Here is a 230,686-nt window from a genome sequence, read left to right on the forward strand (position 1 = left end):
TGTCCGTGTTCTCGATTTTGGGCGGTTCAAGCTGCTCAGTTTTGACCTCATCTTTCTTACAGGAAAACGGAATAGCAAGGATCACAAGAAACGTAAGCAAGACAATGAGTTGCCTGAATATAGAGGAAGGAGTCATGGATTTGGATTATTTTAATTGCTGCCGCCCATCGTGCATAGCTGATACACTTTTCCCTCTTTTGTAATAAGTGATGGTTTCAAGAGGGCATTCGCTTCTGTATATGCCTTTTTCCAGCGTACTGCACCGGTGCGGCTATCCAGCGACTTCAATGGAGAATTGTCATCGTACCCAAGCAAGAGAATGTTCGTCCCGGCCACCAACACATTAAAGTCAATTGATTTTACCCCAATATTTACCGGCATTTTGCGCTCCCAACGCAAATTTCCGGTCTCAGATTCAAGTGTCACGAGCTTCACCTGATAGTCCTTGGTATCCGTTAGGTAACAAAGTGTTCCTGAGTCGTAACTGATATTCTCCTGCCATAACACTGATTCGGGCACCTGTTCCCAAGCCAATTTGCCGGTCGCAGCATCCAAAGCGAGTAACTTGGCTTTGGTCGGGCCGGAGGCGGATGAAAACCCGGTTACGATCAGTTTCCCGTCTGCAAAGATCACCTTGCTGCGCCGGTCAGTCATGTTAAGAAAGTATCCCGCTCCATTATAATCCCAGAGTTCGGAGCCGGTGCTGGTGTTATAGGCCACTACACCCGTGCCGGTGATATAATAAAGGACGCCATCGACAACCGTTGCAGTGTTACGGCCACATTGTTTGGGATATTCGCGGATCAATGTTCCTGTTTCGGCATTCACCGCAGTAATGCCTTTATTAACCACGCCAAAATACACTGCACCTCCCGCCACGACTGGTTGCCCGGAAAAGCGTGACGGTGCACTATACTCCCAGGCTTTGGCTCCGGTTTGCCTGTTAATGCCAATGATCGATTTGTTAGTACAGACATAAACAAACTTCTCGGCAGTAGCAACATAGCCTTCGGTTAATGTTCCGGTGTCGTAAGTCCATTTGAGCTTGTGATCCACTATGCCATAGGCCATCACGCTGTGCGAGGCAAGGCTTGTTTCTCCGATCAAATAATAGTGGGTCTTGGTGAGGGCAATCCCATTTTGATCACTAATTCCGAACCTTCCGCCTAGACCTTCGGGCATTTCAGCTACTACTTCGCCGGTTAGCGGGTTAAATACTGACCTTTCATCTGCGAAAAGGAGCGGTTCTTTCAGCTCATCAGCTGAGCCATTATTAACATCCACGGTCAGGATATCCCCATAAGAAATACTTTGTAAGGTCTCAGCGAATGCCCGGTATTTCAGTTTTGGACCTACTGCCGGCGCTTTTACGCTAAATGTTTGATCCTCAGTATTCAATGGTGAGTTGACAACCTCGATTTTATCCAGCGGATCGGCAGCCGTGTTGGAAACACACAGGCCATAGCGTATAATGGCCAGGTTGCCCAAGGTTGTAAACCGGCCTTTTAACTCGATCTGTCCATCAGCCACGTTACCTACACCATCCGTTAGCACTTTTGGCGCTTGCGTTGAGGCTGGCCATTGTTCAGGAACCATGATATAGGCCTCCCTAACAACGTCGGGCACGATATCATAAGCCAGCCAAATGTAGCCGCTGTTTCCCCAGTTTTTTCCCCACGAATTTTGAACCTTGAATGCTTTGCGGCTATCATCATAGCCAATGATCACCATGGCATGATAGGACGCCTGAATGTTGGAGCCGTCTTTCCAGATAAACTGGCCATCTGTATCTGTTGAACTTTTATATTTCTTAAATGCATCGTTCAGACGCCCGCAAATGATGATCGGCGTGTCATAATATACGAATTTGCGAATGCTGTTCACATTAAGGGCAACGCGTCCCCAATCTTTGATTTTGTATTGCGAGGCCTTTTGCGCCTGAGGCTGGGATGGTTGGTCACTGCAGGATGCTGGATTGTAAGGCATATCATTCCAGGTGCACACACCCGCGGTCCGCAGAAGATCCAATGATGCAGAAATAGAAGAACCATCCAAACAGTCATTCACTTTAACTTGATTGTATACGAATGCAGGACTAAAAACCGCGTCATTATTGACTTTTCCGTCGGCAAGGGTAAGTTTGACCCCGTTTGCTAACCCATTATAGTAGCTTCTGGTGGCGTAGGCTACGGACCAGGATGTACATGATCCCTGTTTCCCCTGGCTCTGGACAGGCGGCATGTGATCCGAGAGATCATATTGCTGCGGTAATTTGGAATCTTTAAGCGTTCTCCCATTCGGTACCTGTGGCTCCTGGATCAGTTTCAGCTTCAGGTACGCGGCAGGGTCTAACGGAACTGCACCAAATCCGACTGTTTGACCTGGAACGACTTCTTCCTCTACCGGCATGACTGGGTCCGGTGTTTCAGTTTGTTTTTTACATCCAAGAATGGAAAGGGTGAATAGTAGGGATACGAATAATGGAAATTGGATAAGCTTTCGATCAAGAAAAAACATGTTTCGGTTTGGAGTTTAGCAGGGGCTGGAGGATTTTTATCTTCAATTGCATCGTAGCCATAAAAATGCGTTTGTAAAACTAATTTTAGTATGGCTGCTGCATGAAATGGGTATTATTTCTCTTGAAAGCAACTGCTTTTCTTATGTGGGCTTGTTTGATCTTCACTCACGTTCGCACGGATCGGATTGGTCGCAAAGGCAGGCAAAAGATAGATTTGCCCATGCAGCAGGATAATGGCAGATGTTCCGGACGAAAATCATAGATTTGAAATTCGGACTGCTTTCTTGAACTGGATGAGAACCACTGTTTCCTTTGTCGCTGCATTCATTTTCCTCATCAATGAGCTGAATGGGCAATCGCTTTTTCCTGAACTCAAATTAGACCCGGCGGGTATCAGGAAGGCGCAAAATATGGAATCGAAAGCCCTGGCAGCAAACGACTCATTTTTGCTGGGGAAAGCACTTTTTCTGTATGGCGACACCTATCGAAAAGTGGGGAATTTTTCCAGGGCAAACGAATACTTTTTAAAAGCGATCCGGGCGTTAAAAACAGGTAATGAGTCATACGAACTAGCGATGTCTTACCTGTATTTGAACGAAGGGGTTCTCATTAGCCTAAAATCCCGAGAAGATTATCAGAATGCCTGCACTGCTCTCGACATATTCAGCCGACTAAAACACAACAGCGGAATTGCATTGGCTTACAACTATATCACGAGTTTCTACAAGCGGATATGGATCTGGAACGATGAAGAGTTAAAACTCACGCCGAAGATTCCCGCAAGGAGTGACACAATTTTTCGGTGCATTGATGCCATTACTTTCCACGGAGCGCTGGCAAAGGACACCAGCATGATGGCGGAAGCTCATTTGCAGCGGGCAGATTATTACAGACATTTTAATGACAAACGCGCTATCACCGAGTTTGATAAGGCCTATAAGTTATTCGCATCCAAAGGAGATGATAACGCGGTTGTCCATACGCTATGTCATAAGAGCGCAGCATTCTTGAAATTCCAGGATCTCCCGAATGCTATTGCTTGTATTGAACTTGCAGAAAGACTGATATCTCTTAAAGAAAGCGGCGATTATTGGACGAGTACCCATTTCATTGAGGTACAAACTGAAATATTTGAAGCTGCAAAATTGTGGAAACGGGCCTATCAGGCGTCCAGGAATCTAAGTAATTTGTATGCGCTCAGGAGAACAGGTGATCGCGATAATCTTATCCAATCATTCTACATCAAGGAAGAAGCAGAAAAAAAGGAAATTGAGCTTGTTACCCAAAAAGCAGAACTAGGTAAAGCGAAGGTGCAACGGAATCTGACAATTGCGATCGGGGCGCTGCTGTTACTTGCTGTGATAACGACGCTCATTTTTTATTTTTTGTACAAAAAGAATAGACAGATCAGTGCTAAAAATCAGGACCTGGTAAGAGAACAAAATCACCGGGTTAAAAACAATCTCCAGGTCATTGCCAGCCTGCTGAGTCTTCAGGCAGATCAACTGGACGATGGCACGGCCCGTAGGATGATTGACGAAAGTCTTTTGAGGATAGAATCAATGGCCATTTTGCACCGCCGGTTGTACGACGGCGAAAGATTGGCAGAAGTCGATCTCGCGGATTTCATTCCAGAGATTATACAAAGTGTTTTTGAGACATTAGGAGTCAAGAATGTGAATCCCGAGTATAAGATGTCCTCCATTTTTCTTGGCGCTGACAAAGCCACGCCTGTTGGGCTAATCATCAATGAACTCGCCACCAATGCCTGCAAATATGCTTTTCCGCATTCGGATCATCCGGAATTTTCTATCAGCTGTATGGAAATTGGGCAGGACATTGAACTGACTGTAAGTGATAACGGGCCGGGAATGAGCGGCGTAAATATGTCGGTACCTTTGAAATCACTGCTTAAAACAAACGAATCAACCTTCGGAATGCCACTGATTCAGTCACAGATCATCCAGCTCAACGGAAAGGGGCGGTTTATCGTCGAAAGTGAAGGCTTAGGCGGAACCAGCTTTCGATTAGCATTTAAAAGGTAGCAGTTGGCCCAAATGTCCATGCTCACTATTTGGGCTGCTTCGTTTTTAAAACTGTAAACTTGTTTAACAGCTCCTTCCGAATGATGTCCGGCAGAGGGATTTTTGTCAGCCCGTCGCGTAGCACTAGCTCACCTTCCTTAATGCGTTTGATATGCTGTAAGCTGACCACATACGACCTTGAAAGCTTGAAAAAATTCGGTGTACGAAAATATTGACCGGTTCGACCGAGGCCCGAACTGATCAGCAATACCGTCCCATTCGCCAGGATCACTTCTGTATAAGCCCCTGCCGCTTTTAAGTAGGCAACTTCTTCCAGATCAACAAGTTCCAATCCGCCATTGGTCGGGAGCATCAGATACCGTTGTCCATCCAGATTTTTTTCAGACGCTTTGAAATTATGATACGCCAGCTCGATATTAAATATGACGTCGCCGATCTTGTAAGGTTTCAGCAAATAAGCCGCAGGCCGTGTCACCTGCGCCTTGCGAAACTGTTCTTCTTCTGAACTTCCCGTGAGGTAAATGATGGGAATGGGCCGCAAATCGTATAAATACTGCGCAATATCGACGCCCGATGAATCAGAATCTTCCAGTACAATATCGACCAGAGCAATGTCCGGGAGGATTTGGGAAACCGATTGCTGCGCTTCGGCCAGATTCCTGGCAATGCCCGTGACTACATATCCATTTTTTTCGAGCGAATTTCTCAAATTCAGAGCTGTAAGAACTATGTCTTCGATAATCAGTATGCGCAAAGCGGACATCGGCGATTTGAATTGATTTTTAAAAAATGGGGGAAACCGTTGATTTAAGCGTAAAATAGTTCGAAAAGCTAAAATAGTTAAATCCCCCATTCTTCCGGTTTTTAAAGATTCGAATGATGTCCTGAATTAATTAGGGCATCATAATGAACCACGTATGGCGACCATGATGCCTTCCAATTTCTGTCTCCGATCAATAAACCTTACTCTTCACAATCACCACCCACGGCTGAAATAGTTTTTCATAGGCTTTTTTCTTGGTACCCGTCTGAGCATCCAGCACATGCAAGCCGTATTGCCCCGAGCCCACGTACACAATTCCGTCTGCCACGATCGGCGCGCTCACACTGTAAACGGAGCTGGATCCATTGTTATGATTGAAAGCGAACTCCCACTTTTTTGCGCCCGTATCGGATGCCAGGGTCAGCACTTTTCCTTTACTGTCGTCAGTAGTAGCATAAAGGGCATTTTCGCCAAAATAGATCGCATAATTTTCTGTGAAAGTCTGGCTCCATTTTTTAGACCCGGTTTTATCGTCAAAAGCGAAGATCGTTTTTTTGTCGTCCACAGCGAATACAAGCCCATTACCAACCACAATATTTTTAAAAACACCTGGCACATTCCATTTCAAGTTGCCATTTGCTTCATCAAAAGCTGAAACCCCGGATAAGTTTGCCAGGTATAAGTTGCCGTCGGAAAAAGCAGTCGAACCTTCAAAAATTCCTTTTTTCTCCCAGGCAAGCTTGCCGTCTTTGTCCACCGCAACAAGCCTGTTGTCTGTCCCGGAATTGTCTTTGGCCGTAATAAAAAATCGGTTAGTGCTGGCCGCATTGCCTGTAATTTTTAAACCATTGCTGAACTCCCACTTTTTGCTCCCCGTAGCGGCATCTACTGCAACCAGCGTATTATAGCCGTAATTGGTGCCATAACCAAAGGCGACCAGGCCATTGGACATGACGGGCTGCCTTGCCTGCTTATTTTCGCCGGTACCATAGTCCCATTTCTTGGCCCCGGTTTTGCTATCCATGGCAATAATCCCGCTGTAACCATTGCCACGATTGTAATTATTGACGCTAATGATACTTTCGGGCGTAACAGAGCCTACCGAAAAGCCAGGTATGCTTTCGGCAAAATCGAAGACCTTGTTACCCGAGTTGTCAATAGCCTGGACGATGTTAGTGCTGAGCCCCAGTGTGGAAGCATATATGACCTGGTCACCACTCACTGTAACTGTTTCTTTTGTTACCACCACTTTATAACTCTGCGTGCTGGCATCCTCGGCGGTGACGGTATAACTCACTTCTTTGGAAAAATCCTGCACCACATTGGTTGCGGGAGAAATCGTGGCTTTGGGGGATATAGTAATCGTCGGTACTAGTTTGGTAATATCCGTGGCGGCGGGTACCGTAGCCGAAATGGTTTTGGTAGCAGGATCAATGGTGGCGGTAACAGCGGGAGCAAGCCCGGCAAATGAAAAAGCGGTGATTTCTTTCGCGCTACTTTTTGCTCCGGGGGTGACTGGTGGGGGAGTAGGCTCATCTTTGGAACAGGACGCGACGATCAGCGTCAGCATGATGGCAATGCAGGAAATTTTGAATTTAGTTTGCATATTTAATTTGAGGAAAATGGATGAATATTGAAATTCTCAAAGGCTGATTTGAATGTGACAGCCTTTCTGAATCCTGCACTAAGTTGTGGGCTAATTGCAACTTTAAGCCAGTGGGACGGCGTAAGCAGCAGACATTCCGGGGTGAATCGGTGTGTTTGTCATGTGAGTGAGTAAACGGTAAAAGAACTGATCACACTGGCCACTAAAACTGGCTTTTAGTTATTTACCCATCAATTCAGGTCGTTCACAGGAAAACTTCCGCTGCTCGCAGCAACAGTATTGGGAAACAGAGATTTAAGTCGTAGGTTCCGTCAGCAACGGGCCCAACTTAATCTTCCCTTATCACATGAAAACACGGATTACAACCTGGATATTTTTACTTACGCTACTCGGTAACATAACTGTCTTCGGGCAGGACATCCCCCCTCTAATTATTTCATCGCCTCTGTGCAGAAACTGCCCTGTCAACCGACCATTTCAAACGGTCGGAAAACAACTGTTCGATCCCTGTGAAGCGCCTGTTGTTTTGAAAGGTGTCAACAAAATGGTGTACTTCGATAGTCAGGATCCGGATGGGTCGAAAACTTTTCGGGAAATCAGGTCCATTGGGGCCAATTGTGTGCGGATTGTGTGGCAGATGCGGGGTGATAATAATGGACCTCCATCGAGCGTGGCGCTTCTGGATAAGATCATCACCAATGCCAAAGCCAACAACCTGATCCCGATCGTGGGACTTTGGGATTATACTGGCTACTCCGACGGCGGTTTTTCCAAACTGGACGAATACACGGCGTTCTGGACAAGACGGGACGTTGTCAGGCTGGTTCAGAAACATCGGAGCGCCATGATCCTGAACATTGCCAATGAAGCCGGCATGCACGAAGCAGAGTACAATGTGGACAGTTTGAATATGTATGCGGCCGTTTACAAAGCAAAAATCCGCCAGATCAGGGCTGCACACATTGATGTGCCGATCATGATCGACGGCATGGACCAAGGAAAAAGCCTGCATTGTTTTGCCGTGAAAGGCCGGGAAATCGCCAATGATGACCCTGCCCACAATGTGATCTTTTCTTTTCACCCTTACTGGCCCAAATCTGCAACCGGCGGCACATCATATATTGCCGACAAGTTTGCTGAGGTAGATACTATCACAATTCCAATCGTCATGGGAGAAGTTTCCAAATACGGTGCCTCGGACGGTAGTGGTGCCAGTGTCTGCTCACCGGCGGGCATAGCCGACTATGAACAATTTATTAAAAGGGCCGACGCCGCAGGAATGGGATGGCTCATCTGGGAATGGGGCCCTGGTAACAAGGATGGCATAATCCCCTGCCCGCAAATGGATATGACATCCGATGGGAGGGCCGCCACCATTGGTGCCAATCCCGGGGGAGCCAACAGCTGGGTATCGGATGTGGCCCTCACCGCGTCTTACAGCGTCAGAAATACAGCGAAGAGAACGGGTTTTATTATGAATGGATTTAAAGCCTGCCCTTGAAAATTCTTCGCAAGCAACTGCTTTTATTGCTCCTATGTATTTGCGGGGTCAGCCGCGCGCAACTCCCCAACATTTCATTTGAGCATATCACCGACCGTGACGGGCTTCCCAGCCGGACGGTGGAGTATGCTGTTGAGGACAAGGCCGGCTTTATGTGGTTTGGCACACGAAAATGTCTTACCCGCTACGATGGTTACACATTCCTGAAAGTGGGTAATAAATGGGTGCATGGGTTGGTAGTGGACAGGGCGGGCAGTATCTATTATTCGTCGGCCAAAGAGAAGCTGGTGCGGGTAGATGCTGTGACCAGAAAGGAAAAAACAATGATAGGAGCTGCGGAGGGCGGGGCACATCACACCTTTACCGATTCCTACGGTAACATCTGGTTTTCCGATCGTGAAAATATCAACCGGTACGATCCCGGCAGCGGCAGGGTTTCGGTGTATCCGATGAAGAAAACAACTTATGTCTTCAATAAAGGCAGTTTTGCGGAAGATAGTCAGCGGAATGTCTGGGTTTTGGGCCTGGAAGTAGGGTTATTTAAATTTGACCGGAAGGCTGATAAGCTAATTTGTAAGCTGGGTTTGGATTGTCCTGCGCCAGACAATGCAACCCAGTTCGAATTCCACAAAGGATTTATTGATCAAAATGACAAACTATGGGCCCCGCTGGCCGGCAATGGACTGCTGCGGTATGATACCAGGACGGGCTTATTCAAAATATATAGATTGCCCAATTTCGTCCTTTTAACGGTTTGTGCGGGAGTTGATGAAAAAGGTCGGTCGATTATCTGGGTAGGCTCGGAGACCGGGCTGGGGATTTTCAGGCCGGATGACGAGCAATTTGACTTCTTCACGAACCTCACACCCGAGCGCTATGAGGTGTACGACATTGTCGTTAGCCGTAAAACGGGAATTCTTTGGGTGTGTACATCGGAAGGCCTTCTCAAATATGATCCGCATAACCAGTTTATCAAAACGAATTTAATCAATGCCCCGCAGCTGACGGTCAATGCGATACTGCAAGATAAGTCAGATGCTACGGGTCAGACATTCTGGTTTGCGGTGGCTTACGAGGGGCTTTACAAATGGAGTCGGGCAACCAATAAAACTACTTTTCACCCATATCCACAGTACAGCAAGCAGTCGGAAGCGACCTGGCTGGTGCAGGATAAGGACAATATGATCTGGGCGGGCTGCAATCAGTGGCAGTCGTGGCAGGACGGTAAGGCCGATGCCTCCGATAACCGTTTCGAGGGCGTGTTTCGGTTTGACCCAGTTGAGGAAAAGTTTTTGCCCACTCCATTTACGTTGCATCACAGTTTCTTTTCAGTCCCTTTTTACTCAATGGGCTTGATGGATAAAAAAGGCAGATTCTGGCTGGGAAATCATTACGAAAGCATTCACGTGCTGGATACTAAAACCAATCGGGAGATCAGACTCTGGCCCAAGGAAATGGATTCTACGCTGTTCGCGAAGGGAAACTGGGTGATGCATCTGTTTGAGGACAGCCGGTCGCGGATCTGGTTGGCCACGCACCAGGGGATTTTCTACTTCGATGAAAGCGCACATACATTTCGTCATATCAAAACCGATTTTGGAATATTGAAAATAGCAGAAGGCCCTGACGGAAATATGTGGGCGGTAGGCTGGCCGGGACTGATCAAATTTACCAGGGATGGGAAAATATTGAAAACATGGTCTGAAAAGGATGGGTTGTACGATATTGAATGCAGAAGCGTGGCGGTAGACGCAAGAAACCGGGTTTGGGTCGGCACTTTTGACGGGCTGCACGTTTTCGATGAGCAAACCAATACCTTCCGCCGATTCACGGTCAACGACGGTTTGTTATCCAATAAAACAATGATGAGTTTCTGCCTCACGCAGGATAATGCACTTTTGGTAGGCAATACCGGCGGATGGAACACAGTGGATATGACGGCGCTCGATCAGTCAGGAACGATCCGCAACCTGCAATTGACCAATGTTAAAGTCAACAACCATCAGAAAGATGCGGACTGGTCCAAACCGGTTGAACTTGATCCGGACGAAAATGCGATCAGCTTCGATTTTTCGGCCATGAATTACCGCAAAGCGAACGACAATCATTACGCATATTATCTGGAAGGACTGGAAAAAGGCTGGATCGATGCCAACCAGGCGCACCAGGCTTTTTATACTAATCTGGACCCCCAAAAGTATATTTTCCACGTTAAATTGATCGCTCCGGGCGGCGGACCGGAGCTGGCGGTACCCTTTACCGTTAAGCCTGCCTTTTATGAAACATGGTGGTTCAGGGCGCTGATTGCCGTATTAACGGTTGCCCTGATCGTGTTTTTTTATAGAAATCAGTTGTCCTATCAAACCATCAAGGCGAAGCTGGAAGTGGAGGAAGCAACATTGAAGCAGCAGGAAGCCAGATACAATGAAGAGGTAGCAGCTTACCAACTCAAACTTTCAGAAACAGAAATGGCGTCGCTGCGTTCGCAGATGAACCCACACTTTATTTTTAATTGCCTCAATTCCATACAGTTTTTTACCGCCCAGAACGATTCCGAAAAAGCAACTGATTATCTTACCAAATTTTCAAGGCTGATCAGGCTCGTTCTTGAAAATTCCAGATCGGAGCAGGTTACCCTGGATAACGAGCTCGAAACGCTGCGACTTTACATTGAAATGGAAGCGATGCGGTTCCCCCAAAAGCTGCATTATCAGATCCAGATTGATGATGAGGTGGATACCGAATCCATCCGCATGCCGCCGCTGCTTTTGCAGCCATTTGTTGAAAATGCGATCTGGCACGGGCTGATGCACAAGGAAATGGGAGGAACTGTGCTGGTGATTATTGACCAGCCCGGGCCTCATATACTGAATGTTGAGATCATTGACGACGGTGTAGGCCGACACAAAGCAGCTGAATACGGGAGCAAATCGGCGATCAAGCAAAAATCGCACGGCATGAAAATTACCGCCGACCGGATCGAGATGATCAACCAGTTGTACCAGATCAAAACGCATGTGCGCGTGAGCGACCTGGTGGATCATAAAGGGATGGCGATCGGAACCAAAGTGGTACTGAACATACCGATCTGATTTATTGAAAATAAATAATTGATTAATAGTATGTTACGAGCCATTATTATTGACGACGAACCCAATGCAGTGGGATTGCTGGTGCTACGGCTGTCGCAACATTGCCCTCAGGTGGAGGTGGTCGCATCCTGCACCGGCAGCCAAAAAGGTATTCAGGCCATCCTGGACCATCGACCGGACCTTGTTTTTTTAGATATAGAAATGCCTCAGCTCAATGGTTTTCAGGTACTTGAGGCGGTTTCCGGCCTTTCGTTCTCACTTGTTTTTGTGACTGCTTACGATAAATTTGCACTGAAAGCTTTCCGGTACAGCGCCGTGGATTACCTGCTGAAACCGATCGATACGCAGGAGCTGGTACAGGCGGTGGGCCGGGTGGAACAGCAGCGGAAACTGGTGCCCGAGCAATTGGAACATCTCCGGCAGCAGTTCAGCAACCCTGGCAAAACCTTCCCCGACCGCATTGCTCTGCCCTATCAGAATGGTGTGGCCTTTGTGGATTTGAAGGATATCCTGTACTGCGAATCGGACGATAATTATACTAAATTCCATCTTGCAGACAACCAGTACCACCTGGTGACAAAGCCGCTGCGTGACATCCAGGAGTTGTTGGAAGAGCGTGATTTTCAACGTGTGCACAGGCAATATCTGATCAATCTGAACCATATCAAAAAATTTGTGAAGGGCGAAGGCAGTTATTTAGTGATGTCCAACAGCCAAACCATCCCGGTATCCCGTGCTCAGAAAGACAGGCTTATGGAACGGTTTGGCTGGCTTTAAAATTTAACTTGGATATCTGCTAATCTCTGTCTGGTATAATACCGCGCGATTTTACCGGACCAGCTTCCTGACTTCTATCTGATCCTTGTTTTCAAATCGAATCAATGAAATTCCGATAAGCAGCTTTTCAGCATTGACCTTCACTTTATTAAGTCCCTTTTTCAATATTTGTGATTCGGATTTCAATTCCCTGCCAGAGAGATCGTAGCTTTTGATCGTCCAGTTTCCTGCCTCAGCCGCCACAATGTCAATGAAGGTTCCGGCTGATACGGCTGGGTTTGGGTAAAACTGGCCAACGACTGATCTGAGCTCTCCATTTTGAATGTTAATGATCTTCGAATATTGATAAGTACCATCGTCGTCAACCATTTTTAACCGGTAATATGGAGCAGATTGCCCGGCATCAGTAAAACCATAAGATCTGAGTGCAGTATTGCCCGAAGACTGGCCATTGATTGTACCAATCGTTTCAAATGATTTCGCATTCAGGCTTTTCTGAACTTCAAACCTGTCAAAATACTTTTCATCCGCAGTAACCCAATTCAAAATTGCTTCCCCTGATTCAGCCCTTTTTCCATTAAAGGATATCAAAGTCACAGGTAATGGTGTAAAAACTGTGTTGACGAAAAATCCGCTAAATCCCGTTACAGGGAAAGTAACCTCCCAATGTCCGTTTACAAAAACAATGTTTGCATCAGAAGGATTAATCTCAACAGGTGAACTCGCGTAAACCAAACCGCCCAGATCGGTAGAGCTACCGGGGAATTTGGCGATCCGTAAATTGGCCTTACCTGCGGCGTCGGTCGCATTCGCCGGTAACTTGGCGGTCACCGCACTACTGTAAGCGTCAAACTCGGCCTGCGTGAAATACAGCGTAACCACATCTGTTCCATTCTCAGCATTGGTTCCTCCCGGCGTAATTTGATAATGTCTTCGCACATAAGGACCAGTGACATTGGCTTCTTCTACCCAAACCCTGCTGGTTGTAAGGCCACTGATTGTTCCGACCGTTATTTTGGCTACCAGCTTACAGTCCGCATCCTGGAAATAGTTATCACCCGCCACAATAGTAAGGCTGGCCGATGTAGTCAGCGGAGCAATGGCCGTGCTTGGAGAAACGATCACATTCTGATCAGCAGTGACGCTGTTACCACTCCCGTCCGAGAAGGTCCAGGTTATAACTGTAGTCCCAAGCTGTGTGATTGGAAAAATCGTCGTGGTCACGCCATTGACCGTTCCGGCGCAGCCATCCGTGGTGGTGGGAGTAGGTGGCGTAACAGAACATGATCCGGTGATATCCGCCAGGACAGGCTGAACGGGTGCATCGTCATCGGTAATCGTTATCACCTGTGTAGCAGTTCCGATATTCCCGGAAGCATCAGTGGCCGTCCATGTGACTGTGGTAGCACCAATTGGAAATACGGATGGGGCATTATTGGTAATGATAGGGCTTGCCGTGCAGTTGTCGGCTGCAGTCGCATTGCCTAGTACTACTTCCGTTGCCGTACAGCTCGTGTTGGCCGACAGAGTGACGGCGGTAGGCGCAGTGATCGTCGGGTTCACATTGTCCGTTACGGTGACTATCTGGGTCGCTGTTTCTGTATTTCCGGCTGCATCAGTAGCTGTCCAGGTCACTGTGGTAGCGCCAAGCGGAAAAGTCGTGGGAGCATTATTGGTGATCGTGGGACTTGCTGTGCAATTGTCAGCAGCAGTCGCTGTTCCCAAAACAACACCCGTGGCAGTGCACGCTGTATTGATCGACGTATTGACAGCAGCCGGTGCAGTAATGGTTGGTTTTACATTGTCGGTAACCGTCACGGTTTGTGTGGCCGTTTTGGTATTTCCCGATCCGTCCGTCACCGTCCAGGTGAATGTGGTAGTGCCAAGTGGAAATATGGATGGAGCGTCATTGACTACGGATGTTACTGAACAATTGTCGGTAGTGACCGGCGTCCCGAGCGCCACGCCAGTTGCTGTACAATTGGTATTGGTAAATGCGTTTACATTGGCCGGGGCAGTGATCGTAGGGTTCTCATTGTCGGTGATCGTTACGGTTAAAGAAGCAGTTTTGATATTTCCTGCCGCATCAGCAATCGAATAGGTAATGGTTGTAACGCCCAGGCTATACCTGTAAGATGGAATCTGACCAACACCAGTTCCGGTTCCATCTCCGGTCATGCTCCAAGACAATTGGCCAATACCCGGACATTTATCACTAAAAACAGCATTTGGTATTGCTACCAATCCCGTACAACCCCATCCTTCTGAACTCGGCGTTGTGGTGGTACTGATATTGGGAGAAACAGTCAGGCTCGGTGCCTGCGTGTCACTCACTGTAATTGTAAACGTTTGGACTGCAACGGGATCACATCCGTTTGATGCTGTAAGTTCAACGGTAGTCACACCTTTGTTAAATACGCTCCCTGTTCCGGATCCTGCCCCATTTCCGGTTGTAGCACCCGAAAAAACATAAGTAATGGTTGGCGTCGGATACCCGGTTGTACCGATGCTGTAGGTTTTAAGCGCAGTACATAATCCTGCGTCGGTGGTGGCTGTAAGATCAGTTAGCGCGGGAGAAAATGCAGGTGGGATGCCGATTGTCTGAACGCCGGCGATGTTCGTTTGATTATTGGTAATGCTGGCAGTTACGCCGCTGTTAGCTATAAATATCGGATTTGAACCGCCATTGATCTGAAATGTATTTCCAGGCGTTGCTGCCGCATTGATATTGGCACGAACGATCAGGTAGGTAGTTGTATTAGCATCAAGTTCCAGATAACCCGTATCAAAATTCAATGTTTCCCCACTCCCGGTTGAAGTAGCATCCGTGGCAAGTAAAGTGGCGCCTGCAATGCCGGGAACGCTGTTTTTATATAAAGAAAAACTGGTGATGTCAGTGGTGTTGTAAGTACCCGAAGTGGTTGCGGTAAGGTTGGTCACCGTGGCGCCAGTACCTCCCAATGCCAGTTTTAAAGTATAAAAAGGATGATCGCTCGTTCCTCTGGCAATAATTTTTGCCGGAGAATTCTCCGTAGTGTATGTAAAGGACGGCGTGCCGATGGTTTGTTTCCCGGCTATGTCGGTTTGACTGTTTGTGGCTATTGGCGTGGTATTTCCGTAGTTAGCAGCTATTGAATTCGCAGATCCGTTTATTTTGATTGTATGTCCGTCGACCGCTGTCGCACTTACATTGAGCGTAATAAAAAAGTACCTGGTTTCACCTGCCGGAACATTGTAACCTAGCGAAGTGAAAGAAATTGTCTCCCCATTTCCGGCAGGAGCAATGCCATTGTTCCCGATGACAGTGGCGCCTGTCATGGAATTTGAAGTGTTTGCAAATACTCTATAGTCTATTACATCAGCGCCTGTGTAGGTACCGGTTGTTGTGGCGTTGATGGCTTGTAGGGTAACCGGGAAAGCACCATTGGTTAGTTTTAGAGCGTAAAAAATAACATTACTAGTTCCCGGAAGAACATTTGATGGCGCCAGGAATTCGGTGCTGTAAGCAACTGTTGGGGCCTTGAAGGTTTGGGCACCGGCAGCATCGGTCTGGCTATTAGTGATCAACGGAGAAGTACTCGCGTAGCTGATGGCAATTGGATTTGCAGATCCATCAATTTTGATTGTATGATTGTTGGTAGCTATCGCACTTACATAAACCGTCATAAAAAAGTATCTGGTTTCGTTCGCTGGAACATTGTAACCTAGCGAAGTGAAAGAAATTGTCTCCCCATTTCCGCTTGGGGCAATACCATTGTTGCCGATAAAAGTTGCACCGCTGAGGGAGTTTGTGGTGTTCGCATATACCCGATATTCTAATACATCAGTTGCTGTGTAGGTACCGATTGTAGTGGCGTTGATGGTTTGTAGCGTAACTGGAAAAGCACCATTGCTGAGTTTGAGAGCATAAAATGGAACATTTATAGTTCCCTGAAGAATATCTGATGCTGCCAGCGGTTCCGTGCTGTAAGTAACAGGTGGTGCTTTGACAGTCTGGGCACCAGCGGCATCGGTCTGACTGTTGGTGACCAGCGGAGAAGCACTCCCGTAGCTAATGGCAATGGGGTTTGCAGCACCATTTATTTTGAAAGTATGTCCGTCTGCGGCTGTCGCACTTACACTGACCGTCATAAAAAAGTATCTGGTTTCACCTGCCGGCACATTATAACCTAGTGAAGTGAAAGAAATCGTCTCCCCATTTCCGGCAGGAGCAATGCCATTGTTGCCGATGAAAGTCGCACCCGTCATGGAGTTTGTGGTGTTTGCATATACTCTATATTCAGCTGCATCATCTGCTGTGTAGGTACCGGCTGTGGTGGCGTTGATGGTTTGGACGGTAACAGCAGTGGTTGCATCTAATTTTAATATGTAAAAGGGGAAGTTATTCGTTCCCTGGGTCACATTCCCTGCCGCTAGTGGCTCCGTAGTATAAGTCACGTCGTTCGCCAGCGCATTCAGCTGCGCCGTAAGAGCTATAAGTAGCAACAACCCCAAAGGCCTCAGCTTATTAGTAATAGCATGTAAACTTTTTTTCATGAGATGTACAGTTTTAAACAGTTAGAAAAGAGTTGATTGAGATATTTTGTAGTATGTGTATGCGTGTTTTTCAGGAATCATGATCAAGTGGATCATATTGAGCAGACCGAGTCAGTCCATGGATCGAACTTAAATTCTTTTGTTTTCTGTAACTAAAATATACTGGTGAGAAGCAGGTTATTCCCTGTGAATGGTTGGTTTTATAAGGTGGGAATCGTGAATGTTTGAGTGCCCTTTACCCCTGATAGTACACGGTTCACCCAAAAATCTCAGCACATGGCAACACGCCGGTTGGTGAAAACCGAATTTAATGGTAGGTTCGGCTAAGTACACAGGCTTCATGTGTTGAGCTCAGCTTTCTTAAAGAGAAGTTAATGAAACAGTTGCTGGTCCTATTGTTACTTGCCTGCCACGCAGGTTACGCACAGCTTCCCAATATTTCGTTCCAGTACATTTCCGATCGCGACGGTCTGCCAAGTCGCTCTGTGGAGTGTGCTGCGGAGGATACCAGCGGCTTTATGTGGTTTGGTACCCGTAAATGTCTTACCCGCTATGACGGCTATACATTTGAAAAAATAGGAGACAGGTGGGTGCACGGCCTGGCCATGGATGAGAAGACGGGTACGGTCTATTACTCTTCTTCCTCCCAAAAGCTGATCGCAGTAGAGCCTCATTCGCGTAAAGAAAAAGATATTGTTGGTGCTGCTGTGAGGGGTGCTTTCAGCACATTCCGGGATTCGTTTGGGAATATTTGGTTTTCAGATCAAAACAATATCAACCGTTATGACCCGATCGCCCGCAAAGTGCATACCTATCCCATGCGGAAGACGACCTACCTATACCATAAGGGCTATTTCACAGAGGACCATCAGCGGAACGTGTGGGTGCTGGGTATGGAAGTAGGCGTATTCCAGTTTGATCGTAAAGCCAATCAACTCAATTGTAAAATCGGGTTGGACTGTCCGGTGAAAAATGAAAACTTCGAATTTGAATTTCATAAAGGCTTCGTTGATAAGCAAGATCAGCTGTGGGTACCGGTCGCTGGCCTCGGTTTGATGCGATATGACATTAGAACAGGGCAGAAAAAATTATATGCGTGTCCTAAATTTCCGCTACTTGCCATTCGTGAAGGTAAGGATGAGCTTGGCAAGAGGATTTTTTGGGTGGGTTCACATTATGGGCTAGGGATATTCAGGCCGGATACGGGGCAGTTTTTCTTTTTTGAAAATCTGATTCCGCAAAAGTACATTGTATACGATATCGTCCAAAGCAGTCGGAACGGCATAGTTTGGGTTTGCACCTCAGAAGGTATTTTAAAATACGACCCTAGTAATCAGTTCATCAGGACCAATCGGGTCGGAAAAGTCCCGCAGCCTGTCAATGCCATGTTGAAAGACCGTTCGGACCCGACGGGGCAGACTTACTGGATGGCTGTGGCCTTCCAGGGACTTTACAAATGGAATCAGCTAACCAATCAGACGACATTTTTCGAGTATCCGCAGTATAGTGATCAGTTGGAGTCGGTATGGCTCGCGCAAGACAAAAATGACCGGTTATGGGTAGGAGGTAATCAATGGCAAACCTGGCAGGACAGCAAAAGTGATTTGTCGGATAACAATTTCGAGGGCATTTTTCAATTTGATCCTGTTAAAGGGAAATATCTTGCGACTCCTTTTAATGTGCATCACTCCTTTTTTCTAACCCCTTTTTATTCATTGGGCCTGATCGACCACCAGGGTCGTTTTTGGATTGTCAAGCATGATGAAGGTATGCACGTATTCGATCCTGGCACTAACAAGGAACTGGATTTGTGGTCAAAGGAAGCACAGGTGCCTCTTTTTGCACATAGCAATTGGGTGACGGACATCTTCGAAGACAGCCGTTCCCGTATCTGGCTAACCACTTTTCAGGGCATTTTCCGGTATGATGAATCCACAAGGAAATTCCTCAAAACCAATACTGAGTATGGCATGCGCAGCATCACCGAAGGTCCCGACGGCAATCTGTGGGCAGTGGGATGGCCAGGCCTCACCAAGCTCAATAAAGATGGAAAGATAATTGGGACCTGGTCGACGAGAGATGGACTTTATGATAATGAATGCGTTCGGGTATTGGTGGATGCGCGCAACCAGGTTTGGATTGGCACATTTGACGGGCTTCATCTATTCGATCAGAAATCAAATACATTCAAAAGATTTACGGTCAATGATGGCTTGTTATCGAATAATACCAAAGTAAGCCTTTACCCTGCCGGCACCGACAAGCTGCTGGTCGGTAACATGGGCGGCTGGAACACGGTCGACATGGCATTGCTTGCCCGATCTCGCGTGCCCAGCGAGGTGCATTTGGTGAATGCCCGTATCAATAACCAGCAAAGTGAAGTGGATTGGACTAAGCCTGTGGTGCTCGCAGACAATGAAAACGCCATCAGTTTTAGTTTTTCCATGCTGAATTTCCGAAAATCCAATGATAATCATTACGCCTATTACCTGGAAGGTTTCGAAACAGACTGGCGTGACTCGGGACAGGATCACCAGGCATTTTATACCAACCTGGCACCAGGAGATTATACATTTCATGCCAAATCTGTTACAAATCCTGGTCGTGAGCTAAGGATACCTTTCACGATCAAACCAGCCTGGTACGAAACATGGTGGTTCAGAACAGCAATGGGGTTGGTTGTACTAAGCTTACTGGGCTATATCTACCGAAGCCAGTTGTCGTATCGAACTATCAAGGCGAAATTGGAACTGGAGGAGCTTACCCAGCTGCAAAAGACAACGAAGTACAACGAAGAGATGGCGGCGTATCAGCTCAAACTTTCGGAAACGGAAATGGCCTCATTAAGGTCTCAGATGAATCCGCATTTTATTTTCAACTGCCTCAATTCCATTCAGTTTTTTGCCGCCCAAAATGACTCAGAAAAGGCTTCCAATTATCTCAGCAAGTTTTCCAGGCTGATCAGGCTGGTGCTTGAAAACTCAAAGTCGGAGCATGTAACGCTTGAAAATGAGTTGGAAACGCTGCGTCTTTACATAGAAATGGAAGCGATGCGTTTTCCGGGTAAACTCGTTTATCAGATTGAGATAGACCAGAACATTGACCCTGAAATGATCCAAATACCGCCTTTGCTTTTACAGCCCTTCGTAGAAAATGCCATCTGGCACGGGCTCATGCACAAGGATGCTGGAGGCGCTGTCAGGATCGTGCTAAAACAGATAGAACCGGACATGTTGCATGTGGAGATAACAGACAATGGTGTGGGCAGACAAAAGGCGGCCGATTATAAAAGTAAATCTGCAACAAAAAATAAATCTTTGGGGATGAAAATTACCGCAGACCGTATCGAACTTATTAACCAATTGTATAAGATTCACACCAACGTCGGGGTTATCGACCTGGTAGATCAGCATGGAGCCGCGGCAGGCACAAAAGTGGTCTTGAATATTCCTATATGAAAAAGTGGAACTATAACCATCATGCCTTAATCCGATTTTGCTTTTCGCGCATTCTTGATGATCAGGTTAACAATTGTTTTCATTGCAGGTTCGGGTAGGTCATGGCCCATTCCTTTGATAAGTTCGAAATGTGCTCTGGGAATGTAGGAAGCCACATCCTTGCCCGCTTCCGGTACTACCAGCGGGTCTTCACTGCCATGGATCACGACAACAGGAACTTTAATCGTTTTCAGCTGCTGCTGCCTGCCCGAATAAAAGCCGACCAGGGAAGCTGCTCCCTGGCGCACGAGCCCATCGGGATAATAGGAGCGATATACGTCGTTTTTTACATATTTCAGTAATTTTTTTTGATCAGGAACGAAAACGGATCCAGCCAGGATTGTCATAGACTTCACTTCTCTATTAATGTAGGCCGCTGTATCCTTTGGGTCTCCGGGCGGCGGGATTTTACTGATCGCATCGGGTTTGGCAACCAACGGAAATTTTTTATCACCGCCGCCTGCCATGATGCTCGCCAGTGATAATGTGTGTTCGGGGTGATTGTAGGCGACCCGCTGTGCGATCATGCCACCCATTGATGCGCCGACAATGTGGGCCTTTTTTATGCCCAGAGCGTCCAGCAAACCAACCGCATCGTCTGCCATGTCATCGAGCGTGTAGGGCAAGGGGGGGGTGGTGTTCTCCTGAATTGCCTTGGCGATAGCCGCCCAGTCGGGCGCACCTGCTTTTTCGAACTTGGTGGAAAGGCCGATGTCGCGGTGATCAAACCGGATCACCCGGTAGCCATTTTTTACGAGGTGGTTGCAGAATGAGGCCGGCCACATGGAAAGCTGGGCGTTGGTTCCCGAAATGAGCAAAACAGTCTCTTTATTGGCTGATCCCAAACTTTCATAGGCAATCTGAATGCCATTTGCCTGCACTTTTCCCGATTGAGCGGAAACGATAACAGGCAAACCAACCAAAAAAAGGATATAAATGAATGAACGGATAGGTAACTGGGTTTTCATATTTGTTTAATTTTATTGAAAATCGAATTTGAGTATAGGTGTGTAGTGCTCTGAAAGTCAGGTTAAATGTCGGATTTATACAATTTCCTGATCCTAGAAAACTTTAAGTTTGCCGAAAATTTTTTATTTCGTGGCCACCTTAACCTCAATTGAAAACCACATACAGGAAAAAATGATCTTCATATGAACTATCAGGTTTATCCCGTACCGGATCCACTAAAAAAGTATGTCCGCTATTTTTGGTCGATTGATTTTAATGATCCGGTCTACAATCCCAAAATCATTAAAATACTGGCAGATCGGTATCCCAGACTGATTTTTCAAAATCTGGATGGCCGGAAACCGATCATCACTGCGGATGGAGAAAACCTCCCCGAGCTGTTTTTGAGCGGCATCATGACATCCGACACGGCCTACACGGTAACAAGCCAGTACTCGCATTTTGGAGTGAGTTTTTATTCGCATGCCCTGAAAGCTATGTTCAGGATTGATGCAAATGAGCTCACCGATGTGAATCCTGATCTGATCCACTTTTGCCCCAAAGACCTCAAACAAAAACTGGCAGATGCACCTGATCATCAGGCCAAACGCAACATCCTTGCTGCTTTTCTTATCACCAGGCTACCGGATTCCAGGAAAAAAGTGTTTTCAATCAACGACTTCATCATTGCTGATGACATTCCTGAAAACTGGAATACCAGCTATTTGCAAACGCGGTTCGGTATGTCGGAACGACAACTCGAAAGGCAATTCAAAAGTAAAATTGGCGTGTCGCCCAAAACTTTTTTAAGGATTACCCGTTTTGAAAAAGCATTGGATATTATAAAAAGCCCAACCTTTTCCTCCCTTACGGAAGTTGCCTACCAGCTAAATTATTCCGATCAATCACATTTCATAAGAGAATTCAAATCATTTTCCGGATACACGCCGCAGCAGTTTCTCGACAAGCAAAAATTCGGAGAGGAAAGTGCTTCGTTTTTGCTGGATGCTATCGTATAGCTAGAAGCTGTATCCAATATGTACGGTCGGGAAAATGCCATAACGAGCCTGCCTGAATACCTGCTCATCGATGATGACATGCTTTGCATTGGCTGAATAAGTCAGGGCAACCCAGGGAGCAATGTACAGGCCCCTGTAATCGCGTTCCTTCGCACCCAACATAAACCGGTACCCGCCACGCACACCGAAAAATAAGCCTTGCGTTGTTTTTTCACGACCAGTGTTTTTCAGTGTCAGCCTGTCTTTTGTATAATCTGTCTGAAGACCAACAAAAAAACCCTTTCTTTTTTTGAAAATGTAATCCGCTTTAAGCCCATAGCCATATGATCTGTTTTTAAACTTGTCATTGTTGATAAAAAAGGCAGGTTGGTCAATGTTAAAGGCGCCTGCATCCAACCTCACCTTGCCAAGCTGATAACCAAAGTGGCCGGAATAGCCCTTGAAAATGTAAGCGATCGGATCAACCTCTATTTCAAAATGATTGGTATTGTTTTGAGAATGAACGTATTCAGTTGCTGTTATCAGCAATAATATGGAAACAAGTAGCCTTGAAGTTTTCATAACAAAATGAAAGGATGTTTTCTTCTGAGATTGCAAAACTACCAACCGAAAAAAATCCTGAATTGTATAAAACCGACAATTATGGCCGATCCCTTAAAGACAGCCTGAAATAAATGTTTGTAAATGTTGCATGAGCATATAAAGAAATTTAATGGCAAGCTCAGGGTTAGCTAGAGTAGGTTGTCTTCGGTTAAATCTCAAAAACTCATGCTATATCTGATCGGAGCTGCCAGATCGAAGTTCCTGTCAAAAATGGAAGTATCACTAGAAACAAGGTCGCCAGCGTAAGTAGAATTGCATTTTTCATTGGGTAGTCAATTTGAGGTTCGATATCCCAAAGATGCTGGATCAGCCAATAAATCTTATCTGGTTTTTAGCCATATCTATCTGATTTTTAGCCAAATTGATGATTATGCTTAGCGCCAGAGCAAAGAGTATAACGCACGAAAAGGGCAAGAAACGATATCATTTCTTGCCCTTTTCTCAATGCGTCAGTTCTTAATAAACCCTGTAATAATTCTCGTGGTATACGTCAAGTACTAATGGAGATATGCTTTTCACTACCACTATACGGAACTTGTTCAAGCTTGTTTTGTATGCGATAACGGTCCCTACCGGCATATAGTTTGGCCATGTAGGAGTGTAGCCTGGGGCGGCTCCTGGCGCCCAGGCTATCTGCCCTTTTACGAATGGAAGCGCCTTCAGGGTACCCGGCGTCACTGATTTAAAGTCCACAATTCCAAGAATGGCGCGGGTAACTTTCCAGCATCTTAACGCCTGATAGCAACCACCATCCGAACCCCAGCTGATATCGCCAGCCGTTTCATTCACGATATCAAACGGAGCTGAGAGATTGAGACCTTTGTTCATAGGCAGCTGTACGCTCGTCATTAACTTCCATTCGAAGTTCTCTGGAATGGGCTGTTTGTTAATGATAGGATTTTCAACTTTCGATGTGATGGTCGATACGCCGGCTTGGGCAACCGCATTTTCAGTTCCGGATCCACCATTCGGTGTGGGATCATTAGAATTGTTGCAGCTAAAAAGAAAAAGTGTTGATAAAGTAAATACGGCATTTGCAAAAAGATTTTTCATGAGACTAATAATTAATTAAAAATGTGATGTTTGATTACTGCCCTCGTCGTTTTGTGAAGGCAATGCAAACTTAGTGGGAAGGGGTGTGTCGAACCTATTTCGGACGGTATGCAAAAGGTTTACAGCTACTGAAATGAGGTATACAAAATGTACACATGCCCATTTCGGCCTCGTAGGGGCATTATTTGAATGGAGAAGGCGCAAGGTTTTCCTGTTCTGGATCGGGAGGTGGCTTTTTTTGTTTGATGGTTTTGCTCTAAATTTATGCATAATAAAAGGCTGGCATTCAAACCCTCAAATGGACACACAGATCAAGATCCTCAGTCGAAGAAGATGAAATGCTGATTAGCGCGAAATTATATCGTCCAGGATGAAAAATCGTTTTTGATTTTGTCGGCCATTGCGTTCAAAACGAACAAAAGGATAACCATTTAAAGGCATTAACTTAATTCTTGGTAAAAATGAAGTATCTCATAACGCTAACTATTTTAGTTTCGATTGCTCTTCCCTCAATGGGTCAGTTATTGGTTGGGAATGTCGATATCAGTAAATCTGACAGCGTTAAAATCATTGAAGTGTTAATCACCGAAAGAATGTCCAACAAGTACGTCGATGTGTTTGTTGACTTCGGGCAGAAGAGTAATTTTAGGTCTGGCTACCTGGAAAATAACTCAGATGATCAAAGATTTAATGATGCTACTACCAAAAAACCGATCCGGTTTAAGTCGACAACAGCTGTGCTGAACTACCTGGAGATCAATAATTGGGAACATTACAATTCAGTAGTCATTGCGGATAGAGGTGAAAGGCAGTTTTACTACTATTTTAGAAAAAAGTAGCTGATTCCGTATTACTGTCACTTCAAAGGCATTTTAAACAAACAATTCACGTATGAGAAAATTCTGCATTTCCTTCGCCTTCCTATTGTTTGCCTTCGTTGCCCCGGCGCAGCATGTAAAGCCTTGTAAACCCTGCGCTGAATTAAAAAACCTTCAACTTCCGGATGTTACGATTTTGGTTGCTGAGGCCAATGTCGGGGATACGATTAAAGAGCCCAATGAACCGTGGCGTGGAACTGTCGTGATACAGAAGCCTTTTTGTCGCATTCTGGGCAGGATCAGTAAGGAAATCAATTTTGAGCTCTTGTTGCCGGAGGAAAGTAACACACGTTTTCTGATGTCAGGCGGAGGTGGTTTTGTTGGAAGCATTCAGAATGATTTTCAGAGGAAGGTAGACGAGGGATTTGCCACAGCAGGCACGGACACAGGTCATGAAGGAGGTGGCGATGCCAAATGGGCGTACAACAACATGGAGCGACAGCTCAATTTCGGGCGGCTTGCCATACATCGTACGGCCGTGGTATCGAAAGCCATTATGCAAAATTTTTATTGTGCAGCACCTTCCAAATCGTATTTTGTCGGTTGCTCGCGTGGAGGCGGCCAGGCAATGATGGAGGCCCAATATTACCCGGAGGATTTTGACGGTATCGTGGCCGGGGCACCTGCATTTGCATGGCCGGCCATAGCTGCGAAATTTTTGCAACACAGTCAGCACAATTATCCGAACCCAAAAAATCTGAGCCCAGTCATTACAACAGATAATCTCAAACTTTTGCAGAAAGAAGTTCTCAAACAATGCGACCAACTCGACGGTTCGGTGGATGGGATTTTGAACAACCCAAGTAAATGCAAGTTCGATTTTTCTAAATTACCGGTATGCGCTAACGAAAAGCCGGAAAGCGTGTGTCTCACAGAAACCCAACTCGCTGCAATCAAGTCGATTTACAGTCCTTTAATAGTAAATGGTAAACAGATTTACCCAGGTTTCCCATTTGGAGGGGAAGCCGAAGGTGGTTCCTGGGACCCCTGGATTACCGCGCCTATTTCCGCCCGGCAAAAAGAGCCCAGCTTGCATCACATGTTTTCTACAAACATTTTCAAGTATCTCATCTTCAACGATTCCACTTTTAATTATTCGAAGTACGACTTCAAGGATTTTGCCGCGGAAACTGCCTATGCTTCCTCCTATCTGGATGCCAGCAGTGCCGATTACAGCGCGTTCAAAAAACGGAATGGTAAGATTATCTTTTTCCATGGATGGAATGACGCTGCCCTCTCGGCAAACGCAACTATTGAGCATTATAACGGGATATTAAAAACCGACAAAGATGCCCAATCCTTTGCGAGACTTTTTCTCCTTCCAGGAGTGCTGCACTGCGGGGGTGGACCGGGTTGCGACGATGTAGACTGGGTTAGCCTGATCATCGATTGGGTAGAAAAATCAAAAGCGCCCGATCAGGTAGTTGCGTCAAAAAAGGTTGGGGAGAAGGTTGCTACGAAGGATATTTTTGCTTATCCGAAAGAGTAGGGACGGTATCCGCACTATGGGCTGGCTTCCATCAATTCATTTCTGGCTTTGCTAATTGCACCAATCTAGGCAGGTAGGACATGCACGGTTTTGACTTATGCTTGTTTATCCGGGTAAAAATGGTGGTATTAACACCACCTGCTCTAATTCTTTTTCAACATGAATCGCAAAATCTTGATCGTCACCGGAGATGGTGGTGAAAGTTACGAAACCCTCTATGCCGTTCACCGCTTTCAGGAAGAAGGCGACATTGCCGTGATCGCCGCCCCCAGCAAGCGCCGACTTAACCTGGTGATGCACGATTTTGAAATCGGCTGGGATACATATGTTGAACGTCCCGGCTATTGTCTGGCCTCAGACCTGACGATAGAGGAGGTGGTAGTAGATGACTATGACGCTATTCTACTGTTGGGCGGGCGGGCTCCCGAATACCTGCGCAACCACAATACGCTTTTGGAAGTAGTCCGCGAGTTTGACCGGCAAGGTAAATGGGTACTTGCGATCTGCCACGGTATACAGATTCTGGTTACAGCCGGATTAGCCAAGAACCGAAATTTAACCGCTTACGAACATGTGCGTTCCGAAATTGAGATGGGTGGTGGAATATATTCTACCCAGCAGGCTGTCCGCGATGGAAATATGATAACCGGGCAGACCTGGCAGTCACACCCCGAATTCTATCGCGAAGTATTTGCCTGTTTAAAAGAAGTAGAGCTCATAGGAAACTAAATGAGTTTGATTGACGCATTCTTTAAGGTAATCAGCCCTTGCTTCCGGGTTTTCTATTCTCATAATCAGTCGGTTGTGGCTCCATGGCAATGTGCTACACACTGCGTAGCACGTTGCCTCGTCCGGACAATTAAGATAGAATTGTTCTTACTTCACTATCCTCCTTCCTATATGCCAGTAAGCTTCAAAAGTTTGTGACGGAGGATAAATTGACGGTTTAACCGCAAGGAACTTTTAACGGCTGAAAATCTTTCTAATTCTAAGCTTACTTATGAAAGACGAATTATGAAGAAAATAGGATTTTTATCGTTCGGGCATTGGTCTAACCACCCAGCATATAATGCCCGGACAGCGAGCGACACGTTGCTTCAGTCTATTGATCTGGCTGTTGCCGCCGAAGAAATTGGTTTGGACGGCGCATATTTTCGCGTACATCATTTTGCATCGCAGCTGGCATCCCCATTTCCTTTGCTTTCGGCCATTGGTGCCAAAACCAGCAAAATTGAGATCGGGACGGGCGTGATCGACATGCGTTATGAAAACCCGCTCTATATGGTGGAAGATGCAGGTGCCGCGGACCTGATTTCGGAGGGACGATTACAATTGGGTGTCAGCAGAGGATCGCCGGAGCAGGTGATCGACGGATGGCGCTATTTTGGATACGAACCGGCTGCCGGAGAAACTGACGCAGAAATGGGACGCCGCAAAGCACTCGAATTCCTTGAAAGGCTGAAAGGTAAAGGATTTGCGCAGCCTAGTCCAAACCCAATGTTTCCAAACCCGCCGGGATTGCTTCGTTTGGAGCCCTACTCGGAAGGATTGCGGGAACGAATCTGGTGGGGAGCAGCTTCCAATGCTACGGCTGTATGGGCGGCGGAAAACGGAATGTATCTGCAAAGTTCTACCCTGAAATACGACGAAGGTGGAAAGCCTTTTCACGTGCAGCAGGCCGAGCAGATCAGGCTTTATAAAGAGGCATGGAAGAAAGCGGGTCACAAGCGGGAACCCAGGGTTTCAGTGAGCCGATCCATTTTCGCTTTGATGAACGATCAGGATCGCATGTACTTTGGACAGGACGGCAGAGACCGTGATAAAATTGGCATGATCGAACAGGGCAAAAATGCGATTTTTGGCAGAGGCTATGCCGCGGAACCAGATCAGCTCATCAAGGAACTGGCGCAGGATGAAGCTATTCAGGAAGCAGATACATTGCTTTTGACGATTCCTAATACGTTAGGGGTTGATTATAATGTGCACGTGTTGGATGCTATTTTGAAGCATGTGGCGCCTGGGTTGGGTTGGAAGTGAGGTTTTAGAGAATGTTGCAGAATATATAACATTCACAGCCTGCTCCTTATCAAAATAAGCACAGCCGCAGAGCGGCTCTCTATTTATAGAAAGGCAAATAACAAATCTATTGCAAAGGCCCCAGCGGGGCCTCCTGTGAATTGGCAATCACTTAGGAGGCCCCGTCGGGGCCAATTAATTGTGATTCATTGATTTCTATAAACAGGTAGCTCGTCCGAGCTTTGCTTTGTCTTGCTGATAGAAAATCATACGCCGTTCAGATCCTAAAATACCAGTCGCAGCGCATACAAAATATAAACCAGCAGCCAGATGAAAATAGCAGCCCGCATAGCCCAAACCTTCGATTTCCAGGACTGATGGCGAAGTGCAAAGTATGCTCCGATTGCCAGACTAATCGAAATTGGAAAGGATAGGAGATGGAGGCTAAATGAGTTATCGGGTATGACGAAGTATTTTCGAATGATCAGCTTGGCGATTGAATCAAAGCTGCAATAAATCAGCATGTAAAGCCAAAAGCCCCATTTTCGTTCCTTCTCCTGAGTCTGTTCCATCTTTAAGAATATAATGGTGACTAAAATACAGACATAAAGTTTCACAGCCAAAGAAAGTCTCTTCCATCTCCGCTGATGCTTTGTTATGCGAAATGGCAAAAAAACACCTCCCTACTTCACCACCGTCGCCTCCAACTCCACACAAAGCGTCTCAAAAAGTGTCTTCACCTCCACAACCGTCGAAACCTGCTTAATTTCATTTTTAGCGATCCAGTCAGTAAATGTATCGAAGACCGAGAAAAAATCCGGGTGGTTGGTCGTGTATATATTCAGGCGGGCGATATTTTTGAGTTCGTATCCGGCCTGGCTTACGACCTGTTCGAGATTATGAATGGCCAGGAGCAGCTGGGTGCGCATGTCCGCGTCGCTCGATGTTCCGTCAGGATGCACGGCAGCCTGGCCTGCGCAGTATAATGTACTTTCGATGTGCTTCACTTCCACGCCCTGATTGTAGGAGCGTTCGTCCTGCCATTTCCAAGGATTGATTGTTCTTTTTTCCATTTTTTAGATTTGTTTGATTTCCAATGCAAACCTAGCAATCGAATCGGAAACCGTCCCGTGACCTGTGTCACGACTTTGGTGTGCGGTAAGTCACATTACAAGTCCAGTCGGCTGAGCGTTTCGCGGGAAACACCCAGATAGGCAGCGAGTTGCGTCTTGGGCACCCGTTGCAGCAGCGAAGGATGCTGGGCGACGAATTGCTTGTAGCGTTCCTGGGCGCTGGATGTCATCAGGGAAAGAATGCGGCGCTGGCCTGCCAGGAAACCAGCCGTTACTTTTTCCAGAAAGAAATGCTCGATTTTGGGCAGACCAGCCCGCAATGCATTAAAATCATCTAACGACAAACATAGCGCTTCGGTATCTTCGAGGCATTCCATGGAAAGTGTGGCTTTTGTGCGGGTGTAGTAAGCCTCGAAGTCGTTGTCCCACCAGTCTTCCATGGCGAAGGCCAGGATGGATTGCTTTTCGGTCTCTTCGTTGGTATACACCAGCTTGGTCAGACCCGACAGCAGGAAATAATTGTAGGGCACCGGCTCTCCGCGCTGCACCATAAACTGATGTTTTTTGAATTTCATGTAAACGAAATGCTTCTCAACGAATGCAAATTCCTCGTCCGTTAATGGCACCAGCTTTTCAATATGTTGCCGCAATTTTGATTGCATCATGTAGTTGTGCATTTTGGAGGCATAAATATTGGGGATTTCGGTCTTTATTCAAATCGGAGGGCTGTATTTATAGCTTTTGGGGCGCGACTGGCTTGGGTATTTTGCTTTCACTATTTTGATGCATTGAAATTGACAAACAAATGGAAATCGAAATAATTCCTTACATAGACGATCACAGGGATGCATTAAGGCAAGTCTACCTGCGTGCCCGTTTGCAGGCGTTTCCGTGGCTGGCTCCGGCTACTTTTAAGTTCGAAGATTTTGACAAGGCTACGGAAGGTGAACTGATACTCATCGCATTGTGTGAAAATCGGCCTGCCGGTTTTGTTTCCTGGTGGGCGCCCGAGAATTTTGTCCATAACCTTTTCATCGACCCCGACTATATTAAAAAAGGATTGGGGCGCACGTTGCTTTGGGAATGTTTGAACAGAACAGGCAAGCCTGCCCGGCTTAAATGTCTGATCGATAATAAAAATGCAATGGAATTTTATCAGCACCTAGGCTGGAAATTGCATAGCAAAGGGCAAAGTGATGATGGTGAATTTGCATTGCTGGTTTTTGAATGACCCGCGGTAGATTTACGCAAATTCAAAAATCAAACCTCTTAACTAATTATTACAAAAATGAAATTTGAAGTTGAAAAATATCAGTTGAGTGACGACGGAGTCATTCCCAATAGTGACCTGCCCGTGCTGGTATACCGGCAGGTTTGCATGCAAGAGGATAAGTCTGACTGGTTTGAAGCGACCTTCATCGCGAACGGCTGGACGAATAATTGGAGAGACATCATCCTTTCATACGATCATTTTCATAGCACGACGCACGAAGTATTGGGAGTGGGAAAGGGAGAAGTGCGGTTGCAGGTGGGTGGCAAAGCAGGAATCCTTTTGACGGTTGCTGCAGGTGATGTGATCGTGTTGCCAGCTGGTGTAGGTCATTGCTCCTTACCGGGGCAGAGTGGCTATGAAATTGTAGGCGGCTATCCCGATGGCAGATCCTGGGACCTGCTGACCGGAACCGAAGAGGAACGCAGGACTGCGCTGCCACGGATTAAGGCCGTCCCTGTGCCTGTTACAGATCCAATCGATGGTGTTCAGGGAACATTGACGAAATACTGGACGGCTGACTAGCGCTTTTTACCAAATGACAAATAATCCTGTTTCCGATTGCAGCACCTTTGACCTGTCAAACATCAAAAATCAAAAAATGAAAAAGACAGTCTTAATAACAGGAGCGTCGGCTGGAATTGGAAAAGCAACGGCAATTTATTTGGCACAAAATGGCTATAATGTCTATGGTGCAGCGCGAAGAATAGAAAAAATGCAGGATTTGGAAGGGCATGGAATAAAACCGATTTCTTTGGATGTTACCAATGAAGAAAGTCTTATTGCATGTGTGGAGCAAATTTTAAAGGAAGCTGGCAGCATTGATATTCTGGTTAACAATGCGGGCTCCGGCTACTACGGTGCGCTGGAAGATATGCCGATATCTGACGCAAAATATCAGATGGAGGTGAATGTTTTCGGAGTGGCACGTCTGATACAATTGGTGTTGCCGTCGATGCGGAAAAATAGATTTGGCAAAATAGTCAATATTTCCTCGGTAGGCGGTAAGGTCACGTTGCCATTGGGCGGGTGGTATCATGCAAGCAAATTTGCAATTGAAGGTCTGAGCGATGCACTTCGTAAAGAAGTGAAATCTTTCGGAATTGACGTCATTGTGATTGAACCGGGAGGAACAAAATCGGAGATGGTTGGACTTGGGACTGAGTATATGATGCAAGTCTCGGGAAATACGCCGTACCATTCTTTGGCGAAAGGCATTAGTAAAATGTACGCGAAAATAGAAAAGGACGCTGCCGAACCGAACGTTATAGCAAAATTGATTAAAGAAGGGATTGAAGCTGAAAATCCAAAGACCAGATATGTCGGTGCTTCGGGAGCAAAAATGATGCTGTTTTTTAGAAAAGTTTTGTCAGATAAACTTTTCGACAAAATGGTAATGAGTCAAATGAAATAGCCAGTATTAAATAATTGATTATGGAGGCACTTATTAATTATTTATTGCAATTCGGCAATCTGAACGCAACGCAAATTGATCTGATCAAAAGCAAAGTTGTTTTTAAAGAGATCAAAAAAGATGAATATTTTCAAGAGGCCGGAAGAATACCCCGCGAGATTATTTTTCTATTAAATGGAATCATGAGAATTTGTTATTACAACAACAAAGGCGAAGAGATCACGAAGTATTTTATGGAAGAAAATCATTTTCTGGCGGATATACTCAGTTACAATCAAGAAATCCCTTCGACGGAATATATCCAGGCTGTGACTGATTGCTCATATTTTGTTTTGTCCAAGAATGCAATGAAAGAGTTGTCCCTGACCATCATTGAATGGGACAACATCATTGCCAAGATAACCGCCAAAGGTTTCGCTGACAAAGTGAATAAGATCAGCCCAATGATGTCGGAGGATGCGAAAGAGCGCTACCTCTCATTTCTTGAAAAATTCCCGAACCTCGCTAACCGTATCCCACTGTCCTATCTGGCTTCTTACCTGGGCATTACGCAATCCTCATTGAGCAGGATAAGAAGAAATATTCGTTGACGGCAAACTCAAATGCTTTCGCCATAATTCACCGCCGTAGGTGCCATCCCAAACTTCTTCTTAAAAGAATGTGAAAAGTGTGACAGGCTTTCAAACCCCAGATCAAGATAAATGGCCGAGGGTTTTTCGCGTTTGGTTTCGATGCGGCGCTTTGCTTCCGTCAGCCGTTTGTCTTGCAGCCATTGACGGGGCGGAACACCGAATGTTTTCAGGAAATCGCGTTTGAAGGATGCCAGGCTGCGACCGGTCAGCTGCGCGAATTTTTCAATAGGAACATTGAAATGAAAATTATGCAGCATGAACTTTTCCAGGTCGATCTTGTAAGGTTGTGAAAAGTCGAATAAAAAGTTGATAAGTCCGGGTAGGGCAAGTAGTAGTAATTTAATTCCTTCCTTCACTTTCAGGATGCCCATTTCGTCGGTCATAGCTACTCCCGAGCTGCGGGCGTACGGGACAATGGATTGAAAATAGCCCCGCAGGAATTCGTTGGATGGGATCAGAAGATTGGGCGGACCGATGTATTTCTGTTCCGCTTCAAGCTTTTCTTCCAACACAATCCTTCGCAACAGGTCTTCCTGCAGGGATATCACGACTGTTTCATAATTGCCTCCGGGCCCCGGAGTTTTAGTAAGTGTACCCAGCTGGTTTCTGCCGATCAGCAGCATTTCTCCCCCGGTCATCGAAATATTTTGGGCGGAAGTTTCCAAAGTAAACTGCCCTGAAACCTGCAATATCAAGGTATGATGATTCCAGAAGCATACTTTCTCTCGCCGCTCCGTAGAGAGGTAAGAATAAAAGATCACGCCGGGGAGAATTTCTGCTGGACTGTTCATTTAGCGTTGTAAGTAAGTGCCGCCAAGTATAGCACCAGTTGCGAAAGTAGTGTTTAAACTGTTCATTTCTTCGGGCGTAAATACAATATTCATGGCCGCGATATTTTCTGGCAAACGCGACCTGCGACTCATGCTTACTAATGGCATGATGTGATCACCCTGCTCATTCACCCAGGCGATGGCAAGTTGTGTGGGCGTGAAGCCTTTGTCACTGGCCAATTGCTTCAAAACTTCGACTTTTTCCAGGTTATGAATTAGATTTTCACCTTGAAAACGAGAGAAATGGTTTTGGTAATCATTTGCTGCAAGCGGCGCTTTCATTGCTCCGGTCAATAAGCCTTCGGCGGTATTGGCGAATGCCACTACGCCAATGCCTAATTCCTTTGCAGCCGGCAACAGATCGCTTTCTATTTGACGGTCGGCCAGCGAATAACCGATTTCCAGGGCGCTGATGGGGTGAATGTCATTTGCTTTACGAAGTTGGTCAGCCGTAATTTCTGATACACCAATGTAGCGCACTTTTCCTTCCTGAACCAGGTCAGCGACGGTTCCGATGATGTCTTCTACCGGCACGCTGTCGTTCATTCGGCTGGGTTGATAGAGATCAATGGTTTCGATACCCAAACGGGTCAGTGAGTAATTTATAAAATTCTTGATAGCAATGGGGCGCAAGTCCATCCCCAGCCATTGACCGTTGTGAAAAATAGCGCCGAATTTTACACTGATGAAAGCATCGTCGCGCCTTCCTTTAATAGCTTTGCCAATTAGCATTTCATTATGACCGGCACCGTAAAAGTCTCCGGTGTTCAAAAAGTTGATACCGCTATCCAAAGCTTCATGGATCGTCGCAATAGCTTCTGCTTCGTCAGGTGTGGCACCGCCCCAGATCGAAGACATACGCATACAGCCTAAACCAAGTTTGGACACAAACGGGCCGTTTTGGCCCAACTGAATTGTTTTGATGTTTTTCATGATACAAAGATCACCTATCAAAACACACCGCTAGTTGCTTGTATGGCTCAAATGTTTTGTCTCTACGGCTCACTATAATTTTGCACTCCTCTGATGTTTTTAAGTCAAAGGACATCCAATTTCCCAGGTATGCCCGTAAGGATCTTGTAGCTTACCAATTTTCCATGATTCCTCAACAGTAACAGGGCAAATTTGAATGGCGCCTGAATGCAAAGCTTTATCGAAAATTGTATCCGGATCAGGAGTAGTCAAAACGATCCTGACGGGAGAGCCGCCGATCGTTTGCGGACTGAAATTGTTGAATTCCGGTTCTTCATCACCAATCCAGAACGACGCATTACCGACGCTGATTTTGGCCATTGTTCTGCCCTCATTCGTATACTTTTCCGGCACAGTTGCACCGAATGCATTCATGTAAAAATCTATTGCACTTAAAGCATCTTTTACAACCAGGAATGGAATAATTGTGATTTCTGTTTCAACGCTCATAGTCTGGCATACAAATTAGTTGTGAATGGTTTAATGATACCCCGCCCTAAAATGCCATGGCGTTTGCCAGTCCAGTTAACCAGTGGTAAATTAAGCAATATGAATGTAAAGTGGTGCCCCTAAGGCCTCTGGCGTTTCCAGGATTGGCCAGAACCGTTGCTCGTCCAGCTATCCGTTGGCGGTACCAAACTACATCAAACCTTGCCGGTCCTCGCAAATGGCGCTGATCAACTTATTGGAAAGCCCTTCCCGGGTAGGTAATTTCTCAAAGCGAACGGGATAAATAATCGAGCGAGCGCATTCCAAATGGAATGGCTTCGGAGACAGTTACAATGTAATAGTGAAAACAGCGCCATCATCGTTCAAAACGGAGATTTTGCCACCATGAGCCGTAACATAATGTTTGACGATGGCCAGGCCCAGGCCTGTTCCATTGCTTTTGTTTTTAGTTACAAATGGTTCAAAAAGCGTTTTGAGTAAGCTGGACGGTATACCGGGGCCATTGTCCTTGACCTGGATACTAACCGAGTCTATTAGCTTGGCGGCAATAATCTGAATGTGCGGCTGGCTCACTTTATTGTCAAGGAGTGCATCAACTGCATTGTTAACCAGGTTAATGATCACTCGTTTTAGTTTGCTCTGGTCTCCCTGAACGGTTAGTTCGTCATCAGCCTCGATCTGAATTTGAACTTTGTCAAGTCCGTCTTTTGAAGCTAGTTGTTGCGCAGCGCTCTCCAAGAGTGGTTTCACGAATACAGTTTCTTTTTCGATGGGCGTTTCTCGGATAAAATCCAGAAAGTCTTCAAATGTTTCAGAGGCCTGCCCGGCCGATCTGTCGATCATATCCAGCCACTCGCTGGTATAGCCCTCTTCGCGAATGATACCCGTCAGGAGTTGTATGCTTCCGATGGGTGGGCGCAAGTCGTGGATCAGCATGCCCATCGCCCTGCCCACAGCAGAAAGCTTTTCCTTACGAACGAGTTCTTCATTCATTTCAGCATTGCGAATAGCCTGAGCAGCATTTTGCACAAATAATTTCAACAGGTACATCTTTTCAGTTTTTAGCCTGCCATTTTTCTTGAGCACTGCAAACACTGAATACCCGTTTAAGCGCGCCAGTACCAGCTCGTCCAGTTGGATTACTTCCTCTGGGGAAATTTCTATCTCCTTAATGCGGTTGACCAGCTCTTGAAGATTAATTTTTTCTTCCATTGCGCCGATGGACAAAACCTTTTCGTAAGAAAAATCGTCCTGAAGCCTGCCCAGCAGGGCCATATCTGTACCGATCGTAGTAGCCAGCTGGTCGAGGATGTTCTTTAGCAACGAATTAAGCTGTCGCTCATTTAATCCGATGGAAGTAACGGATTCAATCAAAGTTTCCAGATTACGCAAGCGGCTATAGTCAGTGACGGCTTTGGTAGCGAGCTGAATGATTTCTTCGGAAGCATAGGGTTTGCAATGATAGCCCACATTCTGACCTGCCTGCTCTATAATCTCCTCAATGGAACGGTCAGTGAAAGCAGTAACAAAGATAATCTCAGCTTTACTGTCAAATTTTCTGATCTGTATGGCGGTTTCAAGCCCATCCCAACCGGGCATGCGCATATCCAGAAAAATAACGGCATACGGACTGTTGTTTGCAACAGATGCTTTCACTTTTTCCAGCCCCTCCATTCCATTTGATGCTTTTTCTACCTTAAAAATGGGAATATTGCTGGTAAGCGGAGCCAGAATAGAGACCGGCGCATCAAAAAGTATACTAGCGGCATCATTGATCTGCTGACTTTCAGCAGAATGATGGCGGGGCACGAGTATTTCTTCCATATTATCCCTTACCATTTCCTCGTCATCAATAATTAATACTGAAGTATTCACGTCGTTCATGTGGATGTAATATTAGTGGTTATTTCTTAATTGAAATGGTCGTTTGACTGCCCATACCTATGCCATTGCTTTCGATGGAAATACTCCCCGAATGACTTTCAATAATGGTTTTGCAATTATAAAGGCCAAGGCCGGTACCGGTACTTTTGGTAGTATATCCGCGATCAAAGAGGTGTTTTGCTGTTTGCTCGTCAAAACCTTTTCCGGAATCGGTAATCGTTAACAGGGCATTGTCTCCGATATCACTTAAATGGATACTGATTGTTTTCTCAGTCGCATCTATTTCAATCGCTTCAATACTGTTTTTAAGAATGTTGAGTAAAACCTGCATGAGCTTTGTGCGGTCTCCTTTAATTTCAACACGCTCTGGTGGTATGCTCAACGACATGTTGATCCCTTTCTTCTCGACGTTCGCAAACACCATCGAACGGCAATCATTGATGATATCTTTTAAATTAACGGGTTTTCTTTCCTGGGATTCATGCCCGCTGATGTACTGGCGCTGAATATTTAAAATGTCCTGAATATGGGTAATGAGTTGAAGCTGCTTGTCAATGGACTGACGAAGTTCATGATGGTTATCACCGATGGATTTGCTGATACCCTCGATCATATCAATGAGGGCAGTTGCTTTGGGGGCACCTATGGCAGCACTAACAGGCTCGTGCTGCTGCTTCAAAAAGATAGCTACTTTTTGCAGGTTGGCATGGTTGTCCTGTTCGATCAAACGGTTGATACGGGTTAAATAGGAGCCAAACCCGACTACTGCATTGCCTATATCGTGAATAACCTCCGATGCGATCTCGTACTTACCCTGGGCAACGGCCTGGTCTTGCTGGGCCAGTATCAGGGCTTGTTCTTCCTGTATTTTTTCGGTCATGTCTTCCACGCTCACAATCAGGCAGTCCTTGAATATTTTGGTGACTGTAAGCTGGAAATGCTTTTGGCCGTCGATGGAACCGGGATTGATGTAGGTGTATTTCTGATTAAGCATGACCAATCCCGATGGCTCTGAAAAATGGCGGATCTGCGTTACTATTTCCGGGTCGAGCGCTGATAAACAGGGGTATAGACTTGCGCCGGGTAGCAGCGTTTCGTTGGCTATCGGGTTAAGTAATTTGCCACCCATCAGGTTAATATTAGCAATCTCACCACTTTCATCCATTTCGACCAGGCCCAGTGGCGCGTGCCGCATAATTGACTTCATTTTCTCTTCTGAAGGACTAATCTCCTGCCCCATACTTTGCATAATCAATGGTGTAGAATTATTTCTTGACTAAATTGATAAAGATAGAAGAAATCAGACATAATTCACCTGCACGGGAAAGCCTAAGATGGATACGGGAGGATTATGCTCTTAAAGTCGACTCTCTGATGATCAATTCTCCTGGCAGGACGACTTCATTTCCTTTGAAATTGCTTTTAGTAATGTGCTTGATGAGCATTTGACAGCACTTTATCCCAATTTCATAGGCAGGTTCTGCCACGGTGGACAGGGTAGGGGTAATAATTTCGCAGATCGGGTCATTCGTGAAGCCTATCACTCCTACTTCTTGACCCACTTTTATATTTTTCCTTTTCAAGGCTACAATGGCACCAATCGCTTTTCGGTCATTTACCGCGAATATCGCATCCGGAACAGCGTCTTTGCCATGAAACAATGTTTCGATATCTGTTTCACCCTCTTTTTGTGAAAAACCCGAATAGACAATCCAGTCATCTTTCGCAGAAAGACCATGGTCGAGCAATGCATTCAGATAGCCTTGCAATCGGTTTTCTGTAAGAAATCCACCTTTGGGGCCGGTAATATGCGCAATGTTTTGATATCCCCGGTCAATCAGATGTTTTACGGCCATATAGGCACCGTTGTAATCATCCTGCATGACTTTCGACACTTTTATTTCATCTGGTACGCGGTCAAAAAATACGACAGGCAGACCGTCCTCAATGAGTTCCTGAAAATGCATACAGGAATCCGAGGGAGAGCAGATACAGGCAAGAAGTCCATCCATGCTGCTGACCGACAGGTCTTTAACTATCTTTTTTTCTAATTCCTCCGAATCATTGGTAATGTACAAAATGAGATGATAATCGTTCTGCTGCGCGATCTCCTGAATGCCCGTGATGACCGTTGAAAAGTAATAGTTGGTAATGGCAGGGATGATCACCCCAATCTTATGGGTACTCCTTTTCACCAGCCCTGTTGCATTGAAATTGGGCTTATAATTCATTTTGGCGGCCATTTCGATGACCAATTGCTTCGTCTGCGAGCTTACGTCATAGGCATTCCTCAGCGCACGGGATACCGTGGCAACTGATATTCCGAGTGCGTGGGCTATGTCCTTGATAGTGGTAAATCGACGCATTTACTTTTTTTCGACAAGATACGAGGAAGATTAGACGATCGCATTCCCGCTGATCATTACCTGTCGATGTACAAAATTATTTGCATTGTTCCAGAACCGGTCGATCACCGTGCCGTCGGAGGCGGTTTGTCGCGCACTTCCGGTTTGGTACTCGGTAAATAAAAACTTCCGGATTAATATTTTGGCTTCATTTTGTTGATGACGAAGAGATTACCTGATCTTCATTGCGTTATTTTTGCGGTCCCTTATCAGGTTCAGCAAATGGTCTTTCTCAAAAAACACCAGCAGTGCGCAACTTATAAAAACGATCAGCGCATAAATAAACAGCTGTCCGCCATCGCCCTGGACTTCAATGCCGAGTACTGTGAGATGGGAGACTATGGCGCCTGCTATCACACCCAATGCGATGAATGCGCCGATGCCGGTCGTGGCGGGGATCAAAATAAGTATTGCTGCAACCAGCTCAGCCACCCCGGATCCTATCCGCCCCCAAGGCTCGATACCCAATTTCGAAAAGATATAAACCGACTCTTCCGCAGCCGTAAACTTGAAAAACAAAGTCTGCAGTAAAATAGCCGCCGGTATTATACGGAGCACCCAGAATGCGATATTGTTAGTTTTTTTTGACATGAGTTTGGTGTTTTAGAGATCCTTACTTAGCTTAACCCAGTTCGCGTCAGCTTTCTTTTTCAGCTCCGGCTCGTCCTTATTCCAGCTTTTAAGGGTGTTGTTGAAATATTTGTTATAAAACAGGTAAAGCTTGCCGTTCAGGACTTTGAATGTCTCGGGGTCCACCTCTACTTTTTCCCCGCTTGCACCCATGGCGTAGGCGCACCAGCCGCCGTATTGGGGCTTGTATTTGGTGGGGTCGGCCTTAAACAAGTCTCGGTTTTGTGCGGAGGAAAAATGGTAGGTCACGCCACCGTCCGAAGCAGTCAGCTCCTTTTTGCCTTCCACAGCTTTGTTGGCTGTGAAGTAGGCAACAGGATCGTAGCCTTCGATCGCGAGACCGGATTTGGGAATGTTTCCTTGTTTTTTGGTAGCATCCTGCGCCATGATCGGCGATGAGATGACCACCAGAAGTAGAATGATAATTAGCTTTTGCATGGATAAGATTTGTTTTAAGCTGTTTCCTTGTGTTTGACAGTGGAGTACGCGACCCCGAAATTTTCGGCTAACCTGATCTGCTGGAAATCAACCTTAACTGCGATGGCGATGATCGCCATATGGTGCACGGCATGTTCCACATTATAAAGCAGTTCCCTGTAAAAAGTGGTCGTAATGTTGACATTGTAACGTTCCTCGGACGAATAGGATGCTTCCAGTTTGAGTACCAGATCTTCCTTCATTATGCGCATGAGGGCAATGAGCTCCTTCATCTTCGAAATGGCTTCATGAGGATCATTTTCCAGTAAAAGATTACGTTCGCGTTTGTCGTAATTGAGCTTGCCCGTGTTACCTGCCCGCACGGCCAGGTCGTAAAATTCGAGGATATGCCGTAAATGGCGTCCGACCGAATTGGCTGATAGCAGATCAAGCGATTTGGTGTATTCTTCCCGCGAAAATTGTTCTGTCATTTCAATCAGCTGACCTAAAATCCCGATGGAAACATCCTGTAATTTCATAGCTTTAAGTATGTTTTGACTTCCGTTCTTTCAGGATTATAACTCAAAGGATATGCCAAGAGAGAAGCAGGTTCAAAATGGCCCTAATGCTGTCAATTCGCATTATTTGAAAGCTAAAATGCATGGTGCCAGAGAAAAAGATTTTCGATATTTCGTAATCTTTCCGCTGTTTCGTGAGAAATCAGGGAGTATCCGGAAGGGTTGGTTGCGACGAGCGGGTAGTGTTGCGAAATTTGAAAATATCTTGATAACATTTCTAACGGCCGCAATTGCCTCAGCCCGGTTAAGCGCTCATCTTTGGCAGGACCGCTAAGTAAACAACGATATGAACTGGAAAAGGGAAAGGAACAGAAAGAGGCAGCCGATCGTGCGGTCCATGTGGTGCTGATGCGCCGCCACAATCCTGGTGAGAAAGCGGCTGGCATAGGCGAAGGGAAGTAAGCCTGCAATGGTACCGACCGAAATTCCGATCACGTAAATGACAATCAGCGAATGTTGCGAAAGCCCGATAATGCCTTTCCCTTGTAAAAGCGTGGTATAAAGGATCCAGAAAGGGAAAGCGACTACGTTGAGAATGCTCAGTAGGGTTCCGAGATAGAACGACGAAACCGTTTTTTGTTTGCTGGCTGTCAGGCTGTTCTGCTTCCGAATGTAGTAAATGCCCATTCCAAGCAAGGTAATGGTAGCGACCACTTCTGTGATGGGTCGCAGGGCTGGGAATTCGATGATGGATTTGGTCAGCTGTACGGAAAGGTAACTGTAAACCAGCTCCACGAGCGCACAGGCCAATGCAAACCTGAGCGCGGAGCTCATTCCTTTTTTCAGGGATACATCCATGATCGTAATGTTGAGAACGCCCAATGGAAGCGTTCCTAAGAAGCTGACGATCAGTCCGGTCGCGAAATTAAGGGGTAGGGAGGTCATGTTATCGGATTCGTGTTTTGTCTGCTTTGATCCGTTTCCAGATTGCACGGGCTTCCGAAAAACGCATGTAGGTAACACCGGTTTTGTGGTTGTAGACGCTGATTTGGTAAAGCATATTCCAATGTTGTAACAGCACTTTCCAGCCTTCCCAAATCGTAAAACCCGGATCATAAATGTGCGCTGGCTCGGCACCGGCGCCGTTCAGTTCCATGATTTTAATGTTTTTGCCTTGATATAAATCAGCCAGATTGGTACACCGCAGATCGTACCGTCCATAATAAAACCCGTCGATTTCCATGCTTATTTTGTCAAAAACCGAAGTCAGTTCCGGTGTGATCAGATGATTGGCGTTAAGGAACTTGGTGCCCAGGCAATGATTGCCAATCGTAACAAGCGTCATTTTCTTGCCGGTTGGCAAGACCTTGTGCAGTGATTGCTCATATTTAGTTTTCAGCAGATCCCATTGTAATACAGCCCTGTCGCTGGCCAGGATCAGTTCGCCCAGGTTATCCCGCCCATTCCCGGTCACGCTCAAAAATTCTTTTTGCACAATGGAAGATATCGTCCCGTACGGCTGATTGGGTATCCGGTAATAGAACACGCCAAATTCCAGCGGAAATGGCACATATTCCTGGATCAGGTAATCTACCGGACTTTTTTGATGGTAGGCCTGCAATGCGGCCAACGTTTCTATTTTTTCGACGCCCCATCCGCGTTCCCCTGCATTGGGTTTTGCAATAACCGGAAACTCCAGATTGGCATTGGTGAACAGTGCCGTGGCAATGTCGGCATCCCAGTTCCGTTTAACCAACACCGTTACCGGCTTGTAAGCATCATTGATCAGATTCAGGATATCAATCTTGGATTCACCAAGCAATCCGCCCGACTCAATCGAGGGGTTGGAAGCCGAGAAGAAAAAGAATGACCTTGCTTTGAACGATAGCCACAGCCAATACACAAATACAGGAATGTAAACTACCGAGAAAGGCCAGTATTCCCAGCTTTTCAGACGGATTAGTCCCGCGCTCTTTGGTGATTTAAAAATAAAAAGTGGCTCTGGGGCAAGGCTTTTCCTGATTGCAATTTCCTCTTCAATTTTGTCAGTTGGATACATGGTGCAGGGATGTTTCGGGTGCTGGTTCGGAGTGGATGAGGTCTTCGTAGGTCATTTCCATGTGAGTGCCTGAGCGCACCACGCTCGTGAGGCTCACGGTCGCGTACAGGTTATCACGCTGCATACGGACTGCATTCCCCGGATCGCCATCGCCAGCGGTGAGGTGAAATTGGCGGATGCTGTTCAGCGAAAGATCGGGGGTTGAAATGATCCATTCGCTGAACCATTTTTCCCGTTTTGCCATGATGTCGGGCTGGTAAAGCGTCGCCGATGACCAGATGTGTTTTCGGGAAGCATCCTTTTTTTCCATGAAGAGCTGGGTGCCGTCCCAGCGCAGCACAAACAATTCACCAATTTCAACGAGGAGCAAGGTGAATGGTTCGAGACCGCTGAAATCATACTGATCAGCGAAACCCCGGATCGTCGCATAATCGAATGCATGCAGGACGACCAGCCCACGGCTGTGTTTATACGGAGGTTTGGGCTGATGGCTCTTAAATGCACCGTTGAGCAGACAAACCGTGCGGGTGCTGGAACTGGCGATCCAGGTTCCCTGACCTTGCGGGTCTTTTGGAAATGTTACTTCCTGATCGTGGCTAAACACCCATTCTGAAAGTCGCGCTGCTGGCCGGGTGATTTTTTCGTCGCGGCTGGAAGTGAGAATAAAACCGTTTTGTCCTGGAAGATAGCTGACCGTACACATATTGATACCTTTTTTTGAAAAGGTATCAAAAAGCTATTCCAAGTTAGATTATCTATTCAACTATCTGTAAATCAGTAATATAAAAATATTTTAAAATGTGAATAGGGAAAAGATATTCCGATATTTCGTGAAATTTCTTTTAAAATGGGAATTGTTCGGGGCGTTTGATGCCGAGTTTACGCATGCGGGAATCGAGGGTCGTCGGTACCATGTCCAGGATCTGGGCTGCACCATTGTTACCGCTTACCTTCCAGTTGGTTTTGTTCAAAACAAAAATAATGTGTTCTCGCTCACATTCTTCCATGGTCATCAGGCTGCCCTTGGGAGCTATGGCCGGTTTTCTGGGCGACCAGTCATCGAGCGTCAATGTCCTTCCGGGCGACATAATGATCGATCTTTCTACCACATTTTCCAGCTCGCGGATGTTGCCTGGCCAATGGTAGGCCATGAGCGCATCGATCACTTTTTGAGGTACCTGATCAATGACTTTACCCTGGTCTGCGCCGTGTTTGATACAAAAATGCTTAACCAGAAGCGTGATATCCTCTTTCCGTTCCCGCAATGGAATGCTTGACACTGGGAATACATTGAGCCGGTAGTACAGATCTTCCCGGAAACGCCCCTCCGCAATTTCTTTTTCCAGGTCACGATTGGTAGCGGCAATGATGCGGACATTCACTTTCAATGTTTTGGTGCTGCCCACGCGCTCAAATTCTCCTTCCTGCAATACACGCAGCAACTTGGGCTGCAATTCAAGCGGCATTTCACCAATCTCGTCCAGAAACAATGTACCGCCGTCAGCCAGCTCGAAGCGGCCATTTTTTTGTGCAGTAGCACCGGTAAATGCCCCTTTTTCGTGGCCGAATAATTCGCTTTCGATCAGGCTGGCTGGTAATGCAGCACAATTGAGCTTAATAATTGGTCGATTTTTTCGGTTGCTGAGGTTATGCACTGCACGCGCGAGTAATTCTTTTCCGGTACCCGATTCACCGTTGATGAGTACGGTGCTGTTGGTAGGGGCTACCTGCCGGATTTTGTTCAGTACTTTTTCAAATATTTTACTCTGGCTGATGATATCATCCGGATTTTTGGACTGTTTTATTTCCTCTTTCAGGTATATATTTTCAGCCTGTAACTGATCTTTGAGGCTTTCCACTTCCACCAATGCCTTATTCAGGTCGGCAGTACGCTGTGTTACCAGTTGTTCGAGTTTTTGTCTGAGCGTCGCGAGCGCGAGGTGCGTACCAAGGCGGGACAGTACTTCGTGGATTTCAAAAGGTTTGGTAATGTAGTCGACTGCGCCCATGTTAAAGCCATTCACCTTGTTGACGGTTTCGGTCAGGGCTGTCATAAAAATGACCGGTATACCCTGGGTTTTGGGTGAGCTTTTCAACAAGCGGCAGGTCTCGAAACCACTCATGCCGGGCATCATGACATCGAGCAGGATCAGGTCGGGCAGGGCATAAGCAGCTTGTTCGAGTGCGCTTTTTCCATCTGTTGCCACCAGCACTTTGTAACCCGATTTGGTCAGCACGTCAAACAGGATACTAATGTTATTGGGTGTGTCGTCGACGATCAGTACCGTGTTAGTTACCGCTTCGATTGAACCGTTTTTCATGGTCGTTGTAAAAATGCCTGCAATTGTTTGTCCTGGGAAAGAAGCCCTAAATTAGGAGATTTTTAAGAATAGTCCTGAAATATCGAGGGCACGATCTTATCCGGCCTTGTCGATTTTTCGGTAAAGCTCTTTAACAAACGGGCCATAGTCGACAAAAAGTTCAGGCTTGATCAGGTACTCACTGGCTCCCAGTGACAAGCACTTTTCCCTGACTGCGATGACCGGTGAAGTGGATGTAATAATAACCTTGATTTGCTCATATTCCTGATCAGACGTGATCATCGAAACGATATCATAGCCATTTTTTCCTGGCATGTTCAGGTCCGAGAGGATAATGTCAGGCAACTCAGCGGGGCTTTGGTCCAGCCATTCAAATAGCGTGTCGCCATTTACAAACTCACCCAGGATATCGAATGCCCCGAAAGCCTTAAATTCTTCTTTCATAAAAAAGCGCTCGTCGTCGTCGTTTTCAACAATTACCAGTTTATACTTTTTCATTGGATGTGAAAGTTTTTGCACCAGTTTCCCAGAGCGTAAAATAAAATGTGCTGCCACTTTCCGGTTTTGATTCAACCCAGATCCTGCCCTGATGCCTTTCAACGACTTTTTTGCAGATAGCCAGCCCCATTCCGGCTCCCGGATAATTGCGAGCTGAGTGGAGCCTTCTGAATGGATCAAAGATTTTAAGGGTACTGTCGGCATCCATACCAATGCCATTGTCAGCAATTGCTACGCGGGAATGTCCGTTCTCGCAGGTATGCGTGATCCTGATGACGGGCTGCTTGCCATTGGTGAACTTGATCGCGTTGCTGATCAGGTTTTGGAATAGCTGTGTCAGCTGGACTTTATCGCCCGTAATCGTATCCCCATTGCTTTTGTCGAACAGCACCTTCGCCCCTGAAGCATCCAACGAACCTTTTAAATTCTGCATGGTATGTTCCAAAATCTCGTCAAGAGTCCAATGTTCGGTACTGATTTGGCCCTTACTCACCTGAGAATAGCTGAGGACGTTATCAATCAGCTCCCTCATGCGGTTTGCGGCGAGTGTACATTTGCCTACATAAACATCGATATCCTCAAAGGAGCCTTTGCTAATCCGGTCGCTTATTAAATGTAGAAAGCTTTTAACTGTCCTGAGTGGTTCCTGCAGATCATGTGCTACAATGGATGTAAATTGTTCCAGGTCATAATTTGTCTGCGACAGCTGGGCGTTGATAGTCTCCATTTCCTGCGCAATTTTTCGATATTTTTCTGAATTTTCCCGGTCGGTTTGCTCCGCTATTTTTCGCTCGGTCAAATCCCTGGTAACTTTGGAAAAGCCTACCAGGACCCTATCCGCATTGTAAACGGCTGTAATAATCACATTGGCCCAAAACTTGCTGCCGTCTTTTCTGATCCGCCAGCCCTCTTCTTCATATTTTCCATTCTTCCGTACTTCCTTCAATTCAAAGGCTGGTTTGCCATTAAATATTTCTTCCTCGGGATAAAATATCGAGAAATACTTGCCTATGACTTCGGACGGATCATAACCTTTGATTCTCTTGGCGCCTTCATTCCAGCTCACGATCCTTCCTTTTTCATCCATCATAAAGATGGCATAGTCCGTGACCTGCTCTACCAGCAGCCGATATCTTTCTTCGCTTTGCCGGAGCGCCGACTGTTCATTTTTCTGCTCGGTAAGGTCCTTGGTCACCTTCGAGAAGCCGATCAGCTTATTTTCGTCATTATGGACCGCCGTAAGTACAATGCTGGCCCAAAAAACAGAACCGTTTTTTTTGACCCGCCAGCCTTCTTCTTCGTATTTACCTTTTTCCCTGGCAGTCTCTAATTCAATACTGGGTTTATTATTAAGAAGATCGTGCGAGTTGTAAAATATGGAGAAGTGCTTTCCCACAATCTCACTGGTGGTATATCCTGTAAGTTGCACTCCACCTTCGTTCCAGGTGATAATGTTTCCCTCCGTGTCGAGCATGTAGATCGAGTAATCCAAAACTCCTTCCACTAACAGGCGGAACCGCTCTTCATTTTCCTGAAGAGCCATTTCCTCGTCCTTTTGTTTGGATATGTTGCGGATCACGCAGCCGAAACCCGTTTGCTGACCGGGATCATGCCCTAACGGCACAATAGCGGTTTCTGCCCAATATTTTTGACCGTCGTATCTTCGGTTCCAACCTTGCACTAGCGATTTTCCCTGTGAAGTTGCGACGCCTAAGTCGTAGGTACTTTTAATGTGGTCGTCCGGATGAATGGTCAGGAAGTGGATGGGTTTCCCCAGCAGATCTTGTATCTCAAAACCCGTTACGGCAACAACTGCTGCATTGCCATAGACGATGCTCCCAAAATTGTCCAACTGTAATATGGCATCTGGCAAGCCGTCAAGCAGCAAATTAGACGGTATATTCATCGAATATTTGAATTGTATTTGGTATCGGTTAGGACCCGGACTTACTTAAAATAATAGAACGCAATGTACCTAATTTATAACGGTTATCCGGCGCGCATCAGTTGTTGGATCTGATCAATGAGCAGTGGCAATGAACCCGTTTTTTCTACAAATAGGTCCACACCGATCCTTTTCAGCCGCGGCTTCCATTCATTTGGGATCGAAGTTGAATAAATGATGATACATGGATCATCGAATGCTTGGAGATTTTGCAGCTGCTGTAAACACTCGCTCCCACTGGTTCTCGGTAAGTTGATGTCCACAAAAACATAGCCTGGCGGGGTTACCGACTGCTGACTGAAATGAGCGACTGCTGACTCACAATCTTGAAAAAAAATGCATTTTAATGGTTGATCGATGTCATCAAGGGCCATTCTAAAAATTTCCTGATCGTCCATATCGTCGTCAATCAACACCAATAGTCCTTTATTTCCCATAAATGTCATTGAAAAAGCCGAAAAGAAATTGCCAACAAGGATGTATAGCAAGAGCCATGCCAGAAGAAAGCATCTGTAAAAAAGTTTGTTCTTTACTTTTTCATTGCAGCCGGAATCGGCTAAGGGGTCAATGGCGTATTGACGTGCAAGTTGAGGTTAGCTTGCTGCTAGCAAATCGCTAATTTAAAAGGCATGAGAGCCGGTGATGATTAAATTGGACCGGTATTTAATCATAAGTAGGAACCACGGGTTCAACACCCGCCGCCTTCGCTGCGGACAGGAAATCAGCGACATTGTTCACCAGCACAAAATCAATTCCTTCGGCGTATAATGCGCTGAGTTCGTCGGGCGACTTGGCGTAGAAATAATTGATTTTGATACGATTATCCTTCAATGATTTCATCAATGTTGCTCTGTTCTCGCCCGATTCATTCCGCAATAACTGGATGAAATTGGCGTCGTTGTCGATCGTTGCCTGCACATATTTGGGCGTATTTTTTCGGTAGCTATTATCTCCGTTGCAGATCAAAATACCCGGAACAGTCTTTCTGGCGGCTTTGGCGGCTTTTTCAGAACAGGTCAGAAATGCCTGGTGCAACCGGCCCGATTTCGCCAGCATGGCGGCGGCTTTTGTACCCACGGCCTCGTCGCCTTTCAAATGACAGTTGAGCCACACATTATGGGGCATCATGGCGAGCGTTTCCTCAAATGTGGGTACTCGCGTTCCTTTGAACTTCTCCGCCTTTTTTAAGCCCGCGTCCAATGCACGGATCTGGGAGAATGTAAGTTCGGAAACCTGGCCATTTCCATTGGTAGTGCGGTCGACGGCATCGTCGTGCATGATCACCATCGCGCTGTCTTTGGTAAGCTGAATGTCGAACTCGATCATCTGCGCGCCAAGCCGAACGGCTTCCGCAAATGCAGGCAATGTGTTTTCGGGATGCGTATCCATGCAGCCACGGTGTGCACACAAGCCGCGTTCCGGCATCTTGGTCTTCGACTTTTGCGCCTGGGCGACATGGGCTACCAGGGCAGCCCAAAGTGAAAGGACTGCCCAGATAACAATTTTATTTTTGCACATGATTTTGAAAATCAACCAGATATAAATTTAGACTATTTGTTCCACCAAACCTTGACATCGGCATCATCGCCATTCATCGAAGCCACAGCGCCGGCCAGCGCTTCCGGGTTCAGCGATTGCAGGTAGGTAGGATAGGGAACACGGGAAGGGAACGTATTCTCTGCCGGAATGCCAGCGCCGCGCGGTAGCACCGGGTAACCCGTTCTCCGCTTTTCAAACCACGACTGGTAGTCCACGAAAAAGTATGCATAATATTTTTGCAGCATGATCTGCTCCAACTGTTTTTCGGCCGTAGCAGTTGCATTGAACGCAATGTCGCCCTGCCTGGTAAAACCCGACGGCATGGTCACGCCCCATTGCGTCATGGAAGCAGCAATACCCGATTCGTAGTGTTTTTCGGCAGAGGAACCTGTGGTGTATCCCTTTACTGCCAGCTCAGCTTTGATGAATTCTACTTCCGCCCATGTCATCATCACGCCCAGCTGAGGCAATGTCTTCAATGCATCCGAATAGCTCGAATTGCTTCCTACTGCATATTCCAATGTGGTGGGGTAGCCGCTTTCGATGCCGCGAAATACGCTTTCAGTACCCGATTTTACCTGCGTCGCCCAGGCTGCACGGCGTGGATCGCTCAGCTCGTTCATAGGGTCCATAAAAAATTTGGTATAGTAATTACCGTCGCGCCAGTCAACCTGCCTTGCATTGTAAAAGGGATTGAAAAAAGGAAATGTACCCGGATACCTGAAAATCGCTTCGTCGGCATTGGCGGTGAAAACGGGGTTGGCCGTCGGGTTAGCGAGAATGGCTGTGATTTGTTCTTTCACATTCACTTCACCTTCCCTTTTTGAAATCCGTAACAACAATCGCAACCGCAGCGAGTTGCAGAACTTCTTCCATTTCAGTATCCCCGGATTTTTCCCACCCGACAATGCATTCGAATTGTAAAGCATATCGCCGCCGTAAGTCAGCGCCTTGGTTTCATCAAGCAGGGAATTCGCCGTTTCCAGGTTTTTGAGGAGCTGAATGTAAATGTCCTTTTGTTTGTCAAATGTGGGTTTGAAGTTTCCTTCAATGGCTTTGGTCGCCTGAGAGTAAGGCACATCGCCGTAAAGATCCGTCAGAATGGAGTAGCTCCACGTTTTGTAGATCAGCGAAATCGCCTTGTAATTATTCTCATTGAGCTTGTCGGCAATGATGTAAATGTCCTCTATATCATTGAGATACGAATAAAAATTATTCCAAACGCCGCTACCCGGATTCACAATGTAGCGGTGAAGTCCGCCACCGCCCGCACTTGCGCGTGGCGCATCCACTTGCATAAGCTCGTGCGTGAAATTGCGGCTGGCATTCACGGTACTGTTTACGATCTGGTATTGCAATTGTCCCAGCATAACGCCCGGCGTGATTTCCTTCGGGCGGTTGGGGTCGGTATTGAGCTCTTCGAAATTGTTGGTGCAGGAGACCAATATGGTCAGCAGCAGCAGAAATGGTATATATGCTTTCTTAAACATGATTTCTTTGGATTAAAATTTCAAGGTAAGGTTCATGCCCATGGTCCGGGTGGAAGGAAATTGCGCCAGTTCGACACCCGGAGTAAGGGTACCGTTGTTCAGGTTTCCGCCTTCGGGATCAAACCCTGGAAATTTGGTAAAATTGAAAAGGTCCCTGCCGAACAGGGCCAGGCTGGTTTGGCGCACACCGATTTTGGAAAGCAATGCTTGCGGCAGGTTAAATTCCACGCGTACTTCCCTTATTTTCAGGAAAGAAGCGTCAAAAATGTTGGTTTCAGCATTCGTGATCTGGTAATAGTTGTCATAATAAGAGCTGGCAGGGACCTTCACGGTATTCGGTGTGAAGCTTCCATCCGGCTGTTTTACGACGCCCTGTCCAATGATCCCGTCCTCACGGCCAGGCAAAGTAACCTTTGTTTTACCCAAAGTATTGTTCTTGTGGCTGGTCTGCGAAAACATGCTGCCTCCTTTCTGCCCGTCCAGGAGCAGGCTTACGCGAACGTTTTTGATCGTAAACTCATTGGATATGCTCGCTTTCCAGTCCGCAAATGCATTGCCCCATTTCTTGGCAGTCGGATCCAATGTGGCCGGAAGTCCAACCGAGGAATAAATGATCTGACCGTCCGGGGCGCGTTGGAAACCGCGTCCGTACATATCGCCCATCAGTCCGCCCACACGCGCCTCAATGCTCACATTGGTATTATGTGCATAAATCACCTGATTGGTAATCCCGGACGCAAGTTCTCTCACGAAACTCCGGTTTCTCGACCAGAGCAATGTCGTATTCCAGCTAAAATTCTTTGTAGTAACCGGCTTCCCCGTAAGCTTGATCTCCACGCCACGACTGTTGATCAGCCCTGCATTGATCAATGCATTGGAATAACCCGAAACAGGGTCCAGCGGAATGGCCAGGATCTGGTTTCGGCTGTTGTTGTTATAATAGGCAACGTCGAGGCCAACCCGGTTTTTCAGCAAACGAACATCCAAACCGAACTCATAACTCGCCGTGATCTCAGGTTTCAGGTCTGCATTGAACAGGGTGGGAGAATTGGTAAAGCTATTTCCGTAAATCCGGTCGTAGTAGCGGGCTGTCTGGTAGGGGCGGGTATCATTACCGACCTGCGCCCACGAGGCACGGAACTTGGCAAAGGAAACAGCCTGTGGAAGTGTAAAAAGCTCGTTTAATAAAAAACTGGAACTCACCGACGGGTAAAAGAAAGAGTTGTTGCCATAAGGTAGCGTACTCGACCAGTCGTTCCGCCCGGTTACGTCCAAGAATATTTTTTCGTCCCACGAAAACTGGGTGGCAGCGTAGATACTGTTGATCGCTTTTTTGGTTTTCAATGGATCTGCTACTGCCTGATCAAGACTGTTGGAAATCTGGTAAATGCCAGGCTGTGCAAGCTGGTCGGCATACATACCTGCGAAATCGTACGATTGCCGCATGGCATTGGCACCCACAGAAGCGGTAACATCGATCAAATCACCGATTTTGTCCTTATAATTGAGCAAAAAGTCAGTATTGGACTCGTAAGTGAATACATTCTGCTCCCGGTACATGCCGCGTGGGTAGCGGGTCATGCTGAACGGGCGCTGCTGCGAGCGGAACTCGAAAGCCATATCCAGCCCCGAACGTACCAGCAGGTCGAACTTTTTGGAGATTTCATAATTGGCCGACACATTGCCGATAAACCCGTGCTTGTTCATTTTGTTGAGCATTTCGTACATGCCCAGGTAAGGGTTGTCGGGCGTCGGGTTGAATGGGCTTCTTTGTTTCACATTTTCCAGTCCCGGCTCCCAGTAGGGTTTAAACCACTCGGGCTTAATGTTCGGGGTCGTTCCCAGGATCAGAAAGTACATCAGCGACTGGTTGTTATAGCCCGCCATCGGCAGGTTGTCGCTTTTCTTATTGGTATAATTGGCCTTACCGTTTATTTTTAATCTTTTCGAAACACGCTGATTGATGGATAATGCCGCATTGATCCTTTCAAAACCGGTATTTGGAATGATCCATTTGTTTTTCAAATGCGTGAGGGACAACCGCGCCGAGCCATTTTCGCCGCCACCTTCAATTGAAATGCTATTCGAGAATGTAGTACCGGTCTGGAAAAAGCCGGAAATGTAGTCTTTGTTGGCGACCCAGGGCGTGCGTGCGGTCGGACGGCCGTTGTCGGCGTCGGGGTTATACTGGAAATAGGATTGGCCATTGAATTTTGGACCCCAGGCCCTTCCTGCCGCAACCGTGGTGGCTGTGTTTGGGCCATCTTCGCTGTCGAGATAGGAGAAATACGCGCCGCTTCTTCCTTCGCCATACTCAAATTGATAGTCGGGATAGCGGTTGATCTGCTCAACACTGAAATTGGAATTGACGGTTACGCCAATGCCCTTATCCTGGCGAATGCCTGACTTGGTCGTGATAATGATCGCTCCACCAGCTGCCCGGCTGCCGTACAATGCAGTAGCGCCCGGACCTTTCAGCACGGTTACTTTGTCGATATCGTCTGGATTAATGTCTGACAAGCTCGAACCATAATCCACCGGGCTGTCGGCCGAAAGGTGGGAATTAAAGCCAGTTCCGGTGATACGGCTGCTCACAGGCACGCCGTCCACCACGATCAGTGCCTGGTTATTGTCCAGGTTCAATGACGATTCGCCGCGCAATGTAATGCGGGAGGAACCCATCGGCCCTGCGCCTGCGCCCTGAATGTTAAGTCCCGCCACTTTCCCGGAAAGGGTATTGACCCAGTTGTTGGATTTGGCGTCTTTCACAGCATTTTCATTGATCGTCTGCGCAGCAAAACCCAGGGATTTTTCTTCCCTTTTGATCCCTAATGCCGTTACTACCACTTCATTGAGGATCTTGGTATCTTCCTTCAATGTCATGTCGATCACACTTTTATTGCCAATTGGCTGCTCCTCGGAAAGGAAACCGATGGCAGAAAAAATAAGGATGGCATTTTTGGAGGGAGCAGCCAGCGTGTACCCGCCGTTGGCATCGGTAGTAGTACCAATGCTGCTTCCTTTGATGAGAATGTTGACGCCCGGAAGCGCATCCCCGGCCGGTGCGGTAACCTTCCCGCTGATCGTGACGGACTGGGCGGACGCTTGCAGAGACAAGCAGCATCCAACCAATAAAGCAAAGAATGCCTGCAGTAAATTTACTTTCATAGATAGTTAGCGGTTAAGTGAGCCCGCCGGAATAGGAGTGACCGGCGTAGTTTTATTCAAACTGCAAAGCTACCTGTGGTCTGTTAGGGGTATTTTAAGCCAGGGTTATACAATCGTTAACTTTTGAGGAATATCGGTATCTTCCCACTTTCATTTCACTCATGATCCATGAAGGGTTACATCAATATTTTTGATTTTTCTCAAAAAATAAATTATAAAACTGAGATTTTGGCAGGCCTTACTGTCGCCATGACTATGATGCCTGAATCGCTCTCATTTGCGATTCTTGCCGGTTTACCACCACTTGTCGGGCTATATGCCGCATTCATCATGGGCCTTGTAACTTCTATTTTCGGGGGTAGGCCGGGACTGATATCCGGAGGGGCAGGTGCGACGGTGATCGTGTTGATAGCCCTTATGAAGTCGCATGGTATTGAATATGTTTTTGCCGCAGTGGCGTTGGCTGGTGTTGTACAAATCCTGGTGGGTATCTTTAAATTCGGGAAATTTATCAGGCTGGTCCCCCAGCCCGTGATGTACGGATTTGTCAACGGTCTTGCCGTGGTCATCTTTATGTCGCAGCTCGAACAGTTTAAAACGGTTGTCAACGGCGAGTCTACCTGGCTTACGGGTACGCCTTTGCTGGTCATGGGCGGGCTGGTGTTGCTGACGATCGCTATCATTGTTGTTTTGCCAAAAATTACCAAGGTAGTACCGCCCTCGCTGGTTGCGATTATGGTTGTTTTTATCGTAGTCCTGGGATTTGATATCGATACCAAAACTGTGAGGGACATTGCGTCGGTAAGCGGAGGTTTTCCGCCTTTTCACATTCCGCAGCTGCCAGTTAATTTTGCTACCCTGCAGATCATTCTGCCTTATGCGTTCATCATGGCCGGTGTAGGCCTGACCGAGGGATTACTGACGCTGAACCTGGTGGATGAATTGACAGCGACCAGAGGTAATGGAAACAGGGAATGCATTGCGCAGGGAAGTGCCAATATTTTAAACGGATTCTTCTTCGGGATGGGTGGCTGCCCTATGATCGCGCAAACATTGGTGAATCTTTCGGCCGGTGCAAGAGCGAGGCTGTCCGGGATAGTCGCCTCATTAACCATTTTGGCAATAGTCCTGTTCGGCGCACCGATTATTGAGCTGGTGCCGATGGCCGCACTCACTGGCGTCATGATCATGGTCGCTTTTGGGACTTTCGAATGGGCCAGTTTTCGGGTTATCAACAAAATGCCGAAGCAAGACATTTTCGTTGGAATGCTGGTGGCAGCGATCACCATTTTCCTTCATAACCTGGCTTTGGCGGTTTTGATCGGGGTGATTATCTCCGCTTTGGTTTTTGCCTGGGAAAGTGCCAAGCGAATCCGTGCCCATAAATCGGTTGATGAGCATGGTACCAAGCATTATAAAATTTACGGCCCGCTTTTCTTCGGATCCATTACCGCTTTCAATGAAAAGTTTGATATTTCCAATGATCCGCAAGAGGTCATTATTGATTTTTCGGAAAGCAGGATTGCCGATATGTCAGGCATTGAAGCGCTCAACAAGATTACGGAACGGTACCATAAGGCAGGTAAAAAGGTTCTCTTGAAACATTTGAGTCCTGATTGCAGGCAGCTGCTGCGCAATGCGAATGATATTATTGAAGTAAATATCATTGAAGATCCAAACTACCACGTGGCTGTTTGAAATATAAAAGAATAGGCTGACCACGCGATCAGCCTATTCTTTTTATACATCAAATAAAAATGGATCAGTAACCCGGGTTCTGAGGGGCCAGATTGGGATTAACCTGCAACTCCACTCTTGGTATCGGCATTAAATAATCGCGCGCGGCACTGAAATTCTGATGCGGTTCAAGCGAGCTCGGGCCTTTGAAAACCACATCGCCCAGCTTGCGGCGCTGGATATCGTACCACCTTTTGTATTCAAATGCGAGTTCGAGCCTGCGTTCTTCCATGATCAGATCAATGAATGCCTGCTTGGTAAGGCCAGTCGCAACATTCGCGGGAAATACCGATGCAGTACCCGCCCAGTTGCGCGCCCGCGCCCGGATTTCGTTAATATACCCGATCGATTCGGGAGTGGGACCATTCACTTCCGCTGAGGCTTCTGCGGCGATCAGCAACACTTCTGCATAGCGCATCGCTGCATAATTGTGATCCGAATAGCGGCCCTCTGCGTTGGAATTCCCTGCAAAACGTGCGTATTTGGCAATATGAGGCCTTTTTGTATTCGGGAAAACGGTATAGGGTGCCAGCTTGCCAGCGATCAGCAAAGAGTCGTCGAAACTTACCTTTTTGCGATAATCACGTGCATCCCATGTATCGTACACTTTTTGGGAAGGCACGACTACGCTCCACCCGCTGCGGGGCGCATCGCCGCCTCTCACGCCAGTCATCGGAGGCATAATGTCGTCGTTTGCACCACCTTCACCTGATTGCAGACCGAGAAAATCAATCGCAAAAATGTGTTCCTTTAAGTTGTTGGCCTGGGGAGCACGGAAAAGTGTCTGGAAGTCAGCTTCCAGCCCGTAGCCAAACTTGTCCTTATTATCGATCACCCATTTGGCTTCGCTATATGCTTTGGCATAGTTGCCCATCGTAAGGTGCACATCTGCAAGGTAGGAAGCGGCAGTACCTTTTGTCGGTCGGCTGCGCACATTGGCGGGCTGCTGGTCGGGCAGGTTTTGTTTTGCAAACTCAAAATCCTTAATTATTGCCGCATAAACCGTCGCCGCTGGTGTGCGGGTAAGCTGCTTAACAGATTCGGGATTGGTGATAAAAAAGTCAATGTAAGGCACATCTCCGAACACACGCACGAGATGGGAATACGCAAACCCGCGTACAAACCTTGCTTCCGCAATGAGTGGGTTCATTTCTGCCTCGGGAAGCCCCAGCTGATTAGCGCCCGCAATGGCAGCATTCGTAGCGCTGATCACCTGGTACCAGTATGGCCAGAACTGGTTGACCATGTTGTTGTTATCGTCCATATTGAAGTCGTTCACCTGCTGTCTTTCGGCAGGGGTACCGCGATCACCGATATCGCTCATGTCGTCACGCAGCATCAGCGCTGACACGAACTGGCGACCGTACAGCCGCTCGGAGGCGATCCAGCCATAGGCTCCAAAAATCGCTGTTTCCACATCTTTTGGGGTTTTGAACAGCGCTTCTGGTGCCAGAAGGCCTACGGGCTTTTCCGTCAGGTCAACGCAGCCAAGCATGATGGCCGGGCAAAGTATTAGAAGGAATTTCTTGATATGCATTTTCATAGTATTCTTGTTTAAGTCAAGTGCTGATTACTAGAAACCAATGTTTAGTCCCACCGTATAAGATTTCGCGTTCGGATAGCTCGCATAATCGAGGCCCAGGTTGCGGTTTCCATCGGTATCACCTTCTGACGAATAGTTTACTTCGGGATCATACCCTTTGTATTTGGTAAAAGTCAGAATGTTCTGGGCGCTCACATAAACCCTCAGTTTGGTCAGGCGCATCTTGTCCAGTGCGGATTTTGGCAGGTTATAGCCCAGCGCAAGGTTTTTCAACCGGACAAAACTTCCGTCGTAAACCCATCTGGTTGACACGCGGCGAGTTCTGCCAACCATCGCTTTCGGCACATTGGTATTTGTATTGGATGGTGTCCAGCGGTTAAGAGCCTCTGTGGTCGCATTGTTGATCCCCGAAAGCAGGTTCAGCTCCATCAACGTATAGCTCAGCAGGTCATTACCCTGAGAAGCCTGGAAAAACATATTCAGGTCGAACCCTTTGTAGCTGAAATCGTTGTTGAATCCCCAGGTGAACTTCGGGTGCGGGTTCCCGATAATGGCACGGTCGTCGCTGTTGAGTTTTCCGTCAGGTTTGCCGGTCAGTTTGCCGTTGGCATCTTTTTCACCGTCAATGTCCCTGAACTTTTCCCCACCGGCAGCCACTTCAAAGCCACCACCCGGAATGAAATTGTCGTTTTGCTGGTACACGCCGTCATACAGCCAACCATAGAAGCTCCCCACCGGTGACCCTTCGCGGAGTATCTGCGTCTGTCCTAAACCTACCATGTGCCCGGGTGCCGAGTTGTAGAAAATGTCGTTACCATTCGGCAATGTCAGTACTTTGTTCCGGTTCAATGAGAAGTTAAGGTCCGTGCTCCATTTGAAAGCGCCAATCAGGTTACGTGAGTTGAGCGTGACTTCAAAACCCTTGTTTTCAACCGAACCGATGTTCTGCAATTGATTGGTATAACCCGAATACTGTGGCAATGGCACACTGAAAAGCAAGTCACTCGTCACACGGCGGTAGTAATCCAATACCAGATTTAAGCGGTTGTTGAGAATGCTGATGTCGGTACCAATGTCAAACTGCTTGGTCGTTTCCCACGTCAGGTCGTCGTTGGCTACTGTCGTAGGGCGTACCGCATTCACGGCTACACCATTAAGCACCGTGTACACATTAGAGAAGCGGGACATCGTTTGATAAGGGGTAATGGCCTGGTTACCAGTTAGTCCGTAGCTCACGCGCCACTTCCACTGACTGATCGCCCGCACATTTTCCATAAAAGGCTCGCTGGACATTTTCCATGCAAATGCCCCGGAAGGAAACATCGCCCATTTATGGTTTTTACTAAAATTAGAAGACCCGTCACGTCTGATGTTCGCCGTGAAAAGGTAACGATCTGCGAGTGAGTAGGTGAGCCGTCCATAAAACGAAGCCAGCTGCCACTCCGAAAGGCCGGAAGTAGGACTTTGCCAAACGGATGAACCGCCCAGATTCCAGAATGAAACCGCATCGGTAATGAACGATTGTCCGGTACCAGCCCAGTTTTCATTGGAGGATGTCTGGTAGGAATAACCCGCCATCAACGACAGATCGTGGTTAGTACCGATCTTTTTATTGTATATCAAATAGTTTTCGTTCAAAAGCAGCGTGCTTTTGCTACCTGCCACCGACGCCCGCCCGCCAAGATTGCGGCCGTCGTTCAATGTACTGGGCAGGTAAGTTCCTGCACGGCCGCTGTTGGTGGTAGCACCCAATGTGATCCTGAATTTCAGATCGTCCAGAATGCTGTATTCTGCGAAAAGATTAGCCTGAATGCGGTCATTCAGTGACTGGTTCTCCAATTGCGTCGCGATGGCATACGGATTGTCAATCGGGTCGTTCAGCCTGGCCACTGTAAAACGGCCGTTGGCATCGCGGATAGGCTGATCAGGTTCAAATTTGAATGCCGCTGCCACCACACCCGGTGTCAGACCGGACGATCCCTCCTGCGTTTTCGACTGATCTCTTGATACGCGCTGGGCAAACATGTTCAGGCCGAATTTCAGCTTTTTGGTAGCCTGAATGTCCAGATTACTGGTGATCGAAAACCGGTTGTATCCCGAATTGATAATGATACCCTTGTGATCGTACAATGCGCCGGAGATGTAATATTTCACATTATCGCTACCGCCTGCGACGGATAGCTGATAGTTCTGAATGCCGCCTTTCCTGAAAATCTGGTCCTGCCAGTCGGTATCGGCACCTGCGGAAACCACATTGGGGCGGGCTTCCTGTACATAGTTCAGAAACTGGGAAGCATTCAGCAGATCAAGCCGGTTAATCTCTTCCTGGGATGAGAATGATGTATTGAAGTCAATTCTCGGTTTTCCGGAAACACCTTTCTTGGTAGTGACCATAATCACCCCGTTTGCACCACGGGAACCGTATATCGCCGTGGCCGATGCATCTTTCAAAACTTCGATAGATTCAATATCCTCCGGCGGGGGCAAAGCGCCGCCCACAAACCCGTCGACCACGTAAATAGGGTCGCTGCTGGCATTGATAGAGCTGCTACCACGTACCCTCACTTTAAAAGTGGATCCGGGCTCGCCATTATTGGCCTGGATCTGTACACCCGCCGCACGTCCCTGCAACGCTTGTATCGTACCTAATGCGGGATAGGCAGTAATTTCCTGCGCTTTGACAGATGAGACCGAACCCGTTACATCGCTTTTTTTCACCGTTCCGTAACCCACTACCACAATTTCTTCCAGCGATTTGTTGTCTGTTTTCAGGCTCACATTGATCTGGGTCTGATTGCCTACACTGGCTTCGTGAGAAGTGTATCCTACAAAGCTGAAAACCAATGTTGCATTACCATCCGGTACCTGAATCGTGTAGTTACCGTTGGCATCGGACGAAGTTCCCGACTGCGTTCCTTTGATGAGCACATTCACACCCGGCAATGCTTCGGAATTCTGCGCGTCAACGACCTTCCCTTTTACGGTGATCTCGGCAGCGGAGGTGAGCAAAGAAGCTGACTCAGTCAGACTGCCCGTTTCCTCTGGTTTAATTACGATATTCTTTCCTTTTACTTCATAGACAAGTCCTTGTGGTGTCAATAAACCATCGAGTACTTCGGAAAGCGGTTTGCCTTCCGCAGCAATGGATACCTTCCGATTAGACTGGATCAGCTTGGAGCTGAACACGAACCTGACATCGGCCTGCTTCTCGATTTTACGTAAAACCTGGCTTATTTCCTCGTCGGTAACGTGCACGGTAACTTTCCTGCCTAATAACTCCTGTGCGTTCATACTAGCAGCCGTTGCCGCTGCGATGAAGCAAATGGCAAGCACAAGCTGTAAAAAGCTCATTCGCAGCAACGAAGCATGATTGCTTGGTGGTACGGGTTTTTTCATAGTTTCAAACATTTGGTTAAGTATTTAGATTGACATGACTCACTACCTCGCCTGGCATCCTTTTCCGTCCACAATGATCCGTCCGTCGATCACTTCGTAGCTCGCACCCACGGCATTACATATCAGGTCGAGCTTTTCGTACAGGGACAGATCCGTCAGCGTTGCGGTGACAGGGCAATTTTTCATTATGTTTTCGTCGAAAATGATCTCTATACCATAGGCTGTATGCAGGGTTTTAAGGATTTCTGAAACGGGAGAATCTTCAAAATTGAAGCTTGGGACTTTTTCGGGCGCAGCTACGATTTCCGGGTTTGGAACGAGTGTCTTGGTGATCCTCGTGGTTTTTTGGGCCACAATCAGTTGCTGATTAGGCTCTATGACCACACCCGACTGCTCGCTGATCTCGTCCATATCATCGGATAGGTCGTTTTCGCGCGTAAACACTGCTACCCGTCCGGTCTTGACGGATACCGATACTTCTTTTTCATTATTGAAAGATCTCACATGAAAGCTGGTACCGAGCACTTTGGTGACCACCTTGCCGGCGTAAACGTAAAATGGTCTGCCGGGTTCTTTCACGATATCAAAAAATGCACCACCGGAGAGCTGCACCAGTCTTTTGGAACCAGTAAAATGCTCGGGGTAACTCAGCCGGCTCCCCGGATCCAGCGTTACCGAACTGCCATCCTGCAAAGTGATCCGGATTGTTTTTTGAGCGTCATTGCTCACTTCTTTCAGCATTTCACCAGCTGCGAGCAATTGTTCGAAGCCGGTTTGTTTACGCATATTGTACCTCGTAAAAAGTGTGGCGAAACCGGCGAGAAGCAGTAGCAGGCAGGCAGCGCGGAACCAGAACGATCTTAGTAGAGGCGTATGCGACGACACTTCCGAAAGTGCGCGATCGTCGAAATGTTCCATGATCTCTCCGATTGACCGGTTTTTTTCCGACTCCGGCAAATGTTCCAGCCTTGGGCCGATCGCCTGAACCAGTTCCCGGGCCTGCGCGATCACCGCAGCTTTGTGGGGGTTTTCCGACTGCCAACTTTCCCAGAAAACATGGTCTTCCTGCGTGGGGACCAGTACCCATCGCCTGAATGCCTCGTTCCAGACAAAGTCTTCTGCGCCGAAATGCCCGTATTCGTTCATGTCTTGGTTTTGCTTTTCAAACACCATTAGACACAATTCGCGATCTGATACTGTGTTATTCCAACTTTTTTTTAATTTTTTTTGAGAAAATTTTTGATCAGCACAAAAATGAGGTGAGGAGCAGCGAAATGACGGGTTTCCATTGTGTCCTGAGCCATTTAAATGCGGCTTGCAGCAGGTTGGAAACGGATTGCGGACGAATGCGCATCAGGTCGGCAATTTCGTCGCGATCGAGGTTTTGAAAAAAACGGAGGTACACCACTTCCTTCTGCCGCTCGGGAAGCTCGTTCATCAGTGAAGTCATTTGCCTGGCAATGTTGCCGGCTTCTTCGGAAAGGATCAGGTAATGCTCCGAGCTGAATTCGATTTCAAAACCAGTTGTTTCCGTATCACCGGGTACCATCCAGCGCTGGCGTTGTTCGAGCCGGTGCAGCCGCCTGCGGAGCGATGCCAGCAGGTACGGTTTGGGTGGAATGTCGCTGCTGAGGCGCGTTCTTTTTTCAAGTATTTCGAGAAAAACGTCCTGGATCGAATCTTTAATGAGTTCCCGGTCGCGACTGAACTTATGCCCGAACTGGAACATCAGGTCGTAAGTGGCTTCCATTAGTTTTTGAAACGATTCCCGGTCACCTCTCAACGTGCTGCACCAAAGCTGGCTGATCTCGATCTCCTGCAAATGGTCAATGCCAAAAGATTTCATGTTCTGCCTGATTTAAGGACGTTGGAAGTTCCTTATCAAAGACGCAACCCTTGAAAAAGTACCCGTATTTGCAGCATTAGTTTTAAAATTCCTTCAAATCAGTAAAGGAAACCGGCAGGTTGAATTTAACCCTGACCGGTTTACCGTATAAAGTGCCGGGCTTCCACCTGGGCATCAATCCGACGACACGCATAGCCTCCTCATCGCAGCCAAACCCCAGCCCTTTCAGTACCGCTATATCGTTAATTTCACCGGTATCCTCTATTGTGAACGTAAGAAAGACCCTTCCTGAAATGCCAGCGTCTTTTGCTGTCTTTGGCATTTTTAAATTCGATTCAATAAATTTGTACAAGGCGTTGTAGCTGCCCGGAAATTCAGGCGGCCGATCAAAATGGGCGAAAACCTTTTCATTCTGAGTTTCTTCCTGATCTTGCAAAGCGTTGGGCATGTTATCATGAAACGGCTGTTGTGGCACTACCACATCCAAATGTCCCGTATCAATTGGCATTAAAATGGATGCATTGGCTTGTGCTTTAGTTCTTGGGGAACAACAGTTAGAGGTTGCCAATCCAGCTGCGGCGATAAAGAAAAGAATATGATGATATTTCATGCTATATATAATTTAATTAAATATAGCATGAATGATTTTTATCTCCAAAAATAAAGGCGGCCATTTGGGACAGCCTTTATTTTTAAATGACATTTTAGAATTAATAACCCGGGTTCTGGACCATATTGGGATTCCCTTCGGTTTCTCTGGCGGGGATAGGCCATAGGTAATCCTTTTTGGAAAACGTGCGGGTTTCCACGTTGACGGCCTTTTTCGTTTTTGGATTAATAGCTCCTTCCACGACACCATTCATGACTTTTTCACCAATTTTCCACCTCCTCATATCAAATAGGCGGCTTCCCTCGAAGGCGAGTTCCACGCGTCGTTCCCGCTGGTAAAGCTCCCGTATTTTAGCTTCCGAATTGTAAACAGCCACATTCACATTGGGCATCTTGGCACGGTTACGGATCTGATTGATATACTTTAAAACGTCCGGGTGGTTCCATTTGCCGCTTTCAACCAATGCCTCCACATACATTAATAGCAGGTCGCCGTAGCGGTAAACCATATAATCCAGAGAACCTCCTTTGCCCTTATCGGCCAGGTCCACGTATTTTCTGAGCCAGTAACCCGTTTTGGAAGAGTAAATGGCCGCTAATCGGTTCGGGTTATTGGGTGAATCGTCCCATGGGTCCAGATTTCCGTAGTAGGTAGAACCGGGATACGCAATCGTAGCATCCATCCTGGGATCGCGGTTAGATTTATAATTCGGGCTTTGCCTGTAAATCTCAGCGCTATCCGCCCCGAGTTCTGTCAGCGTTTTGCCTTGTAGGGTCTCATAGCTATTGACAAGAGAACCTGTCGGGTTGAGGCACGCGTTTCCGCCCAGATACCCTGGCGCGCTCCTGTAAAAGCTATCGTTGTTTCCCGCCTGCTTGATAAATATGCGTTCTTCATTCACCTGGCCCTCATAATTGAACAATTTCGTGTAATTGGGATACAGTTTGTAAAGATTCATATCAATCACCTGCTTAGCAGCCGCTGCCGCTTCGTTATACTGGCCGTTATTGAGCAAGGCAACGGTTTTCATGGTATAGCAGGCACCCTTTGTGATCCTTTTCACATCATTGATCGGATAGGTCGTGGGTAGGTCGGCCGAGGCGGCATCCAGTTCTCCCACAACGAAGTCAACAATTTCTTGCCGGGTATTCTTTTTGAGATCTGTTTCTGTGGGCAATACTACGGTCGTCACGATGGGTACTTCGCCATAATACAAAAACAGGTCGAGATGGAGCCATGCACGCAATGCACGCGCTTCTGCAAAATATCGCTTTTTGAGGCCCGGCTCGATCAGCGCTGTTCCGGCATGTTCCAGAAACCGGTTAGCACGTCGGATGGCGATGTAATTCTCTTCCCAAACCGGCTGGACCGCAAACCAGTCACCGCCTCTCATCTGCGAATTTGCATTGCCAAGCGCTATGGTATTCACTTCTCCAAAGAAATTGGCATACCAGACCGCATTATCCGTCATACCTTCAAAAGTGATCCGCGTATTTCGTTTGTACTGAAACTGGCCGGTTGGTACTTGTTCGTAAATCGTATTGAGTGCTGCGTTAATCTCACCTTCCGTATTCCAGAAATTATCGTCCGTGGTACCAGTCGGGTGATCCTTGGTCAGAAACTTCTCATTGCAGGAACTCAGAAAAAACAGGCTGATGAGTATAATATATGTCCTTTTCATGTTCAATCGAATTTAAAATTTAACATTCAAGCCAACTGTGAAAACTTTCATGATGGGGTAATTGGCTTCGTCGCCCCGGGTTTCCGGATCAAAGTGTTTCATTTTACTCAGTGTGATTGCATTTTGAGTATTTACAAAAATGCGCAATGCGCTTATCCTCATCTTCTTCACCATGGCTGGATGAAAGTTGTAGCCAAGCTGAATGTATTTAACTCGCAGAAAAGCAGCGTTGGTCAGCCAATAGTCTGCTGGCAGCACGTTGTTGCCCGGCGAAGGTGCCAGTCTGGGGTACATCGCATTGGGATTTTCGGGTGTCCAGTAATCCGTTTGGAACTGCATCGGCGTTCCTCCATTGAAATTGGAAGTAACATTGAGCGGCGTCTGGTAGCGGCCGCTGTAATAGGCCAGGCTTTTTGTAAAGCCATTGAGCTGTGTTTCAATTGAAAATCTTTTGTAAACAAAATTCAGGTTTGCAAAATAACTGCCCTGGGGATTAGGATTGCCGGACGTCACTTTGTCCGCCTTATCAATGTTTTTATCCCCGTTTATATCAATGTATTTAATGTCCCCGATCTGCTGACCAGGCAAAAGTGTCGCGCCGCCGTCAATGTCGCTTTGTGTGAGCAAGCCATCCGTTTTGTACAAATAATAACTGTTGACCGGATGGCCCACTTCATTGATATCCAACCCATTCGTTCCAATATATGGCCCGCCACGAAGTGACAGGATTTTGTTGGAATAGTACGAGTAGCCTACGCTGGCACTCATTTCGAGATCCCTGTTGATTGTTTTGGAATAATTCAGCATGAATTCCCAGCCTTTATTGGACACCGAACCGGAGTTGATCGGAAGCGTTGCCACACCGGACGACAATGACAACGGAGGGCTAAGCAAGATGTCATCCGTCGTTTTACTGAACCAGTCGATCGTCAGGCCGAGATTTTGAAACAATCTGATATCAGTTCCGATGTCCAGCATTTTAACCGTTTCCCAGGTAATCTCCGGGTTCCCGATCGACGTTTCTGTTCCGTCCCCGCCCCGGATCAGGCTTTGGTAACGGTATAGTTCGTTCACGTCGTCATTTCGGCCATTGTTTCCCATTAATCCATAAGAAGCCCTTAATTTGAAACTGGTAACAAATTTTACGTCTTTCAAAAACGCCTCATTATGTACATTCCAACCCAATGCTACGGAAGGAAAAGTACCCCATTTGTGCCCCGGGCCAAACTTGGACGAACCGTCTGTCCTGACAGTGCTTTCCAGCAGGTATTTGTTGTTGAAAACATAATTGAACTTCACAAAATAGGACGCGAGATTGGCCTGATCAAAATTGGAAATGAAATTGGCTTCCCGCGAAAGCCCGCCAATCGCGTAGATGAAATGTTTGCCATACGTTTGTGAAAATTCCAGGTTGGACGCCAGGTAATTGTAAGTACTTCTGCCTACTGAGGTTCCTTTTGAGTTTCCGTATGTAAACACCAGGTTTCCAGTATAATAATCCAGAAAGTTGTAGGAGTTACGATTATCCAGATAGCCGCTTGAATTAACGCGGTACAAGTACTGGCCTCTTAGTTTCAATTCCGGGGTGATCTGCCAAACGGGCTGGAAATTGATATTGATCTGGTCCGCTTTATTTTGCGCATATCCGCCGCGTTCCAGCTCGGCCATTGGGTTCATCATCTCTCCAAAATTGCCATAAGCCTGGTAGCCATCGTCTGTCAGAGGATATTTGGGGACAATGTTGGGAGGTGTTGTGTAAACCAGATGCAGCGAATTTCCAAACCTAACCAGCTCAGAGCGGTTTCTGCTTCTCGTCGCCACGAGGTCCAGCAACATGGAAACGTTTTTGGTAAGTGTCACACCCGTATTGGCACGAAAAGAAAACCGCTCAAAATCGCGTTTGGGAGTGAGCCCATCTTGATACAAATAATTACCACTCACAGCAAAGCGCGCAAGTTCATTTCCACCTGAAATGCTCACAGAATGACTTTGGATCACCGGGTTCTTTTTCAGCATCAGCTCCGACCAGTTGGTATTCGGATAGTTAACCGGATCCTTACCTTCGACCGTTTTTTGAATGGTTTCCGCGCTATAAGGTTCCAGGCCACCAATGTTGGCATAAGCCTCATTTACCATCGTCATGTACTTCGGCGCATCGACGAATTTGGGCAGGTAGGTAGCATTTTGAACGCCTCCATAGCCGTCGTAAGTAACGGCTAGCTTGCCTGGAATCCCTCTTTTGGTGGTCACCAGAATAACCCCGTTTGCGGCCCGTGCACCATAAATCGAAGCCGCGGCCGCATCCTTCAAAACCGTGATACTTTCCACCGTCGTCGGATCCACGGAATTGATGTCAAAAGGAACACCGTCCACCAAAACAAGTGGAGAAGTGCCACCAATGGTTGAAATTCCCCGAATCAGGATATTGGAGCGGTCTTCACCTGCCATCCCGCTGCCCTGCATCACTGTGAGCCCGGTTACCCCGCCTTGCAATGCCTGCGACAGTTGGGTGATCGGCTTGTTGGCCACGGCTGCCTTGATATCCAACTTGCCAATGGAGTTGGCCAAGTTCCGCGCTTTCTGCTCTGAATAGCCGGTTACTACCACTTCATTCAACGCTGTGTTTTGTTCGGCAAGCGAGATGACGAGGTTTTTTGTGCCGGAAACAACCAGTTCCTTAGCATCCAATCCAATGAATGTGAATACCAGCACTTCGCCATTTCTGACAACGATTTCGAAATTCCCATTCACATCGCTGGTCACGCCGCGGTCTGTGTTTTTAACCTGAACAGTCACACCCGGTAGCGAAACGGGCGGTTCTTTGCTGTCGAATACCTGTCCTTTTACCATAAAACTGCTGTCCGGCAGTCTGCCCGAAGTGTTCGGAGCGGGCTTTTCCAATGGTTTTAAAAGTGAATTTTTGAGCGGGTCCCTTTTAAGGAGAATGGTGTTGCGGCTGGATAATTTATACGTAATACCCAGCGGATCCAAAATTTCGTGCAGCACAGATTCGAGCCGGGCATTTTCGTTTCGTGACGAAACTTTGCGGTCTGCATTAATGACTTGGTGGCTGTAAACAAACCGCACCTTAACCTGTTTTTCGATCTTTTCAAGCACCTGATCCAAACTTGTGGAATTAACGGTAATTGATATACGTTCGTTGAGAATGTTCTGCTTGTCCGGCACTTTCGCCATGGCCGTCCCAAGTAAGAGGAAGATGAGTGTAATTTGGCCAGGTAGCACCCTTGCCCAACGGGCAAGGGTCAGGATAGTTTGTCGACGTTGTTGCATAAGTGAGTGAGATTTATTTTTGATCGGTTAGTCAGTTATTATCGCAGCCATTGGAAAAAACGGCAATTGTACCATCGTGCATTTCGAATTTAGCATCGAGTACTTCGCAGATCATTTGCAGTTTTTCGCGGACTGGTTCGTCACCCAATTTGGCAGTGATGTTGCATTTGGCAGTGACTTGTTTATCGAAATTAATGTGTACGCCGTATGCCTGCTCCAAGGTCAGAAACACATCTTTGACCGGCGTCTTTTTAAAGGTGAAGGTTTGAGATTCAATAGGCAGACCAATCAGGATCGGTTCGCTGACATCGCTTTTTGTAAGTTCACTGCTTTCCCGGTTCAATGTGACGAGCTGATTGGAGCTCAGTGTCATATGTTTGTTTTGGGACTTATGTCCTGCATTGGTGACCGAAATTTCAACGACACCCGTTTTAACCACCAGCTGCACCTGCTTTTCTGCCGCATTGGCCTTGACACTGAAACTCGTTCCGGTAACTCTGGTCACCATTTCACCGGCATAGATGAAAAATGGTTGGTCCGGATTTTTCTGAACCTCGAAAAATGCTTCTCCCAACATCACTACTTCGCGCTTATTAGTTGCAAACGTGGCCGGGTAGCTGATTTTTGCGTCTTTTTTGAGAATGACAGAGCTTCCATCAGGCAAGGTCACCAGTTTAACCGCCTCATCCTGATTCATTATTTCAATGATCTTTGTACCTCCCGATTGCAGGAGAACTGCATTATAGGGCGTCTGTGCGTGGCGTTTCAGATAGTAGCTGCCAAAACCGAGCGTAAGGAGTAAAATCGCAGCAGCCTGCCACCAACTTTTCCGCCACCACGACCGGATTTGCCTTTCCTGCGAAATGTAATCCAGCATATCCTCTTTTCGTGAAGCCAGTTCCTGTTCGGGAATGTCGTTTACTTCACCCCTGATACTCAACAGGATCTCTTTGGCTTGCTCTATGTTTTCCGCCTGTGAAGGGGTGTTTTCAAGAACGGAGAGCCAGAAAGCATCGCGCTCACCTTTGTAAACCCATTTGCGAAAATCCGGATCATCCACCCAGTCCTTCACCTTGAAGTTCTTATAGTTATTCATGGAATTATTAAAATGGTGACTTCTGACACGATGAGTGAGCAGCCACTAGTCCATACCCATGGATAGTTAAAAAAAATTATTTTTTTTATTGAGGTGAAATGATGGTCAGACCAGGCTGTCCATGATCATGGTTAGTAGGATGGTTTTGTATTTCCAATACTGCCGCAATTTCAAAAGACCGTAGTGGAGATAATTGGCAACTGCCTGCTTTTGCAGTCCCATGATACCGGCAATTTCCTCGTTGGAAAGATCTTCGTAATATTTGAGATATAATGCTTCCCGTTGTCTTTTCGGCAACATTTCAATGCCACTTTCGAGGCGACTGCTGTTTAGCGCGTCTGTCTCGTCGGTAATCCATGTAAGTTCGGTGAAGCCGTTATGGTCGACGAATTCTTCATTTTCGGAAAGGTTAGCAAACCGAGATTGCTTTTTGATCCGGGCAATTAAATTATTTCTGAGCGACTGAAAAAGGTAGGCTTTGATGGAAATGATATGACTGAGTTTCTCCCTCTTTTCCCAGATTTCCAAAAACAAATCCTGGATGCAATCTTTAATCAGACCCTTGTCGGACGCGAACCGGGTGCCGTAATGATAAAGCGGATTGAAGCTGTGGTCTACCAGATCGCCGAAGGCGGCAACATTCCCTTCGCAGATCAGCGACCATTTTTCAGACAAATAAGTATCGGGTAAATTTTCTGCTCGTTTCACGCAAATCCGGGACAAAACTTCCAATTGAACTGTACACGCACGCTCTATATGATGCAAAAAAATCTTGCAATAACAATGTAAATAAGTGCATCGCGTTTTCACAACTGTCCTGTTGTGTCTTGTACAAGTAAGTTGAAGCTACTTTCCCTCAGTCACCTGCCTGATCACACGCAGCCAGTTCAGTCCCAGGATTTTTTTGATCCGCTGATCGGTGTAACCTAGCTTTTGCATGGCGAGGGTGATCTGTGGAAAGTCGCTGATATCTTTAATTTCGCGCGGCAGTTCTGGACCGCCATCTAAATCCGAACCTAATGCGATATGGTCGTCGCCAACCAGTTTTACACCATAGTCGATCACTTTTGCAAGCTGATCCACATGCATCCAATATTCGTCAGGAATGGTGCCTTTGAAAGTAAAGGGAAGCTCATGCGCAAATTCTTTGTCAACGTCTTCTATGGTCTGGGTGGTAACCTGGGCGTTAAATATCCGCGGCGTTTTAGGCTGAGGATTGGGCTGCACTCTTACTGGATTATTCGCTTTTTGCCACGCCCAATATTTAGGATTGTTGAATAAACTGCCGAAATGCACGCCGATCACGCCCCCTTTTGCGGCGATCGCCTTCGCAGCTTCGTCGGTAATACAGCGTGGATGATCAACGATTTTGTGAAAGCCGCCATGACTATAAATCACCGGGTGCCGACTGGCCGCTGCCGATTGCATAATGGCGTCGTTGGATGCGTGGGCTACATTGATGACCATGCCGAGATCATTCATTTCTTTGATCACCGCTTTGCCATGATCATTAATGCCGCCCCAGGTGTACACGTCGTTGCAGGCATCGATAAAAGCGTTGGTGGTACTGTGAGCGGTCAGCTGCATCGAACGCAGGCCAAGCTTGTAAAGTGCGCGCAGCAAATCAAGGTCACCATCAAGGTCATAACCGCCTTCCAGATCCAGGAAAGCCGCTATTTTACCTCTTTTATTGATACGCTCAATGTCAGAAGCAGTGAGCGCCAGCTCGATAACATGACTATTCTTCTTAATCTGGTCCAATGCGAGGTTCACCACACGGAAGGTATTTTTTGTCTCAAACCTTCCAGGATAATAGTTTTCAGGCGTATAAACGGAAAAGAACATCGCATCCAATCCGCCTTCCTTAGCCCTCGGGAGATCAACGGTACCATCGGCATAGCGCTGCCCGATATCGGTTTTCAGCACCAGCTCACGGCTCATGACATGCGTATGTCCATCCATCACGAATGCATCGCGGTGGAGGTCGGGCATTGGTTTACTGCCTGCGAATGGTGCGGATGATAGGGATTGTTTTGAAAAAATAGTACCGGCTGCCGGCAAAAGGGTCAGGGATTTAATGGCGTCTCTGCGTTTCATTTATTTATTAGTTCACTAGTGTATGCTACTCTCTGTTAGCATACATCAAAGGTTGTCAAAAAACTTATCAAGCTGATCTTTAGTCCTAATCACAGTAGATTTCCCCTCTCTGATCTCTTGCTGTCCATCTTTTACACGCTGGACCATTTCAGGAGTTAAATATGTATCATTGTCCGAGACAGGAGTAAACTGGTATGTTTGGTTAGGTCCTGTTCTTTGTTTTGCGGCCATGTTTTTACAGATATAAATGATTTGTGTTAAGCAGAGAATCGCATGCATATTTCTTGCTCGATGTTCAATATCTCAAACGCCACCTATTCATCAAACCCTCGAATATAAGGAACATTCGGTGGTCGCTCTCCTTTGCTGAATTGTGCTCCACGTGTCGAGCGGTACTTCATGTTCATGAATGGCGTCTCAATTCGGCGGCCGACGGCGGAGTACTTGCCATTTTCCCAGTTTGATTCCATGTTGTAAGCTGTAATGCCGGTGGATAGCAGTAGCCGCTCTGCATTGAATGGCTCTTTTCCGGTGACCATCATCTCGGTAATCCAGTGCGGTTGGGAGTTGGAGGCGTGGTACTGCGAGAATGGTCCCGGCCAGTCGAGCATTGAAATGATCGTCGTGTCTTTTTGCCCTTCGATTTCACCGGCGTAGGTCCAGCCTACGCCCTGGGCTGAATATACAGCTGCTTTTGTACCATCATTATATTCTACAATACAGACGTTTGGTTTGGCGATCTCCTGAAAGTGTCCCGGTTTTAAGTCAAATTTCACTCGCACGGCTTCCAGCAATTTGGCAGCCCATGGGTTTTGCTCGGTCCATTTCCATGTTTCCGGCCCCCGGATGCATTGCACCGATTTTACGCCGGTTTCACCTCCCTTGCGGCGTTCGACAAATGCCTGCAACACGTCGATACAATGAAAAAGCGCCCCTTCATCAGGTGCGCCTCCCAGCACGACCGATGCCTTAATGGGCGTATCAATATCAATTTCGATCTCTGGCTTGCGGAAGTAAACGGGTATGGATGAGCCTCCCGTCAAAGGGAAGTTCAGTTCACGGGATTTGTCGAACATCCACTTGGCTTCGTCCCAACTGTAAGACAGGTGTTTGTCATTAAAGATTGGTACCGAACGTTTGCTCTGCTCAAAAACCCGTATCACTTTCTCGTAAATCCACCAGCGCGGCAGGAGCCATTGCCCTTTGAGATTGGTTGGATATTCGCCGTGTTCCCCAACGATCACAACGCCATCAACGGCAAGTTCCTTCCCTCCGAGGCTGACGGCTTCACCCACCGTCTTGAAAATCGGAATGTTCTTCGCTTTGCATATTTTCTGGCCCAGGCCACTTGTTTCAAACTGATGAATGTACACAGAAACAATGTCCACCCGCGAGGCTGTGTGGGCGCCGTCCCACCAATACCCGTCCAGCAGCTTGGTGAGGATCCAGTCCGCATGTGACCTGGTGGCACCCCAATAGGTAACGAGACAGGCAATGCGAGGTCTTTTTGGCGCAACATTGGAAGCGGCGGTTGCAATGCCTGTTAGAGACGCCAGGCCGGCCATACCGGTTATTCCGAGCATTTCACGGCGGGTCAGGAGTGGGTTTAGTTCCATCATGATAAACTAATTACTTGAAAATAGGGTAGTTTGATTACGGCTTCACAGCGCCTTCTATGCCTAAAATGATTGGCTGTTTGAAATTGCCCTCCTGATGCAATCCGGTAGGTTGGAGACTCACCTTCCGCGCTTTAAAATATAGAAAATTACCAGATTTCGTCACTGTGACCGTCCCTGAGCCACTTGCACCAGACCATTCCTTTATCTTCTTGTTGGCTACGTCAGAAAACGACACAATTACCTTCTTTTGAGCCGGATCTGCCTTTTTATCGATCGTATACACGCCGGGAGCTGGCTCGCCCGTGCCGAAGTTCATATAAAATGTTTGTAGTTTTTCCTGATCAACCAATACGAAAGTGCCACTCAATTCATTGAATCCGCCTTTATAGGCAAATTTTAATGTAGCGTCACTGCTGCCTTCTGCCCGTACTTCTCCAAAGTTCCACCATCCGTTTGGTCCCGCGTACACGGCACTTTTGGGGTTTGTATACCGGTCGTCCGATGCTTTCGTCACATTGGACCAGGTGTCTGCCGGTTGCTGGGCAAAGGCAAGTGCAGCGGAGAAGAACAGCATTAAAAAGCTTAGCAGAGTTCGCATGGTTTGTGAATTTTTAAGGATCAGGAATTTTGAGGTAGCATATAAGATGAAAATTTAATTGAAAAGTTGATCAAATAGCAATGTCGGAGCAAAAAATGCTGACGACGGGCTTATTTTTCCGTGATAAACTGATATAAATACGGGGCCTTGTGTGCGCCACCGCTATATTGTTTTTCAAGCCTTTCCAAAATAGCTAGACTAAGCATCTTGCGCTGAAAACCCGACCGGCGAAGTTGTTGTCCAAGAATCGTTTCATATAATTTTTGAAGTTCCCCCATCGTGAAAGCTTTGGGTAGCAAGGGAGCTGCCCAGCTGTCGTAGCCGCCGATTTTCCTGTCAAGGTCTGCTCTTAACGTCTGCAAAGCCTTTTGTACAATGGTTTGATGGTCCAGCATGAGCTCCGGTAGATTTTCCAGCGTATACCAGATGCAATGATCCGAAAGCGTGTCGGGCGTCGGGGCTGCTTTTCCAAAATCGATGAGTGCATAGTAGCCCACGGAAACAAAACGTCGGAGCAGCCAGTGATCGTCGGTCGGGTTCAATCCTTTCGCCTGCATGATGGTGCGGAGCGGCGCCTGATCATAACGGGCCAAATCTCCAAACGTGTAAAATTGGTCGAGGTAAATATCCGAAAGTCCGGTACGCTCATTGAGCACGCGTCGGGCAGCATCATTCAAATTTTCATGCTCTTTGACAAACCCGCCGGGTAATGCAAACAAGCTTGTATTACGGTATTCGAGCAGCAGGATTTTTAATTGATATTGATCAAATCCAAAAATCACAAAGTCCATAGCGAGTCCGGGCAGGTAACCGGTTCCTTCTGGATTTTGCTCTAATGGCGCTACTTTTTCACTCATTATATTAAAATTTTATGGCCAAGTTAGAAAAAAGAAAGATTGTCAGAATAATTTTTTATTATTGTTCCATAATGAGACAATATAGAATTTATTCAACACATTGTCTTTCCTGCTATTATGTACTTTTATATTCATTGAAAATGAAAACAATTTTTATTACCATGCTGCTGGCTCTGCAAATGATGCATGTTGCGACGGCGCAGTCTAAAAAAGCGAATTCGGTTCCTCAGGCCAAAACCGTGAACGGGACTGTGGAAGGCGTTATTGAAACCTCAGGGGTAAGGACATATAAAGGGATTCCCTTTGCGGCTCCTCCGGTCGGCGAATTCCGCTGGCGTGAACCACAGCCAGTTAAAAGCTGGAATGGCATTCGTAAAGCCGACAAGTTCGGCCCACGTGCTATGCAAAATCCTGTTTTTGGAGATATGGGTTTTCGTTCGGACGGTATGAGTGAAGATTGTTTGTACCTGAACGTGTGGACGCCGGCAAAGTCGGCCAGCGAGAAACTTCCGGTCCTGGTCTATTTTTATGGAGGCGGTTTTGTGGCCGGAGACGGTTCGGAAGGACGTTATGACGGAGAAAGTATGGCTACAAAAGGTATCGTGAGCTTAACTGTGAACTACCGTCTGGGCGTGTTCGGTTTTTATGCCTCTGAGGATCTTACCAAAGAATCTCCGCACAAAGCTTCGGGCAACTATGGATATCTGGATCAGGCGGCAGCACTTGCGTGGGTTAAGCAAAATATTGCAGCCTTCGGAGGCGATCCTAACAGGGTTACCATTGCAGGAGAGTCAGCCGGATCGCTTTCAGTGAGCGCATTGATGGCCTCGCCGCTTTCAAAGAATTTGTTCGCTGCTGCTATCGGTGAAAGCGGGTCTGTTTTGGGCACACTTCCTCCGGTTCCTTTGGCGCAGGCTGAGCAGGCTGGGGCAAAATTCAATGAGCAGGTAGGCAAAAAAACATTGGGAGAAATGCGGGCGATATCTGCTGAGGAGTTATTAAAAGCGACGGCTAGTGCGGGCGTTTCCAGATTTGTTTCCGCGATTGATGGTTATTTCTTCCCTGAATCGCCTTTGAAAATATTCAAGGAAGGGAAACAATCGCAGGTGCCATTACTGGCAGGATGGAATTCCGAGGAAATGAATTATCGCATGATCTTAGGTAAAGAAACGCCAACGCTTGATAATTACACAAAGGCCGTTCAAAAACTGTACGGAGCAGATGCCGACAAAGTGTTGAAAGAATATTCAGCTGCTTCCGACGCAGAGGTGGAGCAAGTAGCAACCGACCTGGCTGGCGACCGCTTCATTGGTTTCGGTACCTGGAAATGGATTGACATTCAAAGTAAAACAGGTGGCGGAAAGCCAGTTTACCGCTACTTGTACGGTCGTCCCCGTCCCGCCATGAATGCTGAAATGGGAAATGTGTCTGCGAATCTGGCCGGTGGCGTTTCCAAAACCACAGAGCCTGTCGCGAAAGCGCCATTGCCAAAAGGAGCAGTGCATTCGGCTGAAATTGAATATGCTATGGGAAATCTCTCGCTTAATAAAGTGTACGCCTGGACACCGGAAGATCATAAAGTGTCGGAAACGATGCAGGCGTATTTTGCCAATTTCGTTAAGACTTCAAATCCTAACGGCAAAGGGTTGCCGGAATGGTTACCTGTGAAAGGCGAAGGTAATGCACATTATATGTACCTGGATGTGAACAGTCGTTTGGAAACTGACAAGCACAAAGGGCGTTACGTGCTGATGGATGCGATGGCTACGAAGGATTGATAAGCAAAATGGTGAAAAGTGGCTCTTCGATGTGGTCGGAGAGCCATTTTTTCTTTTGATAGCTTTCTTTAAATTATCAAATAATCTATTCATTGCTAAAAATTAGCCATTGTCGACCGGCGCCAGGAATGTGAGTTTTCTTTTCGAAAGTGAAACGCTGGAACCAGGTAAGTCGGGCAAAATTTCGGTAGTAAGGGGTAATGCGGATGCAGGCGAAATGATCATCTCAGGGTTGCCGCCGACGGAGAAAGAGGTCAGTGATTTTATGAATGATCGTCTGAATGTGGGTAGATTTGCCTGCGCCATTCGGGCCGGAGATCACGATGAGTGTGGGCTCAGAATAATTCATATTCTTCTCTGACCTTATCTGCATCAGAGGAACCCAAAACATGAAGGACTTTTACTTCAAATTTGCTACCGGTAGCAAAAACCTGCTGCACTTCAATGCGGCCGTCAGGAAATTCGCGGTAGACCTGTCCGTCCGGAAGTTTGTCGGATAGAATTAAGAATGGAAGGTTTTTCTTGAAATTTCTTGAACGAAGTGCTTTTACAGTTGCTGTGTAGCGCTGTTTCTGATCCTTTCCATTCGAAGGTGACTTGCTCATATAATCCTTTTTCTTCTGGTTGTTTTCTACATGAATGCAGAGTAAAAATACAAAATTCTCGCCATACATCATAAGCGTTTGGCCAGATACGATGAAAAGAAATGCACTCATTTCATTCTCGTATTACCTTTCCATAAACTGTGCAATCCGCTCATTACAAATGCGTTCGGTCAAGTCTTTCAATACTTTCACCCGATCGCTCAGGTACTCCAATTCTGCTTTTTCGATTTTGTAATTCATGTCATATCGAGAATCGACGTAAGCTTTCCGTAATAGTTGGAACAGCCTCTTCTCCTCGTCTGTATTTTTCGGGAAAACCTTCGCAAAATCTGGATGCTGTTTCGATACCTGATTTCCTAGTTCTTCAATATCATGAATTTTCGGTTTGTAATCAGTGAAGACCAGAAGAATAGAAGTATAATATCGTTCTGTGGCTTGGTGAAGTTCGAATGCAGCGATCTTATACGGCGCCGAGTTATTTTCTCCCTTCAAAAAATAGAATTCAAAGCCATCCAAAAAAAGATTTGCAGATTCAAACCATGGCTTGAACTGTTCTTTTGCTTTTTTCTGTCTCTCCTCGGGATTCATATTTTTTGGTTCGGATAATTTGAATTTTCCCGAATCAAAAAGCATAATTCCTTCTTTTAATATATCGGCGAAGAAATATTGATTCCCTTCGATTTTATCATTTACAAACCCGATACTGTGTTGAATGACAGTGACTTTTGTGTGCTCATCATTACTATTTATTTTCTTGTTCAGGTCCCACCACTTTTTATCGTCTTTCGCAGATTTCCTGTCTTTGGTAACAACGAGAATGTCATAATCGCTAACATACTCAGTGTTTTCCTGAAAATCTTCTACCCAGTCGCCACGAGCATGGCTACCAAAAAGAATGACCATTTCGGCGGGTACATTTTCAACAATGATCTTGGTGAGTATTTCTAGTTCTTCCTGTTTGTCTTCGGGGAGGTGGGAGAGGATTGACTTCAAGTTTGCTTATTTTTAGTGTGGAGGTTATGTAATTACTCTGACTATCTTACCCTCGCTCTATTCCCAACTGAAAACACAGTGCATCCAATACCTCAATCTGTTTCCTCGGATCAGTTACAGCTCCATACAGTGTTGAAAGCCTTTGCTTGTCCAATGTGCGAATTTGATGGCACAGAATAACCGACTCATTGCTGAGCCCAAAATTGTTCGCAGGAATTAAGGCTTCGTTAGGGTATATTCTTCTGCCAGGCCTTCTGGTTGTAATCGGAACTACGTTTACAATATTCAGCAGATCATTGATAGCATCTTCGCTGATAACCAGCACGGGCCTGGACCTACCTTGCTCAGAACCAATAACGGGATCCAGGTTCGCACGATACAAAGACCATCTTCTTACTGTCACAATGTTTCATGTTCGATAGAATCAAAATCAGCATGAATCTCGCGGATGTCAGCAAGAAACAATGGATCCTTGGCAGCCATTTTCAATGCATCCAATTTCTGAGATTTGACATCGATCTGATCATCAACATAGACTGTTACCTGTTCTTTATTTCTAAAATCAGGCGGAAGAGTCAGGGTTACCTGATTGTTTTTTACGGAGCAAACGATTTTATAAGTCATCGCAAAGAATTTTCACTAAGGTACAAAATTTCGAGTTTAGTAGGATCGTGCTGTCACTAACCACCCTATGTTGCTACGATAGAGCACCAAACCACCACCTCAACTCTTCCCCGCCGACTCGTTGATTTCAGCATAAGCGAAGAAATACGGAACAATCAGTCCTTTTCACAAAAGCACAAACTTCAAGTATTTCATAGGATTGTCCATCATTTAGAAAAGGGAATCCATTTTCTAAGAGGTAATTAACGAAGACATTTGTTTCATCATAAATAGTACTATACTTATTTATTTTTTTACAATAAATAGTTAAAAGGACCTTTTCTAAACTTAAAACAATTTCTTATGAAGCGATTAATACTTCTGATGAGAAGCATGCTTTTGGCCTTCATTGTGCTTTCGTCAATGGGTGTGAATGCCCAGGGCGATCTGACAGGTAAGGTCACAGGAGACAATAACGAGGTACTTCCTGGTGTGAGCATCACAGTGAAAGGGACGAGCAAGGGAACGACGACGAACGCAGAGGGAATCTTCAAAATCGACGTTGCGGCCGGAGCGAAACTGGTTTTTAGCTTCATTGGGTTTGAGACACAGGAAGTCACAACTGACAATGCAGCCACATTGAATGTGAAAATGATATCGAGTACCAAGGCGCTCGAAGAATTGGTGGTGGTGGGTTACGGCCAGGTGAAGAAAAGTGACCTTACAGCTTCCGTATCCAGTGTGAAGGGTGCTGCCATCAAAGAATTTCCGGTGACCTCGCTTGATCAGGCATTACAGGGACGCGTTTCCGGGGTGCAGATCTCGCAATCTTCCGCCGCGCCGGGTGGCGGTCTTTCCGTGCGGGTCCGTGGCCCAAACTCCATTCTCAGCGGTTCAGAGCCTTTGTATGTAGTGGATGGATTACCGATCTACCCGGATAACAATGCAGTGGGAACAGGTGGAAACAGGCAGCCATCCAATGCGCTGGCGATGCTTAATCCCAATGACATTGAGTCGATAGAAGTATTGAAAGACGCCTCAGGTACTGCTATTTATGGTTCCCGTGGCGCGAATGGCGTGGTGATGATCACCACCAAAAGAGGTAAGGAAGGCGGCGGCAGACTGACATACGATGGTTCTTATTCGTTCCAGAATATGGCCAGAAAAGTGGATATGCTTCGTGCAGATGACTACATGCGTTATATTAACAAGCTGGAAGTGAGCCAGGGTGGCGCTGGAAGGTATAGCGCCGACCAGATTTCAGCTGCCGGTGCCGGAACCAACTGGGTGGATGCGGTAACACGTCCGGGCAGTATCCAAAGCCATCAACTGACATTTTCAGGCGGCAACCAAACGATGAAGTATGCATTCAGTGCCAATGTGCTTGATAACCAAGGTATCATCATCAATACTGATTTCAAACGCTATGGTTTCCGGTTTAATCTGGACAATGATTTTCTGGGTGGGAAGGCGACGCTCAGCAACAGCTGGTCATATAGTCGCCTGATGTCCAATAACGTACCGACCGACCGCGGTGGCCCGGGCGGGATCATGATCACTGCTTTGGGACTGGATCCGACGGTTTCGATTTACAATGATAACGGGGGCTATAATTATCCAAGTTACGATGGACGTTTCAGCATCAATCCTGTTGCGGAGGCTAAGGAGGGGACCGACCGGGACGCGACAAACCGGTTGTTTGGAACTACCGCTGTGACATTCAAGATCTTCGAAGGCCTTAAATTCAAAACCAGCATCGGTGCTGACGTGGTGAGCGCTAACAGAACTTCGTTTTTCAACAGCTTTACCCGGCTCGGTCGTCAGAATGCTCGCGAGCTTGACAAATTCAACAGAAATGTGACCAATCTGCTGAACGAAAACCTGCTATTTTATCACAAAGAATTAACCCCTAACCACATTATCGACGCTACTGCCGGTTATACTTTTCAGCATGAAGTGAACCAGTATGCGTCGGCTTCCACGTTTGGTTTGCCTTCGGATGATGTGAATTCGATGAATTTGCAGAACGGATCGAAAATCCAGACGCCTTATTCGGGCAGACAGGAGTGGAACCTGCAGTCGGTCATCGGCCGCCTGAACTATTCCGCTTATGACAAATATTTGCTGACGGTGACCGTCCGTCGCGATGGTTCATCCAAATTTGGACCGAATAATAAGTACGCTACATTCCCTTCCGCAGCTTTGGGATGGAAAATTGCCAACGAAAAATTCTTCACAGATTCAAGGCTCAGCAACATTTTCGACGACATGAAAATAAGAGCGAGCTATGGCGTTACAGGAAACTCAAATATTCCTCCTTACCAGTCCGTCTCGGGTCTGGTACCTTATAATTACGTTTTCGGCGGCCAGCTGAGTGCAGGTTATGGTGCTAACAACATTTCAAACCCGGATCTTAAATGGGAATCGACCCGGATGCTCAATGTTGGATTGAATACCAGGCTGCTGAAAAATCGTCTGGACCTATCCATTGACTGGTACAACACCAAAACGTCCGATTTGCTTCTCTACGTTTCCATAGCGCAGAGCACAGGATTTGGTACCGTTTTGCTCAATTCCGGAACATTGACCAATAAAGGAATGGATTTCGAAGCCAATTTTAAAGCCATTGACGGAGAAAGACTTAAATGGGACATTGGCGGAAATATTTCATACGTAAGAAACAAACTGACGGACCTGGGCAAGAGCACACCATACTTTGCGGGCAGCCCGAGTGGTCACCTGGGTATCGACGGAAGCTGGGTCCAGGCTGGTAACCCGATCGGCGTGTGGAGAGGCTATGAATATGCTGGCTTATTTACTTCCGACAGTGAAGCAGCAACGTTTTCAGCCAAAGCAGGTTATCCCAAATATACAGATGTGAATGGTGATGGCAAATATACCTCCGACGACTATAAAATCATTGGTAACCCCAATCCAAAATTCACCTGGGGGCTAAACAGCTCGCTGAAATACCAGGGTTTTGACCTGGGTATTTTCTTCCGGGGAGTACAGGGAAATCAGGTGAGGAATTTGCAGCAATCAGAAATAGGGGATGGTGTGCAGAAAATCAACCAGCTTTCTAACATTCTGACGGACTCGTACAGTGCTGAAAATCCGAACGGAAACCGGCCGGTGATCGATGGAAGAAGAGATTTTATTTCCTTCCGTAAATCGTCGTTCTTCATTCAGGACGGATCTTTTGTGAGGTTGCAAAATGTGTCGCTGGGCTACAATATTCCGCTCACCAGCAACTTTATCCGCTCGGCGAGAGTGTCGGTAAGTGGCCAGAACCTTTTCCTCATTACCAAGTACAAAGGATTTGATCCTGAGGTGAATAACAGTGGACAGAGCAACCTGAACCGTGGCGACGACTATGACGCTTACCCTCGTGCCCGTACGGTCACCGTCGGTGTGAACCTGGGATTCTAGCAAGTGTGGATGCAGAGAAAGTGAGCTGAATGTTTTGATAACATAACAATATTGATCCAATGAAAAACAAATTGATACAACAAGCTAAACTCGCGGTGGCCGTAGGAATGCTGATCACTGCCGGCTGTTCTGATCTGAAAGAAAAACCCGATTTCATTAATCCTGATAGCTTTTACAAATCGGCGACGGAGCTGGAACTGGGCGTAAATGCGGTGTACGACGACCTTGGAATGGGAAATGGCGACTGGTCAAACCACTTTTACAACCGCTATGTATTTGAATGTCTGGTAGGATATCAGGTAGGGTGGGAGAAGGGACCGCTGCAATATAATTTGGGAAATATCAGTGCTTCGGATGACTACATCAATGTATACTGGCAGGAATGCTACCGGTCCATCGATCGGGCCAACAAGATCATTGAAGTGGCCGACGCCATGGACGACGCAGCCAATGCGGATAAAGTGAAGAGGATCAAGGGGGAAGCGGAATTTCTTCGTGCATTTTATTTCTACGAACTCCTGAGGTATTTTGACAATCCGCCGATCAAAACGACTTCTACAAAAAGTTATAATGACCTGCCTGACAATGCGGGCGGAAAGCGAAAAGTAATTGACCAGATCTACGCTGACGCTACTGCTGCGGCTGCGATTTTACCGGCAAGCTATACCGGTACCGATGCGGGCCGCGCTACCAAATGGGCCGCTAAAACGCTGTTGATGAAGGCGCAACTATGGGATGAAAAATGGGCTGACGCCAAGGCAACCGCCGAAGATATCATCAAAAACAGCGGAATGACGCTGTATCCGGATTTTACAAACAACTTTGACGTTGACCACGAGAACCAGGGTGAGCGGATTTTTGAAGCACAGATTTCGGCCAAAGCGAATTCTTCGGAGTATAATAACCACTCGGCGCATTTCAATCCGGAGGACTTCCCAAGTGACCTCGGCGGTGCCGGATGGAGCTGGCTGAGCGCTACCAAGGATTTTAGAATGTCGTACCAGGATAATGACAAACGCATCGGCGGTACTTTCGTAGAATCATATCCGACTGGAAGAACCAAGAAAACGGCAGATGGAAAATTCCCGACCGTAAAATGGTCAGCGAAAGCGGATTATAACCTGTCGAGGTTTGGTGGTCTGGTAGATCCGAACGCGAATCCAAATAAGCCGGAGGAAATGATTTTTAGCAAAGCATGGTCGTCAAAGCTGGTGGAACTGGATAAAAATTACTCCACTACCGAGAAAAATACGATCTACATGCGTTATGCGGAGGTGCTTCTGGGCCACTCGGAGGCGTGTAATGAAAGCGGGCAGGGTGATGCTTACGAAAGTGTAAATAAGGTGAGAGCGAGAGCAGGACTTACACCATTGAAGGGACTGACGCAGGCTACATTGCGGAGTGCGATCGTGGAAGAGGTGATGCATGAGTTTGCATTTGAGCAGGTTTCTTACCCGGAACTGCGCAGAAAAAGTAAGTTTGGCGGCTCTCCTGATTTTCTGGGAGACTACATCAAACGTTACTCGGCCACGTATAAGGTAGGACGTGTTCCAAAAGCGAAAGATTATGTGCTGCCCATCCCGCTGATCGAGATTCAGGGAAACCCTAATGTGACGCAAAATCCGGAATGGAAATAAAAGTAAGCTCGATTGTCACACTGAGCCTGGTCGAAGTGTGACAATCGAGCCTCATTTAGTACTTTGCCGTTTCTGCAAGGTCATCTTGTACGTTTTTGGAGAAAATGAAAGCTAGGCTGGTCTGTTGTCTGATATGGATTTTAATGGTGTCTTGCCGCGAGAAGCAGCAGACACTTTTTACATTACTACCTTCTTCTCAAACGGGCGTCAAATTCGAGAACACGATCCAGGAAAATGCCGATTTTAATCTGATAGACTACTATTATGTGTACAACGGGGGTGGTGTATCCATTGGCGATATTAATAATGACGGGCTGCCGGACCTGTATTTTACGGGAAATCAGGTTGCTGATAAATTGTACCTGAACAAAGGGAAAACAGCCAATGGTGAGCTTCATTTCGAGGACATTACAGTAGCGGCCGGGATTAAAGCGGGTGGGTGGAGTACCGGGGTAACGATGGCTGATGTGAATGCCGATGGTTTGATGGATATTTATGTTTGTAAATCAGGTAATTATCCGGCCGGGAAACGAAAAAACCAGCTGTATCTCAACAAGGGCAATGTGCAGTTTGAAGAGTCGGCAGAACGGCTGGGGATAGCGGATACCACTTTTACCAATCAGGCGGCATTTTTGGATTATGACAAAGATGGCGACCTGGACCTTTTCCTGATCACAAGTACCAATCTGGTCAGAAATCCAAATAAACTGGTTGCGCCGGTCAATGATGGTACTGGTCTATCGGCGGACAAGCTTTACCGGAATGATGGCAATAAATTCACCGATGTTTCAACGAAGGCGGGCATTGTGCAGGATGGCATGAGCCTTGGGTTGTCTATTGCTGACTTCAATGGTGACGGCTGGGAGGACATCATGGTGGGCAATGATTTTCTGTCCAGTGATTTGCTTTACCTCAATAACCAGGACGGCACTTTTACCGAGTCGGCCAAAGAGGCATTCGGTCACCACAGCCAGTTTACGATGGGGACAGATGCAGCGGATTTTAATAATGACGAAAAGGTTGATCTGATGACCGTCGATATGCTTCCTGCTGATAATGAACAGCGAAAACTAATGGCCGGGCCAGCGAATTTTCAGCAGTTTGAAATGGCGCGGCAGCTGGGTTACCATCCGCAATATATGCGGAATATGCTGCAATTGAATGCCGGGGCAGGAAAAGCGAATGAGCCGAAGAAGCCGGTTCATTTTTCGGAGATCGGACAATTTTCCGGTGTGCATAGTACGGATTGGAGCTGGTCGCCGCTTTTTGCAGATTTTGACAATGACGGTCATAAGGATCTTTGCATTACCAATGGTTATCTGCGGGACATTACCGACCTTGATTTCGTGGCATATAATGCAGAAATGGCGCAGGGTGGGGCGTCGAAGGAGATTGTTGATAACCGGATGAAGGCAGAGGCGCTGAAAATGAAGACGCTGAAAAAGAACAATTTCATTTACCGAAACAATGGCGACCTGACCTTTACAAACCAGACAAAAGAATGGTTTGGTGACGCACCTTCGTTGTCAAACGGTTCGGCGTACGCGGATCTGGACGGCGATGGAGACCTGGATCTGGTGGTGAACAATATCAATCAGGAAGCTTTTATTTTCCAGAATAACACGGTCGGTAAGCATTTTCTGAACATGAATCTCAAAGGGAAAAAGGGTAATGTGAATGGGTTGGGAGCACAAGTGACCCTATATGCCGGTGGCGGTTTGCAACAAATTAGCCATTCTGTGACCAGAGGGTACCAGTCTTCCAGCGACTACCAGGTTCACTTTGGGCTAGGTAATGCTAAACTGGCGGATTCGATCAAGGTTACCTGGCCAGATGGCAAAAGCCAGACTTTAAAAAAGATCGCTGCCAATCAAACTTTGACATTGAACTACGAGAATGCGGACCAAGCAGCTAAATATGAGCAGGTTGTCGCGCTTATTTTGAAGGATGTAACAGCGGAAGCCAGCATTGATTACCTGCATATCGAGGAGCCATATATGGATTACAATCAGGAGCCAATGCTGCCGCATATGCTATCGAGGCAAGGGCCAAAACTGGCGGTCGGCGATGTGAATGGCGACGGTTTGGGAGATTTTTACGTGGGCGGTTCCTACCATCATCAGGGCAGTTTTTACATTCAAAATGCATCCGGGAAGTTGAGTAAAAAGCCGATTAACGGTGTCATTGAGCAGAAAGATGAGGAAGATACCGGCGTTTTGCTGGCTGATCTGGACGGCGACAAAGACCTTGATCTCTACATTGTCAGTGGCTCCAATGAGTATTTCGACGGCTCGGAATATTACCAGGACAGGATCTATGTCAATGATGGCCGGGGCAATTTCACGGCTGCATTGAATCTCTTGCCCGCAATCCGGCACAGCGGTTCATGCGTCGTCGCGGCCGATTTTGACCATGACGGTGATCTGGATCTCTTTCGCGGCGGCAGACTTACGCCGCTGGGCTACCCAAAAGCAGGCGAAAGTTGCATGCTACGAAATGACAATGGACATTTTACAGATGTGACGGATGCGGTGGCGCCGCAGCTGAGGAACATTGGTATGGTAACGGACGCCGTTTGGGCTGATGTTGACAATGATTCCTGGCCCGACCTGATGCTGACCGGCGAGCTGATGCCGCTGACTTTATTCAAAAATATGGGCGGCAAATTTTCAAATTCGAATAGCTTTCCGTTTTCCAATGGTTTTTGGAATTGTGTGAAAGCGGCGGATTTCGATCGCGATGGCGACCTGGATTTCGTGGCCGGCAATCTGGGATTGAACAGTCGTTACCGGATTTCAAAAACGCAGCCGATGTCGGTGTACAGTGCCGATCTGGATGGTAACGGTCGCTATGACGCCATTCCTTCCTATTTTCTGAATGGTATCGAATATCCGGTCCCGTCGAGGGATGAGCTGACGAGGCAAATACCCCTTTTCAAGAAACGATTTCAATCATACGCCTTGTACTCCAAGATCAAAATGAGCGAACTACTGACCGCCGAGCAGCAAAAAACGGTTACGGTGAGCAAAGCATTCGAGCAGCAAAGTGTGTACATTGAAAATAAGGGGACTGGCGAGTTTGAGATAAAACCATTACCTCAGATCGCACAACTATCAGTGGTACAGGACATACTGGTCGACGATGCGGATGGGGACGGACATTTGGACGTGCTTTTGGCGGGGAATGATTACACTACCGAGCCGAGTGCGGGACAATATGACGCTTCTTACGGTGTATTTTTGAAAGGGAATGGAAAGGGGGATTTCCAATCTGTCGCTACCGAAGTATCGGGCTTTTTTGTGAATGGAGACTGTCGTAGTATTCGGAAAATAACCGGGAAAAAGAACTTTTATATCGTTTCGAGAAACAAGGCCGGCATATTGGTTTTTGCGAAAAAGTGAATGTCATTACTGCGGTTCCACGCAGGATTTTAACTGAAAGCGTAAACAGTTGTCGATGTAAATTCCTGGCCAGGCAAAAGTAATGTGGATGGGAAATTGGGCTGATTGGGTGAATCGGCAAAATGCTGCGTTTCAAGGCACATACCGGCATATCTGGGATAAGGCCTTCCTGATTTTCCGACTGTTTGCCCATCAAAATAATTGGCACAATAAATATGAATGCCTGGCTCGGTTGTGAAAGTATCCATGGTGATCCCACTTTCGGGAGCAAATAGGCGGGCCGCGTGTTTGAGCACTTTTGAGTTTTCGGTTTTTAAAACGTAACTGTGATTGAGACCCAAATCTATCTTCATTTGAATGTGATCAGCGGGAATTGCCTCGCCTATTTTTTGCGGGTTTGTAAAGGAAAAAGGTGTTTGTCCTACCGGTTCAAAATCGCCATTTGGAATAGACTGAGCATTATTAGGAAGATAAATATCGCTGTGTATTTGAAGCAAATGGTCAGCAATGGTTTCATCAGTTGCAGCAGAAAGATTGAAATAGCTGTGCTGTGTTAAATTAATGATTGTTGGTGTATCGGTCGTGGCGTGATACTCAATTTTTAATTCATTTTTTTTGGTTAAAACATAAGCTACTGTAACCGTCAGATTCCCCGGAAATCCTTCTTCTCCGTCCGGGCTGACATACTGCATTCGCAATGAATTGCTTGTATGGCCGATTACTTCCCACCGTTTTTTATTAAATCCATTAAACCCGCCATGCAGGCAATTTCCACCATTGTTAACTGACAGCTGAAAACGTTCACCTTCTAGTTCAAATGACGCGTTTGCAATGCGGTTCGCATACCGCCCGACCAAAGCGCCCATGCAGGTCTGATCGGCTATGTAATCTGCAAGCGATTGAAAACCAAGTACTACATCGGTCATTTTTCCATACTGGTCTGGGACACGCAAAGATTTTATTATTCCGCCGTAATTCAGTATTTCTACCTCACAGCCACCGCCGTTACTTAACGAATAAAGCAATACTTCTTTTCCGTCGGGCAGCGTTCCAAATGCAGATTTTGACATGAAAGGTGAAGCGTTTGTGGATTACAAATATATTACAATTTGGCCGGTGAAAATTTGCACTAAAATTCACTAATGATAGACAATATTATTAATTTAGAGGCAAAGTTTGCTTAACAGAAAACGTTATGAGTGACTCGGTTGTTTCCAGGAAAAGGGACGGTTTTGCTGGTCAGCAAGCCATTGTACTACCCAAAAGTGTGGTTGATATTTGCTCCGAGACGGCACCGATCAATACAATGTTTGTCACGGATATGGGGTTTTATCCCAAAGCCCGGTTCCATTACAGGCAGCGCCTCGATGGGGTTCCTGAAAACATCCTTATCTATTGTGTAGACGGAAAAGGTTGGGCTCAAATGCCGGATAAAGGCATTGTGCCCATCGGGACGGGGGAGTTTCTGATCATTCCGACGGGCACACCGCACAGGTATGGAGCCGATGAAGCGCACCCGTGGAGTATTTTCTGGATGCACATAAAAGGGGAGCAGGCCACCGCGATCGCTAACCTGATGATGGATTCCGGCAAGAGCCACATTAACGCGGTGCCTTATGACGAAGAGCGGGTCCGCCTGTTTGACGACATGTACTATACGCTGGAAAAAGGCTACGGGCTGGACAATCTTATTTATGTGAACATGACCCTTTGGCGGTTTTTGGTATCATTTATTCAAAGTGATAAGTTTACTTTAACAAGAAAAACCGCTGACAAGGATGCAATCAGCAAGACCATTGATTATATGCAAAAGAATCTCGATGTTTCTTTAAAACTGGATCATTTTGCTGCCTACGTTAACATCTCACCTTCCTACTATTCAGCACTTTTTAAGAAGAAAACGGGCTATGCCCCGATCGAATATTTCAATCATTTGAAAATACAGAAAGCCTGTCAGTATCTGCAATTTACGGAGCTTCGTATTGGTGAAATCGCACAGAAAATCGGGATTGGCGATCAGTATTATTTTTCCCGACTGTTCAGAAACATTATGGAATGTGCGCCGATCGAATACAGGAAGAAAAGGTTATTGATCGAAGATAATATCGCTGTCGATGATGTATAACAAACCGGTCTCAAAAGAATCTTCTGTTAGCAGCAGTCTATCAAAATTGTGCCAAATTGCGCCTCGTAATCCACTAAAAAAATCATGGAAGTTAGCAACCTATTGAAGCAAATTGAGTTTATAAAGGAAGTCGATAAACTCAAATATATTCTTCGCAAAACCAAGCTATTTGGCAGTGAAAGAAACGAGAATGACGCCGAACACAGCTGGCATCTGGCATTAATGTCCATTGTTTTGGCAGAGCATGCTAATTTTCAGATGGATCTGCTGAAAGTGATCAAAATGCTCCTGATTCATGATATTGTGGAAATTGACGCTGGCGATACTTTCATTTATGATACTCAAAAGAGCCACGACAATACCGTTGAAGAGCGAGAGGCTGCCAAACGGATTTTTGGTTTATTGCCTGAGGAGCAAGCCGATGATTTCATTGCTGTTTGGGAAGAGTTTGAAGAACAGGAAACAAACGAAGCTAAGTTTGCCAGAGCAATGGACCGGCTCGAACCGCTGCTTCAGAATGCGTCGAATAACGGCGGCACCTGGCAGGAATTTGGGGTAGCCCATGATCAAGTGTATGCCAAAAAACAGGTTATCCAACACGGTTCCAGCGCGATCTGGGAATACGCGGAGCAGCTGATCAATGACTGTGTCGAAAAAGGAATCTTGAAGAAGTAGCTTGTTCAGCTTGCTGATTTCCATTTTTTATGGCAATTGCAACTCCCTTATTATGAGCAATTTTCATGTGTTGCATCATAATAAGAGAGTTGCGGTACTGTATCGCCGTTTGCATTTTCAGTCATTGTGCCAGGACTTAGTTACCCCATAAACAGCACATTAAACTTATGCCCGTCTACATCGGCGAAACCGCAGCCGTACATGCCATGGAAAGCCTGTGGTTCGGAAAATACAGTACCACCAATATTCCTCACTTTTTCGGCCCATTCGTCAACCTCCTCCTTAGTTTCTGCTGAAAGGCTGAATATGACTTCATTACCTAGCGCAGTATCGGTCACCTCGCCGTTTAAAGCGACTTTAAGAGGTGCTTTTGGGAAAAAACAGATTACAAAATTGCTTTCGCCTACGGTGATACTCGCGATATGATCGCCGTTGAAATGGTTTTCATCAACTTTAAAACCCAGTTTGGTGTAAAAATCAATGGTTTGGTTAACGTCGTTAATGGCTAAAGTAGCCCAGATTTGCTTTGTCATAATGTTAGATTTTAGTCCCATCTTTAAATGGGGTTCATAATTCGTTTGTTGTTGATGACAAATTTAAGGACGATTCCCAGCCCCATAAACCCGCATAATTGACAAGTTGCGGGTGTGATTATGACAGATAAAATCAATAAGTTGCCGCACAATAATAACTTGCCTATGTATGAAAACCGTATCTCTGTTAATTTTTAATGAGGTAGTACCATCATCCGTTACAGGAGTCGTTGATTTGCTAACCGGTGCCAATAGCTACATGGAACGTATTGGAGAGCCAAAGGCCTTTTGCATTGAAATGGTTAGCGAATCGACAGATAACTTACATCTTACTTTTCCGAGCCAGGAGATAGATATAAAGACTTTTAGATATGCAGGCCACCCTGATCTGATCATCGTTCCATCGTTTAGCGTTAGCAATATGGAGCATGTCATTGCGCAAAATAGTGTGACTATCGCCTGGTTGAAGGAAGTGCATGCGTCTGGCAGCGAAATTGCCAGCCTTTGCGTAGGCAGTTATTTTTTAGCCGAAGCTGGCTTGCTGGATGGTAAAGAGGTCACCTCGCATTGGGCCGCCGCTGATGACATACAAAAGCGTTATCCGGGCCTTAGAATGAAGTCGGATCTGGTAATCACGGATCAGGATGGGATTTATACTAGCGGCGGGGCATTCTCGTCATTAAAACTGGTATTGTACTTGATTGAAAAGTTTTGCGGCCGTCAGACCGCACTATGGATCAGTAAAATGTATGCGATTGAGATGGACCGTACCAGCCAAGCCCACTTTGCCGTTTTTATGGGCCAGCACCGGCATGATGATAAGGAGATATTAAAGGCCCAGGAGTATATTGAGCAAAACTATCAAACTGAGATAACCATGGATGAAGTATCCGGCCTTGTTAATATGGGGCAGCGCAATTTTATCCGTCGTTTTAAAGCTGCCACCAACAACACGCCTTTTGAATATTTGCAGCGCGTAAGGATAGAATCTGCCAAGAAGGCGATTGAAATGAATCATAAAGACCTGCCTTTTATAATGGAAGATACCGGCTACCATGATCTGAAAGCCTTCCGCAACATATTTAAGCGTATCACCGGGCTTTCACCGATGGAGTATAAGAAGAAATATGCGCGAACGCAGTAACAATCTTTGGTTTTTTGAGGAATGGAAGGAGACAAACTTCATGTAATGGTGAGTTATCAAATAAACAATTCTCGCAGCAGGTGCTTTCTCTGTCTGCTTAGCAGCGCCTGTTCGCCGCCGTCCATTAAAAGGTAACCACCGTCTTCTTTTTTATACGAAACGATCAGGTTTTTGTTCACCAGAAACGACTGGTGCGTCCGTATGAAACCATAAGGCGCAAGCAGCGGTTCGTATTCATTAATGGGTTTGCTGACCGTTATTTTCCCAATATTTTTGACATAAAAAGTGGTGTAGCTATTGCTGGAACGACAAAATATGATGTCGTCTATCAGCACATAGCGAATTTCGGCGGCTTCGGGCAGCGCGATTTTCTTCTGTCGATGGCTTTGTGTGTTTTCGAAAGACTGAATGAGCATATCAATCTGGATTTCCCGGTCACGCTCTTTTTTCTTCACCGCAGCCTTTTCAACGGCCCGCAAAAGCTGTTGCCCGTCCAGCGGTTTCAGCAAGTAGTCGGTAGCTGAGAATTTGATAGCCTGGATTCCGTACTCGTCATGCGCGGTGACGAATATGATGCTTCCCCGATAATTGTGTAGCTGCCTGAGGAGGTCAAATCCTGTTTCATGCTGCAACCGGATATCCAGAAATAAAATCTCGATATCTGCCGATCCCAGCGCGTGCATTGCCTGCTGGACTGTCTGCGCGTGTGTAATCACCTCTACCGCAGGACAATGCACATGAAGTGCCGAGCGCAGATTATAGATGGCGTTGAGCTCGTCGTCGACGATTAGGGCAGCGATCTTGTTTAATTCAGCCATTTTGAAAGCCTGATTTCGGTCTGCGACCCGTTTCCGGGACTGGAAGTTATACTAAGGGTGATGGGCATGTCGGCAAGCTGTTCGTTCAACAATGCAATGCGCCTTCTGGTGATGGAAAGCCCATGACCGCCGTCATTTACTTTCGGGTCAAAGCCAATTCCATTGTCGGAAATGCTAAGGACGAGATCGTTTTTGTCGCACTTGATTTTGATAATCAGTTGGGGATTTGGAGTGAGATCTGCAAAGCCATGCCGGATGCTGTTTTCGATTATCGGTTGCAGTAGCAATGGAGGGAAGTCGATACCGGAAGGATCCTGGTAACATTCATTTTGAATGGAATAAGAAAAGGCCCGCCTTTTTATTTCAAGCGCCAGGTAGCGTTCTTCAATCAGTAACTCTTCCTTAAGGGATACAAATTCTTTTTTACTGCTGTCCATAATCGTACGGAGAAAGGTAGCGACCTCATGAATGTAGGCACTTGCAGTTTCAGGATCATTTTGCCGGATCAATCCCTGGACGGCATTCAGCGAATTGAAGAGAAAATGAGGGTTCAACTGTCCACTCAGTAATTGTAGTTGGTTCTCCACTTCCAGTTTTTTGCGATTCAGGTTATTGAGTTGCAGTCGGTAACGGCGCTTTTGTACCAGATAACCTAGTCCGAAAAGCATGCCCAATGCCACGATTGAAAACGCCCAATAAATCCATTTAGCCATACCAGGTGCATCTTTTACGCGTATGGTGACGGTATGTACGCTTTCAGGCTGGTGCTTGTAACGGAGAAAAACGTTAAGAATTTCCCCTGCCTTCGGATTGTGCAGATAGATATAGGAATACTCGTTGACGAATTTCATATTCTGTCCGCCAAGATCCCTCCACGCATTGGAACGGTCGCCTATGGCATACTCAATGCCACTATTTCGTTGTGTACGACCAAAGAACTGATACTGAAAGTCAGCATTGAACCGGATCAATGCTGAATTTCCAGCTTCCATTTCGAGCGAATCACTGAAATGCACCCGATTATCGCGCCTTTTGTTGACCTCATTGTTTAAAATATCTTCAAAACTACTTGCCGATGAAAATTCAAAGAACTCGAATTGGTCCGGGACGCTTTTGACCCGACGAATCGAAAATTCATACGATTGACCGCCAGGAAGCTTGTTTCGCACAAAAACACGTAACGATTCACCCAATGCAAGCGTGAATTTGCCAGCGTGAAAATTTTGCAAAGGCGTAGTTTCCGGTTGGTCGCCATGCTCAGGAAGGTCCCCCAGCTGCGCATTGCCCAGGTAAAAATTCGGGTCAGCAGGTAAGCTGATGATATCCGTCCAATCGTTGTGAAAATGCCCATTAATGGCTGTGCGAAACTGCATATTCACGAGATCAGGCGGAATTTCTGTTTTTGCGGGGGCCTGTATCAGCTGCTGCTGCGCGAAAGAGTAAAAATCAAGTGAGAAATCGGGTACGGCCAGGAAATAGCTGGAAACCGGCACCGTAGTAGAGTTTTTGGTTAGGGAAGAATCAATGTACAGAAATTGATTTTCGTTATTGGGCGTAAGGAAAGAAACCTGCTTTGCATCGCCCATTAAATTCAGATTGCCGGCTCTTGTGACCAGACAAGAGTCACAAACTTTCCCATCCACGATCTTCTTAGCGACCATCACCGGTAAGTTGTCCTGCGACTTAGCCAGTAATGGTATCAGCATCAAAATGCAGCGTAATAACTTTTTCATATAGCAGATCATTTAGTTACACTGCAATTACCGCAGATGATCTTTGGCGAAAATAGGGAAAATTGAATTCGGTCGGTTTTTCTTTGAATTGGAAACAAACGGTTACAAAATTTTTTCTAGCTTTGAGCCACTCCATCAGCTATCTCAACCATGAAACTACTTGTACTAGCATTGTCCGTTTTGCTATCCGCTCCAAGCTTCGCCCAAATCACGTTTGTTGACTCTGCTATGACTTGGGAGCAGCTTTCCAAAAAAGCCAAAAAAGAGAAAAAACTCGTTTTTATACACATTGAGGGAGAGGGCTGTGAACAATGCAATGAGGTAGCGACGAAAGGTTTTAGTGCCCCGCTTTTGAAGGAAAGATTTGATAAGAGTTTTGTGTCAACGAGAGTTCGTATTGAATCAAAAAACGGTGCAACCCTGGCTACAAAGTTCGGACTATCGCACCCGCTCGTTTCACTTTACGTGAATGCGGACGGTAATATTTTGAATCGGTTCAATGGCTCTACCAGCAACGGAGAAATTTATTTACAGAACGCTGACATTGCACTTGAAAGACTGAGCAAAAAGCCGCTTGAAACTTTTGACAAAGAATATCAGGAAGGCCAAAGATCTGCCGGATTTATGAAGGCTTACATTGAAAGGCGCCGGGAAATGGGCCATCCCGTTGACAAGCTGCTGGACGAATATGCGGGTTCGCTCAGCATTGATTCTTTGCAGAAATACCAGACTATCAAGTTCATATACGAATCCGGCCCTACACTTGACAGCAAAATTTACAAGGTGATCCAGGCCGCGGCACCTCCCAAACTTATCGACAGTTTGTACAAAACGATTCCCTATCCTGAGGCCGTGGCGATTAATAATGCGATCATCGCCAACTCATTTCGCAAAGCCGTTCGGACAAAAGACCAGAATCTTGCATTCCTGACGGGCTCTTTCGCGCAAAACACTTACAGACCCAATTTCTTAATGGGCCACATTGCACAGCAACGGCATATGTTGCATTACTATTATGCTGTGAAAGACACGATGCAATACGTTCAAATTGCTACCCAGTTTCTACATTATACCCACCTTCTCATGTCCGTAGATTCATTGAAACGGATGGATGAAGATCATTATAAAAGATTCAAAAGCAGCGGTGACTCCCTGGGTAAAAAAATGGCAGCGCAAGGCATCAACTATCTGCCTCCTTCGCATTATTTTAACATAGAGCTGAACGAACATGCGTGGCACTTTTATGAGATGTCGGACAAAAAAGGCGAGCTCGAAAAGGCACTGATGTGGTCGAGGCGCTCCCTGGAATGGTTTGATGAGTTGAATAAAGGAAAAGACAATCCTATGAAACTTGGGAATCCAGCCTTTCTGGACACTTATGCGCACCTTTTATACAAGCTGGGGCGGAAGGAAGAGGCGATTGAATGGCAGGTGAAGGCCGTTGAAGCGGGCAAGGTTGCGAAACAGCGCTCTACCGAGATAGAGAGCGCATTGGATAAAATGAAAGCAGGGACACTATAAACACGCCCGGTAGCGGACAATGGTGTCCGAAATTGTACAATTCACGGGAGCGAAAGGCCTTTTTGAGCGAATAAGGCTAGTTTAATGGTTCCGGTACAATTGTTGCGCTTGCCGATCCGTCAACCTTTTACCAACGGGACCAATGATCGGAAGCTACATCAAAACGTCGGGACGCAGCTTAATGCGCAACAAACTGTTTTCGTCCATCAACATTGTTGGCCTTGCCATCAGTATGTCTGTCGGGCTATTGCTGATCGCGTTCGTGCTCGACCTGCGTTCGTACGACAAGTTTCACAAAAATGGGGAGCGGATCTATCGCATTACCAATGTAGCGAGTTTCAAAGGTGAACAAGGTGGCAAGTTTTCTTCGACGTCCATCAAGACCGGAAAGCTCATCCGGGAAAAAGTGACCGGTATGGAAGAAGTTGCCATTTTGCGCAACGATTTTTCGGGTGATGCCCGGGTTGGCGAGAACATTCTGCCCGTCAAGGGCTATTGGGCCGAGCCGTCGGTATTCAGGATATTCACATTTCCAATGGTAGAGGGCAATCCCGAAACGGCGCTGAAAGATCCATATTCGATCATTCTCACCGAAACTGCGGCAAAAAGGCTGTTCGGTAACCAATCTGCAATGGGCAAATCGATCCAATTCGACACACTGGATTACCAGGTGACCGGGATCATGAAAGACGTTCCTTTCTTTTCCCACATCAGCTTCGAAGCGCTGGTATCGTTATCCACAGCGCAGCAAACTAACAAAAACGATCAGCATTTTGAAGATTGGACAAACATGTTTGCGAACTCGGTGTACGTGATGCCGTCGGAAAATGCTGATATGACTTCCATCCAGTCGCAGCTCGACGTCATTGCGAAGGAGGAGAATCTGGCAGACGAAAACACAAAGATCCAGCTCGAACTTCTTCCTTTACATCAGATCGTAGTTGGTGAAAATCTCCGTTCGGGCTCCATGAGTGGCTCCACAGGCCCACATATGTCTCCGGTCATGCTTTGGATCCTCGGTGGCCTTGCATTAGTTGTGATATTGTCGGCGTGTTTCAATTATACCAATCTTTCGGTCGCACGTGCCCTGCGCCGTTTTAAAGAAGTAGGTCTTCGCAAGGCGATCGGTGCCCAAAAAAGCCAGGTACGTCAACAGTTTCTCGTTGAGGCGATCATGATCTCCCTGGCGGCGCTTGTTCTTTCATACGTCATATTCTTCGCATTGCGGCCGCAGCTGATCAGCATGGCGCCGGAGTTGCAGCGCACGGTAAAGCTTACTCTTACTCCGCCGATGATAGCAGCTTTTGTTGTCTTTTCGGTCACGGTGGGCCTTATCGCCGGGTTTATGCCTGCCATATTCTTTTCTAAAGTGAGCGCGATCAGTGCGCTCGGGAATGTTTCACCGGTGAAGGGAATCAAGCAGGGAACATTCCGGCGTGCTTTGGTGGTAGTTCAGTACACGGCCTCGCTGATCTTTATCACTACCACCGCCGTCGGTTATGTGCAGTATCAGAATATACTGGCATTCGACCTGGGGTTCAGCACTGAAAATATCCTGAACATTAATATGCAGGGCAATAAACCTGATGCACTGCTCAAAGAGCTCAGCGAGATGCCCGAAGTAACCGCATTGTCGCGATCGCTGATTGTTACCAGCGTTGGGAACGCTTGGGGTGGTTTTATGAAATACAAAGATTCGCGCGATTCTGCGCTGGTGATGACCAATAATGTCGACGAAAACTACTTAACCCTGCATAAACACAAGCTCCTGGCGGGCGGAAATTTTATTGCACGACCGACGACAAGCAAAGCCGTCAGCGAAGTGATCGTCAATGAGCAATTCTTAAAACGATTCAACATTGCTGGCAATGATCCGGAAAAGGCCATCGGGGAGGAGATCACCTTCAGTAATTTCAGTATCAATGGGCGCAGGATGACCATTGTTGGCGTGATGAAAGACTTTCATTACGGGAAAGTGGATAACCTCATTGAGCCGACCGCATTCATGTTCTGGACGCCTGAAAACGGGGCTACCCTGAATGCCAAAATACAAAGTAAGGACATGCCCGCGACCATGGCCAAGATCGAGTCAGCATGGAAGCAGATCGATCGTGTTCATCCATTTGACGCTGAATTTTTTGACGAAGCCATAGAAAGCGCCTACAGCGAATTTTCCTCCATGATCAAGATCATTGGCTTCCTCTCATTCCTTGCCATTTCTATCGCATCCATGGGACTGTTTGGAATGGTAGTGTTCACAACCGAGACAAGACTGAAAGAGATCGGTATCCGGAAGGTAATGGGTGCCACCTCTGGCAATCTGGTATACCTGCTGAGTCGCGGTTTTCTATTGCTGCTCTCCATATCGGCACTCATTGCATTGCCCGTCACTTATCTTTTCTTCGAAAACGTCTTGCTCACCAGGTTTCCCTATCATACACCCGTGCAAATCGCCGAGTTGTTTTCCGGGCTGCTGGCGGTATTGGTGATCGCATTCATCATGATCGGCTCGCAGACGATGAAGGCAGCGAGGAGCAATCCCGTGGAGGTTTTAAGGAGTGAATAGGGAGGTAGCGCCCATTGTTCCCAATTCCTTCCGGTTTTCACTTTTAACATTGTATCAAAAAATGTTAAAGTTATGAAAACAAACTTCATCAGTACAGTTCTTTTTACGATCGCAGGCTTTTCGGCGACAGCCCAAGTTACCCCGATCGCGTCCGACTCTATTAGCAAGGAAAAACCGCTCAAAATACGCCACGCGGAGCCACTCTACATGGATTTGATCCGCGACCTGGGCGCCAGGAAAGGAGAAAAAGAGTGGAATGTCGGTTATGGAATTGAGGGGCACAAAGATTACACGATCAATCACTCTTTTGTAGAATATGAATTTTCGCCGCTCAACCGGCTGGGCCTGGAAGTGGAAGTGCCATTTGCGTTCTATCGGTCGGCCAGTAGCCATGAGGGAGTTGCAATTCCGAGAAACCGCATAGAAGGGGTGAAACTGGCGGCTCAATATACGTTTCTGGTTTCAGCAAAACACCAGATGTCGATGGCCGGAGGGTATATGCACGAGTTTCGAGCACATTCATTTTACTCGATCGATCATGGGCGGGGGATGCTGAAAGGGAATTCTGTTAGTCCGTTTCTTATTGTTGCCAAAAAATGGGGGAGTCGGGTCAATACGATGCTTTACACGGGTCCGGAATGGGAATTTACACCCGACGAAAATAGCCGGAAACTGTTTTACCAGGTAAATGCGAGCATGCATTATGTGCTTCCGTCGGGCAATTTTGTCGGGGTGGAGGTGAATGACGAGATCTCCTCCACGACGCACCAAATAGTAGTAAGGCCGCAAATGAAGCTGATCCTCAATTCAAAACTGGCACTGGGGCTACTGACCGGTATCCCGACCAATTTCCACTCCAATGGAATGAGCTTCATGGCCAGGATCATATTCGAGCCCTGATCAGCCGCATCGGTTTGAGTAGAAACTTGCGGCCAATGGTATTTATCCTAAACTGCTTTCGCCATGAACCGGAGAAAATTTCTTGCCGTATCCGCCGGTGTTTCCCTTGCGACCGGGCTTCCGGTGGCCAGAGCGGAACAGAATCCGCACATTCCTATTATCGATACCCACATACATTTGTTCGATACGAACCGCTCCCAGGGTATACCATGGCCTGATAAAACTGACAAAATCCTTTACAAACCCGCCCTTACGGAGCGATATCGCAGCATTGCGGCACGGCTTGGAGTAGTAGGCGCCATTGTGGTGGAGGCCAGTCCGTGGCTAGAAGACAATCAATGGGTGCTCGACACTGCTGCAAAGGACAGCATGATTGTTGGCGTGATAGGTAATCTGGAACCAGGTAAGGCTGATTTTGGTAAACAACTTAGCCGTTTTCAGGCAAGTCCGCTCTTTCGCGGTATCCGGTACGGAAACCTTTGGGGCCATGATATTTCCAGTCAGTTGGAGAATCCCAGGTTTATCTCTGACATTAAATCCCTTGCCCGCGCCGGGCTGGTACTGGACACGGCAAACCCGAATCCTGCGCTCCTGGCTGCGATCGTGAAGCTCACAGATCAGGTACCGGATTTAAAAGTGGTGATAGATCATTTGCCCCAGATGGCGATTCCGGAAGATCAAACGGTTCGAAAGAGTTATGAGGCAAATCTGAAAAAAATTGGCCAAAGACCAAAAGTGTATGTAAAGATCTCGGAGGTCCTGCGCCGCGTGAACGGACAGGTCCCAACGGCGCTGGATTTCTACAGGGCACGTCTGGATGAGCTTTATGGGATCTTTGGTGAAGACAGGATGCTGTATGGCAGTGACTGGCCTAACAGCGATCAATGGCTTCCTTTTGAAGATGGACTGAACCTGGTTCGTGAATATTTCGTGAAAAAAGGCCAGTCAGTTGCAGAAAAGTACTTCTGGAAGAATTCGGTTGCAGCCTATCACTGGCAAAAACGCGACCCTTCGCAGCCGTAGTGGCTATGCTGTTTTATGCTCCTGAACCAATTCGTCACCAATCAATTCCGTGAAGGACAAAATCCTGACATCCGTATGGCCTGCATAATATTCTTGATAAGATTGGATTAATTCGTGCTCTGTATGTAGCAGATTTGATTCAAAAGTATACGAATTGTGGATGGTCTCCCCGTTTGATAAAGCAGACATCTTAAGTAAGAATTTAGGCATAACGAATTATATAAGAGGTGGTTGGTAATGGACTAAGATCATGGCCGACTCGAAGGTGAACCTGATTAGTAGCATATACGCTAAAATCCTGCCAAAGGATTCAAAGGAATTTTTTGTTAAGTTTATAACTGGTACCCGCTTTGGGTTGAAAAAGTGAGTTAACAAGCTGTCACCGTGCTACTAATCGAACTTCTTCTTTTTATTGTCGTCGGCACATTCGTTTTCATCGTCAGCAAAATCGCTGAGTGGATAGAAGAACAATTTCCTCCCAAAGTGAAGCCACCCCGGCCGAAGAGCCGACGGGAGATCAAGGCGGATCTCGACGTGCTCTACCGCTCTTACCAGAAGGGGCTGCTCGACGAGGCGGAGTATCTCGACCAGACCGACGAGCTCATTGATCAGCTGGCGGAACATGTTTAAATAATGGAATCAATCACGCTGACCATACCGCAAGCGCGGAAAATAATCCTTCATGCCGCAGGACTCGCCCGCAAAGCACAATTCGGGACTGGAATAGAGGCTGTTTATCGGGTGATCGACCACCTGGGCTTTGTACAGCTCGATACGAATTACGTCGTGGAACGGGCCCATCATCACGTGATGGCTGCGCGCATACCCGACTATGAAACTGAATGGTTGGGCGAACTTTGCAGCGATGGCAGCGTCTTCGAGTATTTCACTTCCGATGCGGGCTATCTTCCGATGCACGACTTCCGCTTTTCGCTACCGGTAAAACGGGCTTTCAACTCGCAACGTGCACCGCTGACACAACCGGAAATTAATTTAATGAAGGAAGTGCTGGACCGGGCAGAGCGGGAAGAAAAGCTCACGGTCAGCGATTTTGAGAACGACCGCCTGGAAGCCAGCTCCGGCTGGTGGGATTGGCGACCTGCCAAAGTAGCACTCGAAAGACTTTACCTCGATGGGAAGCTGATGATCAGCCGTACGAGGAATTTTCAAAAAGTATATGTCTTGCCGGTCGACCTCGTGCCGCAGGAAACGGACCTGACGATGCCTACCGATGAGGAGTACGCCCGTTTCGTGATCCGCCGTACCCTAGGGGCGCTCGGTATCGCTTATGCCAAAGAAATGGCCTGGCGCGCCCGTTATGTGAAAGGTAATCTCGTGAAAAAGGAACTGGAAAAAATGGCCCGGGCCGGTGAAGTGAAAACGGTCACCGTGGAGGGCCTGAAAGGTCCGCTCTATATGTTGCCTGATCAGGAAATGCATGCTGAAATATCCAATGACGTTTTCATACTTTCCCCCTTCGACATCCTCAACGTTTTTCGGCATCGCTTAAAGGATTTCTTCCATTTCGATTACCAGATCGAATGCTTTGTGCCCGCCCCAAAACGCCAGTACGGTTATTTTTCGCTACCTATACTCGCAGGTGACACCTTTATTGCAAGGATGGACGCAAAAGCCGACCGAAAACAAAAAGTGCTGATCGTCCATAACATCCATTTCGAACCGGTTGATCTCGATGCAATCACGATTGAAAAATTGATCCAATCCTTAAAAGCATTCGTCCGCTTCAACCAATGCCGGGACATTGTTTTTAAAAAATCCAATCATGAAACTTACCTGGAAGCATTGAGTGGAAGTTTTGCTGGGTGAAATTAGGAGAGTATTTTTTGTGAAATCACGGTTCTTGATTGAAATTTCGTATCGTTCGAGATTTGTCTGCGTTCAAACTTAGTGCATTTTTGAATGCGCAAATTCAGAATAAAAATTCAGGAAATAGTATTTTAAATATTTATTCAAAAGCAAAGATGGAACAGCAAAAAACGAAAGCAAAAGTAATTGAAGCTGGAAAAGGCGAAGTATTGTCGATAGCGGGCGGTAGCTATCGCATTATGGTGACTGGAAGTGAGACCAACGGAGATTACGCGACGATCGAAATGACTGTGCCGCCGGGTGGTGGCCCGGGGCCGCATGCGCATGCAGGTTTTCATGAAACGTTTTATGTGCTGGAAGGTGAAGTCGAGATTAGGACAGAAAATGGGTCTTACACAGCCACTGCCGGAAGCTATGCCGCCATACCAAAGGGAGGGGTTGTGCATTGCTTTAAAAACAAAACGGATCAGGTTGCACGTCTTTTATGCACCGTAGTACCCGCAGGACTGGAAGCTTTTTTTATAGAAATAGCGCAGGCAACCGAGCCCGCACCGGACATGAAAAAAATGAACGCGATCGCCGAAAAATACGGACAAAAACTCTATCCGCCTGACTATCTGGACTGAGCGAAGTAAGGTAAAATGCTAGCTAGTCGGTTTCGAAAAAGTGTCAGTATTAAGGTAGCTTAGTACTGGCGCCAGACACATTATTAGCACTATGGAAGAAAAAATTCGAAATAAATAGGCTTGCGTATAGCTTTGTCCCACTCACCCCCTGAATTTGCCCTGTTTACACCGCCTGGTTTGGGTTGGAAAAAATAATTTTGCGAAAGTTTTTACAGTACTCAAACTTTATTGCAAACTACATTCTGCTCAGGTATGGAAAAACAGGTAATCTTCTTTCACGGTGGCGACAGCGCCCTGAAAACTACACTAATCCCAGAAAGTGAAGACCACTAAAACCAGCCATTCGTCAGTAGCACTACCAATAGATAACAGCACGAGCATGTCGCAACAGTCAGGTATATTTTTAATGCTCTGCTATTCAAATACTTCCAGCGGAGGGCCAAAAAAGCAAGCGTTAGAATAGTAAAGAATGCGAAGAAATATTTCCCGATAGTCCAGGTCACGAGAAGTCCATTGGTTGGTGATGCTGCTCTCATGTGGTCGAAAAGTGGGGCAGCTGACGAAAGAATTATCATTAGGCCAATGGTTGTTACCGTTGGTAAGAGTCTTGCCAGTAACTGGTTATGTGGAATTTTCTTCCACGCGAAAAGCAAAATAGTAATCAATCCAAAAACCAGGGTACTGACCAGCATGAGCGCGCTCATTGCAAAGAAAAGAATGGGCGCCCAGGCAGCGAATGCGGTCGTCTTCTCGAAATACATGGTCCCGTCCACAATCACCGGATTGTTTTCGCTGTCTTTCAGAAACAGAATTTGGGCATAGGCCGCATGTTCGTTTTTATATTGCAATCCTGTTTTATCAGCCGCCTGCCATTTCATTGAGCCACGGCCAAGAATCTGAACATGTAAACCGTTTCCAGCTGGCTCAACCCGGATCGTATTCGTCAGGCTTTCGAAAAAACCGGTATACAACTGGCTCGGATTGCTCAGCCGGTAATAGCCCGAATATGGCTTCGTAGCAGCAGCATTCAAAGGATAGGTGAGAGTCGGCGCGGGCTTCTGAGCGTTTCGTAAAACGAATTGACTGATCAAATGATCGGCGTATTGATAAAACGACTCATTGTGTGTATTGACCGCGAAGGCATACCCCAACCCCAGCTTACGATTGTACAAAAAGGCTGACAAAAAGCCGCCTATCGCACCGCGATGTCCCCGGAACATTTGCCCGGACACGTCAATCGATTCATTACCGTAGCCATAGGTATTTTTCAAACCTGCCCTGGCGGAGAGGTAGGTGTGTGGCGTTTCAGTTTTTTCTAAAATGTTGCGGGAAAGAAATTGCCCCGACGGTGTTTTCCAATCATTCAAATACGCTCTCAAAGCATGAGCGAAATCTAATGCGCTGATATTTAAGGAGCTATAACCCGCATTGAACGCTGGCTGATGTGGTACCAGCTGAAAATGATCTCCCTTCCAGACATAACCTTTGCTGTATTTGCCGGAACCATCGTTGGTCAGATCGACATTTGCATACGGCATTTTCAATGGACTGAATACATTTTTCTGCAGATATTCCCTCGTCGGTACTTTTGAAACTTTTTCAATGATGTAGTCCAGGAGCGCATAGTTCACGCTTGAATAGGAATGCCTTTCGCCGGGCTTCCATTTGGCTACCATATAATGTTGAAACACTTTAACGGCCTCAATACCAGCATACTGATTTTCTGAAAAGTTGTACTCTTCAAAAGGGGATTTGTCGCTAAATCCGGAGGAATGCTCCATTAACTGCGCAATGGTAACCGGATTGGTAATCTCCCATTTATTCTCAAATGGAATTTCGGGAGCGATGTCTTTCAGCTTTGTGTTCAAGCTCAGCTTACCATCCTCCATCAATTTCATCATACCTAAGGCAACAAATAGTTTGGTAATAGAAGCGCCGCGGAAAAGTTGCTTTTCGGTGACACGCGTTTTCCTACCCATGTCGGAATAGCCGATTCCACCGGAAAACAGGACCGAATCTTTATCTGCGATCGTCAGCATCATTCCGGCAATGTGTTGCTTCTGCATTTCAGTTTCCAGCTTCGTTTTCAGTTCGGTTAATGTGCCGGGAGCGGCTTCTTGTGCAAACATGGGTTGTATTCCTAAGTTGGGAAGCAGGAATATTGCCAAAGTGGAGACAAAAAAAGTGATTTTACGCGCCATTTAATTTCGGTTATTAGTTGAAAATAATAAGCCGAAATAGGCGAGAAACGGTGTAAGAGGCGTTCGGATGTATCCAAACGAACGGATTTTTGACTATTTACTCATTTTCTTCCGATCTGGGCAAACTCACTCGGTGACTGGCCCGTCGATTTTTTGAATGCAGTGTTGAAGGTAGTTTTCGAATTAAACCCAGCCTCGAAAGCGATTCCCAGGATATTAAGCTTTTCGAATTCTTCGGAGAGCAGCAACCGCTTCGCTTCTTCTATCCGGTAACTGTTCACGAACGAAAAGAAATTCTCGCCATACACATCATTGATCAGGTAGGACAATTCATGAATGGAGATCTCCATCTTTTGCGCCAGGATAGGTAAGCTGAGCTCGTTGTTGAGGTAAATTTTTTCCTGCCCCATGAGCCGCTCCATTTTTTCTTTCAGAGCCGCAGCTTGACTATCAGTCAGTCGTTTTTGCCTTTCAGTTTTAGTGTTCGGTTTCGAAGAAATTACCATGTCGAGCTCCTGCAGGTCAGGTTTCGTATACGGATAAATTTCCTTTTGTTTCAATGCGAAATATGCCAGGAAATAAATGCTTGTAAGGTAGAGGAATGGCGTGACGTCAAATAGCGATGTGAAGTTGAAAATGGCGAGATTGAGCCAGATCAGTACCACGGCTGCCAGTATCCATAAAAAATATTTCAACCAGGAAAGATCAATGTCATCTGTTGAGCTGGTAACCTGCTCGATATTTTGCTGGTGGCGGTTCAATTTCAGATAAGACAGGCCCCAGTAAATTACCGTCTGTGCAGGCAGAGCTACTTTGAAAAAAGTAAGAACAATGCTAGCAGTCAATGGATTGGGGAACCTGAAATTTTCTCCTATCAATATACCAGGCAGCAAAAGTGATGTCACTGCCAGGAAAAGAGCGAAGTGCCAGAGTACCTTGGACTCCGCTTTTTTGTTGGCCGAGGTAAAAAATGAAACACTTAAATACAGTGTTGGCGCGGATAAGAACCGGCTAGCTTCAATCAAACTGAGTGTTCCCCGGTGACTTTTTTGAAGGTTAAGATTATGCAGAAAAATTTCCAGCATGGCAGAAGCAAGCGTGAAGACAAAAACACCAAGCCAGCGATTTGCCTTGACATTCATGTGTTTGGTAAAAAGCAAGAATGCCAGCAGAAAAGATCCGCCGGTAGTAAGACCGATTATTAGAGGATCAGACATTTGGTACTGACTTTCTTATCATTAAAAACGGTTTGATTAACACTGTATCCTGTTAAATGATCTTCAACCTTTCCTCTTCCAGATCAATCTGGTATAGCTGCTGACGGATAATGTCCTCATCAATCGTCGGGTCTTTGTTGAGCTCGGTAAGATATTGCCGTTGAATTTCGAGGACTTCTACAAATATGACCTTCGTTTTTTCATTCATCCAGCTGTCATCGGTGGCTTTTGCCCGTTCTTCCCATTGTTTCAGGAATTTCTCCATACCAGCGTGACCATTGAGCTGGTTTTCATATTTGTCTTTCAAGAACTCATAGACGTGTTGTTTCAAACCGCGTTTCATTTTTTGTCTGGTGGACGCTTCTGATTCTTCTGCCACCACGCCTTCAAATAATTGCGTCCGCGTTACGAAATAGGGAAGTGTAAGCCCTTGTACGAGTAATGTGAGCAGAATTACAATAAAAGTGATAAACAAAATCAGGTTCCTTTGCGGGAAAATGGCGCCATTGTCCATGGTGATGGGTATAGCAAGGGCCGCTGCCAGCGATACTACACCACGCATACCAGTCCAGCCGAGTAACATCGGCATCAGCCAGCGCCTTTTGTTGGACCGGGCACGGGGGATCACGCTGGGACGAAAAATAATTGTCGCAAGCAGTGCCGCATAAGCGCTGATGATCCTGGCGACTATCAAAGTAACCGTTACCAAGATGCCGTACCCAATGGCCTCGCGCAATGGAATGTTGGTTTCGCGCAGGCCCTCGACAATTTCGGGAAGCTCTAAGCCGATGATCAGAAAAACGACACCATTCAAAATAAATACAAAGCTTTCCCAAACGCTAAAACTCTGAATACGACTGGTACTGTTCAGGAAAACCAGTCGCTGTGCCGACATCAACAAGCCGCCACTGACCACGGCAAGCACGCCTGAGCAGTGAAACTGCTCAGCCAGCCAATACATGAAATAGGGTTCAATAAGTGTCAATGCAATGTTGGATTGCGCGTCGAGGGGAAGCCGTTTGTGTGCATTTACGAAGATCCAGGCCAGTAGTAAGCCAATGCCGGCACCGCCGATCACCATCCAGACAAAACTCAGGGCTGCTTGCTGCCAGATAAACTGCCCCGTTCCCACTGCTACCAATGCGAACCGGAATATGATCAGCGAGGAAGCATCATTAAGCAGGCTTTCGCCTTCCAGAATCGCTGAGGTAGCCTTAGGTATTTTGACAAATTTAGTAATAGCTCCCGTACTGACGGCGTCGGGCGGCGACACGATCCCACCGAGTAAAAATCCCAGTGCAATGGTAAATCCAGGAATAAAATGGCTCGAAACGACCGCTACTGACAATGCGGTAAAGAATACAACGAGGAAAGCGAAACTGCCAATGATGCGCCACCATTTTTTCATTTCCTTGAACGATACACTCCACGAAGCTTCGAAAAGAAGCGGGGGCAGGAAAATAAAAAAAATCAGGTCGGGGTCAATCCGCACCATCGGCAGGCCGGGGATGAATCCGGTGAGGAGTCCGCCAACAACCAGCAGGATCGGATATGCGATTTTTAGTTTGTTAGCAAGCATGTTCAGCAACACGATGGTAACGATCATGGCGAGAAGAAAAGGTAGTTGAGCGTGCATGACCAAAGATATATTGATGCGGACGAAAATCCAGTACGGATCCTGAAATTGTCGTTCCAGGAAACCTGATATATTTGTAAAAATTCACCTTAAATAATTTCATGAAACTAAATTCTGCGAGCGGCTTCGGAAAGATTTCCCTATTATTTGGGACCGGAGTTGCGCTGGATTGTTTAGCACATTCAATATCTTCATTACCTGCGGATGCCACGTTGTTCGGATGTCCAAATGAAATTATTGCCGGTGTACTCACTATTGGTACCGATGTTGTGGCCAGTGGCGTTTTTGAAGGCTGGCAAAAGGTATTGGAACGCTTAAAGAAAGAGCCCGAATCTCCATTAGAACAGGCTATTATTCAGGCTTATCGAAAGACTATCAATGAGATTCGCAATGAAATTATTGAAGAATATAAACTAAAAAAACAGAGCAGTTCCTGGATTTTTAATCATCTTTTTCTGAGTAATAGTTTGGATCAGGAAATAATTGATGAACTGGATGAGATGTTTTTTCATCCGTTACTTCTCAAATTGACCGACGAGTATTCCATTTCAGAAATGCTTGAAAAGAATGCTCAGCTGAAACCGGATGAATACCTTCTTAAAATAATAGAAATAACCACCCCAAGGTTTTATCAGACGGAGGATAAACTATTGCATGAATTTACTAACAGTATTCTCGGGAAATTTAAGAGACTTTTCAAAAAAAATATCATTACTGAATTAGAATCTTCCGAGAAAGCACAGAATGCATATTTGACCCATTTATTGGAAACAATATTATTACGGGTGAACGAGATCTATGAAAAGCAGGGTGAGAAACTCAATGTAGCTCTTAATATATTACTGGACTTCAAGTCAGAGACAAGAGTAAGTTCTGACATTATTAAGAAGGGATTTAGTGACATCCGTCTTTCAATTGGGCTGATGCTGAGCCGTATCGATGATGTAGACAAAAAGTTGGCAGGCATTGTGTCCCTTTTGACCAATGTGAGTATAACCAAGGAGATTTACGTAGAAAAAATCGTTTATGTTGAAGCATATCTGCAAGACATAGAAGGTGTAACGCAGAAATGGGAAGATGCTTTGGGGAATGAAGAGATCATGTTCAATTTTTTGGAAATGCTTTCTTCTAAATTCGATAAAGCTAAATTTTCAGCTGCGGAAGAATTGGAGCAGGCCTATAATCTCATTTATTTAAGAGCCGAGAATCGGAGTGTGTCTTCAAAATTTGGCATATTATCCAGACTGCGAGTTACCTTGTACGCCCAGCTTCTGCTATATAAAAAGGACTTAACTGATGAGATTTGCCATGCAATTATTCAAAATGCCCTCACCAAAACCCCAACTAACTGCTATGGTGACCTTGTTGAATATGTCCATGATTTTGCTATATGCAACAACAATAACAGGCAACTATGGGCGTCAATTTTGCATTATCAAATTGGGTCCTCATTAAGCATAGGTAAATCAAATATGTATTTTGATTCCCTTTCAAATCATTCTTTCAGAGATTTTGATCTCTATCAGGAACCCTACTATGATAAGATCGTTCAGGGATTTCAGTCTTCGATACTGTTAGAAAGATTGGTTTCGGCAATGATTTTTACTTTATGGGCCGCAAATGATCAGGTGTTAACAGTTGATTTTGTGAATTATTTTAAGTTAATGGATTATTTGGAAGATTTGTTGACAGGGAATTCCGCAGAAAAAGCTGTGGCGATCTACGCCTACTCTCATATTTTCAGTTCAGGAAATATTGATATAAGAAATCCCTCTGAGTGTAGGGACAAAGATAAAATAGCGCTCATAAAGATGCTCGATAATCCTCATATTCCTCTCATTAGTATCACTGCCCTCATTACAACTGTTGGTCGGATTTATAGAACAGAATACATATAAATATCAATATGAGCGAAATTATAAAGACAACTGGTGATGTGGGCCAACCACTGGAATTGGAGAAAATCATGGTGGATTTAGCGTCCGGCATGCCGCCTGGAAATTTCTACTGCCAGCTTATTGTAAGGGCTCTTTTAAGACTTGATAAATGGCCGGAAGAATTGCAAATGGAAAAAAGTGTTTTAAGTATATTAACCAATTATGAATTTAGTGCTCGCTCGAAGATTGAGATTATCCTTCGTGTAAACAAGTTGGGTGTGGATCGCAGGAATGCGATCCTATTGTCATTGGTTAACAACAGTGTAAGCGAGCGTAACTCTGACGTTTGCCGAAAGCTCGCCTTCATTTGCCTGCTAAAAACAATCAGTATCGACTTCAAAACGTCTAACGACGAGATCTACCAGCTTCTTGGTGTAGAAAATTTTGATTTCGACTATGCATTGGATTTTTTGAGAACCCTTGGTCAAAACCTCTATGATCAATCAAAGGTTTTTCAGCTTTTTCAATCCGTATACGCTAATGAATACGTAAAGGAAATGGGCGAGCATGTACACAAGCTCAAAGCAAAGGATACGACGGGACGTTGGGCATATTACTTTGTGCTGGTGGAACCTGAAATGGAAAATGAATATTTAAGGGCTTGTGCGCGTGATGGAACATTGGATCTGGAAGATTATGGTAAAGTTGTAGCTTCATGTTATGGTGAAGTTCCCTCAACGGAAGTCAAAACGTATCTAAAGGAGCGATACGACTTTGACGTTTAACCAATACATCAATCTACAGCCTGTTCATTTCAGTCCTTACCTCCCAGCAACCCATGATAGTACGCCATGTAGTAAGGTAGCAGAAAGAATGTTCCTTCGTGCTCGTCGTGGCCGTCGCCTTCTGAGGCTAGCAATGCGAAACCGTCGCGGTCTTGCCGCACGTGGCCGCGCTCGTCAATGGGTAGTGCAAAGCCGTCCACCCGCCATCCGATGTTTGGCTCCTGCATAGGGGAGGAGTCCATAACCACGTCGAGGCGATGGGTATTATCCATCGTATAGCCGATGAGGTCGAGCGGAACTTTTTGCAGGTTATCAAGGATGAAATCAGTACGGTAATTTCCCTTGTAATACCCTTTCACGACTTTGGACGCGTACAATCTGTTTTCAGGAAATAATCCTTTGTTTTCGAACATTTTCTGATCGGCCTGCTTCGTGAAACGATCGGCAAGAGAAGCGTAAATCGCGTCCCAGAATGCATTTTTCTGCTTACTGATGTGCTGCCATGCTACTTCGAGACCTTGGCGGTACATCAGTATCAATGAAGGATCGGTTTCGTAATTGATCAATCCGTAGAGGCTCATCAAACTAAGATTATTGTCCCAGGGCACGACATTTTCCGGCGGGAAGAACTCCTTCGGATGCATAGCATTGATATGGTAATTGTATTTATCGCGCAGGGTTTTGGCCTCATTGTCATACTTGGCGTCACCGGTAACATGCTTTGCCACATTCAGAAACGACAGCATCATCATGGAATTAAGCCCGCGCTGATCGTAGCCGTATACCGAATTGAAGTACTCAGGTGAAAAATCACCCCAGCGTGTTACTTTGCCATCGTGATCTACCAGCTTATAACCGTGCCGGACCAGGTGGTCGGTAATGTCTCCGACTACCTGCCGCACGGCCTGTTTTTCCTCTTCTGTTTTGGCAACCAGGTCATAGTAAATGCCGTAGAAGAAAAAATGACCGGCCAGTTCGTCCGAACTGGTGTCGCATTTCCAGTAGTATTTGCCGTCTTTGCTTTTAGGGAAACGCGGATAAATATCCTTCCACATCGGATCGCGCTCCTGGTTCCGAAGATTTGCCTCGCGGCTGTATACCTCATTTACTGGTTCATGCCAGTCTACCGGGATAATCACACGAGCCGGAAAGCCCTTTTCGTGCGAAATGTCCACCAACCATTTGCAGGATTTGAAACTTCTGTCGGCCAGTGCTTTCGCCTCAGGGTCGCCCGTGGCGGCGTATCTGAACGCCTGAGCCGCACCGTACATCGCCGTGTACATTCCATCGTTATCCGAAATCGCCACTTCCGAAGTAGCTGAATTGAACTGCTCTTTCAGGTGGCTCTGGGCGATAAAACCCATTCGATTATGACGTTCTTCCACTTGTTTGGTGAAAAGACGCGCCTTGTCTTCCAGTGAAAACGAAACCCGGGTAATCTCGCTGATACCTTTATCCGTACCGATCCAGGCAGTACCATTATCAGGCTGCACTGCAATAGCGGTCACCTCGTCGCCGGGTAGCCAGCGGCGGCTAAAACGATATTTAAATTGATCATTTTCGACTTCTATGGCCCCTTTTTTGGTGCCAAACCACACTACTCCGTCCAGGCCGGCAGCAGCGCAGGTAAATTGATTGTAGGGCAGGCCTTCCTTTCCGGTGAACAATGTCCATTTACCGCCATCCAGGTAACCCACTCCTTCTTCTGAGCCAAACCAGAGCCGTCCTTTCGAGTCCGTGACCACCGCCGCTACATCCCGTAGCGACCAGCTGTAATTGTCATTTTTTGGAAATATCCTTTCGGATTTTTTGCCAGTTTTATAAAAATACAAACCTTCCGAGCATCCGATCGCGTACCCGCCCTGATACGGCACCGCGGTAAGCACTTTGGTCCCGGCAATCACAGGTAACCCGGCAAGTGATGCTGGCTTTTCACTGGGAACCGAAATCCATTTTCCCTCGCTGAACCGCACCGACTTACCGGCCACCAATGCCACAGGCTGGTTATTTTTTAATGTGACCTGAGCGATTTTCCCTTCTGGTAAACCGACATTGGATGAATGGATCTTAACTACTTCCTGAACGAATTTCTGGTTGAGTACCGATTGTGCCACCAGGGGAAGGGGTAGGAGCAGGACCCAATAAATGAGCGATTTCATGAGCTATATGAGAGAAATTTGATACAAACCGATGCACCTTATACTTTCCCCGACCTTAAAGAGGCTACTGTGATGAATGTGTTATGATATCATTAATACTAAGTATCAAAACTATCCAATTTGCTTTCTTTGGTAGTTGATATACCTAAACCACTCTTATGGATTCAAGAAGAGAATTTCTGAAAAAGGCCGCTTTGCTGACCAGTGGCGCAGGAATGATGGGTTTTTTGCCAGAGTCGGTGCAGCGCGCCATGGCTATTCATCCTGATCCGGGCACTACTTATCTGGATGCCGAACATGTTGTTATTTTAATGCAGGAAAATCGTTCTTTCGATCACACTTACGGAAAGCTGCAAGGTGTGCGGGGCTTCAATGATCCACGTGCTATTTGTTTGCCCAATCAGAATAAAGTCTGGCTGCAAACGGACAAAAAAGGAGATACTTATGCGCCTTTTCGGCTCGATATTAAAAATACCAAAGCTACCTGGATGCATGACTTGCCACATTCACGCGAGTCGCAGGTGGATGCCTATAATGGTGGGAAATACGATAAATGGCTGACTTCGAAAAGGTCCGGCCATGCGGAGTATTCGGATATGCCGCTGACGCTTGGTTATTACGATCGCGAAGACCTGCCATTTTACTATGCGTTGGCAGATGCATTCACGATTTGCGATCAGAATTTTTGTTCTTCGATGACGCCCACGCATCCAAATCGCTACTTTTTGTGGTCGGGTACCATTCGCGAAACGCCTGATATTGATTCGCTGGCGGTAGTCCGTAACAGTTATTTCTCCATCAACAAGCCGGTCAAGTGGAAAACTTTTCCAGAGCGGTTGCACGAGGCGGATGTTTCGTGGAAGTTTTATCAGAATGAAGTCGGCGCTATTATGCAGTTTCATCCCGGACTGGGTTCGTGGCTGAGCAATTTTGGCTGTAACCCGCTTGAAAGGTATGCGCAGTACCATGTCAAATCTTCGGCGGATTACATTCACTACGCCAAACTGGAAGTTGAAAAACTCAAAAAGGAATTACCTGTGTTGAAAGAGAAAATGGAGACCGGGGCAGCCTATGTTGAGGAAAAAACAAAGCTTTCAAAAAGTTACGATAACCAGGCCGCATTGCTGGAAAAATACGAGGCAGATCTGGCTCAATACAGTGAGGAAAATCTTAAAAAATTTTCGGTGAAAGAGCGCGACCTGCACCATCGTGCATTTGTGTCCAACCGTGAGGATCCCGATTATCTGAAACTGAGCACGATCACTTACGAAGAAAATGGAGAAAAAAGGAAGGTACAGGTGCCGAAAAGCGACATTTTCTATCAGTTTCGAAAAGATGTCAAGGAAGGTAAATTGCCAACAGTTTCCTACCTGGCCGCCCCGCAAAACTTCTCTGATCATCCGTCTGCACCCTGGTACGGTGCCTGGTATGTGTCCGAAACACTCGACATCCTGACCAAGAACCCGGAAGTTTGGAAGAAGACGATATTTATTTTGTGTTATGATGAAAATGACGGCTACTACGACCACGTTCCGCCATTTTCAATCCCCAATCCATTTAAACCGGATTCAGGAAAAGTTTCGGAAGGTATCGACATCAAAGCTGAATACGTGACGCTGGAACAGGACCTGTCGCAGGTGCCGAAAGGCAATGCGCGGGAAGGGGCTATCGGGCTGGGGTTCCGTGTACCGCTGGTGGTGGCATCGCCCTGGTCGCGCGGGGGCAAAGTTTGCTCACAGGTTTTTGACCATACCTCCATTATCCAATTCCTGGAAGAATTTACAAGCCATAAATCGGGCAAAAAGATCAAGGAGACTAATATATCTGAATGGAGGCGGACGATCTGCGGCAACATCAGTTCTGTTTTTCAGACGTACGATCCTTCGGCTTACAAGAAACCAACACCGGTCAATCGAGACGAAATTGTGACGACGATACATCAGGCACAATTCCGGGATGCGCCGTCGAATTTTAAACCACTTTCGGCGGGCGAAATTGCAGATGCAAACAAGAATACCTCCGTCAGTTCCCACCTGCCCAAACAGGAGCCCGGTACCCGTACATCGTGTGCCATTCCGTACGAGCTGTATGTGGAAGGTAATTTGTCCAAAGATAAAACGGTCTTTGAAATAGCACTTCACGCAAGCAATAAAGCTTTCGGTGAAAAAGCCGTCGGTGCGCCATTTATCGTTTACGCCATGAACCCGCATCAGGGCGAGGTGCTGAAAGTTTGGAATTTCGCAGTTAAAGCAGGGGATACATTAAAACAAACCTGGAAGATTTCAGATTTTGAAGGCGGAAAATATCACCTGAGAGTGTATGGCCCCAATGGATTTTTCCGCGAATTTGCTGGCGACGGTCAGGATCATGATCTGGCGGTAACCTGTGCTTATATTCCTGACAAAGCGGGCAAATTAAAGGGCGATCTGCTGTTCACGATAGGCAATAAAAGTGGCAAAGCAGCTTCAATTGCGATCATTGACAATGTATACGGAGAAAAGCCATTGCATGTGGAAATATCGGCTGGCGGCAGTTCACTGGCTGTGATGACACTTACTAAAAGCCATAACTGGTACGATATCAGCATTCAGGCGGATCAGTCAAAAACAATCCGAAGGTATGCAGGCCACGTAGAAACAGGCACTGAGAGCGTGACGGACCCGTTTATGGGCAAAGGGTAAGTTCTCGAAAATAAGTCAATGCTGCCGAGTAAATTACATTAATATATAGTTTTATTATATATTAACGTAACTTTTTTATTGAAAACTTTGGTGCATTGATTGCTCACTTTAATCCGAATAGCGATGATGATATTTTCAAAAATGCCGAAAATAACCTTGTTTCTGAGTTTGATATTGGCCGCTAGCTGCTCCGATCAAGCGGAATTGGGGAGACCGGTACCTGGTACCAGCACGTCTATGTCCGATTTTGCACATTTCTGGTCGTACTATTCGAAGCACATTAAGTTTTATAAAGAGTTTGAAGCATTTGACACTGACTCGAAGTCAATGCCGGTCGATAGTTTTATGATCAAATACGGTACCGGGAAATATATGGTTAATAAGTACATAGCCCGGGACACGATCATTCAGTACAAACTGGAAAAGCTCAAATCCGATGCAGAGGATAACATCAAAAACCAGTTGCGCAGCCTGGCTTACACAGATTATCATTATTTTCTGAAAAAAGGAAAACCGCTTACTGGTCTCAACTACACCGATCTGGATGGGAAATCGTACTCACCTGAAAATACGCGTGGTAAGTATGTGGTCATGAAATTCTGGTTTATCGGCTGTATACCCTGCGTGGAAGAAATGCCGAAACTGAACGAAATCGTGGCCAAAAATAAAGATCGTGACGATATCATCTTTCTGAGTATCGCATTGGATTCGGAGAAGTCGCTCAGGAAGTTTCTTACCAAACAGCGATTTGACTACCACACGATCGGGAATAAGAATGATTATGTGATGAACACGCTCACCATTAATCAATTTCCGACCCACCTGATCATCAACAAGGACGGCAAAGTAATGGGTTTATGCAATTCGTTGAGGGAATTGAAAGACCTGATTACCCAGACGTCGATACAGATATGACAGTCAGAAAATGATCATTGAATGAACCCGGGTCCTTTCACAAACCTGCCTGGCCTGGCATTGGTATGCACTCCATTTTTCAACACTTCCACACCATTCACGAAAACGTCGGAGACACCCGTGGCAAATTGGTGCGGTTTGTCATAAGTAGCGTGATCCTGTACTTTTTCCGGGTCGAAGATCACTACGTCGGCATAATTGCCCACTTTCAGTTCACCACGCTTTTTGAGTTTCAGATTGGTTGCAGGCAGTTTGGCTAATTTGTAAATGGCTTTTTCCAATGATAATATTTTTTCTTTCCTCACATAATGTCCGATCACCCGTGCGAAATTTCCGTAGGATCTTGGATGTGGCTGAAATTTGAGAAATACGCCCTCGGGACTGTAACTTCCTGCATCAGAGCCAAAACTTACCCATGGCAAAACGATCTCCTTTTTCAGGTTACTTTCGGTCATGAAAAAATAGGCGACGTCGATCCGGGTGCTATCCTGAACAATCAGGTCCATGGCGGTTTCTTCGGGAGAAGTACCTCGCAATTTGGCGACCGCCGCAAGCGATTTTCCGGTATATTTTTTCAATGAATCCTGGTTGAAGCCCAGCAACAGTACATTTTCAGGTGATCCGGCACCATAGTACAGGTTTTCCCAATCCTTGGGGTTCGAATTCATGACCTTCTTCATTTGCGCCCGAATGGCCGGTTCCTGCAAGCGCTGCCACAATTTACCGAAGCCACCATCTTGTAATGAAGGAGGAAAAGCCGCGGTAAGGCCAGTCGCACCGGCCTCATAGGTGTACATATCGGCAGTAATGTGCAATCCTTCGGCCCTGGCTTTTTCAATGCGCCTGATTACGCCGTCCATTTTGTGCCAATTGTCTTTACCTACCGCCTTAATGTGGTAGATTTCAGCCGGAATGTTGGCTTCCTTTGAAATGGTGATCAGTTCTTCCACGGCCTCATCCAGCTTGTTGCCCTCGCTCCGCAAGTGAGAAATGTACATTCCACCGTGTTTGGCCGCTTCTGTGCATAATGTGATCAGCTCGTGCGTATCTGCGAAAAAACCAGGAGGATAAATCAGGGAAGATCCGACGCCCAAAGCACCTTCCTGCATGGCCTCCTTCACCAATAGCCGCATGCTGTCCAGTTCCGCCGGAGTCGCCTTCCTGTCGTCCTCGCCTACTACATACGTGCGCACAGTGCCTGCCCCGATAAACGACGCAACGTTACAGCTGACGCCCTTCTTTTCCAGAAAATTCAGATATTCTCCCAGCGTATTCCATTCCACCTTGTACTTAATGTCACCTTGCCCGGTCTGCCATTCACGTTTCATCTGCGCATTGAATGGCCCGGCACTAGTACCTTCACCCATCACTTCTAATGTCACGCCCTGGCGGATATCACCCTGGCTACGCCCATCCTCTATCAGCGATTCCACAGCCCAGCTTAGCATATTGATAAACCCTGGTGCAACAGCCTTACCCTTCGCATCGGTTTCATTTTTTGCCTTCGCATTTTTCAAATCTCCTATAAAAGCGATGGTATCCGCATTGATACCAATGTCGGCAGCATAAGGCTTTTCTCCGTTGCCATCGTAGATCGTTCCATTGCGGATAATCGTATCGTATTCAGGTTTCGTATTGCAGGAAAATAGGGTAGCGAATGTCAGGAGTGATAATATCAAATGTTTCATAAACGTCGGGTTGGTGATTGCGAAGATTTTTGTTTTGCCAAAAGATAAATGTGTTTTAATTAATAATTTCCAGCATGCTGTGAATTTCTACCAATGGGACGGTAATACTGATATTTCCAGCATTGTATTTGTATTTCAAAACCGTATTTCCCGGCTGCAATTTGACTGTTTTTGGCGCAGCAGACGCGCGGATGTTTACGGTAATGTTCGACAAAGCGGGTACTTCATCATATACCAGCACATTGGGGTTGTCGTGCGGCCCGGAAGTATTGATCAGATGCACATAAGTTTGACCTTTTTTTCTTGCCAAAACCTGATGGATATTTCTGGATCCGTTCACGGTAGACAGCAATTTTACATTCATTTTCGCCAGAATGCTTTTAATGAGTGCAGGCATCAGGAGGTTTTTGTTGCGAATATAAAATTCGCCCATGTTCAGATAAATGCCCGCGATCTTGCCCTTACCCAAAGAACGGACCGTCGCCAAAGGATGTATTTCTTTGAACCGAAGATCATCCTCGCGGTACTGGTTGCCAATCGATTGTGTTCCGGGCAATGGATTTACCTGTTTAAAATCAGATTGCAGCAGCATGATCTGGCCGTCGATCCCGGCGAAAATTAAAGAGTCTTTGAGGAAGCCGACCGTCTTTGCAATGCCTAATGGTTCAGCGAAAGTATCTGTCGCTTTGGCTCCGGTAATGACCAGGTTGCCGCCGTTGTTTACATATTTTAGTAATTCTTCCTTTTGCAGCGGATCGATGTTGTCCCATTCAGGTAAAATCAGGACAGGGTAGTCGCTCATTCTCTTTGATAAATGATGATCCATTAAAATTTCTACGGGCAATTGACTGTCCAGTAGCATATTGAGCGACCCTTTGAGCGCTTCCTGCGAATGTGCCGAATACAGGCCCGAAACCGGCTTTCTTTTCCAGGCATAGGTAGAGAAAAGCAGACCGATCTGCGGTGTAATTTTCGCGTTGTAGCAGAATTCCTTGCGTTGGTTGCTAAAACGGATCAACTCGGCCATTTTACCAAACTGATAAGGCTCCGGTGTCCCGTCCAAATTTTGCTGCCAGTAAGTTTGAAAGCCGCCTCCCATGGCCAGCACTTCGGCCGCTTCCTGTTGCAGCTGTACCACAGACTTTGTCGCTTTCTGGTTGTTTTTCCAGGCAAATGACCACGACATCAGGTCCCACGGCTTACCCTGCAGCGACAGACAACGGCTTTCGAAAGCTGAGCTGTACAAACTATTCGAGCCCGCCACATCACCGGAAAGAAAATCGACAGGAACATCTACCTGCTCAGGCATCATGGAAGAAAACGACCAGTTGCTCGTGATTTTGAAGTCGGGATTTGCCTGATGGGCAACGTTAATGTAATTCGTAACGTAGTTTCTGAACAGTTTTCTGTTGAATTCCATCCATTCAAAATAATGCGTATCCGTTCTTTTTCGTGGCGCATCACTGAGTCCGGTTTCTTTTTTAAAAGCGGCAACTACATCAGGTGAATAGTCTGCTCCCAGTACCCAGCAGTCCCCATCGATCCAGGCGCCATCCAGCTTGTAATCCCTGGCCAGTTCCACTAGCTGCGGATGCAAGAGTCCGGAAGGATAGCCGCCAAGCATTGAAATTGCGCGTTTATCTCTGGCACTGTCCGCATTGATCCGTGCCCATTCAGGATGAAGTTGAATGGCCCTGTCATCCCATAGGCCTGAGTAATGTACAAAAAGGGGGATCTGATGTTTGGCGGTAACTTCCTGCCAGATCTTCATAATATCTTTGTCGAAGTGAGCAGGAGCATTGCCTACTTTGGTCGGGTAGCTCGATATTCCGTAATGTCCCTTGCAATCTACCTGGATAAAATCCGGCTTCGCGATTGATAAAAGTGAATCAATCAGTCCATATGTGAAAGTTTTCCCTATGGAAGTGTCTTTCAGCATGGCATGGAAATCCAGGTGTAGACCGGCGAAGCGATCTTTTGCAGAGCTGTTTTTGAGTACGGTACCTGTGTTTTGCGCAGACGAAAACGTTGAAAGCAGGCAAAAAAGAAGGATTGGATAAACGGACTTTTTCATAGAGGGATTAGGGTTTCTGAGCGGATGCCTTTGTTCAATCGAGTTTCACCGATCCAACCCAGGCAACTTTACCGCATCCAGAAAACTCTTCTCGCTGATCAATTTTTCGATCTCGTCCCATTTTCGGGGCGAGTCCAGGGAAAGAATGGTGCATTTGTCTTTTCCGATCACAACGTCGTCCTCTATCCTGACGGCGATATTCCACCATTTTTTATCGCAAGGGCTACCCTCAGGGATATAAATACCTGGTTCTACGGTGATCACCATATTTTCCATCAATGGACCGTAAGAACCTTTATCATGCACGTCCAAACCCAGGTGATGCGAGCAGCCATGCGGGTAGTAGGCACGTAGCTCGTCAATTTGTTTGATAATCCCAAGTTTAATCAGTCCGGCAGCCAGTACCGCCTGGGCTTTTTTGTTCAGGTCCCCGAATGGCACGCCCTCTTTGCAAAGCTTGAATACTTCTTCCTGGGCTTCATATACCAGCTGATAAATTACTTTTTGTTCTTCGGTAAACTTTCCATTGGCAGGAATCGTGCGGGTAATGTCGGCAGAGTAACCGTGGTATTCAGCCCCCACATCCATCAGTACCAATTGGTTGTTGACCGTCGTGACATTATTTTCAATGTAATGCAGGATACAACCATTGGCCCCTGCACCCACAATCGGGGGGTAACCTTCGTCTTCGGCCCCATATTTTTTGTGAACGTATGCAAACACACCTTCCAGCTCAGATTCTGACATGGCGGGTTTGATCGCGCGCATGACTTCCGCATGTGCGATGCCAGACAGCTTGATGGATTTACGCAAAAGTTCGAGTTCTTCTTTCGTTTTAATGCCCCGCAGTTCGTCGGTGAATAGATTGAAGTCTGAAATCCCGCCATACTGTGCCTGATAGCCTGCCTTGAATGCTGCCAAACCGGTAGAGTCGGGATGGCTATACAGATCCTGGATTAAGGAGTTGTTCTTATAAGCTTCCAATGCGAGTTTCGGCGCAATAACTCTGTCAATGGCAACGGTAATGTTTCTCGGCGTTACCCGGGCGTTGATCGTCACCAGGTCGTTTAATAGTTCCTCATCTACGGGATTCACTCCGGATTTTTCTGTAAACGCCCGGTACAAACCATCCATATTGCCGGCCTTGTTCGGAATGATGTCGTGCAAAAGTTTGAATTTCTTCAGATCAATCGGGAATTTGGCAAATTCATTGCTATTGTAAACCCTTTTGAAACCTAACTGACTTTTCACGCCTTCGATACCGAGCCGCCTTCCCGTCCATTGTTCCTCTGATGGGTTCCTTTGCTGTACAAAAAAGAGCTCATTGTAATCGCCGTCCGCATCGTGCTGCATTTCCTTAAATACCACCAAAACCGCACTGGTTTCCTTATAGCCAGAGAAATAATAGAGATCGGGGCTGGGATGATAGGCGTAATTAATGTCTTTGGAAAAAACTTCCAGCGGATATGCAAATAACACCGTCGCGGAGTTAGCAGGCATTAATTTTCTCAAAGCCTCGCGCCGTCCGGCGTGAAATTCCTTCGATAAATAGTCCTGAGGAAGGTTAGACTGTGAAAGACTTCGACCCGAAAACAGACAGGTCATGAACAATGTGAGGAGGAGATGAACGTAATATTTTTTCATGCTGCTTTGACTGTTTGAAGCGCGAAATTTTGTGAAGTTTTTGGACCGGATTGATAAATATATTAAAAATAGCAACTGATTCAATCCTCATTTACTCAAATCCCGATCATGGTGATGGATTATTTCAACAGGCTGCTCTTTTTTTATTGAAAGCGCCCTTCTACTTTTATCGTTATTTCTCAAACCTGATCCATGAAGTTTTTTCCACCTGCCTTACTTGCGCTCTTCCTGATTATTCTCAATGGCCAATCCTCAGCCCAGCCCGGTAGCAATTCCACTCCGCTCGTGCTTTGGTACGATAGTCCTGCAACTGAATGGATGACCCAGGCATTGCCCATTGGTAATGGTCACGTCGGGGTGATGTTTTTTGGTGGCGTGGAGGAAGAACGGTTGCAATTTTCGGAAGGAAGCCTTTGGTCTGGTGGCAAGAATGCGAATGCCGAATATAATTTCGGAATAAAAAAAGGAGCAAGCCAGTATCTGCCGAAAGTGCGTGAACTGCTGGCTGCGGGTAAGTTGAAAGAGGCACACGAGCTTGCCAATAAGGAGCTGACCGGTGCCATTCATGAGAAAAAAGAAAATACGCCATCGAGTGATTTCGGCGCGCAGCAAACGGTAGGGGACCTGTATGTGAAGGTATCCCATCAAGGCGCCATCCAAAATTACCGGCGGGAGTTGAACATTTCCGACGCGGTAGGAAAGGTGAGCTACGATGCAGGAAGCAGTCATTTTGAAAGAACATTCATGGGTAACTATCCTTCCAAAGTGATGGCGTATCAGTTCAAATCATCTACGCCGGAAACCTATTCGGTACGGTTCGCGACCCCACATCATCAAGAATATGAACAGTTTGCCAAAAACCAATACACATTCGGAGGAAGCCTGAAAGACAATCACCAGGAATTTGAAACCGTGTACCGCATTGATACGGACGGTAAAACGGCATTCAAGGATGGCATTTTGACAGTAACTAATGCGAAATATGTTGTCCTCGTCCATACTGTCGCCACGGATTACGTCATGCAGTTTCCGACTTATAAAGGCAATGATTACAAAAAAGCCAATCAGACGACGATGGCCAAAGTGGCTGCAAAAAAATTCGATGCGCTATATGCTGAGCAGCAAAAGGACTACCACAGTCTTTTTGACCGCGTATCACTGCGACTAGGCAAAGACCAGGCCAAAAATATCCCTACTAACCAAAGACAAATCGCATACTCGAAAGGCCATGCTGATAATGGGTTGGAAGAATTGTATTTCCAGTACGGCCGCTACCTGATGATCTCCTCAACCCGCCCGGGTACCATGCCGATGAGCCTGCAAGGCAAATGGAACGACAGCACCAACCCGCCGTGGGCGAATGATTACCATACCAATATCAATGTGCAAATGCTGTACTGGCCTGCCGAAGTAACTAACCTGCCGGAATGTCATTTACCATTAATGGAATTTACCAAATCCATCGTAGAGCCGGGCAAGATGGCGGCGAAGGAGTTTTTTAATGCAAAAGGCTGGATCGTGAATACTATGCTCAATGCTTATGGCTATACATCGCCGGGCTGGGATTTTCCCTGGGGATTCTTTCCGGGCGGTGCGGCGTGGTTATCGCAGCATTTGTGGGAGCATTACGCTTTTACCAATGATAAAACATTCTTGAAAAACACAGCATACCCGGTGATGAAAGAAGCCTCTCTTTTCTGGATGGATTACCTGACTGACGACGGCAAAGGAAATCTGGTGTCGTCGCCTTCGTATTCACCTGAGCAAGGCGGCATTTCTACCGGCGCGACCATGGATCATGAAATCGCCTGGGACATTCTCAACAATACAGCCGAAGCAGCCAATGTGTTGGGTATTGATAAGTATTTTGCAGAAAACGCTACCAAAATCCGTGACAAAATTCTGCCATTGCAGATCGGAAAATGGAAGCAGTTGCAGGAATGGCGGGAGGACGTGGACGATTCTACCAACCATCACAGGCACGTGTCGCACCTGTTTGCATTGCATCCGGGAAAGCAAATATCGATTACCAAAACCCCCGCTGAGGCAGAAGCCGCAAAAGTCAGTCTTAATGCACGCGGCGACGACGGAACGGGATGGTCGCTAGCCTGGAAAGTTAATTTCTGGGCACGTTTACAGGACGGTAACCGGGCGCACAAATTGTTTAAAAGCGTATTAAGACCTGTCAGCAGCCTGGGTACCAACATGGCCGACGGGGGAGGTTCTTATTCCAACCTGTTGTGCGCACATCCGCCGTTTCAGCTGGATGGTAACATGGGTTCCACGGCCGGTGTCGCCGAAATGCTGCTGCAATCCCAGACCGATATCATTGAATTGCTACCCGCATTGCCTGATGCGTGGCCGGCAGGAGAAGTGCAAGGATTAAAAGCCAGAGGCAATGTGACTGTTGGCGAAGTTTGGGAAAACGGTAAGCTAGTATCCGTTTCCATTATTTCACCGGAGGCTCAAAAAAGAACATTGAAATACGGCGGAAAGGCCATTTTGGCTAGCCTGACTGCTAATGCTCGCAAAACGTTCGTTCTGGCGGATTTTAAATAAAGAATATACAACCTAATGACATACTGTTGTCACAAGGGCGGTCTTCCTTTGAGGTGATTGAAATATTTCAACACCACAAAACAAAGAAACACATGTTCAATGTACTCGCAGACATCGCCTGGTTAAGTGTCCTATCCGCATTTTTGGCCTATTTCATTCTTGGTGCATTGTGGTTCACTTTGCTTTTTACGAAACCCTATCACATTTCATTGGGCCGGGAAAATGATACGCAGCAAAAGCCTGCTCCGATTTTTATCATCGGACCGGCTGTGTGCTGTCTTATCATTACTATGGCTACTGCTGTTTTGATGTATGCTTTAAAGATCGATTCTTATGAAAATGCACTGACCTTTGCATTCATTATCGGGATTGGTTTCCTGGTGGCGAACACAATCAATATTGCGATCAACCCCAATATACCGAGGCCATTACTCTACGGACTGATCAGCGGCAGCTATCATTTGGCGGGCATCATCATCGTGTGCGTGATTTTGGTTGCTATGAAATGAAGGTCAGGTCATTCCTAATGCTTCCACATTCAGTTAATAAGTTACTTTTAAGTAGATCAGGCGGACAATTATGGCAGAAAAAGAGATAAAAACTTTTCATCCGGCAGACCGGCAGGAATGGAGGGCGTGGCTGCTGGAACACTACGATCAGGAAAAATCTGTCTGGCTGATTTACTATAAAAAGAAATCGAACGTGGAGCGGCTCACTTGGAGCGACGCTGTGGACGAAGCGCTTTGTTTTGGATGGATCGACAGTTTGGCAAAACCTTTGGACGAGGAAAGATACATGCAGTTTTTTAGCAGAAGAAAAGCTAAAAGTGTTTGGTCAGGAATCAATAAGGAAAAAGTGCAGAGACTGACTGAGGAAGGGCTAATGACAAAAGCAGGTTTAGAGAGCGTTGAAATTGCCAAATTAAATGGTTCCTGGACGACCATGGATGAGGCGCAGGCAATGGTTGTGCCCGCAGATTTGGAGGCTGAATTTGAAAAAAGACCCAATGCGAAAAGCTACTTTTTAAGTTTGAGCAAATCCGACAAGCGAAATATTTTGCAATGGCTCATTCAGGCCAAACGACCGGAGACGCGACAAAAGCGTATCATTGAAATTGTAGAAAATGCAGATCAAAATCTGAAACCCAAAGCACTTCAATGGACCAAAAAGCCAACCAATGATTGATCCCGAGATAGCCCGTGTGTCCCGACTGGTGGCGCTGCTGACATTACTGCAAACAAAACGGTTGTTGACTGCCAGGGAGTTAGCGCATCGCTTTGCAGTGAGTACCCGCACCATTTACCATGACATCAGAACATTAGAAAGCGCGGGAATTCCGGTGGTGACGCACGAAGGGAAAGGTTTTGGTATGCTTGACGGGTACGGGCTGCCTACCCTTCGCGGGAGCCGTAACCATAGTCGAACCGCACGAGTTGCGGTTGCATTTACGTGACCTGGCGCAGCGTACTTATGATTATTTTTGCGGTTCAGATACCAGCGTACCAAGTGACGATGAATGACAAAAAATGACTTTACATGACTTCCGATAAGTTCGCAACCTCCCGGGCGGTACCGCATACCATATGCTGGGCAGCCATACCTATCATTATTCTGGTGGCGTTTTTATTCCCTCAGCATACATTGGATATTCAATTGCATGACACGTATTATGTCATTGATAACCTGCATTTTACAACGGCGGCCGCATTGTATTTATTCGTGATTGGAGTGGTGTATTGGATAATTAAAAAAATTGAGAAGAGGATTAGCTATTCACTTGCATTCATTCACGTCGTTACAACGCTGACGGCAGTAATCGCCCTGGCGGTCCCGATTTTTGGTTTTACTTCGCGGTATGTCATTATTTTTGGGATTCTGGCCGCATTTCTAATAGCTCAGTTCATTTTTGTGGGAAACATAATTGCTTCTTTTTTCAGAAGTAGATAGCAAATGAAATTGTTTAAAAACCTGATTTTCTTCTTTTTTATTCCAATCGCATTGATTTACCTGGCTTCAAAGATCAGCAGGAGTAATTCAGCGTTCGTCTATTATGTCCAGGAAACTAAGGATGGTGGGGATCTTCTCGCTATCAATAAACTAGATAAGCTTGTGGAAAGGAATTTTTTAAACCGGGAATATTATGAAGTAATTACTTATAACGACATTGGCAGGCAATGGGTTGCGAACTACAATAAAAAGCAACAAGTCTTATTAATCAGTGGGGACCCAATGAGTGGATGGTCCTGTATGTGTTATGCAACACCAAGGGAATTGAAAATGATTGCAGATAGAAAAATTCCTGTAAGCAAACTCCATGAGTATCTTAAACCATTCCCATGGGAAACAAAAAGACTTAATTGTCCGACCAGATCAATGGATCTGATCTCGATATTTTAGGTCGCTTCATTATTGGGTAAGGGTACTGGGGTATTCTTTCATAAGTCTAAAACACTGCTGACATAGGGCTGTCACTCGCGTCTCTTTACTTTGTGATTGAGACCAAACCAACATACCTTATGAATTTTTCCTCAGTTCGGATCATTACTGCCGATATGCAACGCATTGTGCAGTTTTATGAGCAAATCACCGGAATGCAAGTGACAAAATATACCGACGATTTCGCTGAGTTGCGTACTCCTTCGGCAACGCTGGCGATCGGCAGCATTCGTACCTTAGCATTATTTGGAGGAAGCGAAGTTGCCAATGCTGCTGATAACCGCTCGGCCATTATCGAATTCCGCGTTGATAATGTAGACGATACCTATCATCATCTGGCCGAATTGCTCGGCGATAACGTAGTTCAAAAGCCTACTACCATGCCCTGGGGCAACCGTTCACTATTATTCAGAGACCCGGATGGAAATCTGGTCAATTTTTTTACGCCTATTTCGGCAGAAGCATTGGATAGGTCGGGTGCGAAGTAGTGCTTCGTGATGATGGATGCATACATTGGCGCAATATTTTTTCGGGCCGCTGGTATGCATTTCCGTTTTCAAAGCTATCTTAACCATTCATGTTCCCAATCGCTTACGACCCCATTTACAAATACCCAGTTCCGGAAGGTCATCGCTTCCCGATGGACAAGTACGAGTTATTGCCTTTGCAGTTGCTGCGGGAAGGTATTGCAGAGGAGTCTGATTTTTTCAGCCCGGAAGTGTTGGATATGCAGGCCGTGTATGCGGTGCACGACCGTGCGTATGCGGACCGTTTTGTACAGGGGAAACTAAGTAAGCAGGAAATGCGGCGCATTGGTTTTGAGCAGACGCCTTTGTTGGCGGAGCGCGAACTAAAGATCGCTAATGGAACCTTGCAAGGGGCGCTGAAAGCATTTGACACCGGTATCGCATTCAACATTGCTGGTGGCACGCACCATGCCGGCCGCGATTTTGGCGAGGGATTTTGTATGATCAATGATCAGGCAGTGGCGGCGCAATATCTGCTTGATCATAATAAAGCAAAGCAGGTACTGATCATTGATCTGGATGTGCATCAGGGCAATGGAACGGCCCATATTTTCCTGAATCAGCCGCGGGTTTTTACCTTTTCAATGCATGGCAAGAACAATTACCCTTTCCGAAAAGAAACAAGTGATCTCGATATTCCGCTCGAAGACAGGACTGATGATCAAACATACCTTCGGACATTGCAGGAAACTCTACCCAAACTCATCGACGAGGTATGGCCGGATTTTATCTTCTACCAGGCTGGTGTGGACATACTCCAAACAGACAAATTCGGGCGAATGTCGTGCACACCAGAGGGTTGCAAGGCTCGTGATGAAATGGTCTTGCGCCTTGCCAAAAAACATGGTATTCCTGTTCAATGCAGTATGGGAGGCGGTTATTCGCCGCAGCTGAGGACTATTTTGGAGGCGCATGCGAACACTTTTCGGGTCGCGGGACGGGTGTAGTGAACACAAAATCTGTAACAGGCATCCCTAGTCTAACTAACCTGCGCCGCCCACTCCGTATGGCCGGTACGGATGGATTGCTTACGTTGTGCATCAAAATAAGATTAGATTGCAAAACTGCCATCAGTCGCATATATTCAAAACCTGTTTCTTGCTCACTTAACTAAATAGTGGGAATTAACATACATTTGTGAAAGTGGAGCCTCAGAACGGAATTGAAAAAAACGCATGAAAGAAACGAAAATGGAAGACCAGCTTTTTGAATTCATTGCAAAGTATATGCCGCTTTTGGAAGAAGAAAAGAAGGCGATTATCGATCTCGCTATTTTCAAATCATTTAAAAAGGGAACTGTATTGCTGAAAGAAGGGGAGCTTTCGAAGGATGGTTATTTTGTCCTCAAAGGATGTTTGAGGACTTACTATGTGATTGAGGGAGAGGAGAAAACCACTGCATTTTATACTGAATCCGATTCTTTTGCTCCATTGTGCATTGTCACGAATAAGCCTTCTGAGCTATACATATCCTGCGTGGAGGATTCTATGGTTTTAGTGAACAATCCTGAAATCGATCAGATCATGTTCCAGAAATTCCCTCGTTTTGAGACACTATGCCGTATTTTGTCGGAAGAATTAGTGGCCAAGAACCAGGCTTCATTCGATGATTTCAAGACTTCCAGTCCGAAACAGCGCTACCTGAATTTGTTGAAAACACGGCCTGAGTTATTGCAAAGAGTGCCGCAACATCAGCTGGCTAGTTTTTTGGGAATGAAGCCCGAATCATTAAGTCGGATTCGTAAAAGGTTACTGGTTGAGGCGAAATGACTTTTCGTTTTATTTCTTAGCATCCGTGAACGATTGCAAGCCTGGCGCAAACATAACTTTGCCACATTGGAGAAGAACTTTATTAATCCGCCTGAACTTCCTGAATGGAAACAAGCCTTTTCACAGATCGTCACAGTTAAGAATGGGTCGATGCTGACAGTTTATCTTTCAGGCCAGGTTTCGGTTGATCAGGATAATAACCTGATTGGAGCAAACGATCTCGAAAAACAAGCGGCCCGCGCATTCCAGAATCTCCAAGTAGCGCTCTCCACGGTTGGTGCCACGCCAATGGATGTGGTCAAGATCAATATATATGTTAAAAATTACAAAACTGCGGACGCAGCTGTTGTCGGCGATGCATTCAGGAAAGCATTCCCGCATGAAAATCTTCCCGCAAGCACCTGGCTGGGTGTACAATCGCTGGCTATGGAAGGTATGCTGATTGAAGTGGATGCCATTGCGGTCCTGGATGAATCACCCAAAGCTGGCTAAAAAGTAAGCTACTTATCTCTCACTGCTACTTAATTAGGTTCTAGTAATATATTTTATTTGAAATTATTCTTAATAACATTTAGATTTTAAAAGACCACTGGTATATTTGCCCAGTGTTTTTAATCAATCTAAATAAATATGAATAATCTATATAAAGTTTTGCTTTTCCTAAGTTGCTTGTTTGGGCAGGGAGTTTCGTATGCACAATCGGGTAACGGATCCATCAAAGGCCGCGTGAAAACTAGTGATGGTAAGGCTGCCGCTTATGTCAGCGTCGGTATTAACCAGTCCAGCAAAGGCACAACTACTGACGAGGACGGCAATTATACCTTAACCGATATCAAGCCAGGCAGCTATACATTGAAAGTATCTTTCGTAGGCCTGCAAACCCAGGAACAACCGGTAACAGTCGCTGCGCGTGAAAAAATTCAACAAAATTTTTCATTGACCGAAAGTGCCTCTCAGTTGAATGAGGTCATTATCCTGGGAGGAAACAGCATCAATAAGCCCGTGTCTCTCGGTAAGGCCGACATCCGAGGATTGGATCTTCCGCAAAGTACGGGGGTAATCCAGAGCAAGGTCATTGCGGACCAGCAGGCAGTGCGACTGGGCGACGTGGTGAAGAATGTAAGCGGTGTTTCACTGACCCAGAGCCGTGGCGGTGTGGCAGAAACGTTTTCTGCCCGTGGTTATAGTATCGGGATTGCGGGTTCAGGTGGAAGTATTTTTAAAAATGGCGTGATCTCCAATACGCAGGGATTCCCGGACGCAAGTACGCTGGAAGCGGTAGAGGTGCTAAAGGGAAGTTCTGCATTGTTATACGGTAATGTGTCGGGTGGGGTGATCATCAATATGGTAACCAAAAAACCGGTATTCGATTGGGGTGGACAGGTATCGATGTTGTTTGGCAGCTACGGCCAGTACAAGCCAATGGTAGACGTGCATGGCCCGATCACCAAAAATCTGGCGTTCCGGGTAATTGGTACGCACGAAAACGCAAACAGCTATCGTGACGTGGTCAAAACGAACCGTACTTACATTAATCCATCGCTTCTTTACAAAATCAGCGACAAGACGGACGTTTTATTGCAGGTAGATTACCTGAAATCGGACATTGTTCCTGATGCTGGTGTGGGTATCCCCAACAACCGTATCACAGTTACCGAGGTACCCGACGCACCGCGTAACCGCTTCATTTATCCGAATTGGGCCTATAACAACACCCAACAGACATCCGGTTTTCTGACGATCAACCATCGTTTCAATGAACAATGGAAACTGACGGCGATCGGTTCGGCACAGGGCACACGTGTCGATGGCTTTGGAGTGGGCGTTCCTACATCTGTTGCTGCCAATGGTGATTGGAGCAGATCGTTAAGCGGTGTGAAGTCGGGAGAGAAAGATTATACGGCCCAGCTTAACCTGAATGGTAATTTTAAAACCGGTCGCATGCAGCATCAGTTGCTGGTAGGGTCGGATTTTACTCGGATCGTGGCCGAAAACAATACATTCAGGTTTACCTCAGCGGCGGGCGTGGTAGGGACGGCCTATGACAAGATCAACATATATGACCCCGCTACCTACAATGTTCGCACGGATATCCCCGCTATGGCCGATACTGCGCTGACGACTACGCCGCAAAACCGTTTCGGTATTTATGTGCAAGATCTGGTAAGCCTAACCAGCAAATTCAAGGTACTTGCGGGTGTGCGCTGGTCTTATCAAAAGGCTTTTCAAACGACGATTTTCAATCGGGAAAAACAACAGGAAAGGAGGGGAACAGCTCCCGACAAGTCGGATAATGCATTTTCTCCCAAGGTGGCATTGATCTACCAGCCTGTGCAAACGAGCTCAATCTATGCGAGTTATACCAATAATTTCACAATCAACTCGGGTACGGATATTTTCGGTGACAACCTGAAACCATCCATTATTAACCAGTATGAACTGGGATGGAAGAACGAACTTCTGAACGGGCGTTTGTCGGCAAATGTGAGCGTTTATCGAATTCAAAACAGCAATTTCGCTCAAATGTCCTTGGTTGACCAGAATGGCAATCCGAATACCAATAGCAATATCAAGCAGCTGAGCGGCCAGACAACGAGCGATGGTCTGGAAGTAGATTTCAATGGTACATTGTCCAGAAACTTCTATTTCATGGCAGGCTATGGCTACAACTATATGCGTTACACGAACACCACAGGTGTGGTAGGCTCGCAGGTAGAAGGAGAAAGACTAATCAACAATCCGGCACATACTGCCAACGGATCGATCTTTTATACATTTGACAAAGGAAGTGTGAAAGGCCTGAAACTGGGTGCAGCGGCATTCCATACCGGTAAAAGAATGGGTGGCAATAACAACGTAACGGGCCTGAACGGTGGGCTGAACAATACCACCGCGAGCCTGACTTCTTACAATGCACAGGTACCATTGACAGGTTTCTCGACCGTGGATCTATCAGCTGGCTACGGTTTTCGCGGCATTTCGTTGCTCGTAAAGGTTTCGAATATTTTCAATACCATGAACTACATTGTTCACGACCGTTACAGCATCAACCCGATCCCGCCACGCATGTTTGCAGCAACTCTTTCTTACAAATTTTGAAGTAATATTTGAAGCATTCCAGCCGGGGGAGAATCATCTCTTCCGGCTTTTTTGTTAGATTGAACCAATGAAAAAACATCTTACGCTCGTACTCTTTTTCTCCTGCCTGGTATCGCATGCTCAGGTGCTTCGGAAACGGACTACCATGCTCATGGGCGGGCGTTTCGACATTACGATCGTGGCGAAAGATTCGGCTGAGGCGGAAATGAACATTGATGCGGTCATTGCTGAAATTACCCGGATCGAGGATCTGATATCGGACTGGAAACCTGCTTCCCAGGTTTCGCAGGTGAATGCAAATGCTGGTATCCGGCCGATTCAAGTCAGTAGGGAGGTTTTTGAACTCACTGAAAGAGCGCTTGAACTTTCGAAATTAACCCATGGTGCTTTCGATATCAGCTTTGCGGCGATGGATCGAATCTGGAAATTTGACGGTTCCATGACCGCTATGCCGACGGCTGATGCTATTCAAAAATCTGTCGAAAAAGTAGGTTACCGGAACATTATTTTGGATAAAGAACGATCTACTATTTTCTTGAAAATGAAGGGAATGAAGATCGGTTTTGGAGCATTGGGCGAAGGCTATGCTGCGGATGAATGTCGTGATATGATGTTAAAAAGAGGCATTAAGGCGGGTATCGTCAATGGTTCGGGCGACATGAGTACCTGGGGGAAGCAACCTGATGGTAGCGACTGGATAATTGGTATCAATGATCCGAATCGTCAGGGGGAGCTTTTTGCAGTGGTACCACTTCGCCAGGGTGCCGTGGTCACTTCGGGGAGCTATGAAAAATTCGTCACTTTTAATGGCAAACGTTATTCGCACATTATCAATCCTGCAACCGGGTATCCCGCGACCGGGCTGACGAGTGTGACCGTTTTTGGCCCTAGCGCTGAAAAAGCCAATGGTTTCAGCACTTCTTTAATGGTACTAGGCAAACAAGCCGGGCTGAAACTGATCAATCAATTTCCGGATTTCAGCTGCGTGATGATCACGGACGATGGCAAAGTCCTCACCTCCCAAAACTTCGACATTTCTCAGTATCAGCCTCAATAACAATCCATTAACACCTGACTATGCGACTGGTAGTAACTTACGCTTTTGCCGAGATGGGTTTGACAAATGTCTTCCAGTAATGCTACCACATTCTTTTGCATGGCTAGTGAGCCGCAAAGCATGATCACGCCATTATTTTTCAGCGTATCCGCCACAAAAGCTGCATCTTTCGCCAGCAAGTCTTTCACATATTGCTTTTCACCCTCTCGTGAGTAAGCTACGTGCAGGCTACCTAATTTTTTGTCTTCCAGGTTTTTTTCAATTGCTATTTTATAAAGCGCGAATGATGCCTGATCCCTGAATCCGCAGTACAAACGGCAGCTTGCATTCGCAGCCTGCTCATCGATCATGCCAAGAAATGGCGCAATGCCCGTTCCATTGGAAATCATCAGCACCGACGTTGCTTTTGGAGGGAAATGAAAATGATCATTGCTGACTATGCGGGCACTGATCACGCGCCCCGCAGTAAGACGCGACAAATAATCCGAGCCCAGGCCCTGTTCGTGCAGTTTAACACTCAGCTGAATGTCCTTTCCAACCTTACCAATAGAATAAAGCCGCTCACGGTGATCATTGGCCGGATAAATTGCCAGCAGGTCACCAGAAGTGAATTTTGCGCGACGTTTGGGTCTCAGGCGGATCAAAAATGACTCTCCTGCCGCGGAAACCACTGTTTTGTGAACAACGGTCAACTCTTGCGGCGTCTCGTGACGGGTGGTGAGCAAGCTGGGTGAAATGTTCAGCGCCACGGCTGCCCGCTGCGACCAGCTGGCGGCCCATTGACTGAATTCGTCCGGGGATTTGTCATTAACCGTATGTATTTCCAAGGTGGGAACGGCCCATTGCTGCCTGGCAAACAGGTTATCCACTTCAAAAGCGTATTTGCAAAAATCAGGATAGCCGTGCGAACCGAAGCCTACCACAGAAAAACGGACGGGATTGGGTTGTGGATGTTTCTCCAAATTCGTCGCGAAATGAGCTGCATTGGTAGGCGGATTGCCGAGGCCGTAAGTGGCTGCCATTACAATGATGTTCGATGCTTTGGGGAACACCTTATAGTTGTTCAGCTCGGTAACATAAGCCGATTTCCCTCCCGCGATCAGTTGCTGGTGGATCGCGTTGGCAAAACCAAACGTACTACCATTTTCCGAACCGACCAGAATGATAAACTCGCTTTCATCGGCTGTATACCTGTTTTTGACCCGGTTTGCCCTGCGCTTGAATGTCATGGCGAAACCTGAGTAGATGAAAAAGAGAATGTTACCGGAAGCAATTGCCAGTATAATGGCCCAGATGCCATGGGTTCGGCCGGTATGTAAGTCCAGGCTGAGTTCGGTAAGCAATGCTGCCGTCGGGTACTTCACTTCGGTCAGAATGTCGCCGGTAATCTGGTTAACCGTCACTTCCCGATCGCTGAGTTTGAGCGTATAGTAGTCTTCGGGATCTTCGGAAAATGGAAACTCTACAGACTGTACGTCTGAAAGGTTTATATTTTTGAAAACAGCAAAATCGGCAGCGCTGCTGACCGGCTCGGCCTTGATAGCATCAAAGTCTACTTCGGAAGATACTTTGGGTGTTTCAATGAATCCGAAACGGGCCAGAGAGAGGTAAGTACCACTTAATGCAATGATGAAAATAGGGATCAACGATAGCCGTCCCAGTACCACGTGGTAGTATTGCGAAAAGTTTTCCCTGACAATGCGGGTGAAAAATCGCTTCAAACCCCGCTGCCGCTGAATGATCAGCATCGTCCCGGAAACGGTGATCAGTAGTAGTAAAAATGAGGTTAGCCCTATAAAAAACCGGCCTGTTTCATGAATAAAAAGAGAACGATGCAATGCCGTCACCCATTCAAAAAACTCACTTTTGGGTGTCGGGTACCCCAGTATTTTACCGGTTTGTGGATCAATGTAGCCTACCAGTTTTTTGCCGTCGGCGTCACTTCCTTTTATTTGTACAAACTGATTTTTGTCAACAGTCAGCTCACTGATTTCAGGGTATTGCTTTCTCAATGCGGGAAGCGTTTGAGCCAGTGTGGTTTCTTTAAAATTGTCGGTGCGGTAGGGTAGGATCTTCTCGGATAATGGCTGAAAGGACAGCACTATACCGGTTACGGAAGCCAGCGTAAGTAATAGAAAAGAAGATACAGCCAACGCCAGGTGGCTGTATCTCCATATCGAAATGGTCATAAAGTACTGAACACATTAATTGGCGCTGAACCGGACGTAGCGGATGTATCCGGTACCTTCGCTTTTTGCGGAAAGCGCTTCCGTTGTCAATGGTATTTCCAGGTCTTTTACATTGTAATCCTTGTCTTCCACAGCGCTTTCGAAACGGATCTTATAGCCCGCATTGATTTTTGCATTGTCAATTTCAAACACATTCACGCTACGGTCGCCTCCTGTAACCGATGCTCCTGTGATAGCGCTGATGTTGGCCGGTTTTTTGGATTGAAACTTGTGCCACTCTTTAATGCTGTTATACCACTTTTTATCAGGGCCGAGCACGTACAGTGTTTTTTCATAAGCACCTTTACTATTCATGAGAGAAATGACGATGTAAGCACCTTCGCCCATGTAATTAGTCATCTGGATCATGCATTTGTATTTGCTGGTGCCGGTGGTTTGCGCGAATGTGGTGGTCGGTCGGGCGAATGTCAGCGCCACGATCACCAGCGCTGTTTTAAGTAAGTCGGACATGAAAATTATTTCAGGAAATTAACAGTTACATTGTTTTTGGACAGCGTTTCATTTTCGCCGGCCAGGTCAAAAGCAGTTTCTTGGAAGTTGGTCTGGATTTCTTTTTTAGCACCTATCGAGACCAGATATTTGAGCAAAGTGTCGTCCTTTGACACCATTGCCGCCTTGTGTAACGCCGTGATACCTTCGCTGTTTTTGGCATTGACATCAATCTGGTAGGTTTCCAGTTTCCTAACCAGCGAAAGATCATTTTTCGCGACCGCTACGTGGTACAAGGTGTTACCATTTTTGGCTTGTCCGGATACTTTAAATCCTTTTTCCAAAAGAACGCTCACTTTTTCGTCGAACTCATTGGCTCGCTGTGCATTGTAAGATTGCGCGAGGTAGAAAGCCAGATTATCACCATTTTTGTCCGTCGTGTTCATGTCGGCTCCTTGGCCGATCAGGTAACCGATCACTTCCGGCGAATTACTGCGGACTGCGAATGCCAATGCGCTCACTGCTTTGGAGTTACCCTGATTGATATCTTTCACTTTCGGAAGCAAAATGTCCAATGTTGCCGTCTCACGATTGCTGGCTGCCGCATTCATGAATACCGTGTTTCCGTTCTCATCTGCCTGATTTACATCAACACCTTTGCTCAGAAAATACTGGATAATGTCTGCCTGCTTTGGCTTCCGGACGATTGCATGCAATGCGTTTTCGCCATTTTTACCAACCACAGTCGGTTTCAGTTTCAGGCTTTCCAGGTATTGATATACTTCAATAGGATTGGCCCCGGCGCGTGATCCTTGTGCAGCCATTAAAATTGCACTGGAGTTTGCAGGTACTCCTTTTTCCAAAAGCGTTTTCAAAACGTCGACCTTTCCGGCGCGGGCTGAATAGCTAAATGCATTGTTGCCGGCAGCATCCGTACTTTTCAGGTCAAGACCTTTTGACACGAAATAATTGGTCAGCGCAAGGTCTTTATCATTGGCGATAGCGATCAGCAGAGCATTTGCGCCATCGTTATTAAGGTCTTTTTTAAGATCAGCCCCATGTGCCAGACAGATATCATACACTTTGGTATTCTGCTGACCGCCGCCCGCCGCAAAATTGATCGGCGTAGCACCGTGGCCGTCTACGAAATTTCCTTTAGATCCTTTCGCAACCAGGTATTCCATCAGTTCGATATTGCCTTTCATCGCAGCCCAATGCAGGTAAATACGACCGTCGTGTGTTGCCTTATCCACCGTGTTGCCCGGCTGTGTCAACAGGTATTCAACCGTCGCATTAGGTGCTGCGGCATTGATCGCCAGAACTACGGGATCGAACATATTATTGTTAAACTGAGAAGGATTAGCGCCTTTTTCAATTTCTGCTTTGACTGCATTCACATCCGGGGAAGTTTTCCAGAATGCCTGGTCCAAAAGTACATTCCGCTGTGCCATTGCGGCAAAGGAAAATAATGTACAAAAGGCGATAAGAAGTTTTTTCATAACAAACACAAATGATTAGATGCTGGGTTACCTGCTGCTTTTTCCCTGTTTTACCAAGTTAGGTGCGCAAAGTTAAATGATAATCAGTCTAAATAATATTATTTGTGAAATTTTGAATTCGTGCAGTCGCCAATGCTGGCGATACTGTGCGTTAAGAGTTTGCTTTTCGGATTACTCCCAAGCTCTTCGAGCAGCATTTTGATGTTTCCGATGACCAGCATGGATCGTCGCGATGTAAGAAATGGCCGCTGTTGGTGCGGTAAATGAGTGCGCCGGGTTTTATGATATTTTAATCCTTAACAGTGATTGTCTCCAACCCAACATGCTCGAAAGTAATGTTGACCGAGCGTCCGTGTTTCGGGCGGGTTCTATGGATTACATTTTTGGGAATGCTAAATAGCTGTCCCCCATGGAGTTCGATCGTTTCGTTTTCAAGATCGATCAGCAATGTACCTTCAATTACCAGAAATGTTTCATCCGAATTCGGATGATAATGCCAGTAAAAATCCTCCGTCATCACACTGGCCCGGATGACGTGATCATTGATGAAAGCTACGGGGAAATTGGAATAGGGCTTGGCCGTATTTGTAGTCTCTTTTTTCAGATCGATGACAGTTAATGGTGTATATTTCATGGCTTTGTTTTGATAAATTCAGTAATGTGTTATTTTTGTTCAATCAAATGGCTCCGTTGCCGTTGATACAGATACTCTTCGATCCTGGATAATTGCAACTTTTCTAAAAACTTCAAAGAAGAAACTCACTGCTGGTAACTATGTTAATGTTGTCTGGTAAGTAAGCATATCTGTAACGATAAACCCAGTTAAAATGGAAGCAATTGATATTTTTTCCACACTTGTCATATTATTAGCAGGAGCCTTTGCTTCTGGGAGTATTATCAAGTTTATTTATAACATTGTAACTGATAAAGGTATTACAGTTACCAATGTTAAGACCGGGAAATCTGCTACGATTACCCGCAGGTACAACAAAAGCCAGGTTCAAAGGCTTAACGAGGTTCTGAGTTAATTAGTTGGAATTGTCAGATCAGCCGGCTCCCTTAAAAAGGCAAGCGGCAAAGGTAACTGGCATCTCAGTTGTTATTTCGAGCCTAGCAAACAAAATAAAAGATCCGGTTGTAAAAGATTGGATACTGATAGCCAGCCCATTTATTGGTTTTATTTTAAACGCCGCATACAACTTCGGGAATGCACACATCAAATTCTATTATTGGAGATGGGTTACTAATCAGAATATAAACGATTTGAGAAAAAGGCAGGAAGAGCGGACTTGTCTTACATTGGAAAACAGAGAGATTGAAAAAGAAATCAGGGCGTTAAATAGAGACATACGAAAGAAAAGAACAGACTTGATTGTGAAATTGTAGAAGGCTGCCGGAATTATCGGTGGCCTTTTTTTGGTAAAACGTTTAAAAATAGACGTTATCGACCTTTTTTACCAGCATCGTGTCGATAATAATGTGCCTATCGAAGACGTAGCGGGAGCCGTGAAGGACTTGATCCAGGAGGGAAAAGTGAAGCATTTCGGCTTATCCGAAGCTGGGGCGCAGACGATTCGCCGGGCGCATGCGGTACAGCCGGTAGCTGCGTTGCAGAGCGAATATTCACTTTGGCATAGGAAACCTGAACTGGAAATTATACCGACACTGGAAGAATTGGGGATCGGTTTTGTTCCATTCAGCCCGCTGGGTAAAGGTTTTTTAACCGGCAAGATCGATGAAAATACGCAGTTCGATAAAACCGATTTCCGCAACACGGTACCACGTTTTAATGCCGAAAACAGAAAGGCAAACCAGGCAATGGTGGATCTGCTGAGCAACATTGCAGCGCAAAAGAATGCTACGCCCGCGCAAATTGCACTGGCCTGGTTACTGGCGCAAAAATCATGGATTGTGCCCATTCCGGGAACAACCAAGCTACACCGGTTGGAAGAGAATTTGGGGGCGGCAAATATTGAACTAACACCCGAAGATTTAACGCAGATCGAAAATGCGGCTGCTGAAATTGAGATCGTAGGAGCGAGATATACAGAGGCCGGAGAAAAAATGACTGGCCGCTAGGCTACCTGATAATCATTGATTTCCAGAAATATCCTGCCTCAGATTGCAGCGTTCGCAAGTACAGGCATTTGTGACTTGATCTTTTTTAATAACTCCTCCTGACCACGTCTTTTTTCAAGGTCTTCCGGGCGGAGTTTTTTTCTGAATTCGGCTTTTAAATTGTCATTAGTTGCTGAAAATGCAGCGATCTCCTCATTGGAAAAAGAATCGTTTTTATTCGTTTCAAATTGAAGTTGATAGCCCAATTTCTGCAATGTATCACCGGCTACTCGTTCAAAGATCCGGATATCTTCTTCACTCAATTCCTTCAAAAACTTGTTATGGTTATCAGCCAGCACAGGTTTTACGACATTCTGCCACATTAATCCCGAATTAGCCGTTTCCCTCGATTCATCGGATTCGTGATAGGACATTGCTGCTTCTGAATAAGCGACGCCGAGAAAGTTACAGAGCCTTTTCAGCTCTTCCTGCGGATTTTGGAGCAAGTCTTCATATCGCAGCCTGATCACGCGGTCACTACCCAACTTTTCGTACAGATCAATCGAGGCGTCCTGTTCCTGCTTCCATTGTCGTGCAATGTGGTATATGTGTTTTTCTCCGACAATAGCTTTTTTGAATGAAAGCGCCACATCCCGGCCATCCCGAAATAGGTGAACGTATAGGGGTTTAGGGTTGTACTTTTCAAGATCGTCGGCAAAGCGAATGTTGGCCATGCTTTTGCACATCCACACATGGGCGCCTTCACTTTCCGCTTTCAGTTCATATACTACCCGTGTAATGTCAGGTAAAGTCGCGTTCTCGCAACGCGCTAGTATCGCCTGCCGGTCCAGTACCACGCCTGTCCAGGGAACCGGATTGGTTTCCACCAGCGTACAGACATCTTCGATCAAAGTTTGAAAATTGGAAACAGTGTTCAGGTCGCCGTAAGCTGGTAGCAATGGCATCAATCTTTCCAGGATATGCGGCGGATGTGGGGCCGATACGCCTTTCAACTGGTTGAGCATCAGCCTGAGCAGGTTAGAGCCGGAACGCTGCGTCCCGATCATTTGGACGGGGGTGAAAGTCATGGGTTATAGTGTTAAAATTCCAATGATACCGGCCACGGGAATGACATAAACCGGGTCAATTTTGAAACGCATGATCGCGAGTAGTGCCAATGCGAAAATTGTAACGGTAAAAATCGACAGGCCATTGTTCCATAAAATCGTGAAAGCCGCCGAGGCGATCATTCCGATAATAGCGGGTCGCAAACCTTTGAAAATTGCCGTAACGAGCGTCGAGCTGCTGATTTTGTTGAAAAATTTAGTGCAAAAAACCGTTAGTACTGCCGTTGGAAAGAAAATAGAAATGGTCGCATTGAGCGCGCCCCAGAAACCGGCCAGCTTGTACCCGATAAATGTCGCACTCACGAATATGGGCCCAGGCGTGATCTGCCCCATTGCGACAGCATCCACAAATTCTTTGTCCGAAAGCCATTTCATCCCGTCGACCACGATTTTTTGCATCGTAGGTATGATCACATAACCGCCCCCAAACTGGCTAAGGCTCATTCCTGAGAAGGTCAGCAGGATGGTTTTGTGCAAGTGCAGTGCAGGGTTTTGATTGATAAAAACTAAAAGTAACACCAGCGCTATAATTGGTATTACAATCCAGTACTGCTTTTGAGGAGTTTTGATTTTCGATTCCTTTTCCGCTAATATCGGCGCGGCTGACGCTTTGTAGTAAAATAAGTAACCGAATGCTCCGCTACCAACCAGAATGGTCAGCGTGGTCATGTAAGATTTTGAGAAAAATATCAATATCGCCGAGGCTATGGCAATGATAATCTGCGGGATATCTTTAATGCTCTTTTCACCCAGATTGACAGCCACACTAATAATGATCGCCGCCACTGCCGGGAGAATGCCGGAGAAGAAATGGCTCATCGCGGGAATGTTACCATATAGAAAATACAAATGCGCAAGCATTAGCATGAGTATAAATGAAGGCAATAACACCGCTACCACGCTTACGAATGCGCCCGCCCAGCCGCCCAGCCTGTACCCGACAAACGATACCACATTCACAGCCATCGGCCCAGGCAGTACGGAAGCCAGCGAAATGCCTTCCATGAGCACATTGCTTTCGAGGTTGCCGTCCTTCTCGACCACCTTCTTCTGGATCATGGAAATGAGCGCCATAAATCCGCCCCACGACGTCGCACCGATCCTCAGGAATGTCAGGAAAAGATAGGTGAGACTGGGTTTCATCGGCTATTTGTTAACAAGATAAGGCGCTACCAGGCTGCCCGGAATGAACTCGGCGCGATACGGCATGATCCTGCTTTTGAGCATCCATAAAAACCGCCCTTCCGGGTTGGTCAGTACGATTGTGTTGGTTTTGGAACTGCAATGCAGGATGGCGTCGCTGGTGACCAGGTACGCGCTGCCCATTCTGGCGGTGTAAACTTCTTTGGGTAAAATAATCTGTCGGGTGACGGTGGCAGTTTTGTTCTTTTCGTCCAGTTTGAATGTCAATGTGCGCGTTTGTTCGCGACTGGTACCATTGTCGAACAGCATCAGGTCGCCTTCTGCATTTTTATGTACCGCATGCCCCTGGTCGAAAATGCCTTTCTGCGGGATCGCAAAGTCACCGTTCTTCCCAAATTTCCAGAGTACCTGACCCGTTTTGGCGTCGATTTTCCAGACTTGTCCATTGTTATAAAATGAGACGAGATAATTGCCGTCGGTATCAAAATTGACACTATTGGCGTGCATCCAGTCTTTCTTTTCCTGCATGATCTTCGGATCTTTCAGCGGATCGAGCATATCAAAAACCGACCAGCTCCATACTTTTTTACCTTTTCGGTCGAGAACGATGATACCGTCACTTTTGACAGTGTCTTTCGCAGTTCCGCCTACGCTGGTAAGGTCCATGATCTTCGTCTGCACGCTCAATGTTACGACTTCACTTTTGGGGTTCAGGATAATTTCGTGGTGTATGGTCTCTTTGAAATCACCTTCGCCTTTTTTAAGATGCAGCAGCGTGTCGCCTGTCAGGGATACTTCGAGGATTTCGTTTCCGTAGCTAGTCGGATATTCTTCCGTTCCGAGAATGGACAAAATGGTTTTATTGCGTGTAAAATGTGTGGTTTTAAATCCGGTACCATTCACCTGATGATACCAGCGGATCTCGCCTTTTGAATCCAGCATAAAAATAATCCCCGGCGTTTCCCGGCGGGCGATCAGTACGAAACCGTCCTTGAATGTCTGTGGTACCAATGCTGAATCCGGCGCGATCACGCGGAAGAAATCCTGAATCCAGACCGGATAACCTGGTGTTTTAAAATCGTATACTTTGCTGCTGGTCTCCTTCCCGCCGTCGGATGAAATGATCTGATAGCGGTATTGCGAGGTGGGGCGGAGATTGGTGAGTACCAGCGGATGTTCTGTTCCTTCCGGAGAACTGGGAGTCGTGTATTTGTTAAGCGAATCGCTTTTTGACCAATAATGGATACGCAGACTGTTTTGACGAGTCGTTTTTACATCAATTCTTACTTTCAATGAATTTCGCCCCGGCGCACTCAGGCTGATCGTCTCAATCCCCGAGCCGCCACAGCCAATGAGGAACATTCCTGCTATTAAGATTAGGAAGGGGAGTGGAATGCATTTCATAAATGTGGGGGCGTAGGTATGCGTAAATATAGTAAAGCTTCGCGTGTAGTTTAAGTTGGGCGTAGTCTCAGACTACGCCCAACTTAAGGCCCACCGCTACTGCCTATCGCTGTTACTTAAATTAGGGTTTAGGTCTACTTGTGCTTGTGGGTATGGGAAATATCTGTGTTTATTGATATCAATCCGTGCGGGCTGTCCGATGGCAGTCAGGTAGGTATTGACCATTGACTGGTATTTGCCCATTCGGATCAGGTCTTCGCGGCGTTTGCATTCGAAGAAAAACTCCCAGCCACGTTCCGTCAGGATCTGATCGCGCAAGCCGTCTTTGGTGAATGTTCCTGCGGCACCCAGCAATGTTGCTTTTGAACGTGCTTTAACCTGGTTGATCAGCTGAATGCTTTCTGCATTAGGTCCATTCAATTCGTTCAATGCTTCGGCGCGGCACATCAGGATGTCGGCGTAGCGGATGATCGGGAACACGTGTCCGTCCAGGTAAGTGGTTGATCCTTTGGGGTCGGCGTATTTTTTGGAAGCTACATCAGGCAGATAGTAGAAGCCTGCGGGAGGGTTTATCACTCCGGCAGGAGGCTGCACGTAACGCAGGCCGTCGGTGCCAACGTAGTCGTAAAAGAACATTTCGCGACGTTCGTCATTTTTTTCAAATGTATTCCAAAACCGCCACGGAATACCAAAATACTGCCATCTGTCGGTCACTTCTGTATTGTTGAGCGGGCCGAAGTGGTTCATCATTTCGGTCGCATCCAGCAGGTTGTTGGACAATGCGCTGAAAATATTCTCGGAGCACCATTTGTTGCTTTCCGCGAAAAGCTGCGAATAGGAAGGATACAGGGCATATTGCTTCAAATCCATGATCTGCTGCGTGATATCCGCTACTTTCTGCCATTGTTTTTCACGCATGTACAATTTGCAGAGCAACGCCAATGCTGATCCTTTGGTAGCTCTTCCTACGTCATTGGTTTTGTATACCGTGCTGCTGGTGTAGTTCAATGGCAGGTTCGCCGCTGCATATTCCAGGTCGCTGATGATCTTGGCATTGATCTGAGAGATTTCCGTAACCGGTACCCTCGCCTCGTATGCCGGGCTTTGGATATTTTTAGCCACAGAATCTTCCGTCATCAATGGCACCGCTCCAAATGCATTGGTTAAGTCATAATACCCCAGCGAACGCAGGAATTTGAGCTCGCCCAGAAACTGCGCCTGTTCTTTTTCGGTCAGTGCCTCGATTTTTGGAATGTAATATAAGGCATTGTTCACATCGGAAACCAGCTTGTACTGATGCTGCCAGGCGTAAGCAAGATAGGTGTTGCTAGGTCCCCAGTTTGCGTTCGACATGAGCCCAACATCTCCACCGGACGAGGCGTGACCAACATCGGTAGTAAGATCGGTAATAGTCACCTGGAAACCAGCATAGTACATCCAGGAATCGTTGCTTCCGCTGGGTTGTTTCAGGCGGGAGTAGGCTGCGTTTACGGCCGCAATGGCGTCATCTTTCGACTGAAAAGCATTCGCGTCGGTCAGGATGCTGTATACTTTCGGTTCGATCAGGCTTTCGCAGGAAACCGTAAGGCACAACATCAGCAGTGATAGGATCGATATATATTTCATTATCAAGATATTAGAAGTTAACTTTTAGGCCAAGGGTATAGGAACGGTACGATGGGAATGCAGTGTAATCCAGACCAGACGCCAGGTTGATGCTGCTCGCGGAGGTGCCGCCATTAGCAGCTTTGGTATTCACCTCGGGATCGGTACCGGTGTAGCCTGTGATCGTAAACAGGTTCTGTACGGTTCCGTAAAGCCTTACATTCACTTTGCTTTTTGGTCCAAAGGGCAGGTTATAACCCAATGTGATCATTTTGCAGCGCAGGTAAGATGCATCTTCCACGAAGCGGGAATTGATATAACCACCGAAAGAAGTAGTCGCATAACCATCACGTGGAATATCCGTGTTCTCATTGGTTGGAGTCCAGCGGTTCAATGCGGAGGTGCCGTAACCTGATTCCAGGATCAATGCATTGGCATTATATAAGCTGTAATCCAATGCGCCTTGCAGGAATATGTTCAGGTCAAAATTCTTGTAGCGGAACTCATTACCGATACCATAAGTGTAATGCGGATTAGCATTGCCCAGGTAGGCGCGGTCGTTTGCATTGATCGTTCCGTCCCCGTTTACGTCTGCATATTTAGGGCTGCCCGCAGGTGCACCTTTCTGTGGCGTGTAAGTTTCACCCGTTTTGATCACGCCGTCATACACATATCCGAAGAAGCTGCTGAGCTCGCGCCCCGGTTCCAGTTTGGTGAAATCCACCGCGCGTCCGCCGTAAGGGTTTGCCGTAGTAGTAATAATGTACGGACGACCACCCAGATCCATCACTTTCTGCTTGTTATAAGCAATATTGAAAGCCGTTTTCCACCTGAAATTTCCTTTGGAAACATTCTGGGTATTGATCGAAAGTTCGAGACCATTGTTCTGGATCGCACCTGCATTCACGATCTGGCTGCTGAAACCCTGCCAGTCACCAATCGGAATGTTCATCAGCAGGTCATTGGTTTTCTTGTGGTAGTAATCAAATGTGGCCGAAATACGCCCGCTCGCGAAAGCCAAATCCACACCAATATCCAGCTGTCCTGTGCTTTCCCATTTCAAATCCGGGTTGGGCAATCTGGTCGCAGCCACACCGCCGTAAGAGTTATCGCCGTCGAGTGTGAGGTTTACGGGCGAGAATGTGGTCATGTAGGCGTAGTCTCCAATGCGGTCGTTACCGGTAACCCCGTAACTGGCGCGTACTTTCAGGTCGGAAAACAGGTTCAGGTTTTTTACAAATTCTTCATCACCAACGCGCCATGCCAGCGATCCAGACGGGAAATAGCCGTAGCGGTTGTTTTCTCCAAAGCGGGAAGAGCCATCGCGACGGATCGTGAATGTTGCCAGGTATTTGTCTTTGAAACCATAATTGATACGACCGTAAGCCGAAGCGATTTTCGTATTTATTTTATTGCTGGTAGACGTTACACGTTCAGTACCAGCGCCCAGGTTGTTATAAAGGAATACATCCGAACTGAAATTTTGTACAGCCGTAAAATGATCTTCCGTCTTATCATCCTGCGTCGAAACCCCGGCAATCGCATTGATCGAATGCTGGCCGAATGTTTTGATGTAGGTAAAATAACCCTCCACCAGATTACGCGTCGATGCATTGTCCTGTACCGTCGCACGGCCTTTCACTTTTTCACCGTCCACCAGGTCTCGGGGCAGGTAAGTGCCTTCTTTGAAACCATTGTACTCTGTTCCTGCATTCACTTTGAATGTAAGATCATCGGTGATCTGGTACTCGGCGAATGCATTGATGTTGATTTTGTTTCCAAAACGGTCATTGGTAGGGGCTAGCAACCAGGCAAGCGGGTTGTCGCGGCCCTGGAACCTTGCATACGAACCGTCTGCATTGTAGGAAGGCACAGCCGGCGACGCCGAAAGAATTCCGTACATCACATTGGAAGGCACTATGGAGCCGTCGTAATTTTTGAAAAGAGAGAATGTATGAGCGCCGTACACGTTGGCACCCACTTTGAAACGCTTGCTGAACTGCTTGTCTGCATTCAAGCGAACGGAATACCGGTCATAATCGGTGTTTTTTAATGCTCCATCCTGGGAGAAATAGTTAAGCGAAAGTGCCACGCGGGTATCTTCATTGCCACCACTGGCCGTCAGACTGTAACTCTGTACGCTTGCATTACGCGTCGCCAGCTTGAACCAATCGTTGTTAATACCGCTTTTTAGGTCTGTCGGGGTATAAGTAGGGGGCAGGCCTCTTTCGGCATTTTTAGCATTGGTAATGTCCATAGCCTGCAAGCCCGTCATTTTCTCGTAGCTGCTCGATACTTTCTGAACACCGTAATAGCTATCGAAAACCACGGTTGGTTTACCAGCCTTGCCACGCTTGGTAGTAATGATAACGACCCCGTTTGCGCCTCTCGCACCGTAAATGGCGGTGGCGGAAGCATCTTTCAGGATCTGGATATCTTCAATGTCGTTAGGGTTAATGTCTTTTCCGGTTTCGGAAGGAAAGCCGTCGACTACATACAATGGCTCGTTGGTGGATGAAATCGAATTTCCGCCACGTATACGCACCACCGTAGAGCCTCCCGGCGCGGAGTTAGATTGGCTTACCTGCACACCCGCGGCTCTTCCCTGAAATGCCTGCGCCACGTTGGAAGTCGCGCCGCCGAGGTTCAGATCTCCGCTGGAAACGGAGCTTACTGCGCCGGTCAGGTCCTTTTTCTTCTGGGTACCGTAACCCACCACCACCAGCTGATCCAATGTCTTGGAATCCTCTTCCAGTGTAAAATCGAATTGCGTTCTGTTACCAACTGTCATTTCAGCCGTTTTGTAGCCGATAAACGAAACCCGCAGCACAGACTGGCTGCCAGGAACATTCAGTGAAAACTTTCCTTCCACATCGGTGATCACGCCGGAGGTGGTACCTACCAGCGACACATTGGCCCCGGGGATTTCTGCCCCTTTGGCGTCGGTCACTTTTCCTGACACACGGACTTCACCCGATTGAGCGAAACCGTTTCTGGTGGCCAGCAGTGAGACGAAAATAAAAAAGAATAAAAGTTTGTACTTCATTGAAACGTGGGTTTGGGGTTGACACAAAAATTCTTTCCGGAAGAAACCAGCCGCGCTCAGCGACCTTCTTCCAAATGCATTGATTTCAACTATTTTACGGGTATAAACAAATGTAAAAACAAAATGTGTGCGCACACACTATCAGAATAAAAATTCCTGCGATTTATCCATTCAAAAGAAAATTTTACTGGAACACGGAAGTGAAATACATAATTTTACTTTTTAAGGCTTTTCGAATACGATTAGTAAGCATCCTTTGCCTTTTACCACATGATTGGCTGTCCATTATAAAAAGGGGTTTGTAGCAGGTTCATGTTGATGGCCACAAACGTACCAAATTTAGAGTGTGTGCGCACACACTTTTAGTGAATTTTAATTCACTGTCAGGTACAAAAGCCTAATATTTTTGTTGAAAACCTAAAAAAGAAATTATTTCACGTGTTGAGCGATCGTTTCGTCCATGACGGTTTCCTCTTCCTCGTCGAGGTAGTAGTTGAGATTTTCCTGTGTGACAATGTCGAGCGGGAGGAATTTGAGCTTGGCTACTTTTTTCCTGAATACCAGAAAATCGGCCAGCTGTTTGATACCCAGATAGCCCTGCCGTCTTGGATTTTGGTTGATCAGAAAGCCAATGGTCCCTTTTTTAAGGTAATGCAGATTTTGGGCAAGAAGGTCATAACCGATGATCTTGATGTGGGCGATCTGGCGGTCTTCCAGAAATGAAGCAACGTGATGTGCCTTGGAGGTGGTGACAAAGATGTGTTTCAGGTCGGGCGTGTTGTCGATCGCCTGGCTCAATTTATTATTAAAATCAGACGGATCAGAGCGGTCGAGTTCCAATGTGGCAATGCGGTACTGGTTTTCAGGATCAACCTGCTCAAAATAATCGCGCAAACCATTCTCCTTTTTCACAAGGTGGGCTGCATTACTGGTTTTTTCGTCAATATGTACGACCAGTATCGAGCACGGTCCCGACTGCCCGTAATGCATGAGCTTTCCGGCCAGTTTGCCGCTTTGGTATGAATCCTGGCCTATGTAGCTCAGCGGGCCGTACTCTTCGATCTCTGTATTGAAGAGTACGAAGGGTACACCTGCTTTCTTCCATTTTTCAAAAAAAGGTAATGTTTCGTGGTAAAAAATGGGGGACAGAAAGATCCCTTCCGGGTTAGAAGCTGTAAGTTCTGTTGCTTTTTCAATATAAGAATCCACATTGAACGGATTGAAAACAAAATGTTCGACTGAGACACCATATTGCTTCAATTCCTTCACTGCCAGCTGTATACCCGCTTTTGGTGCGTGCCAGTAGGAGTCTATTTCGTGATCGGGAACCAGTGCGGCGAAGCGATATTGCTTTTTGGAACCCAGCGCACGGGCCATCAGGTTGGGTTCGTATTTGGAATCGTCAATGATCTTCTGAATGCGGAGCCTTACTTTTTCTGCTACTTTTCCGCGATTATGGATCACGCGGTCGACGGTACCGGTCGAAACTTTGGCTTTCAGTGCAATATCTTTGATGCGGATTGTCTTGTTATCCATGGAGGCTAAATGCGTTTAATACATTCCCAAAGCGGTTTTCTGTTGTTAAATACTGTAATGGAGGTGCCCGAAACCTATTAAACGGTAACAATGAAAACGCCAGTTCGGATTTTATGCAAAGTTTGCAGATTGATTTAGATTTACGTCCTTCATGATCATTTTCAAGCGAATTAACCCATGCAAATAGATATTGAACGCATCAATGCGATCGCCCTCGAAGCCGGAAAAGCCATTCTGGAAGTGTATAATGGTGCTCAGGCGGATTTTCAGACTACATTGAAGTCGGATAGTTCACCGTTGACCATCGCCGACCGCATTTCAAATGATATCATTGTTAAAGCATTAAGGGAAGCATATCCGCTGATCCCGATTATTTCGGAGGAAGGCAGGGATATTCCTTACGAAGACCGGAAAGACTGGTCCTATTTTTGGTGCGTAGATCCGCTTGATGGTACCAAAGAGTTTATCAAACGCAATGGCGAATTTACCGTAAACATTGCGCTGATACACGATGGTGTACCTGTTCTGGGTGTGATATATGTGCCGGTACAGGATGTTTTGTATTATGCAAGCGAGGCCGATGGAAGCTGGAAAAAGTCATCGGACGGTACGGTAACTGCGCTGAAAGTATCTACACCAGCCGGGGACTGGGTTTCGGTGGGGAGCCGGTCGCATGCTTCGGAAGAGGATGAAAAAGTACTGGCCGGTTATCCTGTCACATCTTCCATTACCGTAGGTAGCTCACTGAAATTCTGTATGATAGCGGAAGGTGAAGCGCAGGTATACTACCGCCACGGACCTACGATGGAATGGGACACTGCGGCTGGTCATGCCATTGCGAATTATAGTGGCGCCCGGGTAACGCAGCCAAGTGGGGAGGCATTTTCCTACAACAAACCTTCGCTGCTGAATGGAAGCTTTTTGTGCATCGTTAATTCATGTAACTAGTCCGGTTTAATGTCGGGTAGGATAGCGGAGTAAAGCAATTCGCAGCTGTCGCGGGGAGTTTGCGTATTGGTAAAAAGCGTAAGATGGGAGTTGATAGATGGTTCAAATGCGGAGCTGATACCGGTGAAATTCGTCAATCCTTCTGTTCTGGCTTTTTTATAAAGACCTTTTACATCTCTTTCCTCGCAAACTTCCAGCGGGCAATCGACAAACACTTCGAAGTAACGCTCGCCCAAAATTTCATGCGTCAGATCCCGGTGCCCCTGCATTGGGGTGATGAATGAGCAGATCGTGATAATGTTGTTCTCGACCAGGATCTTGGCCATTTCAGCGGCGCGACGGACATTTTCTGCCCGGTCTTCGTTTGAATAGGTCAGATTACTGTTGATACCGGCCCGGAGAATGTCGCCATCCAGCAACACGGAGAAGAAACCTTCGCCATCCAGCTTTTCCTTTAGCAATGTGGCAATCGTACTTTTCCCCGCACCGGACAGCCCCAGCAGCCAAATCACTATTCCCTTTTGGCTTAAAGGTGTCTTTTTAGCATGGATCATGAGCGGGAGATTTTCAATAAACGCCCAATTTAGGAGGTGAGAGATTTACTTCCATGATTTTTAGCGAAAATATAGGTTTAGTGATCATGAAATGAAGGATAATTTCCATCAAACCAAAGGCAATATACCGTGATCTTGGTATTGATCGCAGCTTGGTGAAGGATGACTTTTGTAAAGGCCAAAAAACTTTGCAACACATTCCAAACGAACCTGTTAAATCCAAGATCATGAAACGAATTCTACTCCTGTTCTCTATTCTAATCGCACTAGTAAGCGGGTCTAGCTATGGCCAAACATGCAGCGGCTCACTATCAAGCACGACTGTGTCGCCCTGCCTTGAACAACCATTTACACTCTCCACCCCCAACGCCACCGCATTTGGCGGTTCTATCAACTGGGAAGTCAGTACAGACGCTGAAGGCCCTTGGACGGCCATTGGTACCAGTAACTTTGGCGAGCCCACCGGCTCGGCCAAGTTCACGGTAACACCTGCTGAGGCGGGTGTTCGGTACTATCGCGGCGTACGTCCGGGTAATTGTACCTATGCGCCTGTTATGGTTACCGTCGGTGCCGGGGCTGCTCCTTCTCCACCGGTCATCTCGGCGAGTACGTATTGCAATGGCATTGCCACACTTACAGCGTCCGGGGCCGGAGAGGGTACATACACCTGGTACCGGATCAATTCGGTATCGCAGGTAACGCAGGTGCAATCCGGAGCCAGCAATGAGTACGTGATCCCCAACTTGCCCAATGGAAGTTTCTTTGAATCAGGATTCCGATACTATGTAACCTTCTCGAACGGGACCTGCACAAGTAGCGCAAGCGGTATTTTGCTGGTATTGCCCTCCGGTGCGGTACCTCCGGCGCCCACTATTGCTGCGCAATCCACTAGTATTTGTGTCAATCAATCCACTACCCTTACTGCCATAGGATCGGGAACTATTAAATGGTACCGCACGAACCCTACAACATTGCTCGGCGAGGGGAGCAACATTCTGATCAGTCCTACTGGCACGCGCGACTACTTCGCCACCAGCACGATCAACGGTACCTGTACTTCGACCAATAGTAATTTCGTAAATGTTGCGTTGGCACTACCCACCGCCACTACTACAATGCCAGCAAGTCAGGACTTTATTGTGTCTGAGCCCATTAGAATCGTATTGGCAGATAGCGATTGTAAAATCTTTGCCCAATTCAGCTCCTCGGAAGCCTCGGGCGCCGAGATTTTCTCAAAAACAGTCAACGCAAAAGTTTCATTTGATAACACGGTCAAAATATACAATGGAATGCCATATGTACAGCGCCATTTCGATTTTCACCCTACCCAGGCTTTGACGCCCGGCTATTCCCCTTTTTACACCATTACCATGTATTTCACCCAAGCGGATTTCGATGCATTTAATGTAACCAGCACCGTAAAGTTGCCTCTGAATCAGGCTGATGTGGAAGGGTATGCATCCAATCTCCGCATTTTGCATGCATACGGTACACCGAATTCCCTGCCGGCCGCGCCAGGTAACTATTCCTCAGGAAACGTGGTCGAGGATTGCATTGCGTGCACGACTGTTGGATGGAGTACGGAATACAATGCGTGGGCAGTTTCAATTAATACCATCGGTTTCTCTGGCTTTTTTATCACGGCCAAAGGGGCTACTTCGCTGCCTGTGACGCTGGTTAATTTCAATGCTATCAAGGCTGAACGTTCAGTTGTTCTGAGCTGGCAAACCTCAGAGGAAACCAATAGCGACCGATTTGAGATCCAGCATAGCGCCAACGGGAAGCAATGGACGATGATCGGGCAGGTGAATGCGACGGGCGAGAGCAAAACTTTACAACGCTATACATACACGCACGCCACCCCGCGCACAGGGGAAAATCTGTATCGAATGAAAATGGTCGACGTGGACGCTACATTCGCCATGTCACGGATAGTTTCGGTGAAGATGGATGATGCTAATGAGTTGAATGTGTTCCCCAATCCGGCGACCCGTGCTGTTTCAGTTACGAGTGAGGTAACTATCACGGGATATCAGCTGGTGGGGCAGGATGGCACCATCGTCACGCAGGACGACCACAAGCGTACGAAGGAGCTGGTGATACGGAATCTGAATGTTCCTGGCGGTCTTTATTTTCTAAAATTGAATTTGGAAAATGGGACGATTGAAAACCGCAAACTGATCATTGAGTAAAATGCGGCGCAAAAATCAAAGAATGGAACTGGTCTGGCTGGTTGTTTCTTTGCTGGCTATCATGGTTGCTATCGCCGGGATTTTAATGATGTGATCTATTTAAAGGTATTGATAGCCAGATAATAAGCCTTATTTTAGAGAAATACTACTCCTCTATGAATAAACTGCTCATTGTCGACGATCATCGCATTTTCACGGACGGGATCCGTTTCCTGATAGAACATACCACGGATCTGGCAGTGACAGGCGTGCTGCATCTCGGTAAGGAGGTACCACAATTTCTCTCCCGCCATGCTGTGGATATCATGCTGCTGGACATCGATCTGCCCGATCTGTCGGGTTTTGATGTAGCCAAAATGGTCAAACAGAGTTACCCCGATATCAGGATACTGGCGCTTTCCATGCTTGACGATCTGGGTTCAATGGAACGGATGAGCCAGGCCGGCGCCAGAGGTTTTTGTATCAAAAGCGAGGGGCGGGAGGAAGTTTTCAAAGGCATTCAACGGATACGGGAAGGCGGCACTTACTGGCCGCAGCGCTATCTGGACATCCGAAAAAACGGCCTCGAAAAAGTAAGTGACCTCACACTCACATCAAGAGAAACAGAAATCATCCCGCTGATCACTTCCGGGCTGACAACCGGAGAGATCGCAGAAAAATTATTTATCAGTACTCGCACTGTCGAAACACACCGGAAAAATATCTACCGGAAACTGAACATTCACAGTAATGTAGAGCTCGCCAGATATGCGGGCAAACATAAGATTTTCTAGCCTTAAACTGATCAGATAATGGTTCGATACCTAGCGTTTTTGTTGACCTTATCATGGTTTTCTGTCCCCGCGCAAGAGTCGAAAGAAAAAGCAGAGTTTCCTGAGCAACCCTCCGACAAATTTATCTTTGATCACTTTACATCGGATAACGGAGCTGGGGGTTTAGGCGGCGGCCGGATCCGCCAGCACAATGGTTTTATATGGTTTTCGGGCTTTGCGGCATTTAATCAAATGGCACGTTTTGATGGGATTGACTTCAAATTTGCTGAACTCTACAAGGGCGATTCGCTCATTAAGGCAAGTACATTCTATTATGTCTTCGATCGGAAAGGCCAGCTCTGGTATGGTGCGAGAGGGAATTTATTTCTGTGTAAAAAGCCGGATTCCTGGATCAAGAAACCGGGACAGTCTGGGAAGTACAGATTACAGATTGACACCATTTACACAAAGGTCTTGCAGCAAAATTTTGTAACTAAAATTCTTGGAGAAGACCATGAGGGAAATTTATGGATTGCGCAGTCTTCCGGGAAACTGTACCTGTTTAATCCTGAAACAGGAAAGAGGAGAATTTTCAAGTTTCCCGCTGGTGAGCAGGTTGTCGATTGGGTTGCCGATAGGCAAGGAAGGATGTTGGTTATTTCAAACAAAGAAATCTACGAACTAACCGACACGAGCGGCAACTTTGTTCGCAAATCGATACGGAAGCAGGCTGGCATGCCAGTAGACACGGAATTTAAAGATCTATTTGTCGACGAACAGGGTAGTGTGTGGCTCGGTACAGACCAGGCAGGGGTATATCAGTTTCAATGGAAGAAATCCGGAAGGAAGAGCCACTTCTTTCAATTGCAAAATTACAAATGTGACATTGTTACAGGCATAATACAGGACAAAAGCGACCGGATCTGGATCGGTACACAGGACCAAGGAATGGTTGTTTACGATTACAAAACACGAAATTGGGAGCAGCTGAAATACGCCCGAAGTAACCCTTCCGGCTTGAATTTCAACTGGATATATACCATGCATGCGGATGACCAGGGAAAGGTTTGGATTGGCTCTACAATGGGTGGTATAGACCTGTTCGATCCGGCGAAGAATCATTTCAGGTTATTAACGCAGATAGATAACGAATACAAAAGGACATCGGAAACCAATTATATGTACTTCGGGAACGGTGATAGCCTCTATGTTTTTGAAGGTACCCAGGACTACGAAATGATCTATTCAGTGAAAGAGAGAAAATACAAACATGCTTTCAAAAATAGTCTCCCCCGTTTGCCAAAGATGGTACAATTATGGATTAAAGACGGTACCGGAAAGAATTGGTTCGTTAATACGGATGGACTTTATTCCTATGACCTGAAAAAGAGCAAACTTAATTTCTACCCTTTCCCTAACAGCAGGCAATACAGAATTTTTCTACCCAATACGGCGGAAGTGATTGATAGGAAAAAATCGGGCGATCTTGGCGAAAAACAAGAAATATGGATTGGCGATGGGTTGGGTTTGATCCGTTTTGATATCAATACCAAAAAATGGATCGACAATGCTGATCTGCCTGAAAAACTCAGAAATGTTATTTCAGATAGAAACATAACGCTGATCCGAAGCGGTTCCGGAAATACAGTCTATTTAGCGGGCACGTACATGCCATTTGTTCGATATGGTGTCGAAAGCGAGAGGGTAGATCTGGCAGGATATAATAAGGAAGGCGCTCAGTATACTCATGATATTCTGGAAGAAAAGTCTTCCGTTTGGGCGGCCACGGATGTGGGCCTGTATGAATTATCAATGTCGGATCTTTCAGTGAAAGCAATATATAGTCCGGGAGGAAATGACTACCTCCAGTCGGCTATCTCCATTTTTACCCGGGATGAAAAGAAGCACTTCTGGCTCTTTGGTGCGGAAGAACTGATGGAATTTGTCCCTGGTAAGGGTGTATTGAAGAAATACCGGTTCAAGGAGGAAATAAGAAATAACTCCATTAACACAGTCCCTGCGTATCGTCATCAGGATGGCACTATCTTTTTTACAGGAGCGAAGGGTATTACTTACTTCAATCCAAAGGACCTTAAAACCAATTCATTCGTGCCACCGGTCAGCATTACCGACATTCATGTGATGGGGGCTCCGTATTCAACTGATAAAAACGAACTGAGGCTGACACACAAACAGAACTTCGTCGATTTTGAATTTGTGGCCCTCAACTTTACCAGTGCTGCTAAAAACCAGTACCGTTACAAGATGGATGGCATTGATGAAGAATGGATCGATGCAGGGACCAAGCGAAGCGCAAACTATACCAATCTTCCTCCCGGGGGTTACACTTTCACAGTGATTGGCAGTAATAATGATGGTGTTTGGAATAAAAAAGGCGCATCCGTGAAGATTATGATCCTACCTCCGTGGTGGGCTACCTGGTGGTTCAGGAGTTTGTTGATCCTGCTGTTTGCCAGCGGCATTTATGGATTATTTCGCTACCGTCTTAATCAGCAGCTGCGCCAGCGCGAGGCGGAGATCAGGGCATCATTAATGGCCCAGGAAGCTGAAAGGCAAAGATTTTCAAGAGAATTACATGACGGAATAGGCGCAAATCTCTCATTGCTCAAAATGTACTTATCCTCTTTCGGAGAAGCAGATATTCCAATGGCTGAGTTAAAAGAACGATCGGAAAAGCTGCTGGCGGGCTCCGTGGACGAAATCAGGAGATTGATCCATGACATGCATCCGCGGAATTTGAAGGAAATGGGCCTGGTGAAAGCGGTGGAAGATATGGTTGGATTGGTCAATTTGGGGAATGCATTAAAGGTGAATTTCAATGCCAGCAATGTCCCCGAACATTTGCCGGAACAGGTTGAGATTAATCTTTTCAGGATCGTGCAGGAGCTTTTGCAGAACGCGATGAAGCATTCAGCCGCGGAAATGGTGTGGCTTGATTTTAATTTTGCAGAAGAAAACCTGACACTGACTTATAAGGATAATGGTACAGGCTTTGATACCTCCGCCGCTTCGAATGGAAATGGTTTGTTGAATATCCGAAACCGGGTCTCGTTGCTAAAAGGCGAAATACAAAGCAGTTCAGTGCCTGATCAGGGCACTTTTGTGGAAATTTGCCTGGCAGCTTAATGCCAGGACAAAATCCTGATCGCTACGACCATTATCACTAGATCTGATTTGCAGCCACCATTTGCTGAATACTATATTCGCTTTTCGGATTCTGCTTTTTGATGGTATAAACAAACCGCTTTTTGTCGATGACGACGACAACTTGAAGCAAATCACCGGGGAGGGTAGATACATCCAACCTCCTCCGGTAGTGATCATGGCTAGTAAATTCCTGGTAAACAGATCGTTGCTTGTAATCAAGCAATTCTATTTTATATCTGAACCGCTCCGGATTGTCCACAACGATATATAGCTTGGCGTCTGAGTTGATACTCGCATGCACGCTGTAAGATGCGGAATGCGAGGAGCGGTCCTGCGACACATTCAAATTAGCTGTTGTCGGATCGGTTAGTTTGGGCGGCAAGTCTTCCGTTTTTAACCGGGCTATCAATAACTGATTTGCCAGAATTTGCGCGAGCAGTTTGTCAAGCTGCTTTTGGGTTTTTTTATTTTGTTTGATCCACTTTTCAGGCAAAGCTTCTTCGTAAAGTAGTTGTCGATCCGGCCCGAAAAACTGCACCTGTGTGCGACGGCTTGCTGCATTGGTCAGGATCCGCCAGTGACCATTTTGCGACTCGTTTTCAACTTTTGCTCCCGTAGCCTGATAGGGTTGTGCCTCTGCATTGATTTGAACAAAAAACAATGCGACAAAACAAAGCCACAACAGATGGTTTGACGAGATGAATTTCATGATGCATTGAATCGGAGTGTTTGGATGGATTGACATGGCTAATGATGTTTTGAGGAAAACATGACGGATTGTTTCATTGGCAAATCAATACACAATAATGTTATGCTTTTCGGATTTTAGACGAGTGACCGGTCTTTTCTCCCACATGACGTCATATCTGCAATCAGCACTGTTTATCGGGGAAATCAGGCGTTTGTCGAATCGCAGATGCGTTGAGGACCGGACTTCCGTCGTTAGGCGAAATGTGCCGGTTATTAATGGTAAATTATTTAGATTCGAACTTCCGAATGAAGAAATTATGACTCGTTTTTCATCGTTGATAACCTATAAGCAGATTTGGACGCAAAGTATCTTCTGGCTGGCGTATTTTTTGTTTGAGTGGCTCAATACTGGCGCATATCTGGATAGTTTTCGTCAAAGTCTTTGTCTGATAACGCTCAATCTGCCGCTGTTGATCATCGCAGGCTACTGGCATTTGATTGTCACCGTGAGACATTTTCTGTTGTCCGACAAAATGCTTGGCTTCTGGCTGAGCCTCACAGGTGCGCTGCTGGTTTTTGGCATTCTCCGAAGGTTTTTGAACTATACCTGGTACTATCCGACCTACTATCCTGCGGGTTTGGAAAAGGGATTTTGGTATTGGCCTAAAATATTTGCCGAATCCATGCAATTACATTTGGTAGTGGTGCTTTTTGTAGCCCTGGACCTGGTCCGGCATGTATTACGACAGCAACGGCTCAGTGAAACCTATCGACGCGAGAAAGTTTCGGCTGAGTATCGCCTGCTTCAATCCCAGGTACAGCCTCATTTTTTGTTCAATACCCTCAATAACCTGATCTCGGTTTCCATGCATCAACCGGCGCAAATGCCCAATTTGCTGCATCAGCTTGGCGGTTTGCTAAGTTACCAGCTTCATGAAAGTCATCGGGATACTGTTCCCATTTCAAAGGAGATTGCTTATTTGAAAGATTACATTTCGCTTGAACAAATTCGTTACGGCGAACGGCTGGACTTGCAGACTAATTTTAATTACCTGATCAATTCGGATCAGATCATGATCCCCCCGATGCTGCTTTTGCCTTTTGTTGAAAATGCGTTCAAACATGGAGCTGCGCAAACGGAGGGAGCGTGCTGGATTCAGATGCATTTGTCAATAAGTGGAAACAGGTTAGTATTTTCAGTTGAAAATTCGGTGCCTGAGGGTTCACCGGCACCATTTGCATCAGGTTTAGGATTGACGAATTTGAAAAAGAGACTGGAAATTCTGTTTCCGGGAAGTTATGAGTTGGTTACGATGCCTGAGGCGGGACAGTTTCTGGCGGTTTTAAAATTCGATATATAATGGCGATCCGTTGTTTTGTGCTCGATGATGAACCACTTGCGTCTGATCTGCTGACGGATTACATCAGCCGTTTGCCCGATCTGGAACTGGTAGGCGTGTCCAACAGTCCTTCGCAGGCATTGATGATCTTGCAGCAAACGCAGGTTGACATTATTTTCCTGGACATTCAAATGCCGCGATTATCCGGGTTTGATCTGTTGCGTCCACTGGGTTACCGGCCTAAGGTCGTTTTCACGACAGCATTTCGGGAGTATGCATTGGAAAGCTACGAATTCGACGTGCTGGATTTTTTGGTCAAACCTATTTCATTTGAGCGTTTTCTTCAATCAGTGGGTAAAATCTACCGATTTTCACAAAATTCAATCGTTCCGCAGGAAGTAGCTGCATTGCCGAAAGCGACCAAAGAATATCAGTATTTCAAAGTGGATAAAGAAATGGTCAAGCTGTTTCTGGACGACATTTTATGGATTGAAAGCCTTAAAGACTATGTGCGCGTGCATACGACCACGGGCCCGCTGGTGTCCTATCTCAGGATCAGTTATTTAGAAGAAAAGCTGCCTCCCGATCGATTCGTAAGAATTCACAAATCCTTTATTGTTTCACTGGATCACATTCAGGCCGTCAGCACGACTTATATCCGCATTGATAATGAGGAAATTCCGATTGGAAGAATCTATAAAGCAAAGCTGGATAAAGTATTGCAAAAAAGCTGAATGCTTTTTGAGCGAAATCGCGCATCAATCGGTTTCACAGAAGTCGTTCATTTTTTTTGTTTAATCCACCATTTGAATAAATGAACTTGGAGCAAAGAAGATTCTTTAAGTGACCGATGGATTATTGAAATCAATTTATTTCCAAAAAACATTTTATCTTGGGAGGAAAGGAAATAATTGATTGCCAGACAATTCAAACACACTATTAACCATCATAACTTCCATGGAAAATCAGGAAACAGACATCATATTTTACAGCTCTCCGGCAGGGCACATTAAGGTTGAGGTTATCTTCAATGATGAGACTTTCTGGCTGAACCAAAAGCGGTTGGCGGAATTGTTTGGGGTGGAAGTGAACACTATCAACTACCACTTGAAAGAAATCTATAAATCGGGAGAATTAGTGGAAGAAGCAACTATTCGAAAAATTCGAATAGTTCAAAAAGAAGGAGCCAGGGACGTGGCGCGCGACGTTGATTTCTATAATCTGGATGCCATTATCGCAGTAGGCTACCGTGTCAACAGTTTCCAAGCCACCCAATTTCGTATTTGGGCTACCAAAACTTTGCGGGAATTTATCATTAAAGGTTTTGTACTGGATGATGAACGACTCAAACAAGGAAAGCGATTTGGGAAAGATTATTTCGATGAACTGCTGGAACGTATCCGTGAAATACGCGCCAGCGAGCGGAGATTTTATCTGAAAATCACCGACATATACGAGCAATGCAGCATTGACTACATTAAAGGCTCAGATATCACATTGAAGTTTTTCAAAACAGTGCAAAATAAGCTACACTATGCCATTGCGGGAAAAACAGCTGCAGCCATTATAGCCGAGCGGGCGGATGCGGCAAAGCCTAATATGGGATTACAGACATTTAAAAATGCTCCGCATGGGAAAGTCCTGAAAACAGATATCAGTGTTGCGAAGAACTACCTGATTGAGAAGGAAATAAAGGAACTGGAGCGTATCGTTTCGATGTACCTGGATTATGCTGAAAACCAGGCGGCCAGGCAAATTCCAATGAAAATGGAGGATTGGGTCGCCAAACTGGATGGTTTTTTGCAGTTTAACGAATATCAGATCCTAAAAGACGCAGGCAAAGTAAGTCACGAAATTGCCCAGAAACTCGCTGAGCAGGAATTTGACAAATTTCGTGTCGGGCAGGATAGGAATTTTGAAAGTGATTTTGACCGGGAGTTGAAGAGGTTTAAATTGTAGGTAAATTGCTTCAGCCAGTTTCCAGTCACTTCATTACCACTCAACTTCCATCAACATGGAACATTACTACATTGGGTTTTTCAATTACGTCGAACAGATCCTGACCCTGCCGGAAGGCGACAAGGAGTCGATTCGTCGGTCATTCAAACCGGTTTTTGTTCCCAAAGACACGATTATCGAACGTGCGGGGGAAGTGCCTGAGTACCATAATTTCATTGTGTCAGGCCACATGAGAAACTTCCACCTGGACAAAGACGATAACGAAATCACGACCGATCTGAATGATGGCCCGCGGTTTTTTACGTCCTATACCGCCTTTATGAACCGCACTATTTCCAACGAAAACCTGCATTGCATTACGGATTGCGAGTTGCTCCGGATCAACCGGGATGATGTGGAGGCGGGCGCTAACCATAGTAAAACACAGAAAGACTATACCATTCAGATTCTGCAAAAACACTTGCAGGAAGACAAAAACCGGATCAACGATATGGCGACCCTGACCGCCGAAGACCGGTACCTGAAATTTTTGAAAGAAAAGCCAAACATCATTAAGCAGGTACCGCTGCGTTACATTGCGTCGTACCTGGGGATTACCCAGCGACACCTGAGCAGGCTGCGGGGATAGGAAATAGCCATTTCGTCCATATTCAAATAGAACCGCCCATCCGTATTGGACATTTGTCTAATCAGCTAAGAGATTGTCGGGTTTAAGTTTGACCAAAACTTAAACGGCCTTCGACTATGATGACAAATTTAAACGTTCTGCAATCCGAAAAAGTACCAGTTTTTAATGCGCCACGAATCCTGACCTACACAGCAACTGCCTGGCTGACAGTTACTACGGTTGGTCAATGGATATTTGGAATCTACATCCTCTCATTTTACGGAAAAACCACGCTTGCCGGGGAATTTGAAAAATGGAATCGGGTTTTGCCACATGGTTACGTGGAAGGGGATTGGAAGGGAAATCTGGTAGTAGGAATGCATGTGCTACTGGCTGCGGTACTGGTAATAGGCGGTCCTTTGCAGCTGATCACAAAAATACGAAGCAATTTTCCTCAGTTTCATCGCTGGCTGGGGCGAACTTATGTCACTACGGCCATCTTCGTCAGTCTCGGCGGACTCATTATGATATGGACGCGGGAAGGGGTAGGCGTTGACGCCCGGCGTGTCAGTATTAGTATTCAGGCCATTTATATCATTGGATTTGCTTTACTCGCCATCAGGTATGCCCGCGCAAGGCAGTTTGAGAAGCATAGGAACTGGGCGTTACGGCTGTTTATGGTGGTTAGCGGCGTTTGGTTTTTCCGGATTTTGTTGATGTTCTGGCTAATGATCAATGGCGGGCCCGTAGGCTTTGATCCTAAAACCTTCACCGGCCCTTTTCTTACGGGTCTTTCTATATTTTCCTACGCCATTCCTGTCTCGCTGATCGTATTGGAAATGTACTTTTACGCCCGGAAAAGTAAGAGCCAGAGATTCGGTATCATCACATCAGCTATTATTTTCATGTTTACTATCATCATGGCCGTTGGCATTTTTGCGGCAACGATGGGTATGTGGATACCAAGAATGTGATAGGGAAGTGCAAACCCGCGATTAGTACCGCTTCATAAACAGCGAGATTGGCCAGAAAAGCGTTGCGGTAATGGCTTTGCTCCAATCTGGTTTCTCAGGATTCGTCCTGACTGCTTTCATGCAATACCAAAGCAATACGATCCCCGATATAATCCATGCTATTGCCATCTGTTCCGTGGTTTAGAATGTGCTGTAAGTAGTTTTCAGTCAGTAATTTATTTTCTTTTTTGAATTTTTGCAAGTTAAAAATATTATGGAACTTCCTTATATAGTGGATTTTGTACATCTTTGACATTGTACAGGTTACAAATAATGAGCAGCTAACTAAGTCCTAAACGATGATCTATTTCACGCAACTGATTTTTATAAAGGAAGGGAAAGAAAACACATTCCATTCCTTCGAGGACCACGTATTGCCATTGCTTCAACGCCACAATGGCGAACTGCTTTATAGAGTAAGGCCGCCCAGATCGTCGGTGGTAACTACCACATTAGATTATCCGTACGAACTTCACCTGGTCAGTTTTACGGATCGGGAAAGTTTTGAAGGTTACCGGGATGATCCTGACCGCCTGAAATACATGCATTTGAAAGACGAATCCGTAGAACGGATTATGTTGATTGAAGGGAAGGCCTAAGCAGGAAACCATGCTTTTTCAATTAAACGATTGCCTGAATTCCAGCGGAGAGAAATTAGTTTTTGTTTTGAATAACTTGCTGAAAGACTGCGGATGTTCAAAGCCCAATTCATACGCGATTTCGCTGACTGACAGGTCGGTGACGGATAATTTCTCTTTGGCTCTTTCAATCAGTTTGTCGTGAATGTGCTGCTGCGTCGTCTGGCCCGTTAATAATTTGAGCATTCCACTGAGGTAATTGGGCGAAATATTCAATGTATCGGCAATGTACTGAACGGTTGGCAGCCCTTTCTTCATGAGATCGTCGCTGTTGAAATACGCCGTAATGATCTGTTCTAAACGGTTTAGTATTTTGTGATTGCTTATTTTCCTCGTGAGGAATTGGCGCTGATAAAAACGCTCGGAATATTTCAGCAGCAGTTCAATCTGGGCGATGATCAGGTCCTGGCTGAATTTGTCAATATTGGAATGGTATTCCTGCTGAATGCTTTGCATAATACCCGAAATCGTATTTTCTTCTTTCTCAGATAGGAAAAGTGCCTCGTTTACCGCGTAATCAAAATATTCATATTGCTTGATATTCGTGGCCAGCGGCGTGTTCCATAAAAAGTCGGGGTGGACCAGTAACATCCACCCCGATTGCTGTAATGTGGTAGCAGTTTCAACTTCCAGCCTGAGGACCTGGCCGGGTGCCATGAAAAACATAACCCCTTGATCAGAATCAAATTCTTGCTGACCGTACTTCATCTTGATATTGAAATTCCTTTTCATTGAAATGGAATAAAAATCCTTGATCATACTCCATTCATTTGCAGGTAAATGATCAATCATTTCCATGTTGATGACACTGATCAGCGGGTGCTCCGGCTTTGGTAACCCTCTGAACTTGTGAAATTCGCTGATCGTTTTGAACCGATGAAATTGCGTGTTTGCCATATTACAAGTTAGCTATTATTGTTTGAAAGCATTAGCAAATTCCTTCGCAAATTCTTCCAGTTTCACTTTGCCCATCACAGCCGGTTTATTGCGGAGATAATCTTCTGCCAATACACCATTGTACAAGCTTCCGTACATTTCAACTAAGCCAGCGACGATTTTCGGATTCATTCCAATAGTTTCCAGGGCGTTTTGTACTTCTTCGCCGGGAACAATGATCCATTTCAAATCAGGCTTTCCAATGGCTGCACCCAAAACGGTCGCAGTATCATTGCCTGTACGATCGTCGCTGGCGACATACCTTATTTTTCTGCCAACACGGGACGCGAGTAATTCCTCGGCAATCGCAGCGGCAATGTCGATCGGGGAAACCCAGGGAATCTCACCTTCTGCTCCATAGTTTGCAGAGATAAAACCCTGATGTTTAATCATTTCCACGTAACCATATAGGTTGTAAAAAAATGATGTGGGACGCATGTGCGTGATTGCAACGTCCGAAGGGAGTTCATTCAAAAATTGCTCGACATCATGAGCGCCGATCAGAATTCCTGAGCCTTGGCCTTTGCCCAAATGAGCGCCAATGGTACTGAGGTTAACCACTTGTTTTACACCCGTTTGACCAATGGCTTTTGCGTAATTCTGGCCAATTTGATGGTAATGTGCCAGCAGGTCAAGGTTGTGGTCAAAATAATTTCCTGGGGGCACCATCGTATAGACTGCGTCGGCACCAGTAAAAACATTTGCCAGAAAACCAGCGTCCTGCAATGCGCCGATGGCAGCGGTAGCACCCAATGCTTCAATGTCACGCTGTTTTTTGGGATTACTGCTGACAACTGTTACGTCATGTCCTTTTTGTACCAATTCCTCTGTGAGTGGCTTGCCAATGTGTCCTAATGAACCTGTTACTACGATTTTCATTTGTCTGGTTTTTTTGTTTCTGCAAAGTTGTGCAGCGTCAAAAAAGCGGACGTAGCCAAATCTATGGTTGTTGTAGCCGAAAGAAGGTTTGTCCCAATTACCCCATTAAAATGTCCTTTATACACCACGCGATTGGAAGATGAACGTCCTAATTTTATGTCGTTCAAAATGAGCACATAAGCCATCACCAAAATCATCAAACCAATGGCTACATCAGATTTTACCACGAGCATATTAGTGGACCAAACTGCCGAAGAAGCTTTCAATGCCGTCAATAATGTGCGTGGATGGTGGTCGGAAGAAATTGAAGGAAGTACTGATAAACTTGGCGACGTGTTCAAATATCATTATGAAGATGTCCATCGCTGCCAGATGAAATTAGTTGAAGTCATTCCGAACAAAAAAGTGGTTTGGTTGGTATTGGAAAACTATTTTAAATTTACAATAGACGAAACCGAGTGGACAGGTACGAAAGCTATTTTTGATATTACCGAAAAAGATGGCAAAACGGAAGTTAAAATGACGCATTTGGGCCTCGTTCCCGAATATGAATGCTACGATATCTGCCGGGAAGGTTGGAGCAATTACATTCAAAACAGTTTACGCAACCTGATCACCACCGGTAAAGGCAAACCGAATGCGACAGGTAAGCCACAAACTGAAACCGAAAAGAAATTGACTTCATCCGCGGATAGTTGAGATACAATTGGGATTAAAATATTATAATGAAAATTGTTCTGACAGGAAGCTCTGGCCGCGTAGGCAGGGCGATTTTCAATGCGCTTGCGGCTGATCATCAAGTGATTGGTATCGATCGTTCCCCTTTTTCAACTACTCAAATCACAGGCGATTTTGCTGATTTGAATCTCCTGCGGCTTGCTATGGACGGTGCGGATGCGGTTATTCACACGGCAGCCTTGCACGCACCACATGTGGGATTAGTGCCTGATGCAGAGTTTGATCGTATCAATGTGGACGGTACCCGCCTGATTATTGAAGCGGCAAAGGCAGCCGGAGTGAAGCGATGTGTTTTTACAAGTACTACCGCATTGTTTGGGAAAACAAGTGAAAATAACGTCTGCGCCTGGGTAACGGAGGAGACTGTCCCTCAGCCAAGAAGCATTTACCATCATACCAAACTCGCTGCTGAAAAATTGCTTTCAGAAGCAGCAGATGAGCATTTCGTAGTCCGGGTGATCCGTATGTCGCGGTGTTTTCCTGAGACGGCAGACGTCATGGCATTGTACCGACTGAACCGTGGAATAGATGTTCGGGATGTAGCGAGCGCTCACGTGGCGGCATTAACGAATACCGGACTTGCGTTTGAGCGATACATTATTTCTGGTGCTACGCCATTTACGGAGCATGATTGTTTTTTGTTAGCGACTGACCCAGCCGCAATTATCCGGACGAAATTGCCTGAGTTGCTAAATGAGTTTGAGAAACGCGGGTGGCATATACCCGAATCGATTGACCGTGTTTATGTCAGTAAAAAGGCCGCGGCATTGGGATGGCGAATGCAGTATGGATTTGAAGAAGTAATGGCGCAACTTGATCGCGGAAGCCTGGAAGTACTTCCAGTAGGGATTTGGATGAACAAACGCGAAGAGTGATCCGGTGTTAATTCTTTCAGGTTCTTTCACGCCATCGGAAGAAAATTGAAAAATTTGGAAACATATTTGCAAGGAGTAAACACAAGGTTTAAACTAACCAAAACAAATATGTCTGAACCACACCTTACCGGCCTGCAAAAACGGGCTTCGAAATATATAGATAAGGCAATTTCCTTCCAGGTGAGGCCCGACGAGAAGATCGAAGGTACTTTTATCGGTTTTGACAAAATCAACATTGATCGGGCTATCATTCAAATGTCCAATGCGGCCGACAGAACTACCCTTCCGCTGATGACAGTTCTGAATTATTTTGAAGGGGTGGATGACGAGGAAAATGAGGATTAGATATCTTACTGTTGATCATTTTTCCCGTTCGACTACTTTCCTGTAATACCGTGAATGCAACTTGAACCAAACTTGGTTTAAGTTTGAACCGGCCTGAATTGATCTAAAATGCATTTTTGCTCAAATTTAAACCGCGAAAATGCCATGAGAAAACTCGTTCAAATTCTATTCATTCTGCTAGCCATTCAAAGTTTTGGACAAAAGAAAAAAGATGCGCCTGCAACCAAAAAAGCGGACTACTGGGTTCCCATTTCACCTGAAAAGTGGGAGTTCCAGGAGGGGAAAGTAACATTTGCGGATTACAAAGGTGTGAAAGCAATGAAACTTGCTTCTAATTCGGGACAAGTGGTATTAAAGGATGTCGTTTTCAAGGATGGCACGATTGAGTTTGACATAGAACCTATTGCTCCTGAGTTTGCAGAATCCATTTATTTTCATCGGAAAGACCTTAAAGAGCAGGAAATTGTTTACCTGCGACTGGGCTCAGTGGGTAATAAATTGTCAAACGCCGGTATCCAATATACGCCATATTTTGACGGTGTAAATATGTGGGATATGTACCCCGAATACCAGGCTCCTGCGATGGGAAAGGCTGGCGAATGGAATCATTTCAAACTTATCATTTCGGGCAAACGTCTTCAAGTCTTTTTGAATAATGCCCCAAAAGCTGTTCTGGATATTCCTGAATTGGAAGGTACCATGTCGGAAGGCAGCATTGCTTTTGAAGGCTCTTCTTACATTGCCAATGTGCAATTGAAACCCAATGAAGTTGAAAATCTCAGTCCGCTCGCATTGCCCGACCTGACAGATCACGATGGCTTTTATCTCAGAAAATGGGCATTGACTGCGCCACAAGATCTTGCCGACGGAAGCGAATTATCTACCAAAAACTTGCCTAACCCTGAATTATTTATGGACAGCATTTCGGCCGAGCGAGCAGGCCTGGTGAATCTGACGCGTAAGTATGGCGCCAGCAAGGGTAGGAGGGCGGTTTGGTTGAAAACAAAAATCGTTGCAAAAGAGGCGGTGAAAACTGATTTGCAATTAGGTTTTAGTGATGAGGTTTGGGTGTTTTTGAACAACCAAATGATTCTGGTGGACAAAAATCTCTTCTCACAAAACATGAAGAAGTATCCGGATGGGAGGATTTCTGTACAAAATACAACGGCACCATTAAATCTGCGAAAAGGTGAAAACGATTTGTTGATTGGAGTTTCCAACGACTTTTACGGCTGGGGAATTATGGCGCGACTGGAATCCGGTGAGGGAATTGGCGAAACCGATAATATTTCAAGCATTTACAAGCTCGCAAAGGAAATCTCAACATTGGAATTAGAACCCTACGCCGGGACTTATAGCAGCACCGAAATGACATTCAAACTCACTTTTGTGAAAAAAGGAAAAGTACTGACTGGACAGGTGACCGGCCAGGAACCCGTTGAAATGCAAACGCTGGGCAATCATAGCTTTGCCTACAGAGCAGGCAATGTAATTTTCGAATTCAAACCGGACGCCAAAAAGGTAATCTTGCGCCAGGGTGGTGATAGTAAGGAGTTTGTGAAGGAATAGTTTGTCAATTCGGCAAAGGGTTTGTAAAATTTTGCTGCGCGTGTGGTGTTGTATTTGGTTTCTAGTTACAGCGATTATTCTTCGGTGTATTTATAATTTTCCTGCGGTTCTTTGCCAAGAATTGGATATCAGATATTTGAAAAAATCAAATCATGTCAGAATCGAAAAAACACACTATGGAGATTTCGGTGATAACACAGCTGAATAAAACTTTTGAGGGAGCTGCATACGAACAGGATGGAGTTGAGTATTGGCTTGCCCGGGAATTGCAAGTGTTGCTTGGCTATAACGAATGGCGGAATTTCATTCATTCGATAGAAAAGGCAAAGGAAAGTTGCAAAAACACCTCTGAGAACGTCCAGGATCATTTTGTTGACGTCAACAAAATGATCGACGTTGGCAAAGGTGGACAGCGTGAAGTTGCAGATGTAATGCTAACGCGCTACGCTTGCTATCTCATAGCTCAGAATGGTGACCCCAAGAAAGAGCAAATCGCTTTTGCGCAAAGTTACTTCGCGATACAAACACGCAGGCAGGAGTTGCTCGAAGAGCGAATTCGTCTGATGGAGCGTTTGCAAGCCAGGGAGAAATTGGCGGTCACAGAATCCCTGCTTTCAAAAAACATTTTTGAAAGAGGCGTCGACAGCAAAGGTTTTGCGAACATCAGAAGCAAAGGCGACGGTGTATTGTTTGGTGGAAACAATACCAGCGAGATGAAACGGAAACTTGGAATTGCTGAAAATCGGCCGCTGGCAGATTTTTTGCCGACTATCACCATTTCTGCCAAGCAACTGGCTGCGGAGATTACCAATTTCAATGTCAATAAGAATGACCTGCGTGGTGAAACAAAAATCGCCGATGAACATATACAAAACAACGGTGACATAAGAATGCTTTTAGAAAAAAGCGGCATCAAGCCAGAGAATTTACCGGCTGAGGAAGACATTAAAAAGCTGGAACGCCGGGTTAAATCAAGTGACAAGGCTTCTGAGAAAAAGAAGCTTAACACAGGTCGGAATAAATAGTAAAATTTACGAAAAATGCCTCTGAGAGCGTATCAGACCATTTTGTTGATGTCAACAAAATGGTCTCCACAGGTTCGGAGCAGCGGTAGGCCTTTGCTATTTCAATCTCCGTTCCTCAAATCTCCAATATCAAATACTTACTTTCCATAACTGCTTTATAAGATGCCTTATATTCAGCCGATAGAAAAGACCTATCCAACCACGCAAAAGCAGCCTCTTTTTTATTCTGAAATCGCCTGTAACTGTTCCTGATCTGCCTTTCATTCAATCCCAAGCCCGATCCAAACTGAATAAAATGTTCTGGTTTTAGTTTTCTTTTCTTGCCACCAAGTGTCAACGCCAGCTCTTCCTCATCGGCAGGGTTGACTATGCTCACATTCAATAAATCGTAGGCCGGTGCCAAAATCCAGTCATTTTCTTTTTGGATCATGGAAAAATTTTTCAAATGCATGTCATTGTTTCCGGTCAGATAACTGAAAACCGACAACTCAAAATAATACGTCTGGTCAAGCAGCGGGTTGCTCGAATAAGCATTGATCGCTTTGCCAACGCGCTCCATCGAGCTTTTATATTTGTCAAAAGCTTCCAGGATCTGATACATATCCAGCATGTGGATCTTCTCGCCCTCCTTTGTCCGGTCGATACGCATGGTGATATACGCGAGCTCGCCCGACTGCAGTCGGATCAGGCTCGACGGCACGGTACGTATCCCAAATGCTTCCTCCGCAATGCGCATCGTCACATGTTCGTTCTGCGGCATTTCGGGGTAATCTTGGGAAGGTGGTTTCAAAATAAAGTTTCCTCCAAGTGCACCCACAATGGTCAATCTATTTTCACGGCCACTCGCTAATGCCTCGTCAACAATCGTTAGTGACAGTTTGGGTTGAACACCCGGCACGGTCACACTGCGCTTCACAACGTCCCTCGCCAAATCGCGCATCTGAGCAAGTGAGTAATCCAGAGCAGGCGGACTCTTCGTTCCAAAGAACTTCATGATGCACGCTTCGTGAAAATCACCTGATGCCTCGTCCCCCAGCGCCTGATAACAATATAGACAGTTCTTACTCATGATTTTCAGCGATTGGTATTACACTTACAGCCCCGATACAATTTTGGCAACATGCTAACAGGAGTCCCATACGGTCATTTTTATTGAGTTTCCAGTTTTTGGAAGCAATATCCAGCAACCAACCTTCGGGAATTAGTCCCTCAAAAAATGGAAACAGCCGCCTCTCAGTATAAATTGTGGCGTTAACCGGCATGGAAAAGCTGATGTATTGATTTGGGTAGGCCTTCACATACTCGTCCAGATATCGAAATTCGTAGATCCCGTCGTCGGTTTCAGTTAAGTGCCCGGCCTCAATGTCTTTATAGAATATTTTTGCCTGCCTCATGGTCGTGAGTCTTGATTTTCAAAATTCAGTTCCCTGCTATTTACAGGTGCAAGTTCATGTCCGAACATTTTTAACACCTGGTTCACCTTTTCCAGATTCAAGTTACCTTTATCCTGTTCAATTTTCCGGATTACGGTAAGAGCAACTCCCGCTCGGTACGCCAGGTCTTCCTGGGTCAATTGCGCCTGTTTTCTTCTTTGTTTGACAAATTCTGCAAGTTTTTCCATTTGTTATATGTTTTCGCATATAGTTATAATAAAAGTAATCAATTTATATGCAAATGCATACAACTGAATACTTTTATCAATAATTATATGCATTTGCATATAAACTCCTATCACACATTACTTATCCGTTAGCAAAAAAAGCGGCTGACATTGATGCCAACCGCCTTTCTCCTGTGTTAAACTTTCATCTTCTCAACCTTCTGAAAGAAGAACACAAGCTCTCTGAAAGTCATAAAAATTTCACTGCCTCGCGGGTTGTAGCCCGCACCATTTTCAAAAACCGTGTAACCCGTGTAAATCGACCAAAGATCATCGATCCAATTTTCAGGGTCGGTTTGGCTGAGTAAATCCTGAACTAGCTGGCCGTAAATGGCCAGGCGGCGCGAATCCGGAGATTCGCCATCTGCTTGTGTGTACATTTTGTAACAAATTAAAAGGATTTGAAAAAGGCCCTGTCTAAGGTGTCCTTGAGCATGTTACGTGCTCCCGGGTGACTTTCGCCGTTCCCGCACCATAACAGGGCATGTCGTCTGATTTTTTCATATGAGTAACATTTAAAAGGAATGCGAATATTCGGAGGTTTTTTTTGGAAAGCAAATTTGGATGGGGGGATATTTGTAAAGGGAAAAAGAAAATCTGAGAAAATATTTCAATATTTATATAACAATGAATAGGTTAAACGGCGGCCCTAAATCGAGTCCCGTGCTAGTCAGCATTACAATTCATCCGAGCTCTACGAATTTCTTCATCGATATTATCTAAATGGAAAAACTGACATTCACAGCCAAATCCGATTTTTTTATTACCAACTATGACATTGACTTTGATTCTATCCAACTGGTTTTTGCACAACCTTACCGTAGTCTGAAAATTTCGCAAACCAAAACACTCTTCTACCGGAAAATTGATAAAGAAAATCACTCTCACCTTCTAATATGCTCGAAACGAATTGGTGTTGAGAACCAGCTTTCATTTGCATTTTGGATTCCCGATGATCTGGTTACAGATCAATATTCATTGGAAGACATGCTAGAACAATTTGCACGTAGATTTGGAAGTTTGGTAAAGCTTAATGACGAAGAAGCAATATATATTCGCAATGGCGAGATGATATTTGTAGGTGATGTAAACGAGTTCGATAAACTCATGACTACTAGATTGTGGGAAAACACCCCACATTTTCGTCACTATATTGTGCTATTGGATGGAAATATAGCTGTCTATTCTTTTGCATTTGCGATCAATAACTACAAGTATTGGGTTTGGCTCCGCAATATCGAAGTTCAGGAAGTGGAAATAAAGGCAGAGTGGGCAAACTACTTGGACAATATTGTTCAAAACCTTAATCCCGTGAAGAAAACAAAACTAGAAATAATTACTTCGAAATTAAACCCATACCTAGAAACAGCAGCGTCATCAACGAGAGAGGTTGGAGAAATTATCAATTTCAACGTTCCGAAAATCTATTCACACCAGATGCATGCAATCAAGCAAAGTTTGCAAAAAGGCAACAATGTTTATGTGGCTCCTAGCCAGACTGTGAAACGATGTGTTTTCTGTGGAGAAATCTCTCCAAGTCAAGAGCACATCTTACCAAGCTGGTTTAGAGACTATTTTGAAGAAATAACGTTTCACAGCATGACTCATATAATGGACGTAAATGACTTAGCCAACTCATTTGAGTTTGGATTGAGTAAGGGCAAAGAAAGCTCATACGGTATCACTACTCATGAGGTATGTGTAAAGTGCAATAATGAATGGATGTCAGATCTTGAAACTGAGGTAAAAGCAATTCTAACGAAGGATCCGTCGAGTCTTAAAAGTACTTTGGAGGATCTTCAATTAACACCCGATAAAAGCTTTGCATTAGTAAAGTGGCTAATTTGCAAAGCTCTACTACTGGCCAAGAGATCAAAAACTCTTCCTGATATTGATATTGAAATATTTAAGAAGTTGAAAGAAGGGGAATTACACCACGCATTTCTTGTTGAGATTCTTCCCGTTTCTGGATTTGGGCTTAACTATCAAATTTCTCCCGAGTTGCCAATGGCGAGAGTTTCAAAGGACAATCAGGAGACAGTGGCTAAACTTTCGCCGGATTTTTTCGTGGTTGTGTTACATATTGGTAGATTCTTTTACAGAATTTCTTATTGGGAGCACGATTCAACTTACCCGAGGGTATCAGTTAGTTTTAAGACAATTTCACTCTTTCCTTTAAATACACTTTGGTATCTAGAACTTGATATCGATTTGCCGACAGATGATAATAGCAAGTTGATGCTTTTTGCTCAGGGATTGCAGTTGACAGAGCGAAATCAGGAATGATTGCATTGAATTTGTTTTTTGGACGCTGCGTTCATTTTTCTTCGATATATCGTCAGCGTGTTGTTTACTACTTTTCTAACTTGGTTTAAAAGCGATCATTAAACGCCAATTCACCCAATCAAATCCCCATCCCGCACACCCTCAATCGGCCGCGTAAGCTCAAACATCCCGAGACCCAGCGCCTTTTCAATTTTGCCAATCGTTTCAAACGTAAAATTTTCAGTCCCTTTCACCCATTGATTCACCGTTTGAGGACTTACAGCCAATAATTCAGCGAGATCCTTTTGCGTCATTCCTCGTTTTCGCAGGGCGCTCAGTATATTGATGGCGGTTACCCTTGATCTGTCCAAATATTCACGCTGAGCTGCCCGCTCTTCCACTCGCTCGCGAAACCTGACGGACGTGGTCGGAGCAAGAGTTTCTAACATCTCTAAAACTTCACTTCTATCTTTCATAAGCGAACGATTAATTGGTGGTGTTCCGGCAAGTTTATTGATTGTCAATCCAATTCTCCAACTCAATTCCCTCCATGTCGGTGAAATCACTGATATTTCGAGTCACCAACACAAAATCATCGACAATGGCCGTCGCCCCAATCAATAAATCAAAGTCCATAACGGATCTTCCTCTTCTTCTCAATGTAGCTTTTTGCTGTGCGAACTCGTAAAGTGCACCACCGATTGGTAGTATACGGCCGTCAAAAAGGGCGTGAAGATTTTTAAAGCGTTCGAAATTTTGCTTACGCCGATCCGGGGCACTGTTTTCAATTCCGAAAATTAATTCGGCAAGTGTTATCTCGGACAGGAAGCAGGACGTTACGCCAACATGGGCGATCCGTTCCTTCACACCGTATTCATTTTTAAGAAGATGTACACAAATGTTGGTATCGAGAAGATACAAACTCATAAATCTACGTCGCGGTGATTATCTAGACGCGCATTCCTGATCATTGCATTGAGCTCATCCCCGGTTTCATTTCCTTCCCAACTTCCGGCAACACGCTCTAAAAGCCTGATTGCTTCCTCCTCGCTCAGTTGCTTTTTTGTAGTAAAATTTTTAGGTGGAAGTCCCAGGTTGTGGTGGGTGAATTCTTTTAGACGGGCCGGATGCTCGTCATCTTCCGTTTCAATGGTTATCGTTGTATGTGACATAGTGTTTGCTCTCTTTAAAAATTCAACATTAAATCGAAATACAATTTACTTTAAATCTTTGAATGCAACAATCCTAATTATCAAAGGGCAAGTCTACTTACCCAGCCTCCCCTCAATCAACCCAACAATCTCCTTCCTACCCTTACTTCTCGCAAAATCCAACGCCGACTTCCCATCATTAGACAGCAAATTCAAATCCGCACCCGCCGCCAACAACACCTTCACAATCTCAACATTCCCCTGCCAAATCGCGTCGTGGAGGGCGGTGTAGCCGTTGTAGGGGCCTTGTTTGTTGATATCGATGTGGTATTGGATCAGGAGTTTGGCGGCCTCGGTCCGGCCGGCGTAGGCTGCGGCGTGTAATGCGGTGGCTTTCATGCCGGGATCTACGGCGCGAACGTCGGCTCCTGCTGCTAGCAATGATTGGAGGATCTGGTTATATCCTTTGTAAGCTGCAATCACGATCGGGGCATCCTGGTTGGCATCCAGCTCATTCACATCTGCCCCATCCTTAATGAGTTGCTGCACGAGTGAAAGGTTATTTTTATTGATGGCATTCATTAAAGCCGTCATGTCCAATCTCGGGTATAGGTAAGTGAATTTTATGTATCCGGCGATTGCTGGCAGTCTGTGCTGCCAGCGTTCGCGCCTGTGCCAATAAATGCGATTTTTTATTTAATCGCGATCAATTCTACCTGCTCAATGATGGGATCTCTGGCCAGTAAGGCTGATGCATTGGCCATTAATGCTTTGGCGATTTCGCCATTTAAATGTGCCTGCCTACCTTCTTCCGTAGCGAAAGTGTCAAAAATACCAAAGGTGCTTTCCCCGATTTTGAGCGCGTACCATCTTACGGTATCCGGCTCCGCTTCCGCGAGTGGCAACGCGGTTTTTAAAAATGCCAATACTTCATCTTCCTTCCCGGGCTTGGCCTCTACACGGGCCAGCAATGCCAGTTTTTCCATTTTTAAAGAATTAAGGTTAGTGCTTGAATAGGGTCACACGGAATGACAGATTTTCATTCGTTGCCCAACCTACACTTACGCTGTTTTCGGCACTTCGGATCAATGCCTGCCTATCTTCTTATATCACTTTGCAGGCAATTGTTTTTTTAACTTATCCAGATACTCCTTAATTACCTCAGCTTTCTCCGTTTTAAGTCTCTGCCCGATTTCTTTGCGAGGACATTGCGCATTATACTTCGCGCCCCAATCCATTATTTCAAAGACAATCGGAAGCAGGTCAATGCCTTTTTCGGTAAGACTGTAAATGAATTTCGACTTGTTGGTTGCCGAAACCTGCTTCGTTAAAATCTGCTCTGCTTCGAGGACGCTCAGCCGGTTTACAAGAATATTAGTCGCAATCTTTTCCTCCGATTGCAGGAATTCGCTGTAAGATAACTTGCCTCTGAGCATAATGTCCCTGATGATCAGCAGCGACCATTTGTCTCCAAAAACATCCAGCGAACAACTGATGGGACAATCCGACCTTGTCTTTTCCATGCGATTTATTTCAATAAAGTACTTGCATTGTGCAATAGCTTCGTATATTAGTGCTTGCAAATTGCAATAACAAATATAGTCATTGTTAACACAAAAAATCAGCACAATGGAAAACGAAAAATCAATCAGAGAACTCCTAGAAACGTATTATTCAGGTTTTGCTCAGAAGCAGGGCTGGGAGGAAGTGATTGCCGCGGATTTTAAATATAGCGGCGGCGACATGACCCAGACAGTACCGACGGTTGGAAAAGCTGCGTACATTGAAGTTATCAAGCGATTTTCTCGTGTGTTTAAATCGATGCGGGTCCGGAATATGATTATTGAAGGCGAAAATGCCTGTGTCATTGGAAATTACGACTACCTGTTTCCAAATGGAGCTGCTATGAATGGTAATGTGTCGGAAATCTGGACGGCTAAAAATGGGAAACTGGATTCGCTCACCATTTACTTTGATACATTGACTTTTGATAAAAATATTCCAAAACCAGTCGCTTAATCTGCACTGGTACAGATAAATACAACATTACCGCAAATTAGACAACGTCTCTATTTCCTTTTCTATAAACTTCTTCTCAAAAGCGTTGATCTGGCAGGTCAGCGCTTTTTTATAACGGTTCATTGCGTTCTCATTAGCGTTCTTATCGTGGTATATTTTGGCCCAAAAACAATGGATTAAATGATAGTTTTGAAAAAACGGATTTGCATTTAATTGATTCAGGATTTTGATTGCACCTGCCTCATCTCCACCAAAATATAACGCTGCCGCCTGGCTTAGTTTTGTGAAAGGCGACGGGTTAGCTAATACAAGCTTTTCATACAAACGGGCTATCCCATGCCAATCCGTTTCTTCAAAACTCACCGCTAACGTATGCTTGTAAGCGATTGCCGCTTCGAGTTGATAGGCACTTGGTGCCGATGATTCCTTTTGAGAATGGAGAAGATAATGGTTCGCCACGGCGATCATTTCCTGGTTCCAGCAGGTACGGTCTTGTTCGGCGAGGACAGTTAGTTCATCGAGCTGATTAGTCCTCGAATCCGCTCTGGCCAGGTTATATAACAGCAATGCATACAATGCTTTCACTTCTCCATTGGCAACAATGCCCATTTTCATCATTTCCTGCAGCAAGCTTAGCGCGTCTTCGCACAGTGCTTCGTCAGCAAGATGGCCGTCCTCGGATAGCTGATAACCCTCGGTAAACATGACGTATAAAATCTTAATCGCCATTCTTATCTTTTGCTCGTCAGGATTTTGTGTCGTTTCTGTCAGTACGAAACTTTCAGATGTATGCTGTGCACGCCAGCGATAGAGGATTTTGGATATATTGTCCTCGTTCGAAGCCAATAATGCAGCAATGCGTTTGACACGTAAACCACAAACATATCGCAATACGATCACCAGCTGTACCTTCGGCGGAAAAGCTGGTTGGAGGCAGGCAAACAATACCCTGAGTACATCCTGATCGTCAGTCGGTTGTGTGTCAGAATCAATGTAGTCATCTTCGAGTACCTGTTTTCGCTGTTCCTTTTTCAGACCATTGTAAGCAATGTTTCTGATCGTTTTATATAACCAGGCCCCAGGTTGGTCCGGGACATTTTTCTGCCATTTATCCGAAGCTATTGCAAATGCTTCCTGCACAATATCCTCCGCAGCCGCGATGTCTTTGATGCCGGTGTGATACATCAAAACCGCAACCATTTTGCCAAAATGATTGCGGTACAGTTGAGAAAGCAATGAGGAGAGATCGTCGCTCACGATTCCTGCGAAATCTCCATAATCGGACGTACTTCTATGCTGATCTTGCCCCGAATGATGTGGGGGCATTGCGCTGCAATCTCAGCCGCCTGGTCAAGATTTTCGGCCTGGATCATAATGTAGCCACTAATCCCTTCTTTTGAATCAAAAAATGGCCCGTCTGTCCATACCCGCGTTCCGACCATTTTATAGTCATTTTCCAAAGGCTCGCCCGAAATAAAGCTGTCGAATTTCACCAGTTCTTCTACCCAGCTGCTCATTTCCGCAATGTCTTGCTGTATTTCTTCTTCCGTCATGTTGGAAAGCCGGTCAATGTCCTCGCGGACAAGCAATAGGAATTTTTTCATGATGTTTTTTTCTCATATAGTACATCGGGCGATACTTTTCCGGACAAAAAGATCAAATTTTTTTATTTCAACTTCTCACTAAAAAAATCAATGGTGCGTTTCCAGGCAAGTTCGGCAGCCGGTTTGTCGTAACGCGGCGTTGTGTCGTTGTGAAAACCGTGGTTTACTTCGGGATAGGTGTAGGCAACGTACTCTTTTTTGTTGGCCTTCAATGCAGCCTCATACGCGGGCCAGCCTTCGTTCACCCGCGTGTCCAGTCCGGCATATTGCACGAGGAGCGGCGCCTTTATTTTGGGGACGTCTTCCACAGCGGGCTGGCCTCCATAAAATGGCACGGCTGCTGCCAGATCGGGAATGCGTACTGCCATCATGTTGGCGATCCAGCCTCCAAAGCAAAAGCCAACTACACCAATTTTTCCATTACAATCTTTATGATTTTTTAAGTAATCGAATCCGGCGATGAAATCTTCAAGCATTTCATTTCGGTCGCGTTTGCTTTGCATGGTTCGCCCGTCGTCGTCATTACCGGGATAGCCTCCCAGGGGAGTTAATGCATCCGGGGCAATGGAAATAAAACCAGCCAGTGCCGCTCTACGGGCAACATCCTCAATATGCGGGTTTAAACCACGGTTTTCGTGAACGATCACAATGCCGCCCAGCTTGCCTTTTGCATCCGCAGGCTCTGATAGTAGGGCTTTGATCTTGCCGCCGCCTTTTGGGGATTCATAGGTAACATAGTCTGATTTGAGTCGCGGATCGTTGGCCTGTACCTGGATTGCACCATGGTAGTCGGGCATCAGAAAGCTCATCAATGATGCTATCGTAATACCTCCCACAGCATAGGTGGATAGTTTTTGCATGAAATCCCGCCTTTCAAGCCGGTTGTGGGCATAGTCGTCGTAGAGATCAAAAACCTCTTGTTTAATATCCTCTTTTTTAATTTCGCTCATAGTAATAAGTGTTATAAATTGGTTAGATGTCTCCGCGAGAGGTGCATAAAAACTGTGCGCTAGTAAAAGCCCGGAAAATGGAACGGATACTCAAACTGAGTTCAATTGCACAACCATTAGCTGGAATTTGGCACAAACACCACCCAAATATGGCATTAACAGCCGCCCGACAAGAACAGGATGTTGGCTAAGTTTGCATTAAGAATAATGTGATACATCTTACTGGCAATTAAATGATAGTCAAAGATTTTAACGATACAATAGCTATCTGGACCGAGGCACTGAACCGGTACAGTTTCGCTGAGTTGACGGCCAGACCCATTCCCGGTCGCTGGTCGCTGGGGCAGATCTATATGCACCTGATCCGGGAATCCGGATTTTTCTTTGACCAGGTAAGGATCTGTGCTTCCAATGATGAAAATGCTGACGAAAAGATGCTTCCTGGCGGTCGTGAAATGTTTCTCAACAATAGCTTTCCCGACGAATTGATCGAGGGGCCGCCAACCAATGCGCTGGTTACTCAGCCTGAAAGTAAGGAATACCTGATAAGTAGGCTCGCTGACCTGCGGAGTCAGATTGAAGACCTTGGTAAGTTGATCGCGGCCAGCAGTTTTAACGGCAAGACCCGGCATCCGGGGTTGGGATTTTTCAGTGCGAGAGATTGGTTTCAGTTTGCGGAAATGCATTTCCGTCATCATTTACGACAAAAAGCAAGAGTTGAAAAAGCGCTGGCAGAAGGTAGCAACCATTTTCCGGTTAAATGACTCCCTAATTCGCACCTTTGGATACTACCTGGCTCAGGACATTCGACATTGATATATCACAGTCAGGAATTCAACAAAATAGTCGCTGATTTCTTTACTAAGCCATTTAAGAAAATAGAAGGCCCGGGGAGGCTGGAATGATGAATTTTTAAATGTTACTTTTTCCCGGCGAAATAATCATCGATACTCCATTTGTGACGGTCAAGTCCGGAGAGAACCAATGCACCGCCTGTAAATACAAAAACCGGATAGTCGAACGGTGCTCCGATACCTACGAAAATAGCCATACATAGGCCGAACGATAAGGTCAGAATAGCGGCACCCAAAGCGATGTATTTGATTTTCAGTCCGATGATCAGGAAAATTCCGAATACGAATTCTGCAATGGTCGCGAAAAGCCCCATGACATCGGCAACCGACCGGCTTGCGAAAGGGATGAGTGTATTGGTATAATCAATAAAATGTTTCCAGTCACCCCACCCAACCCCGGGTGAACCAGGTGCTCCGAGCATACCCAGCCGATCCATGACAGGCAATAAAAATCCAACTCCCAGGGCCAGTCGTAAAGTCAATTGGGCAATACCCGATGCATTTTTCATTTGTTCAAATTTTAGAAACCAAAGATAGACCGGCATTTCAGAGATTTGGGTGCCAATCTATGGATTTCAAATGGTCCATTGCTCCTGATCTGTAAATAATTGCCTGGAAATCAGTTGCCAGGGAACTGAATGTAAGCTGGGCGTGATTGTAGAAGTAACTTCGTTCCCCCGGCATTACTAACCCCACAAGCAACTATGAGCATGGACACGCAAGGAAAAAAAGCAATTTTGTTCGGGGCGAGCGGCTTTGTCGGCTCGTATCTGCTGGAAGGGTTGTTGAATGATCCCGATTATGATCAGGTGACGATTGTAGTTCGCAAGAGTTTGAATAAGACTCACCCCAAATTGAAAACGCTGATCGGCGATTATCATTCCCTACCATCATTGAAAGGCGAAATCGTTGCAGATGAGGTATTTATCGCATTGGGTACTACCAAGAAAAACACGCCGGATCAGAAAATTTATTACCAGGTAGACCATGACTATCCGGTTCTGGCAGCCCAAATCGCAAGGGAAAAAGGAGCGAAATCTGTATTTTTAGTGTCGTCAGTTGGCGCAGATGCGGATTCAAGTGTTTTTTATATCAGAACCAAAGGTGAAACGGAACGTGACATTATCGCTCAAAATCTGGCGCATACGCACATTTTCCGGCCATCCATGATCATGGGGAGTCGCAAGGAAAGCCGGCCACTGGAAATATTTTTCATCAAATTGTTCACATTCATCAATCCGGTCTTCGTAGGTAGGGTACAGAAATACAGGGGAATAGAAGGTAAGGACATCGCGAAAGCCATGATCGCCGCCGCGAAAAAACCGGCCGCCAAAGTGAAGATTTATGAATGGAAGGAAATGATGGAATTGTGAGTTGTCACGCACTATACTTCTTCCGATAGTCCAGCGGCGAAAGGTCCGTGTGCTTTTTAAACACCTTTCGGAAAGCGTCTATATTGTTGTAACCCACATCATATATGATCTCGTTGACCGTCTTCCGGCCCGATTCGAGTTGCTTTTTGGTATATTCTACTTTTACCCTTTGAATGTATTCGGCCACGGAATTGCCAGTGCATTTTTTGAACCGTCTTTCGAATGTCCTCCTGCCGACAGCCATTTTGGCGCATATCTCGTCCACTGTGAATGTCTCGGTCGGATTATTTTCAATCCATTCCTGTGAGCTCAGTACCTCCTTATCGCCGTGCTTTTTTTGACCCATAAAAATCATGAACGGGTTCTGGCTTTTTCTTTCAATGTCAATTTCAAACATTTTGGAAGCCAGTATCGACATTTCCCGACCGTGGTGTTTTTCAATGATGTATAAAAGCAAATTCAAGTAGGAGTACCCACCGCCGCAAGTATAGATCCCGTTTTCATCGGTAATAATGGTATCATTAATCAAATGCACCTCGGGGAACATGACCTCGAAATCGTTTCGAGCGGCCCAGTGTATCGCGCATTTTCTGTTTTTCAGCAGACCGGTCGAGGCGAGGAAAAATGAGCCTACGCACAAACTGACGATCTCGGCACCATTGTGATATTGTGAAATCAGCCAGTCGACATACCCTTCATTGGTTTTCAAAGCCTTTGTAAAATCGCCGCATAACAGCGGTATTACGATCACGTCAGTTTTCCGGATGTCGCTGATGGTGTTACTTACATTGATATTATAGAGACCGTGATCGAGCTGCACATTCTTTTCCAGTCCGACGATTTCGACCGTATAAAAAGGCGCTTTTCCCTGGTAGCGCAAAAAGTCATTGACACGGTTAAGTATCTGATAACTACTGTCAATGGACGTGATCGTCGCGTCCTTCAATGCAAGAATCGATATGTGCTTCATGAAACAAATGTATCGTAATGTCGTGTCGCAATCAATACGTAAGAATGTCGGAATTACCGTGTATCGGCCTGCGATTTTAACAATAGTTTTACATCGGAAAAAATCTAAAAATTAAATCATGAAAAACACAGAAATCATCATGATCCCGGTGAAGGATCAGCAAAAAGCCAAAGAATTTTACATTCAACTGGGTTTTGAGCTCATTATGGAGGCACCCAACGCACACGGCCAGATGTGGATTCAGCTGGGATTACCCGGCGGAGGTACTACTATTTCCCTTGCGAGTTTCCACGGAATAATTTTCGAAACCGATGACATTGAAAAGGAGGCCGGAGACTTAAAAGCAAAAGGTATTGATGTCGGTAAAATTGACGATACCCCCTGGGGCAAATTCGCCTGGTTGAAAGACCTCGATGGAAACGGATTGTGCCTGCATCAAAAGTAGCAGGTTCACCGGCCTGGTTGTTGCAACAGTATTTTCGTATCGCAATGACAACTCACCCGGGAAAATGCTGCACCCTCCCAGCCAGATTATTTTGGTGGCTATGTAATCATTTTGAGAAATTTTGATCAATTTAATGGCTGCAAAAAGCACGGTCAGGTTTTCTTGATGTCGGTTTTGTTCAATTTTTTGTGAGTGATGCGTGATATTTTTGTTTGAAATACTTAAAATATGGAACCTGTCATCAAGCAATCGCTCCTTACCCGGTACGTCAAGAATATCTGGACGCTGGAAAATCATGATTTTGAGAACGCCGACCATTCCCTGAAATTCTTTGCCGATGGCTGCCCGGGCCTGATGTTTTCCCAGTCACAATCGGGCGTTTTTATCGATGATCAGGAGTTATCGACCTTCTTTTTGTATGGACAGACCGTCAAACCGATTGAAATCACGGCCAAAGGAAGCTACAAGATCGTCGTGTTCATTCTGCATCCCCATGTGATCAACACATTGTTCGGCGTCAATGCGATTGATCTCACAGATACTTGCATGGATATGAACCAGTTTTCGGCATTTGCCAAGGAAACCGGTACGCAGTTAATGGCGGCCGGAAACATGGAGGAGCAGATCAAAATCATGGAGGCATTTATCGGGTCGCTGGCCAGTACAGCAAGCAAGGATTCTTTGGTGGAGCGTGCGACACGTTTTATTATGGATTCAAAAGGAGAAAAACCCATGCGGGAAGTGCAGCGGGTATTTAAAATATCAGAGCGGACATTTGAAAGAAGATTTTCACAACACGTAGGTATCACGCCGAAGCTGTTTTCCAAAATATGCAGATTTGACTCGTCCATTAAGCAGCTCGAAAAAGGCAACTACGAAAAACTGTCGGATATCGCTTATGAAAATGGCTATGCTGACCAGTCCCATTTCGTCAGGACATTCAAAGAATTTACCAATACCACCCCACGTGAGCATCAGGCCAGAAAAATAAAATAGAAATTTTACAACTGGCGGTTTTGTCCAATTATGCCGACATGAGCAGCAGTAGTTTTGATTAAAATAAAACACAAATCAAAACAATTAGCAACATGAAAACACTGGTAATAGGTGGAACAGGAAAAACAGGCAGAAAGGTAGTTCAACGTCTTACAGATCTGGGACTGCCGGTCAGGATTGGTTCAAGATCAAACATACCTGGTTTCGACTGGGAAAATAAAGATTCCTGGAAAGAGGCGCTGCACGAAATCAGCCAGGTATATATTACATTTCAACCCGATCTCGCAGTACCAGGCTCGGTAGAAGCAATTCAGGCACTTGTTGCCCTGGCAGCCAAAAGTGGCGTGAAAAAACTGGTACTTCTGTCGGGCCGCGGCGAACCGGAAGCACAGCTTTGTGAACAAATCGTAGCAGATTCCGGTCTCGACTGGACGGTGGTGAGAGCCAGCTGGTTTAACCAAAATTTTAATGAGGGATATCTTTTGGAATCCGTTCGGGCTGGCTATGTGGCGCTACCCGTGGGCGACGTCGGAGAACCATTCATTGATACCGACGACATTGCGGACGTGGTAACAGCGGCACTGACGGATGACAGTCACAACGGCAAAATTTACGAAGTGACAGGCCCGCGACTACTGACATTCAAGCAGGCCATTTCCGAAATAGCGGATGCTTCGGGCAGGGAAATTGTTTTTCAGGAAGTTTCGATGGAGGAATACACAGCCATGCTCACTACTTACGAAGTTCCTCAGGATGTGATCGAATTTCTGAGTTATCTGTTCGTCGAAGTCCTGGACGGACGCAATGCATCTATTAGCCATGGAGTAGAAGAGGCGCTGGGCAGAAAGCCAACGGATTTTAGTGAATTCGCGAAGCTAGCCGCGGCGGGTGGAGCTTGGGTGCCATTGGAGGCGTAACGCGCTGACAGCACTGCCCTTTATGGATTAGTATACTCGCTTGGCGACACGCCGAATTTTTTGCGAAAACGCTTGGCGAAGTAGGACTGCTCACTATACCCGACTGCATAGCCGATTTGCGAAAGCGAGTCGGCTTTCAGGCGTATCATTTCAGCGGCGCGCTGCAACCGGATATCGCTAATGAGCTCGTTGGGCGAGACTTCGAGCAATGCTTTTACTTTTCGAAATAATTGCGTCCGGCTGAGGCACATTTCATCGGCCAGCTGCTCCACACCAAACCCCGGCTCGCTCAAATGCAGCTCGATGGAAGCGATCATGCTTGATACAAACTTCTCGTCCGAGGACGGTACTATGCCTGTTTCTCTCGGTGCGAGCAGATTTTTGCGGTATTTCGCCGCGAGTTTTTTTCTTAGTTCGATGAGATTGGCTACCCGAACCCGCAGTTCTTCGGTCGAGAATGGTTTGGCCAGGTAATCATCGGCCCCGCGCCGTAATCCTTCCATGCGGGAGTCGGAATCGGTCTTAGCGGTGAGCAAAATGACGGGTATGTGGCTGGTACGGTCGTCTGTCTTGATTTTTTCAGTCAGCATCGTTCCGTCCATTTTGGGCATCATTACGTCGGAAATGATCAGATCGGGAATGTTTTCAACCGCCAATTTGAACCCTGCCTCGCCATTCTGCGCCTGAATGATTCGGAAATCGTCCTCAAAACAAGAGGCTATGAATTCCCTGAGCTCCTTGTTGTCCTCAATGATCAAAATGCAGCTGGAACGTACATTGCTAAACGTTTCCCGTTCGTCGATTTTCGGATCATCGAAATCGGTCTGGTCGCCGACTGGCGGCAGCTGATCCTGGACTACTATTTCGTCAAAATCCAGCTTTCCTTTTTGAATGGGCAGGATCACGGAAATGGTGGTGCCGACATTGACCTCGCTTTTCAGGTCAATGCTACCTTTATGAAGCTTCACGAGTTCGCCCACGAGCGTGAGCCCGAGGCCTGTACCGGGCTGACTGTCGTCTGCCATACGCCGGGTTTGGTAAAATGGTGAAAAAACATGGGGCAGCTCTTCCGCTGGAATGCCTTTTCCAGTATCCGCGACTTGAATAAACAGGTCACATTCATCATTCATCGTGTGGATGGTGAGATTCACCGAACCACCCGCACCCGTAAATTTCAGTGCATTGATCAGCATGTTGCTGGTAATCTTTTCCAGTTTGTCCTTATCAAACCATGCTTCGCCGGAAGGGACCTGAATGGATTTATTGAAACGGATCAGCTTGTTTTCCGCAAATGAATCGAATGAGGCCGTCAATACATGCAGAAATTCGGACAACCCTTCACCCTGCATCTGCAATTTCATTTTCCCCGCGTCGATTTTGGAAAGTTCGAGCAACTGGTTTACCAGATCGAGTAAGCGATTGGCGTTTCTTCGGACCAGCCGCAAGTCATTTTTGTGGGGTACCAGGAGCGAAGGGGAGGTGATCATTTCCTCGACCGGGGCGAGTATCAGTGAAAGCGGCGTACGGAATTCGTGTGATATATTGGCAAAAAGACGGGATTTTAATTCGTCGCTTTCTTTCAGTTTGTTGTTCAGTTCCGTCTGAATGTCAAGCATTTGCTTTGCTCTTAGTGCTTTGTTTTTTTGAAGCCTGTAAATGATCACAACGGCAGCCAGCAGGAAAAGAGAGCCTACGATCCAGATATTCTTCCATATCGTCTGTATCTGTTTTTCCTGTTCCAAAAACCGGATCATTTGTTCTTTTTTCTCTGTTTCAAAACGAGCCTCCATCTCCACGATCTGTCGGGTCTTTTTCTCGTTCAGCAGGCTGTCGCGGACTTCGTAATATTTTTCAACGTAATCATGCGCTTCCGGCGACTTGCCTTCGCGAACCTTTAAGTCAATGAGAGACAGGTAGATATTCTTAATGATCCGCTTAACATTCAGCTGTCGGGCAAGCGCAAGTGATTGATTTAGATATTGGTTAGCTTCTTCAAATCTGCCCTTATGAATCAGGACTTTGCCAATGTTATTCAAAATAGCAGCTTCCGCCGACCGGTTTCGGGTTTCCCTTGCGATTTCCAATGCCCTGTTGAAATAATAGGATTCCAGAGCCGGATCGTTCTTTCGTGACCTGGCATAAATTTCACCCATGTTGGAATAAACCTGCGACAAATGCAATGGCGAAATACGGTGCTGCCGGGCAATCAGCAATGCTTTTTTGTAAAGGGCCAGCGCGCGGTCATTTCGGTTTTGGGTATATTGTATCACACCTGAAAGATTATAAACTCTCGACAACAGGTCCCAGTTTTGGGTTTGAATACAAATTTTTTCCGCCCTGGAAATGTATGCTTCGGCTTTGGCAATCTCTTTCTGGTCGCGGTAATTGACAGCCAGTATTCTGTAACTTTCCGCAAGAATATCCGGCAAATGCTCCTTTTCAGCAATCGCGGCGGCCTGCATGGACTCGTCAATGGCAAGCTCACTATCCCCGAGTGCCCAGTAGCAATGCGCGATGCGGTACCTAGCCACTGCCTCGCCTTTTTGATAGGACAAACGTTCCGCGATGACCAGCGCTTTCTGTGCGTAATCCAGCGAAACCCGAAAGTCAAACCATTGCTCCTGAGAACTTAACGCATTGAGCATATTGACTTTGGTGGTATCGTTAGCTGAATGGCTTACTAATTGCCTTTTCAAAGCTTCCACCGACATTGTCTGGGAAAATGCATTTTGCGAAAGCAGGCAGACTATGCAAGTGCAGATCACCGCATCGTTTTTTATGCCTTTAAAAACAGTTAATAATGCATTCATCATGGCCTGAACTTGGAGATTGCAACCTGACAATCACCTGTTTTTTTACAGATATTCCTTGCAAGTTAATAAAACTTTAATCCAAGTAATTGATTCCAGTGGAGTCACCCGCTGATTATTTGATTCGTGTAACTATCTTATTTTCAGCTAATTATTTTTTTTAGATAGTCAGTGTGATCCTCGAATGCATCAGGACTATCCTTGAATGCAACAAAATTACCCCTGATCAAGCCGGGGCGGGTTGCTATACTCTCCGTTCACGGTATCACCTTACGTTCCCGCAAATCGTCAAAAATCTGCATGAACATTTTCTCCGTATCCACGTATTCATGGAAACCGTGCCTGCGGGATTTGGAGCCGTCTGCGAACATATCGTAGTCCCACGAAAAGACAAAATCGCCAAAACTCCAGGACGATACCTCTTCGTAAGTGTGTTTCAAACCGTACTTCGCCATCATGGCATTCCAGAGCGGCGCTTTATCTTCCATCATCACATTCAGCGACATGGGTAGGGGAGGTGCCACTTCCAAATCGAAGTAACGGGCTATTTTTGGCCACATTTCGCTCCATCTGAATAAGTCTCCATTGTTGATATTGAAAGCCTGGTTGGCGGTATTTTCTCCCGTCGCTGCCCATAATGTGGCGTGAGCGAGTAGTCCGGCGTCCGTCATTTCCAGCAGCTTGTCGTAGGCACCGGGCTTGCCGGGAAAGCGCAACGGCAACCCCAATTCTTTGGAAATGGAGGCGTACACCGCTATCACCAATGCGAGGTTCATAGGATTTCCCAACGCAAAACCCCCTACGACGGAAGGCCGGATCGCTGACCAGGTCCATGCTTTTCCTTGTTGCCTCTGTTCCAAAAACTGTTGCTGATCCACATTGAATTCCGGCGGCATATGCCCGGCGTCGGTTTCGCGGGCAGGAGTTTTGAAAGGACCCAAATGCGCACCGTACACTTTGTAGCCCTGCATCAGGCTGATATGCTGCAAATTTACGGCAACGTATTCTACCGCATCGACTACATTGACGAGCATTGCCACATTAGGTGCCACCAAGTCGTTCCAGGAAGGTCTGTCCTGATATGCGGCGTAAAAAATGTGGGTTATTTCCGTGAGGTCACTGAGTTTTTGCCGGGTATCTTCAGCATTCAATAAATCCACTGCGATGAAACGGTCTTTATCGGAAGACGCTCCGCCTCGTCTGGACAATCCTATCACATCCCAATCAGGAAGAGTGGCCAGGTATTCCACCAGATTTTTTCCGATCACACCTTGTGCGCCTACAACGAGGGCTACTTTTTTAGCGTTTGATTTAGCATTCATGACTTGTATCGCCTTTATTATTTGTTCGAAACAAAGGTATGGGCACTAGCAATGAATGTACTTGTATATTTGCATGGATAATTGGTAGAATGATGACGATTAAAATGATCGAGCAGTGAAAAAGTACATTCAAAATGAGTTTCTGAAAGTGTCGAACTTTAAGGCGCGGCAGTGGCAGCATCCGGTCCACAATCACAATCACTTTGAAATGATCTTCATTCACAGCGGGAAAGGATCTCATTGTGTATCAGCAATGCAGTATCCTTATGACGGTCAAAGCCTGTTCCTGCTTGCGCCTTGCGATTTTCATTATTTTCACATTGAAGCAGAGACAGAGTTTACTTTTTTGAAATTTACCAATGTCTATTTAAAAAGTATTGAAAATATACAAGTGCAGCGGCAATGGAATCAGGAAATTGATGCGTTGCTCATTCAGGCGGGACATCAGAATGCTCCCTTACAAGAAATGGGTGACGAAATCGGGAAGCTCGACAGGATCGTGAGGTTGGTGGTGGAGGAGTGGGCGCAGACTAAAAGTGAAGCGAACGAGACCATTTACTTTCTGATCCAGGCGATGCTATCTATCGTAAAACGCAACCAGAGTTACGCCCTAAGGCCTACACATCCCAAGCATTCGAAGAAAATCACAGAAATTGTTAACTACATTCACCAGCACATTTACTCCGTGGAAATGATCATGGTGGATCATCTGGCGGAAATTTTCGGTTACAGCAAACATTATCTGGGACTGTTTTTTCGGGAGCAAACCGGTATCACGCTCCGGGATTACATTAATCAGTACAAATTACAGCTGATCGAGAAGCGGTTGCAGTACAGCTCCTTGTCAATCAAGGAAATAAGCAACGAGTTTGGCTTCACGGATCTGAGCCATTTCAACAAATTTTTTAGGAAACATCGGAATATTGCCCCGTCCCGCTATCGGGGCGAGGTTAGTCTTTTGGGTGTCATTGAACCAGATAGCTGAACATTTGGATCAGTTACCCGCGCTGATCTTCACATCTGCGATGGTTGCGACCATCGGATCTGACTGGGTTTGCTGATGAATGGTCTGCTTCTTTTTCAGCATAAATGGTTTTTCAACAAAAATCCATGACAGGTAACCCAGTACCAATGCACCAACCAGCACAACGCCGAGGTATACCGGACTCTGCATGTATTTCAGGTAAACAAGGAGACTCAAAATCAGACCATGGTAAATGTATACGCCATAGCTGATATCATTGCCTTTCAGTACCTTATGAGCCAGTCCGTCGCCAGTGTAGGCCAGTGAAATCGCGCAAACTGTGAGTAGCAGGAGTGAGAAAACGGATAATGCAGGGATGTCCGAGGTAGCTACAAAGCTCTGTACCGCGATGTAGCCAATGATCCAGTAAAGGCCTTTTCCATGAATCCATTCGGATTTGTAGAATTGGAACCGCTGCATGATTACGCCGGCCAGGAACAGGTAAAAGTGCGGCAGGAAAGAGTAACGCAACAATTTTTCAAATTTTGTTTCATGATCGGTCGCCATACCCGGCAGCCACAACTTGGTGGCCAATGTAAAGGCAAGGAACAGCAGGAACACCAGCAGGAGAATGTTGTTGCTCTGTTTTCTCTTTCCCATCAGCAGGTACACGAGCGGGAGCATCATATAAAACTGTAATTCAACGGAGATGGTCCAGAGGCTTCCATTGTAAGAGCCAAAACCGAAATCGGCCAAAAAGTAGGGCGTGTAAATGAAGCCAAACATCTGACTAATCAGCCAGATAGGGGCAGACTTGTTAATATAATTGAAACCCAGCAGGCTTGTTACCAGCACCGTAAGAAGCAGGCAGGCCCAAAGACCGGGGAATATCCGCAATGCACGGTTGCGGAAATACTGTTTCAGGCTGGTACTACGCTCGTAGGAAGCAGAAATCAGGTATCCGCTGAGTGCGTAAAATATGGGTACGCCCGGGAAAAAAGACCAGGGAGCAAACCACGCGGAATCCGTGATGTTGAGGTGATAAATGGAGTGCAAAACTAAAACTTGTATTGCGGCTAAAATCCGGATCAAATCAAAATTGTTAACCTTAAAATTCTTTTCCATAGGATAGGTTATGACGGGTTTCCATTTTCATAAAACTTTACGCGCCTTGGTATTTTCATTGTAATAATAAAATTGACTGCTATGGCAACGATCAGAGAAAGGAAAGCTAAAAATGGCAGGTCAATAAAACGAATCTGGTGATTGATCAATATTTTCGATAAATAGAAACTGATCACAAATACGTGTGTCAGATAAAGCGGGAATGAGATGCCGTCGAGATAAAATAATAATCGTGACAGTAAATTGATCCGGTAACAAATAATGCAAATACTGATGTATGCAATAAATGAAAAGAAGTCATTGTACATTTTACCGGCAGCCCCAAAATACTTAACCAGCAGCCCCATGATCGCGAGCGAAACTAATGCGATCAATATGTAAGTCCACAGCTCTTTGGAGATCAATTTTTGCAGCACATTCTTTTTGCAAATGGCCATGCCGAGCACGAATTCCCATAGAAATTGAAGAAAGAAACTGTTAAACTGCCGTGTCTCTTCCTGGCCGATGAATAACACCCATCCGCTGTAAAGCAACGAGATGAAAGTTGCACCAAGCAATCCCTGAACGGGACTCACCCTGTTGAACAATACCCTGATCACCGGGAAGAATATGTAAAACTGGATCAAAGCGGACATGTACCAGAATTGCCCGCCGAAGCTGGAAATTTGCGAGGTAAACATCTTAAAAAGAAATATATGACTCAGATAACTTTCCCAACCGTCGTGATATAAATTCAATGAAATGTTGAGTAAAAATATACCACTAATGATGTAGTAGTACGGCTTGATTACTTTGTGAAACCTGGCTTTGTAAAAATTCAATGCACTGGAATAACGGCTGTTCATTAAGCCATATCCAGAAGCGAAAAAGAAAAGATGAACGCCAGCTCCGCCCAGATTAATTGCACTTGCAATTAATCCGGGTAAGCTCATTTGCTGTAAGAAATGAAAAAAAACAATGGTAGTTATCGCAAATCCGCGACCATAGGAAAGGAATGGCTGATGCTTTTGCATATCAATTTTTTTACTTTTTTCAGCAGGATTTGAAATCGTGTTGTTCATTTCAAAATGTTCTTGCTGAGGGATAATAGATTGGTTTTTGCAAGAAGGTCACAACACATTTCCAGCATACATAATGTTCTTATCGGCTAGTGAAGGCCATTGGGTATACACGCGGTCGGCCAGGTGAACAGCTAATTTGCCGCTTAATGACATTTTCTCAACATTAGCGATACTGTCAAGCCATATTGTCTTGGCTCCCAGCATTTTACCGGCAAAAATGCCTAGTACGCCAGGAGCTGCTCCTGTGGAAATTACGATGTCTGGCCTCGTCAATACCATTACTTTCAGTACTTGAAAGGCAACCAGGAGAAGTTTGAATTTATTCCAACGGCTCGCATCGGGAATGGTGTAAAATTTGTGGCCCTGCACAGTCTCACCCAGGTTTTTGTGCGTAGAAATGTAGAATACTTCGTGGTACTCAAATGCAGGGGCGATTCGTTGTAACTCGATCCAATGACCACCTCCGGAAGAAATTGCAGCAATTTTCATAGTAGTAAGATTTAATTATGATAGAAAAAGGGTTGAAATTCAAAAGGTACTAAGAGGTCTTTATATATAGATTGTACTTGTTTTAATACTTCGCGAATGTCATAACTGCTTACAATTCTCAGGGATTCAGCTCCCATAAAATTCAGCATCGTTTTGTTATGAATGACCGTATCTATTTTATTTTCGAGATCGTTTTTATCTCCGGGAGTGATGAGGTAGCCGTTAATTCCTTCTTTCACTACTTCCGGTATTCCGCCCACATGGCTTGCAATAATTGGTTTGCCATAACTCATCGCTTCCAGGATCGCAATCGGCAAGCCTTCGTTGTAAGACGGGAGAAGAAGTATGTCACAAGCATTGAGTAATTCATGCTTCAATTTTCCATCCACCCAGCCTGCATAATTCACGAAGCCATTCAGCTGATGATTAGCGATATAAGCTTGTAGTTTTTCAACTTCCCCGTCACCGCCAATGGTCAATGTGATGTTATCCTGATAAAATCCACGATTTCTTGAAATCACATCCAATAGATCGAATAATCCTTTCCGATCACCGATCCGGCCCAGAAATAGGAATGAAATATTGGAATCGTCTGTCAGGTCTTTTTGCATGCTGTTATCCGGAATTTCGACTGGATTGGGCAGAATGGAAACCTGTTTGGGAGTGAAATTAGTCAAAATGAAATTTTCCCAGCTTTTAGAAAGGACGATGATCGAATCTGATTCATTGATAAGATGCTGAACTAGCTTTTTAGCCAGTGAATTGGTTTCGGCGTAGAAAGTATGAAATTCTGCGGCGTGTAAATGATATACAAATTTTTTACCAAATACATATTTGGCTAGCAGGAATATCAGATACTTTCTGTAAAAACTTCCGAAAGATGCACCGTGTATATGCAAAACTTTGATTTCCTGTTGGGTGCATAACTCCCAGAGAATTTTCACCAGTGAAACCACGAAAAATGGGATGTTCAGAATGGCGTTATAATTTCCTTCGTAGGATGCCACAAATCTGAATTCCGGTACATGTTTTTCGTACGTAGCGATCACGGCGCCCATACCACCTTTATGGCGGATGTAGTTAGGGCCAATATGCAGTACGTTTTTGAAAGAGGAGGTATTAGTCATAAACAATTTATTTCGAATTAGATTACCGGTTCCGGTGTTTGGTGAATCTGTGTATTTTTAATAATCCGGGCCGGATTTCCAACAACAATAGAATTAGCAGGGATACTTTTAACAACCACCGAACCAGCTCCGATCACCACATTGTCGCCAATGACCACATCACCAAGAATACAGACACTCGCTCCGATATTTACATTGTTACCAATGACAGGGCACGCACCATTGTCCGTCTTATTTCCGATGGTAGTGGACTGACGCAAAACACAATTCTTGCCGATAACCACATCGCGGTGAATAACAATGGCTGGAAGGTGATAAACTGTCAGACCAGCGCCTATTTTTACCTGATGTGGAATTTCAATTCCTAGAATCCATTCAAAAATTAATTTGTAAAATATCCGAAATGGTAATAGTACAATGCGCGCTAAAATATTACCTGATGGTAGGTTAGCGATCCTGAAAAAGGTGCTGAATATCCTGCCTTTTGTATTGATTGAATTAGCTTCCCAATCCTGTATGATAAACTGATAAATCCCCATTATTTGCTGATGTTTATACTGTCCAGATTTAATAGCGCCTTATCACTTTCCATTTCTTTAAGCAATTGTTCTTCCCATTCATTCACAATGTTGACCACGTGATACCGGTTGCTGTTTTGCACGGAATTCGAAGCCATTTTATATCTGAGACTATCGTCCTGCATTAAATTTACTAAGCTAATCCGGAAAGCATCGGCATCGTTTTGTTGAATGATGAAACCATTCTTTGCATTGGTTACGACGTCATAAATCGCTGAGAAATTGTCAAATACCACTGGTACCACACCATTTTGCTGTGCTTCGAGCAGGGACATGGGCAAGCCTTCCCAGATAGAGGTCATCAGGAATATGGAAGCACGTTCGTAATAGGTACGCACATCGTCCTGGTGGCCGAGAAATGTAACATTGGTTAATTTGTTATCAGAAACGATTTTTTTGTACTGATTTTCATCTGGCCCGCTGCCTACAATGAGTAATTTCCATCCATGATCATATTGTTGCGAAATGCGTTTCCAAATGTCGAGTGCTACGGATATTTTCTTCTGTTCTTCTTCCAGTCGGCTGACGATCAGGACGATTTTTTCTTTGCCTAATAGTTGCGCCTGCGAAATATTGTTAGCGAATGTCAGCGGATTCGGAATGGAGGTAAGCTTGTGCTCCTTTTCTATAACGGAATATATTTCACGGAATGAATCAATGAATGAATCGGATAGTAAAACGAATTTGTCGGATAATTGATAAAGCGCAGAAGTCGAGCTTATATAAGGATTGTAAAATGGGTAAATGATTTTTTTTAGAAACGTTTTAGCTACTTCCTTTAAAGATTTGACAGATGGTTTCCGGTTCGGAGTGCGAAATGAACTCTGCCAGTAATCCGGAGATGCGTGAAGGAAGGTGTAAAACGGATGGGTTGGATATAGTTTACGAATCTTTTGAAATAGTTTAATGTAATTGGGCAGATAGGTATTTTGGCAAACAAGCACATTGATCTGATTTTGAATGATAAAATCAAGTATTAGTTCTTCTTGTACACCATACGAATCATTCAGACTGATTTTTAGCTTACTTTCGTCAGCATATAGCGGGTTTTCATTGGAATCATATACATAGAAACACCGGTAACCACGGCTAGTCAATTCTTTGCTGATAATGTCTGTTACCCTGGGTACTCCGCCGTCCGCAGGCGAGCATGAGCGCTGGAAAAAAAGAATGTTGGTCTGTTTCATTTTCTAGTTTTTTTCGAGTTCCAAAAGCACATTGTCGAACATATCGACATACTTCCCGGCCAGCACTTCCGGCGCGTAGTTTGCCTGGTTGTAAAGCACTATTTGTTGCTGCAAGCCCTCATATTCCGCGGCGTGTTTTTCGATCCTTTCGAGTAACACACGTTCCAGATCTTCCAGATTTTCAGATTCAAAAATGAAGCCGTTGACATGGTCTTTCACTTCATCCGTGAAACCCGGCAAATCTGAGGTGATCACGGGCAAATTGTATTGAAACGCAACTTTTAATGCACCGCTTTGCGACATTTCCTTGTATGGAAAGAGCATGTAATGACTGGATGCGCACAGGTCGGGAATTTCTGAATTCTGGTGAAACCGGATGTTGCATTCAAATACTTCGGGATATTTGATACGTGCCGCATAGCTTTCCCAGTCTGAACAAGAACCGTTTATGGAGATTTTAAATCCCCGAACGCCGCGCTCGTAAAGTTTACATCCGGCATCGATCAATAACTCAATATTTTTGTTGGAATGTATGGATCCGAAAAAGAGAAATACAATTTCATCATTGCGTTTTTCTGCCGTGCTTTTTCCGAAATCTTTCAATCCCAATGGCGTAATGTATATTTTGGAACGCGTAAATGTCGAGCGAAATAGAGCGGCCTGACTGTCAGAAAACATATTCACATAATGCACGGTTTTGAAGGAAAGCGCAAATACGATTTTCGCCAGCCAGGGCATTGAAAAACTGGGTTTTACAGAACCATCATGGGCCGTTACGACAGTACGCGATTTGTTCAGGCGCCAGTACAATGGCAGCACATATGGACTCGTAGGTACGTAATTGAAATAGACCAGCTCGGATCCGATAGCCTGAATTCTGTTATAGACTTTCTCGTAAAAGAAAAGCATTTTCGGGCTTCTTGCTCTGTGGGTCCAGTAAATTACTTCAATCGTCAGACCGGGTAATTGATTGAGTTCGATGAAATCTTTTTCGGAAAATCTTGCATTGGTATGAGGCAACAGAATGATCCAGTGAACATTGAAATGTTCAAGTATCCCGGTCCAGATATCCGGATTGGAATCACAGTCCACGAAATAATCCGGGGTAACCCAGGTTATCGAGCTTTTGCGGGAAGGAAGACTGACAGACCTATTCATACCGAACTTTTGATTTTTCTTTAAGACTTAAAATGACCGCGTAAATGATTTCCGGAATAGAAAGCTGGTATTTTTTGCGAACTGTAAACCATTTGATAAATGCCCCAATGCTGGTATCGCCCGAGTAAATGGTACGGATCTTCTTTTTCTGAATAAATAATTTCAGTTCCTGTTGAATGCTGGTCCTGATCAGTTTATCAATGGTGTTTTCCGGATTTTCAGCGACGAAATTTTGCAGCCATTTTCCTTCCTGCATGATCGCGTCCATTTTGATATTGATATTTCCCGTGGAAGAAATAGTCAATGGATTTTGACGGTACATAAACACCGGCTCGTTGGTGTGTGCGATACCGTTTTTGTGTGCAGCGATGTAAGATGAAATGTCGTCAGACGCCCAAGCTAATGGCAGTTTATAGAATCCATTATTTTCGCGAAGCGTCTCAGTTCTATACACATAATCTGAAATAAAGAAGAGACGGGTACCTCTCATCCGCTCCAAAATAGAATCGTAAACGGATTCGAATTCAGGTCTTGGCTCTGTCAAACGGATGGGTTCGGATTTTTCATTGATGATCAAAGTCCGGCAATGATAAACTCCACAAGCAGGATATTTTTGGATCAGATTGACAAATTCACTCAGGTAATTCGGGGCCATTTTATCATCGTCCCCCATGAGAATAAAGAAATCGCCCGTTGCATAGGACAAACATTTATTCCAGTTATCCACCACATTGATCGCACCAAAATTCTTTTCATTTCTGACATATTTTATTTTATCAGAATGAAAGGTTTCAACGATGGTATCAAGGTTTTCGGGAGAAGCATCATTGACGATAACAATCTCGAAATTGGTGTAGGTTTGGGACAACACGCTATCGATACATTCTTTTAAGAACGTAGCCTTGAATGCTGGTATGCCGATAGTAAATTTCATCGATTATGGAAGTTGAGTATTGTATTCCCGTGCTATTTTGTTTTGCTCGTATATCAATTGCAGGCAATACAGGACGCATACATTTGAAAAAATAAAGTACATCGAGTAGGTGTAATCCGAGGTCAGACAGGTGAGCAAAAGAAAAGCGAGATAGTATTTCAGATATTGATAATCTTCCGGAATTCTCATCAAAAGCCCTCGGATGAAAATAATGAGGTAACCGATTACCGGCAGAATGCCGAACATAATGTAGAAACCGATAAACCCGAGATCCGTCAGGAAATAACCGTAAGTATCTCCCAGATAGATCGTATATTTTCCGTAGTCAGAAGTATTGTTTGGGAATCCATTACCCAGCACGCGACTCAGTGTATTGGGTGAAAAATCAGTGAGAAAATAGTCTGCTGCTAAAACCCGGATGTATTGATCGCCGTCTGCAACTGTTTCTTTTTGTGTTTCAATTAACCCTTTCGAGACCGGATTGTCGGAATAAAGCAGGAGTAACATGGCGCCTGCGAAGAATGCCAGCGTGGCGACTTTCCATGGTAATGTAACCCTTTTGAGATAGTGAAAAAGAGGTACCAGCATCACAAGGGCAATGTTCTGGCGCGTTACCTGAAGGAACGTAACCGCAATACCCATGATGATGAATGTAATGTAGATCCACCTGAATTTGGACTTCTCTACACTTCTGTTAACAGAAATAAAGTAGGACAGAAAAAACACGCCTGCACCAGGAAAATTGATCCTGATAATTCCCCTGTCGATCGTAAACTCGTCCTTAAATCCGAAATAGACCGTGTCGCTGTGTGTAAATTGGAACAGAAACAATATCATGTAAATAAACCCGTATGAAATGATGATCTTTTCGATCATGTGCATCGGGTAGCGTATGTGCAGGAGATAGAAAAACACAAACCAGATCAGGTAAGGAGTCGTACTCATGCTGTGTACCACGCCTTGCCCCCACGAAAAGTAGGCCATTACGATCGAGAATGCGATGGAAATACTGATCAATTGCAATGGTAGTATAAAACCTTCGCTTTTCCGGAAAATAAAAGGCAATGAAATAACAATAGCACCCAATTGGTAGGCATATCCTATACTCTTCAAAATGCCCTCTGTCGCAAACTTGACAGAGAATATATTGATAGAGAATATCACCAATAGTATGATAAATACGTCCGTATATTTTCTTGAAATACTGATCATACAATTAATCAATTTGAGATTTAACGGTACTGGTCCTTCTCAGTATTTTATTCACAATGGGCTCGCCATATTCCTGCAATAGCGATACCGTGAAATATTGAAAATTGATAGGATTGATCTTTTGTTTTCTCAAAACCAGGTACATACTGGTGAAAAGGAAAATCTCAGTAACCAGCCAGTTTAATGTGGTACCCATATATCCCCATTTGGATATCATCAGGAAATTGAGAACAATGCTGAGAATTCCGGCGCTCGCTGTTATTTTCAGAAAGTACTTATCCATTCCCAGGTTCAGCATGATTTGCACGCCCAGCATGTTGTTCAATGCGAACAGCAACGGGACCACCGCGAGGATTTGAAATACGGGAATGGCTGCGTCAAATTTGGATCCGTAAAATAATTTAATCGCTATCGGTCCCAATGTGAGCATGAGCAAAGATGCTGTGCCACAGTAAACTATGATCAGTGGAATGAGTTTTTGGGTCACTTTTACTCCCTGCTCACGGCTCTCACCAAATGCTTTTCCAATGAATGGATAAAAGGCTTCTGACAATGGCATGGTGAGTACGGATTGGGCGATGATGATCAGTCGCTGGGCAGCCGTGTAATATCCAACCTGCGCTGAGTTTTGGTACAAACCGAGAATTACGGTGTTGGTAGTGGTGTAGAGATTGACAAAAATCAGGGAAAAGAAAATCGTCCTTTCTTCCACCAAAACTTGCATGCAGCGGGAGAACGGTACAATGGTTAATTTGAGATTATACTTTTTATAAGCCCAAAGGAATGCCCACAATGCAACCGCGGTTTGAATGACGCCGATCAAAAATGGTTGCCAGATATAGTCCTCATTTTTCTGTATGACAATCAGGATCAGAATGGTAAATGCAAGACGGCTTACGAAATTGAATATCGCAACTTTGGAAAGATCCTGCATTGCCTGGAAAATCCAGTTTTGTGTGAACAGATTACCAACGCATATCAGGTAGGAGAATATAATGACTGTCTTGTTCTCGCTGAATTCACTTACTGTAAATAGGAGGATCAGGAAAATGAATGTGGCGAAAAGAAACAGGAGAATTTGAGTGCAAAATACTTCGCTGAATATTTTGTTCCGGTATTCTTCATTATGCGGATCTTTAACGAGTTTTCGGGTAGCTGAAAAAGCAAAACTATAACTGATAATTAGATTGAAATAGGCAATGTAAGCGGCGGAAAAGTTAATGATACCGAATTTTTCTGGCCCGATTATACGTGAGTAAATAGGTACGGATATCAATGGTAAAACGTAATTAGCTACCTGAACTATCGTGAGAGAGAATAGATTTTTGGTAAGCTGTTGTCTGGACTTATCCGCACTCATTGGCCTGGATTTGATGTATGAATCGTTGAGTTTTATTCCTTCTGTAATGATCTGCTTTATCAGAACCTTCCGCCAAAGTCACCAAAAATAGCGGTGAGTTTATTCCGGTTTTCCGCTGCGTAATAGTTTTTATCGTAATTGTATCCGTAGCCGAATTTCACCCGGTGAATACCATTAAAAACCAGGTTAACATTGACCAAATGCTTTTGATTGTAAAGCTCTTTGATAAAATTGATTTCCGATTTTCCGGTTACGCCCTGGCGGATCATGTACAATGTGCAGTCGCTCAACCGGGAAAGTATCATAGCCTCAGGAACCATATGTACGGGCGGGCTGTCGATGATAATGTCGTCGTAAGTTGCTCTTAATTCGTTGAGCAACTGCTCCAAACGGTGTTTTTCAAGCAATTCTGACGGGTTGTCAATCGGTGTGCCGGCGCTGATAATGTCCAGATGCTCATCAATTCCCGAATTCTGAATGATGTCCTGCAGGGATGTTGCGTCGTTGAGGTAATCGCTGATACCGGGATGCTCACTGTTAAGGTTAAACGTCTTTGCAATTTTCGGTTTGCGCATATCCAGTTCAAGAATCACCGTTTTTCTGTTGGAGAAAGCCAGTGTCAGACCCAGATTTCCGCATACGAAACTTTTACCTTCACCCGGTACGCTCGACGTGATGAGCGTCACCCTGCCCGACTCTTTCTTGCCGTACAAATGATACAATTTGATCCGTAATGTCCTGAACTGCTCTCCGACGATGGTTCCGCGATTTTTGGAAATGGCAAGTGGATTCTGAGTAGTTTCAAAAGGCAGTTCAACCAGAATGGGGATATCGATCAGGGTCTTAATGTCCTGCACCGTAGTAATGCGCGCTTTCAGAAGCTCTCTCACATAGATAAACCCGATAGGCAATCCCAATCCAAGCAGCAGTGCTGCGGCGAGGGCCAGGGATTTCATGCTTCCCTTCGGCGGTCCGGCGTATGCTTTGTCGATAATATGGTTGTCGGCGTGGGCGGTGGCGTAACTTACGGACGCTTCTTCACGCTTTTGCAGCAGGTAAGTATATAGGCTCTCCTTAATTTCCTGCTGCCGTTTGATATTAATATACTGTCTCTCCTGATTAGGTATGTCTTTAATCGAGGATTCGAAACGGTTGTTAAATGAAAGCAATTTCTCCCGTGTATTTTGCAATGAAGATTTAATGCTTCCTACATTCTCTTTAATCGCTGATTTCGTAACTGCAATCTGTCTGTTAATCGGTTCGAAATCCGGATTCGTTTCAGGAGTCGTTGCCAAAAGTCTTTCTCTCTGCAATTGAAGTTGCGCCAGTTTTTCAATTAAGCTACTCAAAGCAGGATCTTCCACGCCTAATGTAGCTGGTGATTTTTCTAAATTTTGTGAAGAGTTAACATATCTTTCAATTCCTTCAATGACACTGAGTTGTACATTCACCTCATTCATGCGCACATCATTGGACTGCATATTTTCCAGACGGATCTTGGTTTCAGAACTGATGTCTGTAAGTCCGCGGCTGCTTTTGAAATATTCAATTCCTTTTTCCGCTGCGGTCAATTCACCGGTCAAGGTCGCCAGGCGCTGGTCGATAAAGCTTAGTGTGCTTTTTGTTTCTTCTTTTTTAGCTTCAAAACCAGCCAGGTTGTAATTGAAAATCAACCCATTCAAAAAATCCTTACCTCTTTGCGGTATTTCGTCATTAATAGACAAGATAACCGCCGTAGAAAGCTTGTTGGATAATGCTACATTCGTATTTTTCTGATATTGAATGGCGAGTTTTTCCGGATCTGAAATTACAACCTGAATGGATGTTCCTGCATAGTCAGGCAGATTATCGTTGGCTTCCAGCTTCCATGTTCCGAATTTATTTTCGAATGTGTCTTTGAAATAGAGTTCTGTTTGAGTCCCACCGGGCATCGTGATCAGAAACGATTTTTTATCTTTAATGGTCAAATTAATAACTCCTGCATTCTCAGTTTCACTTGCTTTTAAAACAGTGAGTTTGACAGGACTGGTTTTATAAAGTTCCTGAAACGAGATACCATTTTTCTTTTGATAAGAAATATTCAATGTCAGGTCTTTAATAACTTCCCCGATCAGTTGTTTTGACTTGATGATTTCAAATTCATTCTCAATTAATCTGGATGAATTGACCATGTCGATCTCATGAAGTGGTGTCTGCGAGTCGGGGGATTTCTTTTCATCCCGGATCAGTAATGCGGCTTTGATTTCGTAAACTGGTTTAACCGTTTGTAAATAAAGATACAATCCGGAAAGTGCTAGGCCAAGGCTGATCATAAAGAGCGGCCAATGGTACAGATATTTTTTTACGGTGCCAGCTACATCAATAGTCTGAGCTTTTTTCTCTGGGATCGTAAATGTTGTAAAACGTGCTTGTTGAGTACTCATATTCGACTACCTGTATAAGTTTGAGAGAACAATAGCAATGATAGAAAGGCCGGAAAGTAACAGCGTGGTAACCCGGTATCCACGATCAACTGTCGCATATTTGGTACGATCTGGCTGAACGTATATTTCGTCGTTATTTTTCAAATAGAAATAGGGAGATTCAAATATCTTTTTGGAAGTAAGGTCGATTGGGATAAAATTTCTTTTGCCATTTTCTTCCCGCACCAGGATAATGTTATTCCGTATTGCAGTAATGTTCAGATCGCCTGCCATACTCAGCGCTTGCGTAATGGTAGTGCGCTCGTTTTGTAATGTATAAATATTCGGATGTTGGACATCACCGTAGACTGAAACTTTAAAATTGAGAATTCGAATATTAACAACCGGATCTTTGTAATATTTTAAAAGAGTAGTCGTCAATGTATCACTCAGTTGAGAAGATGTAAGTCCCGCAACTTTCACGTTTCCAAGCAATGGTAATTGGATAGCTCCCTTTGGATCAACCAGATAACCTGTAACGGGATTATTAGAAGACTGATCGAAACTGCTTCCGTTTACCCTGTTTAAATTATAATTGAAAATAGAAGATGATTCCGGATTTCTGCTCGTCACATTTATTCCTAAAATATCTGCCGGCTGAATAGTAAGTGGTGAATAATTATTTACGTTTTCAACGACAATAGAATCTCTTCTCAGGTCTTTAAAATAAGGAACCTTTTTATATGAGCTACATGAGAAACCAGATATTACCAATGTTAAAATCGCTGCACCGTAAAGTGTGCGATAAATCGGACTAATTACCGGAGCATTATAAAACCTGTGAATCTGATTTGATTTGATTTTTTCAAAACTTAAAAACCAGGAGTGAAATACCTGTACGATTGACTTCATGCTGACAGAGGAACGTTGATTACAGCATAAAATAAGATATTACTGGTTGTTTAATTAAACTTTTTGGGGTGTTGCTTAAAGAGTCTGGGGTGCAACTGCGAAATACAGGGGTGTAAAAAATTGAAAAAACGCAGATCGACGGGAACAGGTCTCGCACTGCCATTTGTATCGCATAATTCGTGCAGAACCCAATGTTTGAGCCAAACATTGATAAGTTCAATATATTATTGATTGGCTCTTATTTTAATGGGAGTTTTAAACGTATTTGTATATACGTTTAAAACGTTTTATTCAAAAACCTGTATTGCCCGAGAATTGCAGTTCTCCTCCTGAACTGACTTCAATGTTTTTAACACCAGTGCTTTGGCTGGTTTGCACAATATGTCCCGTATTAATTTTAACATAGTCGTTAGGGCCAGGAACCCGACCAGCCGACCAGATGGAGCGATCCTGCCAGCTGCCTGACGCAAGTGTCTGAACCACATCTGAAAAGAGCGAAGTAGTGCTAAAATTGCGGAACATCAGCTCCTCGGACTTACTCTGGCCGGCGCCGAACCAGCCTGTGAGCAGATCGCTGTACACCCGGCGGAAATCGATCTGCATTTTAATGTCCTGGTTATTGTTTTGCGGTGTGGCCGTTAATGGTACCAGGTCGTTCACCAGGTGAGGGTTGGTTCCGATGTTCTGCCGTTTGATGCCTGTCCCAAAGACGAACATAGGCGCCGCGATGCCGTGATCGGTGCCTTTGGATGCATTGGAAGAGGCTCTCCTGCCAAAATCGGAGAAGGTCATACCGATAACGCGGTCTTCAAGGTTGGACATTTGGAGATCTTTCTGAAAAGCCGCAAGGGCGTCTGAAAGGTTTTTGAGCAGTAACGCGTGGCTGCCTTCGGTGGTGCTGGAATTAGTCACCTGCGCTGAATGGGTATCGAAGCCGCCCATTTCAACGTAGTAAATTTTGGTTTTCAAACCTCCATTGATCAGCCTGGCCACGATTTTCAGCTGTTGTGCCAGATCATTTTTTGCTTCCGGATACGACGCCAGGTTTTTGCCAGTGGCCGCTGCTTTCTTGATTTCTGAACTATATTCGATGGCCAGTACCTGCTGCTGGCGAATCGCTTTAATGAGGTCGCCCGAGTCGCAGCAGGGGAGATCAGCCGCCGGTACAAAGCTTTCCTGGCCAACAAGCTGGTAAAACTCATCCGGACTTACCAGCGAAATTCCCATGGACTGCTTGCTTCCCGCCAAACTTGCGGAGCTGACATAGCCTATCTGAATTGCCAGCGGATCTTCCATTTCTGCATTTGGAAATTTTCCCGGGTAGCCGGGGAAGCGGCTGTCGAGGTACCTTCCGGCCCAGCCGCTTGTGGTAAATTTATCTGAATCCACACCCGTCATCCAAATATCGGAAGAGCGCACGTGTGACAAAGTCGGGTTGGGGTAGGATACCGAATGTACGATGGCCAGCTTTCCTTCATTATATAGCTGCTGCATTCCCGTCATAACCGGGTGCAGGCCGGTTCCGGTGGCCCCTGCGAGTGTCAAAACACTTTTTTCGGGGATAGCAATGTTATTTCTCAGCTGGTTATAAGCCGCGTAATGCTCCAATGGAATAACGGTATTGAGCCCATCATTACCCCCATTCAGGTACACCATGACGAGGATACGGTCCGAGTACGCTGCACCGGCCTCTGCAAGTGACTGCACCAGGGCAGAATTTTGATTAAAAGCTCTTACACCGAAGCCATTGACGGTTATCGGTACGACCATTGAAGAGGCAGCGGCCAGAAAATCTCTCCTTTTCATATACTATTAATGATTAAAAAACCTGAAATTCAGCCATGCCCAACATATACTTCATCAAAACCTGAAGTCTCCAGTAAAAATTAGCTTTGGTCGTTTCAGAAGGATTGCGGCGGTAAGCATTGAATTCGTATATCCAGGAGCTTCTGGATGAGGTTTGCATCATAATTTTATCTATTAAAAAATCCTTTTGAGACTGAAAAAGGTCATTTGCAAAAAGATTCTTGGACATTTCTTCAAATACAAATTCACAGGTAATGCAAGGCGTCCCGGCAACGTCCGAAAAGTTAGGCTGCAGGGAAACTACCCAGGACAAAAAGTCAATTCCGTAGGTGTAACCCGCATGATACGGGTACGGATAAATGAATGTTTCGCCCATTTTACGCCGCATTCCAATTGTTGAAGCATTGATCCAGTTCATGGAATAGCCTGTCTGATAGTAAGGCAGGGAGCCAAACACAAGTGGCTGGTCCAAAAAATCGAGCTGCATTTCAACCATTCGCCAGTAGGTAGGCTGCGTGTAGCTTCGGAATGCCGCATACTCTTTCACGGGATCCGGAACCTTGTGATTGAATAGCCTCAATGAGCCGATCGCCAGCTCGGCAGGGGATTTTACGATCGCCCCGACATTTGAACTGCTGAAAAATATTTCGCTGGTAAGCAGTTTACGCAAAACTGGTGCGATGGCGAAATTGTTGGCCGAACTGGAAAAGAATGCGGCCAATGGAATGATCACATTGTTTTCGATCTCGTCCGTGACATTCGTGTTGACATACCAGCGGTAAAGTTTACGGCAGATAAATTTGGGAGATTCCGGATGCGCAACCATCATATCTATCAGGTCCGCAATCTCGTCATTTCCCGCATCCGGCCCCGACCGGCCTTTAATGACCTTGTTGTTATAATATTGGGAAAATGTTTTGTCAGTAGTATCATGGCGCTCGTTTTTGAACACCGTTCCGATCGTGGTGGAGCCATTAACGTACTGATTCACAGCCTGCCATCCGGTAAGTACCCGCGCCGCCTCCTTGACATCATTTTCCGTGTAATTCGGCTGATCGGCCTTATTGCGCTGTCCTACCGTAAAAAGCTCCTGCAATTCACGGCCATAGTTTTCATTAGGGTGGTCCTTTTCATTCTCGTTCCCATTCTGATACACCAGCATGGAAGGGTCTTTGGTTACTTCGATTGCCAGCGTTTTAAAGCTCCCTAAACCTTTGTCCCGCAGCAGCATCAGATATCGGTACAGGTAGCGATAGTCTTCCACGACCTTGTGCGTCGTCACAAAGTGATTTTGCCAGAAAGCCGTTAATTTTTCGAGTATCGATGGGTTCCCGTTCTGCTCGGCCATCAAACCGATCCACCAAAATTTGAGATAATAGGAGTACTCGAACCGGCGGTCGTAGTCGAAAGGTTTGTCGAGAAATGTTTTGCCTGCAATTGCACTATTCTCATCCATCACGACGGGTGGCGGAGGCGTGGCGGTGAGAGCGACATTGTTGAAAAGCCTGTTAACTGCTTCTTCGGCGGTAATGCCTGTAAATTTTGTAATCTCCTGTGGAGTGGGTCCAAAGGTCGCCCTCCTTAGTAAATGGGCCGCTTGCTTGGAAGTTAAAACTGCGTTGTATTTGTCCAGATAGGGCATATGTCACTTGAATGAATTAGAAATTTCGTCATCCAGCTAGTTGATTTTCTGATTTGCAAAACTGGCCTGAAAGTCTTGATTCGACTCGATTTGGTATAATTAATACTATAACATGACATTACAAAATTTGATATGACATTTATCGGTTGTAGGTATTTTCATCTGCTTTTTGTAAAATTGATAAAAGAAAAATACTACACATTCTTGTATCCGGTCAATTACTATTAGATGCAAAAAAGAGCCCGCAGAAATCGAACAGAGGTGTCCGGTATGCTGCGGGCCCTTTTTGGGCAGGATTTCATCTCACTCAGAGGTGACCGGGATAGACTTTGTCGTAGCCCGACTTCTCATTCCCTACAGTAACGTCATCGATATAGATTGCTCTGGAATTGATCTTTGTTTTCAGGTTTTCCAGCCAGCCCCACTTGTATAACCCGATCTTTAAATAGGGATACATGTCATCGTTAAACGAGTTGGGTGCATTGATCCGGCTTAGGACCATTTTATCATTTTTCCATACTTCGATGATACCAGTATTGTCGTATGCCCACCGCACATGAAACACCCAGTCGAGCCAGGTTTCCTTGTCCAATGGCCCCAAATTCACCCTTTCGAAAGCATACTTGCCCTGGCTGGTTACCTTTTTACTGTCTGATCTGATTTCCAGGACCAGGCTGTCGTTGAGAACACCCAGCAACAGAGGCGGGCTGCGCCAGGTTTCACCGGCTGAAAAATCCGGTAGCGATTGCCATTGGACGATGCTTTCTTCGATGGTGTCCCGCTCAAATTCGGCGGGAAAATAGACCGAGAATGCAAACCAGCCCTCTTTGGACTTGCTAGGGGCCAGGCCAAGTTCAGCGTGCGGGATCTTATCGACCACATCGCCCTGCCGGAGTTCAAACCGGATCGATTTTTTCCCGGACCTTTTAACCAGATCGCTGAGTGTGGCTGACCATGTGCAACAGGTGCCATTCTCGCTCCATTTGCCTATTTCTTTATCAAAACTGAAACTGGCTACTTCACCATTTGGATTACTGTTTTCGCTGTCGACCGAAAAATGCTCGCAGCCGGATGTGATGAGTAAAGTTAAAACGATTGCAAAAAATACAGGAACACGATATCCTTTTCTCTTCAATCTGACCGAATATCTGTTCTCCATGAACTATTTATCTTTGGTGTGAAGCTTTCATGACCGATCCTACACGGAAAGGAAACTTTGCAGGGAGTTGAGTAATTCCGCAGAAGCGTACTTCCCAACTTTGTGTAACGGGTTCAATCCCCCACCCAAGGCACACGTCACTTTCTCCTTTAATGTAGGCAGATCGTAGGCTGCGTGCAGGTAATTAAGGCTTTCCAGTCGTTTGGCAGTGGCTAGCTGGTGATCGTTACGGTGTTCGCCAAACTTGGCAAGTTTTGGGAATATGATGATCGGTTTTTTCCTTTCGAACGCAGAAATAATAGTCCCCATACCCGCGTGGCTCACAATGAGATCCGCGGTGTTGAAATAATGTTCCATCTCGACGGCATTTATAAATCGGAAATTTTTCATGTTTCTTACCGTATAGCTGCTCTCTGCAATCTGCGCTACTATAGGGATGTGGGGAATTGAAAGTGCCAACTCGTCCATTGCCATGATCAAACGATCGAAAGGGCCCTGGGTGCCAACAGTTACAAATATCATAATTTGAGGATTTAATAAGTGAATTTTGATTTGATGAGTCGGGTATTAGTGACAAGCATTAAATGATGTAATGCTTGATAAAACGATTTGAAGCAGCATTTTTCTAACTGTATTACTTGTGCAAGTATAATTTATCATGTGCCCAAGTCAAGTAATTTTGGGGTGACTACATCTAAAATCAGGGTATAACGCAGACTTCTTGGGGGCAACTATTTTAAGCTAGACCTTGGGTTTTTAATCGTTAAACTATTTCTACAATTTAACCTACAAATATTGTTGTTATAAATAAATATAATTCCTCTATTCTGTTTGTTGAATTGTATAAATAGCTTGTGTTAATGTATAAAAATAGTAGTAAAAAAATAAATAGATCAACTTACTTTTTTTCTGTTTTATTTTTACTAAACATGCGTTGTGTTGGATTAATATTTTGGTTATTGATTGCTATTATCTAACTATTTTAAACAAATAATGATCAGATTGATGTGAAATATTTTATCTAACTTGATTTTATTAGATCTACGACAGATAAGCGTGTAATCAGTATATTAATATGACAAGATTTAAATATCTTAAACAGTGACGGCCTAATTCAGTCTCCTACTATATGCTCAAATGAATAGCATGAAGCGTATTTATCTGTATGTATGGTGACGTTAAATTTTTAAAATTACGAACTGTATAAAACCCCTTTCTCCTCATTAGACACCCCATATTCGGCGTAGTTCATCCCAAAAGATCAGCCGGTTAAATTTTGTATATTACCTTAGATGCACAAAATGAGGGTAGCAGCATTATTCCATTCTTTTACACACGCATTAATTAATTCTCTAATAATTGTTGAGCTAGGAACTGTTGTCTTTCGATATCAGCTATTTCCATTGCTTTCTCAATGATCACTTTATATTTACTTTAATTTGAATGGACAAGAAATTGTTTGACATTCCGGTACTGTTGATCGCATTCAACAGACCGGAAACAACCTGCCTTGTATTTGAACAAATCAGAAAACTGAGGCCATCACAATTATATCTTTTCTCGGATGCACCCAGAAATGATAAGCCTGAGGAACAAGAATTGGTAGAAACATGCAGGTACTTGCTTGACGATTCACAGATAGACTGGAACTGCAAAGTTGAAAGATGGTTTCCCGAATCTAATATGGGATGTGCGCTGGGTATTTCATCTGCTATTACCTGGGCATTTGAAACATCTTCTCAATTGATCATTGTAGAAGACGACTGTTTACCCCATCCCGATTTTTTTACTTTTTGTAAATCCATGCTGGAAATGTACAGAGGTAATGACAGGATCATGCATATTTCAGGATCACTTCTCAATGAAGACCTTAAAGCAAATAATTCGGATCACTTTTTTAGTCTAATCGGAAATACCGGCGGCTGGGCTACCTGGAAAAGTGCATGGAACAGATATGATTTCTGGATGGAGCAATTTCCGGAAATGAAGAATGAAAAACGGATTCACAGTCTGATCAGAAATACCAAGACCTTGAATTACTGGCTTGAACGGTTCGATACTGTTTATACAGAGGAGAGAAAGAGCAGCTGGGAGGTGCAATGGCAGTATAGTATATTCAAAAATTATGGATTAGCGGTGGTACCTCATGTTAACCTGATCAGTAATATCGGTTACATGGTGGCTGAATTAGCTGATGAAAGTCAGAACTGCCCAGTGGTGTATGAACGGAATCTGAAAGAAATTCAATCTAATGAGTTGGCGATTGGGAGCGAATTTGGAAGCCCGTGTTTGAAAACGATTTTCCCTGAAAATGCCTCATTCAGTACAAGGTTTTTTTACAAATTTATGAGTTTTTTAAAGCTGAACTATTAGCATAAATTATTCATTTCACTTAACCTAAATGTAAATAATACCCCCCCCTTATCATTTGATATAAATCCTTCTTGAACGTTATGAAAACCTATTTTACTCAACACAGATCCATGCTTTATTTATGGACAGACATTCTCCTATTAAATTTAGCCTACTTTATTACGTACAAATTCTTTGCCTCTGACCCCGGTGTATTTTCCCATCACGCTTACCTTAATTTGTTTTTAGTAAGTAATCTGCTTTGGTTAATTTGTGTAAATCTGTTTCAAATTTATAGTCATACGGAAGTGTCCGCTAATGAATATAATCGCTTCTGGAAATTGGTGCTCACCATTACTGCACATTTGGTTTTGTTGGAAGCACTTAATTATCTGAGCAACGAAGCATTAGGTATTAAGGAAAAATGGATCTTCACGGGCTATCAGGTTTTTACAATGCTTTCGCTGCTGGTACACGTGGCCACCGCATTGTTGTTCCGTTACATCAGGAAATCGGGGCAACATAAAAAGTATGTGATCGTGGGCAATGGTGATCAGCACGAATTAATTACGAGTTTCTACGGCAAGCAGGAGCACCTGGGTTACTCCTTTCGCGGATCATTCAAGTTTGAAGACAGGCCTTCGCAGATTGAGAGCCTCGAAGATTTCATCGAATTGGAAAAGCCGGACTTTATTTATTGCTGCCTGGCCGAAATGGACAAGGAGCAGGTGAAGGGGGTAATCAAGCTGGCTGAGCGGAAAAATACGCATGTGAGGCTTGTCCCCGAATACCCAGGCTTTCTGTCCAACAGGCTGGACTTTGAACCGGTTGGAACACTGCCTATTATTAATGTACAAACCAAGGCTCTTTCCAGGTCGGACGAGCAGTTCATCAAACGTGCGTTTGACATTACATTCTCTGCCATTGTCATGGTACTCGGCTTACCGCTGTTCCTGCTGATCATGCTACTGGTGAAGCTTTCGTCTCCCGGATCAGTTTTCTTTTTGCAGGAGCGTACCGGGCGGTGGGGCAAAACGTTCAAGATCATCAAATTCAGGACGATGCACAGCGATGCAAGCAAGTACGGATTACAGCATTCGCTGGGAGCCAAAGACCCGCGTATCACAACGCTTGGCTTTCTCCTGCGCCGCACCCGTCTGGATGAGCTTCCCCAATTTTTGAATGTCTTGAAAGGTGAAATGTCGATTGTTGGTCCGAGACCTTTGCACAAGTATGATGTAGATATGCTCATGAGTGAGGCCAGCCACGAATTTCAGAAGGCGCTTACGATCAGACCGGGTATTACCTCCATTGGACAGATCAAGGTCGGTTATGCAAGCAGCATGTCAGAAAACCTGCTGAGATTGAAATACGACATGCTCTATTTGAATACATACAGCCTCACTACGGACCTTTATCTGATCGCTTTAACGATTCAGGTAATCCTTTTGGGGAAAGGAAAATAAATGTAGCATCAGCTTCCCGATAGATTTTAAGTTTTGACATCTGAAAGAGCCGGCACGTACTTCGTGTTCGGCTCTTTTGATGTGAATACTCGCTAAATTTCTGGCCGCGTAATTCCTGGCATAATAGTTATGGGACGTAGCAGCATTCCAAACTTGATAACTCATGCTTACCGATCATCCGAGTTCTGTTCAATCCGGCCCTGCATTCCGCCAGCAGCCAGTATCACTGACAATCAATAAAAAGAAATATGAACTAAACGTTCTGCCTTGGGTAAGCCTTTTGGATGCCCTCAGGGAACATCTCGACCTGACCGGGACAAAAAAAGGCTGTGATCACGGACAATGCGGCGCCTGCACGCTGATCTGCAACGGTGAGCGCATACTCAGCTGCCTTACACTGGCTGTGATGAAAAACGGATCGGATGTGACGACCATTGAAGGTATCGCAAGTGACGGCGAGCTGCACCCATTGCAAAAGGCATTTATCGAACACGATGCATTCCAATGTGGCTACTGTACGCCCGGACAGATATGCAGCGCGATCGGTATGTATCAGGAAGGCAAGGCGCAGACGCGGGCAGAAGTGAAGGAACTGATGAGTGGTAACCTGTGCCGTTGCGGTGCTAATACCAACATTATTGACGCCATTATGGAAGTAAAGGAACAAATGAGCCATGCATAATTTCAACTATACACAAGTACAAACCCGGAGCGATGCCATCGCAATAGCCGATCGCGAACCAGAATCCAAATTCATCGCTGGAGGGACCAATCTGATCGATCTCATGAAATACAATATCACGAGAACGGATATGCTGGTGGACATTAACCGAATTGAAGATTGTCATACCATTCAGGAAACAGATGAGGGCGGGCTAAGTCTTGGGGCGCTGGTTAGCAACGCCGCGACGGCCTACCATCCTTTGACAGAACAGCGCTACCCATTACTTTCCAAGGCTATTTTGGCGGGCGCATCGGCGCAGATCAGAAATATGGCGACCAATGGTGGTAATCTTTTGCAGCGGACGCGGTGCTATTATTTTTATGATGCCAATACGCCATGCAACAAAAGGGAGCCGGGAAGCGGTTGCTCGGCCATCGGCGGATACAACCGAATTATGGCAATCCTGGGCACGAGCGATGCATGCATTGCCGTATACCCATCCGATATGAGCGTTGCGCTTGCGGCGTTGGATGCCCGCGTACATGTATCTGGTCCCGAAGGTGCGCGAACGATTCCATTTCTGGATTTTCACCGCCTTCCTGGTAATACTCCCCATATCGATAATTGTTTGGCTGCTAACGAGTTGATCACCAGCATTGAGCTTCCTGCAAATGGTTTTTCCAATCACTACTCTTACCTGAAACTGCGCGACCGCAATTCGTATGCATTTGCGTTGGTGTCCGTCGCTACCGGTTTGGAACTGGAAGGAGGAGTGATCAAAAACGCCCGTATCGCACTCGGAGGCGTGGCACATAAGCCGTGGCGCGTACTGGAAGCAGAGGATTTTTTGCAAAACAAAGAACCGGTATCAGAGAATTTCTTGTACGCTGCGGAAATCATGCTGAAAGGCGCCAGGACCTTTCAGTTCAATGCATTCAAAGTAGAACTTACCAAAAGGGCAATCGTGCGCAACTGTATCATGGCCCTGAACCCCGAAAGCCAGCTTCCCGGAGCGCATCCATCGGCCTAAATCAAACAACTATGGCACTTTTACCATCAATCGGTCAACCCGTCAGTCGTCTGGAAGGACATTCAAAAGTTACCGGCGAAGCCAGATATTCGGGCGATTATAATGTAGCCGGACTATTGTTCGGCTACGTCGTGAATGCTACCATTACCAAAGGGAAAATCCTGAGCATTAACACGGAGGCTGTAAAAACATTGCCGGGTGTGATCGAAGTTTTCACACACGAAAACAGACCTGCTCTCGCCTGGTTTGATCTCCAATATGCGGATATGGATGCTCCGCCAGGATCGCCGTTCCGTCCTTTGCAAAATGACAAAATTGTCTACAATGGGCAGCCCATTGCGTTGGTAGTGGCTGAAACTTTCGAGATGGCCCGGTATGGTGCGTCTATACTTGAAGTCACTTATTCCAATGAGGCATTTAGTACTGACCTTGCCGCCAGCATTATCGAAGCCCGCGCGCCTAAAATGGGCCTGGCGACAGCTTTAAAACCACCTCCGCCTAAGCCCAAAGGAGATTTTGATAAGGTTTTTAATGAGTCGCCTGTGCAGGTAGCGGGCGAATACTACCATGGCACCGAGCATCATAACCCTATTGAATTGTTTTCGACAACGACTGTGTACGAACCCGACGGGAAGCTGACGGTTTACGACAAAACCCAGGGAACTGTTAACAGCCAGCTTTACATAGGGAATGTATTTGGATTACATTATAAAGATGTAAGGGTGATCTCGCCTTACGTAGGAGGTGCATTTGGTTCGGGGTTAAGGCCTCAGTATCAATTATTTTTGTCAGTGATGGCGGCGTTGGAACTGAAAAGATCTGTGCGTGTGACATTGGACCGCAGCCAGATGTACACCTTCGGGCACCGTCCACCGACCATTCAGCAAACCCGTTTCGCAGCGGACAGCAGCGGCAAACTGACCGCCATGAACCACACTGCATTTGCGGAAACCTCAATGTTTGAGGATTATACCGAAGTAGTGGTCAACTGGGCAAACATGCTCTACCCGGCCCCAAATACCAAAATGGAGTACAAGCTTGTCGAGCTGGATGTTTTCAGTCCGCTGGATATGCGTGCGCCTGGTGGAAGTACCGGCCTGCATGCCATTGAAAGTACGATGGATGAGCTGTCCTATCAGTTAAAAATGGACCCGCTTGAACTTCGACTGCTTAATTATGCTGAAACAGATGAAAGTCTGGGCCGGCCATTCAGCAGCAAGGAACTGAGGCAATGTTACATGCAGGGCGCTGAGAAATTCGGCTGGGCAAATCGTAATCCGGAACCACGATCCATGCGGCGCGGGAATAAGCTGGTCGGCTATGGAATGGCTACCGGAATATGGGAGGCCAACCAATTGCCTGCCAGGGCGCAGGCAGGTATCGACAAAGATGGCAGGTTGCTCGTTGGTAGCGCCGTGACCGACATTGGTACCGGTACGCTGACGGTCATGACGCAGATTGCCGCCGACGAATTCGGCATGCGTGTGGAGGATGTTATTTTTTCGTATGGAGACAGTAAAGAGCCATTTGCACCCATTCAGGGCGGATCTATGACGGTTTCCACAGTCGGCTCGGCGATTAAAGCGGCCTGCGCAGCTTTGCGTAAAAAGCTTTTCAAAAAAGCAAGGGCAATGAACAATGCAGCGCTGAAAGGGGTGGATTACAAAGACGTTGATTTTAAAGAAGGCAGGATTGTCGTGAGGGAAAAGCCTGACAGGTTTGTTAACCTGACCGGTATCGTGGCTGCTAATAAAGGACGCATGATCGAGACCACTAATTTTTCAGTTCCTCATGTATTCAAACTAAAAAAGTATTCCAGGGCGGCGCATAGTGCTGTTTTTGTGGAGGTAGAGGTTGATGAGGAATTGGGTATAATCAATGTGACCCGGGCGGTGACGGCGGTTGCCGCCGGGAAGATCATTAACCCGAAAACGGCGCGGAGCCAAATCCTCGGCGGCATGGTGTGGAGCATCAGCAAAGCGCTCAGGGAGGAGACGATTAGCGACCACAGGCTTGGGAAGTATATGAACCAGAACCTGGCCGAATACCACATCCCGGTGCACGCCGACATTCATGATCTGGACGTGATTTTCGTGGAGGAAGACGATCAGGTTGTGAATGAACTGGGTAGCAAAGGGGTAGGGGAGATTGGACTGGTCGGAATGCCACCAGCCATCGCCAATGCGGTATACCACGCCACGGGGAAGCGGATCAATCAGTTTCCCATTCATTTCGACATGCTGCTCTGAGCGCTCGGTTGGTTAATTCCCGTTCTCTTTGTGGGTGTCAAAGATGTCCCCCGACAGCGATAATGGTTTCCGCGAGGTGTAGCAGTTGATTTAGTTTAATTGAATTGCTACATTGTCAACATTTCAAACAATATAACAATGAGATAGCGAATGGAAGGTTCGTGGTCTCATTGTGTTTGCCAATGTGTGCACAGCTATCGATGAGACCGAAATTCCTGACTATAAGTGATGAAGTAATTGAGAAGATCAAAACGGGGGAGTTACAGCCTGGCGATAAGATACCTTCTGAAAATGAACTGATTAAGAATTACAATGTCAGCAACACGACCGCGCGGAAGAGTCTGCTGGAAATAGAGAACCGTGGCTGGGCGAAAAGGATCAAAGGAAAGGGCACATTCGTACTTAACCGGACGGTAGGGCATCATTTAATCCGCACGCTGGGTTCCATTAATGCCACTCGCCGGGGCTTTCACGAAAGTCTGATCGCGGAAGGTTTTGAACCGCACAACCTGGTACTGGAAAAGACGATTCTGGATGATGGTATTTCATCCGAAATCGGCGGCAAGCACTTCATTATGGAGGGGCCGGTGATCAAAATACATCAGCTGCGCTACGCTGACGAGGAGATCATTAAAGACGAGATCAAATACATTTCGCTCAAAATGTGCCCGAAAATCAACCGCATGCCAACGGAAATCTCTTATTTCAAAGTATACGAAAATACCTACCACCTGCGGATCGAGGAAGTGAAGCAAACGTTGAGTACCGAAATCGTTGAACCAAACTCAGAAATGAACAATTTCGAGCTGACCAAATCGACACCCATGTTCATTCTCGACAGCGCGGTAATATGCAAAGACGATAAAGTTGTGGAGATTGAGCGATCATTCTACCGCGGCGACAAATACAAATTCGCGATCAGCGCCAATCCTGATTATCAGGATTTTCAGTAAGTTAATGATAAGGCCTGTACTAAACTTTATGGCATTGGGTTGTTAATTATAAATTTTACAGCCAAAAGCACAGTGGGCATGACTATAAGTACTCTATCATCACAATCCGAATTTGCGGGAACTTCAAATGTGACTGTTTTTACCAAAAAATCAGTAGAACCAAGGTCCCAGCGTCCCCACAATCACCATATGCCCGCCCTCATTCGGGTGGTTTACCGACGCCATGTTTTCTTTCAATTTTCCGTCTTTTACGATCTGCTTGAATTGAACATACGGATCAGCAAATCCTGTGTGGTACTTGACAGCCAGTTCTTTAATCTGCGCGGCGTACGGGTCCAGGGGATTGGATGGATCGGTAATATCGATCCTTTGGTCGGGGGAGGGGGTGAGCAGTATTACTTTAATGTTCTTGGCTAATGCGGTGGCGATCATTTTTTCGAGCGCCGCGCCGGTTTTTTCTAATGGTGAAAAGCGGTCATTGAGGGCGTAGTCGATGAAAAGCACGTCTGGGTTGTGTATTAGCACTTCCTTTTCAAACCGGGCCTCCCCTTTGAGTGAATTTTCTCCGCCGATTGCGGTCACGATCACATTAATGACCGCGTAAGGATATTTTTGTTTGAGCTCTTTAAGGAAAAGATTCGGGTAGGACTGCAATGTATTCACCTCATGGTTATCTCCATAACCCGCCGGCACGGAATGGCCGTGAAAAACCAGATTGATCGTCCGGTTTTTCGGCCACACCGTATTCAGCTCCTTTTTTATATTTTCCAGATATTGGGTACTATCCGCAATTTGCCCGAAAGCGGTGCCAACATAGGTCAATAATGCAATGACAAACAGAAAGTGCTTTTTCATATTTCAGATTTCTTACCAGGAAACAACAAGGCTTCCGGTGATATTTTCTACCACAAAATGTTTACCGAACTTCGGATCGCCTTCTTTAAAAGAGATCTTTCCCTCTTTCCACGGATAATTCGCATTCAAATACGCGTGAAAATCATTGGTATTAATGTGATCATCGGCGTAGATCCTGACCGTAGCATTTTTTAGGCCAGTCAGCTTGTACCGCTTAGCAATGCCCATTTCACCCGAATGCAGCTCTTTCAAAGCAACGATACCATCATTTTGTTCAATAAAAAACCGCGACTCCCGGTTCCAGGAAGTAGGTAATGTATAAACCGAATTTCCTTTGTCCAATTTCGTGTCAAAACCCAGCAGCAGCGGTGCGCCTTGCGGGAATTTGAAATTGTTCACAATCGTGGTATTAGGATTGTAACCCGAAAAAATGAATGCATTATTGCTCCTAGCGATCGTCAGTACCGGATTTTTCACGGAAGGATCTTCCTTGGTAATGCCCAGGTTAATACCAAATTCCTGCAATGCATACCGCATGAGCAGCGGCCCGGTGAACAACTCAGCAGGATCGTCGGGTGTGAGCAGTTTTCCGCCCGTGAACTTGCTCGAATTGGTACCGCGGATGTACAGCACTTTTCCGCCTTTCCACTCCGGTTTCGCGCGCACCCAGGCAGCGTCACGGGTTTGTCCTCCTTGTGACATTTGCGAAAGTACACGCGTTGATTTATCATTTGCATCGAGCAACTGCGAACTGATCCCGCCGCCCGAAAACAATGCGCTGTGTAGGATCTTACCGGGATAAGGCGAGGACATTACGTCACCTTTATACACCGAAGTAATCGCAAACTCGCCTTCCAGCGGCGTAGTGTTAACCAGGTTCAGCAATGCCAGAAAGTCTTTTCCTGCATGACCCGCCGGACCATAGACCAGCAGTTTTCCGCCATTTTGAACAAATGTGATCAATGCTTTTTCAAGACTGGAACCGGCATCGGGAACAATGGTTACCAGCACAGATTCGCTGAATTTCTGAGGTTCGCTTTGGACCACTTTTTGAAATGAACCCGTCGAAATCACGGTATTCAAAGGAAATCCATTGTTTATCGCCTGACGGACCAGCCAGTCGCCGTAATAGATTTCTGGCAGCCGGTCCTTGTATTTGTAGGCCCATTCATGGTATTCGTCGAAGGGATACACCCATACCAGCGGCCCTGGCGCAGTCGGGGAGTCGTAGCGGGCTTTTAGAAGATGGGGCGTGACTTCGTCCGGAACCTGGGTAGGCATATCGCCGAAAGAATTGTCAATACTCAGCAAATTCAAATGCGTCGGCAGTTTGGTCTGGCCTTTTGCATTGATACGCGCCACTGAAAGCGGCAGGTAAATGTCGTGCGGTTCGCGTCCGTACCGGTCCAGCCAGGGACTATTGATCCACCACGGATCGTGGGTATAATACCTGAAAAGATAACGCTCATCAGGCAGCTCGGCCATACGTGACATATACCCGACCATTTCCAGCCCGAAATCACCATCCAATGCTGCCCAGGGAGAATTAGGAGGAGGAAGTATGTTTTTGTCTTTGTAAATAGATTGTAAATCCACGCCATCCCGCGCCAGGTCCGTACCTGTGGAAAGGTTGGTGCCACGCGTTTGTATTTGTATATCAGGACATTCAGCCCTGAAAAATTTCCAGAAATCGGAGATCTTGGACTTTGTCGCCGCCAGCTTCGCCTGATCAAATCCTTTGCCGTCAAAAATAGCACCGGTAGATGACCAGCCTTCTACACCAAACCCAAACCCATTGCTCATCCACAGGAAATCAAAGTCCATATCTTTCAATAAATGACGGCTTTGTCTTCCCAAAAAGGTACCAAAGGGCGTATTATCGGGGATACCCTTCGGGAAACCGGCGTACACTTCCTTGTCACCTTTCAGTACCGAATAGCAGCTCACCATCGTGTTATGGCCCATTGCGCTCCCGCCAAGGATTTCGGTATGTCTTTTATATTTAAAATCCGATTTGGCAAACTCAGGTCCCGGATCGAATGTTTCCCCTACCCGGATCGGTTTACCCGTCACTTTATGCCCTTCTTCTTTTAAAGCCTGAACAATGAATTTGAGGTCGCCATATGTGAATTTGGGTGGATGGTCCAGGTAAAAATAGGCCCGTTCGTGAATGGACAGCTCCTTCGGGCCCGAGTTTACCGCATGCTTGGTATTCGGGTTACCAATGTACTGCGCCCATTCCAGCGGCTGCGTCGGCGTTCCTTTGTATTCCAGGATCTCGGAGCCGTCGCCCGTCCAGAGCATTACCGATACTGTATCGGCATGACGGAGCAATGCGTGCCATTGGACAAACATTTCCTTCGCTACGGAGCGGATGTAGGTCTTGTCATTTTTCTTGAAAGGTTTCAGCGAGGTCTCCATTGTAATGTTATTAAATGGCTTACCCCGTAGAAATGAAACTTCCTGCGCATTGGATTTACCGGTCAAAACAGTCAGAATGAATGTCGCGGATAGCAGGAAGGTGAAGTTGAGAATCTTGAAACGCATATGAACAAAAGATTTTCAGTTGCTATTTTACTACTCAATAGCCTGGATTCTGGCCTAGATTTGGATTAATATCGATTTCCCGCAATGGTACCGGCATGAGTACTTCATGATCAGCTACCGTGAAACTCAGCCCATTATCCTTGAAATAGCGATTCATTACAACCTGAAAACGCCCGGTACGAACGAGGTCAAACCACCGGTGGCCTTCCAGGAAAAACTCGAATTTTCTTTCATTTTCAATGGCCAGGGCGAGATTTGGCTGTGTTAATCCAGCCAGTGCGGAAAGTGCAGCCCGGCTCCGCACCATATTAATGTAAGTATGCGCCTCTGCCGTATTATTGGTCTCATTCAAAGCTTCGGCGTACATCAGCAACACATCAGCGTAGCGGAGCGAGGTAAAATTAATACCTCCGTCGCCCACAATCCCCGTCGTAAAATCCACGAATTTGAGGCCAAACAGCTCTTTTTCATATTTACCGTTGATCAGTTTTACCGAGTCTCCAATGGAAGCAGGTCTGCGCAGATCTCCTTTTTCATAGGAACCAGCCATCTGGCGCGTTGGCAACACTCGCCCGGCACCCTGCATATTGCCCGGAAACATGCCGACATCAAACCGGGAAGGCATGAAAATCGTTGAAAATGAGTTGCCTTCACCCACATTGCCTGACAAGTATTTTACCTCAAAAATGGATTCAGGTAATTCGTCATTTCCATTGGTAAACATTTTTTTGTAATCAGGATTCAATGTGTAGGCTTTCAGGTCTATGACCTCTTTGAGTACCGTTTTGGCCAGATCAAACTGTTTGGTAGTCAGATAAACTTTACCCAAAAGCGTTTTAGCAGCGCCGACCGAAGCCTGGGATTTACTCAAACCTGTTACCCCATTGAGCAATGTTGCCGACTCGGTCAGGTCTTTGGTAATCACAGCGTACACGTCGCTGACCGGCTTTCTGGTCATGTCGAAACTCATAATCTCATCGGGGCTTCGGAACGAAACATCCACGATGGGCACATTGCCAAAAAGGCGAACCAGATAAAAGTAGCTGTACGCTCGCAGAAACAACGCTTCTCCCCGGTACTGATTTTTTTGCGCATCCGTCATGGTAACAGCATCCAGCCGCGACAGGATGTTATTGGACCTTGCAATGGTAGCAAAGCACGTTCCCCAGATGGAATTGAGAAAATCATTGGAGGCGGTAAGGTTCATTTCATCGCATTCAGCCTCCGAAGTCGTCGGGGAAGTGGATTTAATGTCCGTATTGTCTGTTGTCAGATCCCCCACATTGACCACCGAAGTATTATGAAGCCCTTGCAAACCGGCATAGTTGCCGATCAGTGCCGTTTGGAAATCCTTTGGCGTTTTATAAAAAGAGTTTTCACTGATCTGATACTCAGGTTGCAAACTCAGAAAGTCGGAACAGGAGGCGACAGCAACTCCCATGAAGACGTATATGATCAATTTTTTCATTGCGGAAGCTTTTAAAAAGTGAGTTTAATCCCTAGGGTGTAAGTGCGCGGAAGCGGATAGTTCAGATAATCAATGCCCGCATTGACCACATTGTCGCCGGTAATGCTCGATTCAGGGTCGTAACCCGGATAATCGGTGAAAGTGTAGACGTTCGCGGCATTGGCATATACATTCAGAGCACTTAATCCCATGCGTTTGGTCAATTCTTTGGGCAGGTTATAAGACAATTTGATGTTTTTGATCCTGGTAAAAGAATTGTCAAACAGGTAATGTGACGAGGTACCAAAACCCAATGCGTGGTTACTTCGGATCGACCTCGGCATGATACCGTCGCCGGGATTGGCCTCCGACCGCCATCTTTTGTCGGTGAGCGCCAGGTTATTTTGAACACCGTTACTACCCAAAAGCGATGCACCTGCGTCCAGATAGGTATAGGCGCCGTGAGAACCTACCAGGCCAATGTTCAGGCTCAATCCGCCCAGACTGAAATTGTTATCCAGTCCCCAGGTGAAATCCGGCCAGGGCGTGCCGACAATTTTCCGGTCGCTCTGGTTAATGACCCCATCCTTATTGACATCTTCAAATTTGAGATCACCCGCTTGTGTTTTAGGATGTTGCAGCGCGGCACCGTCCAATTCCGCGCTGGTCATGAATACGCCAAGCTTATTGATCAGATAAAAACTGGAAATTGGAGATCCTACCTCGGTAATCTGATATGTGGAATTGGAAATCCTGCCGCCTTCAGTGGCCAGCTTCAAAACCTTGTTTTCATTATGGCTGAATGTAACATTGGTATTCCATTCGAAACCTTTGTGACGCATATTGACTGTCTGCAAACCGAGCTCGAAACCTTTATTTTCAATATCTCCAATGTTCTGCGTGGAGCTGCTAAATCCTGAGGCAGCTGGTAATTGCACCGCCAGCAGCAAATCCGTTTTGTGATCGCGATAGGCATCCGCAGTCAGCGTAATGCGGTCTTTAAATAAACTCAGGTCGATACCGATATTGGTTTGTTTCGATTTTTCCCAGGTTAGGTTGTCGTTGGATAATGTGCTGGGAATCAAGCCCGGGCTCAATGCCTTGTTCCTGATATATCTGGTGGTCGACAGCAGCCCGATACTCGTATAATCCCCGATCTGATTATTTCCCGAAATACCATAGCTTGCCCGCAGTTTCAGGTTACTGATCACATTTTGATCCTTCATGAAATTTTCTTCGGAAATATTATATCCTACTGAAAATGAAGGAAATGAACCCCAGCGATTATTCGCTCCAAATCTTGAACTTCCATCGCGGCGAACCGTGGCTGTAAACATGTATTTGCCTGCATAAGAATAAGTTGCCCGCGCCATCATGGATAAGAGCGACCATTCATTAATGCTCTGCGTGCCCGCATTGACAATACCCGCAGTAATAAAAGGAACATATTCGGTTGGAAAATCGGAAGCACCTACTGCAACCAGGTCCCGGCTGTTTTTCTGAGCGGTGAAACCGATCAAACCATTGACAAAATGCTTGTTATTAATCACTTTGACGTAAGTCAATGTATTTTCATTCAGCCAGTTGAGATTTTCAGCACGGGAAGTTCCTGCGGTAGCCGGGTAGTTCAATGTACCGAAATTAGGTACTGCCGATGACCGCCAAAGCCGGATATTATTGGTGCCAAAATTGACCCCGACGGAGCTTTTGAATGTAAGGTCATTGTTAATGCTGACCTCTATAAAATTATTGGTGACCAGGTCCATTACCTTGCGTCGGTCACCGGAACCGTCATTGACTGCCAGCACATTGGCCAGGAATCCCAAACCGTCGTTCACGTCATTCTGGTTAAAATAATAACCACCATTGCTATCGTAAGCCGGAATCGTCGGCGACGCTGCCAGTATATTTGCCAAAAGCCCGCCTGCTCCGTAATGTGATTCAGTGTTTACAAAACGGCCAAAACCGTAAGATCCGAATGTCGAAGTCCCGATTTTAATGCGCTTTGTCAGCTGCGCGTCGAGATTCACCCTTAAATTAAAACGGGTATAGTCAGAATTGAGGATCACACCTTCCTGTGAAAAGTAACCCGCTGATATAAAGTACTTTGCTTTCTCATTTCCACCTGTTGATGATACTTGTAGATTCCGGACAGGCGCCGTTCGGAACAGCACATCCTGCCAGTCCGTATCCGTAGTGAGAGACGACGGGGTCCTGAAATCAGGCCTTACCCTGGTATTGACCGATCTTACTTCATTGGCGTCCGTCGCTTTTCCACCTGCATATACCCACGCATTGTCCCGTCCGTCCACCACATAGTCGGCGTACTGGCGCGAGTTCATCATATCCAGCTTATGCGCCACTTCCTGGAAACCGTACGAGGCATCTACGCTTACTTGCGATTTACCATAAGCGCCGCGTTTCGTAGTGACGATCACGACACCATTTGCTCCGCGAGAACCATAAATAGCAGTTGCTGAGGCATCTTTAAGTATTTCAATAGATTCAATGTCCGACGGATTAATGGATGCCAGCGGGTTGACGCGGTTGCCCGTGTTGGAAGCCATCCCGGCGGAGGAAAAGTTATTTCCCCCATAATTCCGCATATCTGAACCACCGCCACCTGATCCAATCGCAAAGCCATCAATCACATACAGCGGCTGATTTCCACCGGTAATGGAGCTTACGCCGCGGATCAGAATGTTGACATTACCACCCGGCGCACCGGTGGTCTGGCTGATCTGTACACCAGGAACTTTGCCTTGCAGCATTTGATCAAAACTCCCCGCTGAGGGCTGGATGAGTTGGTCACTTGAAATCTTAGCAATAGATCCGGTCAGGTCCTTTTTTCGTGCCGTACCGTAACCGACCACTACTACATCCTGCAACTGCTGCTGGTCTGCTTTCATGGTCACATCAATCACCGACCGGTTGTCCACCTTGATCTCCTGAGGCACATACCCGATGAAACTGATCACAATGCTGGCGCCTTGCGCTACCGAAATCTTGTAATTACCATCCACATCTGCGGTGGTACCCGTGTTCGTGCCTTTCTCCGCAATGGTGGCACCGATCAAAGGCGCGTTGTCATTTTCGGCTTTGATTTTGCCGCTAACCGTAATTTTCAAGTCTGTTTGGGCGTGTAATGTGCCCGTTAAAAAGAGCAAACACAGCAGCGTGCCGGTAACCCACGGCGACAGCTTTGGGAATAAAGATCGTTTCATCGTCTTTTAGTGATTAGGATTGGCTTGTTTAAGGGTTTGGAATAGTCATTTAATCCTGCCTGATGATCACCGATTCCAGATTAAGGTAATTGGCAATCTTCTGGATAGCATGGGCGTGGTGCCCTACACCGAGCGCAAAATGGTGCGTAGGGCCTTCCTTCATCCATCTTTGTAAAAATGTGCGCACATCCGGTTTGAAAAATCCGCGCGTGTTGGTATTGCCGGTAGGAGGGATAGGCCCCTCTACTGACTGGCCTTCGGCGATCACAAATTTGAATTTTCCATCGTAAGTAGAGTTGATACTCAGCATCGTAATCGGTCCTTCCTTGATCTTGAACTCTACCCCGGCACCAAAACCTGGCTTACCGTGGTATTTCGTAAGACTTCTCAACACAGGTCGTCCCTGTGCAATGGCGACATTATGCGGCCCATCGTGACCTACCAGTACAAATCCCTCTTTAAAATCCACCGGGTGAAACTCCGCAAAGCTACCGCCTATGCCTAAACGTTCCATAATGAGCATGGCAAAGCAAGTTTTTAGGTCCGATTCGCCACACATTGGAAATCCTGCACCGGTTAGCAGCGAGTTTCCGACAATGAGGTTGGACATCACCGTACGCGTCTCACTGTTATCCGGCCCTTCGTAGTAATAGGCCAGGCCGTCGAGTTTCTTTTCTTCAATGAATTTTTCAAGGGCTACCGTTACCCGGGCAGCAATTTCAAGATCCGACTCCCTGAGTTTTTCAGAAATCGGGTCGGACACAGGATCAGGTGTATCGAAAAAATCGAGAATGCGTTCTTTTACCGGTTCAATTTCGCTGGCGTCAGACCGCTGGTACTGGGTCACGATCTCGTGCGCCTCGCATTGCACAATGTGCGCGCCGAAATGCGCAGTGAACATCGTCGAGTCCGAATGCATGTCCAGCATCGCCTCAATCGGGTGGCCAATGTGACCAATGCGGGAGGTTTTCAAATCGTGCAAAACGGCTGCTATGCGGCAGTATTCTTCAATTTCAGCATCAGCCTGTGGATCATCATACAAGGTTCCAATAATCATGTCCGGCACTTTTTTACCCATTCGCGCAGCGACACCCGCAAACTCCGGAAGCGAGCAAATGTCATCATTATACAGCTGCATGTAGGTAGAGGCACGCGTGTAATCCATGGCCTGGTCAGGTTGCAGGGCCACGAGTACGATAGGGACATTGACGCTGCGGATGACGGTACCGAATGTGTTGGAAGTTGCATAGGTAACCATATCGCAGAAAATCAGGTCCAGATTGGCCGCATTCAGCTTAGGTACCAGCTCGTAAGCCTTCTCCACATTATCGACCAGCCCAAAGTCAATCACTTCCGCGTGTGAGCCGGTTTGTATTTTTTCAACGAAAACGGCTTGTTTCCGCAGCATATCGTCCAATAGCCCCTCAAACTGGCTCCAATATTTGTAATAACCGACACCAAACACACCAATCCTCGGACGGGTTGGCTTTCGTTTCTGGATAATGGCCTGCTGTTCTAAGTGATTTTCGCTCTGTAATGGATTTCCCATAATTCTATTTATTTTTCTAATTCTAAATTCTTAACGCACTAAGTAATTTCTGGCAAAATTTTTTAACTCGTAATAACGTCCGGGCTTACCTGCGCTGTTTCAACTTCCTGAAACAAGAACCGGATTTTCGGTATCAATAAAACAAAAGCTGCAAATGCAATGGGGTAAAGTATCCCGGCCGCGATCCACATCGGTTTGTAAGAGTAATCCTGCACGATTTTACCGATCAATGGATTGAGTACCAGACTCGAAATCGCCCCGGCCGTACCCGAAAGCCCCACGACGGTGGAAGTCGCCTTTGGACCAAACATATCCGAAATGCAGGTAATGTAATTGGTGATCCAGAAACCATGCGCGAACATATAAACCGCCATCATCGCCACAGCGACCGCAACTTCGGATGTGTACTCGGTCAATGGAACGGCCAGCGTGAGTGCGGCAGCGAATCCCATCACTGTTTTGCGTGCCTTATTAATGCTGAAATTGCTTTTTACCAGCTTGTCGGACAGGAAACCGCCCAATACATTAGCAACACCCAGTGCCAGAAATGGTATCCAGAATAACCCGCCAATTTGTTCGAATGGCACGCCGCGAACCTGATTCAGGTATTTTGGTATCCAAAACATCATGAAATACATGACCGGATCGAGCAAGAAACGCATGAAAATGAATACCCAGGTTTCTCTTAATTTTAATATCGTTGAGAATGGAATGTTGTTAGCAGGTTCGGTGACTACTTTACGGGCCGGGATACTCGAAACTGTTTCTTGCCACGGAATGAGCAGCCAAACTACCACCCAGCCAATACCAACCAGCCCGGGAATCACAAAACCCGCGCGCCAGCCAAAATACTCCGAGATCCAGATCGTGAGGGGAGGCGCAATGACCGCACCGATGGCAGAACCTCCAATGGCGATCCCATTGGCCAATGCTCTTTCTTTTTTGTCAAACCAATCGTAAACCGTCTTTGCGGCTCCGGGAAAACAGGCGCCTTCCCCCATGCCCAGGAAGAATCGGAATGCGACAAGCTGTGACAGATTATGCATCACACCATGCAGCGCATTCGCTACCGACCATACACCCACAGCCACTGCAAGGCCTTTTTTCGCGCCAATTCGGTCAATCAGCCAGCCGCCTACTGTGAACATCAAAGCATAGCTGAGCAAAAAACTGGTGTTAACCCAGCCGTATTCTATATCATTGAAACCAAACTCTTTCTGGATCTTGATGATCGCAATGGATAGTACCTGCCGGTCGAGAAAACTTAATCCCGTGGCTACGAATACCATCATGACTACAAACCATCTGATAGAGTTTTTTTTCATATAACTTAACGCACTAACTTATTTTCATTCAAAAGTAAAGTCAGAAAATACCAAAAGCAAATTTTTGTAATTAATTATTAAAAAATTAACATAACAGGTACTGCCAGCGGCGGATCAACCCAAGGCTTCAGCCTTGGGTTGATAACCATACTGCTTGTTACGCGTCGGCAAGCTCAATCCAGGTAGGGGCGTGATCGCTGCTTTTCTCCCAGCCGCGTACGTGACGATCGACCCCGGCTGCCAGCAGGCGCTTGTCCAGGTGCGGACTGAGTAGAAAATGATCGATGCGCAGGCCGGCATTCCGTCCGTATGCATCGCGAAAATAATCCCAGAACGTATAGATAACCTCGTTAGGGTGCAGCTTTCGAATTGCGTCGGTCCAGCCTTGGTCGACCAGCGTTTTGAAAGCAGCGCGTACTTCCGGGCGGAACAGCGCATCGTCTACCCAGCGCTCCGGTTTGTACACATCGAGCTCGGTAGGCATTACATTATAATCGCCAGCCATCACGACCGGCACGCCGAATTCCATTAATTCGGCGGCGTGGGTCGTTAGCCTTTCGAACCATTTCATTTTGTAATCGAGCTTCGGACCGGGTGCTGGGTTACCATTGGGCAGATACAGGCAGGCGACCAGCATTCCGTTGACGATCGCCTCAATGTACCGGCTGTGCAGGTCCTCTACGTCCCCGGGCAACTCCCGCCGCACTTCCTGCAGTTCCGCATTTCGGGCTAGTATTGCTACACCGTTCCAGCTTTTTTGTCCATGCCAGATCGCGTTATAACCCGCGTCCAGGATCGCTTGTTCGGGAAATTTTTCCTCCGGCGCTTTTAATTCCTGCAAACAAACTACATCCGGCTGACTTTCGGCAAGCCAGCGGAGTAGTACTGGCAGACGTCCATTTACTCCATTGACATTATAAGTGGCTATTTTCATAAAGATCAGTTTTTCCTTTCGATCTGAATGTATAAAAATCAAGCCCTCAATTTAATCAATGTATCATTTCTTTGCTGTTGTAACCACCAAATTAGCAAATGAACCATTTGAGGTATTGCCGACCCAGAGCGCGATACTACCAGTTGTTGCGCTGCTCAAACGCTCTACTTCCAAACATGGTGTAGGAGAATTGTTAACAAAAACCTTAACAGATTTGCCTGCAACAACGATTTTGGCATGAAACCAGTCTTCTGGATCTGGTACCGGATTCACCCTCTTCTCATATTTTCCCGGTGAATCCGCCCGCAGTTTTTCCCAGGGATGATCGGGCATTGACACATATTGAACAGCTCGCAGCCTGCGGGCCGTGTCCGGGTTCATAAAATTGAATGGACGAAAATAAACGACCTCATAATGTTTCGCATCTTGAACATGGAAAGCCACACCCACAAAACTTTTTTGCAAAACATTCCTTCCTTTGACGTCCAATTCAATGGTACCGTCGACAAATGAATAATCTTTCAACGTTACAAGACCATCCTCGACGGCTTCACTGACCCGCAATACTTTCTTGCCGGATTCAGTAAGGGTTTCAGTTTTTCTGTTGGTTACATTCCAAATGTCGGGCGAATGAAGATCCGGGCGGAAAGTCTGCGCAAATGCCGGATAAATAAAGAGGTAAAGTAAAAAAAATGATAACAAGGTTTTCATAGCTATTGATTTTTACATTGATTGAAACACTCCTGCAATATTCAGTTAAATGGTCTATTTTTGGTTGTTCAAATTCAAGGCAAATCAGTGCAAATCATTTTCTGTTACCCCAAATGGCCAAAAACGGAGAAGAATCTGAAATAAATCAGTGCCTTTTGCTGATCGAGTCGAAGTTGGGCTGGGGCAGTAGTAATGGCTGGGTTCATTACGATTTTGAAAAACTGAGCGACATTGTTAACGACAGTACCGGTGTCCGGCTGAGTACTTCTACATTAAAGCGTATCTGGGGAAAGCTGAAATACGACCACGCGCCAACCCTTACTACATTAAATACACTGGCCCAATTTGCAGGCTATACGGATTGGCGGAATTTCAGACAAGAAGTAACTTCGGCATTGTCGGCTGCAGCAGTCTATAATGTGGTCGCTGAGACTGCGGAAGTAAGCGCCACTCAGGTCAGCGAACCAGCATTACCGGCAGCACAGCCAGCGCGGATTCCGGTTGCGCCTGTCAAGCAAAAAGGTTTCAAGTATTACTGGTTCTTGGCCTTGATACCGCTCTCGCTGCTCGGTTATACATTGATTTCGTCGAAACAAAATTCATTGGATAGCAATGCATTTTCATTTCGTACCGATAAGATGATCGCAGAAGGAGTCCCTAATTCGGTCGTGTTCCATTATGATGCCCGGGCGGCTGCTACGGATTCCGTTTTTATCGTACAAACCTGGGATATTACCAGAAAGAAACTGGTTCCCAAAAACCAGCATGAACATTCGGCAATTTATTACTACCCCGGCTTTTTCAACACCAAGTTGATTGCCGATAATCAGATCGTGAAAGCACAGGACCTTTGGATCACTTCCAGGGGATGGCTGTGCCTGGCGGAAGATGAGCCGGTACCGCTTTATTTCAAAGATGAGGAATGCCTTAAAGACAGCATGGTCGCGGTGGATGAGCATGTTTTGAAAAAATACAACCTGCCCCTTTACCCCAAAGCACCCAGGATACGGTTTTTTAATCAGCGCGATATGGGTGATCTGATGAGCGATAATTTCACTTTTGAAACGGTTATCAAAAACAATTTCGACCAGGGTACCAACACCTGCCAGCCGGTGCAGGTACTCATTCAATGCAAAAACGACATCATTATCATTCCGCTCGCTGCCAGACCGTGCATAGGCGATATGTCGCTGGCTTTCTGCGGGACGTTTGTGAGTAGCAAAAACACCGACTTGTCGAAATTTGGTGCCAACCTTACCCAATGGACGAAGTTGCGGGTGGAAACTGTGAACAAGCATGCCACTTTATTTGTCAATGGCGTCAAGGCCTATTCGCTTACTTTTCCGAACAAGGCGACCGGGATCGTGGGTGTACAAATACGGCTTAACGGTACTGGGGCGGTGAAAGATACCTGGTTTGAAGGGAAAGGGAAGGTGACCAGATTTTAGTGTTACGAAAGTTTTGTGTGGCTTAACAAAATAATAATTTGTTTAATCAGATTAAAAATAGCCACATCCTCCTTTTACTGAGTATATCTAAAATCTTAACCAGAAACCTTAACCGGAAAATTAATGGACAAACCGAATACAAAAAATGAACAATCTGCTTCGACAAGAAGGGATTTTATCAAAGCTTCGACCGTTGCTGCGGCGGGTTTCATGATCGTTCCCCGCCATGTGCTGGGCGGTAAAGGTTTCACAGCCCCAAGCGACAAAATTGTAGTGGCCGGTGTCGGCGTTGGTGGAAAAGGAACTTCTGATATTGCCAATTTTTTCAAAAGCGGAAAGGCTGATATCGGGTACCTCTGCGATGTGGACGACCGAAGAGCTGCTACCTCGGTAACGAACTTCCCCAAAGCAAAATATTATAAGGACTGGCGGGAAATGTTTGAGAAAGAATCCAAAAACTTTGATGCGGTCTCTGTCTCTACACCCGACCATACCCACGCCGTAGTGGCGATGGCAGCGATGCAGCTGGGCAAGCACGTGTATGTGCAAAAGCCAATGACCCACGATATTTACGAGGCCAGGATGCTGACCGAAGCTGCCGCCAAATACAAGGTAGTAACGCAAATGGGCAACCAGGGATCGTCTGGGGACGGTGTACGACAGTTGCA

Annotated in this window: 192 protein-coding genes and 1 pseudogene (2 of these 193 cut by a window edge); 78 read left to right on the forward strand and 115 right to left on the reverse strand. The window is 45.9% G+C overall.

Annotated elements, in window-relative coordinates; translation table 11 throughout:
* A protein-coding gene (locus ABIO93_RS25890) for a VWD domain-containing protein (RefSeq protein ID WP_348072902.1) crosses the window boundary here: on the reverse strand, nt 1-136 show its start. The gene continues 2,522 nt to the left of window position 1, outside the view; only the first 136 of its 2,658 coding nucleotides appear in the window; it begins with the start codon at nt 134-136; its stop codon lies beyond the left edge, outside the window.
* A gap of 14 nt (nt 137-150) precedes the next feature.
* The gene (locus ABIO93_RS25895) at nt 151-2,517 is read right to left on the reverse strand and encodes a PQQ-binding-like beta-propeller repeat protein (RefSeq protein WP_348072903.1); all 2,367 of its coding nucleotides are present in this window, start codon (nt 2,515-2,517) and stop codon (nt 151-153) included.
* Between the two features lie 294 nt (nt 2,518-2,811).
* Here ABIO93_RS25895 and ABIO93_RS25900 point away from each other — a divergent pair, with 294 nt between their 5' ends.
* Nucleotides 2,812-4,563 carry a sensor histidine kinase gene (locus tag ABIO93_RS25900; protein WP_348072904.1) on the forward strand — a complete coding sequence of 584 codons (1,752 nt, stop codon included), beginning with the start codon at nt 2,812-2,814 and terminating at the stop codon, nt 4,561-4,563.
* A 25-nt stretch (nt 4,564-4,588) separates the two neighbouring features.
* On the opposite strand, the gene ABIO93_RS25905 is transcribed toward ABIO93_RS25900, so the two are convergent.
* The gene (locus ABIO93_RS25905) at nt 4,589-5,326 is read right to left on the reverse strand and encodes a response regulator (RefSeq protein ID WP_348072905.1); all 738 of its coding nucleotides are present in this window, start codon (nt 5,324-5,326) and stop codon (nt 4,589-4,591) included.
* A gap of 190 nt (nt 5,327-5,516) precedes the next feature.
* Complete coding sequence (locus ABIO93_RS25910) at nt 5,517-6,932, reverse strand: PQQ-binding-like beta-propeller repeat protein (RefSeq protein WP_348072906.1); 1,416 nt, start codon at nt 6,930-6,932, stop codon at nt 5,517-5,519.
* A gap of 346 nt (nt 6,933-7,278) precedes the next feature.
* On the opposite strand from ABIO93_RS25910, the gene ABIO93_RS25915 reads away from it, so the two are divergent.
* The 3 genes from ABIO93_RS25915 to ABIO93_RS25925 are packed head-to-tail and all read left to right on the forward strand — an operon-like array spanning nt 7,279 to nt 12,302.
* Nucleotides 7,279-8,433 carry a cellulase family glycosylhydrolase gene (locus ABIO93_RS25915; protein WP_348072907.1) on the forward strand — a complete coding sequence of 385 codons (1,155 nt, stop codon included), beginning with the start codon at nt 7,279-7,281 and terminating at the stop codon, nt 8,431-8,433.
* A complete protein-coding gene (locus ABIO93_RS25920; RefSeq protein ID WP_348072908.1) occupies nt 8,430-11,525 on the forward strand; it encodes a histidine kinase in 3,096 nt (1,031 codons plus the stop codon). The genes ABIO93_RS25915 and ABIO93_RS25920 overlap by 4 nt, the downstream gene beginning before the upstream one ends.
* 30 nt (nt 11,526-11,555) lie before the next feature.
* Nucleotides 11,556-12,302, forward strand: a complete 747-nt coding sequence (locus ABIO93_RS25925; protein ID WP_348072909.1) for a LytTR family DNA-binding domain-containing protein — start codon at nt 11,556-11,558, stop codon at nt 12,300-12,302.
* Nucleotides 12,303-12,353: 51 nt separating this feature from the next.
* Here ABIO93_RS25925 and ABIO93_RS25930 read toward each other — a convergent pair whose 3' ends face one another.
* Nucleotides 12,354-16,838: an HYR domain-containing protein gene (locus tag ABIO93_RS25930; RefSeq protein ID WP_348072910.1), complete on the reverse strand. Its 4,485-nt coding sequence runs from the start codon at nt 16,836-16,838 to the stop codon at nt 12,354-12,356.
* Nucleotides 16,839-17,212: 374 nt separating this feature from the next.
* Here ABIO93_RS25930 and ABIO93_RS25935 point away from each other — a divergent pair, with 374 nt between their 5' ends.
* Nucleotides 17,213-20,296, forward strand: coding sequence for a histidine kinase (locus ABIO93_RS25935; RefSeq protein ID WP_348072911.1), 3,084 nt, complete (start codon nt 17,213-17,215; stop codon nt 20,294-20,296).
* A 26-nt stretch (nt 20,297-20,322) separates the two neighbouring features.
* Here the strand turns inward: ABIO93_RS25935 and ABIO93_RS25940 are convergent, their stop codons facing one another.
* The gene (locus ABIO93_RS25940; protein WP_348072912.1) at nt 20,323-21,303 is read right to left on the reverse strand and encodes an alpha/beta hydrolase; all 981 of its coding nucleotides are present in this window, start codon (nt 21,301-21,303) and stop codon (nt 20,323-20,325) included.
* Nucleotides 21,304-21,486: 183 nt separating this feature from the next.
* Here ABIO93_RS25940 and ABIO93_RS25945 point away from each other — a divergent pair, with 183 nt between their 5' ends.
* On the forward strand, nt 21,487-22,302 hold the full coding sequence (locus ABIO93_RS25945) for a helix-turn-helix domain-containing protein (RefSeq protein WP_348072913.1): 816 nt from the start codon (nt 21,487-21,489) through the stop codon (nt 22,300-22,302).
* On the opposite strand, the gene ABIO93_RS25950 is transcribed toward ABIO93_RS25945, so the two are convergent.
* Together ABIO93_RS25950 and ABIO93_RS25955 are read right to left on the reverse strand one after the other, a co-directional pair.
* The gene (locus tag ABIO93_RS25950; protein ID WP_348072914.1) at nt 22,303-22,863 is read right to left on the reverse strand and encodes a hypothetical protein; all 561 of its coding nucleotides are present in this window, start codon (nt 22,861-22,863) and stop codon (nt 22,303-22,305) included.
* Between the two features lie 498 nt (nt 22,864-23,361).
* The gene (locus tag ABIO93_RS25955; protein WP_348072915.1) at nt 23,362-23,958 is read right to left on the reverse strand and encodes a hypothetical protein; all 597 of its coding nucleotides are present in this window, start codon (nt 23,956-23,958) and stop codon (nt 23,362-23,364) included.
* A gap of 461 nt (nt 23,959-24,419) precedes the next feature.
* On the opposite strand from ABIO93_RS25955, the gene ABIO93_RS25960 reads away from it, so the two are divergent.
* The 4 genes from ABIO93_RS25960 (at nt 24,420) to ABIO93_RS25975 (ending at nt 28,362) form a co-directional block, all read left to right on the forward strand.
* Nucleotides 24,420-24,797, forward strand: coding sequence for a hypothetical protein (locus ABIO93_RS25960; protein WP_348072916.1), 378 nt, complete (start codon nt 24,420-24,422; stop codon nt 24,795-24,797).
* A 52-nt stretch (nt 24,798-24,849) separates the two neighbouring features.
* Entirely contained in the window at nt 24,850-26,325 is a 1,476-nt protein-coding gene (locus ABIO93_RS25965; protein WP_348072917.1) for a tannase/feruloyl esterase family alpha/beta hydrolase, read from the forward strand.
* 159 nt (nt 26,326-26,484) lie between these two features.
* Nucleotides 26,485-27,054, forward strand: coding sequence for a DJ-1/PfpI family protein (locus tag ABIO93_RS25970; protein ID WP_348072918.1), 570 nt, complete (start codon nt 26,485-26,487; stop codon nt 27,052-27,054).
* 285 nt (nt 27,055-27,339) lie between these two features.
* On the forward strand, nt 27,340-28,362 hold the full coding sequence (locus tag ABIO93_RS25975; protein ID WP_348072919.1) for an LLM class flavin-dependent oxidoreductase: 1,023 nt from the start codon (nt 27,340-27,342) through the stop codon (nt 28,360-28,362).
* A gap of 263 nt (nt 28,363-28,625) precedes the next feature.
* Here ABIO93_RS25975 and ABIO93_RS25980 read toward each other — a convergent pair whose 3' ends face one another.
* The 3 genes from ABIO93_RS25980 to ABIO93_RS25990 all read right to left on the reverse strand — a co-directional run bounded on the left by ABIO93_RS25980 (nt 28,626) and on the right by ABIO93_RS25990 (nt 30,079).
* Nucleotides 28,626-28,913 (reverse strand): hypothetical protein, encoded by a 288-nt coding sequence (locus ABIO93_RS25980; protein ID WP_348072920.1) that lies wholly within the window; start codon nt 28,911-28,913, stop codon nt 28,626-28,628.
* A 111-nt stretch (nt 28,914-29,024) separates the two neighbouring features.
* Entirely contained in the window at nt 29,025-29,414 is a 390-nt protein-coding gene (locus ABIO93_RS25985) for a RidA family protein (protein WP_348072921.1), read from the reverse strand.
* A gap of 95 nt (nt 29,415-29,509) precedes the next feature.
* Entirely contained in the window at nt 29,510-30,079 is a 570-nt protein-coding gene (locus tag ABIO93_RS25990) for a Crp/Fnr family transcriptional regulator (RefSeq protein ID WP_348072922.1), read from the reverse strand.
* Between the two features lie 140 nt (nt 30,080-30,219).
* On the opposite strand from ABIO93_RS25990, the gene ABIO93_RS25995 reads away from it, so the two are divergent.
* From ABIO93_RS25995 to ABIO93_RS26010, 4 genes are all read left to right on the forward strand, one after another.
* Nucleotides 30,220-30,645: a GNAT family N-acetyltransferase gene (locus ABIO93_RS25995; RefSeq protein WP_348072923.1), complete on the forward strand. Its 426-nt coding sequence runs from the start codon at nt 30,220-30,222 to the stop codon at nt 30,643-30,645.
* A gap of 57 nt (nt 30,646-30,702) precedes the next feature.
* The gene (locus tag ABIO93_RS26000; protein WP_348072924.1) at nt 30,703-31,209 is read left to right on the forward strand and encodes a cupin; all 507 of its coding nucleotides are present in this window, start codon (nt 30,703-30,705) and stop codon (nt 31,207-31,209) included.
* 76 nt (nt 31,210-31,285) lie between these two features.
* Entirely contained in the window at nt 31,286-32,098 is an 813-nt protein-coding gene (locus ABIO93_RS26005; RefSeq protein WP_348072925.1) for an oxidoreductase, read from the forward strand.
* Between the two features lie 20 nt (nt 32,099-32,118).
* The gene (locus ABIO93_RS26010) at nt 32,119-32,688 is read left to right on the forward strand and encodes a Crp/Fnr family transcriptional regulator (protein ID WP_348072926.1); all 570 of its coding nucleotides are present in this window, start codon (nt 32,119-32,121) and stop codon (nt 32,686-32,688) included.
* An 8-nt stretch (nt 32,689-32,696) separates the two neighbouring features.
* Here ABIO93_RS26010 and ABIO93_RS26015 read toward each other — a convergent pair whose 3' ends face one another.
* From ABIO93_RS26015 to ABIO93_RS26105, 19 genes are all read right to left on the reverse strand, one after another.
* The gene (locus ABIO93_RS26015; protein ID WP_348072927.1) at nt 32,697-33,521 is read right to left on the reverse strand and encodes an AraC family transcriptional regulator; all 825 of its coding nucleotides are present in this window, start codon (nt 33,519-33,521) and stop codon (nt 32,697-32,699) included.
* Complete coding sequence (locus ABIO93_RS26020) at nt 33,522-34,493, reverse strand: aldo/keto reductase (RefSeq protein WP_348072928.1); 972 nt, start codon at nt 34,491-34,493, stop codon at nt 33,522-33,524.
* A gap of 99 nt (nt 34,494-34,592) precedes the next feature.
* Nucleotides 34,593-34,982, reverse strand: a complete 390-nt coding sequence (locus ABIO93_RS26025; RefSeq protein WP_348072929.1) for a VOC family protein — start codon at nt 34,980-34,982, stop codon at nt 34,593-34,595.
* A 327-nt stretch (nt 34,983-35,309) separates the two neighbouring features.
* Complete coding sequence (locus tag ABIO93_RS26030) at nt 35,310-36,866, reverse strand: hybrid sensor histidine kinase/response regulator (protein ID WP_348072930.1); 1,557 nt, start codon at nt 36,864-36,866, stop codon at nt 35,310-35,312.
* Nucleotides 36,867-36,885: 19 nt separating this feature from the next.
* Entirely contained in the window at nt 36,886-38,073 is a 1,188-nt protein-coding gene (locus ABIO93_RS26035) for a HAMP domain-containing sensor histidine kinase (RefSeq protein WP_348072931.1), read from the reverse strand.
* A gap of 142 nt (nt 38,074-38,215) precedes the next feature.
* Nucleotides 38,216-39,232, reverse strand: a complete 1,017-nt coding sequence (locus tag ABIO93_RS26040; RefSeq protein ID WP_348072932.1) for a LacI family DNA-binding transcriptional regulator — start codon at nt 39,230-39,232, stop codon at nt 38,216-38,218.
* 210 nt (nt 39,233-39,442) lie between these two features.
* Nucleotides 39,443-39,862 (reverse strand): DoxX family protein, encoded by a 420-nt coding sequence (locus ABIO93_RS26045; protein WP_348072933.1) that lies wholly within the window; start codon nt 39,860-39,862, stop codon nt 39,443-39,445.
* A 12-nt stretch (nt 39,863-39,874) separates the two neighbouring features.
* Nucleotides 39,875-40,339 (reverse strand): YHS domain-containing (seleno)protein, encoded by a 465-nt coding sequence (locus ABIO93_RS26050; protein WP_348072934.1) that lies wholly within the window; start codon nt 40,337-40,339, stop codon nt 39,875-39,877.
* A 14-nt stretch (nt 40,340-40,353) separates the two neighbouring features.
* On the reverse strand, nt 40,354-40,857 hold the full coding sequence (locus ABIO93_RS26055) for a hypothetical protein (protein WP_348072935.1): 504 nt from the start codon (nt 40,855-40,857) through the stop codon (nt 40,354-40,356).
* Nucleotides 40,858-41,166: 309 nt separating this feature from the next.
* Nucleotides 41,167-41,781 (reverse strand): LysE family transporter, encoded by a 615-nt coding sequence (locus tag ABIO93_RS26060; protein ID WP_348072936.1) that lies wholly within the window; start codon nt 41,779-41,781, stop codon nt 41,167-41,169.
* Nucleotide 41,782: 1 nt separating this feature from the next.
* Nucleotides 41,783-42,895 (reverse strand): hypothetical protein, encoded by a 1,113-nt coding sequence (locus ABIO93_RS26065; RefSeq protein WP_348072937.1) that lies wholly within the window; start codon nt 42,893-42,895, stop codon nt 41,783-41,785.
* Nucleotides 42,882-43,598: an NRDE family protein gene (locus ABIO93_RS26070; RefSeq protein ID WP_348072938.1), complete on the reverse strand. Its 717-nt coding sequence runs from the start codon at nt 43,596-43,598 to the stop codon at nt 42,882-42,884. The genes ABIO93_RS26065 and ABIO93_RS26070 overlap by 14 nt, the downstream gene beginning before the upstream one ends.
* Before the next feature lie 139 nt (nt 43,599-43,737).
* Nucleotides 43,738-45,216 (reverse strand): sigma-54 dependent transcriptional regulator, encoded by a 1,479-nt coding sequence (locus tag ABIO93_RS26075; RefSeq protein ID WP_348072939.1) that lies wholly within the window; start codon nt 45,214-45,216, stop codon nt 43,738-43,740.
* A 96-nt stretch (nt 45,217-45,312) separates the two neighbouring features.
* Nucleotides 45,313-45,714: a response regulator gene (locus ABIO93_RS26080; RefSeq protein ID WP_348072940.1), complete on the reverse strand. Its 402-nt coding sequence runs from the start codon at nt 45,712-45,714 to the stop codon at nt 45,313-45,315.
* Nucleotides 45,701-47,620 carry a PAS domain S-box protein gene (locus tag ABIO93_RS26085; protein WP_348072941.1) on the reverse strand — a complete coding sequence of 640 codons (1,920 nt, stop codon included), beginning with the start codon at nt 47,618-47,620 and terminating at the stop codon, nt 45,701-45,703. Before ABIO93_RS26085 ends, ABIO93_RS26080 begins: the two co-directional genes overlap by 14 nt.
* Nucleotides 47,621-47,703: 83 nt before the next feature.
* Nucleotides 47,704-48,096, reverse strand: coding sequence for a response regulator (locus ABIO93_RS26090; RefSeq protein ID WP_348072942.1), 393 nt, complete (start codon nt 48,094-48,096; stop codon nt 47,704-47,706).
* Nucleotides 48,097-48,322: 226 nt separating this feature from the next.
* Nucleotides 48,323-49,177, reverse strand: coding sequence for a glycerophosphodiester phosphodiesterase family protein (locus ABIO93_RS26095; RefSeq protein WP_348072943.1), 855 nt, complete (start codon nt 49,175-49,177; stop codon nt 48,323-48,325).
* A 32-nt stretch (nt 49,178-49,209) separates the two neighbouring features.
* Nucleotides 49,210-50,688 carry a SusD/RagB family nutrient-binding outer membrane lipoprotein gene (locus tag ABIO93_RS26100; protein WP_348072944.1) on the reverse strand — a complete coding sequence of 493 codons (1,479 nt, stop codon included), beginning with the start codon at nt 50,686-50,688 and terminating at the stop codon, nt 49,210-49,212.
* Nucleotides 50,689-50,700: 12 nt separating this feature from the next.
* Nucleotides 50,701-53,856 carry a SusC/RagA family TonB-linked outer membrane protein gene (locus ABIO93_RS26105; protein WP_348072945.1) on the reverse strand — a complete coding sequence of 1,052 codons (3,156 nt, stop codon included), beginning with the start codon at nt 53,854-53,856 and terminating at the stop codon, nt 50,701-50,703.
* A 168-nt stretch (nt 53,857-54,024) separates the two neighbouring features.
* Between ABIO93_RS26105 and ABIO93_RS26110 the strand changes: the two genes are divergently transcribed.
* The gene (locus ABIO93_RS26110) at nt 54,025-55,554 is read left to right on the forward strand and encodes a SulP family inorganic anion transporter (protein ID WP_348072946.1); all 1,530 of its coding nucleotides are present in this window, start codon (nt 54,025-54,027) and stop codon (nt 55,552-55,554) included.
* Nucleotides 55,555-55,618: 64 nt separating this feature from the next.
* Here ABIO93_RS26110 and ABIO93_RS26115 read toward each other — a convergent pair whose 3' ends face one another.
* From ABIO93_RS26115 to ABIO93_RS26175, 13 genes are all read right to left on the reverse strand, one after another.
* Entirely contained in the window at nt 55,619-57,136 is a 1,518-nt protein-coding gene (locus ABIO93_RS26115) for a RagB/SusD family nutrient uptake outer membrane protein (RefSeq protein ID WP_348072947.1), read from the reverse strand.
* 30 nt (nt 57,137-57,166) lie between these two features.
* Complete coding sequence (locus tag ABIO93_RS26120) at nt 57,167-60,532, reverse strand: TonB-dependent receptor (RefSeq protein WP_348072948.1); 3,366 nt, start codon at nt 60,530-60,532, stop codon at nt 57,167-57,169.
* Nucleotides 60,533-60,574: 42 nt separating this feature from the next.
* On the reverse strand, nt 60,575-61,678 hold the full coding sequence (locus ABIO93_RS26125; RefSeq protein WP_348072949.1) for a FecR domain-containing protein: 1,104 nt from the start codon (nt 61,676-61,678) through the stop codon (nt 60,575-60,577).
* A 97-nt stretch (nt 61,679-61,775) separates the two neighbouring features.
* A complete protein-coding gene (locus ABIO93_RS26130) occupies nt 61,776-62,378 on the reverse strand; it encodes a sigma-70 family RNA polymerase sigma factor (protein ID WP_348072950.1) in 603 nt (200 codons plus the stop codon).
* Nucleotides 62,379-62,460: 82 nt separating this feature from the next.
* Nucleotides 62,461-62,988, reverse strand: coding sequence for an energy transducer TonB (locus ABIO93_RS26135; protein ID WP_348072951.1), 528 nt, complete (start codon nt 62,986-62,988; stop codon nt 62,461-62,463).
* A 100-nt stretch (nt 62,989-63,088) separates the two neighbouring features.
* Entirely contained in the window at nt 63,089-64,669 is a 1,581-nt protein-coding gene (locus ABIO93_RS26140; protein WP_348072952.1) for a RagB/SusD family nutrient uptake outer membrane protein, read from the reverse strand.
* Between the two features lie 12 nt (nt 64,670-64,681).
* Nucleotides 64,682-67,960 carry a TonB-dependent receptor gene (locus ABIO93_RS26145; protein WP_348072953.1) on the reverse strand — a complete coding sequence of 1,093 codons (3,279 nt, stop codon included), beginning with the start codon at nt 67,958-67,960 and terminating at the stop codon, nt 64,682-64,684.
* 31 nt (nt 67,961-67,991) lie between these two features.
* Nucleotides 67,992-69,056, reverse strand: coding sequence for a FecR family protein (locus ABIO93_RS26150; RefSeq protein ID WP_348072954.1), 1,065 nt, complete (start codon nt 69,054-69,056; stop codon nt 67,992-67,994).
* Nucleotides 69,057-69,161: 105 nt separating this feature from the next.
* On the reverse strand, nt 69,162-69,764 hold the full coding sequence (locus ABIO93_RS26155) for an RNA polymerase sigma factor (RefSeq protein WP_348072955.1): 603 nt from the start codon (nt 69,762-69,764) through the stop codon (nt 69,162-69,164).
* 138 nt (nt 69,765-69,902) lie between these two features.
* Entirely contained in the window at nt 69,903-71,153 is a 1,251-nt protein-coding gene (locus ABIO93_RS26160) for a membrane dipeptidase (protein WP_348072956.1), read from the reverse strand.
* A 314-nt stretch (nt 71,154-71,467) separates the two neighbouring features.
* On the reverse strand, nt 71,468-72,772 hold the full coding sequence (locus ABIO93_RS26165) for a hypothetical protein (RefSeq protein WP_348072957.1): 1,305 nt from the start codon (nt 72,770-72,772) through the stop codon (nt 71,468-71,470).
* A gap of 34 nt (nt 72,773-72,806) precedes the next feature.
* A complete protein-coding gene (locus ABIO93_RS26170) occupies nt 72,807-73,370 on the reverse strand; it encodes a hypothetical protein (protein ID WP_348072958.1) in 564 nt (187 codons plus the stop codon).
* 110 nt (nt 73,371-73,480) lie between these two features.
* Nucleotides 73,481-74,227 carry an NUDIX domain-containing protein gene (locus ABIO93_RS26175; RefSeq protein ID WP_348072959.1) on the reverse strand — a complete coding sequence of 249 codons (747 nt, stop codon included), beginning with the start codon at nt 74,225-74,227 and terminating at the stop codon, nt 73,481-73,483.
* Nucleotides 74,228-74,367: 140 nt separating this feature from the next.
* Between ABIO93_RS26175 and ABIO93_RS26180 the strand changes: the two genes are divergently transcribed.
* Entirely contained in the window at nt 74,368-76,005 is a 1,638-nt protein-coding gene (locus tag ABIO93_RS26180; protein WP_348072960.1) for a carboxylesterase family protein, read from the forward strand.
* 102 nt (nt 76,006-76,107) lie between these two features.
* Here ABIO93_RS26180 and ABIO93_RS26185 read toward each other — a convergent pair whose 3' ends face one another.
* From ABIO93_RS26185 to ABIO93_RS26205, 5 genes are read right to left on the reverse strand one after another with little or no spacing between them, the layout of a single operon-like run.
* Nucleotides 76,108-76,311, reverse strand: coding sequence for a hypothetical protein (locus ABIO93_RS26185; protein WP_348072961.1), 204 nt, complete (start codon nt 76,309-76,311; stop codon nt 76,108-76,110).
* A 29-nt stretch (nt 76,312-76,340) separates the two neighbouring features.
* Nucleotides 76,341-76,721 (reverse strand): hypothetical protein, encoded by a 381-nt coding sequence (locus tag ABIO93_RS26190; RefSeq protein ID WP_348072962.1) that lies wholly within the window; start codon nt 76,719-76,721, stop codon nt 76,341-76,343.
* Between the two features lie 12 nt (nt 76,722-76,733).
* On the reverse strand, nt 76,734-77,603 hold the full coding sequence (locus tag ABIO93_RS26195) for a HEPN domain-containing protein (RefSeq protein WP_348072963.1): 870 nt from the start codon (nt 77,601-77,603) through the stop codon (nt 76,734-76,736).
* Between the two features lie 46 nt (nt 77,604-77,649).
* Entirely contained in the window at nt 77,650-78,006 is a 357-nt protein-coding gene (locus ABIO93_RS26200; RefSeq protein WP_348072964.1) for a type II toxin-antitoxin system PemK/MazF family toxin, read from the reverse strand.
* Nucleotides 78,003-78,227, reverse strand: a complete 225-nt coding sequence (locus ABIO93_RS26205; RefSeq protein ID WP_348072965.1) for a hypothetical protein — start codon at nt 78,225-78,227, stop codon at nt 78,003-78,005. The genes ABIO93_RS26200 and ABIO93_RS26205 overlap by 4 nt, the downstream gene beginning before the upstream one ends.
* 342 nt (nt 78,228-78,569) lie before the next feature.
* Between ABIO93_RS26205 and ABIO93_RS26210 the strand changes: the two genes are divergently transcribed.
* The 3 genes from ABIO93_RS26210 to ABIO93_RS26220 all read left to right on the forward strand — a co-directional run bounded on the left by ABIO93_RS26210 (nt 78,570) and on the right by ABIO93_RS26220 (nt 86,673).
* Nucleotides 78,570-81,635: a TonB-dependent receptor gene (locus ABIO93_RS26210; RefSeq protein ID WP_348072966.1), complete on the forward strand. Its 3,066-nt coding sequence runs from the start codon at nt 78,570-78,572 to the stop codon at nt 81,633-81,635.
* A 59-nt stretch (nt 81,636-81,694) separates the two neighbouring features.
* Entirely contained in the window at nt 81,695-83,272 is a 1,578-nt protein-coding gene (locus ABIO93_RS26215; RefSeq protein WP_348072967.1) for a RagB/SusD family nutrient uptake outer membrane protein, read from the forward strand.
* Nucleotides 83,273-83,376: 104 nt separating this feature from the next.
* The gene (locus ABIO93_RS26220) at nt 83,377-86,673 is read left to right on the forward strand and encodes a VCBS repeat-containing protein (protein WP_348072968.1); all 3,297 of its coding nucleotides are present in this window, start codon (nt 83,377-83,379) and stop codon (nt 86,671-86,673) included.
* 29 nt (nt 86,674-86,702) lie between these two features.
* On the opposite strand, the gene ABIO93_RS26225 is transcribed toward ABIO93_RS26220, so the two are convergent.
* Complete coding sequence (locus ABIO93_RS26225; protein ID WP_348072969.1) at nt 86,703-87,743, reverse strand: aldose epimerase family protein; 1,041 nt, start codon at nt 87,741-87,743, stop codon at nt 86,703-86,705.
* A 125-nt stretch (nt 87,744-87,868) separates the two neighbouring features.
* Here ABIO93_RS26225 and ABIO93_RS26230 point away from each other — a divergent pair, with 125 nt between their 5' ends.
* Both ABIO93_RS26230 and ABIO93_RS26235 read left to right on the forward strand, forming a co-directional pair.
* Nucleotides 87,869-88,798, forward strand: coding sequence for an AraC family transcriptional regulator (locus ABIO93_RS26230; RefSeq protein ID WP_348072970.1), 930 nt, complete (start codon nt 87,869-87,871; stop codon nt 88,796-88,798).
* An 84-nt stretch (nt 88,799-88,882) separates the two neighbouring features.
* Nucleotides 88,883-89,473 (forward strand): HD domain-containing protein, encoded by a 591-nt coding sequence (locus ABIO93_RS26235; protein WP_348072971.1) that lies wholly within the window; start codon nt 88,883-88,885, stop codon nt 89,471-89,473.
* A 140-nt stretch (nt 89,474-89,613) separates the two neighbouring features.
* On the opposite strand, the gene ABIO93_RS26240 is transcribed toward ABIO93_RS26235, so the two are convergent.
* Entirely contained in the window at nt 89,614-90,006 is a 393-nt protein-coding gene (locus ABIO93_RS26240) for a VOC family protein (protein WP_348072972.1), read from the reverse strand.
* 169 nt (nt 90,007-90,175) lie between these two features.
* Here ABIO93_RS26240 and ABIO93_RS26245 point away from each other — a divergent pair, with 169 nt between their 5' ends.
* Nucleotides 90,176-91,150: a helix-turn-helix domain-containing protein gene (locus tag ABIO93_RS26245; RefSeq protein WP_348072973.1), complete on the forward strand. Its 975-nt coding sequence runs from the start codon at nt 90,176-90,178 to the stop codon at nt 91,148-91,150.
* A gap of 56 nt (nt 91,151-91,206) precedes the next feature.
* Here the strand turns inward: ABIO93_RS26245 and ABIO93_RS26250 are convergent, their stop codons facing one another.
* Both ABIO93_RS26250 and ABIO93_RS26255 read right to left on the reverse strand, forming a co-directional pair.
* Complete coding sequence (locus ABIO93_RS26250) at nt 91,207-91,968, reverse strand: LytTR family DNA-binding domain-containing protein (RefSeq protein ID WP_348072974.1); 762 nt, start codon at nt 91,966-91,968, stop codon at nt 91,207-91,209.
* The gene (locus ABIO93_RS26255) at nt 91,956-93,701 is read right to left on the reverse strand and encodes a histidine kinase (protein WP_348072975.1); all 1,746 of its coding nucleotides are present in this window, start codon (nt 93,699-93,701) and stop codon (nt 91,956-91,958) included. The genes ABIO93_RS26250 and ABIO93_RS26255 overlap by 13 nt, the downstream gene beginning before the upstream one ends.
* A 150-nt stretch (nt 93,702-93,851) precedes the next feature.
* Here ABIO93_RS26255 and ABIO93_RS26260 point away from each other — a divergent pair, with 150 nt between their 5' ends.
* The 7 genes from ABIO93_RS26260 (at nt 93,852) to ABIO93_RS26290 (ending at nt 102,164) form a co-directional block, all read left to right on the forward strand.
* A complete protein-coding gene (locus tag ABIO93_RS26260) occupies nt 93,852-95,222 on the forward strand; it encodes a hypothetical protein (protein WP_348072976.1) in 1,371 nt (456 codons plus the stop codon).
* Nucleotides 95,223-95,364: 142 nt separating this feature from the next.
* Nucleotides 95,365-97,788 carry an ABC transporter permease gene (locus ABIO93_RS26265; RefSeq protein ID WP_348072977.1) on the forward strand — a complete coding sequence of 808 codons (2,424 nt, stop codon included), beginning with the start codon at nt 95,365-95,367 and terminating at the stop codon, nt 97,786-97,788.
* Between the two features lie 72 nt (nt 97,789-97,860).
* On the forward strand, nt 97,861-98,688 hold the full coding sequence (locus tag ABIO93_RS26270) for an HAEPLYID family protein (RefSeq protein ID WP_348072978.1): 828 nt from the start codon (nt 97,861-97,863) through the stop codon (nt 98,686-98,688).
* Between the two features lie 63 nt (nt 98,689-98,751).
* Nucleotides 98,752-99,711, forward strand: coding sequence for an amidohydrolase family protein (locus tag ABIO93_RS26275; protein WP_348072979.1), 960 nt, complete (start codon nt 98,752-98,754; stop codon nt 99,709-99,711).
* A gap of 384 nt (nt 99,712-100,095) precedes the next feature.
* Entirely contained in the window at nt 100,096-100,341 is a 246-nt protein-coding gene (locus ABIO93_RS26280) for a hypothetical protein (protein ID WP_348072980.1), read from the forward strand.
* Nucleotides 100,342-100,344: 3 nt separating this feature from the next.
* On the forward strand, nt 100,345-101,538 hold the full coding sequence (locus ABIO93_RS26285; protein ID WP_348072981.1) for a crosslink repair DNA glycosylase YcaQ family protein: 1,194 nt from the start codon (nt 100,345-100,347) through the stop codon (nt 101,536-101,538).
* 155 nt (nt 101,539-101,693) lie between these two features.
* A complete protein-coding gene (locus ABIO93_RS26290) occupies nt 101,694-102,164 on the forward strand; it encodes a cupin domain-containing protein (protein WP_348072982.1) in 471 nt (156 codons plus the stop codon).
* Nucleotides 102,165-102,493: 329 nt separating this feature from the next.
* On the opposite strand, the gene ABIO93_RS26295 is transcribed toward ABIO93_RS26290, so the two are convergent.
* From ABIO93_RS26295 to ABIO93_RS26305, 3 genes are all read right to left on the reverse strand, one after another.
* Nucleotides 102,494-104,365 (reverse strand): serine hydrolase domain-containing protein, encoded by a 1,872-nt coding sequence (locus tag ABIO93_RS26295; protein WP_348072983.1) that lies wholly within the window; start codon nt 104,363-104,365, stop codon nt 102,494-102,496.
* 101 nt (nt 104,366-104,466) lie between these two features.
* Nucleotides 104,467-105,582, reverse strand: coding sequence for a helix-turn-helix domain-containing protein (locus ABIO93_RS26300; RefSeq protein ID WP_348072984.1), 1,116 nt, complete (start codon nt 105,580-105,582; stop codon nt 104,467-104,469).
* Nucleotides 105,583-105,634: 52 nt separating this feature from the next.
* Nucleotides 105,635-107,218: a Na+/H+ antiporter gene (locus ABIO93_RS26305; RefSeq protein ID WP_348072985.1), complete on the reverse strand. Its 1,584-nt coding sequence runs from the start codon at nt 107,216-107,218 to the stop codon at nt 105,635-105,637.
* Between the two features lie 101 nt (nt 107,219-107,319).
* Between ABIO93_RS26305 and ABIO93_RS26310 the strand changes: the two genes are divergently transcribed.
* Together ABIO93_RS26310 and ABIO93_RS26315 are read left to right on the forward strand one after the other, a co-directional pair.
* Nucleotides 107,320-109,116, forward strand: a complete 1,797-nt coding sequence (locus ABIO93_RS26310) for a hypothetical protein (RefSeq protein ID WP_348072986.1) — start codon at nt 107,320-107,322, stop codon at nt 109,114-109,116.
* Between the two features lie 8 nt (nt 109,117-109,124).
* Nucleotides 109,125-109,880, forward strand: coding sequence for a hypothetical protein (locus ABIO93_RS26315; protein WP_348072987.1), 756 nt, complete (start codon nt 109,125-109,127; stop codon nt 109,878-109,880).
* A 29-nt stretch (nt 109,881-109,909) separates the two neighbouring features.
* Here the strand turns inward: ABIO93_RS26315 and ABIO93_RS26320 are convergent, their stop codons facing one another.
* Nucleotides 109,910-112,039: a hypothetical protein gene (locus tag ABIO93_RS26320; protein ID WP_348072988.1), complete on the reverse strand. Its 2,130-nt coding sequence runs from the start codon at nt 112,037-112,039 to the stop codon at nt 109,910-109,912.
* Between the two features lie 158 nt (nt 112,040-112,197).
* Between ABIO93_RS26320 and ABIO93_RS26325 the strand changes: the two genes are divergently transcribed.
* Together ABIO93_RS26325 and ABIO93_RS26330 are read left to right on the forward strand one after the other, a co-directional pair.
* Complete coding sequence (locus tag ABIO93_RS26325; RefSeq protein ID WP_348072989.1) at nt 112,198-114,720, forward strand: phospholipase C, phosphocholine-specific; 2,523 nt, start codon at nt 112,198-112,200, stop codon at nt 114,718-114,720.
* 141 nt (nt 114,721-114,861) lie between these two features.
* Nucleotides 114,862-115,635, forward strand: coding sequence for a TlpA disulfide reductase family protein (locus tag ABIO93_RS26330; protein WP_348072990.1), 774 nt, complete (start codon nt 114,862-114,864; stop codon nt 115,633-115,635).
* A gap of 14 nt (nt 115,636-115,649) precedes the next feature.
* On the opposite strand, the gene ABIO93_RS26335 is transcribed toward ABIO93_RS26330, so the two are convergent.
* Genes ABIO93_RS26335 through ABIO93_RS26345 form a run of 3 tightly spaced genes read right to left on the reverse strand, consistent with a single transcriptional unit; the run spans nt 115,650 to nt 121,041 of the window.
* A complete protein-coding gene (locus tag ABIO93_RS26335) occupies nt 115,650-117,323 on the reverse strand; it encodes a D-aminoacylase (RefSeq protein ID WP_348072991.1) in 1,674 nt (557 codons plus the stop codon).
* 55 nt (nt 117,324-117,378) lie between these two features.
* Entirely contained in the window at nt 117,379-119,397 is a 2,019-nt protein-coding gene (locus tag ABIO93_RS26340; RefSeq protein ID WP_348072992.1) for an alpha-amylase family protein, read from the reverse strand.
* Nucleotides 119,398-119,442: 45 nt separating this feature from the next.
* The gene (locus tag ABIO93_RS26345; RefSeq protein ID WP_348072993.1) at nt 119,443-121,041 is read right to left on the reverse strand and encodes an aminopeptidase P N-terminal domain-containing protein; all 1,599 of its coding nucleotides are present in this window, start codon (nt 121,039-121,041) and stop codon (nt 119,443-119,445) included.
* 192 nt (nt 121,042-121,233) lie between these two features.
* Between ABIO93_RS26345 and ABIO93_RS26350 the strand changes: the two genes are divergently transcribed.
* The 12 genes from ABIO93_RS26350 (at nt 121,234) to ABIO93_RS26405 (ending at nt 132,488) form a co-directional block, all read left to right on the forward strand.
* Complete coding sequence (locus ABIO93_RS26350) at nt 121,234-123,600, forward strand: glycoside hydrolase family 95 protein (RefSeq protein ID WP_348072994.1); 2,367 nt, start codon at nt 121,234-121,236, stop codon at nt 123,598-123,600.
* 92 nt (nt 123,601-123,692) lie between these two features.
* Nucleotides 123,693-124,109, forward strand: coding sequence for a DUF1761 domain-containing protein (locus tag ABIO93_RS26355; protein WP_348072995.1), 417 nt, complete (start codon nt 123,693-123,695; stop codon nt 124,107-124,109).
* A 70-nt stretch (nt 124,110-124,179) separates the two neighbouring features.
* A complete protein-coding gene (locus tag ABIO93_RS26360; protein WP_348072996.1) occupies nt 124,180-124,785 on the forward strand; it encodes a YdeI/OmpD-associated family protein in 606 nt (201 codons plus the stop codon).
* Nucleotides 124,778-125,053 (forward strand): HTH domain-containing protein, encoded by a 276-nt coding sequence (locus ABIO93_RS26365; RefSeq protein ID WP_348072997.1) that lies wholly within the window; start codon nt 124,778-124,780, stop codon nt 125,051-125,053. The genes ABIO93_RS26360 and ABIO93_RS26365 overlap by 8 nt, the downstream gene beginning before the upstream one ends.
* Nucleotides 125,054-125,136: 83 nt before the next feature.
* Nucleotides 125,137-125,547, forward strand: a complete 411-nt coding sequence (locus tag ABIO93_RS26370) for a hypothetical protein (RefSeq protein WP_348072998.1) — start codon at nt 125,137-125,139, stop codon at nt 125,545-125,547.
* Between the two features lie 3 nt (nt 125,548-125,550).
* A complete protein-coding gene (locus tag ABIO93_RS26375; protein WP_348072999.1) occupies nt 125,551-125,997 on the forward strand; it encodes a hypothetical protein in 447 nt (148 codons plus the stop codon).
* A gap of 119 nt (nt 125,998-126,116) precedes the next feature.
* Nucleotides 126,117-126,524 carry a VOC family protein gene (locus tag ABIO93_RS26380; protein WP_348073000.1) on the forward strand — a complete coding sequence of 136 codons (408 nt, stop codon included), beginning with the start codon at nt 126,117-126,119 and terminating at the stop codon, nt 126,522-126,524.
* An 89-nt stretch (nt 126,525-126,613) separates the two neighbouring features.
* Nucleotides 126,614-127,510 (forward strand): histone deacetylase, encoded by an 897-nt coding sequence (locus tag ABIO93_RS26385; protein WP_348073001.1) that lies wholly within the window; start codon nt 126,614-126,616, stop codon nt 127,508-127,510.
* A 243-nt stretch (nt 127,511-127,753) separates the two neighbouring features.
* Nucleotides 127,754-128,332, forward strand: coding sequence for a Crp/Fnr family transcriptional regulator (locus tag ABIO93_RS26390; RefSeq protein ID WP_348073104.1), 579 nt, complete (start codon nt 127,754-127,756; stop codon nt 128,330-128,332).
* Nucleotides 128,333-128,398: 66 nt separating this feature from the next.
* Nucleotides 128,399-128,824, forward strand: a complete 426-nt coding sequence (locus ABIO93_RS26395) for a RidA family protein (protein ID WP_348073002.1) — start codon at nt 128,399-128,401, stop codon at nt 128,822-128,824.
* A 138-nt stretch (nt 128,825-128,962) separates the two neighbouring features.
* The gene (locus ABIO93_RS26400; protein WP_348073003.1) at nt 128,963-131,431 is read left to right on the forward strand and encodes a TonB-dependent receptor; all 2,469 of its coding nucleotides are present in this window, start codon (nt 128,963-128,965) and stop codon (nt 131,429-131,431) included.
* A 67-nt stretch (nt 131,432-131,498) separates the two neighbouring features.
* The gene (locus ABIO93_RS26405) at nt 131,499-132,488 is read left to right on the forward strand and encodes an FAD:protein FMN transferase (protein ID WP_348073004.1); all 990 of its coding nucleotides are present in this window, start codon (nt 131,499-131,501) and stop codon (nt 132,486-132,488) included.
* On the opposite strand, the gene ABIO93_RS26410 is transcribed toward ABIO93_RS26405, so the two are convergent.
* From ABIO93_RS26410 to ABIO93_RS26425, 4 genes are all read right to left on the reverse strand, one after another.
* Nucleotides 132,482-134,677: a PepSY domain-containing protein gene (locus ABIO93_RS26410; protein ID WP_348073005.1), complete on the reverse strand. Its 2,196-nt coding sequence runs from the start codon at nt 134,675-134,677 to the stop codon at nt 132,482-132,484. The two genes, ABIO93_RS26405 and ABIO93_RS26410, sit on opposite strands and share 7 nt — an antisense overlap.
* A gap of 15 nt (nt 134,678-134,692) precedes the next feature.
* Complete coding sequence (locus ABIO93_RS26415; protein WP_348073006.1) at nt 134,693-135,187, reverse strand: DUF2271 domain-containing protein; 495 nt, start codon at nt 135,185-135,187, stop codon at nt 134,693-134,695.
* Between the two features lie 5 nt (nt 135,188-135,192).
* Entirely contained in the window at nt 135,193-136,665 is a 1,473-nt protein-coding gene (locus ABIO93_RS26420) for an ankyrin repeat domain-containing protein (protein WP_348073007.1), read from the reverse strand.
* A gap of 289 nt (nt 136,666-136,954) precedes the next feature.
* Entirely contained in the window at nt 136,955-137,299 is a 345-nt protein-coding gene (locus tag ABIO93_RS26425) for a cupin domain-containing protein (RefSeq protein ID WP_348073008.1), read from the reverse strand.
* Nucleotides 137,300-137,492: 193 nt separating this feature from the next.
* Here ABIO93_RS26425 and ABIO93_RS26430 point away from each other — a divergent pair, with 193 nt between their 5' ends.
* Both ABIO93_RS26430 and ABIO93_RS26435 read left to right on the forward strand, forming a co-directional pair.
* Nucleotides 137,493-137,693: a hypothetical protein gene (locus ABIO93_RS26430; protein WP_348073009.1), complete on the forward strand. Its 201-nt coding sequence runs from the start codon at nt 137,493-137,495 to the stop codon at nt 137,691-137,693.
* Nucleotides 137,694-138,084: 391 nt separating this feature from the next.
* Nucleotides 138,085-138,744: pseudogene (locus ABIO93_RS26435) on the forward strand (aldo/keto reductase); the annotation flags it as partial.
* A gap of 38 nt (nt 138,745-138,782) precedes the next feature.
* On the opposite strand, the gene ABIO93_RS26440 reads toward ABIO93_RS26435, so the two are convergent.
* The 6 genes from ABIO93_RS26440 to ABIO93_RS26465 form a co-directional block, all read right to left on the reverse strand.
* Nucleotides 138,783-139,811 (reverse strand): sulfotransferase, encoded by a 1,029-nt coding sequence (locus tag ABIO93_RS26440; RefSeq protein ID WP_348073010.1) that lies wholly within the window; start codon nt 139,809-139,811, stop codon nt 138,783-138,785.
* 3 nt (nt 139,812-139,814) lie between these two features.
* Nucleotides 139,815-140,993 (reverse strand): chromate efflux transporter, encoded by a 1,179-nt coding sequence (gene chrA / locus ABIO93_RS26445; RefSeq protein ID WP_348073011.1) that lies wholly within the window; start codon nt 140,991-140,993, stop codon nt 139,815-139,817.
* 3 nt (nt 140,994-140,996) lie between these two features.
* Entirely contained in the window at nt 140,997-142,397 is a 1,401-nt protein-coding gene (locus ABIO93_RS26450; protein WP_348073012.1) for an aryl-sulfate sulfotransferase, read from the reverse strand.
* Nucleotides 142,398-142,493: 96 nt separating this feature from the next.
* Entirely contained in the window at nt 142,494-144,023 is a 1,530-nt protein-coding gene (locus ABIO93_RS26455) for a RagB/SusD family nutrient uptake outer membrane protein (protein ID WP_348073013.1), read from the reverse strand.
* A gap of 10 nt (nt 144,024-144,033) precedes the next feature.
* On the reverse strand, nt 144,034-147,048 hold the full coding sequence (locus ABIO93_RS26460) for a TonB-dependent receptor (protein ID WP_348073014.1): 3,015 nt from the start codon (nt 147,046-147,048) through the stop codon (nt 144,034-144,036).
* Between the two features lie 429 nt (nt 147,049-147,477).
* Nucleotides 147,478-148,584, reverse strand: coding sequence for a substrate-binding domain-containing protein (locus tag ABIO93_RS26465; protein WP_348073015.1), 1,107 nt, complete (start codon nt 148,582-148,584; stop codon nt 147,478-147,480).
* A 177-nt stretch (nt 148,585-148,761) separates the two neighbouring features.
* On the opposite strand from ABIO93_RS26465, the gene cysQ reads away from it, so the two are divergent.
* Complete coding sequence (gene cysQ / locus ABIO93_RS26470) at nt 148,762-149,532, forward strand: 3'(2'),5'-bisphosphate nucleotidase CysQ (RefSeq protein WP_348073016.1); 771 nt, start codon at nt 148,762-148,764, stop codon at nt 149,530-149,532.
* On the opposite strand, the gene cysC is transcribed toward cysQ, so the two are convergent.
* Nucleotides 149,529-150,086, reverse strand: a complete 558-nt coding sequence (gene cysC, locus ABIO93_RS26475; RefSeq protein WP_348073017.1) for an adenylyl-sulfate kinase — start codon at nt 150,084-150,086, stop codon at nt 149,529-149,531. The genes cysQ and cysC overlap by 4 nt on opposite strands.
* A 227-nt stretch (nt 150,087-150,313) precedes the next feature.
* Between cysC and ABIO93_RS26480 the strand changes: the two genes are divergently transcribed.
* The 3 genes from ABIO93_RS26480 to ABIO93_RS26490 all read left to right on the forward strand — a co-directional run bounded on the left by ABIO93_RS26480 (nt 150,314) and on the right by ABIO93_RS26490 (nt 156,177).
* The gene (locus ABIO93_RS26480) at nt 150,314-152,278 is read left to right on the forward strand and encodes a T9SS type A sorting domain-containing protein (RefSeq protein WP_348073018.1); all 1,965 of its coding nucleotides are present in this window, start codon (nt 150,314-150,316) and stop codon (nt 152,276-152,278) included.
* Between the two features lie 155 nt (nt 152,279-152,433).
* A complete protein-coding gene (locus tag ABIO93_RS26485; protein WP_348073019.1) occupies nt 152,434-153,051 on the forward strand; it encodes a response regulator transcription factor in 618 nt (205 codons plus the stop codon).
* Nucleotides 153,052-153,069: 18 nt separating this feature from the next.
* Nucleotides 153,070-156,177: a triple tyrosine motif-containing protein gene (locus ABIO93_RS26490; protein ID WP_348073020.1), complete on the forward strand. Its 3,108-nt coding sequence runs from the start codon at nt 153,070-153,072 to the stop codon at nt 156,175-156,177.
* Between the two features lie 37 nt (nt 156,178-156,214).
* On the opposite strand, the gene ABIO93_RS26495 is transcribed toward ABIO93_RS26490, so the two are convergent.
* A complete protein-coding gene (locus ABIO93_RS26495) occupies nt 156,215-156,907 on the reverse strand; it encodes a hypothetical protein (RefSeq protein WP_348073021.1) in 693 nt (230 codons plus the stop codon).
* Nucleotides 156,908-157,205: 298 nt separating this feature from the next.
* Between ABIO93_RS26495 and ABIO93_RS26500 the strand changes: the two genes are divergently transcribed.
* From ABIO93_RS26500 to ABIO93_RS26520, 5 genes are all read left to right on the forward strand, one after another.
* Entirely contained in the window at nt 157,206-158,249 is a 1,044-nt protein-coding gene (locus tag ABIO93_RS26500; RefSeq protein WP_348073022.1) for a histidine kinase, read from the forward strand.
* Nucleotides 158,249-158,962: a LytTR family DNA-binding domain-containing protein gene (locus ABIO93_RS26505; RefSeq protein WP_348073023.1), complete on the forward strand. Its 714-nt coding sequence runs from the start codon at nt 158,249-158,251 to the stop codon at nt 158,960-158,962. Before ABIO93_RS26500 ends, ABIO93_RS26505 begins: the two co-directional genes overlap by 1 nt.
* A 223-nt stretch (nt 158,963-159,185) precedes the next feature.
* Nucleotides 159,186-160,187: a virulence RhuM family protein gene (locus tag ABIO93_RS26510; RefSeq protein WP_348073024.1), complete on the forward strand. Its 1,002-nt coding sequence runs from the start codon at nt 159,186-159,188 to the stop codon at nt 160,185-160,187.
* Nucleotides 160,188-160,242: 55 nt separating this feature from the next.
* Entirely contained in the window at nt 160,243-160,815 is a 573-nt protein-coding gene (locus tag ABIO93_RS26515) for a Crp/Fnr family transcriptional regulator (RefSeq protein ID WP_348073025.1), read from the forward strand.
* A gap of 116 nt (nt 160,816-160,931) precedes the next feature.
* On the forward strand, nt 160,932-161,768 hold the full coding sequence (locus tag ABIO93_RS26520) for a DUF2306 domain-containing protein (RefSeq protein WP_348073026.1): 837 nt from the start codon (nt 160,932-160,934) through the stop codon (nt 161,766-161,768).
* Between the two features lie 21 nt (nt 161,769-161,789).
* On the opposite strand, the gene ABIO93_RS26525 is transcribed toward ABIO93_RS26520, so the two are convergent.
* Entirely contained in the window at nt 161,790-161,936 is a 147-nt protein-coding gene (locus ABIO93_RS26525) for a hypothetical protein (RefSeq protein ID WP_348073027.1), read from the reverse strand.
* A 170-nt stretch (nt 161,937-162,106) separates the two neighbouring features.
* Between ABIO93_RS26525 and ABIO93_RS26530 the strand changes: the two genes are divergently transcribed.
* The gene (locus tag ABIO93_RS26530; protein ID WP_348073028.1) at nt 162,107-162,406 is read left to right on the forward strand and encodes a DUF1330 domain-containing protein; all 300 of its coding nucleotides are present in this window, start codon (nt 162,107-162,109) and stop codon (nt 162,404-162,406) included.
* Between the two features lie 18 nt (nt 162,407-162,424).
* Here ABIO93_RS26530 and ABIO93_RS26535 read toward each other — a convergent pair whose 3' ends face one another.
* Together ABIO93_RS26535 and ABIO93_RS26540 are read right to left on the reverse strand one after the other, a co-directional pair.
* Nucleotides 162,425-163,342, reverse strand: coding sequence for a helix-turn-helix transcriptional regulator (locus ABIO93_RS26535; RefSeq protein ID WP_348073029.1), 918 nt, complete (start codon nt 163,340-163,342; stop codon nt 162,425-162,427).
* 15 nt (nt 163,343-163,357) lie between these two features.
* Complete coding sequence (locus tag ABIO93_RS26540; protein ID WP_348073030.1) at nt 163,358-164,260, reverse strand: NAD(P)H-binding protein; 903 nt, start codon at nt 164,258-164,260, stop codon at nt 163,358-163,360.
* Nucleotides 164,261-164,464: 204 nt separating this feature from the next.
* On the opposite strand from ABIO93_RS26540, the gene ABIO93_RS26545 reads away from it, so the two are divergent.
* From ABIO93_RS26545 to dinD, 5 genes are all read left to right on the forward strand, one after another.
* Nucleotides 164,465-164,959, forward strand: a complete 495-nt coding sequence (locus tag ABIO93_RS26545) for an SRPBCC domain-containing protein (RefSeq protein ID WP_348073031.1) — start codon at nt 164,465-164,467, stop codon at nt 164,957-164,959.
* A 26-nt stretch (nt 164,960-164,985) separates the two neighbouring features.
* Nucleotides 164,986-165,873, forward strand: coding sequence for an NAD(P)-dependent oxidoreductase (locus tag ABIO93_RS26550; RefSeq protein ID WP_348073032.1), 888 nt, complete (start codon nt 164,986-164,988; stop codon nt 165,871-165,873).
* Between the two features lie 108 nt (nt 165,874-165,981).
* A complete protein-coding gene (locus ABIO93_RS26555) occupies nt 165,982-166,218 on the forward strand; it encodes a hypothetical protein (protein ID WP_348073033.1) in 237 nt (78 codons plus the stop codon).
* Nucleotides 166,219-166,362: 144 nt separating this feature from the next.
* Nucleotides 166,363-167,787, forward strand: a complete 1,425-nt coding sequence (locus tag ABIO93_RS26560; RefSeq protein ID WP_348073034.1) for a hypothetical protein — start codon at nt 166,363-166,365, stop codon at nt 167,785-167,787.
* 152 nt (nt 167,788-167,939) lie between these two features.
* Nucleotides 167,940-168,812 (forward strand): DNA damage-inducible protein D, encoded by an 873-nt coding sequence (gene dinD, locus ABIO93_RS26565; protein ID WP_348073035.1) that lies wholly within the window; start codon nt 167,940-167,942, stop codon nt 168,810-168,812.
* Nucleotides 168,813-168,927: 115 nt separating this feature from the next.
* Here the strand turns inward: dinD and ABIO93_RS26570 are convergent, their stop codons facing one another.
* The 4 genes from ABIO93_RS26570 to ABIO93_RS26585 form a co-directional block, all read right to left on the reverse strand.
* Entirely contained in the window at nt 168,928-169,881 is a 954-nt protein-coding gene (locus tag ABIO93_RS26570) for a HipA domain-containing protein (RefSeq protein ID WP_348073036.1), read from the reverse strand.
* The gene (locus tag ABIO93_RS26575) at nt 169,874-170,206 is read right to left on the reverse strand and encodes a HipA N-terminal domain-containing protein (protein WP_348073037.1); all 333 of its coding nucleotides are present in this window, start codon (nt 170,204-170,206) and stop codon (nt 169,874-169,876) included. Before ABIO93_RS26575 ends, ABIO93_RS26570 begins: the two co-directional genes overlap by 8 nt.
* A complete protein-coding gene (locus ABIO93_RS26580) occupies nt 170,203-170,433 on the reverse strand; it encodes a type II toxin-antitoxin system Y4mF family antitoxin (RefSeq protein WP_348073038.1) in 231 nt (76 codons plus the stop codon). Before ABIO93_RS26580 ends, ABIO93_RS26575 begins: the two co-directional genes overlap by 4 nt.
* Before the next feature lie 176 nt (nt 170,434-170,609).
* Nucleotides 170,610-170,852: a hypothetical protein gene (locus tag ABIO93_RS26585; protein ID WP_348073039.1), complete on the reverse strand. Its 243-nt coding sequence runs from the start codon at nt 170,850-170,852 to the stop codon at nt 170,610-170,612.
* A gap of 343 nt (nt 170,853-171,195) precedes the next feature.
* Here ABIO93_RS26585 and ABIO93_RS26590 point away from each other — a divergent pair, with 343 nt between their 5' ends.
* On the forward strand, nt 171,196-172,758 hold the full coding sequence (locus ABIO93_RS26590) for a hypothetical protein (RefSeq protein ID WP_348073040.1): 1,563 nt from the start codon (nt 171,196-171,198) through the stop codon (nt 172,756-172,758).
* Between the two features lie 110 nt (nt 172,759-172,868).
* Here ABIO93_RS26590 and ABIO93_RS26595 read toward each other — a convergent pair whose 3' ends face one another.
* The 6 genes from ABIO93_RS26595 to ABIO93_RS26620 form a co-directional block, all read right to left on the reverse strand.
* Nucleotides 172,869-173,186 (reverse strand): helix-turn-helix transcriptional regulator, encoded by a 318-nt coding sequence (locus ABIO93_RS26595; protein ID WP_348073041.1) that lies wholly within the window; start codon nt 173,184-173,186, stop codon nt 172,869-172,871.
* Between the two features lie 61 nt (nt 173,187-173,247).
* A complete protein-coding gene (locus ABIO93_RS26600) occupies nt 173,248-173,664 on the reverse strand; it encodes a PIN domain-containing protein (RefSeq protein ID WP_348073042.1) in 417 nt (138 codons plus the stop codon).
* Nucleotides 173,661-173,909, reverse strand: coding sequence for a hypothetical protein (locus ABIO93_RS26605; protein ID WP_348073043.1), 249 nt, complete (start codon nt 173,907-173,909; stop codon nt 173,661-173,663). Before ABIO93_RS26605 ends, ABIO93_RS26600 begins: the two co-directional genes overlap by 4 nt.
* Nucleotides 173,910-174,002: 93 nt before the next feature.
* Complete coding sequence (locus ABIO93_RS26610) at nt 174,003-174,482, reverse strand: ankyrin repeat domain-containing protein (protein WP_348073044.1); 480 nt, start codon at nt 174,480-174,482, stop codon at nt 174,003-174,005.
* A 98-nt stretch (nt 174,483-174,580) separates the two neighbouring features.
* Complete coding sequence (locus tag ABIO93_RS26615) at nt 174,581-174,874, reverse strand: antibiotic biosynthesis monooxygenase (RefSeq protein ID WP_348073045.1); 294 nt, start codon at nt 174,872-174,874, stop codon at nt 174,581-174,583.
* Nucleotides 174,875-174,997: 123 nt separating this feature from the next.
* Nucleotides 174,998-175,411: a helix-turn-helix domain-containing protein gene (locus ABIO93_RS26620; RefSeq protein ID WP_348073046.1), complete on the reverse strand. Its 414-nt coding sequence runs from the start codon at nt 175,409-175,411 to the stop codon at nt 174,998-175,000.
* A gap of 106 nt (nt 175,412-175,517) precedes the next feature.
* Here ABIO93_RS26620 and ABIO93_RS26625 point away from each other — a divergent pair, with 106 nt between their 5' ends.
* Nucleotides 175,518-175,907 carry a hypothetical protein gene (locus ABIO93_RS26625; protein WP_348073047.1) on the forward strand — a complete coding sequence of 130 codons (390 nt, stop codon included), beginning with the start codon at nt 175,518-175,520 and terminating at the stop codon, nt 175,905-175,907.
* A 27-nt stretch (nt 175,908-175,934) separates the two neighbouring features.
* Here the strand turns inward: ABIO93_RS26625 and ABIO93_RS26630 are convergent, their stop codons facing one another.
* The 3 genes from ABIO93_RS26630 to ABIO93_RS26640 all read right to left on the reverse strand — a co-directional run bounded on the left by ABIO93_RS26630 (nt 175,935) and on the right by ABIO93_RS26640 (nt 178,461).
* Complete coding sequence (locus ABIO93_RS26630; RefSeq protein ID WP_348073048.1) at nt 175,935-177,233, reverse strand: sigma-70 family RNA polymerase sigma factor; 1,299 nt, start codon at nt 177,231-177,233, stop codon at nt 175,935-175,937.
* Nucleotides 177,161-177,511: a YciI family protein gene (locus tag ABIO93_RS26635; protein ID WP_348073049.1), complete on the reverse strand. Its 351-nt coding sequence runs from the start codon at nt 177,509-177,511 to the stop codon at nt 177,161-177,163. The genes ABIO93_RS26630 and ABIO93_RS26635 overlap by 73 nt, the downstream gene beginning before the upstream one ends.
* A gap of 62 nt (nt 177,512-177,573) precedes the next feature.
* Complete coding sequence (locus tag ABIO93_RS26640; RefSeq protein ID WP_348073050.1) at nt 177,574-178,461, reverse strand: dienelactone hydrolase family protein; 888 nt, start codon at nt 178,459-178,461, stop codon at nt 177,574-177,576.
* Between the two features lie 233 nt (nt 178,462-178,694).
* On the opposite strand from ABIO93_RS26640, the gene ABIO93_RS26645 reads away from it, so the two are divergent.
* Nucleotides 178,695-179,225, forward strand: a complete 531-nt coding sequence (locus ABIO93_RS26645) for a DinB family protein (protein ID WP_348073051.1) — start codon at nt 178,695-178,697, stop codon at nt 179,223-179,225.
* 155 nt (nt 179,226-179,380) lie between these two features.
* Here ABIO93_RS26645 and ABIO93_RS26650 read toward each other — a convergent pair whose 3' ends face one another.
* Nucleotides 179,381-179,824 (reverse strand): DoxX family membrane protein, encoded by a 444-nt coding sequence (locus tag ABIO93_RS26650; RefSeq protein WP_348073052.1) that lies wholly within the window; start codon nt 179,822-179,824, stop codon nt 179,381-179,383.
* Nucleotides 179,825-180,025: 201 nt separating this feature from the next.
* On the opposite strand from ABIO93_RS26650, the gene ABIO93_RS26655 reads away from it, so the two are divergent.
* Nucleotides 180,026-180,688, forward strand: a complete 663-nt coding sequence (locus ABIO93_RS26655) for an NAD(P)H-binding protein (RefSeq protein ID WP_348073053.1) — start codon at nt 180,026-180,028, stop codon at nt 180,686-180,688.
* Nucleotides 180,689-180,692: 4 nt separating this feature from the next.
* On the opposite strand, the gene ABIO93_RS26660 is transcribed toward ABIO93_RS26655, so the two are convergent.
* A complete protein-coding gene (locus ABIO93_RS26660) occupies nt 180,693-181,658 on the reverse strand; it encodes a helix-turn-helix domain-containing protein (RefSeq protein WP_348073054.1) in 966 nt (321 codons plus the stop codon).
* 118 nt (nt 181,659-181,776) lie between these two features.
* Here ABIO93_RS26660 and ABIO93_RS26665 point away from each other — a divergent pair, with 118 nt between their 5' ends.
* From ABIO93_RS26665 to ABIO93_RS26675, 3 genes are all read left to right on the forward strand, one after another.
* A complete protein-coding gene (locus ABIO93_RS26665; RefSeq protein ID WP_348073055.1) occupies nt 181,777-182,103 on the forward strand; it encodes a VOC family protein in 327 nt (108 codons plus the stop codon).
* A gap of 228 nt (nt 182,104-182,331) precedes the next feature.
* On the forward strand, nt 182,332-183,099 hold the full coding sequence (locus ABIO93_RS26670) for an AraC family transcriptional regulator (RefSeq protein WP_348073056.1): 768 nt from the start codon (nt 182,332-182,334) through the stop codon (nt 183,097-183,099).
* A gap of 92 nt (nt 183,100-183,191) precedes the next feature.
* A complete protein-coding gene (locus tag ABIO93_RS26675) occupies nt 183,192-184,016 on the forward strand; it encodes an NAD(P)H-binding protein (protein WP_348073057.1) in 825 nt (274 codons plus the stop codon).
* A 20-nt stretch (nt 184,017-184,036) separates the two neighbouring features.
* On the opposite strand, the gene ABIO93_RS26680 is transcribed toward ABIO93_RS26675, so the two are convergent.
* Together ABIO93_RS26680 and ABIO93_RS26685 are read right to left on the reverse strand one after the other, a co-directional pair.
* Nucleotides 184,037-186,829, reverse strand: a complete 2,793-nt coding sequence (locus tag ABIO93_RS26680) for a response regulator (RefSeq protein WP_348073058.1) — start codon at nt 186,827-186,829, stop codon at nt 184,037-184,039.
* 254 nt (nt 186,830-187,083) lie between these two features.
* Complete coding sequence (locus ABIO93_RS26685) at nt 187,084-188,148, reverse strand: SDR family oxidoreductase (RefSeq protein ID WP_348073059.1); 1,065 nt, start codon at nt 188,146-188,148, stop codon at nt 187,084-187,086.
* Between the two features lie 115 nt (nt 188,149-188,263).
* Here ABIO93_RS26685 and ABIO93_RS26690 point away from each other — a divergent pair, with 115 nt between their 5' ends.
* On the forward strand, nt 188,264-189,133 hold the full coding sequence (locus ABIO93_RS26690; RefSeq protein WP_348073060.1) for an AraC family transcriptional regulator: 870 nt from the start codon (nt 188,264-188,266) through the stop codon (nt 189,131-189,133).
* Nucleotides 189,134-189,142: 9 nt separating this feature from the next.
* On the opposite strand, the gene ABIO93_RS26695 is transcribed toward ABIO93_RS26690, so the two are convergent.
* The 16 genes from ABIO93_RS26695 to ABIO93_RS26770 all read right to left on the reverse strand — a co-directional run bounded on the left by ABIO93_RS26695 (nt 189,143) and on the right by ABIO93_RS26770 (nt 207,786).
* Nucleotides 189,143-190,237: an acyltransferase gene (locus tag ABIO93_RS26695; RefSeq protein ID WP_348073061.1), complete on the reverse strand. Its 1,095-nt coding sequence runs from the start codon at nt 190,235-190,237 to the stop codon at nt 189,143-189,145.
* A gap of 8 nt (nt 190,238-190,245) precedes the next feature.
* Nucleotides 190,246-191,250, reverse strand: coding sequence for an acyltransferase (locus ABIO93_RS26700; RefSeq protein ID WP_348073062.1), 1,005 nt, complete (start codon nt 191,248-191,250; stop codon nt 190,246-190,248).
* A gap of 96 nt (nt 191,251-191,346) precedes the next feature.
* Entirely contained in the window at nt 191,347-191,787 is a 441-nt protein-coding gene (locus tag ABIO93_RS26705; RefSeq protein ID WP_348073063.1) for an oligosaccharide biosynthesis protein Alg14, read from the reverse strand.
* Between the two features lie 11 nt (nt 191,788-191,798).
* Nucleotides 191,799-192,914 (reverse strand): glycosyltransferase family 4 protein, encoded by a 1,116-nt coding sequence (locus ABIO93_RS26710; protein ID WP_348073064.1) that lies wholly within the window; start codon nt 192,912-192,914, stop codon nt 191,799-191,801.
* Nucleotides 192,915-192,931: 17 nt separating this feature from the next.
* On the reverse strand, nt 192,932-193,453 hold the full coding sequence (locus ABIO93_RS26715; RefSeq protein ID WP_348073065.1) for a DapH/DapD/GlmU-related protein: 522 nt from the start codon (nt 193,451-193,453) through the stop codon (nt 192,932-192,934).
* The gene (locus ABIO93_RS26720; RefSeq protein ID WP_348073066.1) at nt 193,453-194,679 is read right to left on the reverse strand and encodes a glycosyltransferase; all 1,227 of its coding nucleotides are present in this window, start codon (nt 194,677-194,679) and stop codon (nt 193,453-193,455) included. Before ABIO93_RS26720 ends, ABIO93_RS26715 begins: the two co-directional genes overlap by 1 nt.
* 3 nt (nt 194,680-194,682) lie before the next feature.
* Entirely contained in the window at nt 194,683-195,837 is a 1,155-nt protein-coding gene (locus ABIO93_RS26725) for a glycosyltransferase family 4 protein (protein WP_348073067.1), read from the reverse strand.
* On the reverse strand, nt 195,830-196,771 hold the full coding sequence (locus ABIO93_RS26730; protein ID WP_348073068.1) for a glycosyltransferase family 2 protein: 942 nt from the start codon (nt 196,769-196,771) through the stop codon (nt 195,830-195,832). Before ABIO93_RS26730 ends, ABIO93_RS26725 begins: the two co-directional genes overlap by 8 nt.
* Before the next feature lie 3 nt (nt 196,772-196,774).
* Nucleotides 196,775-197,983, reverse strand: a complete 1,209-nt coding sequence (locus ABIO93_RS26735) for a hypothetical protein (protein WP_348073069.1) — start codon at nt 197,981-197,983, stop codon at nt 196,775-196,777.
* Between the two features lie 4 nt (nt 197,984-197,987).
* On the reverse strand, nt 197,988-199,343 hold the full coding sequence (locus ABIO93_RS26740) for a flippase (RefSeq protein WP_348073070.1): 1,356 nt from the start codon (nt 199,341-199,343) through the stop codon (nt 197,988-197,990).
* A 59-nt stretch (nt 199,344-199,402) separates the two neighbouring features.
* Complete coding sequence (locus ABIO93_RS26745) at nt 199,403-201,766, reverse strand: polysaccharide biosynthesis tyrosine autokinase (protein WP_348073071.1); 2,364 nt, start codon at nt 201,764-201,766, stop codon at nt 199,403-199,405.
* 6 nt (nt 201,767-201,772) lie between these two features.
* A complete protein-coding gene (locus ABIO93_RS26750) occupies nt 201,773-202,657 on the reverse strand; it encodes a polysaccharide biosynthesis/export family protein (protein WP_348073072.1) in 885 nt (294 codons plus the stop codon).
* A 291-nt stretch (nt 202,658-202,948) separates the two neighbouring features.
* Nucleotides 202,949-204,463: a DUF1501 domain-containing protein gene (locus ABIO93_RS26755; protein ID WP_348073073.1), complete on the reverse strand. Its 1,515-nt coding sequence runs from the start codon at nt 204,461-204,463 to the stop codon at nt 202,949-202,951.
* Nucleotides 204,464-204,476: 13 nt separating this feature from the next.
* Nucleotides 204,477-206,105: a DUF1800 domain-containing protein gene (locus tag ABIO93_RS26760; RefSeq protein WP_348073074.1), complete on the reverse strand. Its 1,629-nt coding sequence runs from the start codon at nt 206,103-206,105 to the stop codon at nt 204,477-204,479.
* Nucleotides 206,106-206,412: 307 nt separating this feature from the next.
* Nucleotides 206,413-207,264, reverse strand: coding sequence for a polysaccharide lyase (locus ABIO93_RS26765; protein ID WP_348073075.1), 852 nt, complete (start codon nt 207,262-207,264; stop codon nt 206,413-206,415).
* A gap of 39 nt (nt 207,265-207,303) precedes the next feature.
* A complete protein-coding gene (locus ABIO93_RS26770) occupies nt 207,304-207,786 on the reverse strand; it encodes a glycosyltransferase (RefSeq protein WP_348073076.1) in 483 nt (160 codons plus the stop codon).
* Between the two features lie 921 nt (nt 207,787-208,707).
* Here ABIO93_RS26770 and ABIO93_RS26775 point away from each other — a divergent pair.
* The 6 genes from ABIO93_RS26775 to ABIO93_RS26800 all read left to right on the forward strand — a co-directional run bounded on the left by ABIO93_RS26775 (nt 208,708) and on the right by ABIO93_RS26800 (nt 215,978).
* Nucleotides 208,708-209,637 (forward strand): hypothetical protein, encoded by a 930-nt coding sequence (locus ABIO93_RS26775; RefSeq protein ID WP_348073077.1) that lies wholly within the window; start codon nt 208,708-208,710, stop codon nt 209,635-209,637.
* Between the two features lie 110 nt (nt 209,638-209,747).
* Nucleotides 209,748-211,082, forward strand: coding sequence for an exopolysaccharide biosynthesis polyprenyl glycosylphosphotransferase (locus ABIO93_RS26780; protein ID WP_348073078.1), 1,335 nt, complete (start codon nt 209,748-209,750; stop codon nt 211,080-211,082).
* 163 nt (nt 211,083-211,245) lie between these two features.
* The gene (locus tag ABIO93_RS26785) at nt 211,246-211,764 is read left to right on the forward strand and encodes a 2Fe-2S iron-sulfur cluster-binding protein (RefSeq protein ID WP_348073079.1); all 519 of its coding nucleotides are present in this window, start codon (nt 211,246-211,248) and stop codon (nt 211,762-211,764) included.
* Complete coding sequence (locus ABIO93_RS26790; protein WP_348073080.1) at nt 211,757-212,776, forward strand: xanthine dehydrogenase family protein subunit M; 1,020 nt, start codon at nt 211,757-211,759, stop codon at nt 212,774-212,776. Before ABIO93_RS26785 ends, ABIO93_RS26790 begins: the two co-directional genes overlap by 8 nt.
* A gap of 11 nt (nt 212,777-212,787) precedes the next feature.
* On the forward strand, nt 212,788-215,025 hold the full coding sequence (locus tag ABIO93_RS26795) for a xanthine dehydrogenase family protein molybdopterin-binding subunit (protein WP_348073081.1): 2,238 nt from the start codon (nt 212,788-212,790) through the stop codon (nt 215,023-215,025).
* Nucleotides 215,026-215,207: 182 nt separating this feature from the next.
* Entirely contained in the window at nt 215,208-215,978 is a 771-nt protein-coding gene (locus tag ABIO93_RS26800; RefSeq protein WP_348073082.1) for a GntR family transcriptional regulator, read from the forward strand.
* A 150-nt stretch (nt 215,979-216,128) separates the two neighbouring features.
* Here ABIO93_RS26800 and ABIO93_RS26805 read toward each other — a convergent pair whose 3' ends face one another.
* The 8 genes from ABIO93_RS26805 to ABIO93_RS26840 form a co-directional block, all read right to left on the reverse strand.
* Nucleotides 216,129-216,833: an SGNH/GDSL hydrolase family protein gene (locus ABIO93_RS26805; RefSeq protein ID WP_348073083.1), complete on the reverse strand. Its 705-nt coding sequence runs from the start codon at nt 216,831-216,833 to the stop codon at nt 216,129-216,131.
* 12 nt (nt 216,834-216,845) lie between these two features.
* Nucleotides 216,846-219,380 (reverse strand): hypothetical protein, encoded by a 2,535-nt coding sequence (locus tag ABIO93_RS26810; RefSeq protein ID WP_348073084.1) that lies wholly within the window; start codon nt 219,378-219,380, stop codon nt 216,846-216,848.
* Nucleotides 219,381-219,414: 34 nt separating this feature from the next.
* The gene (locus ABIO93_RS26815) at nt 219,415-220,848 is read right to left on the reverse strand and encodes a RagB/SusD family nutrient uptake outer membrane protein (protein WP_348073085.1); all 1,434 of its coding nucleotides are present in this window, start codon (nt 220,846-220,848) and stop codon (nt 219,415-219,417) included.
* Nucleotides 220,849-220,859: 11 nt separating this feature from the next.
* A complete protein-coding gene (locus tag ABIO93_RS26820; protein WP_348073086.1) occupies nt 220,860-224,051 on the reverse strand; it encodes a TonB-dependent receptor in 3,192 nt (1,063 codons plus the stop codon).
* 49 nt (nt 224,052-224,100) lie between these two features.
* The gene (locus ABIO93_RS26825) at nt 224,101-225,600 is read right to left on the reverse strand and encodes an L-fucose/L-arabinose isomerase family protein (RefSeq protein ID WP_348073087.1); all 1,500 of its coding nucleotides are present in this window, start codon (nt 225,598-225,600) and stop codon (nt 224,101-224,103) included.
* Nucleotides 225,601-225,662: 62 nt separating this feature from the next.
* On the reverse strand, nt 225,663-226,925 hold the full coding sequence (locus ABIO93_RS26830) for an MFS transporter (RefSeq protein ID WP_348073088.1): 1,263 nt from the start codon (nt 226,923-226,925) through the stop codon (nt 225,663-225,665).
* A gap of 157 nt (nt 226,926-227,082) precedes the next feature.
* The gene (gene xth / locus ABIO93_RS26835) at nt 227,083-227,859 is read right to left on the reverse strand and encodes an exodeoxyribonuclease III (protein WP_348073089.1); all 777 of its coding nucleotides are present in this window, start codon (nt 227,857-227,859) and stop codon (nt 227,083-227,085) included.
* Between the two features lie 63 nt (nt 227,860-227,922).
* Complete coding sequence (locus ABIO93_RS26840) at nt 227,923-228,570, reverse strand: family 16 glycoside hydrolase (protein WP_348073090.1); 648 nt, start codon at nt 228,568-228,570, stop codon at nt 227,923-227,925.
* Between the two features lie 113 nt (nt 228,571-228,683).
* On the opposite strand from ABIO93_RS26840, the gene ABIO93_RS26845 reads away from it, so the two are divergent.
* Both ABIO93_RS26845 and ABIO93_RS26850 read left to right on the forward strand, forming a co-directional pair.
* The gene (locus ABIO93_RS26845) at nt 228,684-230,018 is read left to right on the forward strand and encodes a hypothetical protein (RefSeq protein WP_348073091.1); all 1,335 of its coding nucleotides are present in this window, start codon (nt 228,684-228,686) and stop codon (nt 230,016-230,018) included.
* Nucleotides 230,019-230,141: 123 nt separating this feature from the next.
* On the forward strand, nt 230,142-230,686 hold the start of the coding sequence (locus tag ABIO93_RS26850) for a Gfo/Idh/MocA family oxidoreductase (RefSeq protein ID WP_348073092.1). 922 nt of this gene lie beyond the right edge of the window; 545 of the gene's 1,467 nt are visible here — the first part of the coding sequence; the start codon lies at nt 230,142-230,144; its stop codon lies off the right edge, out of view.

It is taken from the genome of Dyadobacter sp. (assembly GCF_039919315.1).
Classification (GTDB): domain Bacteria; phylum Bacteroidota; class Bacteroidia; order Cytophagales; family Spirosomataceae; genus Dyadobacter.

Excerpts from the sequence above, each read along its gene's own strand:
- ABIO93_RS25895 (WP_348072903.1), bottom strand. The coding sequence starts at position 2,517 with ATGTTTTTTCTTGATCGAAAGCTTATCCAATTTCCATTATTCGTATCC.
- ABIO93_RS25900 (WP_348072904.1), top strand. The coding sequence starts at position 2,812 with ATGAGAACCACTGTTTCCTTTGTCGCTGCATTCATTTTCCTCATCAAT.
- ABIO93_RS25905 (WP_348072905.1), bottom strand. The coding sequence starts at position 5,326 with ATGTCCGCTTTGCGCATACTGATTATCGAAGACATAGTTCTTACAGCT.
- ABIO93_RS25910 (WP_348072906.1), bottom strand. The coding sequence starts at position 6,932 with ATGCAAACTAAATTCAAAATTTCCTGCATTGCCATCATGCTGACGCTG.
- ABIO93_RS25915 (WP_348072907.1), top strand. The coding sequence starts at position 7,279 with ATGAAAACACGGATTACAACCTGGATATTTTTACTTACGCTACTCGGT.
- ABIO93_RS25925 (WP_348072909.1), top strand. The coding sequence starts at position 11,556 with ATGTTACGAGCCATTATTATTGACGACGAACCCAATGCAGTGGGATTG.
- ABIO93_RS25930 (WP_348072910.1), bottom strand. The coding sequence starts at position 16,838 with ATGAAAAAAAGTTTACATGCTATTACTAATAAGCTGAGGCCTTTGGGG.
- ABIO93_RS25935 (WP_348072911.1), top strand. The coding sequence starts at position 17,213 with ATGAAACAGTTGCTGGTCCTATTGTTACTTGCCTGCCACGCAGGTTAC.
- ABIO93_RS25940 (WP_348072912.1), bottom strand. The coding sequence starts at position 21,303 with ATGAAAACCCAGTTACCTATCCGTTCATTCATTTATATCCTTTTTTTG.
- ABIO93_RS25945 (WP_348072913.1), top strand. The coding sequence starts at position 21,487 with ATGAACTATCAGGTTTATCCCGTACCGGATCCACTAAAAAAGTATGTC.
- ABIO93_RS25950 (WP_348072914.1), bottom strand. The coding sequence starts at position 22,863 with ATGAAAACTTCAAGGCTACTTGTTTCCATATTATTGCTGATAACAGCA.
- ABIO93_RS25955 (WP_348072915.1), bottom strand. The coding sequence starts at position 23,958 with ATGAAAAATCTTTTTGCAAATGCCGTATTTACTTTATCAACACTTTTT.
- ABIO93_RS25960 (WP_348072916.1), top strand. The coding sequence starts at position 24,420 with ATGAAGTATCTCATAACGCTAACTATTTTAGTTTCGATTGCTCTTCCC.
- ABIO93_RS25965 (WP_348072917.1), top strand. The coding sequence starts at position 24,850 with ATGAGAAAATTCTGCATTTCCTTCGCCTTCCTATTGTTTGCCTTCGTT.
- ABIO93_RS25970 (WP_348072918.1), top strand. The coding sequence starts at position 26,485 with ATGAATCGCAAAATCTTGATCGTCACCGGAGATGGTGGTGAAAGTTAC.
- ABIO93_RS25975 (WP_348072919.1), top strand. The coding sequence starts at position 27,340 with ATGAAGAAAATAGGATTTTTATCGTTCGGGCATTGGTCTAACCACCCA.
- ABIO93_RS25980 (WP_348072920.1), bottom strand. The coding sequence starts at position 28,913 with ATGGAACAGACTCAGGAGAAGGAACGAAAATGGGGCTTTTGGCTTTAC.
- ABIO93_RS25985 (WP_348072921.1), bottom strand. The coding sequence starts at position 29,414 with ATGGAAAAAAGAACAATCAATCCTTGGAAATGGCAGGACGAACGCTCC.
- ABIO93_RS25990 (WP_348072922.1), bottom strand. The coding sequence starts at position 30,079 with ATGATGCAATCAAAATTGCGGCAACATATTGAAAAGCTGGTGCCATTA.
- ABIO93_RS25995 (WP_348072923.1), top strand. The coding sequence starts at position 30,220 with ATGGAAATCGAAATAATTCCTTACATAGACGATCACAGGGATGCATTA.
- ABIO93_RS26000 (WP_348072924.1), top strand. The coding sequence starts at position 30,703 with ATGAAATTTGAAGTTGAAAAATATCAGTTGAGTGACGACGGAGTCATT.
- ABIO93_RS26005 (WP_348072925.1), top strand. The coding sequence starts at position 31,286 with ATGAAAAAGACAGTCTTAATAACAGGAGCGTCGGCTGGAATTGGAAAA.
- ABIO93_RS26010 (WP_348072926.1), top strand. The coding sequence starts at position 32,119 with ATGGAGGCACTTATTAATTATTTATTGCAATTCGGCAATCTGAACGCA.
- ABIO93_RS26015 (WP_348072927.1), bottom strand. The coding sequence starts at position 33,521 with ATGAACAGTCCAGCAGAAATTCTCCCCGGCGTGATCTTTTATTCTTAC.
- ABIO93_RS26020 (WP_348072928.1), bottom strand. The coding sequence starts at position 34,493 with ATGAAAAACATCAAAACAATTCAGTTGGGCCAAAACGGCCCGTTTGTG.
- ABIO93_RS26025 (WP_348072929.1), bottom strand. The coding sequence starts at position 34,982 with ATGAGCGTTGAAACAGAAATCACAATTATTCCATTCCTGGTTGTAAAA.
- ABIO93_RS26030 (WP_348072930.1), bottom strand. The coding sequence starts at position 36,866 with ATGAACGACGTGAATACTTCAGTATTAATTATTGATGACGAGGAAATG.
- ABIO93_RS26035 (WP_348072931.1), bottom strand. The coding sequence starts at position 38,073 with ATGAAGTCAATTATGCGGCACGCGCCACTGGGCCTGGTCGAAATGGAT.
- ABIO93_RS26040 (WP_348072932.1), bottom strand. The coding sequence starts at position 39,232 with ATGCGTCGATTTACCACTATCAAGGACATAGCCCACGCACTCGGAATA.
- ABIO93_RS26045 (WP_348072933.1), bottom strand. The coding sequence starts at position 39,862 with ATGTCAAAAAAAACTAACAATATCGCATTCTGGGTGCTCCGTATAATA.
- ABIO93_RS26050 (WP_348072934.1), bottom strand. The coding sequence starts at position 40,339 with ATGCAAAAGCTAATTATCATTCTACTTCTGGTGGTCATCTCATCGCCG.
- ABIO93_RS26055 (WP_348072935.1), bottom strand. The coding sequence starts at position 40,857 with ATGAAATTACAGGATGTTTCCATCGGGATTTTAGGTCAGCTGATTGAA.
- ABIO93_RS26060 (WP_348072936.1), bottom strand. The coding sequence starts at position 41,781 with ATGACCTCCCTACCCCTTAATTTCGCGACCGGACTGATCGTCAGCTTC.
- ABIO93_RS26065 (WP_348072937.1), bottom strand. The coding sequence starts at position 42,895 with ATGTATCCAACTGACAAAATTGAAGAGGAAATTGCAATCAGGAAAAGC.
- ABIO93_RS26070 (WP_348072938.1), bottom strand. The coding sequence starts at position 43,598 with ATGTGTACGGTCAGCTATCTTCCAGGACAAAACGGTTTTATTCTCACT.
- ABIO93_RS26075 (WP_348072939.1), bottom strand. The coding sequence starts at position 45,216 with ATGAAAAACGGTTCAATCGAAGCGGTAACTAACACGGTACTGATCGTC.
- ABIO93_RS26080 (WP_348072940.1), bottom strand. The coding sequence starts at position 45,714 with ATGAAAAAGTATAAACTGGTAATTGTTGAAAACGACGACGACGAGCGC.
- ABIO93_RS26085 (WP_348072941.1), bottom strand. The coding sequence starts at position 47,620 with ATGAATATACCGTCTAATTTGCTGCTTGACGGCTTGCCAGATGCCATA.
- ABIO93_RS26090 (WP_348072942.1), bottom strand. The coding sequence starts at position 48,096 with ATGGGAAATAAAGGACTATTGGTGTTGATTGACGACGATATGGACGAT.
- ABIO93_RS26095 (WP_348072943.1), bottom strand. The coding sequence starts at position 49,177 with ATGTGCAAAAATAAAATTGTTATCTGGGCAGTCCTTTCACTTTGGGCT.
- ABIO93_RS26100 (WP_348072944.1), bottom strand. The coding sequence starts at position 50,688 with ATGTTTAAGAAAGCATATATACCATTTCTGCTGCTGCTGACCATATTG.
- ABIO93_RS26105 (WP_348072945.1), bottom strand. The coding sequence starts at position 53,856 with ATGAAAGTAAATTTACTGCAGGCATTCTTTGCTTTATTGGTTGGATGC.
- ABIO93_RS26110 (WP_348072946.1), top strand. The coding sequence starts at position 54,025 with ATGAAGGGTTACATCAATATTTTTGATTTTTCTCAAAAAATAAATTAT.
- ABIO93_RS26115 (WP_348072947.1), bottom strand. The coding sequence starts at position 57,136 with ATGAAAATGCATATCAAGAAATTCCTTCTAATACTTTGCCCGGCCATC.
- ABIO93_RS26120 (WP_348072948.1), bottom strand. The coding sequence starts at position 60,532 with ATGAAAAAACCCGTACCACCAAGCAATCATGCTTCGTTGCTGCGAATG.
- ABIO93_RS26125 (WP_348072949.1), bottom strand. The coding sequence starts at position 61,678 with ATGAACGAATACGGGCATTTCGGCGCAGAAGACTTTGTCTGGAACGAG.
- ABIO93_RS26130 (WP_348072950.1), bottom strand. The coding sequence starts at position 62,378 with ATGAAATCTTTTGGCATTGACCATTTGCAGGAGATCGAGATCAGCCAG.
- ABIO93_RS26135 (WP_348072951.1), bottom strand. The coding sequence starts at position 62,988 with ATGAAATATCATCATATTCTTTTCTTTATCGCCGCAGCTGGATTGGCA.
- ABIO93_RS26140 (WP_348072952.1), bottom strand. The coding sequence starts at position 64,669 with ATGAAAAGGACATATATTATACTCATCAGCCTGTTTTTTCTGAGTTCC.
- ABIO93_RS26145 (WP_348072953.1), bottom strand. The coding sequence starts at position 67,960 with ATGCAACAACGTCGACAAACTATCCTGACCCTTGCCCGTTGGGCAAGG.
- ABIO93_RS26150 (WP_348072954.1), bottom strand. The coding sequence starts at position 69,056 with ATGAATAACTATAAGAACTTCAAGGTGAAGGACTGGGTGGATGATCCG.
- ABIO93_RS26160 (WP_348072956.1), bottom strand. The coding sequence starts at position 71,153 with ATGAAACGCAGAGACGCCATTAAATCCCTGACCCTTTTGCCGGCAGCC.
- ABIO93_RS26165 (WP_348072957.1), bottom strand. The coding sequence starts at position 72,772 with ATGATGGAACTAAACCCACTCCTGACCCGCCGTGAAATGCTCGGAATA.
- ABIO93_RS26170 (WP_348072958.1), bottom strand. The coding sequence starts at position 73,370 with ATGCGAACTCTGCTAAGCTTTTTAATGCTGTTCTTCTCCGCTGCACTT.
- ABIO93_RS26175 (WP_348072959.1), bottom strand. The coding sequence starts at position 74,227 with ATGAGTGAAAAAGTAGCGCCATTAGAGCAAAATCCAGAAGGAACCGGT.
- ABIO93_RS26180 (WP_348072960.1), top strand. The coding sequence starts at position 74,368 with ATGAAAACAATTTTTATTACCATGCTGCTGGCTCTGCAAATGATGCAT.
- ABIO93_RS26185 (WP_348072961.1), bottom strand. The coding sequence starts at position 76,311 with ATGGCGCAGGCAAATCTACCCACATTCAGACGATCATTCATAAAATCA.
- ABIO93_RS26190 (WP_348072962.1), bottom strand. The coding sequence starts at position 76,721 with ATGAGTGCATTTCTTTTCATCGTATCTGGCCAAACGCTTATGATGTAT.
- ABIO93_RS26205 (WP_348072965.1), bottom strand. The coding sequence starts at position 78,227 with ATGACTTATAAAATCGTTTGCTCCGTAAAAAACAATCAGGTAACCCTG.
- ABIO93_RS26210 (WP_348072966.1), top strand. The coding sequence starts at position 78,570 with ATGAAGCGATTAATACTTCTGATGAGAAGCATGCTTTTGGCCTTCATT.
- ABIO93_RS26215 (WP_348072967.1), top strand. The coding sequence starts at position 81,695 with ATGAAAAACAAATTGATACAACAAGCTAAACTCGCGGTGGCCGTAGGA.
- ABIO93_RS26220 (WP_348072968.1), top strand. The coding sequence starts at position 83,377 with ATGAAAGCTAGGCTGGTCTGTTGTCTGATATGGATTTTAATGGTGTCT.
- ABIO93_RS26225 (WP_348072969.1), bottom strand. The coding sequence starts at position 87,743 with ATGTCAAAATCTGCATTTGGAACGCTGCCCGACGGAAAAGAAGTATTG.
- ABIO93_RS26230 (WP_348072970.1), top strand. The coding sequence starts at position 87,869 with ATGAGTGACTCGGTTGTTTCCAGGAAAAGGGACGGTTTTGCTGGTCAG.
- ABIO93_RS26235 (WP_348072971.1), top strand. The coding sequence starts at position 88,883 with ATGGAAGTTAGCAACCTATTGAAGCAAATTGAGTTTATAAAGGAAGTC.
- ABIO93_RS26240 (WP_348072972.1), bottom strand. The coding sequence starts at position 90,006 with ATGACAAAGCAAATCTGGGCTACTTTAGCCATTAACGACGTTAACCAA.
- ABIO93_RS26245 (WP_348072973.1), top strand. The coding sequence starts at position 90,176 with ATGAAAACCGTATCTCTGTTAATTTTTAATGAGGTAGTACCATCATCC.
- ABIO93_RS26250 (WP_348072974.1), bottom strand. The coding sequence starts at position 91,968 with ATGGCTGAATTAAACAAGATCGCTGCCCTAATCGTCGACGACGAGCTC.
- ABIO93_RS26255 (WP_348072975.1), bottom strand. The coding sequence starts at position 93,701 with ATGAAAAAGTTATTACGCTGCATTTTGATGCTGATACCATTACTGGCT.
- ABIO93_RS26260 (WP_348072976.1), top strand. The coding sequence starts at position 93,852 with ATGAAACTACTTGTACTAGCATTGTCCGTTTTGCTATCCGCTCCAAGC.
- ABIO93_RS26265 (WP_348072977.1), top strand. The coding sequence starts at position 95,365 with ATGATCGGAAGCTACATCAAAACGTCGGGACGCAGCTTAATGCGCAAC.
- ABIO93_RS26270 (WP_348072978.1), top strand. The coding sequence starts at position 97,861 with ATGAAAACAAACTTCATCAGTACAGTTCTTTTTACGATCGCAGGCTTT.
- ABIO93_RS26275 (WP_348072979.1), top strand. The coding sequence starts at position 98,752 with ATGAACCGGAGAAAATTTCTTGCCGTATCCGCCGGTGTTTCCCTTGCG.
- ABIO93_RS26285 (WP_348072981.1), top strand. The coding sequence starts at position 100,345 with ATGGAATCAATCACGCTGACCATACCGCAAGCGCGGAAAATAATCCTT.
- ABIO93_RS26290 (WP_348072982.1), top strand. The coding sequence starts at position 101,694 with ATGGAACAGCAAAAAACGAAAGCAAAAGTAATTGAAGCTGGAAAAGGC.
- ABIO93_RS26295 (WP_348072983.1), bottom strand. The coding sequence starts at position 104,365 with ATGGCGCGTAAAATCACTTTTTTTGTCTCCACTTTGGCAATATTCCTG.
- ABIO93_RS26300 (WP_348072984.1), bottom strand. The coding sequence starts at position 105,582 with ATGTCTGATCCTCTAATAATCGGTCTTACTACCGGCGGATCTTTTCTG.
- ABIO93_RS26305 (WP_348072985.1), bottom strand. The coding sequence starts at position 107,218 with ATGCACGCTCAACTACCTTTTCTTCTCGCCATGATCGTTACCATCGTG.
- ABIO93_RS26310 (WP_348072986.1), top strand. The coding sequence starts at position 107,320 with ATGAAACTAAATTCTGCGAGCGGCTTCGGAAAGATTTCCCTATTATTT.
- ABIO93_RS26315 (WP_348072987.1), top strand. The coding sequence starts at position 109,125 with ATGAGCGAAATTATAAAGACAACTGGTGATGTGGGCCAACCACTGGAA.
- ABIO93_RS26320 (WP_348072988.1), bottom strand. The coding sequence starts at position 112,039 with ATGAAATCGCTCATTTATTGGGTCCTGCTCCTACCCCTTCCCCTGGTG.
- ABIO93_RS26325 (WP_348072989.1), top strand. The coding sequence starts at position 112,198 with ATGGATTCAAGAAGAGAATTTCTGAAAAAGGCCGCTTTGCTGACCAGT.
- ABIO93_RS26330 (WP_348072990.1), top strand. The coding sequence starts at position 114,862 with ATGCCGAAAATAACCTTGTTTCTGAGTTTGATATTGGCCGCTAGCTGC.
- ABIO93_RS26335 (WP_348072991.1), bottom strand. The coding sequence starts at position 117,323 with ATGAAACATTTGATATTATCACTCCTGACATTCGCTACCCTATTTTCC.
- ABIO93_RS26340 (WP_348072992.1), bottom strand. The coding sequence starts at position 119,397 with ATGAAAAAGTCCGTTTATCCAATCCTTCTTTTTTGCCTGCTTTCAACG.
- ABIO93_RS26345 (WP_348072993.1), bottom strand. The coding sequence starts at position 121,041 with ATGAAAAAATATTACGTTCATCTCCTCCTCACATTGTTCATGACCTGT.
- ABIO93_RS26350 (WP_348072994.1), top strand. The coding sequence starts at position 121,234 with ATGAAGTTTTTTCCACCTGCCTTACTTGCGCTCTTCCTGATTATTCTC.
- ABIO93_RS26355 (WP_348072995.1), top strand. The coding sequence starts at position 123,693 with ATGTTCAATGTACTCGCAGACATCGCCTGGTTAAGTGTCCTATCCGCA.
- ABIO93_RS26360 (WP_348072996.1), top strand. The coding sequence starts at position 124,180 with ATGGCAGAAAAAGAGATAAAAACTTTTCATCCGGCAGACCGGCAGGAA.
- ABIO93_RS26365 (WP_348072997.1), top strand. The coding sequence starts at position 124,778 with ATGATTGATCCCGAGATAGCCCGTGTGTCCCGACTGGTGGCGCTGCTG.
- ABIO93_RS26370 (WP_348072998.1), top strand. The coding sequence starts at position 125,137 with ATGACTTCCGATAAGTTCGCAACCTCCCGGGCGGTACCGCATACCATA.
- ABIO93_RS26375 (WP_348072999.1), top strand. The coding sequence starts at position 125,551 with ATGAAATTGTTTAAAAACCTGATTTTCTTCTTTTTTATTCCAATCGCA.
- ABIO93_RS26380 (WP_348073000.1), top strand. The coding sequence starts at position 126,117 with ATGAATTTTTCCTCAGTTCGGATCATTACTGCCGATATGCAACGCATT.
- ABIO93_RS26385 (WP_348073001.1), top strand. The coding sequence starts at position 126,614 with ATGTTCCCAATCGCTTACGACCCCATTTACAAATACCCAGTTCCGGAA.
- ABIO93_RS26390 (WP_348073104.1), top strand. The coding sequence starts at position 127,754 with ATGGAAGACCAGCTTTTTGAATTCATTGCAAAGTATATGCCGCTTTTG.
- ABIO93_RS26400 (WP_348073003.1), top strand. The coding sequence starts at position 128,963 with ATGAATAATCTATATAAAGTTTTGCTTTTCCTAAGTTGCTTGTTTGGG.
- ABIO93_RS26405 (WP_348073004.1), top strand. The coding sequence starts at position 131,499 with ATGAAAAAACATCTTACGCTCGTACTCTTTTTCTCCTGCCTGGTATCG.
- ABIO93_RS26410 (WP_348073005.1), bottom strand. The coding sequence starts at position 134,677 with ATGACCATTTCGATATGGAGATACAGCCACCTGGCGTTGGCTGTATCT.
- ABIO93_RS26415 (WP_348073006.1), bottom strand. The coding sequence starts at position 135,187 with ATGTCCGACTTACTTAAAACAGCGCTGGTGATCGTGGCGCTGACATTC.
- ABIO93_RS26420 (WP_348073007.1), bottom strand. The coding sequence starts at position 136,665 with ATGAAAAAACTTCTTATCGCCTTTTGTACATTATTTTCCTTTGCCGCA.
- ABIO93_RS26425 (WP_348073008.1), bottom strand. The coding sequence starts at position 137,299 with ATGAAATATACACCATTAACTGTCATCGATCTGAAAAAAGAGACTACA.
- ABIO93_RS26430 (WP_348073009.1), top strand. The coding sequence starts at position 137,493 with ATGGAAGCAATTGATATTTTTTCCACACTTGTCATATTATTAGCAGGA.
- ABIO93_RS26440 (WP_348073010.1), bottom strand. The coding sequence starts at position 139,811 with ATGACTTTCACCCCCGTCCAAATGATCGGGACGCAGCGTTCCGGCTCT.
- chrA (WP_348073011.1), bottom strand. The coding sequence starts at position 140,993 with ATGAAACCCAGTCTCACCTATCTTTTCCTGACATTCCTGAGGATCGGT.
- ABIO93_RS26450 (WP_348073012.1), bottom strand. The coding sequence starts at position 142,397 with ATGAAATGCATTCCACTCCCCTTCCTAATCTTAATAGCAGGAATGTTC.
- ABIO93_RS26455 (WP_348073013.1), bottom strand. The coding sequence starts at position 144,023 with ATGAAATATATATCGATCCTATCACTGCTGATGTTGTGCCTTACGGTT.
- ABIO93_RS26460 (WP_348073014.1), bottom strand. The coding sequence starts at position 147,048 with ATGAAGTACAAACTTTTATTCTTTTTTATTTTCGTCTCACTGCTGGCC.
- ABIO93_RS26465 (WP_348073015.1), bottom strand. The coding sequence starts at position 148,584 with ATGGATAACAAGACAATCCGCATCAAAGATATTGCACTGAAAGCCAAA.
- cysQ (WP_348073016.1), top strand. The coding sequence starts at position 148,762 with ATGCAAATAGATATTGAACGCATCAATGCGATCGCCCTCGAAGCCGGA.
- cysC (WP_348073017.1), bottom strand. The coding sequence starts at position 150,086 with ATGATCCATGCTAAAAAGACACCTTTAAGCCAAAAGGGAATAGTGATT.
- ABIO93_RS26480 (WP_348073018.1), top strand. The coding sequence starts at position 150,314 with ATGAAACGAATTCTACTCCTGTTCTCTATTCTAATCGCACTAGTAAGC.
- ABIO93_RS26485 (WP_348073019.1), top strand. The coding sequence starts at position 152,434 with ATGAATAAACTGCTCATTGTCGACGATCATCGCATTTTCACGGACGGG.
- ABIO93_RS26490 (WP_348073020.1), top strand. The coding sequence starts at position 153,070 with ATGGTTCGATACCTAGCGTTTTTGTTGACCTTATCATGGTTTTCTGTC.
- ABIO93_RS26495 (WP_348073021.1), bottom strand. The coding sequence starts at position 156,907 with ATGAAATTCATCTCGTCAAACCATCTGTTGTGGCTTTGTTTTGTCGCA.
- ABIO93_RS26500 (WP_348073022.1), top strand. The coding sequence starts at position 157,206 with ATGACTCGTTTTTCATCGTTGATAACCTATAAGCAGATTTGGACGCAA.
- ABIO93_RS26505 (WP_348073023.1), top strand. The coding sequence starts at position 158,249 with ATGGCGATCCGTTGTTTTGTGCTCGATGATGAACCACTTGCGTCTGAT.
- ABIO93_RS26510 (WP_348073024.1), top strand. The coding sequence starts at position 159,186 with ATGGAAAATCAGGAAACAGACATCATATTTTACAGCTCTCCGGCAGGG.
- ABIO93_RS26515 (WP_348073025.1), top strand. The coding sequence starts at position 160,243 with ATGGAACATTACTACATTGGGTTTTTCAATTACGTCGAACAGATCCTG.
- ABIO93_RS26520 (WP_348073026.1), top strand. The coding sequence starts at position 160,932 with ATGATGACAAATTTAAACGTTCTGCAATCCGAAAAAGTACCAGTTTTT.
- ABIO93_RS26525 (WP_348073027.1), bottom strand. The coding sequence starts at position 161,936 with ATGGCAATAGCATGGATTATATCGGGGATCGTATTGCTTTGGTATTGC.
- ABIO93_RS26530 (WP_348073028.1), top strand. The coding sequence starts at position 162,107 with ATGATCTATTTCACGCAACTGATTTTTATAAAGGAAGGGAAAGAAAAC.
- ABIO93_RS26535 (WP_348073029.1), bottom strand. The coding sequence starts at position 163,342 with ATGGCAAACACGCAATTTCATCGGTTCAAAACGATCAGCGAATTTCAC.
- ABIO93_RS26540 (WP_348073030.1), bottom strand. The coding sequence starts at position 164,260 with ATGAAAATCGTAGTAACAGGTTCATTAGGACACATTGGCAAGCCACTC.
- ABIO93_RS26545 (WP_348073031.1), top strand. The coding sequence starts at position 164,465 with ATGGCTACATCAGATTTTACCACGAGCATATTAGTGGACCAAACTGCC.
- ABIO93_RS26550 (WP_348073032.1), top strand. The coding sequence starts at position 164,986 with ATGAAAATTGTTCTGACAGGAAGCTCTGGCCGCGTAGGCAGGGCGATT.
- ABIO93_RS26555 (WP_348073033.1), top strand. The coding sequence starts at position 165,982 with ATGTCTGAACCACACCTTACCGGCCTGCAAAAACGGGCTTCGAAATAT.
- ABIO93_RS26560 (WP_348073034.1), top strand. The coding sequence starts at position 166,363 with ATGAGAAAACTCGTTCAAATTCTATTCATTCTGCTAGCCATTCAAAGT.
- dinD (WP_348073035.1), top strand. The coding sequence starts at position 167,940 with ATGTCAGAATCGAAAAAACACACTATGGAGATTTCGGTGATAACACAG.
- ABIO93_RS26570 (WP_348073036.1), bottom strand. The coding sequence starts at position 169,881 with ATGAGTAAGAACTGTCTATATTGTTATCAGGCGCTGGGGGACGAGGCA.
- ABIO93_RS26575 (WP_348073037.1), bottom strand. The coding sequence starts at position 170,206 with ATGAGGCAGGCAAAAATATTCTATAAAGACATTGAGGCCGGGCACTTA.
- ABIO93_RS26580 (WP_348073038.1), bottom strand. The coding sequence starts at position 170,433 with ATGGAAAAACTTGCAGAATTTGTCAAACAAAGAAGAAAACAGGCGCAA.
- ABIO93_RS26585 (WP_348073039.1), bottom strand. The coding sequence starts at position 170,852 with ATGTACACACAAGCAGATGGCGAATCTCCGGATTCGCGCCGCCTGGCC.
- ABIO93_RS26590 (WP_348073040.1), top strand. The coding sequence starts at position 171,196 with ATGGAAAAACTGACATTCACAGCCAAATCCGATTTTTTTATTACCAAC.
- ABIO93_RS26595 (WP_348073041.1), bottom strand. The coding sequence starts at position 173,186 with ATGTTAGAAACTCTTGCTCCGACCACGTCCGTCAGGTTTCGCGAGCGA.
- ABIO93_RS26600 (WP_348073042.1), bottom strand. The coding sequence starts at position 173,664 with ATGAGTTTGTATCTTCTCGATACCAACATTTGTGTACATCTTCTTAAA.
- ABIO93_RS26605 (WP_348073043.1), bottom strand. The coding sequence starts at position 173,909 with ATGTCACATACAACGATAACCATTGAAACGGAAGATGACGAGCATCCG.
- ABIO93_RS26610 (WP_348073044.1), bottom strand. The coding sequence starts at position 174,482 with ATGACGGCTTTAATGAATGCCATCAATAAAAATAACCTTTCACTCGTG.
- ABIO93_RS26615 (WP_348073045.1), bottom strand. The coding sequence starts at position 174,874 with ATGGAAAAACTGGCATTGCTGGCCCGTGTAGAGGCCAAGCCCGGGAAG.
- ABIO93_RS26620 (WP_348073046.1), bottom strand. The coding sequence starts at position 175,411 with ATGGAAAAGACAAGGTCGGATTGTCCCATCAGTTGTTCGCTGGATGTT.
- ABIO93_RS26625 (WP_348073047.1), top strand. The coding sequence starts at position 175,518 with ATGGAAAACGAAAAATCAATCAGAGAACTCCTAGAAACGTATTATTCA.
- ABIO93_RS26630 (WP_348073048.1), bottom strand. The coding sequence starts at position 177,233 with ATGCCCCCACATCATTCGGGGCAAGATCAGCATAGAAGTACGTCCGAT.
- ABIO93_RS26635 (WP_348073049.1), bottom strand. The coding sequence starts at position 177,511 with ATGAAAAAATTCCTATTGCTTGTCCGCGAGGACATTGACCGGCTTTCC.
- ABIO93_RS26640 (WP_348073050.1), bottom strand. The coding sequence starts at position 178,461 with ATGAGCGAAATTAAAAAAGAGGATATTAAACAAGAGGTTTTTGATCTC.
- ABIO93_RS26645 (WP_348073051.1), top strand. The coding sequence starts at position 178,695 with ATGATAGTCAAAGATTTTAACGATACAATAGCTATCTGGACCGAGGCA.
- ABIO93_RS26650 (WP_348073052.1), bottom strand. The coding sequence starts at position 179,824 with ATGAAAAATGCATCGGGTATTGCCCAATTGACTTTACGACTGGCCCTG.
- ABIO93_RS26655 (WP_348073053.1), top strand. The coding sequence starts at position 180,026 with ATGGACACGCAAGGAAAAAAAGCAATTTTGTTCGGGGCGAGCGGCTTT.
- ABIO93_RS26660 (WP_348073054.1), bottom strand. The coding sequence starts at position 181,658 with ATGAAGCACATATCGATTCTTGCATTGAAGGACGCGACGATCACGTCC.
- ABIO93_RS26665 (WP_348073055.1), top strand. The coding sequence starts at position 181,777 with ATGAAAAACACAGAAATCATCATGATCCCGGTGAAGGATCAGCAAAAA.
- ABIO93_RS26670 (WP_348073056.1), top strand. The coding sequence starts at position 182,332 with ATGGAACCTGTCATCAAGCAATCGCTCCTTACCCGGTACGTCAAGAAT.
- ABIO93_RS26675 (WP_348073057.1), top strand. The coding sequence starts at position 183,192 with ATGAAAACACTGGTAATAGGTGGAACAGGAAAAACAGGCAGAAAGGTA.
- ABIO93_RS26680 (WP_348073058.1), bottom strand. The coding sequence starts at position 186,829 with ATGATGAATGCATTATTAACTGTTTTTAAAGGCATAAAAAACGATGCG.
- ABIO93_RS26685 (WP_348073059.1), bottom strand. The coding sequence starts at position 188,148 with ATGAATGCTAAATCAAACGCTAAAAAAGTAGCCCTCGTTGTAGGCGCA.
- ABIO93_RS26695 (WP_348073061.1), bottom strand. The coding sequence starts at position 190,237 with ATGGAAAAGAATTTTAAGGTTAACAATTTTGATTTGATCCGGATTTTA.
- ABIO93_RS26700 (WP_348073062.1), bottom strand. The coding sequence starts at position 191,250 with ATGCAAAAGCATCAGCCATTCCTTTCCTATGGTCGCGGATTTGCGATA.
- ABIO93_RS26705 (WP_348073063.1), bottom strand. The coding sequence starts at position 191,787 with ATGAAAATTGCTGCAATTTCTTCCGGAGGTGGTCATTGGATCGAGTTA.
- ABIO93_RS26710 (WP_348073064.1), bottom strand. The coding sequence starts at position 192,914 with ATGACTAATACCTCCTCTTTCAAAAACGTACTGCATATTGGCCCTAAC.
- ABIO93_RS26715 (WP_348073065.1), bottom strand. The coding sequence starts at position 193,453 with ATGGGGATTTATCAGTTTATCATACAGGATTGGGAAGCTAATTCAATC.
- ABIO93_RS26720 (WP_348073066.1), bottom strand. The coding sequence starts at position 194,679 with ATGAAACAGACCAACATTCTTTTTTTCCAGCGCTCATGCTCGCCTGCG.
- ABIO93_RS26725 (WP_348073067.1), bottom strand. The coding sequence starts at position 195,837 with ATGAATAGGTCTGTCAGTCTTCCTTCCCGCAAAAGCTCGATAACCTGG.
- ABIO93_RS26730 (WP_348073068.1), bottom strand. The coding sequence starts at position 196,771 with ATGAAATTTACTATCGGCATACCAGCATTCAAGGCTACGTTCTTAAAA.
- ABIO93_RS26735 (WP_348073069.1), bottom strand. The coding sequence starts at position 197,983 with ATGATCAGTATTTCAAGAAAATATACGGACGTATTTATCATACTATTG.
- ABIO93_RS26740 (WP_348073070.1), bottom strand. The coding sequence starts at position 199,343 with ATGAGTGCGGATAAGTCCAGACAACAGCTTACCAAAAATCTATTCTCT.
- ABIO93_RS26745 (WP_348073071.1), bottom strand. The coding sequence starts at position 201,766 with ATGAGTACTCAACAAGCACGTTTTACAACATTTACGATCCCAGAGAAA.
- ABIO93_RS26750 (WP_348073072.1), bottom strand. The coding sequence starts at position 202,657 with ATGAAGTCAATCGTACAGGTATTTCACTCCTGGTTTTTAAGTTTTGAA.
- ABIO93_RS26755 (WP_348073073.1), bottom strand. The coding sequence starts at position 204,463 with ATGAAAAGGAGAGATTTTCTGGCCGCTGCCTCTTCAATGGTCGTACCG.
- ABIO93_RS26760 (WP_348073074.1), bottom strand. The coding sequence starts at position 206,105 with ATGCCCTATCTGGACAAATACAACGCAGTTTTAACTTCCAAGCAAGCG.
- ABIO93_RS26765 (WP_348073075.1), bottom strand. The coding sequence starts at position 207,264 with ATGGAGAACAGATATTCGGTCAGATTGAAGAGAAAAGGATATCGTGTT.
- ABIO93_RS26770 (WP_348073076.1), bottom strand. The coding sequence starts at position 207,786 with ATGATATTTGTAACTGTTGGCACCCAGGGCCCTTTCGATCGTTTGATC.
- ABIO93_RS26775 (WP_348073077.1), top strand. The coding sequence starts at position 208,708 with ATGGACAAGAAATTGTTTGACATTCCGGTACTGTTGATCGCATTCAAC.
- ABIO93_RS26780 (WP_348073078.1), top strand. The coding sequence starts at position 209,748 with ATGCTTTATTTATGGACAGACATTCTCCTATTAAATTTAGCCTACTTT.
- ABIO93_RS26785 (WP_348073079.1), top strand. The coding sequence starts at position 211,246 with ATGCTTACCGATCATCCGAGTTCTGTTCAATCCGGCCCTGCATTCCGC.
- ABIO93_RS26790 (WP_348073080.1), top strand. The coding sequence starts at position 211,757 with ATGCATAATTTCAACTATACACAAGTACAAACCCGGAGCGATGCCATC.
- ABIO93_RS26795 (WP_348073081.1), top strand. The coding sequence starts at position 212,788 with ATGGCACTTTTACCATCAATCGGTCAACCCGTCAGTCGTCTGGAAGGA.
- ABIO93_RS26800 (WP_348073082.1), top strand. The coding sequence starts at position 215,208 with ATGTGTGCACAGCTATCGATGAGACCGAAATTCCTGACTATAAGTGAT.
- ABIO93_RS26805 (WP_348073083.1), bottom strand. The coding sequence starts at position 216,833 with ATGAAAAAGCACTTTCTGTTTGTCATTGCATTATTGACCTATGTTGGC.
- ABIO93_RS26810 (WP_348073084.1), bottom strand. The coding sequence starts at position 219,380 with ATGCGTTTCAAGATTCTCAACTTCACCTTCCTGCTATCCGCGACATTC.
- ABIO93_RS26815 (WP_348073085.1), bottom strand. The coding sequence starts at position 220,848 with ATGAAAAAATTGATCATATACGTCTTCATGGGAGTTGCTGTCGCCTCC.
- ABIO93_RS26820 (WP_348073086.1), bottom strand. The coding sequence starts at position 224,051 with ATGAAACGATCTTTATTCCCAAAGCTGTCGCCGTGGGTTACCGGCACG.
- ABIO93_RS26825 (WP_348073087.1), bottom strand. The coding sequence starts at position 225,600 with ATGGGAAATCCATTACAGAGCGAAAATCACTTAGAACAGCAGGCCATT.
- ABIO93_RS26830 (WP_348073088.1), bottom strand. The coding sequence starts at position 226,925 with ATGAAAAAAAACTCTATCAGATGGTTTGTAGTCATGATGGTATTCGTA.
- xth (WP_348073089.1), bottom strand. The coding sequence starts at position 227,859 with ATGAAAATAGCCACTTATAATGTCAATGGAGTAAATGGACGTCTGCCA.
- ABIO93_RS26840 (WP_348073090.1), bottom strand. The coding sequence starts at position 228,570 with ATGAAAACCTTGTTATCATTTTTTTTACTTTACCTCTTTATTTATCCG.
- ABIO93_RS26845 (WP_348073091.1), top strand. The coding sequence starts at position 228,684 with ATGGCCAAAAACGGAGAAGAATCTGAAATAAATCAGTGCCTTTTGCTG.